Annotated in this window: 208 protein-coding genes and 2 pseudogenes (1 of these 210 running past the window's edge); 108 read left to right on the forward strand and 102 right to left on the reverse strand. The window is 70.9% G+C overall.

The annotated features are described in order from the left end of the window. The first annotated feature begins 58 nt into the window (after positions 1-58). The 5 genes from V5E28_RS13995 (at position 59) to V5E28_RS14015 (ending at position 4,263) form a co-directional block, all read left to right on the forward strand. Entirely contained in the window at positions 59-1,201 is a 1,143-nt protein-coding gene (locus V5E28_RS13995) for a N(5)-(carboxyethyl)ornithine synthase (protein ID WP_336207276.1), read from the forward strand. A gap of 114 nt (positions 1,202-1,315) precedes the next feature. Further along, on the forward strand, positions 1,316-1,591 hold the full coding sequence (locus V5E28_RS14000) for a hypothetical protein (RefSeq protein ID WP_336207277.1): 276 nt from the start codon (positions 1,316-1,318) through the stop codon (positions 1,589-1,591). Continuing rightward, on the forward strand, positions 1,576-1,803 hold the full coding sequence (locus V5E28_RS14005) for a hypothetical protein (RefSeq protein ID WP_336207278.1): 228 nt from the start codon (positions 1,576-1,578) through the stop codon (positions 1,801-1,803). The genes V5E28_RS14000 and V5E28_RS14005 overlap by 16 nt, the downstream gene beginning before the upstream one ends. After that, entirely contained in the window at positions 1,800-3,278 is a 1,479-nt protein-coding gene (locus V5E28_RS14010) for a 3-hydroxyacyl-CoA dehydrogenase (RefSeq protein ID WP_336207279.1), read from the forward strand. Before V5E28_RS14005 ends, V5E28_RS14010 begins: the two co-directional genes overlap by 4 nt. 157 nt (positions 3,279-3,435) lie before the next feature. After that, on the forward strand, positions 3,436-4,263 hold the full coding sequence (locus V5E28_RS14015) for an SAM-dependent methyltransferase (RefSeq protein ID WP_442945812.1): 828 nt from the start codon (positions 3,436-3,438) through the stop codon (positions 4,261-4,263). Positions 4,264-4,266: 3 nt separating this feature from the next. On the opposite strand, the gene V5E28_RS14020 is transcribed toward V5E28_RS14015, so the two are convergent. Next, the gene (locus V5E28_RS14020; RefSeq protein WP_336207280.1) at positions 4,267-5,172 is read right to left on the reverse strand and encodes a helix-turn-helix domain-containing protein; all 906 of its coding nucleotides are present in this window, start codon (positions 5,170-5,172) and stop codon (positions 4,267-4,269) included. 273 nt (positions 5,173-5,445) lie between these two features. On the opposite strand from V5E28_RS14020, the gene V5E28_RS14025 reads away from it, so the two are divergent. Together V5E28_RS14025 and V5E28_RS14030 are read left to right on the forward strand one after the other, a co-directional pair. Beyond that, positions 5,446-6,798, forward strand: a complete 1,353-nt coding sequence (locus V5E28_RS14025; RefSeq protein ID WP_336207281.1) for an ATP-binding protein — start codon at positions 5,446-5,448, stop codon at positions 6,796-6,798. Further along, positions 6,792-7,991 carry a tetratricopeptide repeat protein gene (locus V5E28_RS14030; protein ID WP_336207282.1) on the forward strand — a complete coding sequence of 400 codons (1,200 nt, stop codon included), beginning with the start codon at positions 6,792-6,794 and terminating at the stop codon, positions 7,989-7,991. Before V5E28_RS14025 ends, V5E28_RS14030 begins: the two co-directional genes overlap by 7 nt. A gap of 2 nt (positions 7,992-7,993) precedes the next feature. On the opposite strand, the gene V5E28_RS14035 is transcribed toward V5E28_RS14030, so the two are convergent. Beyond that, on the reverse strand, positions 7,994-10,138 hold the full coding sequence (locus V5E28_RS14035) for an MMPL family transporter (RefSeq protein ID WP_336207283.1): 2,145 nt from the start codon (positions 10,136-10,138) through the stop codon (positions 7,994-7,996). A gap of 161 nt (positions 10,139-10,299) precedes the next feature. Here V5E28_RS14035 and V5E28_RS14040 point away from each other — a divergent pair, with 161 nt between their 5' ends. After that, the gene (locus V5E28_RS14040) at positions 10,300-10,827 is read left to right on the forward strand and encodes a MarR family winged helix-turn-helix transcriptional regulator (RefSeq protein ID WP_336207284.1); all 528 of its coding nucleotides are present in this window, start codon (positions 10,300-10,302) and stop codon (positions 10,825-10,827) included. A 3-nt stretch (positions 10,828-10,830) separates the two neighbouring features. Here V5E28_RS14040 and V5E28_RS14045 read toward each other — a convergent pair whose 3' ends face one another. Both V5E28_RS14045 and V5E28_RS14050 read right to left on the reverse strand, forming a co-directional pair. Beyond that, positions 10,831-11,064 carry a hypothetical protein gene (locus V5E28_RS14045; protein WP_336207285.1) on the reverse strand — a complete coding sequence of 78 codons (234 nt, stop codon included), beginning with the start codon at positions 11,062-11,064 and terminating at the stop codon, positions 10,831-10,833. Continuing rightward, positions 11,061-11,546, reverse strand: coding sequence for a protein kinase domain-containing protein (locus V5E28_RS14050; RefSeq protein ID WP_336207286.1), 486 nt, complete (start codon positions 11,544-11,546; stop codon positions 11,061-11,063). The genes V5E28_RS14045 and V5E28_RS14050 overlap by 4 nt, the downstream gene beginning before the upstream one ends. 74 nt (positions 11,547-11,620) lie before the next feature. Between V5E28_RS14050 and V5E28_RS14055 the strand changes: the two genes are divergently transcribed. From V5E28_RS14055 to V5E28_RS14065, 3 genes are all read left to right on the forward strand, one after another. Further along, positions 11,621-11,839 carry a hypothetical protein gene (locus V5E28_RS14055; protein ID WP_336207287.1) on the forward strand — a complete coding sequence of 73 codons (219 nt, stop codon included), beginning with the start codon at positions 11,621-11,623 and terminating at the stop codon, positions 11,837-11,839. 90 nt (positions 11,840-11,929) lie between these two features. Continuing rightward, positions 11,930-12,709 (forward strand): carbon-nitrogen hydrolase family protein, encoded by a 780-nt coding sequence (locus V5E28_RS14060; RefSeq protein ID WP_336207288.1) that lies wholly within the window; start codon positions 11,930-11,932, stop codon positions 12,707-12,709. A gap of 40 nt (positions 12,710-12,749) precedes the next feature. Next, complete coding sequence (locus tag V5E28_RS14065; RefSeq protein WP_336207289.1) at positions 12,750-14,549, forward strand: flavin-containing monooxygenase; 1,800 nt, start codon at positions 12,750-12,752, stop codon at positions 14,547-14,549. Positions 14,550-14,930: 381 nt separating this feature from the next. On the opposite strand, the gene V5E28_RS14070 is transcribed toward V5E28_RS14065, so the two are convergent. Further along, positions 14,931-16,538, reverse strand: coding sequence for a serine/threonine-protein kinase (locus V5E28_RS14070; protein WP_336207290.1), 1,608 nt, complete (start codon positions 16,536-16,538; stop codon positions 14,931-14,933). A gap of 113 nt (positions 16,539-16,651) precedes the next feature. After that, on the reverse strand, positions 16,652-18,208 hold the full coding sequence (locus tag V5E28_RS14075; protein ID WP_336207291.1) for a serine/threonine-protein kinase: 1,557 nt from the start codon (positions 18,206-18,208) through the stop codon (positions 16,652-16,654). Positions 18,209-18,374: 166 nt separating this feature from the next. On the opposite strand from V5E28_RS14075, the gene V5E28_RS14080 reads away from it, so the two are divergent. Continuing rightward, the gene (locus V5E28_RS14080) at positions 18,375-19,004 is read left to right on the forward strand and encodes a hypothetical protein (protein WP_336207292.1); all 630 of its coding nucleotides are present in this window, start codon (positions 18,375-18,377) and stop codon (positions 19,002-19,004) included. Here V5E28_RS14080 and V5E28_RS14085 read toward each other — a convergent pair. Beyond that, on the reverse strand, positions 18,994-20,619 hold the full coding sequence (locus V5E28_RS14085) for an ABC transporter ATP-binding protein (RefSeq protein WP_336207293.1): 1,626 nt from the start codon (positions 20,617-20,619) through the stop codon (positions 18,994-18,996). The two genes, V5E28_RS14080 and V5E28_RS14085, sit on opposite strands and share 11 nt — an antisense overlap. Before the next feature lie 518 nt (positions 20,620-21,137). Between V5E28_RS14085 and V5E28_RS14090 the strand changes: the two genes are divergently transcribed. Beyond that, positions 21,138-21,419, forward strand: coding sequence for a metal-sensitive transcriptional regulator (locus V5E28_RS14090; RefSeq protein ID WP_336207294.1), 282 nt, complete (start codon positions 21,138-21,140; stop codon positions 21,417-21,419). Between the two features lie 43 nt (positions 21,420-21,462). On the opposite strand, the gene V5E28_RS14095 is transcribed toward V5E28_RS14090, so the two are convergent. Both V5E28_RS14095 and V5E28_RS49535 read right to left on the reverse strand, forming a co-directional pair. Beyond that, positions 21,463-21,597: a hypothetical protein gene (locus V5E28_RS14095; protein ID WP_336207295.1), complete on the reverse strand. Its 135-nt coding sequence runs from the start codon at positions 21,595-21,597 to the stop codon at positions 21,463-21,465. Between the two features lie 55 nt (positions 21,598-21,652). Next, positions 21,653-22,504 (reverse strand): annotated as a pseudogene (locus V5E28_RS49535) (MFS transporter); the annotation flags it as partial. A gap of 14 nt (positions 22,505-22,518) precedes the next feature. Between V5E28_RS49535 and V5E28_RS14110 the strand changes: the two are divergent. Further along, positions 22,519-24,081: a SpoIIE family protein phosphatase gene (locus tag V5E28_RS14110; protein WP_336207298.1), complete on the forward strand. Its 1,563-nt coding sequence runs from the start codon at positions 22,519-22,521 to the stop codon at positions 24,079-24,081. Beyond that, positions 24,074-24,472 (forward strand): ATP-binding protein, encoded by a 399-nt coding sequence (locus V5E28_RS14115; protein WP_336207299.1) that lies wholly within the window; start codon positions 24,074-24,076, stop codon positions 24,470-24,472. The genes V5E28_RS14110 and V5E28_RS14115 overlap by 8 nt, the downstream gene beginning before the upstream one ends. A 72-nt stretch (positions 24,473-24,544) precedes the next feature. On the opposite strand, the gene V5E28_RS14120 is transcribed toward V5E28_RS14115, so the two are convergent. Continuing rightward, positions 24,545-24,847 (reverse strand): CsbD family protein, encoded by a 303-nt coding sequence (locus V5E28_RS14120; protein ID WP_336207300.1) that lies wholly within the window; start codon positions 24,845-24,847, stop codon positions 24,545-24,547. Between V5E28_RS14120 and V5E28_RS14125 the strand changes: the two genes are divergently transcribed. Genes V5E28_RS14125 through V5E28_RS14140 form a run of 4 tightly spaced genes read left to right on the forward strand, consistent with a single transcriptional unit; the run spans position 24,812 to position 27,562 of the window. Beyond that, on the forward strand, positions 24,812-25,102 hold the full coding sequence (locus V5E28_RS14125) for a DUF488 domain-containing protein (RefSeq protein WP_442945818.1): 291 nt from the start codon (positions 24,812-24,814) through the stop codon (positions 25,100-25,102). The two genes, V5E28_RS14120 and V5E28_RS14125, sit on opposite strands and share 36 nt — an antisense overlap. 59 nt (positions 25,103-25,161) lie before the next feature. Further along, the gene (locus tag V5E28_RS14130) at positions 25,162-25,734 is read left to right on the forward strand and encodes an NADPH-dependent FMN reductase (protein WP_336207301.1); all 573 of its coding nucleotides are present in this window, start codon (positions 25,162-25,164) and stop codon (positions 25,732-25,734) included. 11 nt (positions 25,735-25,745) lie between these two features. Next, the gene (locus V5E28_RS14135) at positions 25,746-26,723 is read left to right on the forward strand and encodes an ATP-binding cassette domain-containing protein (protein ID WP_336207302.1); all 978 of its coding nucleotides are present in this window, start codon (positions 25,746-25,748) and stop codon (positions 26,721-26,723) included. Continuing rightward, a complete protein-coding gene (locus V5E28_RS14140) occupies positions 26,720-27,562 on the forward strand; it encodes an ABC transporter permease (protein WP_336207303.1) in 843 nt (280 codons plus the stop codon). Before V5E28_RS14135 ends, V5E28_RS14140 begins: the two co-directional genes overlap by 4 nt. A 145-nt stretch (positions 27,563-27,707) precedes the next feature. Here V5E28_RS14140 and V5E28_RS14145 read toward each other — a convergent pair whose 3' ends face one another. After that, on the reverse strand, positions 27,708-30,947 hold the full coding sequence (locus tag V5E28_RS14145; protein WP_336207304.1) for an ATP-binding protein: 3,240 nt from the start codon (positions 30,945-30,947) through the stop codon (positions 27,708-27,710). A 34-nt stretch (positions 30,948-30,981) separates the two neighbouring features. Beyond that, the gene (locus V5E28_RS14150; RefSeq protein ID WP_336207305.1) at positions 30,982-31,452 is read right to left on the reverse strand and encodes a PPOX class F420-dependent oxidoreductase; all 471 of its coding nucleotides are present in this window, start codon (positions 31,450-31,452) and stop codon (positions 30,982-30,984) included. Between the two features lie 134 nt (positions 31,453-31,586). On the opposite strand from V5E28_RS14150, the gene V5E28_RS14155 reads away from it, so the two are divergent. Together V5E28_RS14155 and V5E28_RS14160 are read left to right on the forward strand one after the other, a co-directional pair. After that, positions 31,587-32,816 carry a serine/threonine-protein kinase gene (locus tag V5E28_RS14155; RefSeq protein WP_336207306.1) on the forward strand — a complete coding sequence of 410 codons (1,230 nt, stop codon included), beginning with the start codon at positions 31,587-31,589 and terminating at the stop codon, positions 32,814-32,816. A 95-nt stretch (positions 32,817-32,911) separates the two neighbouring features. Beyond that, a complete protein-coding gene (locus tag V5E28_RS14160; RefSeq protein ID WP_336207307.1) occupies positions 32,912-34,183 on the forward strand; it encodes a C39 family peptidase in 1,272 nt (423 codons plus the stop codon). Here V5E28_RS14160 and V5E28_RS14165 read toward each other — a convergent pair. Then, a complete protein-coding gene (locus tag V5E28_RS14165; RefSeq protein WP_336207308.1) occupies positions 34,173-34,586 on the reverse strand; it encodes a MerR family transcriptional regulator in 414 nt (137 codons plus the stop codon). The genes V5E28_RS14160 and V5E28_RS14165 overlap by 11 nt on opposite strands. 102 nt (positions 34,587-34,688) lie before the next feature. Between V5E28_RS14165 and V5E28_RS14170 the strand changes: the two genes are divergently transcribed. Further along, on the forward strand, positions 34,689-35,738 hold the full coding sequence (locus V5E28_RS14170; RefSeq protein ID WP_336207309.1) for an aldo/keto reductase: 1,050 nt from the start codon (positions 34,689-34,691) through the stop codon (positions 35,736-35,738). A gap of 216 nt (positions 35,739-35,954) precedes the next feature. Further along, on the forward strand, positions 35,955-36,242 hold the full coding sequence (locus V5E28_RS14175; RefSeq protein ID WP_336207310.1) for a hypothetical protein: 288 nt from the start codon (positions 35,955-35,957) through the stop codon (positions 36,240-36,242). Between the two features lie 49 nt (positions 36,243-36,291). On the opposite strand, the gene V5E28_RS14180 is transcribed toward V5E28_RS14175, so the two are convergent. The 6 genes from V5E28_RS14180 to V5E28_RS14205 form a co-directional block, all read right to left on the reverse strand. Then, positions 36,292-37,545: an NAD(P)/FAD-dependent oxidoreductase gene (locus V5E28_RS14180; protein ID WP_336207311.1), complete on the reverse strand. Its 1,254-nt coding sequence runs from the start codon at positions 37,543-37,545 to the stop codon at positions 36,292-36,294. A gap of 107 nt (positions 37,546-37,652) precedes the next feature. Then, the gene (locus V5E28_RS14185; protein WP_336207312.1) at positions 37,653-39,191 is read right to left on the reverse strand and encodes a PucR family transcriptional regulator; all 1,539 of its coding nucleotides are present in this window, start codon (positions 39,189-39,191) and stop codon (positions 37,653-37,655) included. Between the two features lie 122 nt (positions 39,192-39,313). Beyond that, complete coding sequence (locus V5E28_RS14190) at positions 39,314-39,790, reverse strand: hypothetical protein (RefSeq protein ID WP_336207313.1); 477 nt, start codon at positions 39,788-39,790, stop codon at positions 39,314-39,316. A 480-nt stretch (positions 39,791-40,270) separates the two neighbouring features. After that, positions 40,271-41,350, reverse strand: coding sequence for a carboxylate-amine ligase (locus V5E28_RS14195; protein WP_336207314.1), 1,080 nt, complete (start codon positions 41,348-41,350; stop codon positions 40,271-40,273). Between the two features lie 80 nt (positions 41,351-41,430). Continuing rightward, the gene (locus V5E28_RS14200; RefSeq protein WP_336207315.1) at positions 41,431-41,613 is read right to left on the reverse strand and encodes a hypothetical protein; all 183 of its coding nucleotides are present in this window, start codon (positions 41,611-41,613) and stop codon (positions 41,431-41,433) included. A 158-nt stretch (positions 41,614-41,771) separates the two neighbouring features. Further along, positions 41,772-42,317: a hypothetical protein gene (locus tag V5E28_RS14205; protein ID WP_336207316.1), complete on the reverse strand. Its 546-nt coding sequence runs from the start codon at positions 42,315-42,317 to the stop codon at positions 41,772-41,774. Between the two features lie 62 nt (positions 42,318-42,379). On the opposite strand from V5E28_RS14205, the gene V5E28_RS14210 reads away from it, so the two are divergent. Beyond that, complete coding sequence (locus tag V5E28_RS14210) at positions 42,380-43,336, forward strand: NAD-dependent epimerase/dehydratase family protein (RefSeq protein WP_336207317.1); 957 nt, start codon at positions 42,380-42,382, stop codon at positions 43,334-43,336. On the opposite strand, the gene V5E28_RS14215 is transcribed toward V5E28_RS14210, so the two are convergent. Both V5E28_RS14215 and V5E28_RS14220 read right to left on the reverse strand, forming a co-directional pair. Further along, positions 43,323-44,123 (reverse strand): IclR family transcriptional regulator domain-containing protein, encoded by an 801-nt coding sequence (locus V5E28_RS14215; protein WP_336207318.1) that lies wholly within the window; start codon positions 44,121-44,123, stop codon positions 43,323-43,325. The two genes, V5E28_RS14210 and V5E28_RS14215, sit on opposite strands and share 14 nt — an antisense overlap. 45 nt (positions 44,124-44,168) lie before the next feature. Next, a complete protein-coding gene (locus V5E28_RS14220; RefSeq protein ID WP_336207319.1) occupies positions 44,169-45,605 on the reverse strand; it encodes an amidohydrolase family protein in 1,437 nt (478 codons plus the stop codon). A 165-nt stretch (positions 45,606-45,770) separates the two neighbouring features. On the opposite strand from V5E28_RS14220, the gene V5E28_RS14225 reads away from it, so the two are divergent. From V5E28_RS14225 to V5E28_RS14250, 6 genes are read left to right on the forward strand one after another with little or no spacing between them, the layout of a single operon-like run. Beyond that, complete coding sequence (locus V5E28_RS14225; protein ID WP_336207320.1) at positions 45,771-46,940, forward strand: CaiB/BaiF CoA transferase family protein; 1,170 nt, start codon at positions 45,771-45,773, stop codon at positions 46,938-46,940. Continuing rightward, complete coding sequence (locus V5E28_RS14230; RefSeq protein ID WP_336207321.1) at positions 46,933-47,745, forward strand: citryl-CoA lyase; 813 nt, start codon at positions 46,933-46,935, stop codon at positions 47,743-47,745. The genes V5E28_RS14225 and V5E28_RS14230 overlap by 8 nt, the downstream gene beginning before the upstream one ends. After that, entirely contained in the window at positions 47,738-48,601 is an 864-nt protein-coding gene (locus V5E28_RS14235) for an extradiol ring-cleavage dioxygenase (protein WP_336207322.1), read from the forward strand. The genes V5E28_RS14230 and V5E28_RS14235 overlap by 8 nt, the downstream gene beginning before the upstream one ends. Then, positions 48,598-48,957 (forward strand): hypothetical protein, encoded by a 360-nt coding sequence (locus V5E28_RS14240; protein WP_336207323.1) that lies wholly within the window; start codon positions 48,598-48,600, stop codon positions 48,955-48,957. The genes V5E28_RS14235 and V5E28_RS14240 overlap by 4 nt, the downstream gene beginning before the upstream one ends. A gap of 4 nt (positions 48,958-48,961) precedes the next feature. Next, on the forward strand, positions 48,962-49,933 hold the full coding sequence (locus tag V5E28_RS14245) for a zinc-binding alcohol dehydrogenase family protein (protein WP_336207324.1): 972 nt from the start codon (positions 48,962-48,964) through the stop codon (positions 49,931-49,933). A 49-nt stretch (positions 49,934-49,982) separates the two neighbouring features. Continuing rightward, positions 49,983-50,792, forward strand: a complete 810-nt coding sequence (locus V5E28_RS14250) for an SAM-dependent methyltransferase (protein ID WP_336207325.1) — start codon at positions 49,983-49,985, stop codon at positions 50,790-50,792. Positions 50,793-50,819: 27 nt separating this feature from the next. On the opposite strand, the gene V5E28_RS14255 is transcribed toward V5E28_RS14250, so the two are convergent. Then, positions 50,820-51,545, reverse strand: a complete 726-nt coding sequence (locus V5E28_RS14255) for a hypothetical protein (protein ID WP_336207326.1) — start codon at positions 51,543-51,545, stop codon at positions 50,820-50,822. A 215-nt stretch (positions 51,546-51,760) separates the two neighbouring features. Between V5E28_RS14255 and V5E28_RS14260 the strand changes: the two genes are divergently transcribed. After that, a complete protein-coding gene (locus tag V5E28_RS14260; RefSeq protein WP_336207327.1) occupies positions 51,761-52,345 on the forward strand; it encodes a hemerythrin domain-containing protein in 585 nt (194 codons plus the stop codon). A 58-nt stretch (positions 52,346-52,403) separates the two neighbouring features. After that, complete coding sequence (locus tag V5E28_RS14265) at positions 52,404-52,847, forward strand: DUF4383 domain-containing protein (RefSeq protein ID WP_336207328.1); 444 nt, start codon at positions 52,404-52,406, stop codon at positions 52,845-52,847. Positions 52,848-52,883: 36 nt separating this feature from the next. Here V5E28_RS14265 and V5E28_RS14270 read toward each other — a convergent pair whose 3' ends face one another. Next, the gene (locus V5E28_RS14270) at positions 52,884-53,714 is read right to left on the reverse strand and encodes an SAM-dependent methyltransferase (protein ID WP_336207330.1); all 831 of its coding nucleotides are present in this window, start codon (positions 53,712-53,714) and stop codon (positions 52,884-52,886) included. A 63-nt stretch (positions 53,715-53,777) separates the two neighbouring features. Then, positions 53,778-53,903, reverse strand: a complete 126-nt coding sequence (locus tag V5E28_RS14275; protein WP_336207331.1) for a hypothetical protein — start codon at positions 53,901-53,903, stop codon at positions 53,778-53,780. A gap of 140 nt (positions 53,904-54,043) precedes the next feature. Here V5E28_RS14275 and V5E28_RS14280 point away from each other — a divergent pair, with 140 nt between their 5' ends. Continuing rightward, entirely contained in the window at positions 54,044-54,727 is a 684-nt protein-coding gene (locus V5E28_RS14280; RefSeq protein ID WP_336207332.1) for a GAP family protein, read from the forward strand. Positions 54,728-54,764: 37 nt separating this feature from the next. On the opposite strand, the gene V5E28_RS14285 is transcribed toward V5E28_RS14280, so the two are convergent. From V5E28_RS14285 to V5E28_RS14295, 3 genes are all read right to left on the reverse strand, one after another. Beyond that, the gene (locus tag V5E28_RS14285; RefSeq protein ID WP_336207333.1) at positions 54,765-55,526 is read right to left on the reverse strand and encodes an SDR family NAD(P)-dependent oxidoreductase; all 762 of its coding nucleotides are present in this window, start codon (positions 55,524-55,526) and stop codon (positions 54,765-54,767) included. Between the two features lie 71 nt (positions 55,527-55,597). Next, positions 55,598-56,176: a TetR/AcrR family transcriptional regulator gene (locus V5E28_RS14290; protein WP_336207334.1), complete on the reverse strand. Its 579-nt coding sequence runs from the start codon at positions 56,174-56,176 to the stop codon at positions 55,598-55,600. A gap of 15 nt (positions 56,177-56,191) precedes the next feature. Continuing rightward, entirely contained in the window at positions 56,192-58,993 is a 2,802-nt protein-coding gene (locus tag V5E28_RS14295; RefSeq protein ID WP_336207335.1) for an ATP-binding protein, read from the reverse strand. Between the two features lie 124 nt (positions 58,994-59,117). Between V5E28_RS14295 and V5E28_RS14300 the strand changes: the two genes are divergently transcribed. Genes V5E28_RS14300 through V5E28_RS14310 form a run of 3 tightly spaced genes read left to right on the forward strand, consistent with a single transcriptional unit; the run spans position 59,118 to position 62,437 of the window. Then, positions 59,118-60,398, forward strand: a complete 1,281-nt coding sequence (locus V5E28_RS14300) for an FAD-binding oxidoreductase (protein WP_336207336.1) — start codon at positions 59,118-59,120, stop codon at positions 60,396-60,398. A gap of 9 nt (positions 60,399-60,407) precedes the next feature. After that, entirely contained in the window at positions 60,408-61,076 is a 669-nt protein-coding gene (locus V5E28_RS14305) for an alpha/beta fold hydrolase (protein ID WP_336207337.1), read from the forward strand. 47 nt (positions 61,077-61,123) lie between these two features. Continuing rightward, complete coding sequence (locus V5E28_RS14310) at positions 61,124-62,437, forward strand: AI-2E family transporter (RefSeq protein ID WP_336207338.1); 1,314 nt, start codon at positions 61,124-61,126, stop codon at positions 62,435-62,437. Between the two features lie 26 nt (positions 62,438-62,463). On the opposite strand, the gene V5E28_RS14315 is transcribed toward V5E28_RS14310, so the two are convergent. The 8 genes from V5E28_RS14315 to V5E28_RS14350 form a co-directional block, all read right to left on the reverse strand. Beyond that, positions 62,464-63,129 carry an AIM24 family protein gene (locus tag V5E28_RS14315; protein WP_336207339.1) on the reverse strand — a complete coding sequence of 222 codons (666 nt, stop codon included), beginning with the start codon at positions 63,127-63,129 and terminating at the stop codon, positions 62,464-62,466. Positions 63,130-63,180: 51 nt separating this feature from the next. After that, the gene (locus V5E28_RS14320) at positions 63,181-63,843 is read right to left on the reverse strand and encodes a sensor domain-containing protein (protein WP_336207340.1); all 663 of its coding nucleotides are present in this window, start codon (positions 63,841-63,843) and stop codon (positions 63,181-63,183) included. A 75-nt stretch (positions 63,844-63,918) separates the two neighbouring features. Further along, on the reverse strand, positions 63,919-64,764 hold the full coding sequence (locus V5E28_RS14325) for a DUF4872 domain-containing protein (RefSeq protein WP_336207341.1): 846 nt from the start codon (positions 64,762-64,764) through the stop codon (positions 63,919-63,921). Then, positions 64,722-67,529: a DUF5682 family protein gene (locus V5E28_RS14330; protein ID WP_336207342.1), complete on the reverse strand. Its 2,808-nt coding sequence runs from the start codon at positions 67,527-67,529 to the stop codon at positions 64,722-64,724. The genes V5E28_RS14325 and V5E28_RS14330 overlap by 43 nt, the downstream gene beginning before the upstream one ends. Next, a complete protein-coding gene (locus V5E28_RS14335; RefSeq protein ID WP_336207343.1) occupies positions 67,526-68,641 on the reverse strand; it encodes an ATP-binding protein in 1,116 nt (371 codons plus the stop codon). The genes V5E28_RS14330 and V5E28_RS14335 overlap by 4 nt, the downstream gene beginning before the upstream one ends. A 12-nt stretch (positions 68,642-68,653) precedes the next feature. Continuing rightward, on the reverse strand, positions 68,654-69,937 hold the full coding sequence (locus V5E28_RS14340; protein WP_336207344.1) for a vWA domain-containing protein: 1,284 nt from the start codon (positions 69,935-69,937) through the stop codon (positions 68,654-68,656). Continuing rightward, positions 69,934-71,334 (reverse strand): hypothetical protein, encoded by a 1,401-nt coding sequence (locus V5E28_RS14345; RefSeq protein ID WP_336207345.1) that lies wholly within the window; start codon positions 71,332-71,334, stop codon positions 69,934-69,936. The genes V5E28_RS14340 and V5E28_RS14345 overlap by 4 nt, the downstream gene beginning before the upstream one ends. Then, positions 71,334-71,834 carry a hypothetical protein gene (locus V5E28_RS14350; protein ID WP_336207346.1) on the reverse strand — a complete coding sequence of 167 codons (501 nt, stop codon included), beginning with the start codon at positions 71,832-71,834 and terminating at the stop codon, positions 71,334-71,336. Before V5E28_RS14350 ends, V5E28_RS14345 begins: the two co-directional genes overlap by 1 nt. Before the next feature lie 121 nt (positions 71,835-71,955). Between V5E28_RS14350 and V5E28_RS14355 the strand changes: the two genes are divergently transcribed. Together V5E28_RS14355 and V5E28_RS14360 are read left to right on the forward strand one after the other, a co-directional pair. Next, complete coding sequence (locus V5E28_RS14355) at positions 71,956-74,238, forward strand: glycoside hydrolase family 95 protein (protein ID WP_336207347.1); 2,283 nt, start codon at positions 71,956-71,958, stop codon at positions 74,236-74,238. Positions 74,239-74,301: 63 nt separating this feature from the next. Beyond that, positions 74,302-75,096, forward strand: a complete 795-nt coding sequence (locus V5E28_RS14360) for an intradiol ring-cleavage dioxygenase (protein WP_336207348.1) — start codon at positions 74,302-74,304, stop codon at positions 75,094-75,096. A 7-nt stretch (positions 75,097-75,103) separates the two neighbouring features. Here V5E28_RS14360 and V5E28_RS14365 read toward each other — a convergent pair whose 3' ends face one another. After that, entirely contained in the window at positions 75,104-75,670 is a 567-nt protein-coding gene (locus V5E28_RS14365) for a hypothetical protein (RefSeq protein ID WP_336207349.1), read from the reverse strand. Positions 75,671-75,778: 108 nt separating this feature from the next. On the opposite strand from V5E28_RS14365, the gene V5E28_RS14370 reads away from it, so the two are divergent. Genes V5E28_RS14370 through V5E28_RS14385 form a run of 4 tightly spaced genes read left to right on the forward strand, consistent with a single transcriptional unit; the run spans position 75,779 to position 82,640 of the window. Then, positions 75,779-76,798 carry an endonuclease domain-containing protein gene (locus V5E28_RS14370; protein ID WP_336207350.1) on the forward strand — a complete coding sequence of 340 codons (1,020 nt, stop codon included), beginning with the start codon at positions 75,779-75,781 and terminating at the stop codon, positions 76,796-76,798. Between the two features lie 3 nt (positions 76,799-76,801). Further along, positions 76,802-77,446, forward strand: a complete 645-nt coding sequence (locus tag V5E28_RS14375) for a hypothetical protein (RefSeq protein WP_336207351.1) — start codon at positions 76,802-76,804, stop codon at positions 77,444-77,446. Beyond that, the gene (locus tag V5E28_RS14380; RefSeq protein WP_336207352.1) at positions 77,443-80,529 is read left to right on the forward strand and encodes a helicase HerA domain-containing protein; all 3,087 of its coding nucleotides are present in this window, start codon (positions 77,443-77,445) and stop codon (positions 80,527-80,529) included. The genes V5E28_RS14375 and V5E28_RS14380 overlap by 4 nt, the downstream gene beginning before the upstream one ends. 38 nt (positions 80,530-80,567) lie before the next feature. After that, the gene (locus tag V5E28_RS14385) at positions 80,568-82,640 is read left to right on the forward strand and encodes a WD40 repeat domain-containing protein (protein ID WP_336207353.1); all 2,073 of its coding nucleotides are present in this window, start codon (positions 80,568-80,570) and stop codon (positions 82,638-82,640) included. 6 nt (positions 82,641-82,646) lie between these two features. On the opposite strand, the gene V5E28_RS14390 is transcribed toward V5E28_RS14385, so the two are convergent. Continuing rightward, positions 82,647-86,369 carry a S8 family peptidase gene (locus tag V5E28_RS14390; RefSeq protein ID WP_336207541.1) on the reverse strand — a complete coding sequence of 1,241 codons (3,723 nt, stop codon included), beginning with the start codon at positions 86,367-86,369 and terminating at the stop codon, positions 82,647-82,649. Positions 86,370-86,727: 358 nt separating this feature from the next. Between V5E28_RS14390 and V5E28_RS14395 the strand changes: the two genes are divergently transcribed. The 4 genes from V5E28_RS14395 (at position 86,728) to V5E28_RS14410 (ending at position 91,225) form a co-directional block, all read left to right on the forward strand. Continuing rightward, positions 86,728-88,446, forward strand: a complete 1,719-nt coding sequence (locus tag V5E28_RS14395) for a discoidin domain-containing protein (RefSeq protein ID WP_336207354.1) — start codon at positions 86,728-86,730, stop codon at positions 88,444-88,446. Between the two features lie 16 nt (positions 88,447-88,462). Beyond that, complete coding sequence (locus V5E28_RS14400; protein ID WP_336207355.1) at positions 88,463-89,311, forward strand: DUF1996 domain-containing protein; 849 nt, start codon at positions 88,463-88,465, stop codon at positions 89,309-89,311. A 135-nt stretch (positions 89,312-89,446) separates the two neighbouring features. Then, positions 89,447-90,556, forward strand: coding sequence for a class I SAM-dependent methyltransferase (locus V5E28_RS14405; protein WP_336207356.1), 1,110 nt, complete (start codon positions 89,447-89,449; stop codon positions 90,554-90,556). Positions 90,557-90,619: 63 nt separating this feature from the next. Further along, positions 90,620-91,225 (forward strand): VOC family protein, encoded by a 606-nt coding sequence (locus tag V5E28_RS14410; RefSeq protein ID WP_336207357.1) that lies wholly within the window; start codon positions 90,620-90,622, stop codon positions 91,223-91,225. Between the two features lie 23 nt (positions 91,226-91,248). Here V5E28_RS14410 and V5E28_RS14415 read toward each other — a convergent pair whose 3' ends face one another. The 4 genes from V5E28_RS14415 to V5E28_RS14430 form a co-directional block, all read right to left on the reverse strand. Beyond that, positions 91,249-91,674 carry an ATP-binding protein gene (locus V5E28_RS14415; RefSeq protein ID WP_336207358.1) on the reverse strand — a complete coding sequence of 142 codons (426 nt, stop codon included), beginning with the start codon at positions 91,672-91,674 and terminating at the stop codon, positions 91,249-91,251. A 136-nt stretch (positions 91,675-91,810) separates the two neighbouring features. Next, a complete protein-coding gene (locus tag V5E28_RS14420; RefSeq protein WP_336207359.1) occupies positions 91,811-92,644 on the reverse strand; it encodes a carbohydrate ABC transporter permease in 834 nt (277 codons plus the stop codon). After that, positions 92,641-93,564, reverse strand: a complete 924-nt coding sequence (locus tag V5E28_RS14425; protein ID WP_336207360.1) for a carbohydrate ABC transporter permease — start codon at positions 93,562-93,564, stop codon at positions 92,641-92,643. The genes V5E28_RS14420 and V5E28_RS14425 overlap by 4 nt, the downstream gene beginning before the upstream one ends. Next, on the reverse strand, positions 93,564-94,895 hold the full coding sequence (locus V5E28_RS14430) for an extracellular solute-binding protein (protein ID WP_336207361.1): 1,332 nt from the start codon (positions 94,893-94,895) through the stop codon (positions 93,564-93,566). The genes V5E28_RS14425 and V5E28_RS14430 overlap by 1 nt, the downstream gene beginning before the upstream one ends. A gap of 339 nt (positions 94,896-95,234) precedes the next feature. On the opposite strand from V5E28_RS14430, the gene arfA reads away from it, so the two are divergent. Then, positions 95,235-96,725 (forward strand): arabinosylfuranosidase ArfA, encoded by a 1,491-nt coding sequence (arfA, locus tag V5E28_RS14435; protein WP_336207362.1) that lies wholly within the window; start codon positions 95,235-95,237, stop codon positions 96,723-96,725. Here the strand turns inward: arfA and V5E28_RS14440 are convergent. After that, entirely contained in the window at positions 96,709-97,779 is a 1,071-nt protein-coding gene (locus V5E28_RS14440; protein WP_336207363.1) for a LacI family DNA-binding transcriptional regulator, read from the reverse strand. The two genes, arfA and V5E28_RS14440, sit on opposite strands and share 17 nt — an antisense overlap. 204 nt (positions 97,780-97,983) lie before the next feature. On the opposite strand from V5E28_RS14440, the gene V5E28_RS14445 reads away from it, so the two are divergent. Genes V5E28_RS14445 through V5E28_RS14455 form a run of 3 tightly spaced genes read left to right on the forward strand, consistent with a single transcriptional unit; the run spans position 97,984 to position 100,162 of the window. After that, positions 97,984-98,613: a TetR/AcrR family transcriptional regulator gene (locus V5E28_RS14445; protein ID WP_336207364.1), complete on the forward strand. Its 630-nt coding sequence runs from the start codon at positions 97,984-97,986 to the stop codon at positions 98,611-98,613. Beyond that, positions 98,610-98,747: a hypothetical protein gene (locus V5E28_RS14450; RefSeq protein ID WP_336207365.1), complete on the forward strand. Its 138-nt coding sequence runs from the start codon at positions 98,610-98,612 to the stop codon at positions 98,745-98,747. Before V5E28_RS14445 ends, V5E28_RS14450 begins: the two co-directional genes overlap by 4 nt. Beyond that, complete coding sequence (locus V5E28_RS14455; protein ID WP_336207366.1) at positions 98,744-100,162, forward strand: pyridoxal phosphate-dependent decarboxylase family protein; 1,419 nt, start codon at positions 98,744-98,746, stop codon at positions 100,160-100,162. Before V5E28_RS14450 ends, V5E28_RS14455 begins: the two co-directional genes overlap by 4 nt. 93 nt (positions 100,163-100,255) lie before the next feature. Here V5E28_RS14455 and V5E28_RS14460 read toward each other — a convergent pair whose 3' ends face one another. After that, entirely contained in the window at positions 100,256-100,378 is a 123-nt protein-coding gene (locus tag V5E28_RS14460; RefSeq protein ID WP_336207367.1) for a hypothetical protein, read from the reverse strand. 129 nt (positions 100,379-100,507) lie between these two features. Here V5E28_RS14460 and V5E28_RS14465 point away from each other — a divergent pair, with 129 nt between their 5' ends. Both V5E28_RS14465 and V5E28_RS14470 read left to right on the forward strand, forming a co-directional pair. After that, positions 100,508-100,978: a hypothetical protein gene (locus tag V5E28_RS14465; RefSeq protein ID WP_336207368.1), complete on the forward strand. Its 471-nt coding sequence runs from the start codon at positions 100,508-100,510 to the stop codon at positions 100,976-100,978. 468 nt (positions 100,979-101,446) lie between these two features. Then, positions 101,447-101,584, forward strand: a complete 138-nt coding sequence (locus tag V5E28_RS14470; protein ID WP_336207369.1) for a hypothetical protein — start codon at positions 101,447-101,449, stop codon at positions 101,582-101,584. Between the two features lie 346 nt (positions 101,585-101,930). Here the strand turns inward: V5E28_RS14470 and V5E28_RS14475 are convergent, their stop codons facing one another. The 6 genes from V5E28_RS14475 to V5E28_RS14500 all read right to left on the reverse strand — a co-directional run bounded on the left by V5E28_RS14475 (position 101,931) and on the right by V5E28_RS14500 (position 109,862). Next, entirely contained in the window at positions 101,931-104,342 is a 2,412-nt protein-coding gene (locus V5E28_RS14475; protein WP_336207370.1) for a glycoside hydrolase family 2 protein, read from the reverse strand. A gap of 10 nt (positions 104,343-104,352) precedes the next feature. Next, a complete protein-coding gene (locus V5E28_RS14480) occupies positions 104,353-105,228 on the reverse strand; it encodes an ABC transporter ATP-binding protein (protein WP_336207371.1) in 876 nt (291 codons plus the stop codon). Continuing rightward, on the reverse strand, positions 105,228-106,169 hold the full coding sequence (locus V5E28_RS14485; protein WP_336207372.1) for an ABC transporter ATP-binding protein: 942 nt from the start codon (positions 106,167-106,169) through the stop codon (positions 105,228-105,230). The genes V5E28_RS14480 and V5E28_RS14485 overlap by 1 nt, the downstream gene beginning before the upstream one ends. Continuing rightward, complete coding sequence (locus V5E28_RS14490) at positions 106,166-107,050, reverse strand: ABC transporter permease (protein WP_336207373.1); 885 nt, start codon at positions 107,048-107,050, stop codon at positions 106,166-106,168. The genes V5E28_RS14485 and V5E28_RS14490 overlap by 4 nt, the downstream gene beginning before the upstream one ends. Continuing rightward, positions 107,047-108,042, reverse strand: a complete 996-nt coding sequence (locus tag V5E28_RS14495) for an ABC transporter permease (RefSeq protein ID WP_336207374.1) — start codon at positions 108,040-108,042, stop codon at positions 107,047-107,049. Before V5E28_RS14495 ends, V5E28_RS14490 begins: the two co-directional genes overlap by 4 nt. 62 nt (positions 108,043-108,104) lie before the next feature. Further along, positions 108,105-109,862 (reverse strand): ABC transporter substrate-binding protein, encoded by a 1,758-nt coding sequence (locus V5E28_RS14500; RefSeq protein ID WP_336207375.1) that lies wholly within the window; start codon positions 109,860-109,862, stop codon positions 108,105-108,107. 320 nt (positions 109,863-110,182) lie between these two features. Here V5E28_RS14500 and V5E28_RS14505 point away from each other — a divergent pair, with 320 nt between their 5' ends. From V5E28_RS14505 to V5E28_RS14540, 8 genes are all read left to right on the forward strand, one after another. Next, positions 110,183-111,211, forward strand: coding sequence for a LacI family DNA-binding transcriptional regulator (locus tag V5E28_RS14505; RefSeq protein WP_336207376.1), 1,029 nt, complete (start codon positions 110,183-110,185; stop codon positions 111,209-111,211). A 184-nt stretch (positions 111,212-111,395) separates the two neighbouring features. Continuing rightward, positions 111,396-112,403 carry a LacI family DNA-binding transcriptional regulator gene (locus tag V5E28_RS14510; RefSeq protein ID WP_336207377.1) on the forward strand — a complete coding sequence of 336 codons (1,008 nt, stop codon included), beginning with the start codon at positions 111,396-111,398 and terminating at the stop codon, positions 112,401-112,403. Between the two features lie 17 nt (positions 112,404-112,420). After that, positions 112,421-113,686 (forward strand): ABC transporter substrate-binding protein, encoded by a 1,266-nt coding sequence (locus V5E28_RS14515; protein ID WP_336207378.1) that lies wholly within the window; start codon positions 112,421-112,423, stop codon positions 113,684-113,686. Beyond that, complete coding sequence (locus tag V5E28_RS14520) at positions 113,683-114,564, forward strand: carbohydrate ABC transporter permease (RefSeq protein WP_336207379.1); 882 nt, start codon at positions 113,683-113,685, stop codon at positions 114,562-114,564. Before V5E28_RS14515 ends, V5E28_RS14520 begins: the two co-directional genes overlap by 4 nt. Then, positions 114,564-115,370: a carbohydrate ABC transporter permease gene (locus tag V5E28_RS14525; protein WP_336207380.1), complete on the forward strand. Its 807-nt coding sequence runs from the start codon at positions 114,564-114,566 to the stop codon at positions 115,368-115,370. The genes V5E28_RS14520 and V5E28_RS14525 overlap by 1 nt, the downstream gene beginning before the upstream one ends. Before the next feature lie 11 nt (positions 115,371-115,381). Continuing rightward, positions 115,382-116,743 (forward strand): sulfatase-like hydrolase/transferase, encoded by a 1,362-nt coding sequence (locus tag V5E28_RS14530; RefSeq protein WP_336207381.1) that lies wholly within the window; start codon positions 115,382-115,384, stop codon positions 116,741-116,743. 102 nt (positions 116,744-116,845) lie between these two features. Next, a complete protein-coding gene (locus V5E28_RS14535; protein ID WP_336207382.1) occupies positions 116,846-117,472 on the forward strand; it encodes an AAA family ATPase in 627 nt (208 codons plus the stop codon). Between the two features lie 2 nt (positions 117,473-117,474). Then, a complete protein-coding gene (locus V5E28_RS14540; protein ID WP_336207383.1) occupies positions 117,475-118,494 on the forward strand; it encodes a zinc-dependent alcohol dehydrogenase in 1,020 nt (339 codons plus the stop codon). Here V5E28_RS14540 and V5E28_RS14545 read toward each other — a convergent pair. Then, positions 118,481-120,457: a family 10 glycosylhydrolase gene (locus tag V5E28_RS14545; protein ID WP_336207384.1), complete on the reverse strand. Its 1,977-nt coding sequence runs from the start codon at positions 120,455-120,457 to the stop codon at positions 118,481-118,483. The genes V5E28_RS14540 and V5E28_RS14545 overlap by 14 nt on opposite strands. 188 nt (positions 120,458-120,645) lie before the next feature. Between V5E28_RS14545 and V5E28_RS14550 the strand changes: the two genes are divergently transcribed. From V5E28_RS14550 to V5E28_RS14575, 6 genes are all read left to right on the forward strand, one after another. After that, a complete protein-coding gene (locus tag V5E28_RS14550; protein WP_336207385.1) occupies positions 120,646-122,157 on the forward strand; it encodes a golvesin C-terminal-like domain-containing protein in 1,512 nt (503 codons plus the stop codon). 148 nt (positions 122,158-122,305) lie between these two features. Further along, a complete protein-coding gene (locus tag V5E28_RS14555; RefSeq protein WP_336207386.1) occupies positions 122,306-123,814 on the forward strand; it encodes a sugar ABC transporter ATP-binding protein in 1,509 nt (502 codons plus the stop codon). Further along, the gene (locus tag V5E28_RS14560; RefSeq protein ID WP_336207387.1) at positions 123,804-124,766 is read left to right on the forward strand and encodes an ABC transporter permease; all 963 of its coding nucleotides are present in this window, start codon (positions 123,804-123,806) and stop codon (positions 124,764-124,766) included. The genes V5E28_RS14555 and V5E28_RS14560 overlap by 11 nt, the downstream gene beginning before the upstream one ends. A 16-nt stretch (positions 124,767-124,782) precedes the next feature. Next, positions 124,783-125,727 carry a D-ribose ABC transporter substrate-binding protein gene (locus V5E28_RS14565; protein WP_336207388.1) on the forward strand — a complete coding sequence of 315 codons (945 nt, stop codon included), beginning with the start codon at positions 124,783-124,785 and terminating at the stop codon, positions 125,725-125,727. A 109-nt stretch (positions 125,728-125,836) separates the two neighbouring features. Then, positions 125,837-125,956: an RbsD/FucU domain-containing protein gene (locus tag V5E28_RS14570; protein WP_442945819.1), complete on the forward strand. Its 120-nt coding sequence runs from the start codon at positions 125,837-125,839 to the stop codon at positions 125,954-125,956. 55 nt (positions 125,957-126,011) lie between these two features. Next, positions 126,012-126,284, forward strand: coding sequence for a hypothetical protein (locus tag V5E28_RS14575; RefSeq protein WP_336207389.1), 273 nt, complete (start codon positions 126,012-126,014; stop codon positions 126,282-126,284). Between the two features lie 15 nt (positions 126,285-126,299). Here V5E28_RS14575 and V5E28_RS14580 read toward each other — a convergent pair whose 3' ends face one another. Together V5E28_RS14580 and V5E28_RS14585 are read right to left on the reverse strand one after the other, a co-directional pair. Continuing rightward, positions 126,300-127,304: a chemotaxis protein CheB gene (locus V5E28_RS14580; RefSeq protein ID WP_336207390.1), complete on the reverse strand. Its 1,005-nt coding sequence runs from the start codon at positions 127,302-127,304 to the stop codon at positions 126,300-126,302. A gap of 41 nt (positions 127,305-127,345) precedes the next feature. Further along, complete coding sequence (locus V5E28_RS14585) at positions 127,346-128,164, reverse strand: DUF1206 domain-containing protein (protein ID WP_336207391.1); 819 nt, start codon at positions 128,162-128,164, stop codon at positions 127,346-127,348. A gap of 165 nt (positions 128,165-128,329) precedes the next feature. Between V5E28_RS14585 and ctaD the strand changes: the two genes are divergently transcribed. Further along, positions 128,330-129,976 carry an aa3-type cytochrome oxidase subunit I gene (ctaD, locus tag V5E28_RS14590; RefSeq protein WP_336207543.1) on the forward strand — a complete coding sequence of 549 codons (1,647 nt, stop codon included), beginning with the start codon at positions 128,330-128,332 and terminating at the stop codon, positions 129,974-129,976. 70 nt (positions 129,977-130,046) lie between these two features. Next, the gene (locus V5E28_RS14595; RefSeq protein WP_336207392.1) at positions 130,047-130,274 is read left to right on the forward strand and encodes a hypothetical protein; all 228 of its coding nucleotides are present in this window, start codon (positions 130,047-130,049) and stop codon (positions 130,272-130,274) included. Here the strand turns inward: V5E28_RS14595 and V5E28_RS49540 are convergent. From V5E28_RS49540 to V5E28_RS14615, 5 genes are all read right to left on the reverse strand, one after another. After that, the gene (locus V5E28_RS49540) at positions 130,196-130,417 is read right to left on the reverse strand and encodes an alpha/beta hydrolase (RefSeq protein ID WP_442945814.1); all 222 of its coding nucleotides are present in this window, start codon (positions 130,415-130,417) and stop codon (positions 130,196-130,198) included. The genes V5E28_RS14595 and V5E28_RS49540 overlap by 79 nt on opposite strands. Further along, entirely contained in the window at positions 130,357-130,905 is a 549-nt protein-coding gene (locus tag V5E28_RS14600; protein WP_336207393.1) for a hypothetical protein, read from the reverse strand. Before V5E28_RS14600 ends, V5E28_RS49540 begins: the two co-directional genes overlap by 61 nt. A 70-nt stretch (positions 130,906-130,975) precedes the next feature. Continuing rightward, entirely contained in the window at positions 130,976-131,770 is a 795-nt protein-coding gene (locus V5E28_RS14605) for a hypothetical protein (RefSeq protein ID WP_336207394.1), read from the reverse strand. A gap of 61 nt (positions 131,771-131,831) precedes the next feature. Continuing rightward, positions 131,832-132,314, reverse strand: a complete 483-nt coding sequence (locus tag V5E28_RS14610; protein WP_336207395.1) for a metallophosphoesterase family protein — start codon at positions 132,312-132,314, stop codon at positions 131,832-131,834. Continuing rightward, complete coding sequence (locus tag V5E28_RS14615; RefSeq protein ID WP_336207396.1) at positions 132,311-132,589, reverse strand: GNAT family N-acetyltransferase; 279 nt, start codon at positions 132,587-132,589, stop codon at positions 132,311-132,313. The genes V5E28_RS14610 and V5E28_RS14615 overlap by 4 nt, the downstream gene beginning before the upstream one ends. Before the next feature lie 146 nt (positions 132,590-132,735). Here V5E28_RS14615 and V5E28_RS14620 point away from each other — a divergent pair, with 146 nt between their 5' ends. Both V5E28_RS14620 and V5E28_RS14625 read left to right on the forward strand, forming a co-directional pair. After that, positions 132,736-133,728, forward strand: a complete 993-nt coding sequence (locus V5E28_RS14620) for an endonuclease/exonuclease/phosphatase family protein (RefSeq protein WP_336207397.1) — start codon at positions 132,736-132,738, stop codon at positions 133,726-133,728. Between the two features lie 158 nt (positions 133,729-133,886). Next, entirely contained in the window at positions 133,887-135,128 is a 1,242-nt protein-coding gene (locus V5E28_RS14625; RefSeq protein WP_336207398.1) for an MFS transporter, read from the forward strand. Positions 135,129-135,319: 191 nt separating this feature from the next. Here V5E28_RS14625 and V5E28_RS14630 read toward each other — a convergent pair whose 3' ends face one another. Further along, positions 135,320-135,550 carry a DUF2945 domain-containing protein gene (locus V5E28_RS14630; RefSeq protein ID WP_336207399.1) on the reverse strand — a complete coding sequence of 77 codons (231 nt, stop codon included), beginning with the start codon at positions 135,548-135,550 and terminating at the stop codon, positions 135,320-135,322. Positions 135,551-135,663: 113 nt separating this feature from the next. Between V5E28_RS14630 and V5E28_RS14635 the strand changes: the two genes are divergently transcribed. After that, entirely contained in the window at positions 135,664-137,067 is a 1,404-nt protein-coding gene (locus V5E28_RS14635) for a M28 family metallopeptidase (protein WP_336207400.1), read from the forward strand. A 93-nt stretch (positions 137,068-137,160) separates the two neighbouring features. After that, positions 137,161-138,879 (forward strand): HAD-IIB family hydrolase, encoded by a 1,719-nt coding sequence (locus V5E28_RS14640; RefSeq protein WP_336207401.1) that lies wholly within the window; start codon positions 137,161-137,163, stop codon positions 138,877-138,879. Positions 138,880-139,098: 219 nt separating this feature from the next. On the opposite strand, the gene V5E28_RS14645 is transcribed toward V5E28_RS14640, so the two are convergent. The 3 genes from V5E28_RS14645 to V5E28_RS14655 all read right to left on the reverse strand — a co-directional run bounded on the left by V5E28_RS14645 (position 139,099) and on the right by V5E28_RS14655 (position 142,356). Continuing rightward, positions 139,099-140,196, reverse strand: coding sequence for a sialidase family protein (locus tag V5E28_RS14645; RefSeq protein WP_336207402.1), 1,098 nt, complete (start codon positions 140,194-140,196; stop codon positions 139,099-139,101). A gap of 149 nt (positions 140,197-140,345) precedes the next feature. Beyond that, the gene (locus V5E28_RS14650) at positions 140,346-141,005 is read right to left on the reverse strand and encodes a potassium channel family protein (protein ID WP_336207403.1); all 660 of its coding nucleotides are present in this window, start codon (positions 141,003-141,005) and stop codon (positions 140,346-140,348) included. After that, entirely contained in the window at positions 140,998-142,356 is a 1,359-nt protein-coding gene (locus V5E28_RS14655) for a TrkH family potassium uptake protein (protein ID WP_336207404.1), read from the reverse strand. Before V5E28_RS14655 ends, V5E28_RS14650 begins: the two co-directional genes overlap by 8 nt. A gap of 262 nt (positions 142,357-142,618) precedes the next feature. On the opposite strand from V5E28_RS14655, the gene V5E28_RS14660 reads away from it, so the two are divergent. Together V5E28_RS14660 and V5E28_RS14665 are read left to right on the forward strand one after the other, a co-directional pair. Further along, a complete protein-coding gene (locus V5E28_RS14660) occupies positions 142,619-143,485 on the forward strand; it encodes a sulfotransferase family protein (protein WP_336207405.1) in 867 nt (288 codons plus the stop codon). Next, entirely contained in the window at positions 143,482-144,639 is a 1,158-nt protein-coding gene (locus V5E28_RS14665) for a glycosyltransferase family 4 protein (RefSeq protein ID WP_336207406.1), read from the forward strand. The genes V5E28_RS14660 and V5E28_RS14665 overlap by 4 nt, the downstream gene beginning before the upstream one ends. Positions 144,640-144,652: 13 nt before the next feature. Here V5E28_RS14665 and V5E28_RS14670 read toward each other — a convergent pair whose 3' ends face one another. Both V5E28_RS14670 and V5E28_RS14675 read right to left on the reverse strand, forming a co-directional pair. Next, the gene (locus tag V5E28_RS14670; protein WP_336207407.1) at positions 144,653-145,576 is read right to left on the reverse strand and encodes a sporulation protein; all 924 of its coding nucleotides are present in this window, start codon (positions 145,574-145,576) and stop codon (positions 144,653-144,655) included. 115 nt (positions 145,577-145,691) lie between these two features. Next, positions 145,692-146,114, reverse strand: a complete 423-nt coding sequence (locus V5E28_RS14675) for an STAS domain-containing protein (protein ID WP_336207408.1) — start codon at positions 146,112-146,114, stop codon at positions 145,692-145,694. A gap of 208 nt (positions 146,115-146,322) precedes the next feature. Here V5E28_RS14675 and V5E28_RS14680 point away from each other — a divergent pair, with 208 nt between their 5' ends. The 5 genes from V5E28_RS14680 (at position 146,323) to V5E28_RS14700 (ending at position 152,654) form a co-directional block, all read left to right on the forward strand. Beyond that, complete coding sequence (locus V5E28_RS14680) at positions 146,323-148,476, forward strand: transglycosylase domain-containing protein (protein ID WP_336207409.1); 2,154 nt, start codon at positions 146,323-146,325, stop codon at positions 148,474-148,476. 170 nt (positions 148,477-148,646) lie between these two features. Then, positions 148,647-149,618, forward strand: coding sequence for a LacI family DNA-binding transcriptional regulator (locus V5E28_RS14685; protein WP_336207410.1), 972 nt, complete (start codon positions 148,647-148,649; stop codon positions 149,616-149,618). Beyond that, entirely contained in the window at positions 149,605-150,849 is a 1,245-nt protein-coding gene (locus tag V5E28_RS14690; RefSeq protein ID WP_336207411.1) for a serine/threonine-protein kinase, read from the forward strand. The genes V5E28_RS14685 and V5E28_RS14690 overlap by 14 nt, the downstream gene beginning before the upstream one ends. Positions 150,850-151,018: 169 nt before the next feature. After that, on the forward strand, positions 151,019-152,089 hold the full coding sequence (locus tag V5E28_RS14695; RefSeq protein WP_336207412.1) for a lytic polysaccharide monooxygenase: 1,071 nt from the start codon (positions 151,019-151,021) through the stop codon (positions 152,087-152,089). 10 nt (positions 152,090-152,099) lie between these two features. Then, on the forward strand, positions 152,100-152,654 hold the full coding sequence (locus tag V5E28_RS14700; protein WP_336207413.1) for a hypothetical protein: 555 nt from the start codon (positions 152,100-152,102) through the stop codon (positions 152,652-152,654). A gap of 142 nt (positions 152,655-152,796) precedes the next feature. On the opposite strand, the gene V5E28_RS14705 is transcribed toward V5E28_RS14700, so the two are convergent. From V5E28_RS14705 to V5E28_RS14715, 3 genes are read right to left on the reverse strand one after another with little or no spacing between them, the layout of a single operon-like run. Next, positions 152,797-154,383 carry a cellulase family glycosylhydrolase gene (locus V5E28_RS14705; RefSeq protein ID WP_336207414.1) on the reverse strand — a complete coding sequence of 529 codons (1,587 nt, stop codon included), beginning with the start codon at positions 154,381-154,383 and terminating at the stop codon, positions 152,797-152,799. A gap of 58 nt (positions 154,384-154,441) precedes the next feature. Further along, the gene (locus V5E28_RS14710; RefSeq protein WP_336207544.1) at positions 154,442-156,898 is read right to left on the reverse strand and encodes a glycoside hydrolase family 9 protein; all 2,457 of its coding nucleotides are present in this window, start codon (positions 156,896-156,898) and stop codon (positions 154,442-154,444) included. A gap of 56 nt (positions 156,899-156,954) precedes the next feature. Further along, entirely contained in the window at positions 156,955-159,888 is a 2,934-nt protein-coding gene (locus V5E28_RS14715) for a glycoside hydrolase family 48 protein (protein ID WP_336207415.1), read from the reverse strand. 329 nt (positions 159,889-160,217) lie between these two features. On the opposite strand from V5E28_RS14715, the gene V5E28_RS14720 reads away from it, so the two are divergent. Then, positions 160,218-162,533 carry a glycoside hydrolase family 6 protein gene (locus V5E28_RS14720; protein WP_336207416.1) on the forward strand — a complete coding sequence of 772 codons (2,316 nt, stop codon included), beginning with the start codon at positions 160,218-160,220 and terminating at the stop codon, positions 162,531-162,533. Positions 162,534-162,591: 58 nt separating this feature from the next. On the opposite strand, the gene V5E28_RS14725 is transcribed toward V5E28_RS14720, so the two are convergent. The 5 genes from V5E28_RS14725 to V5E28_RS14745 form a co-directional block, all read right to left on the reverse strand. Continuing rightward, a complete protein-coding gene (locus tag V5E28_RS14725; RefSeq protein WP_336207417.1) occupies positions 162,592-162,990 on the reverse strand; it encodes a J-domain-containing protein in 399 nt (132 codons plus the stop codon). Between the two features lie 17 nt (positions 162,991-163,007). Beyond that, a complete protein-coding gene (gene folP, locus V5E28_RS14730) occupies positions 163,008-163,916 on the reverse strand; it encodes a dihydropteroate synthase (protein WP_336207418.1) in 909 nt (302 codons plus the stop codon). A 166-nt stretch (positions 163,917-164,082) separates the two neighbouring features. Further along, positions 164,083-164,556, reverse strand: a complete 474-nt coding sequence (locus V5E28_RS14735; RefSeq protein ID WP_336207419.1) for an ATP-binding protein — start codon at positions 164,554-164,556, stop codon at positions 164,083-164,085. A gap of 232 nt (positions 164,557-164,788) precedes the next feature. Beyond that, entirely contained in the window at positions 164,789-165,847 is a 1,059-nt protein-coding gene (locus tag V5E28_RS14740; RefSeq protein ID WP_336207420.1) for an NAD-dependent epimerase/dehydratase family protein, read from the reverse strand. 52 nt (positions 165,848-165,899) lie between these two features. Further along, on the reverse strand, positions 165,900-167,081 hold the full coding sequence (locus V5E28_RS14745) for a zinc-dependent alcohol dehydrogenase (RefSeq protein ID WP_336207421.1): 1,182 nt from the start codon (positions 167,079-167,081) through the stop codon (positions 165,900-165,902). Positions 167,082-167,294: 213 nt separating this feature from the next. Here V5E28_RS14745 and V5E28_RS14750 point away from each other — a divergent pair, with 213 nt between their 5' ends. From V5E28_RS14750 to V5E28_RS14765, 4 genes are all read left to right on the forward strand, one after another. Then, positions 167,295-168,344: a polyprenyl synthetase family protein gene (locus tag V5E28_RS14750; protein ID WP_336207422.1), complete on the forward strand. Its 1,050-nt coding sequence runs from the start codon at positions 167,295-167,297 to the stop codon at positions 168,342-168,344. 106 nt (positions 168,345-168,450) lie between these two features. After that, complete coding sequence (locus V5E28_RS14755; protein WP_336207423.1) at positions 168,451-169,860, forward strand: family 2B encapsulin nanocompartment shell protein; 1,410 nt, start codon at positions 168,451-168,453, stop codon at positions 169,858-169,860. A 39-nt stretch (positions 169,861-169,899) separates the two neighbouring features. Further along, positions 169,900-171,282, forward strand: coding sequence for a family 2B encapsulin nanocompartment shell protein (locus V5E28_RS14760; protein ID WP_336207424.1), 1,383 nt, complete (start codon positions 169,900-169,902; stop codon positions 171,280-171,282). A 28-nt stretch (positions 171,283-171,310) separates the two neighbouring features. Then, positions 171,311-173,476, forward strand: coding sequence for a terpene synthase family protein (locus V5E28_RS14765; RefSeq protein WP_336207425.1), 2,166 nt, complete (start codon positions 171,311-171,313; stop codon positions 173,474-173,476). Here the strand turns inward: V5E28_RS14765 and V5E28_RS14770 are convergent. Further along, complete coding sequence (locus V5E28_RS14770) at positions 173,473-173,811, reverse strand: STAS domain-containing protein (protein WP_336207426.1); 339 nt, start codon at positions 173,809-173,811, stop codon at positions 173,473-173,475. The two genes, V5E28_RS14765 and V5E28_RS14770, sit on opposite strands and share 4 nt — an antisense overlap. A gap of 196 nt (positions 173,812-174,007) precedes the next feature. On the opposite strand from V5E28_RS14770, the gene V5E28_RS14775 reads away from it, so the two are divergent. Continuing rightward, positions 174,008-174,361, forward strand: coding sequence for a helix-turn-helix transcriptional regulator (locus V5E28_RS14775; RefSeq protein ID WP_336207427.1), 354 nt, complete (start codon positions 174,008-174,010; stop codon positions 174,359-174,361). A gap of 201 nt (positions 174,362-174,562) precedes the next feature. Here the strand turns inward: V5E28_RS14775 and V5E28_RS14780 are convergent, their stop codons facing one another. Then, on the reverse strand, positions 174,563-174,832 hold the full coding sequence (locus V5E28_RS14780) for a hypothetical protein (protein ID WP_336207428.1): 270 nt from the start codon (positions 174,830-174,832) through the stop codon (positions 174,563-174,565). Positions 174,833-175,377: 545 nt separating this feature from the next. Between V5E28_RS14780 and V5E28_RS14785 the strand changes: the two genes are divergently transcribed. Further along, positions 175,378-175,791, forward strand: coding sequence for a C40 family peptidase (locus V5E28_RS14785; protein WP_336207429.1), 414 nt, complete (start codon positions 175,378-175,380; stop codon positions 175,789-175,791). 225 nt (positions 175,792-176,016) lie between these two features. On the opposite strand, the gene V5E28_RS14790 is transcribed toward V5E28_RS14785, so the two are convergent. The 3 genes from V5E28_RS14790 to V5E28_RS14800 all read right to left on the reverse strand — a co-directional run bounded on the left by V5E28_RS14790 (position 176,017) and on the right by V5E28_RS14800 (position 177,856). Further along, a complete protein-coding gene (locus V5E28_RS14790) occupies positions 176,017-176,328 on the reverse strand; it encodes a hypothetical protein (protein ID WP_336207430.1) in 312 nt (103 codons plus the stop codon). A gap of 458 nt (positions 176,329-176,786) precedes the next feature. Further along, a complete protein-coding gene (locus V5E28_RS14795) occupies positions 176,787-177,233 on the reverse strand; it encodes a MarR family winged helix-turn-helix transcriptional regulator (RefSeq protein ID WP_336207431.1) in 447 nt (148 codons plus the stop codon). Continuing rightward, the gene (locus tag V5E28_RS14800) at positions 177,230-177,856 is read right to left on the reverse strand and encodes a type 1 glutamine amidotransferase family protein (RefSeq protein WP_336207432.1); all 627 of its coding nucleotides are present in this window, start codon (positions 177,854-177,856) and stop codon (positions 177,230-177,232) included. The genes V5E28_RS14795 and V5E28_RS14800 overlap by 4 nt, the downstream gene beginning before the upstream one ends. A 61-nt stretch (positions 177,857-177,917) precedes the next feature. Between V5E28_RS14800 and mads6 the strand changes: the two genes are divergently transcribed. Further along, positions 177,918-179,261, forward strand: coding sequence for a methylation-associated defense system protein kinase MAD6 (mads6, locus tag V5E28_RS14805; RefSeq protein WP_336207433.1), 1,344 nt, complete (start codon positions 177,918-177,920; stop codon positions 179,259-179,261). A gap of 1 nt (position 179,262) precedes the next feature. On the opposite strand, the gene V5E28_RS14810 is transcribed toward mads6, so the two are convergent. After that, the gene (locus V5E28_RS14810; protein ID WP_336207434.1) at positions 179,263-181,950 is read right to left on the reverse strand and encodes an AfsR/SARP family transcriptional regulator; all 2,688 of its coding nucleotides are present in this window, start codon (positions 181,948-181,950) and stop codon (positions 179,263-179,265) included. A gap of 116 nt (positions 181,951-182,066) precedes the next feature. Here V5E28_RS14810 and V5E28_RS14815 point away from each other — a divergent pair, with 116 nt between their 5' ends. After that, positions 182,067-182,981, forward strand: a complete 915-nt coding sequence (locus V5E28_RS14815) for a M23 family metallopeptidase (RefSeq protein ID WP_336207436.1) — start codon at positions 182,067-182,069, stop codon at positions 182,979-182,981. 73 nt (positions 182,982-183,054) lie between these two features. Continuing rightward, positions 183,055-184,443 (forward strand): N-acetylmuramoyl-L-alanine amidase, encoded by a 1,389-nt coding sequence (locus V5E28_RS14820; protein WP_336207437.1) that lies wholly within the window; start codon positions 183,055-183,057, stop codon positions 184,441-184,443. On the opposite strand, the gene V5E28_RS14825 is transcribed toward V5E28_RS14820, so the two are convergent. Then, positions 184,440-185,255, reverse strand: coding sequence for an FKBP-type peptidyl-prolyl cis-trans isomerase (locus V5E28_RS14825; RefSeq protein ID WP_336207438.1), 816 nt, complete (start codon positions 185,253-185,255; stop codon positions 184,440-184,442). The genes V5E28_RS14820 and V5E28_RS14825 overlap by 4 nt on opposite strands. Positions 185,256-185,372: 117 nt before the next feature. On the opposite strand from V5E28_RS14825, the gene V5E28_RS14830 reads away from it, so the two are divergent. After that, the gene (locus V5E28_RS14830) at positions 185,373-186,419 is read left to right on the forward strand and encodes a DUF2293 domain-containing protein (protein WP_336207439.1); all 1,047 of its coding nucleotides are present in this window, start codon (positions 185,373-185,375) and stop codon (positions 186,417-186,419) included. Continuing rightward, the gene (locus tag V5E28_RS14835; protein ID WP_336207440.1) at positions 186,416-186,790 is read left to right on the forward strand and encodes an MmcQ/YjbR family DNA-binding protein; all 375 of its coding nucleotides are present in this window, start codon (positions 186,416-186,418) and stop codon (positions 186,788-186,790) included. The genes V5E28_RS14830 and V5E28_RS14835 overlap by 4 nt, the downstream gene beginning before the upstream one ends. Here the strand turns inward: V5E28_RS14835 and V5E28_RS14840 are convergent. The 5 genes from V5E28_RS14840 to V5E28_RS14860 all read right to left on the reverse strand — a co-directional run bounded on the left by V5E28_RS14840 (position 186,770) and on the right by V5E28_RS14860 (position 191,052). Next, the gene (locus V5E28_RS14840) at positions 186,770-187,375 is read right to left on the reverse strand and encodes a LysE family translocator (protein ID WP_336207441.1); all 606 of its coding nucleotides are present in this window, start codon (positions 187,373-187,375) and stop codon (positions 186,770-186,772) included. The two genes, V5E28_RS14835 and V5E28_RS14840, sit on opposite strands and share 21 nt — an antisense overlap. Before the next feature lie 117 nt (positions 187,376-187,492). Next, positions 187,493-188,689 (reverse strand): kynureninase, encoded by a 1,197-nt coding sequence (kynU, locus tag V5E28_RS14845; protein WP_336207442.1) that lies wholly within the window; start codon positions 188,687-188,689, stop codon positions 187,493-187,495. Between the two features lie 4 nt (positions 188,690-188,693). After that, positions 188,694-189,800: an ABC transporter substrate-binding protein gene (locus tag V5E28_RS14850; RefSeq protein WP_336207443.1), complete on the reverse strand. Its 1,107-nt coding sequence runs from the start codon at positions 189,798-189,800 to the stop codon at positions 188,694-188,696. A 23-nt stretch (positions 189,801-189,823) separates the two neighbouring features. Next, a complete protein-coding gene (locus tag V5E28_RS14855) occupies positions 189,824-190,258 on the reverse strand; it encodes a RidA family protein (RefSeq protein WP_336207444.1) in 435 nt (144 codons plus the stop codon). After that, positions 190,255-191,052, reverse strand: coding sequence for a 2-keto-4-pentenoate hydratase (locus V5E28_RS14860; RefSeq protein ID WP_336207445.1), 798 nt, complete (start codon positions 191,050-191,052; stop codon positions 190,255-190,257). Before V5E28_RS14860 ends, V5E28_RS14855 begins: the two co-directional genes overlap by 4 nt. A gap of 118 nt (positions 191,053-191,170) precedes the next feature. Between V5E28_RS14860 and V5E28_RS14865 the strand changes: the two genes are divergently transcribed. From V5E28_RS14865 to V5E28_RS14880, 4 genes are all read left to right on the forward strand, one after another. Next, complete coding sequence (locus V5E28_RS14865) at positions 191,171-191,872, forward strand: dienelactone hydrolase family protein (RefSeq protein WP_336207446.1); 702 nt, start codon at positions 191,171-191,173, stop codon at positions 191,870-191,872. A gap of 181 nt (positions 191,873-192,053) precedes the next feature. After that, complete coding sequence (locus V5E28_RS14870) at positions 192,054-192,473, forward strand: VanZ family protein (RefSeq protein WP_336207447.1); 420 nt, start codon at positions 192,054-192,056, stop codon at positions 192,471-192,473. A gap of 152 nt (positions 192,474-192,625) precedes the next feature. Beyond that, entirely contained in the window at positions 192,626-193,378 is a 753-nt protein-coding gene (locus V5E28_RS14875; RefSeq protein ID WP_336207448.1) for a GntR family transcriptional regulator, read from the forward strand. A 121-nt stretch (positions 193,379-193,499) separates the two neighbouring features. After that, on the forward strand, positions 193,500-193,739 hold the full coding sequence (locus V5E28_RS14880) for a hypothetical protein (RefSeq protein ID WP_336207449.1): 240 nt from the start codon (positions 193,500-193,502) through the stop codon (positions 193,737-193,739). A 151-nt stretch (positions 193,740-193,890) separates the two neighbouring features. Here the strand turns inward: V5E28_RS14880 and V5E28_RS14885 are convergent, their stop codons facing one another. Further along, positions 193,891-194,907, reverse strand: a complete 1,017-nt coding sequence (locus tag V5E28_RS14885; RefSeq protein WP_336207450.1) for a hypothetical protein — start codon at positions 194,905-194,907, stop codon at positions 193,891-193,893. Between the two features lie 147 nt (positions 194,908-195,054). On the opposite strand from V5E28_RS14885, the gene V5E28_RS14890 reads away from it, so the two are divergent. Then, a complete protein-coding gene (locus V5E28_RS14890; RefSeq protein ID WP_336207451.1) occupies positions 195,055-195,576 on the forward strand; it encodes a gamma carbonic anhydrase family protein in 522 nt (173 codons plus the stop codon). Here the strand turns inward: V5E28_RS14890 and V5E28_RS14895 are convergent. Then, positions 195,548-196,450 carry a hypothetical protein gene (locus tag V5E28_RS14895; RefSeq protein WP_336207452.1) on the reverse strand — a complete coding sequence of 301 codons (903 nt, stop codon included), beginning with the start codon at positions 196,448-196,450 and terminating at the stop codon, positions 195,548-195,550. The genes V5E28_RS14890 and V5E28_RS14895 overlap by 29 nt on opposite strands. Before the next feature lie 62 nt (positions 196,451-196,512). Here V5E28_RS14895 and V5E28_RS14900 point away from each other — a divergent pair, with 62 nt between their 5' ends. After that, the gene (locus tag V5E28_RS14900) at positions 196,513-198,036 is read left to right on the forward strand and encodes a hypothetical protein (RefSeq protein WP_336207453.1); all 1,524 of its coding nucleotides are present in this window, start codon (positions 196,513-196,515) and stop codon (positions 198,034-198,036) included. Positions 198,037-198,509: 473 nt separating this feature from the next. On the opposite strand, the gene V5E28_RS14905 is transcribed toward V5E28_RS14900, so the two are convergent. The 7 genes from V5E28_RS14905 to V5E28_RS14935 all read right to left on the reverse strand — a co-directional run bounded on the left by V5E28_RS14905 (position 198,510) and on the right by V5E28_RS14935 (position 205,218). Further along, on the reverse strand, positions 198,510-198,791 hold the full coding sequence (locus V5E28_RS14905; RefSeq protein WP_049560737.1) for a metal-sensitive transcriptional regulator: 282 nt from the start codon (positions 198,789-198,791) through the stop codon (positions 198,510-198,512). Positions 198,792-198,820: 29 nt separating this feature from the next. Beyond that, on the reverse strand, positions 198,821-199,888 hold the full coding sequence (locus V5E28_RS14910) for a glycosyltransferase (RefSeq protein ID WP_336207454.1): 1,068 nt from the start codon (positions 199,886-199,888) through the stop codon (positions 198,821-198,823). Next, entirely contained in the window at positions 199,885-200,679 is a 795-nt protein-coding gene (locus V5E28_RS14915; RefSeq protein ID WP_336207455.1) for a hypothetical protein, read from the reverse strand. Before V5E28_RS14915 ends, V5E28_RS14910 begins: the two co-directional genes overlap by 4 nt. Positions 200,680-200,827: 148 nt before the next feature. Next, positions 200,828-202,942: a (Fe-S)-binding protein gene (locus V5E28_RS14920; RefSeq protein WP_336207456.1), complete on the reverse strand. Its 2,115-nt coding sequence runs from the start codon at positions 202,940-202,942 to the stop codon at positions 200,828-200,830. Between the two features lie 130 nt (positions 202,943-203,072). Next, positions 203,073-203,654 (reverse strand): TetR/AcrR family transcriptional regulator, encoded by a 582-nt coding sequence (locus tag V5E28_RS14925; protein WP_336207457.1) that lies wholly within the window; start codon positions 203,652-203,654, stop codon positions 203,073-203,075. Continuing rightward, positions 203,651-204,397, reverse strand: a complete 747-nt coding sequence (locus V5E28_RS14930) for a class I SAM-dependent methyltransferase (protein WP_336207458.1) — start codon at positions 204,395-204,397, stop codon at positions 203,651-203,653. The genes V5E28_RS14925 and V5E28_RS14930 overlap by 4 nt, the downstream gene beginning before the upstream one ends. A gap of 11 nt (positions 204,398-204,408) precedes the next feature. After that, the gene (locus V5E28_RS14935) at positions 204,409-205,218 is read right to left on the reverse strand and encodes a sugar phosphate isomerase/epimerase family protein (protein WP_336207459.1); all 810 of its coding nucleotides are present in this window, start codon (positions 205,216-205,218) and stop codon (positions 204,409-204,411) included. Positions 205,219-205,274: 56 nt separating this feature from the next. Between V5E28_RS14935 and V5E28_RS14940 the strand changes: the two genes are divergently transcribed. The 4 genes from V5E28_RS14940 to V5E28_RS14955 all read left to right on the forward strand — a co-directional run bounded on the left by V5E28_RS14940 (position 205,275) and on the right by V5E28_RS14955 (position 209,060). Then, positions 205,275-205,973, forward strand: coding sequence for a class I SAM-dependent methyltransferase (locus V5E28_RS14940; protein WP_336207460.1), 699 nt, complete (start codon positions 205,275-205,277; stop codon positions 205,971-205,973). Positions 205,974-206,017: 44 nt separating this feature from the next. After that, positions 206,018-206,419: a MerR family transcriptional regulator gene (locus V5E28_RS14945; RefSeq protein ID WP_336207461.1), complete on the forward strand. Its 402-nt coding sequence runs from the start codon at positions 206,018-206,020 to the stop codon at positions 206,417-206,419. Then, positions 206,400-206,705 (forward strand): thioredoxin, encoded by a 306-nt coding sequence (trxA, locus tag V5E28_RS14950; RefSeq protein ID WP_336207462.1) that lies wholly within the window; start codon positions 206,400-206,402, stop codon positions 206,703-206,705. Before V5E28_RS14945 ends, trxA begins: the two co-directional genes overlap by 20 nt. Positions 206,706-206,777: 72 nt before the next feature. Continuing rightward, the gene (locus V5E28_RS14955) at positions 206,778-209,060 is read left to right on the forward strand and encodes a M20/M25/M40 family metallo-hydrolase (protein WP_336207463.1); all 2,283 of its coding nucleotides are present in this window, start codon (positions 206,778-206,780) and stop codon (positions 209,058-209,060) included. Positions 209,061-209,211: 151 nt separating this feature from the next. On the opposite strand, the gene V5E28_RS14960 is transcribed toward V5E28_RS14955, so the two are convergent. Continuing rightward, a complete protein-coding gene (locus tag V5E28_RS14960; RefSeq protein ID WP_336207464.1) occupies positions 209,212-210,099 on the reverse strand; it encodes an NAD(P)-dependent oxidoreductase in 888 nt (295 codons plus the stop codon). Between the two features lie 45 nt (positions 210,100-210,144). Between V5E28_RS14960 and V5E28_RS14965 the strand changes: the two genes are divergently transcribed. The 4 genes from V5E28_RS14965 (at position 210,145) to disA (ending at position 215,088) form a co-directional block, all read left to right on the forward strand. Then, the gene (locus tag V5E28_RS14965) at positions 210,145-210,495 is read left to right on the forward strand and encodes a winged helix-turn-helix transcriptional regulator (RefSeq protein WP_336207465.1); all 351 of its coding nucleotides are present in this window, start codon (positions 210,145-210,147) and stop codon (positions 210,493-210,495) included. Positions 210,496-210,699: 204 nt separating this feature from the next. Then, positions 210,700-212,106 carry a DNA repair protein RadA gene (gene radA, locus V5E28_RS14970; protein ID WP_336207466.1) on the forward strand — a complete coding sequence of 469 codons (1,407 nt, stop codon included), beginning with the start codon at positions 210,700-210,702 and terminating at the stop codon, positions 212,104-212,106. A gap of 384 nt (positions 212,107-212,490) precedes the next feature. Continuing rightward, the gene (locus tag V5E28_RS14975; protein ID WP_336207467.1) at positions 212,491-213,378 is read left to right on the forward strand and encodes a hypothetical protein; all 888 of its coding nucleotides are present in this window, start codon (positions 212,491-212,493) and stop codon (positions 213,376-213,378) included. Between the two features lie 663 nt (positions 213,379-214,041). Then, entirely contained in the window at positions 214,042-215,088 is a 1,047-nt protein-coding gene (gene disA / locus V5E28_RS14980; protein WP_336207468.1) for a DNA integrity scanning diadenylate cyclase DisA, read from the forward strand. Between the two features lie 74 nt (positions 215,089-215,162). Here disA and V5E28_RS14985 read toward each other — a convergent pair whose 3' ends face one another. After that, the gene (locus V5E28_RS14985; RefSeq protein WP_336207469.1) at positions 215,163-215,843 is read right to left on the reverse strand and encodes a hypothetical protein; all 681 of its coding nucleotides are present in this window, start codon (positions 215,841-215,843) and stop codon (positions 215,163-215,165) included. A 79-nt stretch (positions 215,844-215,922) separates the two neighbouring features. On the opposite strand from V5E28_RS14985, the gene V5E28_RS14990 reads away from it, so the two are divergent. Next, a complete protein-coding gene (locus V5E28_RS14990) occupies positions 215,923-216,798 on the forward strand; it encodes an A/G-specific adenine glycosylase (RefSeq protein WP_336207470.1) in 876 nt (291 codons plus the stop codon). Positions 216,799-216,822: 24 nt separating this feature from the next. On the opposite strand, the gene V5E28_RS14995 is transcribed toward V5E28_RS14990, so the two are convergent. Next, the gene (locus tag V5E28_RS14995) at positions 216,823-217,239 is read right to left on the reverse strand and encodes a cupin domain-containing protein (RefSeq protein WP_336207471.1); all 417 of its coding nucleotides are present in this window, start codon (positions 217,237-217,239) and stop codon (positions 216,823-216,825) included. A 59-nt stretch (positions 217,240-217,298) separates the two neighbouring features. On the opposite strand from V5E28_RS14995, the gene V5E28_RS15000 reads away from it, so the two are divergent. Continuing rightward, a complete protein-coding gene (locus V5E28_RS15000) occupies positions 217,299-217,769 on the forward strand; it encodes a MarR family winged helix-turn-helix transcriptional regulator (RefSeq protein WP_336207472.1) in 471 nt (156 codons plus the stop codon). A 520-nt stretch (positions 217,770-218,289) separates the two neighbouring features. Here V5E28_RS15000 and tnpA read toward each other — a convergent pair. Then, positions 218,290-218,571, reverse strand: a pseudogene (gene tnpA / locus V5E28_RS15005) (IS200/IS605 family transposase); the annotation flags it as partial. A 63-nt stretch (positions 218,572-218,634) separates the two neighbouring features. On the opposite strand from tnpA, the gene V5E28_RS15010 reads away from it, so the two are divergent. After that, positions 218,635-219,384 carry an RNA-guided endonuclease InsQ/TnpB family protein gene (locus tag V5E28_RS15010; RefSeq protein WP_442945815.1) on the forward strand — a complete coding sequence of 250 codons (750 nt, stop codon included), beginning with the start codon at positions 218,635-218,637 and terminating at the stop codon, positions 219,382-219,384. A gap of 99 nt (positions 219,385-219,483) precedes the next feature. Here the strand turns inward: V5E28_RS15010 and V5E28_RS15015 are convergent, their stop codons facing one another. The 6 genes from V5E28_RS15015 to V5E28_RS15040 all read right to left on the reverse strand — a co-directional run. Continuing rightward, positions 219,484-220,422 carry a sugar phosphate isomerase/epimerase family protein gene (locus V5E28_RS15015; RefSeq protein ID WP_336207474.1) on the reverse strand — a complete coding sequence of 313 codons (939 nt, stop codon included), beginning with the start codon at positions 220,420-220,422 and terminating at the stop codon, positions 219,484-219,486. Positions 220,423-220,770: 348 nt separating this feature from the next. Next, the gene (locus V5E28_RS15020; protein ID WP_336207475.1) at positions 220,771-223,272 is read right to left on the reverse strand and encodes an ATP-dependent Clp protease ATP-binding subunit; all 2,502 of its coding nucleotides are present in this window, start codon (positions 223,270-223,272) and stop codon (positions 220,771-220,773) included. Positions 223,273-224,468: 1,196 nt separating this feature from the next. Beyond that, positions 224,469-224,801: a histone-like nucleoid-structuring protein Lsr2 gene (locus V5E28_RS15025; RefSeq protein ID WP_336207476.1), complete on the reverse strand. Its 333-nt coding sequence runs from the start codon at positions 224,799-224,801 to the stop codon at positions 224,469-224,471. A 516-nt stretch (positions 224,802-225,317) separates the two neighbouring features. After that, positions 225,318-225,806 (reverse strand): RDD family protein, encoded by a 489-nt coding sequence (locus V5E28_RS15030; RefSeq protein WP_336207477.1) that lies wholly within the window; start codon positions 225,804-225,806, stop codon positions 225,318-225,320. A 118-nt stretch (positions 225,807-225,924) separates the two neighbouring features. Beyond that, entirely contained in the window at positions 225,925-227,169 is a 1,245-nt protein-coding gene (locus V5E28_RS15035) for an RDD family protein (protein WP_336207478.1), read from the reverse strand. Positions 227,170-227,267: 98 nt separating this feature from the next. After that, positions 227,268-227,653, reverse strand: the 3' portion of a protein-coding gene (locus V5E28_RS15040; protein WP_336207479.1) for an amino-acid N-acetyltransferase. Its footprint extends 172 nt past the window's final position; 386 of the gene's 558 nt are visible here — the last part of the coding sequence; its start codon lies beyond the right edge, outside the window; its stop codon occupies positions 227,268-227,270.

Here is a 227,653-nt window from a genome sequence, read left to right on the forward strand (position 1 = left end):
CTGGCGATTACACGCTCTGCGTTGTGCTAGAAATGAGGTCAATCAAAGGGAGTCCTTAATGGATCAGCTCAGTCTTGGAGTCGTGTCCCGCTCACGCAAGGAGAACGAGCACCGGCTGGCGATCCACCCGCTGCACGTCGACCGGATCGAGGCGGACCTGCGGGACCGCGTCTACCTCGAAAGCGGCTACGGCGAGCGCTTCGGCGTCTCCGACGAGCAACTGGCTCCCCACGTCGCCGGGCTCCTGCCACGGGAGCAGTTGGTGGCGCGGTGCGACGTCATCCTGCTCCCCAAGCCACTTGCCCAGGACCTCAAGGAGTTGCGCGACGGACAGATCCTGTGGGGCTGGCCGCACTGCGTGCAGGACGAGGAGGTGACCCAGCTCGCGATCGACCGGCGGCTCACGCTGATCGCCTTCGAGGCGATGAACCACTGGAAGAGCGACGGCACGTTCAACCTGCACGTCTTCCACAAGAACAACGAGCTGGCCGGTTACAGCTCCGTACTGCACGCCCTGGCGCTCACCGGGACGACCGGCGACTACGGGCGGCGGCTGCGGGCGGTCGTCATCGGCTTCGGAGCGAGCGGCCGGGGCGCGGTGACGGCACTGAACGCGCACGGCGTCAACGACGTCGATCTCCTCACCTTCCGCGACATCACCGCGGTCGCCTCACCGATCCACTCCGCGCGCATCGTGCGTATCGAGCACGAGGCCGACGATCCCCATCGCAGTTACGCGCTCACCGACACCGGCCGGGTGCCGCTGGCCTCCTTCATCGCCGGCCACGACATCGTCGTCAACTGCGTGCTGCAGGACACCGACCACCCGCTGATGTTCGTCGAGGAGGACGATCTGGCCGCCTTCGCGCCGGGAACGCTCGTCGTCGACGTCTCCTGCGACGAGGGGATGGGTTTCAGCTGGGCGCGTCCCACCACTTTCACCCAGCCGATGTTCGAGGTGGGAGACGGCGTCCACTACTACGGTGTCGACCACAGCCCGTCCTACCTTTGGAACTCCGCGACCTGGGAGATCAGCGAGGCCCTGCTGCCGCACCTGCGAACTGTGCTCGGCGGCCCCAAGGCGTGGGACGAGGGCGACACCGTCCAGCGGGCCATCGAGATCCGCGACGGCGTCGTACAGAACCCCGCCATCCTCTCCTTCCAGCACCGTTCACCGGACTACCCGCACCCGCGCCGGTAGTCCCTGGCGGGGGAACTCGCCGGTGTGCGGGTCGGCTTGTTCCCGATCGAGCCGCACGCTGGTGAGGTCGCAATCCTGCCGGCGCCCGGCTGTCAGGACCGATGCACTTGCCGGGTGACCACAACGACCCTCTCCCCTCCGCCCGTCCGATCTCCGCTGATCAGCTGGCTGGCCGTCGTCTCCCTGATGGCGGGCATCTTCTCGATCGTCACGGCGGAGATCCTGCCCATCGGCCTGCTCACGTCGATCGGATCGAGCTTCGCGATCTCCGACGGCGCGGCCGGCCTGATGATGACGGTGCCCGGGCTCCTGGCCGCGATCGCCGCCCCCACGGTCACGGTCGCCACCCGGCGGCTCGACAGGCGCACGATGCTGTGCGCACCGCGGTGATCTTCTCGGCCGTCCCGCTGGGCTCGGTGCTCGGCGTCCCGGCCGGCACCCTCATCGGGCACATGGCGGGCTGGCGGGCCGCCTTCACCGTGCTCGGCGTGCTGGCCGTGGCGGTGTTCCTGGCACTGGTCGCGGCGGGCATGTCGGCCGGGCGGATCGGCTGGCATCATCGGCGGGGAGGAGAACCTATGCCCGAGGAGCGTCCGGCATGAGCACAGTCGTCGTCGGGGTGGTCGGCACGGGCACCATGGGGTCGGGCATCGCCCAGACGGCTGCGGTGGCGGGGCATCCGGTCCTGCTGTACGACTCGGCTCCAGGCGCAGCCGGCCGGGCCGCCGACCAGATCCGGGAGCGGGTCAAGGCGCTGGCGGAGAAGGGCAGGCTCGCCGTCCGGCCGGACGACCTCCTGCTCACCGCCGTGGACACGCCCGCCGCACTCGCGCCTGCGGGTCTGGTCGTGGAGGCCGTCGCCGAGGACCTCGGGGTGAAGCGGCGGCTGTTCGCCGAGCTGGAGGAGCACGTGACCGCCGGCTGCGTGCTGGCGACCAACACCTCCTCGCTGTCTCCCGCCGCGATCGCCGCCGGGACCCGGCACCCCGAGCGGGTCATCGGGCTGCACTTCTTCAACCCGGCTCCGCTGATGCGCCTGGTCGAGGTGGTGCCCGGCCCGGAGACGGCCGAGCCCGTCATCGCCATGGCCGGGGAGCTCGTCACGGCCTGGGGCAAGACGGCGGTCCGCTCGGCCGCGACGCCGGGCTTCATCGTCAACCGGGTCGCCCGGCCGTTCTACGCCGAGGCATGGCGGCTGTACGAGGAGCGAGCCGCCCGCCCGGAGACGATCGACGCCGTCCTGACCGGGGCCGGCGGCTTCCGGATGGGGCCGTTCGCGCTCATGGACCTGATCGGGCACGACGTCAACGAGGCGGTCACCCGCTCGGTGTGGACCGCCTTCGGGTACGACTCCCGCTTCGCGCCGTCGCCGGCTCAGCGGGCCCTGGTCGAGGAGGGCCGGCTCGGGCGCAAGTCGGGACGCGGCGTGTACGCCTACCCGCCGGAAGGGGCACCCACCTCGGACGGGGCGGGACGGAGCGCGGCGCCGCCGGAGGTGGTCGCGCACCGGGCGGGCGACCTGCGGACGCTGCTGGGCCGGTCCGGCGTGGCCGTACTCGAAGGCGACGGCGCGGACGGCGTCGAGCTGCCCTGCGGGGCGCTGCTCGTCCGGTGCACCGGCACGACGGCGACGGAGCTGGCCGCGCGCCACGGCTCCCCCGTGATCGTCGTCGACCGCGCGCTGGACGACGACACGGCCACGGCGATCGCGGTCGCGGCGTCCGACGGGTGCCCCCGGCTCGCCCTCGACGAGGCGACCGGCCTGCTCCAGGCGGCCGGGCTGGACGTGCACGTGCTCGACGACGTGCCCGGCCTGGCCGTCGCCCGCACCGTCGCCATGCTGGTCAACCTGGCGGCCGACGCGCTGCACCAGGAGATCGCGAGCGGCGCGGACATCGACACCGCGATGCGGCTCGGCACCAACTATCCGCTCGGTCCCCTCGCCTGGGGAGACCGGTGGGGCGCCGCGACGGTCCACGCGATCCTGGTCGCGCTGCAGGACGCGTACGGCGACCCCCGCTACCGCCCCAGCCCGTTGCTGCGCCGCCGCGCCCTGACCGGAGAGGCCCTGACGTGATAGCCGGCCCGCCGCGATCCCCAGAATGGTGCGTTATTTGCCATCTCCGCATTCATCATGAAACGTCCACAAATGCCGCTTTGTTGGGTGACAGGCGTACGGGATACCAGGAGACTGGATGAATTACGGCGAATGGCACACAACAGGAGAAGCTTTCGTGACTGACGAATCGGCCCTACCCGACCCGATGCTCCCTCCCAAGATCGACACCACCGTGCCGCACTCCGCGCGGATGTGGAACTACTGGCTCGGCGGCAAGGATCACTACCCCGTCGACCGCGTGGCCGGCGACCAGTTCAGCGAGGCGTTCCCCGACATCGTCGACATCGCCCGCCTGTCCCGGCACCTGCTCGCCCGCATCGTCCGCCATCTGGCCGGCGAGGTGGGGATCCGGCAGTTCCTCGACGTCGGCACGGGCCTGCCCACCGTGGACAACACCCACGATCTCGCCCAGCGGGTGGCCCCGGCCTCCCGTGTGGTCTACGTGGACAACGACCCCCTGGTGCTGGTGCACGCCCGCGCCCTGCTCGTCGGCACCGTCGAGGGCGCCACCGACTACGTCGACGCCGACCTGCGCGATCCCGACGCGATCCTCGCGGCGGCGGCCAAGACGCTGGACTTCGACCAGCCCGTCGCGCTCATGCTGATGGGGATCGCGGGCTACCTGGGTCACGACGAGGAGCCGTACGGGATCGTCGGGAGGCTGGTGGACGCCCTGCCGTCCGGCAGCTATCTGGCCATGTGGGACGGCGTCAACGTCGTCACCGGCGAAGCCCTCGAACAGGCCCAGGACGACTTCAACGAGGGCGACGGCGCTCCGGCGCCCTACACCCTGCGCAGCCGCGAGCAGTTCGCCGCCTTCTTCGACGGGCTGGAGCTGGTGGAGCCGGGAGTGGTGTCGATCCCGCTGTGGCGGCCGGATCCCGACCCGTTCGCCTCGCCGGTCGAGGTGGACGCGCTGTGCGGGGTCGCCCGCAAGCCGTAGGTCCTACAGCGAGTCGACGATCGCGGACAGGATCGCGGGGGTCCGGGTGGAGGGCTGGGCGTGCAGGCTCAGCTCGTTCATCAGGTGCTGGTACGGATCGACGTCGGACTCCCTGCTGAGATACTGCGCGCTCGCTATTTGCTCCAGATAGACCACGTCGTTCAGCTCGGCCTCGGCGAAGCGGAGGATGGTGACGGAGCCGACGCCGCCGACGTTGCCGCCGTAGTCGAGCGGGATCACCTGGATGGTGACGTGCGGCAGCTCGGCCATCCGGCCGAGGTGCGCGAGCTGGGCGTGCATCGTGGCCCTGTCTCCGACCTGGCGGTGCAGCGCCGCCTCGTCGATCACCACCCAGAGCTTGCGTTCGTCGGGGGGCGCCAGGATCGCCTGGCGGCGCATCCGCAGGGCGACCCGGCGCTCGATCTGCCCGGCGGGGCCGCCCTCGTGGTCCAGGTTGACGACCGCGCGGGCGTAGTCCTCGGTCTGCAGCAGGCCGGGCACGAACTGGACCGCGTACAGGCGGATCAACGCCGCGTCCTGCTCCAGCCCCAGGTAGGCCTCGAACCAGTCGGGCACCACGTCGCGGTGGTCCTGCCACCAGCCCACAGCGTTGGCCCGCTCGGCCAGGGCGAGCAGGGCGGCGCGCTCGGCCTCCTCGACGACGCCGTAGAGGGTGAGCAGGTCGGCCACGTCACGCGGTTTGAAGGTGCTGCGGCCCAGCTCCAAACGGCTGATCTTGGAGTGTGAGCCCCGGATGGCGTACGCCGCGTCCTCGCGGGAGATCCCCCGCGATTCGCGCATCCGGCGCAGTTGGGCACCGACCAGTATCCGCAGCGCCGTAGGCCCGGACTGCCGGGCATCCCGCCCGCCAGTTTCGGTCAGATCGCCCAACCCACGAGCATTCGGCATATATGCTCCTAAATCGGCGAAATTCATGGCCTGACCTTTGATTATCCTGCCACGCCGATCACCCCAGACGCCACGACCACGCCAGTAATGGTTTTATTTTCATCTACCGGGTCGGCCCCGGAGTTCCGGTCTGGTATTTGGGACGACATATCAACATATCTCGCTCCTCGACGTGCGGACGTATCTCTCGCGGCAGCCACCGCCCGCGGCTGGTTTCGGTAGCCTTGCGTGGTTTGAGACCCATCCCAGCCTGCGACAGAAGGGACCGAGCACGTGCTCGACGATGCCGGCCTCCAGCCGCTCCGCGAGGCGGCGCGTCTATCTCCGGACAACCTTCCCCTGCGGCAGCACCTCGCCGGCCAGCTCCTGGCCAAGGGCTACCTGGCCGAGGCCGAGGCCGAATACCGGGCCGCCCTCCTGCTGTCCCCGCAGAACCCCGACATCACGGCCGGACTGGCGGAGGCGTTCGTCAGGCAGAGCGCCTACGGTCCCGCGCTGGCGGCGCTGGAGCCGCTCCTGGCCGTCCCCGGCTATCCGCCCCGGCTGGGCGTGCTCGCGGCGCGCGCGCTGCTCGGCGAGGGGGACGCGGCCCGCGCCGCCTACCGCTACCACGAAGCGGTCTCCCGCGACCCGTCCGTCGGCGACGCCGACCTGGCCGCCCGGCTGGCCGCGCCTCCCGTCCAGCCGTCCGCGACGCCTGCTCAGCCGTACGCCGCCGCCGCGCAGGACGATCAGATCAGCGCGGAGGTGGAGCGCTCCGCCACGTCCTTCGACGACGTGGCCGGGATGGAGGCGGTCAAGGAGGCGCTGCGGGTCAAGCTGCTGCTGCCGGTCCAGCAGCCCGAGCTGTTCGCCGCGTTCGGCAAGCGAGCCGGCGGCGGGGTGCTGCTGTACGGGCCTCCGGGAGCGGGCAAGACGCATCTGGCCAGGGCCGCCGCCGGCGAGCTCGGCGCGTCGTTCGTCAACGTCGGGCTGGCCGACATCCTCGACATGTACATCGGCTCCAGCGAGCGCAACCTGCGGGCCACGTTCGAGCTGGCCCGCCGCCACCGGCCGTGCGTGCTGTTCTTCGACGAGGTCGACGCGCTGGCCGCCCGCCGCTCCGACATGCGCCAGGCGCACAACCGGCAACTGGTCAACCAGTTCCTGGCCGAGCTCGACGGCGTGGACCAGCACGCCAACGAGGGGGTCCTGGTGCTGGCCGCCACGAACGCCCCCTGGTACATCGACGTCGCCTTCCGCCGTCCAGGCCGGTTCGACCAGCTGGTCTTCGTGCCGCCGCCCGACGCCTCGGCGCGCGCGGCCATCCTGCGCATCCTCTGCCGGGACAAGCCGCTGGCCGAGATGGACTTCGACGCGGTGGCACGGATCACCGAGCAATTCGTCGGCGCGGATCTGAAGGGCGTGGTGGACCGTGCGGTCGAGGCCAAGCTCCACCAGTCCATCAGCGCGGGCCGTGCCATCCCGCTGACGACGGCCGACCTGCTGACCGCCGCCCAGGCCGTCCGGCCCAGCTCGGTGCGCGAGTGGATGGCCACCGCGCGCAACTACGTGATGCACGCCAACGATTCCGGCGCCTGGGACGAGTTGCTGCCCTGGATCAAGGGCGGCAAGGGCAAGTGGTAGCTGCGACCGGCTCGATCGAGCGGGCGCGGACGCTGCTGGAGCTGCGCCGCCCGGCGGACGCCGAGCGGGAGCTGCGTGGCGTGCTCGCCCAGGACCCGCAGCACGCCACCGCGCACTCCTTCCTGGCCCTCGCTCTGGTCGGCCAGGGCAACGCGGCCGACGCCGTCGCCGAGGCGCACGAGGCGGTGCGGCTGGCGCCGGACCACTGGTTCCCGCACTACGTGGCCGGACACGTGCACTACCGGACGCGCCGGCCTGACCAGGCGATGGAGGCCATCCGGGCGTCCCTGGCGCTCTCCCCGGAGCACGCGCCGACCTGGTCGCTGCTGGCCCGCACGCACATGCTGAAGGGCCAGTGGCGCGAGATGGCCGACGCGGCGGGCCGCGGTCTGGCCCTCGATCCGGAGCAGTCGGAGCCGGCGAGCCTGCTGTCGCTGGCCCACACCGCGCTCGGCGAGGCGGAGCCGGCCCAGGCCGCCGCCGAGCAGGCCGTACGCCTGGACCCGGAGAACGCCACCGCGCACCTGGTGTACGGCCGGGCGGCGCTCGCGTTCGGCGACCCGCGCCGCGCCGCCGACGCCTTCCGTGAGGTGCTCCGCCTCGATCCCGGCTTCGACCAGGCCAGGGATCTGCTCGTGGTGGCGCTGAAGCAGCGCAACCCGATCTACCGCTGGCTGGCTCGGCTGCAGGGCAGGTTCCGCGGCGGCTGGCGGCTGCTGTTCCTGCTGCCCGCCGTCCCGCCGGTCATCGCCGTCTTCGTCCTGATCGCGCTGCTGCACTGGGCGGCCTGGCTCGCCGAGGCGTGGACCACGCTGCGGCTGGCCCGCGCCAAGGCCACCCAGTTGCTGTTCGAGGGCGCCGACGCCCGGGTGGCCGTGCTGAGCTGCTGCCTCGCCGTCGTGGGCGCGGCGGGTCTCGCGGCCGGGATCGCGCTCGGCCAGGAGGCGGTCGGCACCGCGGGGGTGGCCGTCATGGCGCTGGTCACCCCCGTACAGGAGGCCGCCCACACCGGCTCGTCTCGCGGGCGGGCGGTCCTGTACGGGTGGGCGGGCCTGCTGGCGCTGGCCATCGCCACGTCGGTCGTCGTGGCCTCGGTGGGTCCCGCCCTGCTGAGCGCCTACGCCGCGCTGGCCACGATCTGGGTGGCGTCGGGCGTACGGCGCCTGTTCCGCGGGGACCAGGCGCCCGCCTGAGCTCAGCGGTCGCGGCGGGCCAGCCGGCTGGGCCACCACATCCACCGGCCGATGTCCAGCGCCAGCGCCGGGACCAGCAGGGAGCGGACGATCAGCGCGTCCAGCAGCACGCCGAAGGCCACCAGGAAGGCGAGCTGGAGCAGGAAAAGCAGCGGCAGCACCGCCAGCGCGGCGAACGTGGCGGCCAGGACCACGCCGGCCGAGGTGATGACGCCGCCCGTCAGGGTCAGGGCGCGCAGCATGCCCTCACGGTTGCCGTGCCACACGGTCTCCTCGCGCGCCCGGGTCATCAGGAAGATGTTGTAGTCGATGCCCAGCGCCACCAGGAACACGAACGCGAACAGCGGCACCACAGGGTCGGCTCCGGGCAGGCCGAGAACGTGGTTGAAGACGAGCGCGCCCACCCCCAGCGCCGAACCGAACGACAGCACCGTGGTGGCGATGAGCACCAGCGGGGCCACCAGGGCGCGCAGCAGCACGATGAGCACGAGCAGCACGACCAGCAGGACAAGGGGGATGACCACGCGCAGGTCGCGCGAGGAGGTGTCGAGGGTGTCGAGGGTGACGGCCGCGGTCCCGCCCACCAGCGCCTCCGCGTCCGGAACGGCGTGCACGCCGGCGCGCAGCGCGCGGACGATCTCCACGGCGGCGGCCGACTCGGCGGGCTGGGAGAGCGTGGCGTGCAGGATCGCCCGCCCGTCCACGACCTTCGGCTCCGCCTCGGCGCCGCCTCGGGTCACGGGCTTGACGTCGCTCACCCCGTCGACCTTCCCCGCGACGGCGGCCACCTCGTCCAGGCGGTCCGCGTCGGCGACGATGACGGCGGGCGTGGCCGAGCCGGCAGCGCCGAATCCGCGCTCCAGCGTCCGCTGGCCTTCGACCGACTCGACCTCGGTGCGGAACACGTCGAGCTGCGAGGTGCCCTCGGCGCGGAACTGCGGGACGAACGCGGCCGCCACGGCCAGCAGGGCGATGGTCGCCGCCCAGTAGACGCGGGGCCGCCGGTCGACGGCCGTGGCGATGCGGCCCCACAGCGGGTTCCGCTTCACGACGTCGCCGGTCTCGACGACCGCTTCGCCTGACGGGCGCGGCTTGACCGGCCAGAACGTGGCCCGGCCGAGAAGCAGGAGCACCGCCGGGAGGAAGGTCAGCGCCGACGCCAGCGCGGCGGCGATGCCGAGCGCGGCGACCGGTCCCAGGCCGCGGTTGGAGGTGAGGTCGCTGGCGAGCAGGCAGAGCACGCCGAGGATGACGGTGCCGCCGGAGGCGAGGATCGGCTCGACGGTGCCGCGCAGCGCGGTCCGCATCGCCTCGACCGGCCGGGCCTGCCCGTACAGCGCCTCGCGGTAGCGGGCGACCAGCAGCAGGGCGTAGTCGGTGCACGCGCCGACGACGAGGATGAACAGGATGCCCTGGCTCTGGCCGTTCAGCTCGATCCAGCCGGCGTCGGCCATCAGATAGACGACGGCGGCCGCCAGCACGAGGGCCAGCATCGCGGCGATGATGACGACGAAGGGCAGCAGCGGTGAGCGGTAGACCGCGATGAGGATGACCAGGACGGCGCCCAGCGCCACGGCGAGCAGCGCGCCGTCGATCCCGCCGAAGGCGGCGCCGAGGTCGGTGGCGAGCGCGGCGGGGCCTGCCACCTGGACCGTGGTGCCCGGCGCGGCGCTGTCCGCGAGCAGCAGCCGCAGCTCCTTGACGGCGGCGCGCACGTCGGCGGACTCCGCCACCGGGACGACGAGCTGGGCGACGCGCTTGTCCTCGGTGCCGGGTATGGGTCCGGCGATCTTTCCGCCGACCCAGGGGCGGGCGCCGATCCGCTCCGCGTCCCGGGCCAGCGCGGCGAGCCCTTCGCGGGAGATCGGCTCTGCGGCGGAGTAGACGACGATGGCCGGGACGGCCCCGCTGTCCTGGAAGGCCTTCTGCGCCTGCTGCACCTCCGTGGACTCAGCTTCGACCGGGAGGAAGGCCGCGGAGTCGTTGGTCTGCACCTCCGACAGCGCGCCCATGAAGCTGCCGAGCGGTCCGGCGCCGGCGAGCCAGACCAGTGCGATGAGCACGGCGGCGCCGTACCAGACCCTGCGCCGCCGTAAGCCCCGCACCGGTGGGGTGGACCGGTGTCGCGCGGCTTGGTCAGTGATCATCTTGTCCCTCTCGAGGCCGCCGTACGCATATATCTCGGTATTCTAGTATCTCGAAAAACAAGATATATGCGTACGGCGAAGAACTCGCACTTCAGCGGACCGAGCGGGCACCCCACACCCACCCCTACAATCACGTGCAGGAACGACCGCTGAGGAGACTGATGGACGGCGCGCCGGACACCGCGGGATCCGACCGGTCAGCGCCACCGGCCGGCAACGGGGACGGGGCGGGGCGCTCCCGCGACCACCTCTACCTGGCGATCCAGACGGACGGGCAGCGGCTGGCGGCCGGGCTCATCCGGTTGCTGCACGCGATGTCGATCGGCCTCGATCTCAATCCCAGCGACTTCCAGTGCTACGCGCTCCTGCGGATCGAGGGGCCGATGACCCCCGGCGAGATCGCCCACTCCATGAAGCTCGCCACCGGCTCGGTCACGGTGCTGATCGACCGGCTGGAGGCGCGCGGCCTGGTGGAGCGCGACCGGCACCCCGACGACCGGCGCAAGGTGATCGTGCGGCCCACGGAGATGCCCGGCACCGTTCCGGCGACCGGCGCCCCCCTCGGGATCCGCGACGCCATGCTCGACCTCCACTCCCGCTATTCGGAGTCCGAGCTGGAGGTCATCGCCGACTGGCTGGCGCGCGCCGGCCGGACGCTCACGGAGCTCGCCGCGGGCGCGCACCGCTGACGGTCAGCACATGACGAACGTGGTGGACTCGGTCCTGGCGTTCGGCGCGGTGATCCGATAGGTGACCGTGTGCGTGCCGTCCGACGGCCGGGCCATCGTCTTCGAGCTCACGTAGTCGCTGCGGCTGCCCGCCGGCAACCGCGACGAGCCGCTCTCGACGACCTTCCCGTTGTAGATCCACTGATAGGAGTACGGCGCGGCCGGCTTCGTGGAGTCGATCCCGGCGCCGAAGTTCATCGAGCCGGTGTGGCAGGTGACGCCGTCAGAATTGATCTTCGATGCCCCCTGGACGCGCACGTACGCCAGCGGACGTTGGCGGGCTTGAAGTCCCGGTGCACGATGCCCGCCTGGTGGATGGCTGCCAGCGCCGTGGCCGTGCTCACGGCCAGCCGCTGCAGGTCGGCGCCCGCGTGGCGGCCCGCCTGCTGCAGGGACGGCCCCTCGACGTACTCGCTGACGATGTACGGCCGGCCGCCCAGCGACGCGTCCAGCACCTGGGCGATGCAGAACGGCTCGACCCGGCGTGCCGCGGCGATCTCCTTGGCGAACCGGTCGCCGCCCGCCACGCCCTCGCGCAGCACCTTGACGGCCACGAGCCTGCCGTCGGGAGCCTGCCCCAGGTAGACGACGCCCTGGCCACCCGCCCCCAACCGGCCGACCATCCGGTAGGCCCCTACGGCGGCGGGATCACCTTCTCGCAGGGGTGCGGCATTCGGCATGGCGTACGTGACTCCCGAGACGGCTGTCGATCAACCTCACGCACCCTAGCGGGACGAGTCAGGACATTTCTTACATGTCCAACCAGATCGGTGCGGCCACCGGCATCGCCGCGGCCGCCCTCACTCTCGGGTACGTGGACTCCCCCACACCGGTCGGCGCGTTCCAGACCACGTTCTGGCTGCTCGCCATCGCACTGCTGGTCATGCTCGCGGCCGGCGCCGCGCTGCCCGGCCGGCCGGCGCCGCGACCGCAGGACGTCGCCGTGCCGGTGGGCGGTGGTCAGGCGGGATAGTGCGCGTCCCGGCAGCACTGTCCGAGTGCGGAGCGGCGGGCGGCGCCCTGGCATGATGCGGGAAACCGTCTCCTCGAAGGAGCAGGACTGGTGCGGATCCTCCTCGTGCAGCCCGGCCGCTGGTCCCCGGACGGCCACGTCAACTTCTCCGCCATCGAGACCCTGCTGGCCGGCGCCCCGGCCGGCGACCTCATCGTGCTGCCGGAGCTGGCGGGCTCCGACCTGCCGCCCGGGGAGTACCTCGCCCGGGTGCGGGAGCTGGCGGTGGGCGCGGGAGCCACGGTCGTCGGCGGCTCCCACTACGACCGGACCGGCGAGGGGGTCGTCAACCGGGGCGTGGTCGTCGACGCGGCGGGCGAGCCGCTGGCCGAATACGGCAAGCTGCACCCTTACGGCGTCGAGCTGCGCGGCGGCGTCGTCCCAGGCCGGCCCGGCGACGGCTTCGAGCTGGGCGGGCGCACCCTGCGCGTGCTGCTCTGCGCCGACCTGTGGTACTCCGGCAGCCTCAGCCGGCTGCCCGTGCCGGACGCCGTGCTGGTGCCCGCGTTCTCGGTGACGCAGTGGCCCACGCCGGATCCGGCGCGCAGCCTCTGGCAGCACATGAGCGTCGCCCGAGCGTACGAGTTCATGACGTACGTCGCCGTCAGCGACTGGCACCACGAGGCCGACTACCACGGGCAGCGCTGCGCGGGCGTGACCGGGCTGGCGGATCCGTGCCCGGCGGAGCCGTCGGGGTTCTTCACCGGCACGCCCGGCCCGGCCATCGCGGCGCACACCCTGGACTTCGACCGGCTCGACAGCTTCCGCCGCAACCGGGCGGAGCGCAGCTTCGGGCCCGGGCGGCCCTTGTCGGATGCCATTCTCGAATGACATTCTGATATTTGCTCAGGGGCTGATGATCGGAGCACGTATGACCGTCACCGACCGCGCCGTCGACAAAGCGGCACTGCGCCAGAAATACCTGGCAGAGCGCGACAAGCGGCTCCGGCCTGACGGCAACGACCAGTACCTCCGGCTGGCCGGGCGACTGGCGCACTACCTCGACGATCCGTACACCCCCAGGATCGAGCGCGAGCCCAGGACCGACCACGTGACGGTCGCCTTCATCGGCGGCGGCTTCGCCGGCCTCGTCACCGGCGCGCGGCTGAAGGAGGCAGGCGTCGACGACGTCCGCATCGTCGAGAAGGGCGGCGACTTCGGCGGCACCTGGTACTGGAACCGCTATCCGGGCGCGCAGTGCGACACCGCGTCGTACGTGTACATGCCGCTGCTCGAAGAGACCGGTCACATGCCGACGGAGAAGTACGCCCACGGGCCCGAGATCCTCGAGCACTGCCGGCGCATCGGCAAGCACTACGGCCTGTACGACAACGCGCTGTTCCACACCGAGGTCCAGGACCTGCGGTGGGACGAGAGCCGATCACGCTGGCTCGTCAGGACGAACCGGGGCGACGCCTTCACCGCCCGGTTCGTCGCCATGGGCACCGGGCCCCTGCACGTGCCGAAGCTGCCGGGCATCCCGGGGATCGAGTCGTTCGGGGGCCACTCGTTCCACACGAGCCGATGGGACTACGACTACACCGGCGGCGACCCCTCGGGCGCGCCGATGGACAGGCTCGCCGGCAAGCGGGTCGCCATCATCGGGACCGGCGCGACCGCCGTGCAGTGCGTGCCCCATCTGGCGCGGGCGTGCGGGGACCTGTACGTGTTCCAGCGCACGCCGTCCTCCGTGGACGTCCGGGACAACCGGCCGACCGATCCCGAGTGGTTCGCCGGGATCGCCGAGCCCGGCTGGCAGCGGCGCTGGCTGGAGAACTTCACCGCCAACCAGGCGGGCAACCTGGCCGAGGACGACCTGGTGATGGACGGCTGGACCGACATCGCCAGGCGGGTCCGCTCGAAGATCATGGAGCTGCCCGCCGAGGACCGGAGCCTGGAGAGGATGCTGGAGGCCTTCGAGGACTCCGACTTCGAGAAGATGGAGGAGATCCGCGCCCGGGTCGACGCCATCGTCTCCGATCCCGAGACCGCCCAGGGCCTGAAGGCGTGGTACCGCCAGCTGTGCAAGCGGCCGTGCTTCCACGACGAGTACCTGCAGGCCTTCAACGAGCCCGGCACGCACCTCGTCGACACCGACGGCAGGGGCGTGGAGCGCATCACCGAGACCGGGGTCGTCGTGGCAGGGCGGGAGTACGCGGTCGACTGCGTCATCTACGCCTCCGGCTTCGAGGTGGGCACCGAGTACACGCGGCGGGCCGGCTACGACATGACCGGGCGCGACGGCGTCAGGCTCTCCGAGTACTGGGCCGAGGGCATGCGCAGCCTGCACGGCATCCACGTGCACGGCTTCCCCAACGCCTTCATCGTGCAGCCGGCGCAGGGCGCGAACCTCATCTCCAACATCCCGCACAATCTCACCGAGTCGGGCCAGACGATCGCCACGATCGTCAGGCACGCCCTCGCCCGCGGCCACGACGAGGTCGAGGTCTCCGAGGAGGCCGAGGACGCGTGGGTCGAGCTGCTGCTGTCGGGCACGGGGATGCTGCTCGGGTCACCGGACTGCACACCCGGCTACTACAACAACGAGGGCCGCGACCCCGGACCACAGGCGCGGCTCCTGGTCGGCCACCCGCAGGGCGCGATGGCCTACTTCGGCTACATCGACCGGTGGCGGAGCTCCGGCGCGTTCGACGGCCTCGAGTTCCGTTGATCCGGCCCTGAAACGACGAGAGAGCCGGCGGTCGGCCCGCCGGCTCTCAGTAGCGATCTGTTACCACCACCATGACGACCTGCGCCAGCCGCCGCCCCAGCCGCCGCCCCAGCCGCCACCGCAGCCGCACCTACGACGGCGACGACAGCCTCCGCCATGACGCCAGTGGTTGGCCTGGAATCCGCTGGTGAGCATCATTTCGCCTCCCCTGATCAGTCCCCTCCAGAAGGGACATTAGTGCCTATACGGTGAGAAATCACCATAAACACGTCGATCAAAATAGTCTTGACCGTCAGCTCCCGTACGGAATAACGAATGCTCGTCCCGGCAAAGGGCCCCTGAACTTCGACAGACCGAACCGATCACTTCCGGCGGTGCGGCTCAGGCGGGGAAATCGAGCACGACGTACTCGTACTCGCCCTCTCCCGCCAGTTTGAAGACGCCGTCACCGTCATGGTCGATGAAAACGGTCAGGTAGAGGTCTTCGCGCCGGCCCGCAATAGGCGTCATGGCGTCGTCCTGGAAAGTCGTGGAGAACAGGACTCTGTCCTGGACGCTGGACAGCCGGCTCACCCGGGTGCCGGCCAGATAGTTGTGGCCCTCTTTGTTCAGGTAAAGGGTTGCCGACCCGTGCTCGTAGTCGGCGATGCCGGTGCCGGGCCTGAAGCAGGGGTGGTCGGCCGTCTTGCCGTCACCCGTGATGGAGAAGACGGAGTCGTCGGTCCAGGCGCAGATCTGCGCCGCCGTGTCCTTGGGCAGTGTGGGCAGGCGCAGCTCGAAGGGGGAGGGTTTCATGGTGACCGTGGTGACCGGCTGGTCGAGGTCGGGGTCCGCGAGTGACAGCGCGGCGGCCGAGCCGTCCTGCCAGAACTCCAGGCCGAGCCGTGGGGTGCGAGCGATCTGGTGCCCGGACGCCGTCGGCGAGGTGCCGGTGGGACCCGTGGTGGTCTGCGTCCCCGTCGGGGTGGGGGTCTCCTGCCCGCCTCCGAGGCCGGGCGGGAGGGCGGCGATCACGATGGGCGTGGCCACGAGCGCCGCCGCGAGCACCGCCCCGGCCACGACGATGCTCGCGCGCCTGCGCCCCGGCCGTGTGGTGGGAGGTGTGGCAGGCGGGACCGAGGCCTGCCACGGGGTCTGGGGACCTCGGTGTACGGGTGGCGGCGGGGGCGGCCGCATGTCCCGCCGCCTGTCCATCAGGCCCAGCAGCACCTGCTGAGCGGTGGGCCGTCGCGCCGGGTCCTTGGCGAGGCAGGCGGCGACGTACCCTCGCAGGGTGCCGGTCAGCAGGCCGAGGTCGGGCTCGGCGTTGAGGATGCGGTTGATCACGGCGGGCAGCGGCTCATGCCCGAACGGCGGGCGGCCGTTGGCCGCGAACGCGATGGTGCACCCCCAGGCGAACATGTCCAGCGCCGGACCGGCGGGCTGCCCGGAGAGCTGCTCGGGCGCCATGTAGGCCGGGGTGCCGACGACGCCGCTGACGGAGGCGGCGGTGGCGTCGAACGAGCGCGCGATGCCGAAGTCGATGACGCGGGGACCGTCGCTGGCCAGCAGCACGTTCGCGGGCTTGAAGTCGCGGTGCACGACTCCCGCCGCGTGGATGGCGCCCAGCGCCGTCGCCGCCGCGACGGCCAGGCGGTCCAGGTCCGTCCCGGACAGCACCCCGCGGTCGCGGACCGCCTCCTGCAGCGAGGGGCCGTCGACGTACTCGCTGACGACGTACGGCGGGTCGGCGTCGGGGTCGGCGGCCAGGACCCGGGCCGTGCAGAACGGCGCCACCCGCTGCAGGGCCACCAGCTCCCGCTGTAAGTAGCGTCTGGCCTCGGGGTCATGGCCGAAGTCGGCGTGCAGGAGCTTGACGGCCACCTCCCGCCCGTCGGGGGTGGCGCCGAGGAACACCGTGCCCTGACCGCCCTCGCCGAGCCGCCCGCGCAGGGTGTAGCCGGCGACCTGCCGGGGGTCGGTCGATCGGAGGGGTCTCGTCCGCTGCATCAGATCCTCTTTGACGTCTGTCCTCTAAGTCTCACCCGTCATGGCGCCGCGCGGCGGCAGTCGCGGACAGGTCGGCGAACTCCCTGCAGCCCACCCGAGCTCGTAGCCGATGATCACTTGACGGTCCTGAGCACTCTGCCGTTGACGTCGGCCGCCAGATAGCCGTTGCGGTAGTCGTCGCTCACGTACACCATCAGCACCTCGCGGGTGCCACCGAACTCGAAAGTCGGGTTCACGATGAAATAGCGCGACTTGGGGTTGGGGATGCCGAGCTGCTTCTCCGCCTTGCGGAACAGCCCCGGAAGGACGTCCCAGTCGAACTTCTCCAGATCCACGGTGTGCGTGCCCGCGGAAATGGTGCCGCCGGGCCGGTCGCGCACGGCCCTGCCGTCCCGGTAGGTGAACTCGTCGTAGATGTCCTTCTTGCCCTTGACCGGTGCGGAGGCGGCGGCGTACTCCGGATAGACCGTCAGGCTGATGACCTTGCTGCCGCCCATCACCTGCTTCAGGTCCTTGACCATGGTCCGGGCTCCGGCGGCCGTCAGCAGGCTGACGGGCTTGCTCTCGACAGGCTCGGTGGTCTCGGAGGGGGCCTCCGAGACGGCCTTGGTGCGGGACGTGGATGAGGAGTCTTCCGGCTGGGACGTGGGCCTGTCGGTCTCCTGGCCGCCGAGCAACGGCAGCGCCTGCCACGCCAGCACGCCGACCGCGACGATCCCCGCGACCGAGACCGCGGCCGCCACCCTGCCGGCGCCGCGACGCGGGCGGCGCGAGGGCATGGTCAGTGCGTGCGGGATCGGCTGGGCGGGGCCCCAAGGGGGCGGCGGAGGCCCCGGTAAGAAGTCGCCGGCGGCCGCCGAGGCGAGCATGCGGTCGAGGGTGTCGGGATCGGGCCGCGCGCGCGGGTCGCGCCGCAGCAGCGACATCACCACGGGGCCGAGAGGTCCGGCCCGCTCGGGCATCGGCACGTCCTGGTTGAGCACCGCGGCCAGCGTCGCCATCGTGGTGGCCCTGCGCAGCGGATGGCGACCCTCCACGGCCACGTACAGCAGCATGCCGAGCGACCAGAGGTCGGAGGCCGGGTCGCCCTCGTAGCCGTTGATGCGCTCAGGGGCCATGTATTCGGGCGAGCCGATGAACGAGCCGGTCGCCGTCAGGCTGGTGGACTCGCGGACGGCGGCGATGCCGAAGTCGGTGAGGACCGACTGGCCGTCCGGGCGCAGCAGGACGTTGGCGGGCTTGACGTCGCGGTGCTGGATGCCGACCGCGTGGGCGGCGCGCAGGGCGGACAGGACCTCGCGGCCGAGGCGCGCCGCCTCTCCCGGCGCCATCGGCCCGCGCGCGAGCCGGTCCTGGAGCGAGCCACCGGTGACGAGCTCCATGACGAGCCACGGGTAGACGTCCTCGCCCTCGTCCACGATGTGGTGGATGGTCACCACATGCGGGTGGTTGAGGCGAGCCAACGCGCGTGCCTCCCGCAGGACGCGGGCCCGCAGCTCGCGATCGACGCCGGAATCCTGTGCGCCCATCGCGGGGTCGGGAGGGCGTACCTCTTTCAGCGCGACCTCCCGGTGCAGCGCCGTGTCCCAGGCCCGCCACACCAGGCCCATGCCCCCGCCGCCGAGCCGCTCCACCAGCTCGAAGCGGTCGTCGATCACCCGTCTGTGCATGCCCAGCAGATTACGCCGGTAAAGGCGACGAACAGGTACCGACCATCACTCGATTAACACCGCCTCGGGCTGGTAAAGACTGCCAGATCCAAACATAGAGTAGTTGATCCCTCACTACGGGTAATGCTCGCTGCGGATGATCAGCTACCACCCGCAGGGGGCACCCATGTACAAGCACGTCATCACCGCGCTAGCCGTCGCCGTCACCGGGGTGACACTGGCGGCGGGACCCGCGGCAGCCGACGAGGCCGCGCTGCCGTGCGTCGCCGGCTACGCCTGGCAACCGGCACAGTCTCCATCGGTGTTCGACGTCGTCAGCGCCGACCGGATCCTCCAGGGCCTGTTCGGCGCGGTGAACGAGGACGGCGTCGTGGTGGACGACTGGGAATCGGCCGCGTCGCTGCCCGACGAGGACGAAGCCGAGGCGTTCGCCCAGGGCCTGCTCTCCGAGTCGTACGTGAACAACCCCTTCCCCTACCAGCAGCGGCCTCAGCGCCCGTCGCTGGCCAGCGCCGTCGGCGCCAACACCCTCCTGTGGGGTCTGTTCGGCACCGGCACTGCCGTCTGCGTCAGCAACACCACCTACTTCACCACGACGACGACGCCGTACAGGTCGGTCTACGAGCCTGTCAGGACCTCGAGGCCGTACAGGTCGCTGTACGAGCCCATCAGGACCTCGACCCCGTACACGTCGGTCTACGAGCCCGTCAGGACCTCGACGACGCCCAGGTCGCTGTACGACCCCCGCGGCGTCAGGGACCTCGTCGAAGGGATCCTCGGCACCCTCAGACCGTGACGCGCTGTCGCCTGAGGCGGATCAGGCCTGTGCGGACGGCGGGCTCAAGCTCGATCACGCGGGCGTCGGGTGGCACCTGGCGCAGATCGTGGGTGATGAGGATCGTCGTCCGCCCAGCCATGAGTCGCCGCAGCGGCTCCATGATGCGGGTGGCCGTGGCCTGGTCCAGGCCGGTCATCGGCTCGTCGAGCACGAGCACGGGAGCGTCACGCAGGATCGCCCTGGCGATCGCGACGCGCTGGCGCTGTCCACCGGACAGGAGCCTGCCGCGCTGCCCCACCCTCGTGTCGTATCCCCGGGGCAGCGTCTTGACGAAGTCGTGCACGCCGGCCAGCTCGGCGGCGCGGATCAACTCGTCGTGCGTGGCGTCCGGGCGCCCGTAGGCGAGGTTGTCGCGCACCGAGCCCGAGAAGATCAGCGTCTCCTGGTGCAGGATGGTGATGTTGTCGCGGAGCGAGGCGCGGGTCAGGTCACGGATGTCGACGCCGTCCAGCAGGATGCGGCCGGAGCCGGGGTCGTAGAACCTCAGCAGCAGCTTGGCCAGGGTGGACTTGCCGGCCCCGCTCGGGCCCGTGCACACCAGCAGCTCTCCCGGCTCGACGGCGAACGACAGGTCCTTGAGCGCCGGCCGCCTGCGGCCGGGATAGCGGAAACCGACATGCTCGAACTCGACCCGGCCCCGGCTTCTCGTGGTGAGGGCCACGGCGGTGTCGCGGTCGGTGACGGTCGGCCGGGTCCGGAGGATCTCCATGACCCGGTCGGAGCCCGCCGCCGCCTCCGACACGGTGAGCGCGATCTCCCCCAGGCTCTGCACGGCGGGATACAGCATCGCCAGGTAGGCCGCGAAGGCGAGCAGGCCGCCGATGGTCAGCCTCCCGGCGCTGATCTCCCAGGCGCCGAACCCGAGGACCACGATCAGGCAGACGGTCTCCAGCACCTGGACCGCCGGACCGTACAGGCCCGAAAGCCAGGCCTGCGTGAGGTTGGCGCGCAGCCAGCCCTGTCCGGCGCCGTGCAGGCGCTGCGACTCGCTCTGCTGGCGGTTGTAGGCCTGCACCAGTGACTGGTTGGCCAGGCCCTCCTCGATGACGCTGTTCATCTCCCCGTTGCTGCGCCGCTCCCGCGCGGCGGCCGTCCTGAACCGGGACGCGAAGACCTTCGAGATCACCAGGAAGATCGGGACCAGCGCCATGGTGACCAGCGCCAGGTCCCACCGGACGTAGAAGGCCGCACCGGCGAAGAAGACGACGCTGGCGACCGTGGTGAACAGCTTGACCAGCCCCGAGGCCATCAGCTCCTCGATGGCCTCGATGTCGTCGGTGAGCCTGGCCATCAGGTCGCCCAGGCGCCGGTTCTCCGAGAAGTCCGGAGACATCCTCTGGATGTGGGCGAACACCCGGTCACGCAGCCTCAGCAGGAATCGCTCGGCTCCCAGGGCCGTCGCGTACGTTCCCGCGAGCGAGGCCATCCCGGCCACGCCCGCGAGCCCCAGCCAGGTGACCGCCGGACTCCAGAACGCGTCCAGATCCCGGGTGGTGAGCACCTCGTCGGTGATGCGGCCGAACAGCCCGATCGCCGCGACCTCACACAGGGCGGCCAGCATCGCGAAGAGCACACCGGCCCCGAGCAGCCAGCGCAGTCCGCGGGTGTCGGGCCAGAATTCGCGGAACGTGCGGCGGAGGGAAACCGCCGGCGCGAGTGCCGGGCGGTCTTCCCGGCCGGAGAAAGAGAATGAGAGCCGACGGTCGGCCCGACGGCTCTCACGTGGTTCTCTTACCACCAGCAGCGCCTACGGCGCCAGCAGCAGCGACGGCGGCGACAGCCACAGCCGCCACCGCATCCACCACCACAACCGCGTCGGAATCCAGTCGGAATGAGGTTCATCTCTACCCCCCTGGGTTGTAGCGCCGATTAGGGCGCTAATCGACATATACCCTCAAATCACAGCAATCACGTAGGCCAAAGAAGACTTGACCTGTATCGCCTGTATAGAAAGACACTTCTCGGATTCGGGTAAATGGCGGGCAAATATCGAACTTCAAAACGGGTTAACGCTTGACAATGCGGATGAAACCTCCGGTTTGCCATGTTCGGATACCATGCGGGGGTATAGGTGCTTTTTGGGAGGCTCAGATGGCTGGATACACCGGCAACAAGCAGGATCACCAGCGGCGGCTGCGCCGGGTCGAAGGCCAGGTGCGCGGGCTGCAGCGGATGGTCGAGGACGACAAGTACTGCGTGGACATCCTCACCCAGATCTCCGCGGCCACCAGCGCCCTGCAGTCCTTCGCGCTCTCCCTGCTCGAGGAGCATCTGGCCCACTGCGTGGCCGAGGCCGCCGTCAAGGGCGGTCCGGAGGCGGAGGCCAAGGTCAAGGAGGCCTCGGAGGCGATCGCGCGGCTCGTCCGCTCCTGACGGATCAGCCGACGTCGAGGACCGCCCTGCCGACCCGCGCCGGCTAGCTCAGGTCCAGCGCCCCGGCCCGCTCCTTGCCCGCGACGAGCACCGCCACCGCGGCCAGGCCCGCCAGACCGGCTCCGGCCAGGTACGGCGTGGCGGCGCCGAGATCGAAGAGCAGCCCCGCGGGCGTCACCCCATCGCCTGACCATCAGCGTGACCGGTCCGGCCTGGACGAGCGCCATGGCCAGCCCGGCCGCGGTCAACGCCAGGCCGATGGCGGCCGGACCCCAGCCGTAGGAGTCCCGGCCCAGGAAAGCCAGGGTGGTCTCCATGCCCACGAAGGCCGCCATCGCCAGGAAGCCGGTCCCGGCCAGCAGGAACACCGGCGCCCCCGGCGTGCCCGGCGCTGTGGTGACCGGCCGCACGCGCGCCGGTTCGGGCAGCAGGAACCAGGCGGCCACCAGGTTCGCGGCGGCGAGCGCGGCGGCCACGTACGCGGAGGCCGAGAAACCCCACGGCGCCAGCGCGGCCCCCAGCGCCGGGCCGATCACGAAGGCCAGCCCGATGGACATCCCCATCCTGGCCATCGCCGCGGTGCGCCGCTCGGCCGGGACGGCGTCGGCGAGGTAGGCCTGGGCGACGGAGATGCTCCCGCCGAAGGCCCCCGCCAGCGCCCGGCACGCCACCAGCCAGGCCAGCGAGGTGGCCGAGCCGGTCAGGGCAAGCGACAGGGCCGATCCGGCGAGCGCCACCAGCACCAGCGGACGCCTGCCGTAGATGTCCGAGAGCCGCCCGAGCAGGGGTGCGGCCAGGAACTGCGCGACGGAATAGGCGGTCATCGTCAGGCCGTACCAGGCGCCGGTGGCGCCGAGATCGGCGGCGTAGAACGGCAGCGAGGGCAGGATCAGCGTGAATCCCAGCAGGTCGATGAAGACGTGAGGCAGATCACCAGCTGCGCCGGACGCCGCATGGCGTGCTCCCAGGAGTACGGACGGACCCTCTACTACGGCGCGTAATGCTACATCGAGTAGTGGACGCCCCCGGATCCGGTGGCGGATCTCCCCTGCCGGTGATAGACAGCCCGTAAGCCCACGGCGGATGGCGGTGACATCGGATGGCGGGGGGTGACTGGGCGAGCGTCGCGCAGCAGATCCTCGACGCCATGCCCGGCAGGCACATCGCGCTGATGCCGGTACGCGACGGGTCCGGGCGGATCGAGGACTACGTCTTCATGGCTGCGAGTCCGGCCACCGTGGACCTCTCAGGACGCAGCGGCGCCGAGATGCTCGGGATGCGGGTGCGCGAGATCTACCCGACGATCGTGGACGGACCCGTGTGGGACGCCTGGCGCGAGACGATCGCCGACGGCAGGCCCCGCCAGGTCGGGCCGATCCCGTACGAGAGCCCGGCGGCCCACGCTCCGGCGGACGTGACCCTCACGGTCCAGGTCCGGCCACTCGGCCCCGGCGTGCTCAGCAGTTGGGCCCGCCACGACGAAGAGAGCCGGCTGGGTGAGCGCGTCGCCCAGACCGAGCGGCTGGGCAACCTCGGCTGGGGCGAGTGGAACGTGATCACCGGCGAGGTCGTCTGGTCGGTGGGGATCTATCGCATCTTCGAGCGCGCTCCCGCGGACGGGCCGCTGTCGCGGACGGACGTGGACGCGCTCACCCTGCCGGAGGACCTGCCGGTGCGGCGGCAGGCGATCGAGAGCTTCGGCCGCGGCGAGACCGTCGACATGACCTTCCGGGTCCGCCTCGGCGGCAGGGTCAAGCACATCCGCAGCATCGCCGACGCCGTGCGCGACGCCGACGGGCGGCCGGTCCGGGTCTACGGCATCATCCAGGACGTCACCGCCCATGAGACCAACCGGGCCAGGCTCGCTCAGGTCGAGCAGCAGTTACACGAGCACCGGCGGAGCCTGGAGGCCGAGCACCGGCTCGCGGTCGAGCTGCAGCAGATCGTGCTGCCCATCCCGACGGCGCCGATCGACCTGCCGGGGCTGCGGGTCGCGGTCCGCTACCTGCCCGCGGTGCAGGCCCAGCGGGTCGGCGGCGACTGGTTTCACGCGGCGGTCGCGGGCGACGGCAGCGTGGTGCTCGCCGTCGGCGACGTGGCGGGGCACGGCGTCCGCGCCGCCGCCGCCATGGCCCAGCTCCGCCACGTCCTGGCCGCGCTGACCGTCACCACCACCAGCGAACCCGCCGAGCTCCTCACCCACCTCAACCGCCTGCTCTACGCGGGCGGCACGAGAAGCGGCGCGACGAGCGACACGGCCAGTGCGGTGGTGGCCCGCTACGACCCGATCGCCGCGGTGCTGGTCTGGGCGCAGGCCGGGCACCCGCCGCCGCTGCGTGCCCGTGGCGGGCGCACCGACGAACTCGACCGCCCGGCGGGCCCTCTCCTGGGCGCGCTGCCCGAGCCCCAGTACGGCACCGCCGCCTGCAGCTTCATACCGGGCGACCTGCTGCTGTTCTACACCGACGGCCTCGTCGAGCACCGTGACCGCACCATGGAGGAGGGCCTGGCCCCCGTGGTCGCCACCCTCGACCGCACCTCCGCGGAGCGCCGCCCGCAGCCCCTCGCCGACCTGCTGGCACAGCTCCACCACGCCAACCCGCACGACGACACCTGCGTTCTGGGCGCCCGCCCGCTGCCGACGGGCGGCGGCCATGGCTGACGCGACGATCCTGACCCGCGACTTCGACCGCGACACGCTGGTCCCCCTGCGGCGCGAGGTCGAACGGTGCGGCGAGCGGCACCGGCTCACCGGGGCCCCGCTGTACCGGTTCGTGGTGGCGGTCAACGAGATCACCACGAACGCGGTGCGCCACGGCGGCGGGCGAGGCCGGCTGAAACTCTGGCTCGGCGAGGGCCGGCTCTACTGCCGGGTCACCGACCGCGGCCCCGGCCTGCTCGCCCAGCACGCCGAACCGGCGCCGCCACCGTCTACCAGCACCAGCGGCCGCGGGCTGCTGCTCGCCCGGCACGGCGTCAGCCGCCTGACGATCTGCGGCGGCCCGGACGGGACCAGCATCCTGCTGGAAGTCCTCCTGCCGAGCCCCGCGTAGAGCGCGAGCCGGCCCTGGCCCACGCAGAGGCCGCCGCCGGATCGGCGGCGGCCTGAGAGGCGGCGAGTGCCGTCAGTGCTTGAAGGCGTCCTTGACGTTCTTGGCAGCGTCCTTGGCCTTCTCACCGGCCTGCTTGACCTTGCTCTTGCTCTGGTCGACGTGACCTTCGGCCTCGAGCTCCTCGTCGTCGGTCGCCCGGCCCAGATTCTCCTTGGCCCGACCCTTCAGCTCTTCGGCCTTGTTGGAAATCTTGTCATCGGCGCCCATGGTCTCGCCCCAATCGCTGTCTCGGATGGACCCGACCCCTATCCGAGCCCGCCACCGGGAAACATCCGGCGCCTGAGGGTAGTAGGTGATGGTGGGACCGATCAGCATCCAGCGCGTCTACGACCACGCGACGTCGCCCCTTCGACGGAGCTGCGCGAGTGGTTCGGCCACCGTCCCGAACGGTTCGCCGAGTTCGCCGAACGCTACAAGGCGGAGCTCGCCGGACACCGCGAGGCGGTCGAGCCCCTGCTCGAAGCCGCCGCGAAGGGGGCGGTGACCCTGCTCTACTCCGCCAGGGACACCGAGCGCAACCAGGCCGTCGTGCTGCGCGACTTCCTCCAGGAGCAGGCATCCGCCCGCTAGATCCGATCTAGCGGGCCATCTAGCGCCTTTCCGGTGAAAGCACTGGAAGGGGGCGGACGATGGCGGGCAACCTACTGCGGGTCGCGGTGATCATCGGCAGCACCAGGGCCGGGCGCGTATGCGACGCGGTCGCGGGCTGGTTCACCGAGCGGGCCCGCCTGCGCGTCGGCCTCGCGGTCGAGGTCGTCGACCTGGCCGGCTACGCCTTCCCCGGCTGCTATCCCGAGGAGGCGACCCCGGCCATGCGTCGGTTCGCCTCGGCGATCGGCGGCGCGGACGCCTTCGTCGTCGTCACTCCCGAGTACAACCGCAGCTTCCCCGCCTCGCTCAAACAGGCGATCGACTACGCCTACGACGAGTGGCAGGCGAAGCCGGTCGGCTTCGTCTCGTACGGGTCCGGCACGCCCGGAATGTACGCGGTCGAGCAGCTCCGCACGGTCTTCGGCGCGCTCCACGCGGTGACCATGCGCGACTGGGTCGGCATCGACCTGCTCGGCGAGGGGGTCCGCGACACCGGCAGGCCGTACGACACCGACAGCCGCCTGCGCGCCGTCGCGGCGATGCTCGACCAGCTCACCTGGTGGGGCCGGGCACTCCGCGACGCCCGGCACGCCCAACCTTACGTCTCATGAGAGGAACTCCCATGCACGACCCAGCGATACGAACGTCCGGCCTGGTCAAGGCCTTCGGCGACACCCGGGCGGTGGACGGCCTCGATCTCGAGGTGCCCACCGGCGCGGTGTACGGCGTCCTCGGCCCGAACGGCGCGGGCAAGACCACCGCGGTGCGGATGCTGGCCACGCTGATCCGCCCCGACAGCGGCGAGGCCACTGTGTTCGGGCACGACGTGGTGCGCGAGGCCGACGCCGTGCGCAGCCGGGTGAGCCTGACCGGCCAGTACGCCTCGGTGGACGAGGAGATGACCGGCGCCGAGAACCTGATCCTGCTCGCCCGCCTGCTCGGCCACCGCAAACCGGCGGCCAAGGACCGGGCGGCGCAGCTCCTGGAGGCGTTCGGGTTGACGGAGGCCGCCGACCGGCAGGTCAAGACCTACTCGGGCGGCATGCGCCGGCGGCTCGACATCGCCGCCAGCATCCTCAACACCCCCGACCTGCTCTTCCTCGACGAACCGACCACCGGCCTGGACCCCCGCAGCCGCAACCAGGTGTGGGACATCATCCGGATCGTCGTGGCCCACGGCACCACGGTGCTGCTCACCACGCAGTATCTGGAGGAGGCCGACCGCCTCGCCGGCCGCATCGCGGTCATCGACCACGGCAAGGTCATCGCCGAAGGCACGCCCGGCGAGCTGAAGTCCTCCGTCGGCTCCGGCTCGGTTCACGTACGGCTCCGCGACCCGGCCACCCGCCCCGAAGCCGAACGGCTGCTGGCACAGGCGCTGGACGCGCCCGTCTACCTGGAGTCCGATCCGGTGGCGCTGACGGCCCGCATCGGCGGCGACGGCCGCGAAGAGGCGGCGGCCGAGCAGGCCTCGCGCGCACTCGGACGGCTGGCCGCGGCCGGCATCGTCGTCGACGACTTCTCGCTCGGCCAGCCCAGCCTCGACGAGGTCTTCCTGGCCCTCACCGACCACCCCGCCACGCAGGAGGCAGCGGCATGAGCACCACCACCGAGACCGGCGCCACGTACGCACCCGCAGCGGAGGCGCTCGCCACAGTCCTGGCACCAGGGGTCAGACCACCACGGCCGAGCGCCTGGTCGGCGTCGGTGACCTTCGGCTGGCGAGCGATGCTGAAGATCAAGCATGTCCCCGAGCAGCTGTTCGACGTGACCGCTTTTCCGATCATGATGACGTTGATGTTCACGTACCTGTTCGGCGGCGCGCTCGCCGGGTCGCCGACGGAGTATCTGCAGTTCCTGCTGCCGGGCATCATGGTGACCAGCGTCGTGATGATCACCATGTACACCGGGGTGGAGGTCAACAAGGACATCGAAAAGGGGGTCTTCGACCGCTTCCGCACCCTGCCGATCTGGCGCCCCTCCGTCATGATCGGCTATCTGCTCGGCGACATGCTGCGCTACACCATGGCCTCGACCGTCATCCTCCTGATCGGCCTGATCCTCGGGTTCCGGCCTCAGGGCGGGCTCGGCGGGGCGCTGGCCGGAATCGCGCTGCTGCTGGCCTTCTCCTTCGCCTTCTCGTGGGTGTGGACGATGTTCGGGCTGCTGCTGCGCAGCGAGAAGTCGGTGATGGGGGTCAGCATGCTGGTGCTGTTCCCGCTCACCTTCCTCAGCAACGTCTACGTCGACCCCGCCACGATGCCGGGCTGGCTGCAGCTGTTCGTCAACCTCAACCCGATCACCCGGCTCGTCGCGGCGGTGCGCTCCCTGATGGCGGGCACTCCCGACACCGGCGAGCTCGTCTGGGTGTTCGGGGCGATCGTGGTCCTCATCGCCGTCTTCGGCACCCTCACCATGCGCCTCTACAACCGCAAGTAGCCCCAGGTCCTCTGGAGCCGCCCGCGGAAGGCCCGGCCACCATGGCCGGGCCGGGGAGGAGCTGTCGCTGTACGTCTGGGACTCCACCGTCGCCCAGCAGGTGCTCGCACGCGGGGAACGCGACCGACCGCCGCACGGGCGACGGTCACAGGCGCCAGGGGATCTCCGTTTCGGGCTGGTAGCGGCAGGTGGCGCCGGTGGAGACGGTGGCGCGCAGGTGGGCGGCCAGCTCGGGATGCGCGCCGTCCAGCCGGCGCAGCACGTCACGGATGCGGGCGGTGACGGCCTTGCGGGCCCGCTCGGCCTCGTCACCCAGACGGCGGCCCCGGCCGCCGAGCCCTGCCGCCGCCCTCAGCTCCTCCAGTAACGCCGCCCGCTCGTGGTCGAACTCCGCCGCCCGCTGATCGTCACCCCGCTCGGCGGCCCGGTCGATCTCCTCGTCGAGCGCGGCCAGGCGGCGCCGGTAGCGGGCCTTGGCCTCCTCGTCGAGGACGTCGTCGCCGCCCATCCGACGGGCGGCGACCACCAGCTCGCCGCCCTCGGGGGCGAGCAGCCGCACCGCGGGCATGTCCCTGCCGGGACGGCTCAGCAGGATGTGCAGGTCACGCAGCCCTTTGGCGTCGGGCATGTGCGCGGTGCGGCCCGCGAACGCCAGCGTCCAGACCGCCCCGTCCCTTCTGAACTCCCCACCGGAACGGTCGCCGGAGGACCGCCCCTGAGCGGCGGACGCACCACCAGGCGCCACCACGCTCGCCAAGCCGTCCCGGCCACCGGCGGCGGGCGCGCCACCGCGGCCGGCGGCGGCAGACGGGGGGTTCTCCCGCTGCGCGCCCGGGAGAGCGCCGGCCGCCGGGCGCGGACGGGCATGGCGTGCGCGCTCGGCCATGTCACGCATGCCCAGCTCGCCTGCCTCGCGCTCCACCGCCGCCAGCAGCGCGGCCGCCGCGCCGGCGTCGCCCGGGCCGGCGCGGGCGAGGAGCGCATCGGCCAGGTGGGCGCGGGCGATGACGGACCACGGGCGGGCGTGCATCTGGTCGGCGGAGTGGTAGGCGGCGGTGAGCGCGCCGATCGCGTCGGCCCACCGCTCCTGCGCGGCCTCGACCATGCCCAGCCAGAGGTCGAAGGGCCCGCTCACGTCCCAGCCGAGGAGCGAGACCGCCCACTGCCCGCGGTGCGGCAGCAGTGCGGCGCGCGCCGTGGCGCACAGCTCGGGGTCGTGGGTGGCCGCGGCCAGCTCCGCCTGGAAGCGCAGCCACAGCGGCTGGACCATGCGGTCATGGGGGTCGCCCGCCGCGAGACGGCGCAGGGCGGTGTCGAGGTCGCCGGTGCGGACGGCGGTCAGCGCCTCGATCAGCGTGTGGCACGGGTGCCCGCTGCGTCTGAGGGCGTCGAGGACCTCCGCCTGCTCGCTCTGCCTGCCCTGGAGTGACAGCAGCGCCCAGCGGTGATGGTGGAGCATCGACACGAAGTGCGCGCCCGGGTCGTACGGCTCGATCTCCGCCAGCAGTTCCTCGGCCTCGCCGAAGCGGCCGGCGAGGGCCGCGATGATGCTCGCGTCGGCTGAGGTGTTGAGGTCGAAGCGCGGCACGTCGCGGCGCCGCCCCAGAGCGACGTAGTCGTTGAAGTGGTCGAGGTAGCGAGGGTCGCCCTGCTCGATCATCGCCACCCAGCGCAGCGCGGCGGCGAAGTGCTCGAGCTCGGAGTCGGAGGTGCGGCGGGCGATGTCCATGATCTCGCCCGTCAGCCTGACCCGCTCGTCCGCCGTGCCGGGCCCCCAGATGATGTCGTGGTGCGTCCACAGGCTGAACGCCAGGGCGTCGTCGTCGCCGCCCGCCCGGGCCACCGCGGCGACGTGGAGGACCAGGTCGAGGGCGAGGCGGTCGTCGGGCACGCCGCCGCCGACGAGCCTGGCGTGGGCTTCTCTCAGCCGGTCGAGGCTCTCGTCGTGGCCGAGGAAGGTGCGGAAGGTGAGGGCGACGCGGGCGGGCAGCTCGGGGTCGTCCACGTCGCGGGAGATTGCGGCGGCCTCCTCCGCGAACCGAAGCCCCTCGTCGCGCTCACCGCCGTAGAAGAGCTCCCGGCTCAGCTCGAGCGCGACCGTCGCGCGCCTGCGCGGCTCGGCGGACGCGCTCAGCTCGAACGCCCGGCGCAGGTGCCCGTGCTGCTCGTCGGCGGCCAGCCGGCCGCTCGCGTCCCGAGCCGCCGCGAGCAGAAGGTCGATGGCCCGATCCGGGGTGACCCGGTCGCCCGCGAGGTAGGCGTGGCGGGCGAGGTCGGCGGGCAGCAGCTTGCCGGCGAGCTCGGGCGAGCGGTCGATCGCGGCGATCACCGCGCCGTGCGGGTCGCGCACGTCGTCGAAGGAGTCGTAGAGGGTCTCGCGCACCAGGTCGTGTGCGAAGCCGAACACGCCACCGCCTCTGGCCACCACGAGCTTGGCGGCCACCGCCAGCTCCAGCAGCCTGTCGACGTGCGCGACGGGAGCGGCGACGGTCGCGGCGAGCACCTGACGGTGGAACGTGCTCCCGAGCACGGCCGCTGTCGGGAGCAGCTCCGACACCGGCGCCGGCAGCAGGGAGAAGCGCCGCAGAAGGGCGTCGCGGACGCCGGGCGCGACCGCGCTGGCCGAGCCGCCGCTGCGCCAGAGCCTGGCCGTCTGCTCGACGAAGAACGGGTTGCCGCCCGTGCGGAGGTGGACCTCGGCGACCAGGTCGGCGGGAGGGGTCAGGCCGACGGTGCGGGCCATGAGCGCGCCGACGCTCTCCTGGTCGAGGCCGGTGAGGGTGATGGTGGTCGCCTTGGCCACGAGCGGCGACAGCAGGTCGCGCAGCGGGTGCTCGACCGGCTCCACCTCGGCGTCGCGATAGGTGCCGATCAGCAGCAGCCGCTCGAACCAGGTCTGCTGGGCCGCGAACTCCAGCAGCCGCAGCGAGGCGGGGTCGGCCACGTGCAGGTCGTCGATGACGATCACCAGGGGGCGGCGCTGTGACAGCGAGACGAGCGCGGTCGTGACCCCGTCGTAGATCTTGAAGCCGTCGGGCGTCTCGCCGGCCCCCGCCTCGCCGAGCAGGGCGGCGAGGCTGCCGCCTGCCACCGCGGCCCACTCCTGCGGCTCGACTCCCCGCCGCAGCGCGCGCAGCACCTGAACCCAGGGCCAGTAGCCGGGAGCGCTGCCGGAATCCCAGCACGCGCCGCCGACGACCAGCGCGCCCCGCCGCCGGGCCTCGCCGACGGCGCCGGTGACGAGTGTGGTCTTGCCGATGCCCGCCTCGCCGGTGACCAGCACCAGCCCGCCGTGACTGCTGATCACCCTCTCGATCTCGGCGCGCAGCAGCGCGGCAGGGTGCTCCCTGCCGAGGAGGGCGAGTGCGGTCTCGTCGAAGGACATGACGCTCGCACGCTACCTCCCGCGACTGACAAACTCAGGCTCCGCCCGCCAGGCGGGCCGGGAATCCGCCCGTCGCGATGGGCCCCCAGCGCTCGATGTGGAGGCGGATCAGCGACTTGTCCTGGCGTCGCATCGCCTCGCGGTATTCGTCCCAGTCCGGGTGCTCGCCGGAGATGCACCGGTAGTAGTCGACGAGCGCGTCAAGGGCCTCGGGCATGTCCAGGACCTCGGCCCGCCCGTCGACCTGTACGTACGGGCCGTCCCAGGTGTCGGACACGACGCAGATCGACGCCCGCTCGTCGCGGCGCGCGTTGCGGGCCTTGGCGCGGTCGGGATAGGTGGAGACCACGATCCGGCCTTCGCCGTCGACGCCGCAGGTGACCGGCGAGAGCTGCGGCCGCCCGTCGGCGCGGGTGGTCGACAGCAGGCCGTGGTGCCTCGGGCGCAGGAATTCGAGCAGTTCGGGCAGTTCGACGCGGTTCGCCGTCGCGACATTCGGGGCCATATCCCATATACCTCTCCGCGGCCAGGCCGCCTGTGGTCAGGTACGTGATCCTTGCACGCCGACCGCGCGAAAAGCGTACGTGTACTGACGCGTATGCGTTGCGTGAGACGACCTAGATCCGGTAATCCTGGTCCATGGCCGTTGCGCGGCAAGAGGGATGGTTACTGAGCGGACGCTACCGGCTGCGGGCCAGGCTTGGCCGCGGCGGGATGGGCACCGTCTGGCGAGCCTATGACGAGCTGCTGGACCGCGAGGTCGCGGTCAAGGAGGTCATCCTCTCCGGCCCGCGACGCGAGGAGCAGATCGCGCGCACCATGCGGGAGGCGCGCATCGCCGCCAGCCTGTCGCATCCGAACATCGCGGCCGTCTACGACGTGGTGCTGGCCGACGAGCGACCGTGGATCGTCATGCAGTTCGTGCCCTCCAGCAGCCTCGCGACCGTGATCATCCAGCGCGGATCGCTGCCGGTGCCCACCGTCACCCGCATCGGGCTGGAGGTGCTGGCCGCGCTGCGTGCCGCGCACGCGGCGAATGTCCTGCACCGTGACGTGAAGCCGGCCAACATCCTGATCACCGGCGAAGGTCGCGCGATCCTCACCGACTTCGGGCTGGCGACCACGCTCGACCAGGACTCCGGGAACACCCTGGCGGGCATCGTCATGGGCACGCCCGCCTACATCGCCCCCGAGCGCGCTCGCGGCGGCCCCTCGACGGCGTGCGCCGACCTGTGGTCGCTGGGCGCGACGCTGTACGCGGCGGTCGAGGGGCGCGTGCCGTTCGCCCACAGCAGCGAGCTGGCCACGTTGAGCGCGGTGGTGACCACGGACCCCGCCCCGTTCGACAGGGCCGGTGAGCTGGCCCCGGTCATCAGCGGCCTGCTGGAGAAGGATCCCCGCGCCCGCACCGGCGCCGCCCGCGCCCAGGAGCAGCTCCGGGAGGTGGCCGCCCGGTACGAGCGGGAGCCCGGCACCGCCGCGCCGCGTCCGCGCCCCGGGATCCGCGCCCGGTGGAGCCGGGCACGCCGGACGGTCGCGTCGCACCGGCGGGAGATGGCGGCCACGGCGGCCCTGCTCATCTGCGTGGCCGCCACCACCTCCTGGGACGCCGGCCCCGCCGCCACCGGCGCGCAAACCGCCTCGAGAACCACCTCGGACGCGGGCGCTGAGATCAGCTCCGAATCGGCCGAGCCGACCGGCGTCCTGTACGTCCAGCCGACGTCGGACGGGCGGGCCCGCGCCGCACGGGACCGGCGCTCGCAGGTGCGCGACCGTCAGCGGAGCACCGCCACCCCGTCCGGAAAGACGAAGAAGACCAAAGCCAAGAACATCCCGCGCGGCAAGGCCAAGGGATACGGCAAGAACTGACGCCTGCCGATCCCATACGTAGATTTGCCGATGTATTCCATGCCTGCCTTGCCTACTGTCTGCCTGGATCGAGCGCCGTCAGAGAAGGTGGGTCCATGCGCACGCTGACCGTGTTGACCGGCTTCCTCTCCACCGTCCTGCTGGCGACGGCTCTCACCACCCCTGCCGCGGGCCAGGCGGTGGCCGGGACGAAGCCCGCGCCCGGCACGGCCGACGTCGTCTACCAGCGGGCCGTCTTCGCCTCCGGCACCTCCGACGGGACGGCCACGAGCGACGGCCTGTTCTTCGCCACCGCCGCCGGCACCACCTCCTACACCGACGCGCTGGGCGCCAAGACGTGGGAGTACGCCCGCTGGACCGGCCCGGAGCAGGCGCTCGGCTTCCCGGCCACCGAGCTGATCGCCTCCTGGACCGCCGACGTCCCGGCCGGAAGCTGGATGCAGATCGAGGCGCGCGCCCGCAACGGGTCCGGACTGACCAAGTGGTACGTGCTCGGCCGCTGGGCCTACGGGGAGGGCGACATCCGCCGCACCTCGGTGTCCGGGCAGGGTGACGCCGACGCGAACGTCGCCGTGGACACGCTCGTCGCCGCGCGGGGCCGGGGGTTCGAGGCCTACCAGCTGCGTGTCACCCTCTATCGGACGCCCGGGTCCGCGGTGACGCCGCGCGTGCGCACGCTCGGCGCGATGGCCTCCCGCGTCCCCGAGCGCAAGACCGTCCCGGTCTCCCCCGGTGGCGGCGCCTGGGGGACCGAGCTGAAGGTCCCGCGCCGCTCCCAGAACGTGCACCAGGGCCACTACCCGGAGTGGGACGGCGGCGGCCAGGCCTGGTGCAGCCCCACCTCGACCACCATGGTCCTGGGTTACTGGGACCGCTGGCCGAGCGCGCGGGACACCGCCTGGGTGAACCCGTCCGACCCGAACCCGGAAGTGGACTACGCCGCCCGCCACACCTACGACCACGCCTACCAGGGCGCGGGCAACTGGCCGTTCAACATCGCCTACGCCGGCCGCTACGGCGTGGACGCGTTCATCACCCGGCTGCGCACGCTGACGGAGCTGGAACGCCTGATCACGGCCGGCATCCCGGTGATCACTTCGCAGTCCTTCAAGAAGGGCGAGCTGCCGGGCGCCGGCTATGGCACCAACGGCCACATCATGGTGGTCGTGGGGTTCACCGCGACCGGTGACGTGATCGCCAACGATCCCGCCTCGTCCAGCAACTCCGCGGTGCGGCGCGTCTATCCGCGGGCCGACTTCGAGAACGTGTGGCTCCGCAGCTCCAGCAGCCGCGGCATCGCCTACGTCATCCGCCCTCCGGGCCACGCGCTGCCCCCGACGACACCGGGGCTGCCCGCTAACTGGTGACGGCGGCGTCGCCGATCCGCGCGATTCCGCACATCTCGCCGGGTGCCGGGTCGAGGCGGTCCTCGTACACCCCGATCTTGAAGTTGATGAGGTCGAGGGAGCGGGTGAGCTGGTCGATCTGGCCGATCACCCGCTGCTGGTGCTCGCGCAGGAGGGCGAGGCGCTCGTCCTCGGTGCCGTCGCCGCGCCTGGCGAGGTCGGTGTAGCGGCGGATCTCCGGCACCGGCATGCCGGAGGCGCGCAGGATGACGCAGAGGTTCAACCACTCGACGTCCTGCTCGGTGTAGAGGCGGCGACCGCCCACATCCCGGCGCACGGGGTTGGCCAGGATGCCCTCCTGCTCGTAGAAGCGCAGCGCGTGAACGCTCAGTCCGGTGCGCTCGGCGACCTGCCCGATGGTCAAATGGGGTGCGATATCCGACATACAGCCCACAGTACGGGCTTGACCTAGAGCCGACTCGAGCTCCTAGCGTGCGATCCACGTACGAGCTCTTGAGGAGTGAGCATGCGCTATCGCGCTCTTGGCGGCACCGGTATCGAAGTGAGCGTCCACTGTCTGGGGACGATGATGTTCGGGGCGGTGGGGAATCCGGATCACGATGACTGTGCCCGCATCGTCAACGCCGCGCTCGACGCGGGGATCAACTTCGTCGACACCGCCGACATGTACTCGGCGGGCGAGTCGGAGGAGATCGTCGGCAAGGCCCTGCAGGGCCGCCGCGACGACGTCGTGCTCGCCACGAAGGTGCACTTCCCGATGGGCGAGGGCCGCAACCGCGGCGGCAACTCGCGGCGCTGGATCCTGAAGGAGGTCGAGGAGAGCCTCCGGCGGCTGCGCACTGACTGGATCGACCTCTATCAGGTGCACCGGCCGGACCGCACGACAGACATCGAGGAGACCCTGTCGGTGCTGGGCGACCTCGTGCGGCAGGGGAAGATCCGGGCGTTCGGCTGCTCGACCTTTCCTGCCGAGGAGATCGCCGACTCCCATCACGTGGCCGAGCGCCGGGGCCTGCAGCGGTTCCGTACGGAGCAGCCGCCCTACTCGTTGCTGGCCCGGGGCGCCGAGGCGTCGGTGCTGCCGGTGTGCGAGCGGTGGGGGATGGGGGTGCTGACCTGGGGACCGCTCGCCTCCGGGTTCCTGTCGGGCCGCTACCGCAAGGGGGCGGACGCCGACCTGTCCAGCGGCCGTGCCCTGCTCACCCCCGGCCGGTTCGACCCGTCGATCCCGGAGAACCAGGTGAAGCTGGAGGCCGTCGAGCGGCTCGCCGAGCTGGCCGGCGACCTGGGCCACACGCTGCCGGAGCTCGCGGTGGCCTTCCCGCCGGCACATCCCGGCGTCACCTCGGTGATCATCGGTCCACGCACGATGGAGCAGCTGGACGGGCTGCTGAAGGGCGCCTCGCTCACCCTCGACGACGCGACGCTGGACCGGATCGACGAGATCGTCCCGCCGGGGACGAACCTGTACCAGCCGGACGGCGCCTGGCGCCCGCCGGCACTGGCCGATCCGGCCCTGCGCCGCCGCTCGCTCGCGGACCGGGCGGCGGTCTAGGTCTCAGGCGGGGCCGGCGGAGTTCGATGACATCGCCGATACCGAGGCGAGCGGCTCACCACCGCGCGCGCGGACGTCACGGAGGTCCAGGACCGGGACGTGACGAGAATTTGAACCTCACCCGCCATGCCGTTCCTGCTGTTCGGCCCCCTCCGAGAGCAGCATGGCTACGCGCGGTACCGGACTGGCCGGCGCCGCTTCGTTCGGAGGTCAAACATGCTCAAGCGCACCCTTGTCATGCTCGCCGCCCCCGCCCTGATCGCCAGCGGGCTCATCGTCGCAGCCAGCGGATCCGCCGCTGCCGCACCGCCCATCGAGTGCAAGCTGTACGCCAACACCACCAGCTCGACCGCGCACTGTCGCTACCACCGCGAGTACCGGCACTGGATCAGCTGCGACAACAACGGCACCAACGTCGAGACGACGCAGGAGTTCACCGGCAGGCGCAACACGCTCAGCTGCGCTGAGGGCTACACGCTCACCAACTACGGCATCGGCGCCTGACCGGCCGCCACAGGGGGCCCCGGTGCGATCGCGCCGGGGCCCGTGCTCGTCAGCGGGTGGGATCGAAGGCGCGCAGCGCCGCGGGCTGCTTGCCGGTGGTGATCTGCTCGGCGAGCATGCGGCCGGTCGCCGGGCCGTGGGTGAAGCCCCACATGCCGTGCCCGCCCGCGACGTAGATTCCGGGCACCCTGGTGGCGCCGACGAGCGGCATGCCGTCGGGGGTGACGGGGCGGGGGCCGACCCAGGTGTCGGTGCGCTCCTCCCAGGACACGCCGGACAGCAGTGGCTTCGCGGACGCGATGATCGCATCGACGCGCCGCTGGTAGAGCGGGGCGTCGGCGTCGCGGAACTCCATCGTGCCGGCCACGCGCAGCTTCCCCTGGTAGGGGGTGCAGGCCACGCGGACGGCCGGCAGGTAGATCGGGCCGGGCACCGGCTCGTCCGTCGGCACGGTGAAGGAGTAGCCGCGCCCGGCGCGTACCGGCACCCGGACACCCCACTCCTTGCCGAGCTGGTTCAGCCAGGCGCCGGTGGCCAGGACCGCGGCGTCGGCCCTGATCGCGTCACCGCTGTCCGACAGCACGTGCAGGCCGCCGTCGGCCTCGGACCGGACGCCGGTCACCCGGAACCCGGACCGGATCGTGGCGCCGCGGGCGGTGACGGCGCGGGCCAGCGAGTTGGTGAACTCCCCCGGGTCGACGTAGCGCTGCCCGTCCAGCCGGATGCCCGCCCCTGCGCGGGGCGAGAGCTGAGGCGCCTGCTCGCGCAGCGCGTCGCCTTCGAGGGCGGCGTAGCGGATCTCCAGCCCGGAGTCGTTGATGCGGCGCAGCTCGTGCAGGAGCGCGACGGCCTGCCGGGAGTTCGCGAACGCCGCCATGATCGGGGCCTCCGTCGTGGGGGCTTCGACACCGTTGCCGGTGAGCACGTCGAACGCCTCCAGGCACTCCTCGTTGAACGGGAGGTTGGCCTGTACGGCGCGGCCCCAGGACTTCCAGTTGCAGTGGAGCGCGAACCGGGTCAGGAAGGACCACAGGCCCACGTCGGGAGTGGCCGGCACGTGCAGCGGGGCGTCCCGGTCGAGCAGGGAGCGCAGGCCGTAGCGCAGCACGCCGGGCTCGTTCAGCGGGATGGCGAGACCGGGCGAGAGCCAGCCCGCGTTGCCCCAGGACGCGCCGGCGGCCACCCCGCCGCGGTCCACCACGGTCACGTCCACCCCGCGTTCCTGCAGGAACCAGGCGGTGGACAGGCCCACCACACCGGCACCGATCACCACTGCCGTACGCGGCCCACCGTCGATAGCCATTGCCACTTCTCCGCTCTCGTACCGTTCGGATCTATGACGAGGATCGCCCGTGCGGCGCGGAAAGGGTCTGTGGCTGCCGGACAAGTGCGGGCCGGGCCTTTGTCCAGCTAGGACAAACCCGGTGATCTTCTTCGCTGATCGACGGCCAACGCGATGATCATCGCGAGCCGTTTCTCCGGCACGTCGAGCTCCAGCTTCGTGATCCCGGCCATCTTCCGCAGCCGGTAGCGGACCGTGTTCGGGTGCACGCCGAGGCGCGCGGCGACCTCGCCGAGCTCGCCCTGCGCCTCCAGCCAGGCGCGCAGCGTCTCGATGTAGCGGGTGCCGTGCTGGGCGTCGTGCCTGGTCAGGTCGGCGACGGGGCCGCGCGCCGGAGTGCGTCCCGCCGAGGCGGCCGCGCGCAACCGCTGGAGCAGGATCTCGTCCCACGACTCGTCGTACACGACCGCGGGGCCGGGCAGCGCCGCGCGCAGGGCCAGGCTCTCGTCGGCCTCCTGCCTGCTGGAGGGGAGTTGCGCGGGCTCGGCCGGCCCACCCACCCCGGCGAGCACGGTGACCCGGCGCGGCAGCACGTTCGTGATGGAGGCCAGCCAGTCGCGGGCCGGCGAGACGTCGTTGCCGCAGGGCAGCACGGTATAGAGGGTGTTGCCGAACAGCGCGCTCCGGCCGGGCCGCGACCAGCCGAAGCCGGTGGTGGCGCGCTCGAAGGCGAGCAGGATCGCGGCGTGCGGTTCGGCGCCGATGTGCGCCTGCAGTGCGATCACCCGGAACTGCCCTCCCGGCAGCCCGAGCCGGCTGACCACCGCGGGCGCGTCGGCCGTGCCCTCCATGAGCTGGATGACCAGGTCGGACTCCACCTGCCGCTCCAGGTCGGCGCTCACCCGCGAGCGCAGCAGGTGCAGTGCCACCGCCTTGGCCCCGTCGCTCAGGACGGTCCGGCTCGCGCCGGTCAGCGGACGCTCGCACTCCACCCAGATCGACCCCAGCAGCTCGCGCCCGGCACGCACCGCCACCACCATCCGGCCACGCAGCCCGTGCTCCGGCGAGGGCTCCACGAACAGCGGCTCCTCGGAGGTCGACAGGTGCGCGAAGACGCCCTTGCTTCCCAGCAGCCGGCGCATGCCGTCGGACACCCGGCGGCCCAGGATCGTCTCCAGCCGCACCGGGTCGGCCGCCTGATGCGAGCCGGAGTAGGCCAGCACCCGGGACATCTGGTCCTCGATGGTCACCGGGCAGGCGAGCTCGCCCGCGAGTGTGTCGGCGAAGGCGAACAGGTCCGTCGGCCCCCGTCCCGCCTCGGTCTCGCGCCCTTCCAGCACCAGGCCGTACACCACGCCGAACAGCTGGCTCCAGGACACTTCGGGATCCACCAGCAGGACGGCGATCGCACCGTCGCGGACGCTCTCACTGATCGGCGCGCCCTCGCGCACCAGCACCACCGCGGCCCGCGCCGCCCGCGCCAGCCGGACCGCCTCGTCGGCCGATTCGACGCCCACGGGCAGGAACACGTCGCCGCTCGCCGGCCGGGGGTCGGCCGGGTCGTGCACGGCCACGCTGCGGAGCTCGACCTCGCGCGACGCCGGGGCACTGAGCAGCCGGGCCCCGTAGCCGCCGAGGACGTTCACCAACCGATCCAGCTTCAGCATCCGGCGCGCCCCACCTGCCCCATTAACGGCCCTGTCCTGGCGATATGTCGCAGCGTACAGGGAGGGTGACCAAGCGCACGGCCCCGGCATCACGGTGCGATGCCGGGGCCGTTCGGGCTGGGTCAGCCGCAGTTCTTGAACTTGCCGCGCCTGGCCTGGGCGATGCCGTAGTCCACGCGGGTGTCGGTGGTGATGCCCTCGAAGTCGACGCACTGTCCCTTGCCGTAGCCGATGGCGGCCGCGTAGTACTTGTACTTCTTCGCGGTCAGCTTGCCCGGGTCCCTGTAGGCGCCGCCGCCCTGCGTGTGCAGGATCGCCTGGGTGAAGGTGGGGGTGCCCGCGAAGGCGGTCTTGATCACGGCGACGCAGTTCTTCTGCAGACCGCGGTTCCACATCAGCCACACATGGCCCAGGACCGCCTTGCCGTTCTTCATCGTCCGCTTGTTGTCGGCCACGTGGGTCCAGCCGCCGCGGCCGGACTCCTTGGCGCAGACGACCTCGGGCGAGTACGCCGCGGCCGAGGCGGGGGCGGGGTGGATGAGAACCGTGCCGGCACTCAACATCGCGGCCAGGGCGAGGGCCTTCGCTGGCTTGCGCACGTGCTGTTCGTCCTTTCGGAGGCCGGTCATGCGAAACCTCATGACCGGTGTCATGACAACGAGTGTTCGTGATCAGGTCTGAGTCATGCTCTCACAGCAGAGATCGCATCGAGGGGATTTAAGCGCTCCTAATCCGATATTTCCGGCAGTCCCTACCGCACGATCGGGAGGGTGATCCACGACGGCCGCTCGGCGTCGTGCCAGCGCGGAGCGTGACGGGCTGGTCGAGCGCCGGCCGCTGCCAGGCGACCGGCGAGGCCAGGTCGTCGCGCTCACCGCCAAGGGTGAGCTGGCCGTACGGGAGGCGTACGGGCTGCAGGAGGCGCGCGAGCGCGAGTGGTTCGCGGCGCTGTCGGACGACGAGCGCGAGCAACTCGCCGGGCTGCTCGCGCGGGTGGTCTCCGAGCGGCCCGATCCCTAGGGGCGGCCGCGCCCGGTCATGCGGCTGCACCTCGTCATCCGCCCCTCCGTGATCGGCCGTCACCGGCCGCCGGGCTCGGGGGTGGTCGACGAGATGACGTCGAGCAGGTCGTGGCGGCGGGCGTAGGCGGCGCGCTGGCGGGCCGCTCCCGAGCCGCCCGCCCGTAGCTCGGCGAGTTGGCAGGTGACCCTGTCCAGGTCGCCGGCGACCGTCAGGGCGGGACCGATGTCGCGGATCAGCGTGTCGACCAGCCGCCAGGCGGGGATCCGGTCCGCCGACCGCACGTCCAGGCCGTCGCCTTCGAGGCCGTCGTGGGCGGCGCGCCAGTAGGCGGCGCGCAGGAGGGGCTCCGGGTGACGGGGCGCCGGGACACCCGCGCGGACGTCGCTCAGGATCGTGGAGACCAGAGCGCGTACGACGGCCGCCAGCAGCACCGCCTCCGATGCGGTCGCGCAGACGTCGGCGACCCGGATCTCGACGGTGGGCAGGTGGTGGGAGCGGCGCACCAGCCAGTAGACCATGGCCTCGTCGAGGATCATCCCGGACCTGATCAGGGCGGCGACGGTGGCGCGGTAGTCGGCGGCGGACTCGAAGTACGGCGGGAGGCCGACACTGGGCCATCGGGTCAGGGCCACCGAGCGCCAGCTGCCGTAGCCGCTGTCGGCGCCGCCGCTGAAGGGGGAGTTGACGGTCAGCGAGTGCAGGACGGGGAGCCGGGGTCGCAGGTGGTTGCACACCTGCACGGCCTCCTCGTCGTCGGCGACCTCGACGTGGACGTGGCAGCCGCAGCAGTGCTCGCCGCGGGCGATGGCGCCGTACTCGGCGGCCATCCGCTGGTAGCGAGCGTCGTCGGTGATCCTGGCGTTGCTCGCCGAGTGCTCCAGAGGGGCGACCCCTGCGGCCACCAGGCGGCAGCCTGCGGCTCGTGCGGCGCGTGCCAGTACGACGCGCAGGAGGGCGAGCTCCGCGTGCAGCGGCTCCAGGTTGACGTGAGGCGACGAGGCGACCTCGACCTGGCAGGCCGCGAACTCCCGCTGGACCAGCCGGCGCAGCTCCGGCGGGACCGCCCCGAGGACCGGCTCGGCCCGCGGTGTGGTCCTGCCCGACCGGGGGTCGATGAGGAAGAACTCCTCTTCCACCCCGACTCTCAGGACGGGGAGACCCCCGCTCGGGCCTTCAGTGGCCGGGCTGTCGCCGCCTCTCGGGAGACGCCCGTCTGCTACTCGAAATCGTCTGGGTTGAGCTCCTTGAGCCGCTTGAATTCGTAATCGGCGGCGGTGTCGAACTTCTTGGCGCCGGGCGCGTCACCGCTCTGCGACGCCTCCTCCTCGGTCTCCGGCGGCGGCGCCTTGGTGCGTTCGGTCTCTGGCCCTGGTTGCGTGCTCATGATGATGTCCCCCATCGCTGCCACCAGGCGAAACCCCTGGTGGTGCAGCTCCCCTGCGTGGTCCCCTCCCCCGGCCTCTCGCGGTCAAACCGCCCGGCGGCGACGGGCTCAGGGCCGGGCGCGCCCGTCCTGCCCGTGCTTGAACAGCTCGTGTCCCTTCGCCCCGTCCGCTCTCATCCCTGGTCATCCGGCCCAGGATCATCGGGATCCGGCCCGCGCGCCTGCTCGGCCATGGCGCGCATGGCGATCGCCGCGGCCGTGGCGAGCGCGGCGCCGGCGATGGCGCCCGCGGCCACCGCGCCGATCATGAGCAACGACCTGGCCCCGCCCCCGCCACGGGTACGGCGCGGCGGGGCGGAGTGCCGCCAGGCGTAGATCCATCCGGCCTCCGCGGCGGCGTCGAGCAGGTAGGCGGCCGGGATCCGGCCCGTCAGCGCGTACATCAGGTCGATGCGCAGCAGGGTCGAAGCGGCGGAGACCCCGAAGCGCCTGGCGTGCTCGACGCCTTCCGGGCTGGAGGCGGCGCGGAGCTGGTTCCAGCCGATGCCGGTCAGCAGCCCTCCGACGGTCCGCACCAGCCAGCGGTCCGTCTTGGGACCGAAGACCTTCTCGAAGCTGGACATGTGCACGACGGGCCAGAGTCCTCCGGCCACGTTGAACATCCCGTGCGCACGAGCCAGCCGGGCGGCGTCGATGCGGCGGCTGTTCTGGTCACCCATGCCACCGCGGCTGCCCGGGGTTCGCCCGGGCAAACCGCGCGCCGGCGACCTAGGCTGAGCGCATGCGAGTAGTGGTGATCGGCGCCAGCGGCCATATCGGCACCTATCTGGTTCCCCGGCTGGTGGAGGCCGGCCATGACGTGGTCGCGGTGAGCCGCGGCAAGCGGGAGCCCTACAGCCCTCACGGAGCCTGGAACAAGGTCACCACGGTGACCGCCGACCGAGAGGCGGAGGAGGCCGAGGGCACGTTCGGCAGGCGCGTCGCCGAACTGGAGGCCGACGCGGTCATCGACCTGATCTGCTTCGAGGAGTCCAGCGCCCGACAGCTCGTCACGGCCCTGACCGGCCGCGTCCGCCACTTCCTGCACTGCGGGACGGTGTGGGTGCACGGCCCCAGCGGGCAGGTGCCGACGACCGAGGACCGGCCGCGACGGCCGTTCGGCGACTACGGCGTCAAGAAGGCGGCCATCGAGGCCTACCTGCTGGAGCGCGCCCACCGTGACGGCTTCCCCGCCACGCTGATCCACCCCGGCCACATCACCGGTCCCGGCTGGGTGCCGGTCACCCCCGCGGGCAACGTCAACCCGGCCGCGTTCCAGACTCTGGCCGACGGCGCGGAGCTGGTCCTGCCGAACCTCGGCATGGAGACCGTCCAGCACGTCCACGCCGACGACGTGGCGCGGATCTTCATGGACGCGATGGCCAGCCGCTCCACCGCCGTGGGCGAGAGCTTCCACTCGGTCGCCACCACCGCACTGACGCTGCGCGGCTACGCCGAGGCCGTGGCCGGCTGGTTCGGGCGGGAGGCGCGGCTGGCGTTCCTGCCGTGGGAGCGGTGGCGGGCCACGGTGCCTGAGGACGAGGCCCAGGTCACCTACGACCACATCGCGCACAGCCCGCACTGCAGCATGGCCAAGGCCGAGCGGCTGCTGGGCCACCGGCCGCGCTACACCGCGCTGGAGGCCATCGCCGAGGCGGTCGACCGGCTGGTCGCGGACGGCGTCGTCACGAGGCGGTGACCTGCGGGACCGTCTCGTACAGCGCCCAGTCGTCGCCGATCGCGCCGGCGGTCTGGAGGAGCAGCGGCAGATAGTCCTCCGTCAGCTTCTCCACCGAGGTCTCGGCGGCGTGCGCGTTGACGTTGACGGCGGCGATGACCCTGCCCAGCCCGTCGCGGAGCGGCGCGGCCACGGACCTGATGCCGGGCGCGAGCTGCTCGTCCGTCAGCGCCCAGCCCTTGGCGCGCACCCCGCGCAGCACCCGCTCGCGCTCCTCCGCGCCGGGCCGCCAGCGCGGCTCGATGCCCGACCGGCTCGGCTCGGCCAGCACCCGCTCCACCTCGGCGGGCGGCAGTGCGGCCAGCAGCACCTTGCCGAGCGAGGTCGCCAGGGCCGGGAACCGGGTGCCGACCTGCACCGACAAGGTGACGATCTTCGGCACCGCGACGCGGGCGACGTAGACGATGTCGGACCCGTCGAGCTGGGCGATGGACGAGGACTCGTGGGTCCTGGCCACCAGCCGCTCCAGGTGCGGCCTGGCCACCTCCCACAGTCCCATCGAGCGCACGTAGGACACGCCCAGCTCCAGCACCCGTGGGGTCAGCGCGAACCCGCCCTGCTCGGCTCTGGCGTAGCCGAGCTCGGTGAGGGTCAGCAGGATGCGGCGGGCCGTCGGCCGGGCCAGCCCGGCGGCGGTGGCCACCTCGGTCAGCGTCATGACCGGGCGGCCGGGCCGGAACGCCCTGATCACATCGAGGCCGCGGGCCAGCGCCTCGATGAAGTCGGGTCCGGTCTCACCACGTGCCATGAACGCCTCGCTCGCGTCGTCTCACGGGTCCGACTTTAACGGCGGCTACAGGCTGTGAGTCGACGAGCTGCGGTAGTCGGTGTAGGTGTACGGGTTGTCGAGGATCTTGGTTTCCGGGATATCGGGGTTCATGCCCTTCTGCCAGGTTTCCTCGCCCATGGCGGAGCGCAGGTGCTCGACCGTGGCCTCGACCTGGCGGCGGGCGGCGGCCAGGTCGGCGTCCAGCAGGCGGTGCTCGTGCTTGACCACGCGGCCGTTCACCACGACGGTGTGCACGTCACCGCGCTGCGCCTGGAAGACCACGTGGCCGTACGGGTGGAGCAGCGGGAACGAGACGGGCGAGTGGTCGTTCTTGATGAGGACGAGGTCGGCCTTCTTGCCGGGTTCGAGGCTGCCGAGGTCGTCGCGGCCGAGCGCGTGGGCGCCGCCCCGGGTGGCCCATTCGACGACCTGCTCGGCGCGCAGGCCGCAGTGGGTGATCGTGCCGCCCTTGGCATGCGCCTCCAGGTGCTCGCGGGAGCGGTCGGCGCCGAGCGTGGCGCGCATCGCGGAGAACAGGTCGCCGCTCCACCAGACGCTGGTGTCCATGGACAGCGAGACGGGGATGCCGTGCAGGCGGACCGCCCAGGTGGGCGGATAGCCCTGGCCGGCGCTCTGCTCGCTCTCGGTGGAGACCGAGATGGAGCCGCCGGTGGCCGCGATGCGGTGGTAGGAGTCGGCCGACAGCGAGGCCGCGTGCACGTACACGGTGCCGGGCGTCATGAACCCGTGGTCGTGCATCAGCCGGATGCCGTCGTCGCTGGTGGCGCCCCAGACGCCGGCGTGGGTGGTGACCGCGGCGCCGAGCTCCCTGGCGACCTCGAAGGCGGGCCGCTCGGGGAACGCGGGATCGCCGAGCACGTCGAAGGCGAGCTGGAAGCCGAACATGTCGTCGCCGGTGACGCGGCGGCGGACGAAGTCCCTGAACTCCGGCGCTGCCGTCCACTCGGCGGGCGGCTGCTGGATGTTGCCGTACGCGAGCACGTACCGGCCGGGGACGGACTGCAGCGCGTCGGCGGCGGCGTCGGCGTGGTCCACGGTCCGCAGGCCGTGCGACCAGTCGACGACGGTGGTGACGCCGGCGTCGAGCGCCTCGACGGCGGCCAGCACGTTGCCCGCGTGCACGTCCTCGGGCCGGAACAGCTTGCCGTGCTCCAGGTAGAACCAGACGAAGTACTGGGTGAGCGTCCAGTCGGCGCCGTAGCCGCGGATGGCGGTCTGCCACATGTGCCGGTGGGTGTCGATCATGCCGGGCATGACGATGCCGCCGGTCGCGTCGATCTCGGCGGTGCCTTCGGGCACCTGTAGCGCGGGGCCGACGGCGGCGATCCGGTCGCCTTCGACGAGGACGTCGGCGCCGGCGAGCACCTGCCGCCGGGCGTCCATCGGCAGCACCGTGCCGCCGCGAAGCACGACGGGCCGTCCGGGCGCGAAGTCGTTCATGGGGGTGACTCCTCTCGGCGTACGGTTGACCGCCTAGCGGTCACCACCGGTGGCCGTAACTCTGATGAGCACCCAGCCCGCTGTCAAGCATTGACCGCCCTCTGGTTTCTGCCGACAATCTCAATCACGGACACGTGTCCGCTGAACGGACTGGAGGCTTTCCGGATGTCAGATGAGGGAGTGGCCGGGCCGCTGTCCGGGGTGCTCGTGGCCGACTTCTCCAGGATCCTGGCCGGCCCGTACGCCACGATGCTGCTGGCGGACCTGGGCGCCGAGGTCGTCAAGGTCGAGGGGCCGAAAGGGGACGACACCCGCACCTGGGTCCCGCCGGCCCGCGGCGAGGTGTCCACCTACTACCTCGGCGTCAACCGCGGCAAGCGCTCCATCGCGCTGGACCTGCGCGAGGAGGCCGACGCCGCGGCGGCCAAGGAGCTGGCCCGCCGCGCGGACGTGCTGATCGAGAACTTCCGCCCGGGCGGGCTGGACAGGTACGGGCTCGGCTTCGACGCCGTGCGGGCCGCCAACCCCGGCATCGTGTACGCCTCCATCAGCGGCTTCGGGTCCGGGCCCGGCCGGGCGGTGCCCGGTTACGACCTGATGGTGCAGGCCATGTCCGGGCTGATGAGCCTCACCGGTGACGCGGACGGGTCGCCGTACCGGGCCGGGATCTCGGTGTTCGACGTGATGGCGGGCAACCACGCCGTCATCGGCATCCTGGCCGCCCTCCGGCACCGCGACGCCACGGGGCGCGGGCAGCACGTCGAGATCAACCTGCTGTCGTCGGCGCTGACCGCCATGGTCAACCAGAGCTCCGCCTACGTGGCGGGCGGGGTGGTGCCCTTCCGGATGGGCAACGCGCATCCCAGCGTGTTCCCGTACGAGCCGCTGCCGACGGCGGACCACGAGCTGATCGTCGCGGCCGCCAACGACGGGCAGTTCCGCAAGCTCTGCGAGGTGCTCGGCGTGCCCGAGGTCGCCGACGACCCGCGCTTCGCCCGCAACCAGGACCGCACGGCGCGCCGCGAGGAGCTGCGCCCGATCCTGGTCGAGCGGCTGGCCACCCGGGGAGCGCTCGAATGGTTCGAGCTGCTGGTCGAGGCCGGCGTGCCGAGTGGGCCGATCAACACCGTCGACGGCGGGTTCGCGATGGCCGAGCAGTTCGGGCTCGACCCGGTCGTCGAGGTCGGCGAGGGGGCGCGGGCGACGCCGACCACCCGGCACCCGATCCGCTTCTCCGAGAGCCCGCTGACCTACCGGCTGCCACCCCCGGAGCTCGACGAGCACGGGGCGGAGCTGCGCAAGTGGCTGACCGAGCCGGAGGACGACCGTGGGTGAGCGGCCCGACTACCCGACCGCCCTGGGTTCCGCCACTCCAGAGACGATCACCCTGCTCGGGCACGACCTGGCCGAGGACGTGATGGGCGAGGTCGGGTTCGGGGAGCTGGCGTTCTGGCTGGCCACCCAGCGGCGGCCGGCGCCGGGAGAGGTGCGGGTGTTCGAGGCCGTGCTGGCCGCGCTCGCCGACCACGGGTTCACTCCCACCGCCATCGTCACCCGGCTCACCTATCTGTCCGCGCCCGACTCGGTGCAGGGGGCGCTGGCCGCCGGGCTGCTCGGCGGCGGGTCCCGCTTCCTGGGCGTCACCGAGGACTGCGGCCGGTTCCTGCACCAGGTGCTGGCAGGCGGCGAGCGGCCCGGCGACGACGCGGGCTGGGACGCGCTCGCCCTGGAGACCGTGCGGGCCCAGAAGGAGGCCGGGAGGTTCGTCCCCGGGCTGGGTCACCACGTGCACAAGGACGGCGACCCGCGCACCCCGCGGTTGATGCGGATCGCCACCGAGGAGGGCCTGTTCGGCCCGCACCTGTCACTGCTGGCCGCCATCGGCCGCGTCCACGACCAGGTGCTCGGCAGGCGGCTGCCCGTCAACGGCGCCGGAGCCTGCGGGGCGGCGCTGGCCGACCTGGGCCTGCCGCTGGAGTTGCTGCGCGGCTTCGCCCTGCTGGCCAGGACCGCCGGGCTGATCGGCCAGCTCGCGGAGGAGCTGCGCCGGCCCGTGGCGAACGACATCTTCCTGTCCGTGGATCTGAACAACCGCTCGGTCGCCCCCGAGCCCTACCCCCCAGGAGGCCGGCATGGCTGAGCTGGTCGCGGTCATCGCGTCCACCCACCACCCCTTCTACTACCGGGCCAGCACCGCGACCGGCGACGAGCGGCCCCCGTTCGCCGACGAGTGGGTGCGCAAGGTGGAGGCGTTCAGGCAGACGCTCACCGCCGCCCGCCCCGACGTGCTCGTCATGGTCGGCTCGGACCACTTCCACCAGCTCTGGCTGGACAACATGCCGCAGTTCCTCGTCGGCAAGGCCCCCTTCTACGACGCGAACTTCCACAACGAGGAGCGCGAGTTCGGCCTGCCCAGGATGGTCTGCCAGGGCCATGAGGACCTGTCGGAGCATGTCCTGCGCGAAGGGCTGGACGCCGGATTCGACCTGGCCTTCTCCAACGAGCTGCGGATCGACCACTCCATCACCTGCCCGATCATCACCCTGCGCCCGCAGAACGACCTGCCGATCGTGCCCGTCTACACCAACATCTTCGCCCCGCCCCTGCCCCGGCCCGGCCGGTTCGTGGAGCTCGGGCGGACGCTGCGGCGGCTCGTCGAGTCGTGGCCGTCGGACCAGCGGGTCGCGGTCATCGGCACCGGCCACCTGTCGCTGGAGCTGGGCGGGCCGCGCCAGTTCGGGCCGCACGGACCGGACCCCGAGTTCGACCGCCGGGCCGTGGAGTGGATCGCGGACGGCGACCTCGAAGGATGCCTGGCCGAGGTCACGCTCGACAGCCTGCACCTGCCCGGCAACGCCACCCACGGCTTCATGGACTTCATGCTGATGATGGGCGTCGCGGGCGACGGCCAGAAAGCCGACTACGTCGACACCTACGACCTGTTCCACACCATGGAGGCGTACTTCACCTGGTATCCGCGCGGAGGGCAGTCGTGAGCAAGTACCTGCTGAACAAGTTCCTGTTCACCGTCGACCGCGATCCGGAGCTGGTGGAGCGCTACCGCGAGGACCCCGAGGGCACGCTCGCCTGGTGGGAGTCCACCTGGGCCAACCGCATACTCGGCTGCCACGAGGGCGAGGCGTCCACCTGGCTGCGGTTCGACCCGGCCGAGCGCGAGGCCCTGGCCGGGCACGACTATCCCAGGCTGTTCGAGCTGGGCGCGCACCCGTTCCTGACGCTCACGCTGTTCATCGCCATGTTCGAGCGCGACCATCCGCCGCTGGGATTCCAGAAGGAGTACGCCCGGCGGCTGTCCCACATGAGCCTGCCCTACCCCGACATCGCCACCTGAGCCGATGCGAGCCGTACAGATCAGCGCACCGGGCCACCCGCCGGTGATGGCCGAGCGCACCATGCCGACGCCCCGCCCGCACGAGACGCTGGTCGAGGTGCTCGCCGCGCCCATCACCCCGCTGGACCTGCTCTGCGCGAGCGGCACCTCCTACTTCGGCGTCCCGAAGACGCCGTACGTGCCCGGGGTGCAGGGGGTGGGCACCGTCGGCGGGCGGATGGTGTGGTTCCCGACGTCGGCGGGGATGGCGCCGGGCGACGGAAGCATGGCCGAGATCGCCAGCGTGCCCCTGGCGGATCTCGTCGAGCTGCCCGCCGGCGCCGACCCGGTCGGCCTGGCCGCGCTCGGCCTCTCCGCGGTCGCCGCGCACCTAGCGCTCACCTGGCGCGGCGAGCTGGCGCCCGGCGAGCAGGTCGTGGTGCTCGGTGCGGGCGGTGTGGTGGGGCAGGCGGCCGTCCAGCTCGCCAGGATCGCCGGGGCGCGCCGCGTGGTCGCGGCCGCGCGCTCCGCGGCCGGCAGGGAACGCGCGCGGCGGGCCGGCGCCGACGCCGTGGTCACGCTCGACACCGAGGACGTCACCGAGCTCGCGGTCCGCCTCACCGCCGCCCTGGACGGCCCCGCCGACCTGGTGCTGGACCCGCTCTTCGGCGCGCCGGCCGCGGCCGCCGCCCGGACCCTGCGCTCCGGCGGGCGGCTGGTCCATCTGGGCGGTTCGGCCTCGGAGACCTGCCCGCTCGACTCCGCCACGCTGCGCGGGAAGTCACTGCGCCTGCTCGGCTACACCAACAACGAGCTGAGCCCCGGACAGCGCACCGCCGCCCTCACCCTGGTCGCCGAGCAGGCCGCGCTCGGCCGCCTGGCCGTCGACCACGAGAGCGTGCCGCTCGACGACGCCGGAGCCGCCTGGCGGCGGCAGGCCGCCGGGACCACGCTCGGACGGATCGTCCTCACGACCACCGGACTTATCGGACAGTAAGCGTTCTCATCCGCTACTGTCCCTGCCAACGGCGAAGAGGAGATGAGGAATGAGCGACGATTCTCAGCAGCCGGCTCCGCGCGTGTCAGCCAGCGTGCCGAGTGTCGCCCGCATGAACGACTACTTCCTCGGCGGCAAGGACAACTTCGCCGCCGACCGCGAGGCCGTCCAGCAGGTGCTGGCCCTCGCGCCCGAGGCCAAGGCCATGGGCGAGCACGTCCAGCTCTTCCGGGAGAAGGTCGTACGCCACCTCGTCGAGCAGGGTGTCGGGCAGTTCGTCCAGATCGGCTCGTGGCTGCCGACCCAGCGCAACGTGCACGAGATCGCGCAGGCCGTCGAGCCCGAGACCCGGGTGGTCTACGTCGCCGACGACCCCGTGGCGCTCAACCACGCCCGCGCGCTGCTGGCCACCGACGAGCGGACCGGGGTGGTCGACGGCGACATCCTGCACCCGGACGAGCTGCTCGCCGATCCCGTCATGGGGCGACTGATCGACTTCGACCTTCCGGTCGCCGTGCTGATCTTCGGTGCCCTGCAGTACATCCCCGACGACGACGCGCCGTACGAGAAGGTGGCCCGGGTGTGCGCGCGGCTGTCGCCCGGCAGCTACCTCGGCATCACCCACGCCGTCTTCGACTCCCGGCCGGACATCGCCGAGGCGATCGCCGACATCTACCGCCAGGCGCTCGGCAGGCCTTCCGGCGGCCCGCGCACCCGCGACCAGGCGCTGCGCTTCTTCGACGGGCTGGAGCTCGTCGAGCCGGGCTTCGTCTACATCCGCCAGTGGCGTCCGCGGACGCCCATCTCCGACGCCGAGGCGCGGCAGTCCTGGGTCTGCGCCGGCCTCGCCCGCAAGTAGAGCGGCACCGGGGCCGCGTGGTCGCCGCTACGACGCCGGGCCACGCTCGACCTTCGCGCCGCGCACCTGACGGGAGCCGAGGTAGGCGCCCCGGCGCAGCCTGGCCAGCCAGGGTTTCTGACGCAGCGCGGGATGGCTGTTGAGCACCGGGTCGAAGGCCACGTCCTCGTCCGGCAGCGCCGTGTGGACGCGCAGCGTCGCCACCGCCGTCACGGGCCCGCCCTTCGGCGCGGCGCGCAGGTGGAACAGCAGCGGCTCCCGGGCGAGCGCCTGCGGCAGCAGCCGCGGGTCCGCCGGCACCCTCATGCCCTCGGGCCAGGCGATCAGCCGGACGGAGCCCGTACCGCTGTCGTAGCGGGCCAGGCTGGAGTACGGGCCCGCGGTGAAGCCGGTCCTGGGCAGGAGCATCCACGGCAGCGGACCACAGGTGGACAGCAGCAGGTCGACAGGACCGGGGAGGCGCACCGCCAGCCCCAGCACGTCGGGCAGGCTGCCGGGCAGCGAGCCGCCCTTGGACAGCCTGGCGATCACCTCGTGCTCGCCGGGCTCGTCGAGCACCGGCAGGCCGAGCGGCCTGCGGGAGCCTCCCCTGACCTGGAGTGTGGCCGCCACCACGAGACCGCGAGGGTGCAGGGCCCGGCCGTGGCGCAGCCGCCCGGCGAGCCCGGCCAGCAGGCGGGCGGCCTCCTCGACGCGCGCCCGCCCGGCGGGCACGGTGCGCGGACGCACCGTGATGCGTTCGGTGGCGGTCACGGCGCGGGCTCCGCGCGGGGCGGCTGCTCGTCGAGCGGGTCGCCCCGCTCCTGCGGTGGACTGAAAGTCATGTGCGCGCTCTCCTTCGAGCTGCTCCGGGATCCGCCAGCGGGCCTACCCGTGGGCTCGATCGACAATCTCCCCGACTTGGCAAGGCCGCGCGTGACCAGCGATCCCGGGGGTAGGCACCGGCGGTATCCGAGAGGAGACCGATCATGAACGACCAGAGGACGGCCCCCGAGATGATGGCCGAGACCGACGTCATCGAGCTGCTCCAGGCGCAGCACGGGATGATCAGGGACCTGTTCGACGAGGTCGAGCAGGCGCCCGCGGGCCGGCGGGGCGAGGCCTTCACCCGCCTGGTGCGTCTGCTGGCCGTGCACGAGACGGCCGAGGAGGAGATCGTCCACCCCTACGCGCGCGCCAAGATCGACGGTGGCGACGAGATCGTCGACGACCGCCTCACCGAGGAGAACCAGGCCAAGCGGCTCCTGCAGCGGATGGACCAGGCCGGGCCGGACGCGCCCGACTTCATGCCGAACCTGCTCGTGCTCCGCGGCGTCGTCGAGGCGCACGCCCGCAACGAGGAGCGCTACGAGTTCGCCCAGCTCCGCGCGCGCACCAGCGTCGCCGAGCGCCGCGCCCTGGCGGCGGGGGTCAAGGCCGCCGCGGCCCTGGCCCCCACGCATCCGCACCCCGGCACCGAATCGGCGACCAGGAACCTGCTCATGGGCACGCCCGTCGCGATGATGGACCGGGCCGGCGACGTGATCCGCAAAGCCATGGGCAAGCAAGACTGAGCGCGATCCCAAGGGGTAGTCGGCCGTCGCCCGAATCCGGCTCTCAGAAGGAGTTCATATGAACACCTCGCGCACGCCGGCGACCCGCACCCCCGTGCAGCTCGCCGCTCTCGTCGTCGGAGCGGTGTTCCTGCTCGTCGGAGTGCTGGGCTTCGTGCCCGGCGTCACCACGAACTACGACGATCTCCAGTTCGCCAGCCACCAGTCGGACGCGCTCCTGCTGGGGGTGTTCCAGGTGTCGATCCTGCACAACATCGTGCACCTGCTGTTCGGCGTCGCCGGAATCCTGATGGCCAGGAGCCGGTCAGGCGCCCGCAACTTCCTCATCGGCGGCGGGGTCGTCTACCTGCTGCTGTGGGTCTACGGCATGCTGGTCGACCACGACAGCGCGGCCAACTTCGTGCCCGTCAACGGCGCCGACAACTGGCTGCACCTGCTGCTCGGCATCGGCATGGTGGCACTCGGGTTCCTGCTCCCCAGGCGGCGCACTTCCGTCCGCTGAGGAACCGCACGAGCGCGGCTGCTCCGGCAGCCGCGCTCACGGCTTGCGCGCGACGCCCCCGACGAAGGTGTGGTACGTGATGCCGGGCACGGCGCTGTCGTCCGGCTCCGGGCGCCACTCGGGCAGCGGCACCAGACCGGGCTCCAGCAGTTCGAGCCCGTCGAAGTAGGAAAGGATCTCCTCCCGGGTGCGCCACCGGCCGGTGCCGAGAGTCTCGTTGAAGATCTTCTCGGCGGCGAACGCCTGCTCGGACACCTCGGGATGGGCCTGGCCCGGGTTGTGGAAGTGGGAGATGGCCACATGGCTGCCCGGCGCCAGGTTCTCCATCAGTGTCCGGACGAGGCCGGCCGGATCGTCCTCGTCCGCCAAGTGGTGCAGGATTGCGAACAGCAGCAGCCCGACCGGCCGGCTGAAGTCGATGAGCCGCCCGACCTCCGGGTTACCGATGATCTTCTCCGGCTCCCTGATGTCGGCCTCGACGACCGTCGTGGTGGCGTTCACGGCGAGCATCGCCCGGCCGTGGACGAGCACGATCGGGTCGTGGTCGACGTAGACGACCGGTGTGCCGGGGGCGATCGCCTGGGCGATCTCGTGCACGTTGCCCTGGGTCGGCAGGCCGGACCCGATGTCGAGGAACTGCCGGATGCCGGCGTCCCGGGTCAGGTAGCGGACCGACCGCCGCAGGAACTCCCGGTTGGCCCTGGCCGCCTCCGGGGCGTCGGGGGCGACCGTCAGCGCCATCTGGGCGATCTTGCGGTCGATCTCGAAATTGTCCTTGCCGCCGAGGATGAAGTCGTAGACCCGCGACACGCTCGGCTTGGTGACGTCTATCCCTTGTGGCGCGCGCTCCTGCTCGTTCTCGGCCAAGGTTCGCTCCTTTATAAATCCATCAAGGCGACGAACATGATCGTACAGTCGTAAAGCGGGATCTCACCGGCTATTAGGGGATCGCAGGCCGGGTACGAGGCGCGACAGCAGCCACCCGACCGCCCCCACCGCCACCCCGACCGCCACCCCGGTCAGCAGGCTGCTGCCGAACGCGAAGGTTCGCAGCACCACGGCCTCCACAGCGGGCGAGAGCGCGCCGGTCAGGTTGCCCGTACGGTGCGAGTTGCGGCCGGGTCGACACAAGGATGTACGTCGCTTCGGTCTGCGGAAGGATGTGCCCCAGCACCGGCCGCCAGCATCATCGGCTCATGACGACCGCCCTGCTCCTCACGCTCGCCGCTCTGGCGATCGTCGACAGCACCAGCTTCGGTACCCTCGGCATCCCCGTCTACCTGCTGCTCGCCTCCGAGCGGTCGCAGGTGTCGCGACTGCTGATCTATCTGGGGACCGTGGCCGTCTTCTACTTCCTCGTGGGCGTCGCGCTCATGCTGGGGTTGTCCACACTTGTGGAGAACTTCGGGGACGTCCTGCAGAGCAGGGCGGCGTACTGGGTACAGCTCGTGCTGGGGGTGGGGCTGTTCGCGCTGAGCTACCGGCTCGACCCGAAGAGGCGCAGGCGGCTCGGCAAGCCCGAGCGGCGCTTCGAGCCGCGCACCGGCGGGCCTCGGGCGATGGTGCTGCTCGGGCTGACCGCCGGGCTGCTCGAGGTCGCCACCATGGTGCCGTATCTCGCGGCGATCGGCATGATGACGACCTCGGAGCTGCCCGCCGGTCAGTGGGTGCCGCTGCTCGCGGCGTACGTGCTGGTCATGGTGATGCCGCCGCTGCTCCTGCTGGCCCTGCGCGCAGTGGCCCGCGGCTGGCTGGAGCCGAAGCTGGAACGGCTGCGAGCCTGGATGGCCAAGCACTCGGCGTCGGCGGTCAGCTGGGCGGTGGCCATCGTCGGCATCCTGGTGGCGCGGGACGCGGCCGTCCGTCTGTTCTTCCTCTGACGGCCCTGCGGTCCGGTCCCGCGCTCATGGAGGGCGGTCAGGCGGTGGCACCGCCGTCGATCACCAGGTCGTGGCCGGCGACGAAGGCCGACTCGGCGCAGGCCAGCCAGAGCACCGCGGCGGCGATCTCCGCCGGGTCGCCGACGCGGCCGAGGGGGATCTCCGGCGCGATCCGGGCGTCGCGGTCCGCAGTGGTCTCGCCGGGCCTGTAGGTCATGGCGGTGTCGCTGGCGCCGGGGCTGATCGCGTTGACGCGGATGCCGTGGGCGGCGTACTCCCGGGCGGCGGCCTTGCTCAGGGCGCTGACGGCCGCCTTGGAGGTGGCGTAGGCGCCCAGGCCCGCGAGGCGGCGATGCGCGCCGATGTTGGAGGCCATGTTGACGATGGCGCCGCCGCCGTGCTCCTTCATGTGCGCGATCTCGTACTTCATGGACAGGAACACCCCCGTGAGGTTGACGTCCAGCACCGCCGACCAGGAGGCGGGGTCGAGGTCTGCCAGAGGAGCGAAGTCGCCGAGGATGCCGGCGTTGTTGAAGGCGGCGTGCAGGCCGCCGTGGCGCTGGACGGTGGTGTCGACCATGCGTGCGCTGTCCTCGGGGCTGGTCACGTCGGCGGTGACCCAGTCGGCGCGGCCGCCCTCGGCCTGGATGTGCTTGGCGGCGTCGGCGAGCCGTGCCGGGTCCCGGCCGGCGAGGACGACGGTGGCCCCCTCGGCGGCGAACGCCTGGGCCGTGGTGCGGGCGATGGCTCCGGCGCCGCCGGTGATGAGGACGACCTTGCCGCTGAATCGGGTGGTCATGATGAGCCCTTCTATTAAGAACGATCGGTCTTGAATTCGAGCACAATGAGACCCGCCTTCGCGGGGGCGGGTCAGTCGAGCAGGGTGAGCGCCTGCTCGGCGGCGTCACGCAGGCGGGCGCCGCCTCCCGACGCCCGGCCGAGCACGCGCATGCCCTGCAGGAGCACCAGCAGCAGCCGCGCGATCGCCTGCGGATCCTTGGAGCCGGCCAGTTCCCCCTGGGCGCGCGCCCGGATGAGTGCGGAGGTCAGCGCCGCCTCCAGGTGACTCCAGCTCGACTCGACGAACCGGGCCGCCTCCGGGTCGCGCGGCGCCAGCTCCACTGCCGCGTTCACCACCATGCAGCCCCGGCGGTCGTCGTGCGCGGACTGCTCGGCGTACGACCGCACCAGCGCCCGCACGACCGGCAGGACCGGGCCGGGCTGCGACAGGACCTCCACGATGTTGGGATCCGTGGTCTCCAGATAGCGCTCCAGAGCCTTGAGGTAGAGCTCGTGCTTGCCGCCGAACGTGGCGTAGAGGCTGGCCCTGGCGACACCCAGCCGCGCCACGAGGTCCGCCATCGAGGTCGCCTCGTAGCCGCGCTCCCAGAACAGCTCCAGCGCCTGCTGGAGTGCGGCGTCGGGATCGAACTCCTTGGTTCTCGCCATGCCGCGACGCTAGCGCTATCCAGAACGCTCAGTCAAATATCCGGCGAGCTCGGCACGTCCCTCGTCGGCACGGCCGGGCAGGAGGAGGAGGGTGCAGGCGCGTTCGAACCGGGCGCCGATACGCTCCCACCCGTCGAGCGCGGCCTCCAGCGCGGCGGTGTCCCCGCGCAGCCTGCCCTCGGCACGGGAGAGGCAGGCCGCGGCCCAGTCGTTCTCCTGCCCGGACCGGGACGCCGCGGCCAGCCGCCGCCCGGCGTCGGGCAGCCCGACGGCCACGGCCAGCTCCGCGCACGCCGCGGTGGCGTACCCGTCGAACAGGCCGGGCACGAACCCGGCCGCGGCCCGCTCCACCAGGCCGGCCACGTCACCGGCGGACCAGCCGGCGTGGACGGCGACGCGGGCGTCGACGAACGCGACCAGGGACATGTAGCGCGACCGCTCGGTCACCTCGCCGACCGCCAGCGCCCGCGCGCGCCAGGAGCGGTACGCCTCCTCCTCGCCGAGCAGACCGTGGGCGAGCGCGACCGAGCACAGCGCGGGCACCATCCACCTGCCCGGCGGGCTGTCCATCCGCGTCTGGCTGTCCCACATCTCGGCCGCCCTGGTCAGCGCCTCGTCGAAGGCGCCGGTGAGCACCAGCGGCGGGACGAGCCGACTCCTGGCGAGCGCGGGGTGGCTGCCGGTGACGTCGTCGCGCATGGCCATGCCCGCGATGTCCAGAGCCGCCGGCAGGTCGCCGACGGCGATCGCGTACACCCCCGCCGTGTGCAGGGAGTCGACGATCTCGATGCCGGAGCGCGGGTCGTCGCGGTCCATCGCGTCCAGCAGGGTGAGGCGCTCCCCGGCCAGGCGGAAGGCCTCGCGGGGGTGGCCCCGGCGGGCCGCCGCGGAGATGACCGAGTCCAGGGCGGCGCTGATGAGCACCGGGTCGCCCGTCTCGCGGGCGGCGTCGAGGGCATGCTCGGCCAGGACCGGGTCGGAGGTGGCGAGCTCCTTGGCGTTCCAGGCGACCGCCGCGGCCACATGGGCCGCCACGTACGCGTCGCCCGGGTCGCCCGCGGCGGCGGCCTGCTCGGTGAGCGCGTTCAGGCGCTCCCCGGGCACGCTGATGCCGGTGCCGAAGCCAGGGTGACGCTTGGCGACCACCGAGGCGCGGGCCAGCGCGATCGCCTGGCCGTTGCCGTCGCCCGCCGCTCCGGCCCGCTCCGCCGCGGCCAGCTGCAGCTCGAACGCCTGCCCGGCATCGGCGAACGCGAGCGCGCACTCGGCGGCGGCGCCCAGGTCACGGGCCGCCTCGCCGGCGCCGGGCGCCAGCTGGGCAGCCTGCCGGTAGTGTGCCAGCGCCTCGCTCAGAAACCTGCGCGCGTAGGCGAGCGCGGCCAGCGACCGCGCCAGCCGGTGCGCGGGGGCGCCGGGTGCCGGACCGGGTGCCGGACCGGCCGTCGCTCCTGCGAGCGCGGCCCGCAGGTCGTCGGCCACGGCGTCGAACGCGTCGCGCCCTCCGTCATCCGGCCCGTCTTCCGCGCTCCTCCCGGTCAGGGACAGCCGGCTTCCCCTCGTCGCGCCGAGGCGGGAAGCCAGGTGCTCGGCCGTCGCGGCGGCCCACTCCAGGTGGCGTTCCCGCAGGTCGGACTGCTCACCGCTGGCGTCGAGGCGTTCGGCGGCGAACGCGCGGACCGTCTCCAGCAGGCGCCAGCGGCTCGCGTCGCGCTGGTGCGCCACCAGGCTCTTGCCCGCCAGCCGGCCCAGGACGTCGGCGACCTCGCCCCGGCCGCCCGAGGTCACCGCGATGACGGCGTCCAGGTCGAAGCCTCCGGTGAAGACCGCCAGGCGGCGGAACAACGTACGCTCGTCCTCTTCGAGCAGGTCGTGGCTCCAGCCGAGCACCGAGCGCAGCGAGCGGTGCCGCTGGTCGGCTCCCCGCCCGCCCGCCAGCAGCCGCAGGTTGTCGTCGAGCGCCGCCAGCAGGCCGCCGGGGCCGAGCGCGGCGCTGCGGGCGGCGGCGAGCTCGATGGCCAGCGGGAGCCCGTCGAGCCGGGCGCAGATCTCCTCCACGTCCCCGGCCTCGACGGCGAAGGCCGGGTCGGCGGCGGTCGCCCGGTCACGGAAGAGGGCCACGGCGTCGGAGGACAACGGCAGCGGCTCGACGGGCACCACCCGCTCCCCCGGCACGCCCAGCCGCTCGCGGCTGGTCACCAGAGCACGGGTGCCGGGGCAGCGCGACAGCAACCGGTCCACGAACGCGGCCACCGCGTCGAGTAGGTGCTCGCAGTTGTCCAGGACCAGCAGCACGCGGTCCCGGCCGAGCCGGTCGGCGATGGCGTCCTCCAGCGGCCGGCCCGGCCGTTCGGACACTCCGAGCGCCGCCGCCACCGCCCCCGGGACGAAGCCGTCACGCACCGGGACAAGGTCCACGAACGCCCCGCCGCGCGCGTAGGAGGGCGCCGCGGCCTCGGCCGCCGCCACCGCCAGCCGGGTCTTGCCGACGCCGCCCGGCCCCACCAGCGTCACCAGCCGGGCGGACTCGAAGGCGGCCAGGATCGCCTCCCGCTCGGCCGTCCTGCCCACGAACGTGGTGCGCGCCGCCGGAAGGCCGGTCACCTCTCCGTCAGGGGCCGTATCCTTCTCCGCCAACGCCGCCAGCTCCCGCCGGTCGGCGACGCCGAACTTGCGCAGCAACGAGGAGACGTGGCTCTCGACCGTGCGGATGGAGATGTGCAACCTGCTCGCGATCTGGGCGTTGGTGAGCCGCGCGCCGAGCGCTTCGAGGACCTCCGCCTCCCGCCGCGACACCTCGCCCGCCCCTGACACCGTCACCGTCACATCTTCGCCGACCCGGGGACATGCGTGCTCTTTTCCGTGGTGAATCCGTGGTGACCACGGATGCCCGCGACCACCCCGCCGCAGGAGTCTGAACTCAGCCGAAATGAGAGGTCAGACGATGAGCCAGCAGCTTGCGAGCAGGACGCGAAGGGTCGAGGGGTTCCGCGGCGCCGTGCACGTGCCGGGTGACGAGGGGTACGAAGAGGGGCGCAAGTCGCTCAATCCGGCGGTCGACGCCCAGCCGGTCCTGGTGGCCGAGGCGGCGGGGACCGACGACGTGCGGACCGCCGTGATCGCCGCCGCCGAGCAGGGCATCCCGCTCGCCGTGCAGGCCACCGGCCACGGCACGCACGTGCCGTCCGACGGCGGCATCCTGCTCAGGACGTCGGCCCTGGACGGCGTCGAGATCGACCCCGTCAGGCGGGTGGCGCGGGTGGGGCCGGGCGCCCGCTGGGGCCAGGTGCTGGCCGCGGCCGCGCGCTACGACCTGGCGCCGCTGTCGGGCTCGTCGCCGCAGGTCGGCGTCACGGGCTACACGCTCGGCGGCGGGGTGGGATGGCTGTCGCGCAGGTACGGGTTCGCCGCCGACAGTGTGCTGAGCGCCGAAGTGGTGACCGCCGATGGCCAGGTCGTGACGGCCGCCCCCGGTGGCCACGGCGACCTGTTCTGGGCCCTGCGTGGCGGTGGCGGGAACTTCGGCGTGGTCACGTCGCTGGAGTTCAGGCTGTACCCGGTGGCACAGGTCTACGCCGGTATCGCCTACTTCCCGTACGAGGTCGCGGGCGAGACGCTGGCCCGCTACCGCGACTGGGCCGCGACCGCGCCCGACGAGGTGAGCACCGCCGTGATGCTGACGAGCATGCCCGACGGGCCGATGCGAGGCAGGCGGGTGCTCGGGATCAAGGCCATGTACGCCGGCCCTTCCGAGCAGGGGCGGCAGGTGCTGCGGCCGCTGTGGGAGGCTGCGGGGCCGGCGCTGGCGGACGGGCTGCGGCCGATCCGCTACGCCGACGCGGCCATGGGCGGCACGCCAGCCCGTTACCTGGACTTCTTCGACGCCCTGCCGGACGAGGTGATCGGCACGCTGGTGGAGACCGGCGCGCAGGCCACCGTGGAGATCAGGCACTGGGGCGGCGCGATGGCCGCTCCCGGACCGGACGCCGGCCCCGTGGGCCACCGGGGCGTCCCCTTCTCCGTCATCGTCGACCAGCGGCCGCCCGGCCTCGCCGAGGCGCTCGGCCGGCACGGCATCGGCGGCACGTTCCTCAACTTCCTGTCCGACAGCACCAGGGTGCGGACCGCCTACACGGCCGCCGACCACGAACGGCTGACCGCCGTCAAGAGGGCGTACGACCCCGGCAACCAGTTCAGGCTCAACCACAACATCGAGCCCCGCTGAAGGCCCGCCATGCCCCCCACCACGAACCCCGCCCCAGCCCCCGCCGTGAACCCCGCCATGGACCCCGCCGTGAGCGTGGTCAGGTCGTGCGACGGGACCGCGATCGCGGTCCGCCGACGTGGTGAGGGGCCGGTGGTCGTCCTGGTGGGAGGCGCTCCCGGCGTGGGCGAGCGGCTCGCGGTCCTGATGGCGGCGGGCTTCACCGTGTTCCGGTACGACCGCAGGGGGTCCGGTGACAGCGGTGACACCGCGCCGTACGCGGTGGCCCGGGAGGTCGAGGACCTGGAGGCCGTCGTCGCGGCGGCGGGCGGTCCGGTGTGCCTGGCCGGGCTCGGCTCCGGCGCGGTGCTGGCCCTCGAAGCGGCCCGCCACCTGCCCGCCATCACCAGGCTGGCGATCTGCGGACCGGGGCTGCGGACGGCCGCCGACGCGCCGGACCTGCCGCTCGCGAGCCTGGTCACGGGGGATCGGGCGGACGGCCCTGTCCGGCTGAACTCGGGCTTCGCTGTCGCGCGGTGGTCCTGTGTCGCGGTGCCGGCGCTGGTCCTGGACGGTGAGGATCTGGCCGGCGTCCTGCCTGACGCCCACCACCGGCCGGTGCCCGCCCTGGCCCCCGAGACCCTGGCGCCCGTCCTGACGGAGTTCTTCGCGCCGAAAGCTCGCCGTACGCGGCCATGAAAGGGCCCGCGCGGGGAAGAGGGGTGGCCCGCGCCAAGGAGCCCTCCGTGACAGAAGCCGATCCCCCTCTCCCGACCGCCGGCCGCCCTCGGCCGGCAACGTCCGGCGGCAGCACTTCGGCCACCCGGCTCGACGACCGGGATCGCGCCCCGGCCACACCGGACCAGGAGGGTCACACCGCCGCCACAGCCGGACGCGACCACCAGGAGCGCGCCTCCACCGCGCTCGACGGCCGGGAGCCGGCACGGACGTTACGGGTGGAGGGGTTCCCCCGCCACCAGACCGGCGACCGGCGCTCCCAGAACGAACGGCTGCGGTTCGGCCGGCCGGGCAGGCCCGTCTCCGGCAACCCGTTCGTGTTCGGTTTCACCGCGGCGCTGGGCGTGCTGTCCGCATGGCTGCTGGTGCAGGCGCTGACCGTGACGGCGTCGGCCCTCATACTGATCGTGGTGTCGCTGTTCCTCGCGGTGGGACTGAATCCGGCGGTGCGGTGGCTGGAGAAGCGCGGCCTGTCGCGCGGCTCGGCGATCGCGGCCGTGTTCGCCGCAGTGATCGCGTTCTTCGGCCTGTTCGGGGTGGCCATCGTGCCCGCCCTGTCGCAGCAGACGACGCAGTTCGTCGAGCAACTCCCCACCTACATCGAGGAGTTGCAGGCCAACCCGCAGGTCCGGGACCTCGACCAGCGCTTCGGCCTGCTGGAGCGGGCGCAGGAGTACCTGCTCGGCGGCAACCTGGGCAGCCAGGTCTTCAGCGGGCTGCTGGGCGCGGCGGGGGTGGTGGTCAGCGCCCTGTTCTCGGCGCTGACGGTGCTGATCCTGACCCTGTACTTCCTCGCGTCGCTGCGCTCGATCACCCGGCTCGGCTACCGGCTGGTGCCGAGAAGCCGCAGGGAGCGGGTCCAGCTGCTGGGCGACGAGGTGCTCAAGCGGGTCGGCGGGTACGTGGCGGGCAACCTGTTCATCTCGTTGATCGCGGGCGTGACGTCGTTCGTGTTCCTGTCGATCGCGGGCGTGCCGTACGCGCTGCCGCTGGCGATCATCGTGGCCATCACCGACCTGATCCCCCTGATCGGCGCGGGCATCGGCGCCGCGGTCGCCTCGCTCGTCGGCTTCTTCGTGTCGGTGCCGGTGGGCATCGCCTGCCTGGTGTTCTTCATCGCCTACCAGCAGGTGGAGAACTACCTGATCGCGCCGCGGGTGATGAAGTCCTCGGTCGACGTGCCCGCCGCCGCCACCATCGTCGCGGCGCTGGTCGGCGGGGCGCTGCTCGGCGTCGTCGGAGCGCTGCTCGCCATCCCGGTGGCCGCCGCCATCCAGCTCATCGTGCACGAGGTCGTCCTGCCACGGCAGGAGACCCATTGACCGGCCGCCGCAGGGCGGCGTGGATGTCAGGAGGACTGCACCACCGGCACGCCCTCGCTCGCCTGGATCAGCACGAACCCCTGCCCCTTGAACGCGAGCTGCATGGCCTCACCGCTGCCCCTGCCGATCAGCGCGCCGGCCTTCATCGTCCGGTTGACGCCGACGTGCAGCCCGGTGCTCCAGCAGACCGCCGACTGGCCGTCGGCGTAGGTGGGCATGGCGGCGGCGTCGAGCAGCACCGGCGTGCCGTGCGTGGTGATGGCCACCCAGCCGGTGCCGTTGAGCGTGGTGTTGAACAGCCCGCCCGCCGCGACGCCGGCGCCCTGCACCCGCTGGATGTCCCAGGAGAGCTGCGGCTGGAATGCCAGCAGGTTGCGCCCGTTGACGGTGAGCCCCTCGTTCTCCAGATAGAACAGGTGGATGTCGTCGGCGTTGTCGGCGAGGTAGAGCTGGCCCTGGCCGCGTACCCGCATCAGCGACGCGCCCTCACCCGTCATGGCCTTCTTGAACAGCTTGCCGATGCCGCCCGAGCCCTCGTAGTCGAAGTCCATCTGCCCCTGGAAGGCCACCATCGAGCCCTGCTTGGCCAGCACCTCCTCGGGGAGCTGGACCCTGAGCATCTTGTGGTTCTGCAGGGCGAAGCCGGCGGGGAGCTGCTGAGCGTCCATGTTGCCGAAGAATGAGCTGCGCACGTTCGACCCTTTCGAGGTTTTCCGAGTGGTTCGGAGTTCCACGATATGGGGTCAGGACAGGCCCAGGCCGGGGGTGTGCGCCGGCATCGTGCGCTGCGCGTAGACGGGGCGGGTGAGCATCGCCTGGGCGATACTGGCCTTGATCAGGGCGGCGCCGCGCAGCACCGGCACCAGGGTCAGCGCGAACAGCAGGCCGACGACGGTGTTGAAGACCACGATCACGGTCGGGCCGTCACCGAGGCCGAGCAGGCTGGGCAGCCCGCCGTGGACGTCCTGGATGTCGGCGATCATCCACCCGTAGAGCGGGAACAGCAGCCCGGCGATCGCGCCTGCCCACCAGGTGACGGTGACGACGAAGGCCGCCACCGCGATCGGGAAGGCGATGATGCCGTAGAGCAGGTCCATCACTGCCTGCCCGGTGGTCAGCGGGTTCATCACGCGCCGGAACCAGCCGGCCCCGATCGGGGCCTCGCGGTAGTCGGGACGGGCCACGGGAGTGCCGAGCACTGCGGGCAGCGCGACCCGCTCGACGTCGGCGAAGTTTCGGGCCATGGCGGCGGTCGCGGCCAGGACGGGCAGGCCGACGAACGCGACGGCGCTGCCCAGCCCGGCCGCGACACCGGCCACGATCAGGCTGAAGGAGATGACGGCGAGAGGGAAGGACAGCAGGAGGTAGCGGGTGTCGGTGGCGAGGCGGTGCCGGAGGGTCGTCATACGGATAACGCTACGAGCCGGCGCCTTCCCCATCTCTCCCGCTCACAGGCCTCTCGCGGTAGGGCCAGCCCTACCTCATGCGGTGCGCCGCAGCAGCTCCACGCCCCGCTCCTCCAGGCGGACGGCCTGCTCGACCAGGGCGCCCAGCTCGGCCAGCAGCGCCATCCTGCCGTCCGTGCCGAGCTGGTCCGCCGCGCCGTACTCCCCGGGCAGCTTCGCCGCCTCGGCGTCGAGCCGCTGGATGCGGACCGCTCCTGCCGCCCTGTCCGTGAGCTTCAGCTCCTCCCGCTCGCTCACGAGCTCCCGGTAGCGCGCGAGCTGCGGCACGTGCGCGGGCAGCGCGGCCCGCGCCACGGCGCTCCAGGCGCTGCCCGCCTCGCGGTAGACCTCCGCCGCGGCCTGCCTGCCACCCGCCTCGTCGAGGAAACCCGCGTAGAGCGGCCGCATGGCTCCGGGCGCGCCGTACTCGATCTCCAGGCAGTCGTGCAGCCGCGTCATGCCGATGAAGAACGCCTCCGGGTCAGCGAAGCGCCGCGCCCAGCCCGTCTTGGTGGTGGTGTCGGCGAGTTGGGCGGCGAGCCTGCGCATGCCGGACAGCCCGAAGTTGACGTCGAAGTTGTTGCCCAGGACCGGCCCGGTGAGCTTGGCCACCGTGCCGGCCACGGCCTCGGAGGCGGCCCGGCCGAGATCGGCGTGGGCGGAGCCGGTGATGGAGACCAGGTGGTGCCGGTCCTTCCTGACCCCGGACCAGGCGGCCATGAACAGCTCCAGCGGCATCTCGTACGGCTGGTCGAACTGGTCGTCGAGGTAGACCGTGTCGCCCTCGATCCCCGCGACGGCGACCTCGTGCCCGGCCCGGCAGCGGCGTGGGCGTGCGGTCAGGAGGTCTGGTGCGGGGCCGCACCGCCCACAGTCTCGCACAGCAGCCCGGCGACGGCGTGCGCGGTGTCGGGATGCCGGGCGAGCAGCGCGCCCGCCTCGCCGGGACCGGCTCCGGCGGGCGCGAGGGGCTGCCAGCCGCCTTCGCAGCCGAGCAGCCGGGCCACCGCGTCGCACGCCGCCGGGTGCGCCGCGAGCAGGCCGGCCACCGGCCCGTCCGGGACGGGCGCGGAGACCGGCGGCGCGAGCCGTGCCGGCTGTGCCGCGGCCCATGGCGGCACCCAGGCGTCCACCGCGGCCAGGGTGGCGGGGAAGGTGCGCCCCGCCTCCCGTACGAGGACGGGCACCAGCTCGGGCGCCTCGTCGCGCAGCGTGGTGATCAGCAGGGGCAGCCACGGCAGCAGCACGTTGTCGGGCAGCCGTGCGAAGGCGTTGGAGATGACCTCGACCACGAACGGCGTCAGCGCCGGGGCGGGCTCCAGTGCCTGGACGAAGCCGCTGATGTACTGCGGGAACGACGGCACGACGAGCGGGTTGGCCAGCAGCTCGTCGCACCGGGTGCGCAGCTCGGCCAGCGGCAGCATGCCGAGCTGGAACTGGGCGGCCCACAGCAGGGCGACCTTGCCGGGCGTCTCGGGGTGCGACTGCCGCACGGCGAGCTCCAGCTGGGCGCGGTCACAGCCCAGGGACAGCGCGAGGCTCTCCATGGACGACAGGAAGCCGAGCATGGCGGCCACCTGGCGCACCCCGGTCTCCTCGGCCACGAAGGCGGTCGGCAGCAGGGTGCAGTAGTGGGCGTAGCCGGTGGTCACGAAAGCCTCGCACCAGGCCGGCAGCGCGGGCTCGGTGGCGCGGTAGTGCGCCAGCAGCCTGCGGATCCTGCGCAGCACCTCGGGGGCGTCGTCCACGGTGCGCTCGGCGGCCAGCAGCTCGACGGCGCGGGCGCCGAGCTCCTCGGTGAAGCGGCGGCTGCCGAGGAACAGGATGGAGTCCTCGACCGCTTCGAGCGCGACGGCGGCGGTGGCCTTGGGGTCCCACACGCTGCGGCGCAGCCGCTGCTCCAGCACCTGCTCGACGGTGACGCCCTCGTAGCCCAGCTCGATGAGCGCGCGCTGGTGGTGGCCGATGGCCACGTCCCAGCTCTCCTGGATGGACCGCTCGCCCAGCCGCCGGGCCCCCATGATGGGCCGTACGGCGCCGTCGGGAAGCAGGTGGCGCAGGATCCACAGCAGGTGCGAGCAGGGCGCCAGGGCGGGATCGGCGCCGAAGTCGAGCAGCGCCCGGTGCACGGCGCGCTTCTTCAGGTCGAAGCCCAGCGGCGCGAGCCGGTCGTAGACGTCCTGGGCCAGCGGCGGCATCGCCTGATAGCCGACCTCGCCGATCCGGTCGCCGCCGAGGAGGATCTCGCACAGGCGGCGCACGTCGCGGCGGCCCGGCACCACGTCCTTCTCGATGCAGGTGACCGCGGCGTCCTGGAAGTCGTAGGGCGTGGGCCGAGCCCGGTTGCGCATGCCGGCGAGCAGGATCGAGGTCTCGAACACGGCGATGGCGTCGGCGGTGCTGGCCAGATAGCCGTTGCGGCGGGCCAGCCTGACGATGTCCACGCACCAGCCGAGCAGCTCGGCCTCGTCGAGCTCGTCCAGGACGGGTGGCCTGGAGAGGAATCCGGTCAGGCGGTCGGCGACCGGGCCCTGGGGTGCGGGCGCCGCGGCCTTGCGTGCTCGTGCCGGGCGCTTGCCGTTCTGCCCCTTGAGTGTGAAGGGCGTGACGCCGCCACGCGTCACCGCCTTGGCGAACGTCGCGGCGGCGATGGACACCGAGCCGGAGGCCAGTCCGAACTGGTCCTCGATGGCCGAGTGGCTGGAGGGGATGAGCCCGTACAGCCACTTGGTGGCGGTGCGCGGCGTGACGTCGAACTCCTTGACCTCCGCCGCGAGGCCGAACTGTTCGACCCGGCTGGCGGCGTGGAAGGCGCCGCACACGTACAGGCACCGCTCGGGGTCGGCCCCGGAGGCGGCGAGATGCTCGCGCATCCGGGTCCACATGTAACGCTCGCGGTCCTCGTCGCGGGCCAGCCGAGCGGTGTCGTCCGGGCTCAGGCGCCTGAAGAGGCTGCCGATCAGCACCATGACCTGGCGGTAGGTGTCGTAGTCCGCGCCTGCCAGTGGCTGCTCGACGTACTGGTCCCACCACTCCGACCAGTGCCGGACCTTGCCGTGGTGCAGCAGGTGCTCTTCGAGCTCGGCGAAGCGGGGGCGCAGGTCGCCGATCTCGACGCCCACGGAGTCGCCGTGCAGGGCGGCGTCCTGCGCGGGCTTGTCGTCGGGCCGCTCCTGCGGCAGCCACTGGAAGACGTGGTCGGCCGAGCGGTCGACCAGCACCAGCTCGACGCCCGGCGTGTCGAGCGCGTAGGCGATGGCCTGGTATTCGGCGGACGCCTCGGTGATGGGCGCGACGACGCTGAGCGGCCCCCAGCCTGGAGGGAAGCCGTCCAGGTCGTTGGCGTACGCCTGCAGCGCCACCGGCAGGCGGCAGTTGCGCAGCTCGTCGAGCAGCGGCTGCAGATCCTCGCACAGCTCCAGGTAGATGACCTCGGGCCGTTTGTCGCGCAGCCTCCGCGCCATGGCCAGCGCCGAGCCGGGCGAGTGGTGGCACACCGGGAAGATCTCCAGCTGCTCGCCCAGCGCCCGATCGACGTCGTCGACCATGCCCGACAGGATGCCGGACAGCGCGCCGGGCGCGCCGGCGAAGGCCGCCGCGGCGACGTGCAACTGCTCGCGCAGGGCGGCGAACGGGCTCTGGGTCATGACAGCGTGGCGATCGCCTGGCGGCCGCCTTCGAGGAAGTCCTGCCACTCGCCGCCGTCCTTCTTGCTGCGCGGCTCGATCACGCCGTGCCAGTACTTGTTGAGGATGGCCAGGTCCTCGGGGGTGCGGCGGGCCAGCGAGCCGACCAGCGAACCGGCGAGCGTCTCGGCGCGCAGGGTGCGGTCGCCGAAGAAGTTGCTGTGCAGGATCGCGTCCTCCAGCACGCCGATCTGCTCGGCCGTGGACAGCGCCGACTCGAGCTTCTCGTCGTCGCTCTTGGCCGAGGCGGCCGCTGCGCGCAGGTCGGCGAAGCTCTGCAGCAGGATGTCCAGCAGCGTGGGCGGCAGCTCCAGCTCGATGCTGTGGCGGCGCAGCAGCTCGACGGTGCGGAAGCGGACGATCTCCGCCTCGCTCTTCTTGTTCGTCACGACGGGGATGCGGACGAAGTTGAAGCGCCGCTTGAGCGCCGACGACAGGTCGTTCACGCCGCGGTCGCGGCTGTTGGCCGTGGCGATGATGGAGAAGCCGGGCTGGGCGAAGACGATGTTGTCGTCGTCGAGCTCGGGGATGGAGACGTACTTCTCGGACAGGATGGAGATCAGCGCGTCCTGCACGTCGCTGGTCGAGCGGGTCAGCTCCTCGAAGCGGCCGATCACACCCCGCTCCATCGCCGTCATGATCGGCGAGGGGATCATCGACTCGCGCGACTGCCCCTTGGCGATCACCATCGAGACGTTCCACGAGTACTTGATGTGGTCCTCGGTGGTGCCCGCGGTGCCCTGGACGACCAGGGTCGAGTTGCGGGAGATGGCGGCGGACAGCAGCTCGGCGAGCCAGCTCTTGCCCGTGCCCGGGTCGCCGATCAGCAGCAGGCCGCGGTCAGACGCCAGGGTGACGATGCTGCGCTCGACGAAGCTGCGGTCGCCGAACCACTTCTGCGGGATCTCGCGGTCCAGGCCGTCGGAGCGCTCGGAGCCGAGCACGAACAGCCGCACCATGCGGGGGCTGAGCCGCCAGGAGAACGGCTTGGGGCCGTCGTCGATCGACTCCAGCCAGTCGAGCTCTTCTGCGTACTTAACCTCGGCGGGGGCACGCAGCATCTCGTCGGTCATTCTCGGGGTCTCCTAGTTGAGGAAGCTCTTGAGCTCGAGCACGAGTTTGCGGATGTGGCCCGAGATCACGGGCGTGCCCAGGTCCTTCAGTTTCTGGCGGAACCAGGGGTCCACGCTCTGATGGCCTGAGCTGTTCACCGAGCCGACGGGGATCAACTTCACCCCTGACCGGTGGACTGCCTCGAACTCGGGTTGCAGGTCGCGGTTGTCGTAGAAGTCGGAGATCCACACCATCGCGGTGTTGCGCGGGTCGATGATCTTCGGCCGGGCCTGGGCCATGGCGACCATGCCGTTGGTGCCGCCGCCGAGCCGGGTGCGCAGCAGCACCTCGAACGGGTCGTGCACCCACGGGGTCAGGTCGAGGGCCCGCGTGTCGTAGGCGATCAGGTGGACGTCCACCTTGGGCAGCCCGGCGAAGATCGACGCGAGGATGGTGCAGTTGACCATCGCGTCCACCATCGAGCCCGACTGGTCCACGACCACGATCATCCGGGCCGGGATGGTCCGCTTGGCGGTGTGCCGGTAGTACAGGCGGTCCACGTACAGGCGCTGGTCTTCCGGACTCCAGTTGGTGAGGTTCTTCCAGATCGTGCGCTCGATGTCGAGGTTGCGGAACACCCGCTTCGGCGGCACCGACCTGTCGATGGTCCCCGCGCTGGTCTGCTGCACCTGGGTGCGCAGCACCTCGGCCACCTCGTCGACGAACCTGCGGATCAGCGCCTTGGCGTTGGCCAGTGCGACGCCCGACAGGTTGTCCTTGTCGCGCAGGAGCTGCTCGATGAGGGACATGCTCGGGGTGAGCTGCCTGGACAGCGCCGGGTCGGCGAGCACCTCGCGCAGGTGCATGCGGCGCACGAGGTCGCTCTCCAGGCCGCCGAGCACCCCGGCCAGCTCGCCCCGGCCCGGATGGGTACGCAGCTCGCCGGGCTCGCAGCCGAGCGCCTGCTCGAACCAGCCGGCGTCCTGCTGCCAGCGGGCCAGGGCGGTGGCCGAGACGTTGCCCGAGCCGGTCGCGAACAGGTTCAGCAGCAGCTTGGAGGCCAGCGCGGCGGTGCGGGCGCGGTCCCGGGGCTCCTCGCCGGTCATCAGGCCCTCGAACTCGGGGCCTAGCTCGGGGAAGCGCTGCACCAGGCTGTCCACCGACACCGACGGGTCGAGCAGCGCGGCGGGCAGGCCTAGGTCCTCGACGACGGCGACGCCGGCCGCTTCGAGCGACGGTTGCTCCTCGGCGTCGAACACGCGGGCCAGCAGCCGCCAGAGCAGCACCTGGCGGCGGTTCTCCTCTGATGTGGTCATCGGCGCAGCAACCGTCCGGCTCGTTCGCGCAGCACGGCCACCGCGTCGCCCGATCTGGCCAGCGACTTGACGACCTTGGGGTCGGTGGGGCCCTGCGCCCAGTCGCCGTTGTGGGCCGCGACCGGCTGGCGTTTGACCGTGGCCTGGACTCCGAGCGGCTGCAGCAGCCACCGGCCGCCGTCCCAGCGCAGCAGCCCGACGCAGGCCGTGGAGGCGGCCACGAGCTGGGGGGTGAGCGGGCCGCATGACGGCAGGCGGTCGGTGGTGATCGCCAGGGTGCCGCCGTCCAGCTTGAGGGTGATCTCGCCGTCGCCCTTGACCGTGGTGTAGCCCTCCACGAGCACGGGCTCGGCGATGCGGGCCGGGTGGCGGTCGAGTGGCGGCGTGGCCGGGGCGAGCGCGCCGGCCAGCAGCACGCGGGCGGTGGCGAACGGGTCGGCGGGCTCGCCCGTGACGGCCCGGTCGTCGTGCCACACCAGGTCGCCGCTGCCCAGCAGGGGCATGTCGGTGAGGTCCAGCGCGCGCTGCCCGGCGAGGGCGCCCATCAGCACCGGGTGGCCCTGGAGCAGGCTCCACACGGCCGGTCCGGCGATCGTGTCGACCTTGGTCGCGGAGGCGGCGGTGCGGACCAGCCGGGGCTCGCCGCCGCCTGCGGGCTCCAGGATGCCGTGCACCTGGACCTGGACCACGGTGCCGTGCTCATGCACGTCGGCGCCGAGGATCAGCAGCCGCCCGGACACCGGCGTGCCCTGCTCGGGACCGCCGAGCCAGCCGGGCTGGGAGAGCAGCAGCGCGCGCGTCCACAGGTCGGCCCAGCGCCGGGCGGGCAGCCGCGCCATCGTCGCGACGGGCGAGGAGGCCCTCAGCTCCTCCGCCAGCCCGTCGAGCAGCACCGCGAGCCGCCGCATGGCGGGCTCGGCGAGCAGTGCCTCCACGGTCTGGTCGGAGGCGGCGACGAGGTCGTGGCCGACGCCGCGCCATCCGGTGATGGCGAGCTCGTGCAGCCAGGACCGGCAGCCGGCCAGCAGGTTGTCCGCCGGAGCGGCCCCGCTCACCGGCTCCGCCCACGGCGCCCGCGCCCGTCCGAGCGCCTCGTCCAGCCGGGCCAGCAGCGCGTCGTGCGCCGAGCCGAACAGCGCGGCGCGCGCCCCGGCCAGCGCCGTCAGATGCTCTCCGGCGACGGAGCCCGCGGCGATCTTCCCGGCCGCCTCGCCGGTCCGGTCGCCGAGCGGCGTGGCCGCCACGGCTCCGGCCAGGGCGGTGACCGCCTGCGCGCCCTGCTCGCCGAGCCGGCCGAGGCCGTGCGCGAGCGCGTCGTCGAAGGCCGTCACCAGCTCCAGAGCCTCCCCGACGCCGGGCGGGTCCTCGGCCAGCGCTGCCAGCTGCACCGCGAGCATCAGCGCACCGCCCCGGAGGCCGGGAACCAGTGCAGCTCCGCCAGGGGCGCCGTGGTGACGGGCAGCTCCAGGTAGGCCAGGTGGCGCAGGAAGCGGCTGAACACGACGGCGGCCGGGGCCGGCTCGTGCTGACCGGCCAGGCGGCTCACCAGCTCGGATCCGGAGGTGATGCCCTCGCCCTCGACGCGCAGGTAGCGGGCGACCCGGTCGGCGCCGTACTGCACCACCGCCTCGTCGACCAGCGACCGCAGGTGCTTGCAGGGGGCCCCGAGCAGGCCGCCGCACGGCCGGTTGTTGTTGGTGCTGCAGTTGTAGGCGTGGGTGCCGGTGGCGATCGAGGAGACGTACACCCGCCCGATGTCCGAGCCGCTCGACACGACTCCTTGCAGCCGCCCGTCAGCCAGCTCGACGAAGGGCACCTTCGCCAGCTTGCGCGGCTGCAGTGGCGGCACCACACGCATGACGCTGCTCTGCTCCCACGCGGTTGGGTCCGCGGTCACGATCCTCGACCTCCAGCACAAGGCGGCTCGGGCTGATCAATGATCCGGAAACCTACCGGAAGCCACCGACAGAGTCGGCCTTTATCCGTACGAAGATCGCGCCGGTAGGATTCCGGCCATTGTGAGCAATTCGTTGGTCCTCTGGTACGACCGGCCCGCCTCCGACTGGGAGAGCGAGACGCTGCCCATCGGCAACGGCGCGCTCGGCGCGACCGTCTTCGGCACCGTGGCGACCGAGCGCCTCCAGCTCAACGAGAAGACCCTGTGGACCGGCGGGCCCGGCGAGGAGACGTACCGCCACGGCGACTGGCCGGAGCCCCGGCCGGGAGCCGTCGAGGAGGTCCAGCGGGTCATCGACGAGCACGGCCGGATGGCGCCGGAGGACGTGGCCGCGCTGCTCGGCCAGCCCGTCACCGGGTTCGGCGCCTACCAGAGCCTCGGCGAGCTCCTCCTCGACGTGCCGGGCGCCCCGGCGGCTCCGGAGTCCTACCGCCGCTCGCTCGACCTCGGCACGGCCGTGGCCACGGTGACCTACCGGGACGCGGACGGGGTGACGTTCACCCGTGAGTACCTCGCGAGCCATCCGGCCAACGTGATCGCCGGCCGGATCGGCGCCGACCGGCCGGGCCGGGTGAGCTTCGCCCTGCGGTTCGCGGGCGCGCACCCGGGAGCCGAGACCGTCACCGCGGCGGGTGGCCGGCTGCGGATCCGGGGCGCGCTGCCAGGCAACGGGCTGGTGTACGAAGGCCAGGTCCAGGTGCGTGCCGAGGGCGGCAGCCTCACCCGCGACGGCGACGCGATCGTGGTCAGCGGCGCGGACAGCGCGACGTTCGCGCTCTCCGCCGCGACCGACTACGCCCCCGTCCACCCCGCCTACCGGGGGGAGGACCCGCGGGCGAAGGTCACCGCGGCCGTGGACGCCGCCGCCGCCCGGCCGTACGACGAGCTGCGCCGGGCGCACGAGGCGGACCACCGGGCGCTGTTCGGCCGGGTGCGGCTGGACCTCGGCCGGCCGCTGCCGAGCCTGCCCACCGATCGGCTCCTCGACTCCTGCACCGGCGCCCCCGAGGACAGCGCGCTGGAGGCGCTGTACTTCCAGTACGGCCGATACCTGCTCATCGCCTCGTCGCGGCCCGGGTCGCTGCCCGCCAACCTGCAGGGTGTCTGGAACGCCTCCAACACCCCGCCCTGGGACGCCGACTACCACACCAACATCAACATCCAGATGAACTACTGGCCGGCCGAGGTCACCAACCTGGCCGAGACCGCGGAGCCGTACCTGGACTTCGTCGAGGCGCTGCGCGAGCCGGGAAGGCGGACCGCTCGGTCGATGTTCGGCACCGAGGGATGGGTGGTGCACCAGAACACCAACCCGTTCGGCTTCACCGGCGTGCACGACTGGCCCACCTCGTTCTGGATGCCGGACGCCGCCGGCTGGCTGGTCCGGCATCTCTACGAGCACTACCTGTTCGGCGGGGACGAGGCGTTCCTGCGCGAGCGGGCCTATCCCGCGATGCGCGAGGCGGCGCTGTTCTGGCTGGCCAACCTGCGTGCCGACCCGCGTGACGGCACGCTCGTCGTCTCCCCGAGCTACTCGCCGGAGCACGGCGACTTCACCGCGGGCGCGGCCATGCCGCAGCAGATCGTGTGGGACCTGTTCACGAACACGCTGGAGGCGGCCGAGATCCTCGGGCTCGACGCGGGGCCGTGCGAGCGGCTGCGCGAGGCGCTGGACCGGCTCGATCCCGGCCTGCGGGTCGGCTCGTGGGGCCAGCTCCAGGAGTGGAAGGCCGACCTGGACGACCCGCGCGACCGGCACCGGCACGTCTCCCAGCTCTTCGCGCTGCACCCCGGGCGGCAGATCACCGACCCCGAGCACCTCGAGGCGGCCAGGGTCACGCTCGCCGGGCGTGGCGACGGCGGCACCGGCTGGAGCAAGGCCTGGAAGATCAACTTCTGGGCGCGGCTCGGTGACGGCGACCACGCCAGGAAGATGCTCAGCGAGCAGCTCAGGCTCAGCACGCTGGCCAACCTGTGGGACAGCCACCCGCCGTTCCAGATCGACGGCAACTTCGGCGCCACCTCGGGCATGGCCGAGATGCTGCTGCAGAGCCACACCGGGACCATCGACCTGCTTCCCGCGCTGCCCGCCGCCTGGGACGGCGGCTCCTTCGACGGGCTGCGCGCCCGGGGCGGCCACACGATCGGGGTGAGCTGGGAGCACGGCGGCCCCACGGAGATCCGGCTGACCTCGGGCAGCGGCGAGACCGCCCGGCTGCGCAGTCCCGCGCTGGGCGGGCGCTCGCGCGTCGAGCCCTCCGGCGCCGGGCACAGCGTGGCGGACGGCGTGCTCACGCTCCCCACGCGGGCCGGGGCGAGCTACCGCATCATCCCGCTCTCATGAAGTGTTGACACTGTACGAAGCCACGTTCCCCCAGCCTTGGCTCCCCGAGCCGGAAGAGACGTCATGGGACACGATCACGAGGGTCAGCGGGTCAGCCGGCGCACGTTGCTCGCCGGCGTCAGCTCCATCGGGCTCGGCAGCCTGCTCACCGCCTGCCAGAACACCCAGCCGGTCACCACCTCGACCGGGGCGGCGGTGACCCCGCGGGCCACCACCACCGGCGATCTCACCTCCCTGTTCGCGGACGCCGGCACCTGCACGCTCACCCCCGCCGCCACGCAGGGCCCCTACTACTTCGACGCGGACAAGATCCGCTCCGACATCCGCGAGGACAAGCAGGGCGTCCGGCTGCGGGTGGCCGTCAGGGTCCAGGACAGCGAGACCTGCCGGCCCCTCGGCGACGCCGTGGTGGAGATCTGGCACTGCGACGCGGGCGGGCTCTACTCCGGTGCCGAATCGCAGTCCACCGGCGGTGCCGGCTCCCCACCCGGCCCGGACGGGGAGCTGACACCGACGGACGACGAGCGCTACCTGCGGGGCGCCCAGGTGACCAACTCCGACGGCATCGTGCAGTTCACCACGATCTGGCCGGGCTGGTACCGGGGCCGCACCGTCCACATCCACGCCATGGTGCACTTCGGCGACGCTCGCGTGCTCACCACCCAGGTGATGTTCGACGAGGCGCTCAACGCGCAGGTGCTCGCCCGGTCCCCCTACGCGGCCCGGTCCGGCCGCGACACCCGCAACGACGACGACGGCATCTACCGCGAGGAAATGCTGCTGAAGGTCACCGAGGAGGACGACGGCTATCTGGGCGCGATCGTCTTCGCCGCCGACTCCGACCGGGACGGCGGCTGACGGCCGATCAGCTCGTCGCCGCCACCTTGCGCAGCTCGGCGAGCTGCTGCCAGCTCAGCACGGCGCTGGCTCCCAGCAGCGTGACGCCCGAGAGCACCCCGCTCACGAACGGCACCCACGCGATCGCGGACGTGCCGGCCATGACGAATCCGGCGATCCCCAGCACCGTGGGGACGACGCCGGGCACCAGCATGCTGGGCGCCTTCCACACCGGCGCCAGCGCGACGAAGTGCGCGCCGACGACGAACGCGATCCAGGCGACGTTCACCTGCGCCGGCACCCCCAGGGCGCCCAGCACCGGGAGCCCGCCGAACAGCAGGACCACCTCGATGCCGACGATCACCAGGTACGCCTTGCCGAACATCGGCCCGCCCGCCTGCCCGCTCTGGGGCACGGCCCCGGTCTTGATGAGCTTGCCCGCGACCATGTACACGAAGATGACGAACGCGAGCGCGACCCCCGCCGCCACCCGCAGCAAGATCCCGGCCGTCGACGGCAGGGGCTCGTGCGCGTTGATCGCGACGAAGAGCATGCCGAAAACGGCCCCGACCAATAATCCGATAAGGCGTTGCATGACGGGCGACTTTACACCTCGCCTCATCGTGCCGTTCCGGGTGGCAGAGCAGGCCTGCGGCGTATAGCGTCGCAGCGTTGTCACAGTCGGACTTGGGGGCGGCGAACGGTGCGTTCCTGGGCGGCGTTACCGGTCGGCAGGGTCGTTCGGCTGGAAGGCGCCGACGCGGACGCCGTCGCGCAGGCCATCGATCCCCTCCCCGAAGGCTCGCCCGCGATCGTCACCTACGCCGCCGTCGAGGCCCGCTCCGCCACGGCCATGGTCACCTCGGTCCTGGACGAGCTGGACGCGGCCGCCGTCGCCCTGTTCCCCGCCTGGCTGCCCGGAGCCGAAGGCATCGACGGGCCGGGCGGCGCCAACGTGCCCGCCGTACGGACCCTTGCCCTGCGCAGGGCGTCGGCCGGTGAGGACTTCGGCCCCTTCCTGGCCGAGCTGGCGGAGCGGGCGCTGACCGGGCGGCCCTGCGAGTTTTCCCCCGAGATCAGGGCCGCGGGGCTCGCCCGGGTCCTGGCCGCCGGCTTCGCCAGGTCGCGCACGTCCCTCCTGGTCCGGGTGCCCGACGGGCTCTCGGCGGCAGGTCAGGAGGTGCTGGTGGCGGGCTGCGAATGGCTCGCCCACCGGGGCGGCTTCGGCGTCTGGCTGGTCGGGGCCGAGCTCACGGCGGTGGATCGGGTGGCCAGGGTGCCGTTCACGCTGCCGGGCAGGGCCCCCGAGGCTCTGCCGCCGGGCGGCGCCGGGATGCCCACGGCGGCCATCACCTATCCCCCGGTCGCCGGACGGCCGCATCCGGCCAGTCCCAGCGAGCGGGCGCTGGAGGCCGCGCTGTCCCCGTGCGGCTGGGCCGCGGGCCGCGCATGGAACCAGACCCTGCGCCCACATCCGCTCGCCGGCCCGGTCCGGGTGGACCTGATCTGGCCGGCGGAACGCTGCGTCGTGGAGGTGGACGGCCCCGACCACCGGGGCGCGCTCAAGTTCGCCGACGACCGCGGCCGGGACGTGCGGCTCCAACTCGCCGGTTACGCCGTGCTCCGCTTCACCGATTCCCAGGTGTTGACCGATACCCAGGGTGTCGTCCGCCAGATCGAGCTGTTCCTTCAGGACCGGCGTCGTATCACTCGAGAAGGATGAAACATGTCAGAGCAGAGGCTGTCGCTGCCCGAATTCTCGGCGCTGGTCGTCCTGGCCGTGGAGGCCGGTGAGATCTCCAACACCGAGCTCAAGGAGCGCCGCGGCCTGACGATCGACGGGCGGAAACGACTCAGGCTGAACGAGCTGAAACTGGTCGAAAGCTGGAAGCGGGGCCGCACGTTCGTGCACGTGCTGACGGACCGCGGCTGGGCCCGCCTGGCCGAGGACCTGCGCGCGGGCTCGATGCCGGCGATGACCGGCTCCGCGGGGGTCGTCGCCCGCGCGCTGCTCGACTGGCTGCCCGCCTATCTGAAGCGCTCCGACCAGCGGCTCGCGGACGTCTTCCAACCCCTCGACGCTCCTCCGACCGATGACGCGCCGCCTGCGGACCTGGAGGCGCGTGTCCGCGCCGCCTACGCCGAGCTGGCCCCCGAGCCAGGCTCGTGGGTGGGTCTCGCCAAGGTCCGCTCGCTCCTGAGCGACGTGCCGCGGGAGCGGGTCGACGAGGCACTGACCCGGATGGAACGCCTGCGGGACGTGAACCTCGTCCCCGAGTCGAACCAGCGAACGCTCACCCCGCAGGACCAGGAAGCGGCGGTGATCATCGGCGGTCAGGACAAGCACCTGCTGTGGATCGGTGAGGCATGACAGGCGCCGAAGCCCTCGCCGCCCTGAGCTTCAACTACACAGAGGGCGCTGACGACGTCTGGAACCCCTCGCCCTTCCACGTGGAAGGCCTGCACGGAGACTCGACCAAGATCCTCCTCGACGGCCTGGCCGAAGCGCGAGGCCGGCGTGAGGGCAGCCCCATCGGCGTGGTCGTGCAGGGCCAGCGCGGCACCGGCAAGACTCATCTGCTCGGCTGGCTGCGAGAGGCGACCCAACGGGAGAACGGGTACTTCGTCCTGGTCGGCCTACTGGACGCGAAGGGCTTCTGGGAGAGCACCGTGGTGTCGATCCTGGACAGCTTCTCGCGGGCGGGTGAGGACGGGGAGTCGCAACTGCGGGTGTTCCTGTCACGTCTGGCGTCGGCCGTGGACGTGTCGAGGATGACCCGGCGGGCGGTGACGGGCAGGAAGGCCCTCACCCGGGACGAGCTCGACACCTTCATCGGCGCGCTGCGCCGCTTCGACGAGCCGGTCGGCCGCTGGTGCCAGGACATCGCGCGGGCGCTGGTGCTGTTCGCCTCGGTCGACCCGGGGATGCAGGACATCGGCGAGGCGTTCCTGTACTCGATGCCCGAGGGTGAGCCCGGAGAGCGGGCCCGATGGGGCATCCGGCGGATCGACAAGACACCGCAGGAGATCGTCGGGGACATCTCGCGCCTGCTGGCGCTGACCGGCCCGATCGTCATCGCCGTCGACCAGCTGGATCCGCTGATCGCCCAGTCCAGAACCTCGACGGACGGGACCACGGGCCACGAGGGCGGCGAAGCACTCCTGCTGGAACGGGTGGCGGGAGGCCTGATGGCGCTCCGGGAGGTCACGCGCAGGACGCTGACGGTCGTCTCCTGCATCCCGGCCACCTGGACGTTCATCGAACGCAAGGCGGTCGACACGGTCCGGGACCGGTTCCGGCAGGCCGTGCAACTCATGACCATCCCCGACGCCGAGACCGGCCGCGAGCTCGTCGCCAAGCGGTTCGACGTGCAGTATCGCTCGGCCGGGATCGAGCCGCCGTACCCGACCTGGCCGGTGCGGCCGGAGGCGTTCCAGGGGGCTCCCGGGTTCACGCCACGGCAGCTCCTGATCACGATCGACGCGCACATCCGGTCCTGCCTGCTGGACGACGAGGTCAGAGAGCTGGAGAGCTTCGCCGGAGCGACCGCCATGCCGCAGGGCCCGGCGCCGGTCGCCAAGGAGCTTCCCGAGCCGGCGGCGCTGGCCGAGCTGGACGCCCGGTTCGCCGCGTTGCGCGACGGGGGGCAGCCGCCGGTGATCAACGGCGCCACCGAGGACGTCCAGATGCCCGCTCTCCTGGCGGCCGGGCTGTCGGCGTGGATCGCCGAGCAGGGCGAGAGCGGCCTGGCGTTCACCGTGGACCCGCCGCCGAGCGCGAAACCGCCGCTGCACGCGCGGCTGCGCCGCAGCCTGGACGAGACCACCGAGGACGAGGCGCACTGGGGCTTTCGCGCGGTGACCGCGGACAACGCCATCGCGGCCCTGAACCGCGTGCGCAAGGCGTCGGTGGCGGCCGGGCTGGACGCCGAGGTGCCCAAGAGGCGGCTGTTCCTGCTGCGCGGGCAGGACTGGTCCAAGGGCGCCCGCACCCGGGAGGTCATCGCGGCGTTCGAGCGCGCGGGTGGCAGGACGCTGGCGTTCGGCCACGACGACCTCAGGATCCTCGTCGCGCTCAGGGAACTGCTCGCCGAGAACCCGCCTCACCTCACGGCCTGGCTGGCCGCCCGCCGACCGGCGGGTGACGTCGCCTTCCTCAAGGAGGCGCTTACGGAGGTCTGGAGCGTTCCCACCCCGAACATGCCGGCGGTGGAGGCGCCGTGCGCTCCCGGCATCCCCGTCGGCAGGGCGATCGGCACCGGTGCGCCCATGAGCGTCTCGTTGGAGGCGCTCAGAAAGCACACCGCGATCTTCGCCGGCTCCGGCTCCGGCAAGACCGTGCTGATCCGGCGGCTGGTCGAGGAGTGCGCGCTGCAGGGGGTCTCCGCCATCGTGCTCGACCCCAACAACGATCTCGCGCGCCTCGGCGACCGGTGGCCGCAGGTGCCGCCGGGCTGGGAGGACGGCGACGAGCTGAAGGCGGAAGCCTATCTGGCGGGCACCGAGGTGGTGGTCTGGACTCCGAGGCGGGGGGCGGGCCGCCCGCTGAGCTTCCAGCCGCTGCCCGACTTCGCCGGCGTGGCGGCCGACCCCGACGAGTTCGCCGAGGCCGTGGAGGTGGCCGTCGCCGGCATCGCGCCCCGGGTCAAGCTGGACGCGCACACCAATAAGGCCCAGCTCGGGCAGGCCGTGCTCAGGAAGGCTCTGGAACGCTACGGCCGCGGCGGCGGACGGAGTCTCAAGGGCCTGGTCGCGCTGCTGTCCGATCTGCCGGACGGGGTGAGCGAGCTGGCGAACGCCCACCGCATCGCGGCCGAGCTCGCCCAGTCGCTGACCGCCGCGATGGACAACGACCCGCTGTTCGGCGGCGGTGGCGAACCGGTGGACCCCGGCCTGCTGCTGACCCCGTCGGAAGGCAGGCGAGCCAGGATCTCGGTGATCAGCCTGGTGGGGCTGCCGGGTGACGAGCAGCGGCAGAGCTTCGTCGGCCGGCTCCAGATGGAGCTGTTCGCCTGGATCAAGAAGCATCCGGCGGGTGACAGGCCGCTGGGCGGGCTGTTCGTCATGGACGAGGCGCAGACGTTCGCCCCCTCCGGCGGCCGGGTGACCCCGGCCACCCGCAGCACGCTGGCGCTCGCCTCGCAGGCACGCAAGTACGGCCTGGGTCTCGTCTTCGCGACCCAGGCGCCGAAGGGTCTGCACAACCAGATTCCCGGCAACGCCGCCACGCAGTTCTTCGGCCTGCTGAACGCCCCCGTGCACGTCAACACGGCCAAGGAGATGGCCCAGGCCAAGGGCGGCAGCACGCCGGACATCGCCAGGCTGAGCGCCGGCGAGTTCTACCTGGCGCTGGAGGGCCGCTCCTTCGAGAAGACCCGGGTCCCGATGTGCCTGAGCCACCATCCGAAGGCGCCGCTCACCACGGAGGAGGTCATCGCCAGGGCGGCCCGTTGAGCGCGGAACAATCGGGGGTGCGGCCGCATCTAACGACCGTGATCCGCATCCGGCGTCCTCTGGCCCTGCTCGCGGCGGTGGCGGCGTGCGTGCCGCTTCTCGCGGGCTCCGCCGCCCACCGCGAGGCCGCTCCGGTCGCCGGCGTGCCGCCCACCCTCTGGGCGGCTCCCGGCACGTGCCCGCCCGCCGTGTCCGCCGTGACGGGCGCGCCGGAGCCGCTGTCCACGGGCGGCCACACCGACGTCAGGACGGTCGGCTTCGGGCGGCTCGACGGCCGGCCGATCGCCGTGTCGGCCGGGGCCGAGGGGACGGTCAGGTTCTGGTGGCTGCCCGGCTTCCAGCCCGCCGCCGAGCCGCTTGACGGCACCGCCGCCGACTACGTGGACCTCGGTGGACGGCCCGGCGTGCTGACCGAGGGCGGCTACGGGGCGCGGCTGTGGGATCTGGCGGCAAGGCGGGTCCTGATGCGCTTTCCCAAGGGGTCGGTGTTCGCCCAGGGCCGCTATCGGGGCCGCGGCGCGCTGTTCGCCGCCAGGGGCGACACCGTACGGGTCGTGGACCCGGCCTCGGGGGCGGTGCTGCGGACCATCCGCACCCGTGGCGCGGAGGCGATCGCCGCCGGCACGCTCGGCGGCAGGGAGATCCTGGTCGCCTACGAGGGCGAGGAGCGCCCGTTCCGCGTCTGGGACCTCGTTACCGGCCGCACCTCCGGCAGGGGCTTCCACCTGGGCGACGAGTACGCCACCCCGGACTGGATGCGGATCACCGAGATCGACGGCCGCGGCGTCCTGCTCGTGCGCTCCTACCTGGGCATCCACCGGTTCGACCTGGCCCTCCAGACCGGGCGGGGGATGCTCGCCGAGGCCGGGGAGAACGACGAGGGCGATCCGGTCCCGTACGGCGCCTCCGCCCTGGTCGCCGGCGCCGGCGGCCAGGTGCTCGCGCTCGGCCGGCTGACCAGCGACCCGCAGGTGCTGCACAGGTCGGTCCCGGCGCCCACGGTCCTGCGCGGCATGGACGGGAGCGACCTGGGCAGCCTCGAAGGCCACCGGGGCGCGGTCACCGCGCTCGCCGGGGGCGAGCTGGACGGCAGGTCGGTCCTGCTCAGCGGCAGCGTGGACAGCACCGTCCGGCTCTGGGACGTGCGCGCCCGCGAACAGGTGGGCGGCCAGAGCCCGGAGGGCCCGCCCGACGGCGTCGAGCGGGCCGCGTTCGCCGAGCTGGACGGCCGGCCGATCGGCGTGACCGCCGAGGCGGACGGCACGGTCCGGACCTGGGACCCGGCCCGCCGCGCCCCGGCGGGCCCGCCCATGCGCCCGGCGCGCGGCTCCGGCGGGGAAGGCGGCGTCTCGCTGGCCACCGCCGACCTCGACGGCGTCCCCGTCGCGGTGACCACCGGTTACCCGAGGACGGTCACCGTGTGGAACCTGCGGACCGCCACCGAGCTCGGCGGCCTCCCGGTGCCGGACAGCCCTGGCTCGCACCTGTGGATCGGCGGAGTCGTGGTGGAGCGGCGCGCGGCCGGTCCGGCTGCGGTGGCGCTCCAACCGGGTGACGGCGGCCATCTCGTGCACACCTGGGACCTGCGGACCCGCCGACTCCTCGACTCCTTCCGCCTGGCTCCCATGGGCGGGAGCCTGGTGGTGATCGGCGGGCGCGCCTTCGCCATCCTGCACGACGCGCGGCGGGTGGAGATCTGGGACGTCGCCGCCGAGCGGCGGGTCTCCGCCTTCGCCGTGCGGCCGTCGTCAGGCGAGCTCTCGATCCGTCACGTGGGCGAGTTCGGCTGCCGTCCGGCGCTCCTGGCCGCCGGCGGGAGCGGCACGGTGCGGATCCTGGACCCGCTGACGGGCGCGGACCTGGCGCCACCGGTAGAGGTGGGAACGGGCGACCGCATGTCGATCGTGGGCGCGGCGACGCTGGGCGGGCGCACCCTCGCCTGGGTGGAGACGGGACTCGACGACGAAAGCTCGCACCGGCTCTGGGACCTGACCGCGGGCCGGCCCCTGGGGAAGGCGCTGGACGAGGTGCGTTCCAGCGCCTTCGCGGCGTACGACCGCTACGTGATCACCGGCGGGCCGGAGCAGGGGATCCTGCTCTGGCCCCGCTGAGGCGGCTCAGCGCACCGCGTAGGCCCTGATCACCTCCTGCGCGAGGCTGTTGCCGGCCGTGTCGGTCGCGTTGAGCCGCAGCGAGACGAACTCCGAGGTGGGCTTGTCGAGCTTGGCCTCGTAGTTCTTGCCGCCCTTGGCCTTCAGCCGGGTGGCCTGCCAGGTGGCGCCGTCGTCGTAGGAGACCTCCAGGGAGACGTCCTTGATCCGGCTCTGCTCGGCGCCCTCCTGGTGGGCCAGGGTCAGGCCGAGCTCGGTGGAGCGGGCCCGGTTCTTCAGGTCCACCGGGGCGTCGTAGTTCACCGTCAGCAGCGGGATCACCGTGGTGTCCTCGGCGTGTGCCGAGCCGAACGTCCACACCGAGCGGGTGCGCGTGGACAGCTTCGCCCAGGCGGACTCGTTGACGACGTCGTACTCGATCCGGTAGGCGGCCTGCTCGGCCGGCAGCGCCACGGCTTCCGAGGGCAGGAAGTCGGTCTGCTGCAGCAGCGTGTCCCCCTGGTAGAGGCGGAAGTCGGTCTTCATGCCGTGGTCGAACAGGCTCGTGTACGTGCTGCCGAAGTTGCCGGCGGAGTCCACGAACCCCTGCATGGAGATGCGCAGCCTGTCGCCCTCCCTGCGCAGCGGGTTGCGCGGGTTCACACCCGGCAGCACCGGCTGCTTGAACCAGGTCTGGTCGACCCGCTCGCCCGCCTTGTAGCTGCGGAAGTCCTGCTGCGACAGGGTCATGCGGGCGATCTCGGGGTGCGGCCACATGTTGTTGTATTCGCGCTCCGGGCCCACCGCCGTCGAGGTCCAGCGCACGTCGGGGTCGGGGGTGACGTAGTCGGTCCGGGTCCGCGGCGTCCCGGTGAGGGGACGGTTGGTGGAGATGGACAGGGTGTCCCACGGCTCGTAGGCGAACCGCGCCTCGTTCACGGTCACGCCGTCGGCGAGCTGGCTGTGGTAGCCCACCTCCACCTTTGCCTGCGACCTGGCCCGCACCACGTACTTCAGCGAGGCGGGCACCCGGCCCTTCTCACGCAGGTAGAGGTCGTAGGCGTACGGGCTGTCGGGGATGCCCTTGGCCAGGACGGGCACGGGCAGCTTGCGCAGCCGCTCGACCAGCTTGAGCCCTTCCTCGTGGCTGAGCCGCACGGTCGGGACGGCGAGCTTGACGCCGCTGCCGCCGGTGCTGATGTCGACGCCGGGCCGGTCGCTGTAGATCGCCACCATCTTGGCTCCCGCCACGGCGGCTGCGTTGGACTGGGTGGAGACCGGCACGCCTTCGGTGCGGCGGATGACGGCCAGCTTGCCGCGCACGCGGGCCGCCGCGATCTCCGCCGCGGTGCCCCGCCCGGCGTCGGCCGCCACGAGCAGCGAGGTCCCGTCCAGGCGGGGGTACTCGTCGGCCAGGTCGCTGAAGTACACCGGGTCGTAGTAGTCGGCGTTCAGGTCGAGGCCGAGGGCGGACAGGGTGATCGCCGGGGCCTCCAGCCGCCAGCGGGTGGCGACGGTGAACTCGCCCTTGGTGACCTTCTCGGTCGGCTGGACGAACAGCCGCTCCTCGATCTGCCCTCCGGGCGAGATGTGGGTGCCGCCGCGCAGGGCGGCCCCCTGCTCACCGGAGCGGTACCACATGAGCTGGGCCGCGGCCCCCATGTTGCGCTTGGTCTTGTGGTCGGGGGTCTCGACCTTCACCTCGACGGCCTTGCGGGCGTCGAGCACGACCTCGGTGTCCTCGGTGATCTCCATCTCGGGATCGCCGACGAGGCTCTCGTGCAGCGGCTTGCCGCTCGCGGTGCTGTCCTCGGTGGCCGGCATCGTGAAGATGTGGCCGAGCACGGAGTAGGTGCCGGGGGTCACGAGCAGGCAGGTGCCGCTGCCGTACTTCTGCTCGGTGCAGGGCTGGGCCGGGTCGCCGGGCAGCACGCGTCCGACGAGGGTGCCTTCGTCCAGGTTCAGCACGGTGAAGCCGCCGCGGGCGTCGCGACCGTCCCTGGCGATCCCGCGCACTCTCAGCTCGACGCGACGCTGCTCGACGCTCGCCGCCAGGAGGGTCCTCACGGTGCCGCCCCCGGCTGCGCTCGCGGTGAGCTCCTGCCTCAGCAGGCGGGGGTCGGCCGCCTTGATGCCGACCTTGATCTCGGCCTGTCCGGCGGCGGGGACGGTGATACGGCTCGGCTCGACGGTGAAGGCGTCACCAGCCGACAGGTCCAGCTCGACCGGGGCCTGGCCGAGGTTGCGGTACGTCACCGCGACGCTCTTCTCCTCGCCCTCGGCGAGCCTGCCGAAGTTCACCGAGCCGGTCGAGGCCACGACCGTGCCCTTGAGCGCGGCGGCGACGTCGATCCGGCCGGCGCCCTGGGAGTCCACCGGGATGTCGGCGCCGGGCTTGGCCGTGCCCGTCAGCAGGGACTTCAGCTCGGGGCCGGTGATGCCGGGCCTGGCCTGGCTCAGCAGTGCCGCCGCCCCGGCCACGTGCGGGGTCGCCATCGAGGTGCCGGACATCGCGACGTACGGCTGGTCCTGCGTGGTGCCGCCCGACCGGGCGGCGGTGATGCTCACGCCCGGCGCGGTGACGTCGGGCTTGACGGCGAGGTCGGCGGGGATGGGGCCGCGGTTGGAGAAGACGGCGAGCTGGTCGTCGCGGTCGACGGCGCCGACGGTGAGCGCCTCGGGCGCGTCGCCCGGGGTGCCGACGCAGCCGTCGCAGCCGTCGTTGCCGGCGGCCACCACGAAGAGGGTGCCGTACTGCCGTGACAGCTCGGAGACGGCGGCGGTGAGCGGGCCGCCCGAGTCGGGGCTGCCGAGGCTCATGTTGACGATGCCGGCGCGCTTGTCGGCGGCCGCCCACTCCATGCCGTCGATGATCCACGAGAGCTGGCCGCTGCCGTCGCCGCCGAGCACCCGGCCGTCGACGATGCTGGCGCCGGGGGCCACGCCCTTGCTGCGGCCTTCGGAGGCGGCGCCGGTGCCGGCGACCGTGCCGGCCACGTGGGTGCCGTGGCCGTGCGGGTCTCCGGCGGCGTTCTCGCCGGTGAAGTCACGCCGGTCGGCGACCTTGCCCGCGAGGTCGGGGTGCGCGGCGTCGACTCCGGTGTCGAGCACGGCCACGGTCGTGCCGGTGCCGTCGAAACCGGCCGCCCACGCCTCGGGCGCGGAGATCTGCGGGACGCTGGTCTCCAGCACCGGCCGCACCTTGCGGTCGAGCCAGATCTTCGCGACTCCGGCCAGCGGGCCGGCCGCCCGGATCGCCGGTCCGGCCGCGGCGAGGCGGGCCAGTTCCGCGCCGAACCGGCCCGCCTGCGCCGCGGCCACCGACACCCCGGCGCCGTCGATGCTCTCCAGGGTGCGCAGTTGCTCGACGGCCGGGATCGCCGCCTTGGTGGAGTTGCCCGCGTAGGTGAGGATGAGCGGGATGGAACCGCCGTAGCCGTCCTGGGCCAGCTCGGTCACGTTGAACAGCGCCGTGTCCAGGCGTTCGGGCACCAGGGCGGCCACGTCCTCGGGGATGACGGTCACCTCGCCGCCGGACTCCAGCACCTGGAAACTCGGCACCGAGCCGTCCGCGCGCGGCGCGGGCGTCACCGTCACGGCGTGGTGCTCGCCGTCCACCGCGCGGACCGCCACCCGGTCGCCGGTGACCAGGGTGATCTCGTCAACGGCCGCGAACCCCGTCGAGGCGGTGTCGGCGCCCGCGCCGGGCACCGCGAGCACCGAGACGGCCAGCACGGCCGAGGCGGCCATCACCGTCCCTCTCCGCAATCGTCCCAAGCCCCGCATTGACGACCTCCAAGATTTCGGTAAGGAAAGCTACCGAATTCCTAGTCGTCCTGAACTGGCGGTGTCTATGAGGTTGATGTGGCCAAATCCCGACTTGTCGTGAATCCGCCACACAAGTGGATCATCTGGCGGCGGCTCCGCGCGGCCGCGACCGCGGCAGCCTCGGGGAACGCGCAAGAGAGAACATAGAGAGCGCTCTCTCGCGCACTTGTCAGATAAGAAAGATGTTCCCTACCCGTTGAAGCGGGCCTTGACAGCCGTTCATGACAAGTTCAATGTCCTGTTCAGGGAGCGCTCCCCCCGCTTCTCCAAGGAGACGTCCGTGAGTCCACCCCGCCGTCCCACCCGCTTCGGGATCCTCGTCGCCCTCGCCATCGCTCTGATCGCACCCGCGCTCGTCGCCCTGCCCGCGTCGGCCGCCGCCGCGCTGCTCTCCCAGGGCAGGCCCGCCACCGCCTCCTCGACGGAGAGCGCGGCCTTCCCCGCCTCCGCCGCCGTCGACGGCGACCCCGGCACCCGCTGGTCCAGTGCCTTCGCGGACCACCAGTGGATCCAGGTGGACCTCGGCGCCGGCGCGTCGATCACCCAGGTGGTCCTGCGCTGGGAGGCCGCCTACGGCACCGCCTTCCAGATCCAGGTGTCGGCCGACGGCAGTGCCTGGACCACCGTCCACTCCACCACCAGCGGCGCCGGGGGCACCCAGACCCTGGACGTATCGGGCACCGGCCGCTATGTCCGCCTGCACGGCACCCAGCGCGCCACCCCGTGGGGCTACTCGCTGTGGGAACTCCAGGTGTACGGCACAGCGGGCGATCCCGGCGGCGCGAGGCTGCTGTCGTACAACAAGCCCGGCTTCGCCTCCACCTCGCAGCACGACGGCAACTGCTGGGAGTGCACCCCGGCCAGGGCCTTCGACCTCGACCCCGCCAGCCGGTGGGCGACCAGTCCGGGCAACGGCTGGACCGACCCTGGCTGGATCTACGTCGACCTCGGCGCGACCGCCCAGATCAGCAGGGTCGTGCTGCAGTGGGATCCGGCCTACGCCCGCTCGTTCCAGATCCAGGTCTCACCCGACGCCGCCACCTGGACGGCCGTCTACTCGACCACGACCGGCACCGGCTTCAAGCAGACCCTCGACGTCACCGGCACCGGCCGCTACGTCCGCATGTACGGCACGCAGCGGGCCGGCGCCTACGGCTACAGCCTGTGGGAGTTCCAGGTGTACGGCACCGGCGGCTCCCCCACCACGCCGCCCGCCCCGGCGCCGGACCCGGCCGACCCGCCCGCACTCGTCTGGCACGACGAGTTCGACGGCCCGGCGGGCACCAGGCCGGACGCCGCCAAGTGGAGAGCCGACCCGGGCACCGGCCCGAACAACGAGCTGGAGTACTACACCAACCATGACAACGCGGCCATGGACGGCCAGGGCCACCTCGTCCTGGAGGCCCGCAAGCAGGCGACGCCCGGCTCCAGTTGCCCGACCGACCCGCTGACCGGCAGCGGCACCTGCCAGTACACCTCCGCCCGGATGAACACCGGCGGCAGGTTCACCTTCACCTACGGCCGCGTCGAGGCCAGGGTCAAGGTCCCCAAGGGAAACGGGCTGTGGCCGGCGTTCTGGATGATGGGCGCCGACTTCCTGACCGGGCGGCCGTGGCCGTACAACGGCGAGATCGACATCCTGGAGGTGCTCGGCAAGGACGTGAAGACGGCCTACTCGACCGTGCACGCCCCCGCCTACAACGGAGGCGGCGGCATCGGCGCCCCCTACACGCTGCCGGGCGGCGCGGACTTCTCCGCCGACTTCCACGTCTGGGCCGCGCACTGGGACAGCAGGGGCATCGTCTACAGCCTCGACGGCAGGACGGTACTCACCCTGAGCAAGGACGAGGTCGAGCGCACCCGCGGGCCGTGGGTCTTCGACCACCCGTTCTATCTCATTCTCAACCTCGCGGTCGGCGGCGACTGGCCGGGACCGCCCGACGCCGGCACCCCCTTCCCCGCCCGGATGCTCGTCGACTACGTGCGGGTCTACCAGTGATCCCATCGGAGCTGCCATGAAAGCCCTACGACCGATCCTCGTCCTGACCATGCTGGCCGCCCTGCTGGGCGCGCCCCTCGTGCAGCGTCCCGCCGCGGCCGAGCCGGTACGGGTGGCGGAGTTCCTCGCCGACTGCCCCTACAGCCACCGCCTGCCCGACGACCCGATCGTCTTCCCCGGCCTGCCGGGCGCCTCCCACATGCACAGCTTCTTCGGCAGCCGCGTCACCAACGCCCACACCACCCTGGCCGACCTGGAGCGCGGCGCGACGAACTGCAACCCGGCCGTGGACAGGTCCTCCTACTGGGTGCCGACGCTCTACAACAACGGCACCCCGGTCGAGCCCGCCATCACCACCTTCTACTACCTGGGCGAGGGCGTGCGTCCGGACATCACCGCCCGGATCCAGCCGTTCCCGCTCGGCCTGCGGATCGTGGCCGGAAACGCCAAGGCCACCGGTCCGGACGGGACCACCATCGCCCGCTGGTCGTGCCTGCACGCCGGCCACGTCCCGCCGTCCAAGGACTTCGTCACCTGCCCGTCAGGCACCATGCTGGAGTCGTACCTGGACTTCCCGCAGTGCTGGAACGGCCGCGACCTCGACTCGGCCGACCACAAGAGCCACATGGCCTACCCGGTCGGCGACCAGTGCCCTGCCGGCCATCCGGTGCCGGTGCCCAAGCTCCGCCAGGTGCTGCGCTATCCGGTGAGCGGCAACCCGGCGGGCTTCCGGCTGGCGTCGGGAGGCGGCTTCACCATGCACGCCGACTTCTTCAACGCCTGGCCCGTGGCGGAGCTGGAACGCCGGGTGCGCGACTGCATCCGGCCGATCATTAAGTGCGGGGCCGACGGCCGCCCCTCGTAACCCCCTGGCAGGGCAGGCCGCGGCGCGGCTTGCCCTGCTCTTACCACTTGGAGATGGTCTGCAGGCGATCGCAATGGAATAGTCGGAGACGGTCGGGGCAATACCTGCGGCATTCGGCTGCTTGAGGGGTTTGCAATGGTCTCTGCTCGGCGTCTGCTCGGCCGGCTGGCATACGGCTCCCGCTACAACCGCGTGCCCTGGGGGCAGCGGGTCTACGTCCGCCCGGGCGAGAGGCTGGCCCGGGAGGCGCAGTGGCGGTGGCGGCTGCGGCGCGCCCCGGTCATCTCGCTCGACGACTATCAGGCGGACATCCCGCTGGAGGAGATCGAGGAGTTCCTCAGCTGCATGATGTGCGGCGAGCCGAGCCAGCAGCCGCTGTTCGAGCCGACCGGCGGCAACAAGTGGCGCTACCGGGTCGTCCGCTGCCCCTCCTGCGGCTTCCTCTACCGCAACCCCAACGTACGGCCCGAACGGCTCGGCGACCTCTACTCCACCGGCTACAGCAACTTCCTGACCGGCAAGTACGCCGCCAACCGGCAGCGCCGCTACAACCTGACCATGCAGGCGTTCTCCCCCATCCTCGACAAGGGAGAGGGCCGGCGGCTGCTCGACTTCGGCTGCGGCGCGGGGCTGTTCCTGGAGCTGGCCGAGCAGCGCGGCTTCGACGCCTACGGGGTGGACCTGTCGCCCGACTCGGTCGACCAGGCCAACGAGAGGCTGACCCGGGCGCGGGCGTACTACGGCGCACCCGAGGACGTGCCGGAGATCGCCGGAGGCGGCTTCGACGTCATCACGCTCTGGTCGGTGCTGGCGCACCTGCCCCGGCCGCTGGACGACTTCAAGAGGTTCCGCGACCTGCTCGCGCCCGGCGGGGTGCTGCTCATCCTCACGGTCAACGCGCGCTCGCTCCTGCTCAAGGCGTACGGGTCCGCGTGGAGCGGCTTCACCAAGAACCACCTGATGTTCTACTCCTCGCAGACGCTGCCCACGCTGTTGCGCCGCACCGGCTTCGCGGGGGTCGGCTACGCCCCGCACTACGGCGACACCATCGAGGCGGGCACCACCCGCCTGCCGCCCTCGCTGCGGGAGCGCCTGCGGCGCACGGTCGAGGCCACCGACGGCGGGAACATGATGCGCGCGATGGCCTTCGCCGACGAGGAGGCGATCACCCGCTGGGGAGGCTCGCTGAAGGTCGAGCACCTGCGGGAGCGCGGCGTGCACGCGCCACTCGACCTCACGCACTGAGCGGTTTCTGGGGGCAGCAGGACGTGGCTGCGGGGAGATAGTTGAAAGGCATACTGTTGCCCCATGGCCGCAACCCCAGAAACGGTGCACTGGCGGGGCGTGCACCACCTAGCCCTCGTCACCTCGGACATGGACGCCACCGTCCGGTTCTGGCACGGCGTGCTCGACGCCCGCCTCGTCACCACGCTCGCCATCCCGGCTTTCAAGCACTACTTCTTCGAAGTGGGAGCCGGCAACACCATCGCCTTCTTCGAGTACACCGGCCAGGAGCTGGACAGCTTCGCCAAGCCGGCGGGCGTCCCCTACGCCAAGGCCGCCCAGTTCGACCACCTGTCGATGAACCTGCCCGACGAGGAAGCCCTGGTCCGGCTCCGCGACCGGCTGAAAGAGCACGGCTGCGAGGTCACCGACGTCGTGGACCACGGCTTCCTGCGGTCGATCTACTTCAGCGACCCCAACGGCATCGCGCTGGAAGCCTCCTGGTGGACCATCGACCCGACCGGCAGGCCGGTGGACTACGCCGACGAGCGGCTGTTCGCCGACCCCGATCCGGTGCCCGCCGTGCGCGAGCTGCGCGAGAACGGCCGCCTGACCCACACGGTCAGCACCCGCCTGGTGGACGGCATCGTCGAGGACCTGCGCCGTGAGGGGATCACCCTGAAGCGCTGACCGCGAGCCCGCCAGACAGGACATCAACGCGGCAGGGCGAACCACGTCGCCTTGCCCGTGTGCTCGGGACAGGTGACGTAGCGCTGCGGGTGGCAGCCGTAGAACCCCTCGGACAGCGCCGCCACGATGTGCAGGCCCCTGCCGCGCTCGGAGCCGTCGTCAGGGGTCCGTGGGGCGGGCAGCGGCTTACCGCTGTCCACCACCACGCACACGATCTCCCTCGCGTCGGCGTTCACCGCCAGCTCGTACGGCGCGTCGCCGTACAGCAGCGCGTTGGTCACCAGCTCGCTGACCATCAGCACGGCATCGTCGACGAGATCGGCGTCCAAACCGAGCTCGGTCAGCACCCCGCGGATGCTCATCCTGGCCTGACCCACTGCCTTGGCGTCGTCCGGCAGCGGCCACGCGTACTGGGTGCGGCTCTGCGGCGCTGATCGCAATGTGGTCATGGCTACTCTTTCCTGAGCGGAGCGAAGGCGCTGTCCTCAAGCTGTACGAAGACAGGAGGCCCGCGGGTTGAATCTTCGGGTGTCCCGTTGACGTGACAACTTCGTCACGGCAGGACACCCATCCGCTCCACTGGACTTACTGGCCGGCGAGGCCCGTGTGTGCGACGCCGCGGATGATCTGACGCTGGAAGAGCACGAACACCACCAGCAGCGGCAGCCCCGCGAGCATGACCGAGGCCATGATCTGGGCGTACCGCAGGCCGAACGTGCCCTGCACCACGTTGGCCAGGCCCACCGGGAGCGTCATCGTGTTGGGATCGGTGGACACCAGGAACGGCCACAGGAAGTTGTTCCAGGTGTTGATGAAGGTGAAGATCGACACCGCGGCCAGCACCGGCCGCGACAGCGGCAGCACGATGGTGAAGAACACCCGCCAGCGGCCCGCCCCGTCCACGAAGGCCGCCTGCTCCAGCTCCGGCGGCACGTCCTGGAAGAACTTGTACAGGATGTAGACGATCAGCGGCGCGGCCACCTGCGGCAGGATGATCGCCCACCAGGTGTCGACCAGCCCGAGCGAGACCATCTCGGCGAACAGCGGAGCGATCAGCACCTGCGGTGGCACCATGATGCCGGCCAGGATCAGGCCGAGCAGCACCCGCTGACCTCTGAACTGGGTGCGCGCGAACCCGTACGCCGCCATCGCCGACAGCAGCACGGTCAGGAAGGTGACGATGACGGAGGTGACCGCCGAGTTGATCGCCCACCTGACGATGCCGCCGGTGCCCAGCACCAGCGCGTACGCGTCGAAGGTGATCTCGCTGCCGAACCACTGCAGCGGGATGATGGTGGTCTCGTCCTCCGGCTTCAGCGAGGTCGCCAGGCCCCACAGGATGGGGGCCAGCCACAGGACGGCCAGCACGAGCGCGACCACCAGCAGGATGAGCTGGCCGGGGCTGAACCGCTTGGTCATGACGAGGCCTCCTCGCGCTTGCGGAACAGCCGGAGCTGCGCCAGGGAAACGACAACGATCAGGACGAAGAGGATGTAGGAGACGGCGGACGCGTAGCCGATGCGGTAGCCGGTGAAGCCCATGTCGTAGGCGTATTCGATGATCGGCCGGGTGGAGTCCTCCGGCCCGCCGCCCGTCATCAGATAGATCTGGTCGAAGACCTTGAGCGAGGCCAGCAACTGCAGCACGACGATGAGCGCGGTCGTACGGCTGAGCATGGGCAGCGTGATGGAGCGGAGCTTGTCCCAGGCCGACGCCCCGTCGATCGCGGCGGCCTCGTACAAGTGCTGCGGGATCGACTGCAGCGCGGCCAGGTAGAGCAGGAAGTTGAAGCCGACCGTCCACCAGACCGTGGTGAGCACCACCGACCACATGGCCCAGCCGGGATCGCCCAGCCACAGGATGTCGGTGCCCAGGGTGCCATTCAGCAGGCCGTACTCCGGCGGGTAGATCATCTGCAGCCACAGGATCGACACCACGGCCGACGGCAGCAGGAACGGCCCGAAGAACGACAGCCGCCACAGCCACTGCACGAACCGCAGATTGTGCACCAGCAGCGCCATCAGCAGGCCGAGGAGCACCAGCGGGATCGTGCTCAGCACGGTGAAGACGAGCGTGTTCCACAGGGAGCGCCACATCCGGGGGTCGCCGAACGCCTCGGCGTAGTTGCCGAACCCGACGAGGTTGTCGTTCCCGCCCGCGATGTTGACGCTGGAGAAGCTCATCCGCAGGCCGAGCAGCGTCGGCCAGACCAGGAAGGCCACGTACAGCAGTAGGAAGGGGGCGACGAACAGCAGCCCGTGCTGGGTCCAGCTCCGGTGGACCTTGGCCTTGGCGAGGGGGGCGCTGCTCGTGGTGGGCGCGGCGACGGTGGTCGTCATCATCGCTCCTCAGCGGGGAAGGGGTTCGGGGCGGCCATCAGCCTGGTCAGCGCGGCCTTGGCGTTGGCCAGCCCCTCTTCGGGGGAGCGCTCGCCGCTGATGACCGGGGAGAACGCCTCGCCGAACTCGATCCAGAGGCGGGAAGCCGAGCCGGCGTACCAGACCTGCGGGTCGAGGGCGACATCGGTGATGACCGAGCGGTACTCCGACTGCGGCTGCAGCGAGAGGTAGTCGGGCTCCTCCAGTGCGGGCAGGTAGGCGGGCACGTGCCCGGCCACGGCCCAGTCGGCACTGTTCTTGACCAGGGAGGCGATGAACCGGTAGGTCGCCCGCTCCACCTCCGGGTCGCGGTCGCGCTGGTGCGGCAGGACGAACACGTGACAGTCGGCCTGGGCGGCGCCGCTGCCGAAGACGCTGGGGAATCGCGTCATGCTGAAGGGCGTCTTGCGCTCCTTGAGGCCGGTGGTCTCCCAGTCGCCGTTCCACAGGAAGGCCACGTGGCTGTTGGTGAACTTGGCGACCGAGGCCCCGTAGTCGGTCGTCGGGTCGCAGAGCCCTTCCTCGCCGAGCTGCCGCATGAAGCGCAGCGCCTGGAGCGCCTTGGTGTCGTCGATGGTGATCTGCCTGCCGTCGTCCGACAGCAGGGTGCCGCCGCTCTGTGGGTAGAGCGACCACCAGACGCGCCAGGGCCCGACCGTGCCGAGGCCGAGCGCGTCGAAGGCCAGCGGCGGCCGGCCGCCGAGCGCCTCCTTGGCCTTGCGCAGTGCGGCGAGCAGCTCGTCCGGCCCGTTGGTCGGCTGCAGCTTGCCGTCGGAGCCGAGCAGGCCGGCCTTCTGGCAGATGTCGGTGTTGTAGTACTGCACCATGGGGTGGGCGTCGAACGGCACCGCGTACAGGGTGCCGTTGTAGTGCGCGCGCTCCCAGATGGGCGGGCTGAAGTCGGCCGCGTTGAGGCCGTTCTCGGCGAGCAGGTCCACGTTGATCGGGTCGAGGATCCGGCCGGCGCCGATGCCCGCCAGGCGGGCCAGGTGGAAGGTGGCCAGGTCGGGCGATCGGCCGCCCGCTCCGGCCATGGCGATCTTCGTGTAGAAGGGCTCACCCCAGGCGAGCACGTTCTCCTCGACGAAGATGTCGGCGTTCTCCTTGGCGAAGGCGCCGACCATCTGGTTCATGATGATGCCGTCGCTGGCGCCGAGGAAGTGCCAGTACTTGACGCGTGTCTGGGACGAGCCCAGCCCGACGGGGATCGCGCAGCCCGCGGCGGCGGCGCCGAGGAGGGCGAGGCCGCCGCCGAGCAGATGCCGGCGGGCGATGGCGGGGGGACCTTGCACAGTGGCCTCTTCCTTCACCGAGCTGACGCTTGGCCATGTTCTCGCTAACAATGAGGAATTCGGACAGCCTGGCTGACGGGGGTGGGATGCGCTCTCCGGCGATGCACGCCGATGAGCGGGTGGGCAGGCCGTTCGGATCGCGAGGGCCGCCGCGCCGACCCCATGTTTCGTTGGGGTTACCCGAGTGTTAGCGGTAACAAGCGCGCTGTCAAGGTTTTGCCGGGCAAGCGCTTACCGCCCGACGCCAGCCCGCCGTCGAGGTTCGCGCCACCCTTGACCCATACCGCTGATAACGCTAACAATTTGGGCACCCGATCCGCGCATCAAGGAGCCGCCACCGTGCACACGGCACACCTCACGATCGATCCCGCGTTCCGGGTGGCACCGGTGCGGCGCCGCACCTTCGGCAGCTTCGTCGAGCACCTGGGCCGATGCGTCTACACGGGGATCTACGAGCCCGGCCATCCCGCGGCCGACGAGGACGGCTTCCGCCGCGACGTCATCGACCTCACCCGCGAACTCGGCGTCTCCACCATCCGGTACCCGGGCGGCAACTTCGTCTCCGGCTACCGCTGGGAGGACGGCATCGGGCCCAAGCAGGACCGCCCGCGCCGGCTCGACCTGGCCTGGCACAGCACCGAGACCAACGAGGTCGGCGTCGACGAGTTCGTGCGCTGGTGCCGCAAGGCCGGCGTGGAGCCGATGATGGCCGTCAACCTCGGCACCCGCGGCATCGCCGAAGCCCTCGACCTGCTCGAATACTGCAACCACCCGTCCGGCACCACCCTGTCCGACCTGCGCGTCGCGGGCGGCGCCAAGGAGCCGCACGACATCAGGATGTGGTGTCTCGGCAACGAGATGGACGGCCCCTGGCAGACCGGGCACAAGACCGCCCACGAGTACGGCAGGCTCGCCGCGGAGACCGCCCGCGCCATGCGCATGGTCGACCCCGGCCTGGAGCTCGTCGCCTGCGGCAGCTCCGGCTCCTCGATGCCGACCTTCGGCGCCTGGGAGGCGACCGTGCTGGAGGAGACCTACGACGTCGTCGACTACGTCTCCTGCCACGCCTACTACGAGGAGAAGGACGGCGACCTCGGCAGCTTCCTGGCCTGCTCCACCGACATGGAGTACTTCATCTCCTCGGTCGTCGCCACCACCGACCACGTGGGCGCCCGGCTCAAGTCACGCAAGCGGATCAACATCTCCTTCGACGAGTGGAACGTCTGGTATCTGTCGCGCTTTCAGGCAGCCGAGACACCCCACGGCTGGCCGGTGGCGCCGCCGCTGCTGGAGGACCACTATCACCTGGCCGACGCGGTGGCCTTCGGCGGCCTGCTGATCACCCTGCTGCGCAACAGCGACCGGGTGACGGCCGCCTCGCTCGCCCAGCTCGTCAACGTCATCGCGCCGATCATGACCGAGCCCGGCGGCCGGGCCTGGCGGCAGACCACCTTCCACCCGTTCGCCCAGGCGTCCCGGTACGCCACCGGCGACGTGCTGCGCGTCGAGCCGGTCTCACCGCTCTACGAGACGGCCGAGTACGGCGAGGTGCCGCTGCTGGACGCGGTGGCGACCCGCTCCGACGAGGGGGTCACCCTGTTCGCGGTCAACCGGTCGACGGACACGCCGCTCTCCCTGGAGATCGACGCCCGCGCCCTCGGCGCGGCCCGCATCGTGTCGGCCACCACGCTCACCGACCCGGACGTCTACGCGCGCAACACCGCGGACGACCCCGACCGGATCGCTCCCCGCCCCAATGAGGACATCGAGCACGACCCGATGCGGGTGCGACTGCCCCCGGTGTCCTGGAACGTCATCCGCCTGGCCTGACGTCCCGCGTCCCGCCCTGTCCGGGCCTCGGGGCGGGACCGGTGCTCTCCCTGACGACGAGCTCGGGCTCCACCAGCCGCCGGTCGCTCTGCGCGGTGCCCGCCATCCGCTCCAGCAGGAGGTGGAAGGCGTGCCTGCCGACCTCCCCGAACTCCTGCCGCACGGTGGTCAGCGGAGGCGAGAAGTAGGCGGCCTCCGGCACGTCGTCGAAGCCGACGACGCTCACCTCCTCCGGCACCCGCCGGCCCGCCTCGCGCAGCGCCCGCAGCATGCCGAGGGCCATCTGGTCGTTGCCCACGAAGACGGCCGTGACCGACGGGTCCGCCGCGAGGCGCCTGCCGAGCTCGTAGCCGGAACGCGGGCTCCAGTCGCCCCGCAGCGGCTCGTGCACCTGCCGCCCCTCGGCCTCCAGGACTCCTCGCCAACCGTCGATCCGGTAGTTGGCGTCCAGCCAGTCGACCGGCCCGCCCAGATGCCAGACGGTCTCGTGCCCGAGGCTGAGCAGGTGCCGGGTCGCGCGGGCGGCGCCGGCCCGCTGGTCGACGGTGACCACGGGGACCGGGATGTCCTCGCCGGCGTCGACAGCCACCACGGGCAGGTCGGGCGGCAGGTGACGGAGCCCGTCGGCCGCCGACTCGTGCGGCGCGAGGATGACCACGCCGTCGACCGACTGGGCGCGCAGCCGGCGCACGGCCTCCAGGATGGAGCGGCGGCTGAGCATGCCCAGGCTGGCGATGCTCACGCTGTAGCCGCTCAGCCTGGCCGTCTGCTCGATGCAGTAAAGGGTGGAGGCGGGACCGTACAGGGTGGTGTCGATGCTGACCACGCCTAACACGCCGGAGCGGCCCGTGACGAGCTGGCGCGCTGCCAGGTTGGGCCAGTAGTCCAGCTCGCGCACCGCGGCGAGCACGCGGGCGCGTGTTTCCGCGCGCACCCGGTCGGGGGCGTTGAGCACCCGGGAGACCGTCATCGCCGAGACCCCGGCGAGCGCGGCGACGTCGCCGAGCACCGCGGGCCTGGTGCGCGGGCTGTGTTCGTCCGACCCCTCGGCCATGGCCGCTCACCCCCTTGCCGACAACGCTAACAGGCGTGAAACCGCGTGCGCGCACGGGATTCTCAGCGCAGACCCATGCTGTCGGCGAGCGAGTCCATCTCGACCTCCAGCAGCGTCGCGGGGTCGTCCTTTCACGACGGGCACCGAGCAGTTCCCTCCATCAAGCGATTGACCGAGGGTTTGCGCCGGGCTACGGTCTCGGGCATGACTCCCGCCGAGAGCGGACAGGCCGCCGCGATCCTCAAGGTCGCCACGCACCTGTTCGCGGCGCACGGCTATGACGGCACCTCCACCCGGCAGATCGCCGAGGCGGCGGGGCTCAACATCGCCACCGTCAACTACCACGTCGGCGGCAAGCGCGAGCTCTACCTGGCGGTGATGGAGAGCGCCCACCAGGCGGAGCGGGCCGCGCTGGAGACGGCGCTCGGCTGCCTGCCGGGCCGCGAGCCGGTCGCCGCCATCCACCAGCTGATCGACGCCTACCTCGACTTCTGCGTCGAGCGCCCCGAGGTGCCGGCGCTGTGGATGCATCGCTGGCTCTCCGACGCCGGCGACGTCAACGAGCTGGAACGGCGCTATGTGCGCCCGCTGGTCACCGCGGTGACCGCGGCGCTGCGCCCCTCGGCCGAGGCCGGAGTGATCGACCGGGGCATCGACCTGGAGTACGCCCTGTGGTCGGTCATCTGGTGCGTGCACGGCTTCGCCAAGGGCGGCGTGCTCGACGCCGACGGCCGGCGCCGGGCGGCGGGCGACCGGGCGGCGCTGGGCCGCTTCCGCGCCCACCTGCACCTGTCCCTGCACCGCACGCTGGGCCTGCCCGGTGACGCTCCATGACGACGGTGACGAGCCCCCGGCTCAGCGGGAAGCGGCTGCTCGGCTTCACCGCGCTGCCCGCCGCACTGATGCTGCTCAGCCTGCCGTTCATCGTCCGCAACGGCAGGCTCGCCCGACCTAAGGAGTACGCGTGAACCTGCCCGAGACCGGGAGGACGGCCGAGGACCTGCTGGCCGAGATGTCCAGGCTCAAGGAGCACGACCTGCCCGTGCGAGGCGGCAAGGTGACCTCCTACGTCTACGACACCGGGCGGCCCGGCGTGCACGAGGCGGCGGCCCGCGGCTACGCCGAGATGCTGGAGGTCAACAGCCTCGACCCGACCGCCTTCCCCAGCATCGTCGAGATGGAGAAGCAGGTCGTCGGGGCGGTCGCGGACCTGCTCGGCGGCGGCCACGGCATCTTCACCAGCGGCGGCACCGAATCGATCATGCTGGCGGTGAAGGCCGCCCGCGACGAGGCCGGCCTAGACCGGCCCAACCTGGTGCTGCCCGTCACCGCCCACCCCGCCTTCCACAAGGCGGCGCACTATCTGGGCGTCGAGGTCAGGCAGGTGCCGGTGGACCTGGACACCTACAAGGTGTCCGCCCGGGCGGTGGCCGAGGCGATCGACGCCCGCACGGTGCTGGTCGTGGTGTCGGCTCCGTCCTACCCGCAGGGCGCGATCGACCCGGTGGAGGAGGTCGCCGCCGTGGCGGCCGCGGCCGGCGTGCGGTGCCACGTGGACGCGTGCGTGGGCGGCTGGCTGCTGCCGTGGCTGCGCGAGGCGGGCGCGGACGTCCCGCCGTTCGACCTGTCCGTGCCGGGCGTCACCTCCCTGTCCTGCGACCTGCACAAGTTCGGGTACGCGCCCAAGGGGGCCTCGGTGGTGCTGTTCGCCGATCCGGCGACGCGGCGCAGGGCCTACTTCGCCTCGGCCGCCTGGCCCGGTTACACGATCATCAACGCCACCGTGCAGAGCTCCAGGTCGGCCGGCCCGCTGGGCGGCGCCTGGGCCACCCTGCAGTCCCTCGGCAGGCAGGGCTACCTGGAGCTGGGCCGGACCACGCTGGAGGCGGCGACCAGGCTGCGCAAGGGCATCGCCGCGATCGAGGGGCTGCGGGTGCTGGGCGAGCCGGAGTCCACGCTGATCGCCTTCGCCGGCGACGGGGTGGACGTGTTCACGCTGGCCGACGAGGCGCGGGCCCGCGGCTGGTTCCTGCAGCCGCAGCTCTCCTACGCGGGCATCCCGGCCAACCTGCACATCACGGTGACCGGGGTGACGCTCGCGGGGGTGGAGGCGATGCTGGAGGTGATCGCCGATTCCGCGGCGGCCGCCCGGCGGCGCGGCCCCGCCGAGCTGCCCGAGGGCCTGGTGGAGCTGATCGCCGGGCTGGACCTGGAGGCGCTGGACGACGCCACGTTCGCGGAGCTGGCCGCATCCGTCGGCGTGGACCTGCGGCCCGACGCGGGCCAGCCCGCGATGGCAGTGGTCAACACCGTCCTGGACGCACTCCCCGCCCCGGTGCGGGAGGCGATCCTGGTGCGCTTCCTGTCGGTGATCTACAGCTGATCGAATACCACCGGCCTGGACTGGGTCGGTAACCAGAGTTACTACCTCGTGGCGGCCCTTGCTGGTGCTCGTGGGCACCAGCAGGGCGGGGGCTCAGTCGCGTGGCTCGTTGACGCAGCGCAGCACCGGAAAGGTGGTCAGCGCCTCCGGGTCGAGGGGCTGGGCGGTGGTGACGTGGAAGGTCGCCTGCTCGCCCGGCGGCAGCGTGACCAGCATGGCGTCCACCGAGGCCGCCGGGTCCAGGCGGTCGGGGAACAGGGCCAGCTCGCCTCGCCGCCCAGACGCTGACGATCCGCTGGCCCTGGATATAGGCGTTCAGAACGCGTTCTGATATAGGCTCAGCACGTGAGCACAAGCCATGCCGACGCCGTGACCTTCTCAGAGCTGTCGAGAAATCCCCGATCGGTAGCCGAGCGCGCGGCACGCCTCGGACGCGTTCGCGTCACACATCGCGATGCTCCCGACTTCTACCTGACAGCAGCGGACCGTGAAGAGGAGCGCGAACAGACACTGGCCACCGCGTCCCGGCTGTTCCTCGCCCTGATCAAACATGACCCCACCGCGCGTGCGCTGGTCATCGCCATGCCGGAGGTCTTTCCCTGGGTTCGCCACCTGTCCTCGGACGAACTGCGGGCCTTCACTCTGGAACTGGTCGAAGCGCTCTCCGACGCGGCCGAGCTCGACGTCGATGCCACAACCCGAGAGGTCGTCGCGGGCTGGCGAGCCACCGCCAGAATCAAGGCCGACCCTGCACGTCACGCCGAGGCCCGCAAGCCCACCAGCGGCGACTTCGGCCCGGTACAGGTTTTCACATGAGTCCGAAACGGGGCGATCGCGTTACGGTACCGCCACCGGATGACGAGTGGGATCTCCGGTTCGGCACCGGCGACGCAGTCAAAGGCTGGGAAGAACTGTGCCGCCACGCCTTGGCCAATACGCGCCGATGCTTCGAGATACTGCGAGCCGATCCCCGATCACGCGCAAGTCACGACCGTCAGCATCGCCTGCGCGGTGATCTCGCGACCCATCGCCACAACGGCAAGGACTTGGAGCAGTGGGAGTTCGAGGTGACCAGCGGCGGGCGTGTGCGGTACGCCATCGATGACGCCGCTCGTACTGTCTGGGTGATATACGCATCGCCTCGACACCCCAAGGACACCGAATAGGCGCGGCCGAAACCTGGCGCACCATAAGTTCTTGGCGACGCGAGCGGCCCCGTAGCCGACGCGGGTCGCGTTCCGGGCACTGCGGAATCGCTTCACCCTTCGGTAGAGCCATTGGGCCTTGCCGGAGAGCAGCTTCTCCCACAAGTCCCCGGCCTCCCTGTACGAGGTCGGGCGGCTCTCCTCGACGATCACGGCGGTCGACGAGCGGTGGGTCCGGCGTATCCAGGCGAGCCCGGCCGCAGCGCAGAACTCGTAGACCCGCGCCCGGCACTCACAGGTGTGCCGCAGGACCCGGACCCGGCCGAAGCGAGGCAACGGATCACGCCAATCGATCGACTCAGCATCGGACCCACCATCAGCAGCATGAGGACCGTGAAAATCAGAAGTCACGTCAGAACCTCTTCCGCGTCCTCGAACTCAGGCATCGGGAGCACGCCCAGCGTGGAAACCTCGGCCCAGACCAGGTTCCGCCGCTGCGGCACGGACCGGGTCCCCCAGCTGATCGCGGTCTGCTCAACCAGCCACAGGCCACGACCCCCGCACTCCTCGTCACCGGACGCACACAGCCGAAGAAAAGATCGGAGAACTCCTGTGATCGTCGGTCACGATGCGTGTTCGCGCGGCTCGTTGACGCAGCGCAGCACCGGATAGGAGGTCAGCGCCTGCGGATCGAGGCTCTGGCCGGAGGCGACGTGGAAGGCCGCCTCCTCACCCGGCAGCAGGGTCACCAGCATCGCGTCCACCGAGGCCGCCGGGTCCAGGCGGTCCGGGAAGAGGGCGAGCTCCCGCAGCAGCGTACGGGCCGTCACGGTGACCCGGTAGCCGCCCTCGACCGGCTCGACGCGGGCGTCGTAGTCGGCGGGGGCGAAGGACACGGCCGGGTCCTCGGCGAAGAAGGACACCACGCGCTCGTCCCCGAGCTGGACGGTGAGCAGCTCACCGGCCGGGTCGTCGGGGGCGGCGACGGATCCGGGCAGCGCCACCCGCACCACCGACCTGGGGGCGGCGAGCACGCCGACGACCTCCTTGGCCAGCGGCTCTCCGCCGAGGCTCTGCCGCACCAGCACCAGCTCGCCCCGCCACGGCTCGTCGCCGTCGTTGACCACGGCCACCTCGCCGCCCTGCACGGTGAGCAGCCGGTCGGCGTAGACGCGGCGCAGCGCGTACCACAGCGGTTTGCGCCTGCCGTCGCCGTCGACGGCAGCCCACGAGGTGACCGGCCAGCAGTCGTTGAGCTGCCAGACGATGGTCCCCATGCAGTACGGCGCGAGCGAGCGGAACCGCTCGATGCCGAAGGCCATGGCCCTGGCCTGGTTGAGCTGGGTCAGGTAGTGCCAGTCGTCGAACGTGGCCGGCTGCGGCAGGTGCTCGCCGAGCCCGCGCAGCAGCTTGCCGTTGCCGTCGTCGGCCTTCTGGTGGTGCAGCAGCAGCGGTGCGTCGGCGGCGAGCTCGCCGCTGATCGCGCGGCGCAGCGTGGCGTGGGCCGGCGGCCCCTGAAAGCCGAACTCGGCCACGAAGCGGGGGGTGTAGGCGGCGTAGCGGCCGTAGTCCTCGCGGTTCCACACGTCCCAGATGTGGATGGTGCCGCCGGCCGGATCCTGCGGCGCCTGACCTGGCGTGGCCGAGAACGGGCTGCCCGGGATGTACGGGCGGGTGGGATCGAGCTCGGCGACGATCGACGGCAGCAGGTCGTGGTAGAAGCCGCCGCCCCAGCTCCGGCCGCCGAGGCGCTCCTGCCAGCCCCAGTCGGCGTGCCCTTCGAGGTTCTCGTTGTTGCCGCACCACAGCACCAGGCTGGGATGGGGGGCGAGCCGGACCACGTTCTCGCGGGCCTCAGCGGCCACCTCGGAGCGCAGCGGCTCCTCCTCGGGGTAGCTCGCGCACGCGAACGGGAAATCCTGCCAGACCAGCAGGCCGAGCTCGTCGGCCAGGTCGTAGAAGTCCTCGCTCTCGTACATGCCGCCGCCCCAGACCCGCAGCAGGTTGACGCCGGCGCCGGTGGCCTGGGCGAACCGCTCGGCGAGCCGGTCGCGGGTGATCCTGGTGGGGAAGCAGTCGTCGGGGATCCAGTTGACGCCCCGGACGAACACCGGCATGCCGTTGACCGCCAGCCTGAACTCCTCGCGCTCCAGCTCAACCGAGCGGAAGCCGATCTTCCTGGCCCACCTCGCGTCGCCGAGCCGCACGGCGAGCTCGTAGCGGTGCTGCTCGCCGTACCCGCTAGGCCACCACAGCAGCGGGTCCGGGACGGAGAGCGACACGACCGCCTCGCGCTGCCCGGCGGCGAGATGCACCTCCGCCCGGACGCCCGCCACCTCGGCGGCCAGCGTGAGCGGCTCCTCCGTGGCGCGCTCCACCCGCACGCGCACGTCCACCCGGCCCAGCGTGCCGCCGTCGGTGACGCGGACGAGCGGGTGCACCTCGGCCAGGCGGGCGCCGCTCCAGCTCTCCAGCCCGATGGGCCGCCAGATGCCGGCGGTGACGAGCGCGGGCCCCCAGTCCCAGCCGAAGTTGCAGGCCATCTTGCGGATGAACGGGTACGGCGCCTCGTACGCCCCCGGCCGCTCGCCCAGCACCTTCCGCTGCTCCTCGGCGTAGCCGACGGCGGAGTCGAAGGTCACGGTGAGCGTGTTGTCCCCCTCGCGGAGCAGGTGGCGCACCGGGAGCCGGTAGGAGCGGTGCTGGTTGGCGGTGCGCGCGAGGCGCACGCCGTTCAGCGTGACCGTGGCGACCGTGTCGAGCCCCTCGCACACCAGGTCCGTCCGCTCGTGCTCGTCGGCCGACCAAGTGAAGGAGGTGGTGTAGCACCAGGCGGTGCGGCCGATCCAGCTCAGCCGGTTCTCGTTGTCGTCCAGGTAGGGGTCGTCGATGAGGCCCGCCGCCAGCAGGTCGGTGTGCACGCAGCCCGGCACTGTCGCGGCCACTGTCGCGGGCACGGTCGCCGGCGTGTCCCGGACGTCCCGCGAGACGGCCGACAGTGTCCAGCCGTCGTGCAACGGTCGGTACGAGCTCAAGTAGATCTCCTTAACAGTCACTCAGCCGGGCACAAGCCACGTGGTGCCCAGGTTCGGCCTCCAGCAGCCCGCCGGTGGCCCCGCGCTCGTGGTACAGGCAGGTCTCCACGGGCGCCGCGTCCTCCCAGGGGGCGTGCAGGCGGGGCACGGCCGACAGGAGTTGCCTGGTGTAGGGGTGCAGCGGGTCGTCGAACACCTTCGAGGTCAGTCCCATCTCGACCACCGCGCCGCGGCGCAGCACGACGGTGCGTTCGGCCAGGTAGTGCCCGAGCGACAGGTCGTGGGTGACGTACAGGACGCCGAGGCCGCGGGCCTTGAGCTCGGCCAGCAGGTTGAGCACGTCGATGCGGGTGGATGCGTCGAGCATGCTGGTGATCTCGTCGGCGATCAGCAGCTTGAGGTCGAGGAGCAGCGCCCTGGCGATGAGCAGCCGCTGGAGCTGGCCGCCGCTGAGCTGGTGCGGGAACTTGCCGAGCACCTCGGCCGGGTTGAGCCGGACGTCCCGGATGGCCGAGCGGACCCGCTCGGCCCACTCGGTGTCCGGCACCGACGGGTAGTAGCTCTCCTTGATCAGCTGGAACACCCTGTCGGCCTTGAAGATCGGGTTGTAGCAGCTGAACGGGTCCTGGAAGACGCCCTGGACCGCGCGGTAGTACTCCTTGCCCGCCTTGACGGCCACGCCGTCCACGGTGATCGAGCCGCTGGTGATCGGGGTCAGGCCGAGGATCATCTTGCCGATCGTGCTCTTGCCGCTGCCGCTCTCCCCGATCAGGGAGACGACCTCGCCCGGGCGCACGTCGAAGCTCACCGTGTCGACGGCGGTCATGGTCCGGCTGCCGAAGGTGCCGACCTTGTAGACCTTCGTGACATTGTCGACTTTCAGCATCAGGCCTTCCAGCACGCGACGTAGTGATTGGGCTCGATCTCGACCGCCGGCGGCTCCTCGCCGCACTCGTCGCCCGCCAGCGGGCAGCGGTCACGGAAGCGGCAACCCTTCGGGGGGTCGAGCAGCGACGGCGGGCTGCCGGGGATGCCGGACAGCTTGCGCTGCTCGTGGCGGACGCCGATCTCCGGCAGCGAGTTGATCAGAAGCCGGGTGTACGGGTGCCGCGGCGCCTTGATGAGCTTGTCCGCCGGCGCCTTCTCGGCGAGTTTGCCCGCGTACATGATCATGATCGTGTCGGCGAGGCGCGCGGTGAGCGCCAGGTCGTGGGTGATGAAGATCATGCTCTTGACGAAGCCGTTGTCGCGGAAGCCGAGCAGGGCCTTGGCGACCGCCTTCTGCGTGGAGACGTCCAGCGCGGAGGTCACCTCGTCGGCGATGAGCAGCGACGGATCCAGCAGCGTGGAGATGACCATCACCATGCGCTGCTTCATGCCGCCGGACAGCTCGATGGGGTAGCGGTTCAGCACCTCGCGCGGCAGCCCCACCAGGTCGATGCGGTTGTGCAGCTCCTTGGTGTCGACGGCCACCCCGCGCGACCTCAGCAGCTCGCCGATCATCTTGCCGATCCTGCGGGTCGGGTTCATCGCGCTCATCGAGTACTGGGGGATGAGCGAGATCTCGTGGAAGCGGAATTCGTTCATCGCCCGGTCGTCGCCGATGGGCAGCTCGCGACCGTCCAGCTCGACCGTGCCGCCGGCGTGGCGCATCCGCCCGTCCATCCGGATGAGGCTCTTGCCCAGCGTGGTCTTGCCGCAGCCCGACTCCCCCGCGAGGCCGAGGATCTCCCCGTCGTCCATGGCGAAGGACACCCCGTCCAGCGCCTTCACCTCACCCCTGAGAGTCCTGTAGTGCACCCTCAGCTCGCTGACCCGCAGACTCATGTTTCCCTCAGCTTCGGGTTGAAGACCTCGTCAAGGCCTACGTTCGCGACGTACAGGGCGCCCACGATCGCGGTGATGGCGGCGCCCGGAGGGATGAACCACCACCACATGCCGAGCTGGAGGGCACTCCATGCGGTGGCGTTCTGCAACATCAGCCCGAGCGAGATGCCTTCGGTGGGCCCGAGCCCGATGAAGTCGAGCGAGGAGGCGATCAGGATGGAGCCGCCGAACAGCAGGATGAAGGTCATGAACAGGTAGGAGCTCATGTTCGGCGCGATCTCACGCATGATGATCTTGCGCGTGTTCATGCCGCTGAGCCTGGCCAGGTCCACGAACTCCCTGCCGCGCAGCGAGAACGTCTGCGCCCGGATCGCCCGCGCCGCCCACGGCCAGGAGGTCAGGCCGATGAACAACGCCTGCACGCCGACGCTGCGGATGCCCAGGTAGGCGTTGATGATGAGCAGCACGGCCAGCGTCGGGATGACCAGCACGACGTTGGTGAACATGTTGAGGATCTCGTCCACCAGGCCGCCCCTGTAGCCGGCGACGAACCCGATCACCATCGCGATGACCGCCGCGATGCCGCCGCCCAGCGCGCCGGCCAGGAACGTGGTCCGCAGGCCGTACACGAACTGGGTGAAGACGTCCTGGCCGAAGGTCGTGGTGCCGAACCAGTGCTCGCCGGACGGCGGCAGCATGGTCCCGCCCACGTACTCGTTGGGCGTGTCGGCGCTCAGCACCACCGGCCCGAACACGCCGAGCAGCAGCAGGGACAGCACGACCGCGAATCCGATCAACAGTTTGGCGTTGCGCACCGCGAAGTACAGCGCCTCCCGGCGCACCACGCGCTCCTCGGTGGGGAGGGTCGTCGTCGTGGTCATGCCTGAGCACCCGCCATTCCCGCCCGCGTCCGGGGATCGATCATCACGTAGACGATGTCGATGATGAAGTTGGCCATCAGCACCCCGATCACGATGAACATGAACGTGCCCTGCAGCAGGAAGAAGTCCTGGTTCTGGATGGCCTTGAGGATCAGGCTGCCCAGCCCCGGATAGGAGAAGACGATCTCCGTGACCAGCGCGCCCGCCACCAGTACGCCGAGCTGCAGCGCCAGGCCGGTGACCTGCGGCAGGATCGCGTTCCTGTAGGCGTAGCGGCGGATCAGCCGCGACGGCGCGCCGAGCGCCGCCAGGTAGTTGGAGTAGTCCGACTCCAGCTCATAGATGATCATGTTGCGCATGCCGATCGCCCAGCCGCCGAGCGCGACCAGGAACAGCGACAGGAACGGCAGCGTCCAGTGGTGCAGCAGGTCGAGCAGGAAGTCGAAGGTCCAGCTCGGCTGCAGCGAGAAGCTGTAGCCGCCCGCCACCGGGAACCATCCGGCCACCACGCCCAGCCCCCAGGCCAGGATCACGGCCAGCCACATGTACGGCGTCGCGGTCAGGATGTAACCGACCGGCAGGACCGTGTTGTCGAGAAGCTTGCGCCGTGCCGCGAAGGCGCCGAACCGGTTGCCGACCCAGTAGCTCAGCAGCACCGCCGGGATCATCAGCGCCAGCGTGTACGGCACGGCGGCCAGGATGACGTCGGCCACCGGGGTCGGGAACAGCCAGATGCTGATGCCGAAGTCGCCCTGGAACAGCGCACCCCAGAAGTTGAGGTACTGCTGCCACATGGGCTGGTCGAAGCCGAACAGGTTGGTGTAGTAGGTCCGCATGGCCTCGACCGCGGCGGGCTGCGAGACGCGGGCCCTGGCCAGCATGCTCGCGACCGGGTCGCCGGGCATGAAGCGCGGGATCATCCAGTTGACCGTGACGGCGACCACGAAGGTCAGGCCGTAGATGAGCAGTTTCCTGCCGAAGTATTGGCGCACGTGAGGTCTCCCAAAGGACCCCCTCCGCCTTGAGGGCAGGCGGAGGGGGCACGGTCATCCGGTCAGCCGGCCGCGGGCTGGAGCTGGGTGAGCGTCTCGAACCCGCCCAGTTCGAGCCAGTTGCGCCACATGGCGGGGGCCGACTTGGGCGTTCCCTGCGCCGAGGAGGGCCAGTTCTTCCAGACGCTGGTGCTGGACTGGGCCCACAGGCCGTTGTACCAGAGCGGGATGATCGGCATCTCGTCCAGATGGATCTTCTGGAGCTGCGAGATGACCTCCTTCATGCCCGCCGCGTCGTCGGTCTTGACCTGGTCCAGTTTCTGGACCAGCTCCCAGGCCTCCTTGTTCTCGTAGCGGCCGAAGTTGACCGTGTTCTGCGTCTTCCGGACCGGCAGCTGGAAGATGTAGTCGTAGTAGGTCCAGGGGGTGTTGGAGAGCTGGCGCTCGTTGTTGACGAGCAGGTCGAACTTGCCCTCGCCGCGGTGCTGCACCAGCGCGTTGAAGTCCGGGAACTCCGGATTGACGTCGATGCCCGCGGCCTTGGCGCTGCTGGAGATGACCCGGGCCGCCTCCATCCAGTCCGTCCAGCCGGCCGGCACCTCGATGGTCAGGCTGATCTTGGAGCCGTCCTTGTTCTCCACCAGCCCGTCACCGTTGGTGTCCTTGTAACCCGCGTCGGCCAGCGCCTTCTTGGCCTTGGCCGTGTCGAAGGTGAAGCCGCTCTGGCCTACCACGGCCTGGTCGACGTACTGCTCCCACTGCGGCAGCAGGCCCGTCGGGCTGGAGGGCTTGACCAGGTTGCCGTAGACCCCTTCGACGATCTTCTTGACGTCGATGGAGGCCGCCAGCGCCTTGCGGAAGGCCGGGTCGTTCATCGGCTTCTTCGTGGTGTTGGGCACCAGCCAGGCCGTGTTGGCCGACAGCATGTACGGCGGCTCGTTGTAGAACGAGGTGATGCCGAAGTTGCCCTTGACCAGGTTGGCCACGCCGGGCAGGAAGTTGTTGCTCATGTCCATGCCCTTCTGCAGCAGCATGCCCATGGCCACCTCGTTGCTGGGGGTGGCGACGTCGACGATGTACCTGGGCTTGGGCTCCATGCCGAGCGCCGTCTTGCCCCACCAGTCGTCACGTTTGACCCAGACCACGCGGTCCTGGTCGTGGCTCTGGTACTTGTACGCGCCGCTGCCCACGGGGTTCTCGTTCACCCCGTTCAGCACGTCCTCCTCCGAGCGGCCGGTCCAGATGTGCTCCGGCACGATGACACGGCTGTAGAGGTTGAAGTCCCATTCCTGATAGTTGGCCTGGGAGAAGGTGAAGCGCACCGTCTTGTCGTCGACCGCCTCGACCGTCTTGAGCCAGTCCCAGATGTTGTGGAACGGGATCGTCTCCATCTTGCCGAGGCTGTAGGAGAAGGCGACGTCCTTGGCGGTCAGCGGCTTGCCGTCCGCCCAGGTGACGCCCGCGCGGATCTTGGCCTCGTACGTCGTGTCGTTCGTCCAGCTTCCGCTCTCGGCGATCCACGGGGTGAGCTTGGCGGCGGTGGGGTCGTAGTGGAAGAGCGTCTCGTAGACCAGGCCCTTGGTGCCGGTGGCGGAGTCCCACTCGCGGATCGGGTTGAAGTTGGCGGGAGGACCCCACTGGGTGCCCGTGGTGTAGAGCGTCTCGTTGCGTGGCAGCGCGCCGGCGTTGCCCTGGGGGGCGGGTGCGCTGCCGGCCTGGGAGTTCTGGGGAGCCGGTGGTGTTGAGCCGCCGCCTGTACAGGCGGCTGCGGCAAGGCCCGCCGCGAGTAGCGGTATCAGGATCCGCGCCCGGGTCTGCATGTGTGTTTCTCCTTCCCCCACCGAAGCGGAGGTCGACCATGTGACAACCCCGAAGTCGGCGGCCCGGGACTTACGCCGCCGTAGTGCCCGGCCGGCCTCCCTGGTCAGGCGGCCTGCGAGCGCGTGGGAGCGCTCTCAAAAGCCGTCGGGCCAGAACAGGACTGAACCGGATAAGTACCGCGAACGTAAATTCGCCATGACAACGGCGTCAAGGGTCGTGATGCGTTTGAGATGTACCATCCCGGCTGGTGTGGAGCACTCCCGCCAGGAGTAAGGTGCCACTACAGAGGTGACTAACCGGTTCACAAACAGGGGGCTCGGTGAAGCGACCAACGATCGCCGACATCGCGCGGCAGGCGGGGGTCTCCAAGGTGGCCGTCTCCTACGCGCTCAACGACCGCCCCGGAGTGTCACCCGCCAAACGCGCCGCCATCAAGGCCATAGCCGAGGAGATCGGCTGGCGCCCCAACAGCGCCGCCCGCGCGCTCAACGGCGCCCAGGCGCGCACCGTCGGGCTCACCCTGAGCAGACCCGCTCGGATACTCGGCGTCGAGCCCTTCTTCATGGAGCTGATCAGCGGCATCGAGAGCGAGCTGTCCGGACGCTCCTACGCGCTGATGCTCCAGGTCGTGACCAGCCCGGAGCAGGAGATGGAGGTCTACCGCCGCTGGTGGGGCGAGGGCCGCGTCGACGGCGCCATCCTCGTCGACCTGCGCTTCGCCGACCCCCGCGTCACCGCGCTCAAGGAGCTCGGCCTGCCGGCCGTCGTCATCGGCCACCCCTCCGAAGCCGGCTCCCTCACTCCCGTCTGGTCCGACGACGCCGTCGCCATCCGCGAGACGGTCGAATACCTCAACGCCCTCGGCCACCGCCGGATCGCCCGCGTCGCCGGCCTGCCCGAGCTCGTCCACACCGTCCTGCGCGACCAGGCGTTCGCCGCGACCTGCGCGGAACTGGGCCTCGAGTGGCACACCACCGTGCACACCGACTACACCGGCGAGGAGGGCGCCCGCGCCACCCGCCGCCTGGTCAGCTCCCCCACCCGGCCGACGGCCATCGTGTACGACAACGACATCATGGCCGTGGCCGGGATGTCGGCAGCCCTGGAGATGCGGCTGGACGTGCCCGGCGACCTGTCCATCGTGGCCTGGGACGACTCACCGCTGTCCCAGGTGGTGCGGCCGGCGCTCAGCGCTCTCACCAGGGACATCCCCGCGTACGGCGCGCATGCGGCGAGGGCGTTGCTGTCGCTGATCGCCGGGGAGGAGGTGGCCGGGATCGAGGACCAGGCCGCCCGGCTCGTACCCCGGGGCAGCACGGCCCCGCCCCCACCCGCCCGTCCACACTGAGGCTCACCTTCGGCACTGGCCCTGACGGCCACCGCGCTCTTGCGTAACGGGCGATGATTGTTAAACGATTGCACACCATGGCGACCTCCCGCTCAGCGAGACCATCCCGGCACGGGCCGCCCCCGCTTAGGGGGCGCATAAAAACCTACTATACATACAGGTATTACTATGTTATTCGTATAACATGAGACCTACCGCCAAGCAGGTGGCCGAGCTCGCCGGGGTCTCGGTCGCCACCGTGTCCTACGTGCTCAGCGGCCGGGATCGCAGGGTCGCCGCCGGGACCCGGCAGCGCGTGATCGACGCCGCGAGCCGGCTCGGCTATACGCCCAACCAGGCCGCCAGGAGCCTGCGTCGGCGTCGTACTCAGCGGGTGTGCCTGGTGCAGGGGTCGTTCGGCGGGGTGCCGACCGACGAGCGGCTGGCCCGCGACCTGCACGAGATGGCCGACGGACACGGCTACTCCGTCGTCACACTGGCCGTCTATTCGGAGGCCCGGGCGATGGCGGCGGTGGACGTGCTGCGCGGTGGGATCGCCGACGGCGTGCTGGTGAACGTCGGCGGCGAGCACCTCACCGAAGAGCTGCTCGGCTCGATCGTCGCGACCCGGATGCCGACCGTGGTGATCCGCAACGAGAGCGTGCCTCCCGGCTGCGACGTGGTGCGCGCCCCGGAAACGGGGGCCTGCGTGGAGGCGGTCGAGCACCTGATCGGCCAGGGCCGGCGGCGCATCGCGTTCCTGTCCGAGCGTTACGAGCTCTACCTCGGCCGGCCCACCGGCAGGCTGCTCGGTTACACCACCGCCCTGGACAGGCACGGCGTCGACCCCGACCGCCGCCTGATCGTGGCCGGGGCCGACGACCGCGTCAGCGCCTACCAGGCGGTGACCGACCTCCTGCGCACCCCCGAGCCGCCCGACGCGATCTTCGCCGCCACCGACCGGGCGGCGATCAGCGCCATCTGGGCGATCAGGGACGCCGGCCTGCGGGTGCCGGAGGACGTCGCCGTGGTCGGCGTCGGCAACATCGACGAGGGACTCATCACCAACCCCCAGCTCAGCACCGTCGGCCCGATCCGGCACGACTACACCGACGTCGTGCGCCTGCTCTTCGACCGCCTCCAGGCCGAGGAGCCACTGCCCGCCCGCGAGATCGTCCGCGCCTGGGCGTTCGTTCGTAGAGGCTCTTCCTAGAAAGGAAACCCGACGCGATGTCCCCCAACCTCTCCCGTCGCGACCTGCTCCGCCTGGCCTCCGCCGCCGCTGCCGTACCGATCCTGTCCTCCTGCGCCGGCGCGCCCCCCGCGCAGACCGCCGAGTCCGGCACCTTCACCGCCTACTGGAACGCCGGCCACGACTACCAGGCCTACCGCAAGGTGATCGCCGAGTTCGAGCAGGCCAACAAGGTCAAGGTCAACCTGCAGAAGTATCAGTGGCCCGACCTGCGCACCCGCCTGCTGGCCGACTTCGCCTCCGGCACCGTGCCCGACGTGGTCGAGGAGCCGGGCGGGTGGGTCCAGGAGTTCGCCCTCTCCGGCAACGCCCGTTCCCTGCAGGACTACGTCGACCGCGACGGCGCCGCCATCGGCTTCCCCGCCGACTGGCGTCCCGCCACCGTCGAGCGGAACTCGTACCAGGGCAAGGTGTACGGCGTGCAGCTGCACCTGACCTGCACCCTGCTCGTCTACAACAAGGCGATGCTCAGCGAGGCCGGCGTGGAGCCGCCGACCACCTGGGATGAGCTGCTCGCGGCGGCCAGGAAGCTCACCAAGGGCGATGTGTACGGCATAGCGCTCAACCAGGATCACGCTTACGCCAATCCCTGGCTGCTGCAGGCCGGTGTGCGCCACTACGACCCCGCGACCAGGCAGGTGCTGGTGCCACATGACGCCGCCGTGGCGGCGATGCAGTTCCAGGCCGACCTGATCCACAAGCACAAGGTGGCTCCGGTGCCGGTCTCCAGCACTGATTACTCGGGGCCGCAGAAACTCTTCTCCGCCAAGCGCGCCGCCATGATCATCACGGGACCGTGGGATCTCGGCCCGATCAGGCAGACCAGCCCCGACATCGACCTCGGCTTCGCCGCCCCGTTAGAGAACGACGAGCAGGCCACCAACGCGGCGGGCACCAGCCTGCTCGTCCCGGCCAAGGCGGCCAGGCCGGACCTGTCGTGGGACTTCATCAAGCGGATCACCGCCCTGGAGGTGGAGCGGGCGGCCACCAAGGAGGTCGGCATGCTCATGCCGCGCGTCGCCTGGGCCGAGCTGCCCGAGGTGCGGTCGGATCCGGCGATCAAGGCGTTCGCCGACGCGCTCGCCGTGGCCGAGGACTCCAGCCAGGAGGTCAGGCTGACCGGACAGTTCGGCAAGTTCGACGAGGAACTGAAGAAGATGTACCAATCGGTGCTCATCCAGAACGAGCCGGCCGCCGCGGCGATCGAGCAGTTCGCGGCCACGGCGCAGACCTTCCTGCGATGAGCGTGCTCCGCCCGCGCACCCTGTCCGCCCGGTATGCGCGAACCGCCTATCTGTTCCTGCTTCCGGCGATCCTGTTCTTCGCCGCCTTCTTCTACCTGCCCATCGGCAACGTCGTCTCGACCAGCCTGATGACCGGGCCGCAGGCGGACCGGTTCGCCGGGCTGGACAACTACGCCCAGGCGCTGGCCGACCCGGCGGTGCGGCACTCGTTCCTGGTCACCCTGGCCTTCGCGGTGGCGGTGGTGATCGGCTCGATCGTCATCGGGCTGGCTCTGGCCATGGCGCTCGACCAGCCGCTCAGGGGGCGGGTGGCGTTCCGGGTGATGCTGCTCGTGCCGTATCTGACCTCGGTGGCCATCGTCGGCCTGCTCTGGCGCAACATCCTCGATCCCGAGCTCGGCGTGCTCAACCGGACGCTGTCCGCGGCCGGGCTGCCCGAGCAGCAGTGGCTCAACACCCACCCGCTGCTGACCATCGCCGCCGTCACGCTCTGGCAGGGGGTCGGCTACACGATGGTGCTGTTCCTGGCGGGACTGCAGGGCATCCCGGAGACCTACCACGAGGCTGCCATGATCGACGGGGCGGACGCCTGGCGCCGGTTCTGGCGGATCACGCTGCCGCTGCTCGCGCCGACCACGCTGTTCGTCTCGGTGATGGCGGTCATCTCCGGACTACAGGCGTTCGGTCAGGCCTACATCATCACCAACGGTGGGCCGGGTGACGCCACCGACCTGTCCGTCTTCCACATCTTCAACGTCGCCTTCCGCACCCGGGACTTCGGCTACGCCTCGGCGCAGTCGGTGCTGCTGCTCGTGGTGATCGTCGCCTTCACGCTCGTGCAGTTGCGGGCCGGGCGGCGCGGGGAGGTGCAGTACTGATGCGCCGAGCCCTGCTCTACACCCTGCTCACCCTCGCGAGCCTGGTGATGGTGCTGCCGCTGCTCTACATGCTCTCCCTGTCGCTGCAGACCGAGGCGGAGACTCTGTCGGCCGAGGCGGTGATCGTGCCGGAGAGCCCGCAGTGGGGCAACTACGCGGAGCTGTTCGCGCGAGCGCCGTTCGGCGACTTCATCGTCAACAGCCTCGTGGTCGCCGGCGTCATCACGCTGGCCCACCTGCTGTTCGACCCGCTGGTGGGCTACGTGTTCGCCAAGTTCCGCTTCCCGCTGCGCAACACGCTGTTCGTGGCGCTGCTGGCGACGCTGATGGTGCCGTTCTTCGTGCGGATGATCCCGCTGTACGTGCTCATGGCGCACCTCGGCTGGATCAACACCTACCAGGGGCTGATCACCCCCTTCCTGATGGACGCGTTCGGCATCTTCCTCATGCGGCAGTTCATCCAGCCCATCCCCGACGACCTGATCAGCGCGGCCCGGATCGACGGCGCCTCCGAGCTGACCATCTACCGGCGCGTCATCCTGCCGCAGACCCGGCCGGCGCTGGCCGTGCTCGGCCTGTTCACCTTCGTCTTCCAGTGGAACGAGTTCCTCTGGCCGCTGGTGGCGACGACCACGCCGGAGATGCGCACGATCCCGGTCGGGCTCACGCTGTTCAATCAGGAGTACTTCACGCTGTGGCATCTCACGGCCGCGGGCTCGGTGATCCTCTTCGTCCCCACCGCCGTGCTGTTCATCGCCAGCCAGCGTTACTTCGTCCGCGGCATCACGCTGACCGGCCTTCGATAGGAGCTTCCCTGGTGCGCCCGAATGTGATCGTCATCCTCACCGACCAGCAGCGGTGGGACACCGTCGGTCCCTTCACCCCCAACCTCGACCGGATGGCCAGGCACGGCACACAGGCCACGGTGGCGATCACCCCGCAGCCGGTGTGCGCGCCCGCCCGGGCCGCGCTGCAGACCGGCCGCTATCCGACCACCACCGGCGTCCACCGCAACGGCCTGACGTTGCCCGCCGGGGAGCGTACTCTGGCGCACCATTTCGGCGAGGCCGGCTACGCCACCGGCTATCTGGGCAAGTGGCACCTGGCAGGCGGGGACCCGGTGCCCGCCGGGGAGCGCGGCGGCTATCAGAGCTGGCTGGCGGCCAACACGCTGGAGTTCACCTCCGACGCCTACCGCACCATCGTCCACGACGACCGCGGCGAGCCGGTCTTCCTGCCCGGCTACCGCTCCGACGCGCTGGTGGACGCGGCCATCCGCTACGTCGCCGACCACCACGACGAGCCCTTCTACCTGTTCCTGTCGCTCCTCGAACCGCATCACCAGAACGAGGTGGACAACTACCCGGCCCCCGACGGCTACGAGGAGCGCTATCAGGGCCGCTGGCTGCCGGCCGACCTGGCGGCCCTGGGCGGCACCTCCGCCCGGCACCTCGGCGGCTATCTGGGCCAGGTGGTGCGCCTGGACGAGGGGCTCGGCCGGCTGCTGGACGCGCTGCGCAGCATGGAGCTGCTCGACAGCACGATCGTGGCCTACACCTCCGACCACGGCAGCCACTTCAAGACCCGCAACGACGAGTACAAGCGCTCCTGTCACGACGCCTCGCTGAGGGTGCCGCTCGCCGTGCGGGGGCCCGGCTTCGACGGTGGCGGGGCCGTCACCCACCCGGTCAGCACCATCGACCTGCCGCCCACGCTGCTGGAGGCCGCCGGGCTGCCGGTGCCGGAGGGCATGCAGGGGCGCTCCTTCCTGCCGCTGCTGCGCGACTCCCGCGCCGACTGGCCGCAGGAGGCGTTCTTCCAGGTGAGCGAGTCGGAGATGGGACGAGGCATCCGCACGGCGCGGTGGAAGTACTACGCCGTCGCCGAGGACGCCGACCCGTGGCACGAGGCCGCTTCGCCGCGCTACCGCGAGCAGGCCCTGTACGACCTCGCCAGCGACCCGCACGAGCTGGTCAACCTGGCCGGCCTGCGGTCGCATCTGAAGGTGGCGGCGGGGCTGCGGGAGCGGCTGCTGCGCCGGATCGTCGAGGCGGGCGAGGCCGAGCCGGTCATCGAGCCCGCCGCCGAGCGTGACTCCGACGAGCGCGTGCTGGCCGATCCCGTGGTGCGGCTCGGCGGCCTCACCCCGGTGCGGTTCGGTCACCAGCCGCCTGCCTGATCCGCACCCGGTCCGCGAACCCGTCAGAATATGATCATGTGCGGTTTTGCGCGCCCGCCTATACTGACGGGTCGTATTCGGGTCGGGGGAGGGTGAGCGAACGTGACCGTCTCGTCGCCCGCCGTACGCCCCGCGGCAGAGTTCCTGCACTACCCGGCCGGATCGCTGGTGATCCTCACCGGACTGCCCGGCGCGGGCAAGACCACGCTGCTGCGGCGCCTCTACTCCCTGGACGGCACCGAGGACGGGCCGGTGACCGCGGGCGAGGCGACGGTGATCGACTCGATGCAGTCCCGCCTGCGGTGGGCCGGCCCCCTCGGTTGGGCGCCCAAACCGGTGCGCACGGCCGTGGTGTTCGCCACGCACCTGTGGCGCATCCGGTCGGCGGTGCGGAGCGGCCGGTCGGTGGTCGCCCACAACCGGGGGTGCGGTCCGGTCGTGCTGCACGCCTTCGCCTGGATGGCCCGCCGTTCCGGAGTCGGCTTCCACCTGCTCCTGCTGGACGTGGCCGCGGAGGCCGCGCTCGCCGGGCAGCACGCCAGGGGCAGGGTGGTGCCCGAGCGGACGTTCGCCCGCCACCGCCGCCGCTGCCGGCGGTTACTGACCCGGGCCAGGGCCGGCCACGCCGCGCCCGCCACCGGCGCCCACGTGCTGGACCGCGCGAGCGCGAACGTCCTCACGGGCATCCGCTTCGACCGGCCGGTGGCCGGCGGGCCCGTCGAGGGATGATCATGCGCGCCTTCGTGATCACCGGCCCCGGTCAGGCGGAGACCCGTGACGTCCCGCCGCCCGAGCCGCGCCCCGGCCAGGTGGTCGTGGACGTCGAGCGGGCGGGCGTGTGCGGCACCGACGCCGAGCTCTTCTCCGGCGCCATGACCTACCTGCACACCGGCCAGGCCCGCTACCCCATCCGCATCGGCCACGAATGGTGCGGCGTGGTCTCGGCCGTGGGAGAGGGCGCCGACCCTGGCCTGCTCGGCGTGCGCGTCACCGGCGACACCATGCTCGGGTGCGGCCACTGCGACCGCTGCGCCGCCGGGCGCCACCACCTGTGCGCCGACCGGTACGAGATCGGCATCCGCGGAGGCTGGCCGGGCGCGCTCGCCGAGCGGCTCCCCGTCCCGGTCTCCGCCTTGTACGAGCTGCCCGGCACGCTCGACCCCGCGCTCGGCGCCCTGGTCGAGCCGGGCGGCAACGCGCTGCGAGCCGTCCGCGCCGCCCGGTTGTCGCCGGGGCAGCGCCTGCTCGTGCTCGGCCCCGGCACGATCGGCCTGCTCGCCGCCATGCTGGCCGCCGCCCAGGGGGTCGAGGTGCACCTCATGGGTCGCGACGATCCGTCACTCGCCTTCGCCCGCACCCTGGATCTCGGCCCCGCCTGGACCCGCGAGACGCTCCCCGCGCTGAGCTACGACGCGATCGTCGACGCCTCGGGCGCGACCGCCCTGCCCGCTCTCGCCGCGGAGCTCGTGGAGCCGGGAGGCCACGTCGTCTACATCGGCATCGCCGCCGAGCCGAGCCTCCTGGACACCCGCGCCCTGGTGCTCAAGGACGTCACCGCCACCGGCATCCTCAGCGCCTCGGGCGGCCTGGAGGGCGCCATCGAGCTGTACGCCTCGGGCAAGGTGGATCCGCGTCCCCTGATCGCGGCCACCGTGACGCTGGAGGAGGTGGCGCACGTGCTCACCGGCAGGCGCCCGCCCGGATGGGGTGACGCCCCGAAGATTCACGTGAATCCCTTCAGAGCCGGGTGATGCGGACGGCGTCGGCGACGACGTACCCCGTGGTGGAGGTCCAGCGGCTCACGCCGACCACGTTGTAGGTGCCGGCGGCGAGGGTGAACGTGCCGAGCGAACGCCACTGGCCACCGCCGGTGCGCTGGTCCACGGCGATGGTCCGGTTGCCGCCACTGGCCGCCACGAGATACGGCGCGGCGCTGTTGTAGCCGGCGTTGGCCGGATACCAGATCTCCACCCGGTAGTTGCCGGCGGTGGGGATGCTCGCCCGGAACCAGGCGGGGTCACTGGCGGACACCGGGTCGGCGAACCGGTAGTCGGCGCCGTGGAGCTGGGCGGAGAAGGTGGAGGTGCCCCAGCCGGAGCTCGCGGTGAAGGCCGCGTCGGCGTTGTCGACCACGACGCTGAACCCGTCACCGCCGCCCGAGCCCGTGACGGCCCTGCCGGCGCTGGGCGCGCTCTCCTGGTGCGTGCGGTTGAGCGAGGTCACGTAGTAGGTGTAGGCGGTGCCGGCCGCCGCGGTGGTGTCGGTGAAGGTGGCCTGCCTGGTGGTTCTGAGCAGGTTGCGGGCGTCGGCGAAGGCGCACGGGTCGGCGGTGGACGGGGTGCCGTTCACGCGGTAGACCGCGTAGGAGGTCGCGCCGCCGCCCTGCCAGGCGAGGGCGACACCGCCCGAGCCGCGGGTGGCAGAGGTGATGGCGGGGGCGGCGGGGGCGCCGGACGTGCCGCGGGCCGGCGACAGCGCCGGCTTGGTGTAGTGGGCGGCCGCCAGGGTGGCGAAGCCGTTGATCCGGTTGGCCTTGACGTCCTTGGCGCTGAAGAAGATGTCACCGACCACTTCGGGGTGCTGCCTGTTGACGTGCAGGTGGTCGCTGAGCTCGGCGGTGTCCTGCCAGGCGGCGTCCTGGCCGCTCGCGCCCGCGCGGTAGGCGGCCTGGCCGATGACGAGCTGGACGCCGGTGTTCCTGACCACGCCGGCCCACCAGGCGGTGAGCACCTCGTAGGCGGCCGTGCTGAAGCCGATGTGCCAGTAGACCTGCGGCGAGATGTAGTCCACCCAGCCCTGCTTCACCCACAGCCGGGTGTCGGCGTAGATGGCGTCGTAGGACTGCAGGCCCGAGGTGCGCGAGCCGAGCGGGTCGGTGGTGGAGTTGCGCCAGATGCCGAACGGGCTGATGCCGAAGGAGACCCAGGGCTTGGCGGCGTGGATGCGCTGGTCGAGCTCGCGTACGAGGAGGTTGACGTTCTCGCGCCGCCAGTCGTGCACGTTGGCGAAGCCGCCGCCGTGCTGGGCGTAGGCGGCGGAGTCCGGGATGCTCTGGCCGCTGGCGGGATAGGGGTAGAAGTAGTCGTCGAGGTGCACGCCGTCGAGGTCGTAGCGGGTGACGGCGTCCATGATCACGTCTTCGATGAAGTCACGGACCACGGGCAGGCCGGGGTTGTAGTAGAGCTTGCCGCCGTAGGCGAAGCGCCAGCTCGGGTTCTTGCGGGCCGGGTGGGCGGCCACGAGTTCGCTGGGGTCGTCGTGGTTGGCGACGCGGTACGGGTTGAACCAGGCGTGCAGCTCGAGGCTGCGCGCGTGCGCCTCGGTGACCATGAAGGCCAGCGGGTCGTAGCCGGGGTTGCCGCCCTGCGTGCCGGTCAGCCACTGTGACCACGGCTCCAGCGACGACGGCCAGAACGTGTCCGCCGTGGGCCTGACCTGCACGACCACGGCGTTCATGCGGCGCTGCACGGCCAGGTCCAGCCAGGCGCGGAACTCCGCCTGCTGGGCCGAGACGCTCAGGCCGGTCCGGCTCGGCCAGTCGATGTTGGCGACACTGGAGATCCACATGGCCCGGAGCTGGCGCTTGGGCGTGGCGGGATCGGTGGTGCAGGCCGATGCCAGCGCGGGGGCGGCGACCGGGGCTGCCGCGGGGGCGACGGCGCCGGCGAACACGGCGATGAGGGCCACCAGGACGGTACGCAGAAGCGTGGTCACGAAAGGAAGTTTCAGCGCACTTCCCACAAAGCGCAATAGTTTTCACAGCCTTCGCGGGGGCCCAACCTATCCCGTCATCCCCATCGCGCGGGCGAAAAGTTTCCTTTAATACCCAAGTAATGTCAATTATCGACATCTGTCATGGAGTCCCTTACTGTGCGACCGTTGCCCCCCAATGAGGAGCTCCCATGACATCCCCTCGAACGCGATTAGCAGCCCTCGTCGCCACGGTCATCGCCTCCCTCATCGTCTTCGCAGGCCAGCCCGCCCTGGCCGTCGCGGAAACCCCGTTGTCGGAGGCGTTCGACAAAGCCGCCGCCACCCACGACGTCCCCCGCGACCTGCTCGTCGCGGTCGGCTACGCCGAGACCCACCTCGACGGCCACGGCGGCGAGCCCAGCGCCAGCGGCGGTTACGGGATGATGCACCTCGTCAGCAACCCCACCAACAAGTCGCTCGAGAAGGCCGCCGAGCTCACCAAGCTGCCGGTCGACAAGCTGCGGGCCGACGACGCGGCCAACGTCCTGGGCGGCGCGGCCGTGCTCCGCGCCCACGCCGACGCGCTCGGCCTCGACGAGGCCGCCAGGAAGGACATCGGCCGCTGGTATCAGGCCGTCGCCGAGTACGGCAACGCCTCCTCGCCCGAGCTGGCCCGCCTGTACGCCGACGCGGTCTACGAGAGCCTCGGCCTGGGGCTCCAAGCACAGGGGCTGACGGTCAAGCCACAGGAGATCACCGCGGACCGGGGCGACCTCGCCAAGGCCCGCGACCTCAACGCGCAGGCCGCCGTGGCCAGCCCCGACTACCCGCCCGCCGCCTGGGTCGCCGCCAACTCCGGCAACTACCGGGTCTCGAACCGGGAGACGAGCTACAACATCGACCGGGTCGTCATCCACGTCACCCAGGGCTCGTACGCGGGCACCATCTCCTGGTTCCAGAACCCCAGCGCCAACGTCTCGGCCCACTACGTGGTCAAGTCGTCCAACGGCGCCATCACCCAGATGGTGCGTGACAAGGACGTCGCCTGGCACGCCGGGAACTCCTCCTACAACAACCGGTCCATCGGCATCGAGCACGAGGGCTTTGTCAACGACGCCTCCTGGTTCACCGACGCGATGTACCGCTCCTCCGCCGCCCTGACCCGCTATCTGTGCGACAAGTACGGCATCCCCAAGACCCGCACCGGCATCATCGGCCACAACCAGGTCCCCGGCGCCACCCACACCGACCCGGGCCCGAACTGGAACTGGACCACGTACATGAACTACGTGACCGGTGGCGGCGGCACTCCTTCCTGGACCACGACGGTCGACAACGCGAGCTCCCAGTTCAGCGCCAGCACCAACTGGGGCACCTCCACCTACTCCAGCCAGCGCCACGGCGCCGACTACCGCTTCGCCGACCCGGTCTCGGCGAGCGACGCCGCCTGGTACCAGGCGGCCATCCCCAGCGCCGGCAACTACCGGATCGAGGTCTGGTATCCGAGCGATCCCGGCTACAACAGCTCGGCGCCGTACATCGTGGCCGCCTCCGGCGGCAACCAGACGGTGTACGTGGACCAGCGCTCGGGCGGCGGCGCCTGGCACGCCATCGGCACGTTCGCGCTCAACGCCGGCACCCAGAACGTGGTCGGCGTGAGCAGATGGACCGCGGGCACCGGATACGTCATCGCCGACGCGGTGCGCATCTCGCGCGTGTAGTCCCCGCTCCCTCCGGCGCCCGGCTCGCTTCTCCCGCAGAGAGGCGAGCCGGGCGTCCCGCGTTTCCCAAGGTGCGGCCCGAGTATGTGCGGGCAGTGGTCCTACCTGCGCATTTGGTGATTCGGGGGCCGTGCGAGCGGAGAGGCTCATGAGGGTGAGCGAGGCGATACTCCAGGCCGAGGGCCTGCGTAAGGGGTTTCCCGGCGTGCAGGCTCTGGACGGGGTGGACCTGAGCCTGCGCTCCGGCGAGGTGCACGTGCTGCTGGGCGAGAACGGCGCGGGCAAGAGCACTCTGATCAAGATGCTGTCCGGCGCCTACCACCCGGACGAGGGCCGGGTGCTGATGGACGGGCGCCAGGTGGACATCCGCACGGCCGGTGACGCCCAGCGGCTCGGGATCTCCACGATCTATCAGGAGTTCAACCTGGTGCCCGAGCTGTCGGTGGCGGAGAACCTGTCGCTGGGCAGACCGCCGCGCAGGTTCGGCTTCATCGACAAGAGCGCCATGGTGCGCCAGGCGGGCGAGCTGCTGGCCCGGGTGGGGGTGGACGTCGATCCGCGCATGCCGATCGCCCGGCTGGGCATCGCCCGCATGCAGATGGTGGAGATCGCCAAGGCGCTCGCGCTGAACGCCCGCGTGCTGATCATGGACGAGCCGACGGCGGTGCTCACCACGAGCGAGGTGGACATGCTCTTCGAGATCGTCCGGCAGCTGCGTGACCAGGGCGTGGCGATCGCGTTCATCACCCACCACCTGGAGGAGATCGCCGCGATCGGCGACCGGGTGACGGTGCTGCGCGACGGCCGCTCGGTGGCCGAGGTGCCGGCCGACACCTCGCAGGACGAGCTGGTGCGGCTCATGGTGGGCCGGCCGATCGACCAGCAGTTCCCGCGCCGCCCGGCCGAGCTGGGCGAGCCGCTGCTCAAGGTCTCCGACCTCAGCCGCAGGGGCGCCTTCGACGACATCTCCTTCGAGGTACGCGCGGGCGAGGTGGTGGGCGTCGCCGGGCTCGTGGGGGCGGGCCGCACCGAGGTGGCCAGAGCGATCTTCGGGGCCGACCGCTACGACGCGGGCGAGGTCGCGGTGCGTGGCCGGCGGCTGCCGCCGGCCGACGTGCACGCCGCCATGGAGGCGGGGCTCGGGCTGGTGCCGGAGGACCGCAAGGGGCAGGGTCTGGTGCTGAGCGCCGACATCGGCGAGAACCTCGGGCTGGTCACCATGCGCGACGCCACCCGCGCGGGCTTCGTCGACCGCAAGGGGCAGCGCAGGGCGGCGGCGAAGGTGGCCGACCAGCTCGCCATCCGGATGACGGGGCTGGACCAGGAGGTCCGCACGCTGTCCGGCGGCAACCAGCAGAAGGTGGTCATCGGCAAGTGGCTGGTCGCCGACGCGGGCGTGCTCATCCTCGACGAGCCGACGCGCGGCGTCGACGTCGGCGCGAAGGTCGAGATCTACCAGCTCATCAACGCGCTCACCGACTCGGGGCACGCCGTGCTCATGATCTCCAGCGACCTGCCGGAGATCCTCGGGATGAGCGACCGGATTCTGGTCATGGCCCGGGGACGGCTCGTCGGCGAGCTGCCGGCGGCCGAGGCCACGCAGGACGGCGTGATGGCGCTGGCGGTCACGGATGTGGAGGGATCCCGTGCGCAGTAACGTGCTTCCCCGCCGGTCTCCGGCGGCGGCCTGGCTGGCCGAGAACGGCGCGGTGGCCGCGCTCGTCGTGCTGGTCGTGGCCCTGTCGCTGCTGTCGTCCGACTTCCTCAGCCTGACCAACCTGCTCAACGTGGGCGTGCAGGCGGCCGTCACCGCGATCCTCGCCTTCGGCTCGACCTTCGTCATCGTCACCGGCGGCATCGACCTGTCGGTCGGCTCGGTCGCGGCGCTGTCGGCGATCACCCTGGCGTGGACGGCCACGGAGGCCGGTGTGGCCTGGCCGGTGGCGGTCGTGGTGGCGCTGGCGGTGGGCGTGGCGGCCGGTCTGGTCAACGCGTCGCTCATCGCCTACGGGAAGCTGCCGCCGTTCATCGCCACGCTGGCCATGCTCGGCATCGCCCGCGGCCTGGCGCTCGTCATCTCGCAGGGCAGCCCGATCCCGATGCCGGACGCCGTCTCCCGCCTGGGTGACACCATCGGCCGCTACCTGCCGGTCCCGGTGATCGTGATGGTGGTCATGGGGGTGATCGCGGCGGTGATACTCAACCGTACTTACGCGGGCCGGGCGATGTACGCGATCGGCGGCAACGAGGAGGCCGCCCGTCTGTCCGGCATCAAGGTCGACCGGCAGAAGCTCATCACCTACGGCCTGTCGGGAGGCTTCGCCGCGGTCGCCGGAATCGTGCTGGCCAGCCGCCTGGCCTCCGCCCAGCCGCAGGCCGCCGCGGGCTACGAGCTCGACGCGATCGCCGCCGTGGTGATCGGCGGCGCGAGCCTGTCGGGCGGCAAGGGCAGGGCACTCGGCACGTTCGTCGGCGCGCTCATCCTGGCCGTGCTGCGCAACGGGCTCAACCTGCTCTCCGTGTCGGCCTTCTGGCAGCAGGTCGTGATCGGCGTGGTGATCGCGCTCGCGGTCCTGGTCGACACCCTGCGCCGCAGGGGAACCAACTAGAGGGGGATGGATCATCATGCGGATTCCCGCGATCGTCATAGCCGGGGCGGCTCTCACGCTCGGCCTGGCAGGCTGCGGCACGGCCGGGGACAGCGGCTCGTCCGGCGGCGGCCAGGCGGGCGTCAAGATCGGGATGTCGGTGTCGACGCTGAACAACCCGTTCTTCGTCCAGCTCCGCGACGGCGCCCAGGAGCAGGCCAAGAAGCTCGGTGCCTCGCTCACCGTCACCGACGCCCAGAACGACGCCTCGCAGCAGGTGAACCAGGTGCAGAACTTCACCAGCCAGGCCATGAAGGCGATCATCATCAACCCGGTCGACTCCGACGCGGCGGCGCCGGCGGTCAAGGCGGCGGAACGTTCCAACATCCCGGTGATCGCCGCCGACCGCGGCGTCAACGGCGCGGAGGTGGCCCAGACCGTCGCCTCCGACAACGTGGCCGGCGGCAAGCTGGCGGCCGAGGAGCTGGCCAAGCAGATGGGCGAGAAGGGCCAGGTCATCGTGCTGCAGGGCACACCGGGCACCTCGGCGTCCCGTGACCGCGGCCAGGGCTTCGAGCAGGGCGTCAAGGCCTTCCCGAACATCCAGGTGGTCGCCAGGCAGCCGGCCGACTTCGACCGGACCAAGGGCCTGGACGTGATGACGAACCTGCTGCAGTCCCACCCGGACGTCACCGGCGTCTTCGCCGAGAACGACGAGATGGCGCTGGGCGCGATCAAGGCGCTCGGCGACCGGGCCGGCCGGCAGGTCAAGGTCGTCGGCTTCGACGGCACCCCGGACGGCCTGGCCGCGGTGAGCGACGGCACCATGGCCGCCTCCGTCGCCCAGCAGCCCAGGCTGCTCGGCCAGCAGGCCGTGGCCGCCGCCGTGAAGGCGGCCGCGGGCGAGACGCTCGAGAAGACGCTGGCCGTGCCGGTGAAGGTGGCGACCAAGGAGAACGTCTCGGAGTTCCAGACGTCCTGACGGAGCTTCGGGGGAAGCGTGTGAAACGGTCCGGAATACTCAACGCCGGCCTGGCGGGCGCGCGGGCAACCCGCGGTGCGCGGAGCTGCTCGGCGCGCGCCTGCCCGAGCTGGCTCTCGTCCCGCACGAGGAGCTCAAGCGCCTGTCGGCGGGCGCCCGGCTCGTCGTGCGGACCGGCGAGGCCACGCCGTACGCCAACGTGCTCCTGCGATGCGGGGTCGCCTTCTAGCTCGCGCGCGCCGGCCGATCTACGCTGACCGGGACGCCGGCTGTTGGGAGTGGCGATGCGCGAGGATCTGCGGCCCGACCCCGGGCAACTGCGGCGGGTGGCGATCGCGCCGTTCGCCGAGCTCTTCGAGGCCCGCTACCGCTACAGCGGGGTGTCGTTCTCCTACGCGGTCGGGGCGCTGCTCGGCGGCGGGTTCGCGCCGCTGATCGCGGCCGCGCTGCAGGGGGCGACGGGCACATCCCTGTCCGTTTCGGCCCACATGGCCGCGGTCGGGCTGCTCAGCCTGGCCGCCGTCATCGCCATGCGGGAGCCCAGCGACGCCCGTTGAGGCGTCACGTGAGGGTCAGGACCTCAGGATGGGGTCGCGGCCGATCCGGGACTGCAGCACGCGGATGGTTCCCAGCGCCTCGCGGGTGCGCTCGGCCTCCTCGCCGAAGCGGCGCGCCGGGATCTCCCGGCCGCGGTCTCCGGCCGAGTGCCGCATCCGGTCGAGCAGCCGCAGCCGGTCCTCCAGCCGCTGTATGGTCACCCAGAGCGCGCGCTCGACCGCGTCGGCCTGGGCGTCGATCATGCGGTCGCCCGTCCAGGCGTGCCCCAGGCGGCACACGAAGCGAGAGGCCGTCCCGCTCTTCTGCTCGTACATCGGCCCGCCGCACTCCGGGCAGCTGTGGCCGGCGAACTCGCCGGCGGGGACCTCGGATGTGGGCTCGTCGCCCAGGAACCGGGCCAGCTCCACCGCCACGCCGGCGTCGTCCACCTGCTCCTCCGCGATCACCGGCGTGCGGCTCTGCCGTACGATCCAGCCGGCGAGCTCGCGGACGGGCAGCACGATGGCATTGGCCACGGCGGCGACCGCGGCCTGCGGCATCCCCGGGAAGCCGGCCTCCTGCGGATCCTGCACCGCGACCGCGCCGCCGTGGTGGTCCACCGCCTGGCTGCCCTTGGCGCCGTCGTCGAGCGCGCCGCTCAGCACCACGGCCGCCACCCGCCGGCCCGCGTCGAGCGCCGCGCTCATGAAGAGCGGGTCGGCGGCGGGCCGGTGACCGTTGTGCAGCGGGCCGCGCGACAGCCGCGTCATGCCGTCGTGCACGAGCAGGTGATGGTCCGGGCGGGCGACGTAGACGTGGCCGTGCTCGACGGGCTGCCGGTCCTCGGCCGGGACGACCTTCAGCGGCCCCGACCGGTCGAGGAGACCGGGCAGGGCGCCGCTGTCGTCGGGGGTCACGTGCAGGACCACGAACAGCGCCGCCGGTAGATCAGCGGGAAGTTCGCCCAGCAGGACGCGCAGCGGCTCGACGCCTCCGGAAGAGGCGGCCACCACGACCATGTCCCGTCCTACCGTCCACACCCCAACCTCCTGTCCTCGAACCGGCGAAGCATGCATCCCGCTCAGGTGCGACGCCAGCGGGATTCACCGAAGCAGTATCCGGCGAACAGCATGAGCCCCAGAGCCACCACCACCAGCAGCCACGGCCCCACCGGCGTGTCGGCGAACCCGCGGAGCGTCGCGTCGATGCCTCCGGCCTTGTCCTCGTCGTGGGTGATCGCCGCCTGGACGACGAAGATTCCGGCGAGGCCGGCGATGGCGCCGCGCGCGAGGTAGCCGGCCACGCCGAGCTTGTCCATCACCGAGCGGGATCGCGCGGACATCTGCCCGAGGTTGAGCTCCTCGCGGAACTTCTTGGTGACGCCCTGACGCGCCCAGTGGACGCCCAGCGCGATGATGCCCAGGCCGATGGCGCCCACGAGCCACTGCCCTGCGGGCAGGTCGAGCAGCTTGCCGGTCACGTCCTGGGACTTCTTGTCCTCGGAAGCGGCCCGGCCGACCAGCAGCACGCTCAGCAGCGTGAAGAAGATCAGCCCGTACACGAGGGTCCTGCCGACGGACTCGGCGCGGTCCAGGGGTTTCTGGTGGCCGAGCAGCGCCTCGGACGCCTGCCACAAAGCCAGCGCGGCGAAGCCGACGACCATCACCCAGAGCAGCACGGCGCCGAACGGCAGCTCCGCCACGGTGCTGATCGCGCCGCCCTTGTCCGCCTGGTGATCCCCGCTTCCCATGGCGATCTGGATCGCCAGCACGCCGATGAGGGCGTAAAGCACGCCACGGCAGGCCAGTCCGACCCGGGCGAGCCGGTCGAGCATCGGGCTGTCGGCCGCCCGCCGAGCCGCGGCTGTCGCGTTCTGCCCCGCACTCTGCGCAGTACTCACGGGTCCTCCAATGGATCGATGAGAACCTCATGTGCCCAGATTCAGTCATCGTAAGCCGGGCGTTTCTTGGGCGTACCGTGGCGTGACCGTGGGTAATCATGCGCGTACGGCCTGCTTACGAGGGGGAACCAGGTGACGATTCACAAGCCGTCAGACAGCGAGCAGCTGACCTCGCCGCTGGCGTCGGCCCGCACCGGCCGGAGGGGCGCGGTGATCGTCAACTGGCTGACGTCCACGGACCACAAGGTCATCGGCTACCTGTATCTGATCACCTCGTTCATGTTCTTCCTCGCGGCCGGGATCATGGCCATGGTCATCCGGGCGGAGCTGCTGGAGCCCGGACTGCAACTGGTCGGGAATGACGTGTACAACCAGTTGTTCACCATGCACGGCGCGGTCATGCTGCTGCTGTTCGCCACCCCGCTGTTCGCCGGGTTCGCCAACGTGATCATGCCGCTCCAGATCGGCGCGCCGGACGTGGCCTTCCCCCGGCTCAACATGGTCAGCTACTGGCTGTTCCTGTTCGGCGGGCTGATCGTCCTGTCAGGGTTCGCCACCGACGGCGGCGCCGCCGACTTCGGCTGGTTCGCCTACACGCCGCTGTCCGACGCCACCTACAGCCCCACCATGGGCGGCGATCTCTGGATCATGGGGTTGGTGCTCAGCGGGCTCGGCACCATCCTCGGCTCGGTCAACTTCTTCACCACGATCGTGTGCATGCGCGCCCCCGGCATGACCATGTTCAGGATGCCGATCTTCACCTGGAACGTGCTGCTCACCACCATGCTCGTGCTGATGGCCTTCCCGGTGCTGGCGGCGGCGCTGCTGGCGCTTGAGTCGGACCGCAAGTTCGGCACCCACATCTACGATCCGGACTCCGGCGGGGCGATGCTGTGGCAGCACCTCTTCTGGTTCTTCGGCCATCCCGAGGTCTACATCATCGCGCTGCCGTTCTTCGGCATCGTCACCGAGGTGTTCCCGGTCTTCAGCCGCAAACCGATCTTCGGTTATGTCGGCCTGGTGGGCGCCACGATCGCGATCGCCGGGCTGTCGATGACCGTGTGGGCGCACCACATGTTCCCCACCGGGCAGGTGCTGCTGCCGTTCTTCTCGTTCATGACGTTCCTCATCGCGGTGCCGACGGGTGTGAAGTTCTTCAACTGGATCGGCACCATGTGGCGCGGCCACCTCAGCTTCGAGTCGCCCATGCTGTTCTCGGTCGGGTTCCTCGTCACGTTCCTGCTGGGCGGGCTGACCGGGGTGATCCTCGGTTCGCCGCCGCTGGACTTCCACGTCACCGACTCCTACTTCGTGGTGGCGCACTTCCACTATGTGGTGTTCGGCACCGTGGTGTTCGCCATGTTCGCCGGGTTCTACTTCTGGTGGCCGAAGATGACCGGCCGGATGCTCGACGACCGGCTGGGCAAGGTGCACTTCTGGATGCTGTTCGTCGGCTTCCACACCACGTTCCTGGTCCAGCACTGGCTGGGCATGCTGGGCTTCCCCCGCCGCTACGCCGACTACAGCCCGGTCGACGGCTTCACCACCCTCAACCAGATCTCCTCGGTCGGCGCCTTCCTGCTCGGCGCCTCGACGCTGGTGTTCCTCTGGAACGTCTACAAGACGGCCAGGAAGCCGGCGTGGGTGACGGTGGACGACCCGTGGGGGTTCGGCAACTCGCTCGAATGGGCGACCTCGTGCCCGCCACCGCGGCACAACTTCACCTTCATGCCGTCCATCCGGTCCGAGCGGCCCGCCTTCGACCTGCACTACCCGCACATGTCGCACCGGCGCGAAGAGCTCGAATCCTGATACTTTCGTCGCGCGACGCGATCCCGATGGCCGATTCGGGGCCGGCGCCCGGCGGCCTAGGGTTCCGGCCATGCGCAAAGCCATCCAGGTCCTGGGACTCGTCCTGGCACTTCAGGGCGCCAGCGGGGCGATCGACCACATCGCCGTCCAGCCCTTCCTCGGCATCTTCCTGAACTTCTTCAACCGTGTGATCATTCCGCGGGTGGCCTTCCTGACCGGCTACGAGCTCTTCGCGAACCTGGCGCTGGCCGCTCTTGGCGTGGTGTTGATGATCGCCGCGGAGCGGGCTCCTGCCTGATCAGACGCAGACCGTGCCGGCGAGGGCAGGCGCAGGTCGGTCAGATACCTGTCGGCGTGCGCGATCACGCAGGCCTTGCCGGTCAGGTAGAGCCCGTGGCCCGGCCCGTCGTAACGGATCGCCGACGAGCCGGGCACCCGCATCGCCAGGTCGGCGAGACCTTCTCGCCGATCGCCAGCACCTCGCGGTACTCGCGGTAGTCCGCGAACCGCAGGCCGTCCACGCAGTGGGTGGCGTTCATGCCGGTGTAGGACGGCGGCTTGAGGCTGCCCGACGCCTTGACGTACTCGGCGAACCCGGCGGCGTCCCCGCCCTCCGCCTGCTTGGCGGCCTTGGCGATCTGCTCCCAGCGCGGATGCCCCGGCGCGGGGCCGGGGTGGACCAGGTTGGGCATGATCGCGACCTGCATGTCGAACCCGCTGTAGGAGACCCGCTCGCCCTTGACGGGGACGGGCGCGCGGTCGGCCCTGGCGATCAGCTTGCGCCACCGCCTGCCGATGTCCGTCCCGTTCATCGCGCACGACCGGTCGGACGCGCCCCGGCACGGCTGCCAGGAGAGGGAGTGCGCCTGAGCGGGCGGGCCGAGGAGGCTGCCCGCCATGGCCATCACGGTGAGTGTCCGGAGAATCATGCTGCAAGGCTCGCCGCCCGCCGCGTCGTTTCCCATGGCGATGGGGCGAGTGTGTGAGGTAGTTCCCGCACTACCTCGCTTCGTGCAGCCGCGGCGAGATCTTCGGGTGGTCGCGCAGGACGATCGGCGCCGACAGCATGGTGTGCCGCTCGCCCTCCGGCCCGACCAGCACCGGCCAGGTGCCGATGTTGCGGCAGCCGTCCGCGAGCGGGCGCAGGTCCTCGGGCGGGTTCAGGAGCGAGACGAACCGCCCGCCGCGGGTGCGGACCACGCTGTGCGCGGAGACGAACGTGTGCTTCCACACCTCGCCCAGGCACCGGGTGGTGTTGGCCACCCGGACGGTGAGCCGGAAGAGCCTGTCACGCAGGGGCTCGGCCCGCACCTCGGCCCTGCCGTGCAATGCCTCCCAGCAGCGCAGCACGGCCCCGGCCCGGCCCTTGGAGTCGATCAGCCACACGGCCTCCTGATCCGCCGGGACGACGATCTCCATCACGCTCGGCGCGCTCGCCAGGCGGGCGAGCTCCAGCCCCGACACGGCCTCCTCGCGCTCCTTCGCCTCCTGTCCGGCGAGGTGGCGGGTGCCGTCGACGGTCAGCTCCGTCACCGGCTCCAGCTCGCTGCCGCGCGCGCGGGCCACCTCGCGGGTGACGACATGCAGGAAGCGTACGTGCACGTCCACGGTGTCGGCGGGGCCCGCCTCGATCAGGCACTGGGTCTGCATCCGCCAGGGATGCCCGTCGTGTGCCCGGCCGTAGAGCTCGGGGTGGAGGCCGCCGGACGCCCACGGGTGACGGTCCTGCGGCCAGGGCAGATGTCGCTCGTAGAGCATGGCCTGGGCGATCCGCCGTACGTGATCCATTGCCATGCCGTATCTGCTCGATTACCGTACGTAATCGACATACCGCGCGACAGCCGACCGCAAACCCTCAGGTCACGGGCACGATCTCGGCCTGAACGAGCACCCCGCGCTCGACGGACAGCACGCCCACGGTGCCGTGCGGCTGGCGGCGGCGGTCGGTCGGCGAGCCAGGGTTGAAGATGCGCAGGCCGTCGCCCGACTCGTCCAGAGGGATGTGCGAATGCCCGAAGACCACCAGATCCGCCTCCGGAAAGCGGTGGCGCATCCGGGCGAGCCTGCCCTTGGCCTGGCCGCTGTCGTGGATCATCGCCACTCGCAGGCCGTCGAGGCTCAGCTCCAGGGTCTCGGGCGCCACCACGTCGGGACCGTCGTTGTTGCCCTTGACCACATGGACCGGCGCGTACGCGGCCAGCTCGGCGAGCACCGGCGCCACGCACACGTCACCGGCGTGCAGGATGGCGTCCGCGCCGCGCAGCAGCTCGGCCACCCGCGGCGGGCAGGACTTCCAGTAGCGGGGAGCATGTGTGTCCGACAGTGCCACCACTCTCACACAGGCACTCCTACCCGCGTGGCGAACACCGCCAGCTCCGGCTCCGGGCAGTAGTCGGCGGGCAGCGACGCCACCTGCCGCCAGCCCAGGGCCTGGTAGAGCCGGGCGGCGGGGGCTTGCGGAGAGGTGATCAGCCAGGCCCGCGGCCAACCGGCCACCGCACCGCCGAGCAGCCGGCGTCCGAGGCCGCCGCCCCGGGTGCCGGGGTGCACGAACAGCTCGGCGACCTCGAAGGCGTCGCGGGCCAGCTCGACGGCCGCGTCCAGTCTTTCCATGATGCTCCTTCGCGACGCTATTGCGAAAATAGCGCAACAAAGAACTTTCTGCAGGAATCGGAAGCCCGTCCCTGGCGCGCCATCCGCCCCGGCTGCCGCTTAGGCTCGATCATGGCAGGTCGGGACCGAACTGAACGGCGGCGCGAGTGAGCATCACGGTCGAGGCGAAGCAGGCGGAGGGCAGCGGGAAATCCGCACCGCGACGCCGCAGGCGCTGGCTGTCCTGGCTGGTCGTCACGTTCCTGGCGGTCTGGGCGGTCGTCCGGGTCGCGGGGGCCGAGACTGGATCGTTCCTGACCCAGTTGATGACCATCACCCCGTACGGGGCGGTGCTGGCGCTGGTGCTCGCGGTCGCGTTCGTCCGGCGCAACCGCCCCGCCGCGCTCGTCGCCCTGGCGGCCTCTCTCCTGATGGCGGCCACAGTGGCGCCCAGGGCGTTCGCCGCGGGCGAGCAGCCCGCGGGCGGGACTCCCTTCAAGGTGCTGACGATCAACCTGTTCGGGCGCGCGGACCCGCAGACCGTGGTCGGGCTGGTGCGGCGGCTCCAGCCGGACGTGTTCAGCGCGCTGGAGCTCACGCCCAGGGAGGTCGCCGCGCTTGACGCGGCGGGGCTGGCCGAGCTGATGCCGCACCGGCTGCTTCAGGCCGAGCGGGGCGCCTCCGGCAGCGGACTGTACGGCAGGCACCCGCTGACGGCGCTGCCGAGCCTGTTCACGCCCATCGGGCACAACATGCCGGCGGCCGCGCTGTCGCTGCCGTCCGGCGCCAAGGTGGAGGTGGTCGCCATCCACCCCAACCCGCCGCTGGGCAGGATGGTCGACGAGTGGAACGCCTCGCTGGCCGCCTTGCCGCCGCCCTCCCCCGGCGCGATCCGGGTCCTGGCCGGCGACTTCAACGCCAGCCTCGACCACAGGGCCATGCGCGACCTGCTGGACCGCGGCTACATCGACGCCGCGCACCAGGTGGGCGAGGGCCTGACGCCGACCTGGCCCAACGGCCGGGGCCTGCCGCCGTTCATCACGATCGACCACATCCTCGCCGACCGGCGGGCCGGCGTGCACACGGTCGAGGTGCTGGACGTGCCGCGCACCGACCACCGCGGCGTCTTCGCCGAGCTGCGTCTGCCCGCCGCGCCGTGACCGGCGGATAAATCCCACGCGCGCCGGCGGTGGCGCGGCTAGGATTTCCGCATGACCTGGCGACATTGATGCATAACCAGAGGCCGACGAAGGGCACGCGGGCCGCCGGGACGACAGGCGCTCGGAGTCCCTGATCGTCCCTTCGGAAGGCCTCATGCATGTTCTCGCTCAACCGTGCCTCGATCGCGCCCGCGGACCGGCTGGTCGGCACGCTTTACGTCTACTCGTTTCTCGATGAGTTCATTCTGCTCTACCCGGTGTACGCGCTGCTGTTCACCGACACCGGGCTGTCCGTCGCCGAGATCACCTCGCTGTTCGTCATCTGGTCCATCACGGGGATGGTGCTGGAGGTGCCCTCCGGCGCGTGGGCGGACGCCGTCTCCAGGCGGCTGCTGCTGTGCCTGGGCCCGCTGCTCACCGCGACCGGCCTCGCCTTGTGGATGATCTTCCCGTCTTACTGGGCCTTCGCCGCAGGGTTCGTCCTGTGGGGCGCGTCCGGCGCCCTCAGCTCGGGCGCCATGGAAGCCCTCGTGTACGAGGAGCTCCAGCGTCACGGCAGTGCCGGGCGGTACGCCAAGGTGATGGGCCGGGCCTCGTCGGTCGGCCTGCTCGCGGACGCGGCGGCCATCGGCGTGGCCATCCCGGTCTTCGCCGTCGGCGGCTATCCCGCCGTGGGCGCCGCCAGTGTCCTGGCCTGCCTCCTCTGCGCGGCCACGGGCCTGACCTTCCGCGAGCACCGCACCCGCGACCTGCACGAGCCCACGGCCACGCACCGCGGCGCGGACGCCTCCCCTGGCGCTGATGGCACCGGCCAGGGCGAGGATTCCGGTTACTGGGCGGTCATGAAGGCCGGGCTGGCCGAGGCGCACCGTGATCGACTGGTGCTGCGGGCCCTGATCCTGGTCACCATGGTGACGGCGATCTGGGGAGCTCTGGAGGAGTACATCCCCTTCCTCGGCACGGAGGCCGGGGTCGCCGACGCCGGGATTCCGGTGCTGGTGCTGATCGTGTGGATCGGGGCCACCGCGGGTGGGCTGCTCGCAGGCGCCGCCGCGCGCCGGCTGACGGAGCGGGGCCTGGCCGTGACGCTGGCGGTGGCGGCGGCGGCCCTGGCGGGCGGCGCGCTCAGCGGGCATCCGGCGGGCATCGTCCCGATCGCGGTGGCTTTCGGGCTGCTCCAGATGTCCGAGGTGCTAGCCGACGCCCGGCTCCAGGACAGCATCACCGGCCCGAGCCGCGCCACGGTGACCTCGGTGGCCGGGCTCGGCACGAACGTGATCACGCTGCTCGTCTTCGCCGCTTACGGCGCCGCCTCGTCGATGACGGGGCACGGCGTCGCCTTCGCCCTGCTCTCCGCGCCGTACGTGCTCGTCGCGCTCTGGTTGGGCGTGCGGCGGTGAACCTCCCCCGACAGCCGTCGGGGTCGACGGCGGAGTCGCCCGCACGACGACGTGAGGAGCGGGGCATGAGCCCGACCCGCGGCGTCCAGGACATGCGCGAGGTCTCCTGAGCCGCAAAACCCTGTCCGCCTGATCGGCGCCCCACGAACACACTCGAGGCCCTCGCCGGGAGGCGGGGGCCTGGCGGCCGGCTACTTGCCGCGGCGCCCCTTCTTCTTCAGCGCGGACGGCTTGTGCACGGCGCTCTTGCCACTCTTGTCGCTGCGGACCTGATACTGCGGGTCCTCCTTCGAGGCGTTGACGGTGCGGCCTGCGGCCTTCGTCCTGCTGGTGATCTTCTTCTCGACCCTGCCCTCGGCCGTGGACCCGTGGCTCTTCCAGGTCACTTCGTCCCCGGGGCGGGGCTCGCGCTCATCACTCATGACAACCGGATACCCCACCACAAAAAGGACAATCGGCTTTTCACGCCCGCGGCCCGGCCGTACGGTGAGGGCCCCTGTCAATCCACATATCCCTCTATGTCAGGAGATATGTAATGGCCAGCCGATTACTGAACCCGCGCGCCACCCTCCCCATCGCCGCCACCATCCTGCTGACCGGCCTGCTCACCCCCTCAGGCGCCACCGAAACGCCCCGGGCCGACGCCGCGGGCAAGGCCCCGCGCGACGCCGAGATCGCCCGCATGGTGGACGATGTGAGCGCGCGCAACATCGAGCGGATCATCGGCAAGCTCGCCTCGTTCGGCACCAGGCACACCCTGTCCAGCCAGGACGACCCGCAGCGGGGCATCGGCGCCGCCAGGGACTGGCTCTACGACGAGTTCAGCGCGATCGCAGCCCGCTCCGGCGGGCGCATGACCGTGGCGAAGCAGTCCTTCGTCCAGCCGGTCTCCCCCCGCATCCCCGAGCCGACCGTCATCACGAACGTGGTCGCCACGCTGCGGGGCACCCAGCCCGCGTCCGCCGGCCGCACCTACGTCGTCAGCGGGCACTACGACTCGCGCTGCTCCGACGTCATGAACGTCACCTGCGACGCCCCCGGCGCCAACGACGACGCCTCCGGCGTGGCGGTCTCGCTGGAGGCCGCCCGCGTCATGGCCACGCGCACGTTCGACGCCACCGTCGTGTTCATGGCCGTCGCGGGCGAGGAGCAGGGCCTGTACGGCGCCACCCACTACGCCGAGCAGGCCAAGCAGGGCAACGTGAACATCCAGGGCATGCTCACCAACGACATCGTGGGCAGCGCCGACGGGGAGAACGGCCGGGCCCCCGACGCCGTGCGCGTCTTCTCCGAAGGCGTCCCCACCTCCGAGACCCCGGCCCAGGCGGCGACCCGCCAGTCCGTCGGCGGAGAGAACGACGGGGTGTCCAGGCAGCTGGCCAGGTTCGTGCGCGACGCGGCGGAGGCCTACGCCCGGCCGATGGACGCGATGCTGATCTACCGGCGCGACCGCTACCTGCGCGGCGGCGACCACATCCCGTTCCTGCAGCGCGGCTACCCGGCGATCAGGTTCACGGAGGTGCACGAGGACTACAGGCACCAGCACCAGGACGTGCGGGTGGAGGACGGGGTCCAGTACGGCGACCTGACGGAGTTCGTCGAGCACGCCTACACGGCCCGCGTCACCCGGGTGAACGTCGCCTCGCTGGCCGCGCTCGCCCGCGCCCCCGAGGCGCCGCGGGGGACGGGGATCCGCACCACGCGGCTCACCAACGACACCGATCTGCGCTGGGACGCCGGCGCAGAGCCCGACATCGCGGGGTACGAGGTGGTGTGGCGTGACACCACCGAGCCCCTGTGGACCCACTCCCGCTTCGTCGGGAACGTGACCGCCTATACCGTCGAGGGCAAGTCCAAGGACAACTTCCAGTTCGGGGTCCGCGCCGTCGACAGCGCGGGGCACCGCAGCCCGGTGAGCTATCCGCTGCCCGTGAGCTGATCCGTCGCAGGCCCGGCGCCGGACGGCCGGCGCCGGGCCGGAGATTTACCCCACCTCGAAGTTTCCGCCGATCTCGGCGGGTACGTGCCGACCATGAGATATCACGTGCTCGCCTGCGACTACGACGACACGCTGGCCCTCCACGGCAAGGTCCACGAGCACACGGTCAAGACGCTCGAACGCGTCTCCCGCTCGGGCAGGAAGCTGCTGCTCGTCACCGGGCGCGAGCTCGACGACCTGCTGACGGTCTTCCCGCACGCCGACCTGTTCGATCTGGTGGTGGCCGAGAACGGCGGGCTGCTCTACGACCCCGGGCAGCGGACCAGGGAGCCGCTCGCCGCCCCGCCCTCTGCCGAGCTCGTCGAGCGGCTTCGCGAGCAGGAGGTCACTCCGCTGGGCGTCGGCGCCGTCGTCGTGGCCACCCGTGAGCCGTACGACGCGCAGGTGCACGAGGCGATCCGGGAGCTCGGGCTGGAGCTGCAGGTGATCCGCAACAAGGGCGCCGTGATGGTGCTGCCGCCCGGCGTGAACAAGGCCAGCGGGCTGAGCGCCGCGCTCGAACGGCTGCAGATGTCGCGCCACAACGTGGTGGCGGTCGGCGACGCGGAGAACGACCATGCCTTCCTCACCGCCGCCGAGTGCGGGGCCGCGGTCGCGAACGCCGTGCCGGCGCTGCTGCGGCAGTGCGACCTGCCGCTGGGCCGGGAGGACGGCGCGGGTGTGGTCCAGCTCGCCTCGATGCTGCTGTCGGGCGAGCTCGACCGGATCGACGTGTCGCGCCACGACGTGCTGCTCGGCCACGAGGGTGACGAGGAGGTGCGGATCTCGCCGTACGGGACGGGCCTCGTGGTGGCCGGACCGTCGGGCAGCGGCAAGTCCACGGTGACCACGGCCCTGATCGAGCGGCTCGTCGAGGACGACTACCAGTGCGTGGTGATCGATCCGGAGGGCGACTACGCGGAGTTCCCCGACGTCGCCGTGCTCGGCGAGCCGGACCGGCCGCCCAGCGCGGAGGAGGTGCTCCGGCTGCTGGAGTCGCCGGAGCGGAGCGCGGTGGTGAACATGATCGGGCTGCCCCTGCGGGACCGGCCCACGTTCTTCGCCGAGCTGATGCCCCGCCTGATCGCCCTGCGCGCCAGGCTGGGGCATCCGCACTGGGTCGTGGTTGACGAGGCCCACCACCTGATGCCGGCCGAGCTGCAGGAGGTGCCGATCAAGGACGTGGGTGACGCCGGCTCGATGTTGATGATCACAGTGCATCCCGAGGCGCTGAGCCCCGCCGCGCTCAACCTGGTGGACAGCGTGATAGCGGTGGGCCCCGAACCGGACTCCACGCTTTCGGCCTTCGCCGACGCGCTGGGCCACGCGGCTCCGGACATCGAGGGCGACGGCGAGGGCATCGTGCTCTGGCGGACCTCCCTGGACGCCGCCCGCCGGGTGCGGCCCGCCCCCGCCCGCGCGCAGCGCACCAGACACCGCCGCAAGTACGCCGCCGGCACCATGTCGAAGGACAAGAGCTTCTACTTCACCGGCCCGGAGGAGCGCCTGCGCCTGCGTGCCCGTAACCTGCACACGTTCGTCGAACTCGCCGAGGGAGTGGACGCTGACACCTGGACCTACCACCTGAAAAGGGGCGACTACTCCGAGTGGATCCGCGAGAAGCTGGGTGACGACGAGCTGGCGGACGAGGTGGCGGCGGTTGAGCGGGACGAGCCCGACGACAGCCTGCGCAAGGTGACGGAGCTCATCGAGCACCGCTACACCCTGCCCGCCGAGCCGACCAAGTACGACCCCGATCACGACGACTCCTGACCGAGCAGGCCAGGGGCCTGCTGGAGGGACGCGACGTCACACGGGGCAGCACCGCCGCGGGAGAGCGGCCGCCGTGAAGGCGGATGAGGACATCGGTGCCCGAAGAAGGCAAGTACTGGCACACGAAGACCGTGAGGGCATGCTGGTGAAGCTCGATGGCCATCGAGTCCGGCTGGACCGACGCCGAGCGCGCGGTGCCCGCCGCGCCCGAGGGCTGACTCAGCCGAGCTCGGCCGCCGCGATGCGGCGGAAGGCGATCGAGGCGTACGGCCCGAAGTCGCCCGTCTCGTAGAGCAGCCCGACCGTCCCGGCGTCCACCGCTGCCAGGTCCGAGTAGGCGGCGGGCAGGCCGGAGACCGTGTGCACCGGCCGCCAGGTGACCCCGTCGTCGTCGCTCGCCCGCACCGTCATCACGGCGCGGGCGTCCGGCGCGGCGGGGGCCGAGAACAGCAGGGCGCCGGACGGCTCCCAGTGCAGCAAACTGCCCTCCACCACGGGGCAGACCAGCCCGGCCTGGGGGCGGAAGGGCAGCTCGAGGGTCTCTCCCCCGTCGGAGGAGTAGGCGTCGGCCCGGGTGCCGGGAGCGGTGGAGTCGGTACGGGTGTTGAGGTAGAGGCGGCCGCCGGGCAGCTCGGCGGCCGTGGTCTCGTTGACGTTGACGTACCCGTCGGGGGTGTCGTCGACGTAGCCGATGCGCCAGGTCTCGCCACCGTCGTCGCTGAGCAGCGCGTGGCCGCCGTTGTACGCGCCCTCGGTGCCGTCGTCATCGCCGGTCGGCGGCAGGGAGTGGTTGGCGGGGACGACGATCCGGCCCGCGTGCGGTCCTGATCGCAGCTGCAGGGCGTGCCCCGGGGTGGTGGCGTACCAGCGCCACTCCGGCCTCTTCACGCTCGACGTGATCTCGCGCGGCGCCGACCAGGTCACGCCGTCGTCCTCACTGGCCTGGACGAACACCCTTCGGCTGTCGGCGGGCGCCACCTGGCCACGCCTGATCTTCTGCTCGGTCGCCGCGGGCCCCTGCCGCACCGACACCAGGACGATCCCGCCGTCCGCGGTCACGATCGGCGCCGGATTCCCCACGGTGCCCCGCCGTGGCTCCTCGGCCACCACCGTCAGCTCGCTCCAGGTGTCACCGCCGTCCGCCGAGCGCCTCAGCATCAGGTCGATGTGGCCGGAGTCGCCGGCCGAGCCGTGCCGCCCCTCGGCGAAGGCCAGCACCGTGCCCGCCCGGGTGACCACGGCCGCCGGGATGCGGAAGGTGTGGTAACCGTCCGTGCCCGCCCGGTAGGGCACCGATGTGGGATGGCGGCCGGCCATGGGGATCCTCCCGTCGCGGGGATGCGCTGCCGAGGGATCGACGCTAGATCGCCGGCGTTACGGCGGCGCGAACGCCGGACGGCCGGCAGATGGCGGGGTTTCGGGCATCACGAAGGCCCGCGACTTCCTCGACCGGGCCGCGGGCGCTCTCAGCTGAGGTCGGCGAAGCGTTCGACCTGGTCGGTGCGGCCGGAGACGATGATGATGTCGCCGTAGGACAGCTCGGTCTCGGCGGTGGCGTACGTGAACGCCTCGCCGTCCTTCTTGACCGCCACCACCGTGACGCCGTACTTGCCCCGCAGGCCGGATTCACCCAGCGGGGTGCCGACGTACTCCTTCGGCGGCCGGGTCTTGATCAGCGCGAAGTCCTCGTCCACCTCCATGTAGTCCAGCAGCCGCCCGCTGACCAGGTGGGCGACGCGCTCGCCCATGTCGTGCTCGGGCAGCACGACATGGTGGACGCCGACCCGGCTCAGAATGCGGCGGTGCTGCTGGCTGACCGCCTTGGCCCAGATGTCGTCGATCTCCAGCTCCACCAGCAGGGACGCGGTCAGGATGCTGGCCTCCAGGTCGCCGATCGCCACCACGGCCCGGTAGAAGTCGGGCACGCCGAGCTGCTGCAGCGCGTCGATGTCGGTGGCGTCGGCGGTGGCGAGGTGCGTGATGTGTCCCGCGAGCCCCTGCACGATCTTGGGGCGGCTGTCGATGGCCAGCACCTCGGTGCCGCGGCGAGTGAGCTCGAGGGCCAGCGAGCTGCCGAACCGGCCGAGGCCGATCACCACGACGGGGTCATTGCGTTTCTCAACCAACGATCATCCGCTCCTCAGGTAGTTCGTAGTGCCGGGTGCGTTCCTTCAGCGCCAGCGCGGAGCCGATCGTGAGCGGGCCGATCCTGCCCACGAACATGAGCACGACGAGCAGCAGGTGCCCGGCGGGCGTCATGTCGGCCGTGATGCCGGTGGACATGCCCGCCGTGCTGAACGCCGCGATGACCTCGAAGAGCACCTGGTCGAGATTGTGCGGGGTGAGCACGAGCAGCAGGTAGGTGCAGGCCGCGACGAGGCCGGCGCTCATCGCGGTCACCACGACGGCCTGGCGCTGCGCGCTGTCGGGCACCTGGCGGTGGGCGATGTTGACCTTGGACTCGCCGCGCATCTCCGCCCACATGACGAAGACGATCAGCCCGAGAGTCGTCACCTTGATGCCGCCGGCCGTGCCCGCGCTGCCGCCTCCGATGAACATGAGCAGGTCGGTGAGCAGCCAGCTCGACGGGTAGAGCTCTCCGACGTCGATGCTGTTGAACCCGGCGGTGCGGGCCATGGACGACAGGAAGAAGGACGCCAGCAGCTTGCCGGAGTCGTCGAGGCCGCCCAGCGTCTTCGGGTTGCGCCATTCGGTGGCCAGGTAGACCAGCGTGCCGACGACGAGCAGGAGGATGGTCGCCACGACGGTGATCCTGGTCAGCACGCTCCACTTGCCGGGATGCCTCCAGGAGCGCAGCAGCTCGAAGACCACGGGGAAGCCGAGCCCGCCCACGATGACGGCGGCGGCGATGGTCAGGCAGATCCAGGGGTCGGTGACGAAGCTCATCACGTTGTCCTGCCACAGGGCGAACCCCGAGTTGTTGAAGGCGGATATCCCATGAAATATCCCCAAATACAGGGCACGCCCGAACGTCTCGTCGTACCCGATCATGAAACGCAGCATGAACGCCACGGCGGCGATCGCCTCGCACACCAGGCTGAACACGACCACCTTCCGGACCACCTTGCGCATGTCGGCCATGGTCGGCGTCCGCGTCTCGGCCTGGGCGAAGAGCCGGGCGCGCAGGCCGAGCCGGCCCGACACCAGCACGGTGAACACCGTCGCCAGCGTCATGATCCCGAGCCCGCCGATCTGCACCAGCCCGGCGATCACCACCTCCCCGAACACCGACCAGTGCTCGGGGGTGTCGACGATGATCAGCCCGGTCAGGCAGACGGCCGAGGTGGCGGTGAACAGCGCGGTCAGCCAGCCCGTCGACTCGCCCGACGCGGTGGCGACGGGCAGCGCCAGCAGCAGGGTGCCGAACAGCACGGCTGTGCTGAACCCCGTCGCGATGACCTGTGCGGGGTGTTGATAGCCGCCGAGGAGGGCAGAAGCGGCTCGAACACGTCTCATCACAAGCCGGGCTCCGGCACGGAGCTCGCTGACCGATGAACCATCGGAGACCTCCAGGAAGCCGATGCGTTGGGACATTGCCGACCAGGCCTCCGGCGCACCGGCGTCACCGTACAGCAACGAGATGCGGACGAGGATATACGGCCAGATAGCCGAAATTTCATAGAGCTTCCGGAGCAGGGTCGGCACGGGAGAGACGCGGACGTGTTCTGTCACCAGACTGCCAGGGAACTACCAGGATGGCTGGGTAGTCTCCCTCGGCATGAGCTGGCAGCGTAAGTTCAACAAAGCGCTGGTCAGGTTCACCGGATTCCAGGTCAACCGAGTAGGGAACCCAGGTATTACCCAGGCGCCGACCCCGGCCAAGCCGAGTGAAGTCGAGGTTCGGCCGCCCGCGGATCCGCAGGCCGATCGGTTGCTGACGGCACCGATCTTCGTCATCTCGCCGGTGCGGTCCGGTTCCACCCTGCTTCGCGCGATACTCAACGCCCATTCGGCCATGCACGCCCCGCACGAGCTTCACGTGCGACGGCTGAGAGTGGAGTTCGGCACCAACCTGGCGCAGAAGGCAATGACGGCACTCGGCCACAACCAGGCCGACCTGGAGCATCTCCTCTGGGACCGCGTGCTGCACCGCGAGCTGGAACGCAGCGGCAAGCGGTTCATCGTGGACAAGACACCGGCGAACGCGTTCGCCTACGAGCGCCTGTCCACCTGCTGGCCGGACGCGCGCTTCATCTTCCTGTTGCGCCATCCGGCCTCGATCGCGACGTCCTGGCACGAGGCGAGCCCCGACAAACGCACCCCGGAGGAGGCCGCGCTGGACGCGCTGCGCTACATGAAGGCGGTGCAGCGCGCCAAGTCGGCGCTCACCGGCCTGACCGTGCGCTACGAGGATCTCAGCGCCGAGCCGGAAAGGGTGACCCGCGAGATCTGCGCGTTCCTGGGCCTGGAATGGGAGCCCCAGATGCTCTCGTACGGCGAGCAGACGGTCATCGAGAAGGGGCTCGGCGACTGGCGGGACAAGATCCGCTCAGGCGCCGTGCAGCCCGGCCGGGCGCTCCCCGATCCTTCGTCGATCCCGGAGTCGCTGAAGTCCATCAGCCGGAGCTGGGGCTATCTGCCATGAAGATCCGCTACCTGATGCTGCACGCCTACGGCATGGGCGGGACCATCCGCACGGTCGTCAACCAGGCCAACGCGATGGCCATCGCCGGGCACGACGTGGAGATCGTCAGCGTGGTGCGCCGCCGGACCAAGCCGCAGTTCGCCATCCACCGCGGCGTCCGCCTCAGCACGCTCGTGGACCAGCGCGAGGGCAGGCTGCCCGACTCGCTCCCGCGCAAGGCCTGGCGCAGGGTGCGGGGCAAGATGGTGCCGCGTGGCGAGTTCGCCGCCGACTACTTCACCGAACGCGTGGAGAAGGCGGTCATGGACTACGTCGCCGGGCTGGACGACGGCATCCTGGTCACCACCAGGCCCGCGCTCAACCTGATCGCGGCCCGGCGTGCCGCCAAGGGCGTGATCCGGGTGGCGCAGGAGCACATGAACCTGGACGCCTACCCCGACACCATCCGCCGGGAAATCGCCCGCTACTACGGCCGGTTCGACGCGGTGACCGTGCTCACCGGGACCAACCGGCTCCAGTACCAGGAGCTGCTGCCGAAGTCCAGGATCGTGCAGATCCCCAACGCGGTGCACAAAGTCGACCAGGAACGCTCCAAGCAGGACAATCCGGTCGTGATCGCCGCCGGCCGGCTCGTGCCGCAGAAGGGGTTCGACCTGCTCATCCCGGCCTTCGCCCAGGTGGTGGCGGAGCATCCGGAGTGGCGGCTGCGCATCTTCGGCACCGGCCCCAGGCAGGCCCAGCTCATCGCGAAGATCGACGAGCTGGGCATGCAGGACCACATCGCGCTGCTGGGCCGCACCGAGCGCCTCGACGAGGAGCTGACCGCCGCCTCCGTCTACGTGCTCAGCTCACGGTTCGAGGGACTGCCCATGGTCATGATCGAGGCCATGACGCACGCGCTGCCCATCGTCGCCTTCGACTGCCCGACCGGGCCGCGCGACGTGCTGACCGACGGCGTCGACGGGATCCTGGTGCCGCCCAGGGACGTCGACGCGCTCGCCGCCGGGCTCAAGGAGGTCGTCTCCGACCAGGCACGGCGGCTGGAGATGGGCGCCGCCGCGGCCGAGGCCGCCCGCGCCTACGCGCCGGACGTCGTGATGCCGATGTGGGAGACCCTGTTCGCCGAGCTGCTGCCCGGCGAACGGGTCGGCTGAGGGACGAGGGCGGCTACCAGTCGCCGCCCTCGTCATCGCCTTCGAACGCCTCCTCGATGACCTCGGCGGCGACCAGCCCGCCGGCCACGCCCAGGGCGCCGGCGGCGAGCGCGCCGCCCATCCCGCCCCCATGGTGGTGGTGGTGGTCGTCGTGGTGGTGGCCTCCATGATGGCTGTGGCCGTGCCTCGGGAGGTCGCGCAGCCAGGCGCCGAGCTCGGCGACCCAGTCCATCCGCAGCGCCTCCTCGTGGCCGACCCGGAACCTGCCGATCGCGTCGCTCGACCCGAAGCCGGACCGCTTGTCCGCCTCGACGACGATGTCCATCCCGTCGGGGTCGGTGACGAAGGTCAGCTCCGCCTCCCGGATCTGCCCGGGCGGGCCGTAGAACTCGATCTCCTGGTAGAAGGCCAGGTCCTGGCGCACGCCGTAGATCTGGCCCGCTTCCAGGTCCGCCGACTTGAAGGTGAAGCCGAGCGCCAGGAACGCCTCCAGCACGCGCTGCTGCGAGGGCAGCGGCTCCACCGCGATCGGGTCCAGGTCGCCCTTGTCGACGGCCTTGGCGATGGCCAGCTCGGTGCGGATGCCCAGCGCCATCCCGGTCAGCGGCTGCCCCTGCACCTCGCTGATCGGCGTCTCCCACGACACGGGCGTCTCGAACGGGATCGTCCGGTCCTCGCCCTTGCCCAGCTTGAACGGACCCGACACCCGCATCCGGTAGAGCTCGGCCACCCCGCTCTGCTCGCCCTCGCCGTACTCGGCTTCGGCGCGGGCGACCAGCCCCAGCGTCACGTGCTCGATGTCGGCGTCGAAGTCGCCGCCCTTCAGCCGCACCTCGCCCGCCAGCCGCCCGCCCGGCCGCACGCGCGGCGTGGTCAGGACGGTGTCCACCGAAGGGGCTCCGACGCCGAAGGCGCCCAGCATTCGCTTGAATACCACTGCTTGCTCTCCATTCAGGTACGGCTCGCGACCGTACCTGAAACGATCATCAAGTCTCCGCGGTTCCCGGAAAGGCGCGCCGTCAGCCGGCTCGCCCGAGCCTGCCGGATCTTCTTCAGGCTCCCTCGCCGTCGCGGCCGCCGAGCTCCACCTGCGCACGCTCGCCCGCCGCCCCGTCCGGGCGCATCAGCTCCACCACGACCTGCGCCACGCTGTCACGCACCTCCACATGTGACAGCAGGTCGGTCTGCCGCAGCACGTTCAGCAGGTGCGCGGACGGCCGTATCACGATGACCCGCCCGCTCCCCGTCTCCTGCATCCGCTGCAGCGCCATCGCCAGCACGCCGATCACGGAGGAGTCGTAGAAGACCAGCCCGGCCAGGTCGAAGACGAGCACCGGCCCCGGCGACCAGTCCCAGGCGGCGTCGATGCGAGCACTGAACCGGACCCGCCCGGTATGGTCCAGCTCACCCGAGGCTCGGAGGACCGTGCACCGCTCGTGGCGGACCGTCTCGATACGCAGAGCGCTCTCGGCCATCCCGTACGCCTTCCCTCAGGGAGGCGTTCTCACCAACGACCACCATTCCAGTTTGTGCGGGATTCAGAAGATTGCCCGCCAAGCTGCACCGGACCCGGCCGCGGGGTGACCTCCGCCACTGCGGCATCCACCAGATAGGGATTCGCGACAATCGCCATGCCTATAGGGTTTGGGACGGGCTTAACGGTAATCGGGGAGGTTCTATCACATGAGCCGTGGTTCGAACATCCTTCGCCTAGCGGGCGCGGCCGCGGCGGCGGGGGTGCTGACGGCCGCCATCGCGCTACCGGCCATCGGCGGCGCCGGCGCGATGTTCGTCGGCGCGTCCGAAGAGCTCAACCTCAAGCCGGAGGACCTGAAAGAGCCACCGCTGGCGGAGAAGACCGAGATCCTCGACGCCAACGGCAAGCAGATCGCGCAGTTCTGGGATCAGTACCGGGAGGTCATCCCGCTGTCCCAGGTCGCCGAGGTCATGAAGACCGCGATCATCTCGATCGAGGACTACCGCTTCTACGAGCACGGCGCGATCGACCTTGAGGGCACCGTGCGCGCCCTGGCCAAGAACCTCCAGGCCGGCGGCGTCGCCCAGGGCGGCTCCAGCATCACCCAGCAGTACGTCAAGCAGGTGCTCCTCACCTCCGCGACCACCGACGAGGAGAAGGCCAAGGCACTGGAGGCCAGCTACGCCCGCAAGCTCAACGAGCTGCGCTACGCGATGGCGATCGAGGAGAAGTACACCAAGGACGAGATCCTCGAGAAATACCTCAACATCGCCTACTTCGGCGCGAGCGCCAACGGCGTGGAGGCCGCGGCCAAGCGGTTCTTCGGCGTCCCGGCCGCCGAGCTCGACCTGGCGCAGGCGGCCACGCTCGCCGCGGCCGTGCAGGACCCCAACAGGACCGACCCCAACCTCGGCAAGCAGCAGCGCGCCCGGCTCCTGGAGCGGCGCAACGTGGTGCTCAACCGGATGGCCGAGCTGAAGAAGATCACCCCTGAGCAGGCCGCCGAGGCCAAGGCCAAGAAGCTCGGCTACAAGGGCACCGAGCTGCCCGGCGGGTGCGGGGTCAGCCGCTACCCGTACTACTGCATGTATGTGCGCGCCGAGGTGCTCAACAACCCGGTCTTCGGCAAGACCAAGAAGCAGCGCACCCAGCTGCTCAACCGGGGCGGCCTGAGGATCAGGACGACGCTGGACCCGAAGATGCAGCGGGCCGCCGAGAGCGCCATCAAGAAGCACGTGCACGCCTCCGACCGCCCGGTCGCCTCCGAGGCGCTGATCGAGCCGGGCACCGGGAAGATCAAGGCGATGGCCGCGAGCCGCACGTACGGCAACTCCAAGAAGAAGAACGAGATGTCCTACAACGTCGTGGCCGACGCGGCACACGGCGGAGGCATCGGCTTCCAGGCCGGCTCGACCTTCAAGACGTTCACGCTGATCACCGCCCTCAAGGAGGGCATGAAGATCAACGACGGGTTCTCCGTGGGCGCCGGTTACCGGGCGCCTGGCTACTCGACGTTCAAGAACTGCAAGGGCGAGAACATCGGCGACCCGTCCCACACCGTCACCAACGACGAGGGCTCGGGCGGCTTCAAGTCCCTGCAGTCGGGCACCTGGGGCTCGGTCAACACCTTCTTCATGAAGCTGGAGGAGAGGGTCGGCCTCTGCGACACGATCAAGACCGCCAAGTCGCTGGGCATCAAGCGCGCCGACGGGCTGCCGCTGCTGGAGTTCTCCACGTTCACGCTCGGCACCAACGAGATCGACCCGGTGACCGTCGCCAACGCCTACGCCACCATCGGGGCCCGGGGCAAGTACTGCGAGCCCATGGTCGTCACCCAGATCACCGACCGCTACGGCAAGGTCAAGAAGTACGACCCCACGTGCAAGCAGGTGCTGGACCCGGAGGTGGCCGACGCAACGGCGGACGTGCTGTCCGGGGTCTTCACCAAGGGCACGATGCGCGGCGTCGGCGGCATCGGCCGGCCCGCGGCGGGCAAGACCGGCACCACCGACGCCCAGGCCACGGCCTGGTTCGCCGGGTTCACCCCGGACCTCGCCGGCGCGGTCAGCATCGGCGACCCGCGCGGCGCGCAGAAGTACAAGCTGAACAACATCACCATCGGCGGCCGCTACTACGGCTCGGTGTTCGGCGCCAGCGTCCCGGGGCCCATCTGGAAGGACACCATGCTGGCCGCGCTGAAGGGCGTCGAGGCCACGCCGTTCCGCCCGATCAACTCCTCGCGCTTCGGCGGCTGCGGCCGGGGCTGCGCGCCGGTCCAGCCGGACCGCGTGGACCCGGACGAGCTGTCCGACGTGCAGGACGACGACTTCACCCTCGCCGACCCGCCGGGCGGCCGGTAGCCGCGTTCGCGTTCCCCGGCCGGAGGCGGTTGCCGCCCACGGCCGGGGGCCTCGGGGTGACCCGCTTCCTTACTGGGGTCTAACAACGCAGTTCAGTGGGCCTGTTAACGAGGGCGAAACATTGATAACGTGGGAGCGCTCCCAGGGATCTTCGCCGCGAGGTGCTGAGCATGTCCGAGCAGCCCACACTTGCACAGGTCGCCGCGGAAGCCGGGGTTTCCCCGGCGACCGCCTCCCGAGTTCTCACAGGGTCGGTCCGGGTCAGCACGTCGACCCGTCGCCAGGTCTATGAAGCGGTCTCGCGGATGGGTTACGTGCGTCAACGGGCGCCCAGAGGCTCGGTCTCCAGCGGCACGGCGACCGGAGTCACCGCGGTCATCTGCGACCATCTGCCGCGATTATTCTCCGAACCGTACTACGCCAGGCTCCTGTCGGCCACCGGCTCCGTCGTGGCCGAGCACGGCACCCACCTCATGGTGACGACCGTCAACCCGACCTCCTCCTTCCTGCCCGCGCTGTCCGGCGCGGTGCTCCTCGTCGGCGCCAGGGAGCGGCACCCCCTGGCCATCAAGCTGTGCACCTCCGGCGTCAACGTGCGCAACATCGGCCGCCCGCCGCACGACCTCAAGCTGCCCTACGCCGACGTGGACAACCACGACGGCGGCCGGCAGGCGGCCGAGCACCTGCTGCTGACCGGCCGCCGCGCGGTCGCCGCCATCGGCGGCCCCCCGTCGCTGCCGGCCGCGCGTGACCGGCTCGACGGGCTGGTGCGCACGCTGCGCGCGGCGGGCATGGCCGAGGTGCCCGTCGCCTACGGGGACTTCACGGCCGCCTCCGGCACCCATGCCATGCAGTGGCTGCTGCGCCACGCTCCCGGACTCGACGCCGTCTTCGCCGCCTCCGACCTGATGGCCGCGGGCGCGATCCAGGCCCTGCGGCGGGCCGGGCGCCGGGTGCCCGCCGACGTCGCGGTGATCGGCTTCGACGACGCCCCCGTCGCCAGGCACACCAACCCGGCGCTGACGACGGTCCGCCAGCCCGTGGAGGAGGTCGCCACGATCGCCACCCGGCTGCTGCTGTCAGGCACGACCGGGATCGACCCCGTCCTCCCGACAGAACTGGTCGTCCGTGACTCGGCATGAGCCCGGGGACCTCCTGGCCCGTAGGTATCTGCTGCTGGACCCGCTGGCCAGCGGGGGCATGTCGGTGATCTGGCGGGCGTTCGACCAGTCACTGCAGCGCATGGTGGCGGTCAAGGTGCTCACCTCCTCGCTGCAGACGGGACTCGGCGACCGGGCCCGGGCCCGCACCGAGGCGCGGGCCGCCGCCCGCTTCATCCATCCGGACGCCATCGAGATCTACGACTACGGCGAGGCCGTGACCTGCAACGGCGCGGTCGCGGCCTTCGTCGTGATGCCGCTGCTCGACGGGACGCCACTGGCCGAGCGCATCTCCGGAGGACCGCTGCCCTGGGCCGAGGCCGCGAGCATCGGCGTGCGGATGGCCCGGGTGCTCGCGGCGGGGCACGCGCGCGGCCTCGTCCACCGCGACGTCACCGCCGAGAACGTGCTGCTCACCGCCGACGGGCCGAAGCTGCTCGACTTCGGGATCGCGGCCTGGGCGGGCGATCCCGACGACGACCGCGGCACCCCTCCCTACGTCGCCCCGGAACGGCTCGACGGCGCGCCCACCCATCCGGCCGTCGACGTCTACGCGCTCGGCGTGCTGCTGTTCACCATGATCGCCGGCCGCACGCCGTACCCCGAGACCACCTGGGAGCAGATCGAGGCGGCCCGCCGCACCTCTCCTCCCCCGCGCCTGACCGGCGTGCCGCACTCCGTCGCCTCGCTCTGCCAGCGCTGCCTCGCCCACGATCCCGCCCGCCGGCCCGCGGCCGCCGAGGTCGCCGACGCGCTGACCGCCGCACCCAAGCTGGGCAAGCGGGTACGGCGCGGGCTGGCGATCGCCGGGGCGGGGGTGGGCGCGGTCGTCCTGTCCGTGCTGGCCTGGTTCGAGTACCCACCGGGCGAGCCGGCCCCCGTGGTGACGGCCCCCACCCCCTCCGCCACCGCCTCCCTGCCCGCCATCGAGCGCTCGCAGGTGGAAGGGCACACCATCCGGCAGGCCGTCGACGGGTTCCACGCGACGCTGGAAGAGACGCGCGTCTGCGAGGCCACCGGAGGCGACGTCGCCCTCGACATCAAGCAGGTGCTGCGCGGCGCCCTGGTCACCCCGGGCAAGGAGGAGTCCGGCCTCGTCGGCCTGCGCCGGAAGCTCGCCGACCGCGAGCGCGAGGGCAGGCTCGACCCGGCCTGCCGGGTCGAGCTGGAGATCCGGCTGAACGAGATCACCGCCGCCCGCCGCCAGCCCTGACCTCGGCCGCACACCGCACTCGGCACGTCCGTGGAACGCTCCGGCCTGAAAGTTTCACGACGCGTTGTCCAGATCTGTCGAGACGTGTTGTAATGCGGCCACGCGAGTGCTGCCGGGCGGGCGGGGTCGTGGGGGGTTCCTCAGTCATGCGAGCAAAGGAATCTTCCTCATGAGAGTCATCCGATCGGCGGTCCTGGCAGCCGCCGCGGCGTTAGCCATGATCGTCGCCGCCCTGGTGATCCCCGCACAGGCCCACGGCGTCTCGATGTTCCCCGGCGGCCGCACCTTCCTGTGCTGGCAGGACGGCCTGCGGGACAACGGGCAGATACTCCCCTACAACCCCGCCTGCGCGGCGGCGGTCGCCCAGAGCGGCGCCACCCCGCTGTACAACTGGTTCGCCGTGCTGCGCTCCGACGGCGCCGGCCGGACCAGCGGCTTCATCCCCGACGGCCAGCTCTGCAGCGGCGGGACCGGCGGCCCCTACGACTTCACCGCCTACAACGCCGTCCGCTCCGACTGGCCGCTCACCCACCTGACGTCGGGCGCCAACATCCAGATGCGGCACAGCAACTGGGCCGAGCACCCGGGCGCCTTCAACTACTACGTCACCAAGAACGGCTGGAACCCGAACGGGCCGCTGAAGTGGTCCGACCTGGAGCCGTTCGGCAGCGTCACCAACCCGCCCGACAACGGCGGTCCCGGCGGGCTCAACTACTACTACTGGAACGCCCAGCTCCCGTCCGGCAAGAGCGGGCGGCACATCATCTTCACCCACTGGATCCGCTCGGACAGCAACGAGAACTTCTACAGCTGCTCCGACGTGGCCTTCGACGGCGGCAACGGCGAGGTCACCGGCGTCGGCCCCGGCGGCACCAGCTCCCCGGACCCGTCCGTGACCCCCACCAGCACCCCGACGGACCCCGTGCCCACGGGCGCATGCAGCGCCACCCTCCGCGCCGTCGACAACGGCTGGGCCGGCCACTTCCAGGGCGAGGTGACCGTGCGCAACACCGGGACGGCCGCGATCAACGGCTGGACCGTCCGCTGGACCTACAGCGGCGGCCAGGGCTTCGAAGGCGCGCCCTGGAACGCCCAGCTGACCGGGCAACCGCCCTCGGTGGTGGTCAAGAACGCGTCGTACAACGGGCAGCTCGCGGCGAACGCGTCCACCACGTTCGGGTTCAACGCCACCGGCACCGCGCCAAGCCCCGTGCCGACGCTGACCTGCACCAGCCCGTAGGTCACCGGCGATGCTCGACGAAGTGAGGAGGCCACCGGCACGGCGGGGTCGCATCGTGGCGATCACCGCCGTGGTCGTGGCCTCCGTCGCCGGGGCGGCGCTCTTCGCCGGCCTGTGGCGGCAGGGGCTGCCGTCCGGGCTGCGCGAACCGCTCGCCGTCCTGGTGACGGGGATACTGGAGCAGTCCTCGCCTGCAGAGCACCACGAGCACGGCCACGAGTTCGGCGAGGACGCGGGCAGGGTCGTGTGCGCGGTGGACCCGTTCGGGGTCGAGCCCGCGGACGCGGCCACCGTGGCCGAGGTGCGCTGGGTGTACGCGCGGCACCTGTGCGCGATCACCGGCGCGGGCGAGAACTGGGCGATGTCCGTGCGCGTCTCGGGCCCGCTCGCCGTGCGCCTCGACGAGCCCGCCGAGGTACGGGTGCCCGAGCCGGGCATCGGTTACCCGGAGCGGGTCAGGCAGGCGATTCCCGAGCGCTACCACGAGGAGGCGTTCGGCGAGTTCGCCGACGACGAGGCGATCGAGGCGGCGCGCGAGAGGTTCGCGCAGGCGACGTCGCGATGATCCGGGAATGAGAACGCGGCCGGCGAAGAGGGGGAGGTCTCGGGGCCGGCCGCGTTCTCGCCATCCGGGCGGGATGGGTGTCGTAGGGGCGTTTACACGACAGGGATCGGGGCCTCACCTCCTCGGTGGCTCGACGGCTGGCTCAGTTGGCGCAGGTGTAACCGGACGGCACGCTCGTCTGGCCGCTCGGGCGGCCGGCCTGGAAGCCGAAGGACGTGCTCGCGCCGGGCCCGAGGTTGCCGTTGTAGGCGAGGTTCCTGGCCGTGACGGTCTGCCCGCTGACCGTCACGGCGGCGTTCCATGAGCCCGTGATCGTGTGGCCGGCGGGCAGGGTGAAGGTCACCGTCCAGCCGGTCTTGGCGGACGTGCCGGTGTTGGTCACGGTCACCGGCTGGGCCACGTAGCCGGTGCCCCACTGGCTCTGCACGGTGGCCGTCGCCGTGCAGCCGCCGTCACCGCCTCCGGGCAGGGTGCTGAAGGAGGCGCTCGCGGACTGGCCCGACTGGTTGCCCGCGGCGTCCCTGGCCCGGACGTACACCTGGTAGGCGGTGGCCGGGGTCAGGCCGGTGAGGGTGATCGAGTTGGTGGCCGACTGGCCGAGCAGGGTGCTGGGCGAGCGGTACACGTCGTAGCCGGTGACGCCGGTGTCGTCGGTGGAGGCGGTCCAGCTCAGGGTGGCGCCGGTCGCGGTGATGCCGGACGCGGCCGGGGTGCCGGGGGTGGAGGGCGGGGTGTCGTCGGGGTCGCCGCCACCGGCGTAGACGGCGGCCTCGCGGGCGGTCGCCGCGATGCCGTTGGCGCCTCTGAAGAGCCGCTGGCCCCACGAGGTGAGCCGGGTGGCGTCGAAGTCGGTGACCTGGTCCAGATACTCCACGCCGCCGCCGTTGCCGCTCCAGGACCAGCCCAGATAGCCGATCCCGCGGCTCACCGCCTGCGCCATGATCGTGTCCTCGTCGGGGTTGCCGTCGGAGTGGTCATGGCCGAACTCGCCCACGACCAGCGGCAGCCCGGCGGTCCTGAACGCGTCCAGGTAGGAGGTGATCTCCGCCGCGGTGTCGAAGACCCCGTACATGTGGATGGAGAAGACGGTGTTGCGGTCGGGGTCGCTGTCGAAAACGGTCCTGGCGCTGTCGCGCATGGTGAAGGCCCAGTCCTGGCCCCAGTTGGGGGCGTCCACCATGAGCGCGTGGTCGAAGCCGTTGTCGCGCAGCTTCCTGATCGCGGCCGTGGTGGCGGAGGCCCAGCCCGGGGTGACGGCGTTGTTGCCGACGGGCTCGTTGCCGATGTTGACGATGACGTAGTCTTCCTGGCCGACCAGGGCGCTCTTGACGCTGATCCAGTAGTCGGCGGCCTGGTCGAGGGTGTAGGCGCCGCTCTGCTCGCCGTACCCGGTGGTGTCGTGGTTCTCCAGGATGCAGATGAGCTTGTTCTGCTTGCACAGGGAGACGACGTTGGCCACGTCGGCGGTGTCGTTGGGGGTCCACCGGCCGCCGCTGAGCACGACGCGGACGGCGTTGGCGCCGAGCGACTTGATGCCGGCGAAGGACTGGGTCTCGCCCGTGTACCAGGTGTGGGCGTGGCTGGTGCCGCGGATGACGAAGGTCTGGCCGCCGCTCTCGACGATGTTCGTGCCGCTGACGTGCAGGCCGGTGGCGGCGTGCGCGGGCGTCGCGATCAGGACGACGGGAAGGAGGAGGAGTGCCGCCAGCGCGGCGAGCCGTGATCTCATGTGCTGCCTTTCGCTCGGGGCCCGCCCCGCCGGGGGGTGCGGCGGGGCGGGGGCTTGCTCAGGCCGGGGTGCAGGTGACGGGGTCGGGGAGGGCCCCGCCGCCGTTGGCCAGCAGGCCGAAGGTGGTGGTTCCGCCGGGGGCGAGGGCGCCGTTCCAGGTCTCGTTCCGGACCGTGACGGTGGTTCCCGACTGGGTGTGCCTGCCGCCCCAGAGCTGGGTGACGGAGCCGGACGCGGTCCAGGTGACCGTCCAGCCGGTGAGCGCCGAGGTGCCGGCGTTCGCCACCGTCACCTTGGCCTGGTGGCCGCCGTTCCAGGAGTTGACCAGCTCGTAGACGGCCGTGCAGCCGCCGGTGGGCGGCGGCGTGTCGGTGGTGGTGAAGTCCGTGCTGTCGGAGGGCGGGGAGCTGTTGCCCGCCGCGTCCCTGGCCACGACGTGGACGGTGTAGCCGGTGCCGGGTGTGAGCCCGGTCAGCTCGAAGGTCGTGCCGGTGGCCGTGCCCGCCTTCGCGCCTCCTCGGTAGACGTCGTAGCCGGTGACGCCCACGTCGTCGGTGGCGGCGGTCCACGACAGCCTGGCCGTGGAGCCGGTCACGGCTGACACGGCAGGCTTGCCCGGCTTGCCGGGCGGGGTCTCGTCCTCCTCTTCCGGTCCTGGCGGATCGCCCCAGATCCTGGTGGCGCCGCTGTGCAGCGTGATGTTGCGCGCGGTCACCGGCGTCGCGCCGGGAGTGGTCGCGATACCGCGGTAGGACCAGTCGTTGGCCGGATCCCACGTGCCCGAGCTGGTGATGCGGAACTGCACCTCCCTGCGGTGCTGCGACTGCCCTGCCGGGGCGATGACCTGGCCTGAGCAGTCGACCGACACGTAGTACGTGCTGCCGCCGGCCGCGTGCAGTGTGGGCGCGGCGCACTGGGTGTAGGCCGAGGACAGGGTGATCTGCGAGGCGGTGGTGGCGCCGTCGAGCGTGAAGTAGTAGCGGAACGACCCGTCGGACAGCACCCGGGCGGGCCAGCCGGACTGGTTGCGGACGATGGCCTTGATCTCGGTGAAGCCGGCCCCCGAGGCGTTCACCCCGGCCTCCACGAAGATCTCCGGCCCGTCGGGCGTCTCCCCGGTGGGGAACCCCGTCGCGGGCGGCCCGCCGTACTCCTTGTAGAGCCTGGCGAGCGCGCTGGTGAAGCCCGCGTTGTAGTCGGTGGCGACCTCGTTCATGACGTAGTCGTCCCGACGGTCGGTGTAGGCGTCGTTCGCCTCGGGCGGCCCGCCGACGAGCGCGCCGTACAGGGTGTGGCGGCTGTCGACGGGGGCGGAGATCTGGTCGGTCCACGAGCCGTGCGCGGTGCGGTGGTGCGGGCTCTTCGGCGGGTTGGCGCCGAACCCGACCACGTAGGAGGAGCGTCGCGGGTTGTCGCCGAGCGCGTAGTCGATCTGCCGCACCGCGAAGTCGTGGTAGCGGGCCTTGCGCGTGGCGTCGGTGATCGCGTCGCTGTGGACGAACGCCGCGAACGCGGTGTTGGCGGCGTACCTCAGCGACCCCCACCGGTCCAGCACGGCCTGGCCGCCGGGCGAGTAGCTCACCTTGGAGCCGTTCACCCCGACGGTCCACCAGTCGAGCCAGCGGTTGGCGTCGTCGAGATAGCGCTGCTTGCCGGTGAGCTTGTGCAGGAGCACGTAGGCGCCGTAGGACTTGTCGTCCCAGGCGATCGTCCACTTGTAGGACTTGATGGTGGTCTGGGGCTCGGTGCCGAGGCTGTTGTAGCCCGACTCGGCCTTGGTCAGGAAGGCCGGGTCGTTGGTGGCCCTGTACAGCCAGATCGCGCCCCAGACCAGCTCATCGGTGTAGCCGCTCCAGGAGTTGTAGTAACTCTGGGCGTCGGTGATGCAGTCGCTGTACTTCTTCCGCACCGTGTCGGCGAAGGTGTAGAGCTGCTTGGCGTGCGTCACCAGCGTGTCGGCGTAGGCCGGGTCGGTCGGCCGGAAGACGATGGAGGAGGCGGCCATCGCCGCCGCCGTCTCTCCCGCGAGATCCGACCCGCCGCACGAGGCGTCGATCCTGTACGCGGGCCGCGCCATCGCCATCGCCTCGGCCGGGCCCCACCAGGCGTGGTCCGTGCCGCCGTTGCCCACCTGGCCGTAGAGCGTGTTCGGCGACGGGTGGGCCTTGATGAAGTAGTCGTTGACGTGTCTGAGGTTGTTCAGCAGGTGGGTGAGCTGGCCGGAGCCCGCGTACGCGTCGCGGTACTCCACCGCGCCCCAGGCCAGCATGGTGGCGGAGAACGCCATCGGGAAGCCGAACTTGACGTGGTCGCCCGCGTCGTACCAGCCGCCGGTGAGGTCCACGCCGACGTCGTCGCCGTCGGCCAGGCCCGAGTCGCCGCGCCAGCCGACGCGGTTCCAGCCGGGCAGCTCGCCCGACTGCTGGGCCTCGTAGAACCACAGCGACTTCTGCAGCGCCTCGCCGTACGCGAACGCGGGAGCGGCGGCCCCGGCGGCCGGTGCGGCGAGGAGCATGGGCACGGCCAGGGCCGCCGCCGCGAAGGCGGCGGCCCTTTTCACGAACGGGCTCGTCACGGGAAGAGCCGCCCGTACTCGGCCAGGGCGACGGCGACGTCGACCTGCGCCCAGAAGCGGTGATAGTTGAAGACCGGAGCCGGCCCGGTGCCGTTGAGGAAGGACTGGACCCTCGGCCAGTCAGGGTCGTCCTCGTAGAAGGACCTGATCGACATGAACGTTGAGTCGGAGTTGATCGGGTCGCCGTTCGGCATGGTGCCGGTCCAGCCGGCGGGCACGTGGACCGCGTCGTCCACCCGGTTGTAGTCGGTCTTGGTCTCCGGCACCGAGACGCCCTCGGCGTCACGGTTCTCCCAGACGCCGTCCAGCAGCGCCTTGGCCGTGTCCCTGGCCTCGGCGTGGTTGGCCCTGGCCGCGTAGTACATGAGCACCTTGGCGTAGGCTCCGGCGACGCCCACGTCCTGCGTGTGGTCCACGACCGTGACGTGCAGGCCGGGGTTGGCCGGCGGCATGCCCGTCGTGGCGGTGAAGTTGCCCGCCGGCTGGCCGGTCCAGCGCAACGTGGACGGGATCTGGTAGCTGCCGTCGGCGTTGATCGTGGTGTTGTCCAGCGCCCACGCCACCCACTTGTCGAGCAGCGCCTTGGCGTCGGCGTTGCCGGTGACGTTGTAGAGCTCGGCCACCCGCTCCATCGTCCACGCCTGGAAGCCGAACCACTGGTTCGACGGCGGGTCGTGGTAGACGGGCTGCCAGTCGTAGGTCATGCCGTGGAACTTGGGCAGGCCGCTCGGCGGGGTGGCGTAGTGGCCTTCCCAGCTGTTGGTCGCGCCGCCGGCGATGGCGCCTTCGGCCGACTGCAGCCAGGTGTAGAACTGCAGCTGGCGGGTGAGGCTGGTGCTCCAGTCCGTCGTTCCGGTGGCGCTCTTCGGCTTGAGCTCGGCGACGTTCGCCAGGGCCCAGGCCGCGAACGGGTTCTGATATCCGGCGTGGTTGTGGCTGGAACCGATGCGCCAGGCCCATCCGGCGTTGGAGTCGGTCGCGCCGCCCCACGCGTAGTACCAGGACAGGAGGTAGTTGGAGGCGTTCTTGCCGGTGCCCGCCGGGCACGAGGGGCTGGTGCAGCCGGGCTGCTTGAAGTACTTGTCGTACATCGCGTAGCGCAGGTAGTCGCCCATCTTCGCGGCCTTGGCCACGGTGGCGGAGATCTGCGACTCCTTGCCCTGCGCCTTGGCCCAGGTCTGCGCCCAGTACGCCACCTGCACGGCGCGGGCGTCGGCGTCGGGGGCGTTGGTGTACTTCCACTGCTTGGCGTAGGAGCTGTCCTTGATGAACAGGTCCAGGTAGCCGTTGGTACCGCCGTGCTCGAAGGTGTCGCAGGACGGCTGCGGGATCGTCTCGAAGACCGACTCCTCCGGCCCGCGCTGGTAGGTGTTGATGTAGGCGGGCCTGGTGGTGCCGTCGCCGCAGCGGCCGAAGCCGTAGGTGTTGTCCACGTCCAGCAGCCAGTGCATGCCGTAGACGTCCCGGGTGCCGTAGGCGCTCTGCAGCTCGTTCGCGATCGGGTCGGTGCCGACGCTCACGCTCGAATCGATCTGGGTCGGATAGTTGTCGATCTCCAGGTGCTCGGCCGCGTAGGTGGCGGGCTTGGCCGGGTCGTAGAAGGAGTTCGTCGGCTGGTCGGCCGTGGCCGGGATGATGTACCTCTCCATCGAGGCCCAGGCTGCGTTGAACTTCGACCAGTCCCCGGTGACCTGCCCGTAGACCGCCTCCAGCCACAGGAAGTAGCTGTAGGCCTCCGACGTCGTCTCGTGCCCGTGGTCGGGCGCCTCGACCATGAACGTCTCCACCGAGTGGTACGGCACACCCTCGGGCGAGAAGTAGCCGTTGGCGGGGTCGTGCAGGTCGTTGTAGAGCTCGGTGAACCGCTGGATGTACTCGTTGTCGCCGCCGGGCACGTCGTCGTCCGCCTCGGTGGCGGTGACGTCGACGGCGCTGTAGCCGGTGGCGCTCACCCTGAACACGGCCGAACCGCTGGTCGTGTCGGCGTCGTCGGCGGCGGCGAGCGTGACGTTCTGGGCGGTGTTCCAGTTGGCCGTGGTGAAGGTGCGCGTGGCGCCGGCGCCGACGGTCAGGTCGGCGTCACCGCTGACCCGCGCGGTGCTGACGGTCACGCCGGCGGTGGGAGCCCTCGACAGCCTGACGGTGAAGGAGGCGGTGCCGGTCTCCGGCACGGCCAGGCTCAGCGGGCTCACCACGAGCGCGGGCGTGCTGTCGGAGGAGACGGTGATGCCGACCGGGGACGACGTGGTGGTCGCGCCCGCGTTGTCGGTCGCCCGCGCGGTGATCGAGTAGCTTCCCGCGGTCACGTTGGTCCAGCTGTAGGCGTAGGGCGAGGTGGTGTCGGTGCCCAGCAGCGTGGACCCCTGGTAGAAGTCGACCTTGGCGACCGTGCCGTCCGCGTCGGCGGCGGTCGCGGCGATCGGCACCGTGGCGGGGACGGTGAACGTCTGGCCGGCCGTGGGCGAGGTAAGCGCGACGGTGGGCGGCTGGTTGGTGCCGGTGCCGCCGCAGGTGGTGCCGTTGATGGCGAAGGTGGTGGGCTTGGGGTTGGAGCCGGACCAGGTGCCGTTGAAGCCGATCGAGGTGCTGGCCCCGGTGGCGAGGTTGCCGTTCCAGGGCATGTTCTGGGCTGTGACCCGGGTGCCCGACTGGCTCCAGTTCGCGCCCCAGCCGCTGGGCGTGTACCTCTGCGTGGTGGTGGGGAAGTCGAAGGTCAGCGTCCAGCCGGTGAGCGGGTCACCGAGGTTCTTGACGGCGAGGTTGGCGGTGAAGCCGCCCTGGTTCGAGCCGCTGGTCCATTCGTTGGAGGTGTAGGTCACCTCGCAGGCGACGGCCGCGCTGGCGGGGGCTTGGGCCAGCACGGTCGTGGTGCCCGCGACGAGGACCAGCGCCGCGGCCATGGCGAGTCGCCTGGCCAGGCGAGCGAGCATTGATCGGGGTCTGTGGGTCACTGTCTCTCCATGGGAGTAGGGGGTGGGAGCGCTCCCATGGGGATTGTGTGTTTCGCTGAGCACCGGATGTCAACGAAACGACGTCCGGGTAACCGCCGTATTTCCTCCCACCTGGCTGCGCGGCATGAAAGTTTCACGCGCGTTCCGGAGCATTCGGCGAGCGTACGGGGCGGCGAGGCGGGCGGACCGGGCGGCCCGCTGTACAGCCACTCGAGTCCCGCTCACTATGGGAGCGCTCCCAAGTCAGCCTCAGTACCTGCTGGAGATGATGACCCGTGAAAATCCCACGCGCCCTCCGGAGATGGGCGGTGACCGCGACCGCGACCTGCGTCGCGGCGCTCGGCCTGGTCGCCGGGCAGACCACCGCGGCCCACGCCGCGGTCGCCTGTGACGTCGTGTACACCCCCAACACGTGGACATCGAGTCCAGGACAGGGCGGCTTCACCGCGAACATCACGCTGAAGAACCTCGGCGACCCGCTCACGAGCTGGACGCTGGCCTTCGACTTCCCCACCACCACGCAGAGGTACACGCCCAGCGGCTGGGGCGCGAACTGGAGCCAGTCCGGGACCCGCGTGACCGGTCAGAACTTGCCCTACAACGGCACCCTCGCCACCGGGGCCAGCACCTCGATCGGCTTCAACGGCACCTGGTCCGGGACCAACCCCAACCCGGCCTCCTACACCGTGAACGGCACCACCTGCGGCGGCCCCGGCGGCCAGACCCCGGCCGTGGTCACCTCAGCCAGCTCGGTCGCCGTCAACGAGGGCGGCACCGCCACCTTCACCGCCAGGCTGTCGTCGGCTCCGACGGCCAACGTGACCGTCAGCACCTCCCGCACCAGCGGTGACGCCGACCTGACCGTCAGCTCCGGCGCCTCGCTCACCTTCACGCCGGCCAACTGGAACACCGCGCAGACGGTGACCCTGGCCGCGGCCCAGGACGCGGACACCACGGCGGGCACCGCCGCCTTCACCGTCGGCGGGACCGGCGCCACCGCCGCGACCGTCAACGCCACCGAGGTCGACGACGACGCCGTCCAGGAGCAGTCCCTGATCGTCACGCCGACGTCGGTGACCGTGCCGGAAGGCTCCAGCGCCACCTACACCGTGCGCCTGGCCGCGCAGCCCACCTCGAACGTGACCGTCACCACCACCGCGGGCAGCGGCGACGCGAACCTCACCGTGAGCTCCGGCGCCTCGCTCACCTTCACCGCCGCCAACTGGAACATTCCGCAGACCGTGACGCTCGCCGCCGCCCAGGACTCCGACACCGCCGCCGGCTCGCGCACCTTCACCGTCGCCGCCTCCGGCCTGACCTCGCGCACGGTCACCGCCACCGAAGCCGACGACGACGGCGTCAGCAACCCCGTGCACGTCGAGAACCCCTACGCCGGAGCCACCGGCTACGTCAATCCCAACTGGCGGGCCAAGGCCGCCGCCGAGCCGGGCGGCGCGGCGATCGCCAACACCTCGACCGCCGTGTGGATGGATCGCATCGCCGCCATCGGCGGCACCGCAGGCGCCATGAGCCTGCGGGCCCACATGGACGAGGCCGTCCAGCAGGACGCCGCCAACGGCGCCTCGCCCCTGACGATCCAGGTCGTCATCTACGACCTGCCCAACCGCGACTGCTCGGCGCTGGCCTCCAACGGCGAACTGCTCATCGCCGAGAACGGCCTGAACCGCTACAAGGCCGAATACATCGACCCGATCGCGGCCATCCTCGACGACCCGCAGTACGGCAACCTGCGCATCGTCACCATCATCGAGCCCGACTCGCTGCCGAACCTGATCACCAACCTGAGCTTCCCCAAGTGCGCCGAGGCCCAGTCCACCGGCGCCTACGTCCAGGGCGTGCAGTACGCGCTCAACAAGCTGCACGCGATCACCAACGTCTACACCTACATCGACGCCGCCCACCACGCCTGGCTCGGCTGGGACTCGAACTTCAACCCGTCGGTCGACCTGTTCCACTCCACGGTCGCGGGCACCACCGCCGGCGTCGACAGCGTCGACGGCTTCATCGTCAACACGGCCAACACCTCCGCGACCCGGGAGCCGTACTTCACCATCAACTCCACCGTCAACGGCACCTCGGTCCGGCAGTCGGACTGGGTCGACTGGAACTACTACATCGATGAGCTGTCCTTCGCCACCGCCCTGCGCAACGCCCTCATCGGCAAGGGCTTCAGGCAGGGGCTCGGCATGCTCATCGACACCTCGCGCAACGGCTGGGGCGGCTCCGCCCGCCCGACCGGCCCGAGCACCTCGACCGAGCTGAACCCCTTCGTCAACCAGTCACGCGTCGATCGCCGCATCCACGCCGGCAACTGGTGCAACCAGAGCGGCGCAGGAATCGGTTACCGGCCGCAGGCCAGCCCCGAGGCCGGCTTCGACGCCTACGTCTGGATCAAGCCGCCTGGTGAGTCCGACGGGGCCAGCACGGACATCCCGAACGACGAGGGCAAGAAGTTCGACCGGATGTGCGACCCCACCTACACCGGCAACGACCTCAACGGCAACAACCTGACCGGGGCGCTGCCCGACGCGCCGCTCTCCGGCCAGTGGTTCTCCGCCCAGTTCAGAGAGCTCGTCAGGAACGCCTACCCACCGCTCTCCTGACCCGATCACAGGGCCCAGGCCGCCGGACCCGTCCCGGCCTGGGCCCTGTCCCAATCCCTCAGCGATTCGCGCGCCAGTCTGAGACGACCCGCTCGACGTCGTAGGGCATCAGGTTCAGCGGCGGCCCGGACAGCCCGGTCCTGATCGCCTCGCGGATCCTGTCGTTGATGTCGTTCACGATCAGCCGCACCTCGCCCTCGGACCTGGCCTCGGCGGCCGCCGCGAGCGACTCCTCGGCGTCCTTGCGCAGCGCCAGCGTCGGAGGCAGCGGCATGGACAGGCCCTCGCTGCGCAGCTTCTGCTTGACCCACCACAGGTCGTCGTAGGCCCTGTCCAGATCGGGCAGCGGCTTGCCCTTGCCCGGCAGGTTGTCGAACTCCCCGCGCTCCTCGGCTTCGCGGATCTGCCGATCCACCCAGCTCTCGAACGGCATCCCTGGCGGTTTGCGCTCGGTCACGCGCCGATCTCCCTCCTCTAGGCGAGGTTGTGCCTGGCGGCGGCAGGCGCGCGCCACCCGAGCATCGCCTCGGTCATCCGCACGGCCGCCACCGTGGCGGGCACGTCGTGCACGCGGACGATCCGCGCCCCGCGCAGGATGGCCATGACGTTGGCCGCGATCGTCCCCTCCCCTCGCTCGCCCAGGGGCCGGTCCAGGGTCTCCCCGATGAAGTCCTTGTTGGACAGCGCGACCAAGGTCGGATATCCGATCGAGGTGACCTCCTCCAGCCGCCTCATCAGCTCCAGCGAGTGGTAGGTGTTCTTGTTCAGATCGTGCCCCGGATCGATGATGATCCGGTCGGCCGCGATCCCCGCGTCCAGGGCCGCCCGCACCCGCTCGCGCAGGTAGGCCGTGACCTCGGACAGGATGTCGTCATAACGGGGCCGGAAGACCCGCCGCCCCGGTCCCCCGAGACTGTGCGTCACCACCACCGTGGCCCCCGCCCGAGCCGCGACCTCGGCGATGCCCGGCTCGCGCAGCCCGTTGGTGTCGTTGATCACGTCGGCCCCGGAATCCAGGGCCGCCTGCGCCACGGCCGCCCGGTGCGTGTCCACGCTGATCACCGCGTCGGTGACCCGCCGCACCTCGGAGATGACGGGCGCCACCCGCTCGATCTCCTCGTCGACCCCGATCTCGGCCTGGGCCGCGCTGAAGGCGAATCCCCCGATGTCCACCCAGTCGGCTCCCGCGTCGACGGCCCGCCGCGCCGCCTCCACAGCCCTCTCGAGCTCGAAGGTCCGTCCCTGGTCGTGGAACGAGTTGGGGGTCCGGTTGACGATGGCCATGATCGCCACCTGCCGCCGGAAGTCGAACTCCCGCCGCCCGATCCGCCGCACGGGCTCGATGATCTCGCCGGAGAACGACGTGCCAGCTACGCCACTCACGGCACCCATCCTCCAGACTCCGGCCACCCCGCCCGAGCCTACCCGGCCCGTTCGCGCTCCACTCGGCCGCTCACCGCTGTCGCGCCGGGTGGAGCGGGAGCCCCGCCTGCCGGGCGCGGGCTGTGCGTGGCGGGCGGAGCTCCCGGTCTTCGACAGGCCGTGCCCGTCAGGCCGTGAAGTGGTTCATGTGCCGGTGGAGTCCGCTCACCGCCACTCTGACCCGCTTCATCGGCGACACGTGCCTGAGCTGGTGACGGGGCAGGCGCATGGTGATCTGGACGACGGTCCCGCCGGGCCCGGTGCGGAAGTCGACGCCGTCGCACAGCCGGCGGATCAGATAGATCCCCCGGCCCGTGAACGCCATGTCCGATGGCAGCCGGTGGCCGTTGACGTAGCCGTGCGGGATGCCGGACCCGTGGTCGGCGGTCTCGGCGCGGAGCATCCCGCCGCTCGTCCACAGCTTGAGGTGGCCGTAGCCGCCTCCGTGCTCCACGGCGTTGACGACGCTCTCGTGGACGGCCAGGACGAAGTCCTCCAGTCGCGCGCCGGCCAGCCCGGAGGCTGAGGCGTGGCGTGCCACGGCGTGGCGCAGAGTGGTGACCTCCTGAAGAGTGAAGGGCTGGGTGATCAACGTGCGCATGGCAAGCTCCTCATGATTGCCTGTCACGCCGACGCGCGCGGCCCGAAGGGCCGAGCGGATGGTCAGCGGGGTGGGCCCGGCCGCGGACTCGGCGGGAGGGGCCGGCCGGCTGGGCTTCGGGCGATCTCAGATGGTCCACGTCTGTCCTCCGTGTCGGAAACGACACGCAGGGCCACGCTTCTGGACCTCGCGTACCCTCAGCCTCTGCCCTGTCTGGGAGTCGCTACACCTGTCAACCGTCAGGCGTGGCGCGGGATCCGGAGCCGGTGACGAGTTCGCGCAGGCGGTTGCGGCCGGTGTCGGGGACGAGCGGCGGGGTGTCCAGGCCGGCGCCGTCGTGCATTCCCTCAAGCAGTGCCCGCAGCGTGTCGGCGGCGGAGTGCACGGGCATCCAGCCGAGCACGTCGCGTGCGCGGTCCATCTTCATGAGCGGGATCTGCAGGGCCAGCTCCAGCAGGCCGGGGGCGGCGGGCACGAGCCGCAGGTGCCAGCCCGCGGACACGGCGGCACGCGCCAGCGCCGGCGAGACCGGGACGGTCCTGGCGCCGAGCAGCTCGGCCAGCGCCGAAGGGTCGAGCACCGGGTCGGCGGCCAGGTTGAAGGCTCCGCTGACCGGCCTGGTGACGGCCAGCCGGTAGGCCTCGGCGGCGTCCTCGGCGTGCAGGATCTGCAGCTTGAGCCCGGGGATGTCCGGGACGAACGGGATGTTGGCCGCCTTGACCAGCCTGCGCGGCAGCAGCGGCCCCGCGAACAGCCTGCGCTGCTCGGTGGCCGCCTCCCGCTTGAAGATGAAGCCGGGCCGCATCCGGACCACCCGGATGCCGGGGTTGTCGTTCTCGAACACGTCGAGCACCCGCTCGACGTAGGCCTTCTCCCGCCCGTAGGCGGCGCCCGGGTAGCCGTGGGTGGGCCAGCTCTCGTCCACCGGCTCGTCCTTGGGCCGGGGCGAGTACGCGCCGACCGAGGAGGCGTACACCAGGGCGGGCACGCCCGCCTCCGCCACCGCCTGGAAGACGCGCACGCTGCCCAGCACGTTGGCCCGCCAGGTGACCGTGGCGTTCCTGGTGGGCTGGAACAGCCAGGCCAGGTGCACGACCGCGTCGGCGCCGTCGAAGATCTGCGACAGGTCGCCGGTGACCACGTCGGCCCGGCGCCACTCGGTGCGCTCCGACTGCCAGCCCGGCAGCCGCCGGGCGACGCCGACGATGGACGTCACGCTGTCGTCGGCCTCGAGCGCCCGCACCACGCTCGTCCCGACGTTTCCCGTCGCTCCCACCACCACCACTCTCATGCGCCTCTGGCTGCCCGCGGTGGCGGCCGCGAAACCGCTCTGACCTGGAAGGTCATGGCCGCAGCAGCACTTTGACCGCGCCGTCCCGCTTCTTCTGGAACATCTCGTACGCCTGCGGCGCCTGGTCCAGTGGCAGCCGGTGCGTCGCCAGGTCCATCACGCCGAGCGGGTCGGAGTCGTCGGTCACCAGCGGCATAAGTGCGCCGATCCAGCGCCGGACGTGGGCCTGGCCCATCCGCATCGTGATGCCCTTGTCGAACATGCGCAGCATCGGCAGGGGGTCCGTCATGCCGCCGTAGACGCCGACGACGGAGATCACGCCGCCGCGTCGTACGGTGTCGATGGCCTGGTTGAGCGCCGCCAGGCGGTCGACTCCCGCGTGGGTCATGAGCGGCGCCGCCACCGTGTCGGGCAGGAGGCCGGTGAGCCTCTGGGCCAGCTTGGCGGCCGGGGAGCCGTGCGCCTCCATGCCGACGGCGTCGATGACGGAGTCCGTGCCCCGCCCGGCCGTGAGCTGCCTGACCGCCTCGGGCACGTCGGAGGCGTCGCGCGCGTCGATGACCTCGATACCGTGGCGGCGGGCCATCTCCAGCCGTTCCGGCACACCGTCGATGCCGATCACGCGGTGGCCGAGGTGGCGGGCGATGCGGGCGGACATCTGGCCGATGGCGCCGAGGCCGAAGACGGCGACGCTGCCGCCCGGGGGCACGTGCGCGTACTGCACGGCCTGCCAGGAGGTGGGCAGCACGTCCGACAGGAAGACGAACCGTTCGTCGGCCGGGCCGTCGGGCACCTTGATCGGGCCGAACTGGGCCTGCGGGATCCGCAGGTACTCGGCCTGGCCGCCGGGCACCTGGCCGTACAGCCTGGTGTAGCCGAACAGGGCCGCCCCCATGCCGTGCTCGCGCACCTGGGTGGTCTCGCATTGGGCGTAGAGCTCCAGGCCGCACATGTGGCAGTGGCCGCAGGAGATGTTGAACGGCACCACGACCCGGTCTCCCACCTTCAGGTCGGTGATCTGGGCGCCGACGGCCTCGACGATGCCCATGGGCTCGTGGCCGAGAATGTCGCCCTCGGTCATGAACGCGCCGAGCACTTCGTACAGGTGCAGATCCGAGCCGCAGATGCCGCTGCTCGTGACCTTGATGACCGCGTCGTTCGGCTCTTTGATCTCCGGGTCGGGAACCTCCTCGACCCGCACGTCGCGCTTGCCGTGCCAGGTGACGGCCTTCATGGCTCCTCCTTACTGGGGGCACGAACAGCCGCATACCCCCACATCCGCTGTCAAACGAACCAGCCCGGCGGCGGGCGGGGGATCCGGGCATGCCCGCGGTCACGGGCAGGCCTCGCCAGGCGCGAGAAAAACTCTGATCCCTAAAGCGGCTTTACACCCTCCGTATTCAATGAGTAACTACTGGTGATGACGGTCGACAGAAGGAGCCCGCTCATGACGGTGAGCTTCACCCCCAACCTCTTGGGACCGCGCATTGACGATCGCCTGGCCGGTTTTCTCGACGGCTGGCGCGCCCCCGTGGCCGACAGGGACGTGGTGGCCGCCTACCAGCTGCTCGTGGAATTCATTCTCGGCGGCGGCAAGCGCATCCGCCCCCAGCTGTGCTACTGGGGCTGGCGGGGCGCCGGCGGCGAGGACTGCGAGGAGATCATCAGCGCCGCCGCGGCCCTGGAGCTGTGTCACGCCGGCCTGCTGATCCACGACGACATCATGGACGGCAGCGACCTGCGCCGCGGCCGGTCCACCGTCCACCGCAGCCTCGCCCACCTGCACGGCGGAGCGGGCGCGGAGGCGTTCGGCAGGGCCGGCGGCATCCTGCTGGGCACGCTCAGCCTGGCCTGGTCCGACGCGCTGCTGTCCTCGTGCGGGGTGGAGCCCGCCCGCCTGCGCGCGGCACACCACCTGTTCGACGCCATGCGCACCGAGGTCATCAGCGGCCAGTATCTGGACATCCTGGCCCAGCTGCGCGACGGCGCCACCGTGGAGCAGGCGCTGACGACGATCCGCTACAAGACCGCCAAGTACACCGTCGAGCGCCCGCTGCAGATCGGCGGCGCGCTGGCAGGGGCGGCGCCCGAGCTGCTGCGCTCCTACTCCGCGTTCGGGCTGCCGCTGGGCGAGGCCTTCCAGCTCCGCGACGACATGCTCGGCACCTTCGGCTCGTCGGGCGAGACGGGCAAGTCAGCGCTGGACGACCTGCGCGAGGGCAAGCAGACGGTCCTGTTCGCGCACGCGGTGGAGCGAGCCACCCCCGCGCAGCTCGCCTACCTGCGCACCTGGCACGGCAACCCGGAGCTGACCGACGAGCACGCCGGGGAGGTGCGCGAGATCCTCATCGCCACCGGCGCGCCGACGAGGGTCGAGGGGATGATCGACGAGCGCGTCCGCCTGGCGGTCAAGGCGCTCGAAGCCGCCCCGATCGCGTCCGAGGCGCGCGTCGCCCTGACCGTGCTGGCCGCCCAGCTGGCCCACCGCGACAGCTGATCGCATGGATCACCGGCGATCGGCGCTTCACCCTGCCCAAGGGCGATTACCCAGAGCCACTTTGTCTCACTATCTGTAGCGCAACTCTAAAGATCGGTGGTGCACGATGACAGAAACGACCGAATCGACCGCTCCAGGCAACAACGGTCAGCAGCTCAGCCTGAGCACCGACGCCGCGCGCAATCTGGCGACGACCACCAAGACCGCCCCGCAGATGCAGGAGATCACCAATCGCTGGCTGGTGAAGCTGCTGCCGTGGGTGCAGACCGCCGGTGGCGTCTTCCGGGTCAACCGGCGGCTGACCTACACCCTGGGCGACGGCCGCATCACCTTCAGCACGACCGGCGCGGAGGTCCGGGTCGTGCCGGCCGAGCTCTGCGAGCTGCCGATGCTGCGCGGCTTCGACGACATCGAGGTCCTGGAGGCGCTCGCCTACCGCTTCGCCCAGCGCGAGGTCGAGCCCGGTGAGGAGATCGTGCGCGAGGGCGACCCGGTCGAGCAGCTCGTGCTGATCGCGCACGGCAGGGTCGGCAAGGTCGCCAACGGCGCCTACGGTGACCAGCAGAACCTGGGCGTGCTGGCCGACGGCGACCATCTCGGCGAACGGCTGCTCGTCGGCGGTGGCCAGTGGGAGTACTCCGCGCGGGCGAAGACCGCCACCACGGTGCTGACGCTCTCCCGCGAGGACTTCCAGGCGCTGCTGGACCGCTCGCCCGGCTTGCGCGAGCACTTGGAGGCATGGCAGAGCAGCGGCGATCGGGCGAGCAACGACTATGGCGAGGCCGCGATCGACATGTCGTCCGGCCACAGTGGCGAGGCCACGCTGCCCGGCACGTTCGTCGACTACGAGTTGAGCCCGCGCGAGTACGAGCTGAGCGTCGCGCAGACCGTCCTGCGGGTGCACAGCAGGGTCACCGACCTCTACAACCAGCCGATGAACCAGCTCGACCAGCAGCTCCGCCTGACCGTCGAGGCGCTGCGCGAGCGGCAGGAGCACGAGCTGGTGAACAACCGCGAATTCGGCCTCCTGCACAACGCCGACTTCAGCCAGCGCATCCGCACCCGCACCGGCCCGCCCACCCCGGACGACATGGACGACCTGCTGGCCAAGGTGTGGAAGGACCCGGCCTTCTTCCTCGCCCACCCGCAGACCATCGCGGCCTTCGGCAGGGAGTGCAGCAAGCGCGGCCTCTATCCCCAGGCCGCCGAGGCGAGCGGCCACCGGGTGCCCGCCTGGCGGGGCGTGCCGATCTTCCCCTGCAACAAGATCCCCATCACCGGGCAGCGGATGAGCTCGGTCCTGCTGATGCGCACCGGCCAGGAGAGCCAGGGCGTGGTCGGGCTGCACCAGACCGGCATCCCCGATGAGTACCAGCCGAGCCTGTCGGTCCGGTTCATGAACATCAACGAGAAGGCCGTCATCTCCTACCTGGTCAGCGCCTACTACTCGGCCGCCGTGCTCGTCCCCGACGCGCTGGCCGTGCTGGAGGACGTCGAGATCGGGCGCGAGGACTAACAGGGGCCTTCCGGTCTCAGGGATTGGGTGGTGTTTCGGTTGACGGAGTTGGACGAGCGGGATTCGCGGCTGAGCCTGGACCCGGCGGCAGCGCGCAAGCTGGCCACGACGACCAAGACGGCTCCGCTGATGCGGGAGATCTCCCCGCGCTGGCTGCTGCGGGCACTGCCGTGGGTGGAGCTCGCAGCCGGCGGCTACCGGGTGAACCGCCGGCTCACCTACGTGGCCGGCGGCGGGCGGGTGTGCTTCTCCCACTCGGGCGCGCGGCTGCGGGTGGTGCCGCCCAGCCTGACCGAACTGCCACTGCTGCACGGGTACGGGGACCGTACCGTGCTGGAGACCCTGGCCGGACGGTTCGAGCAACGCGAGTACGGGCGCGGAGAGGCGATCGTGCGGGAGGGCGAGCCCGCCGGGGAGCTCGTCCTCGTCGCGCGCGGCAAGGTCGCCAAGCTCCAGGCGGGCGGCTACGGCGACAGCCTGGTGCGGGCCAGGCTGTCGCCCGGCGACCACGTCGGCGCCGACCTGCCGCAGCCGGCGGAGCGGTGGGAGTTCACCCTGGAGGCCGGCACCCCCTGCACGGTGCTGGTCCTCCCCTGGCAGGCGCTGCGCGACCTCGCCGAGCGGACGCCTTCGCTGCGCGATCAGATCGAGCTGCACCGGGCCAGGCTGGCCAGGCCCTGGACCAAGCACGGCGAGGCCGCGATCGAGATGTCGTCCGGCCACCGTGGCGAGCATGCGCTGCCGGGCACCTTCGTCGACTACGACCCGGGGCCTCGGGAGTACGAGCTGAGCGTGTCCCAGGCCGTGCTCCGGATCCACACCAGGGTCGCCGACCTGTTCAGCGACCCCATGGACCAGACGGAGGAGCAGCTCAGGCTGACCGTCGAGGCGGTCCGCGAGGCGCAGGAGCGCGAGCTGGTCAACAACCGCGAATTCGGGCTGCTGCACAACGCCGATCCCGCGCAGCGGCTGTCCACCCGCTCCGGGCCGCCGGCCCCGGCCGACCTGGACGACCTCCTCTGCCGCAGGAAGAAGACCCGTTACCTGCTGGCCCACCCACTGGCCATCGCGGCGTTCGGCAGGCAGTGCAGCGCCGCGGGCATCTATCTGGACAGCGTCGAGGTGGACGGGAGCAGGCTGAGCGCGTGGCGCGGCGTGCCGATCCTGCCCTGCGACAAGATCCCGGTCAGCGGGGCGGGCACCAGCTCGATCCTCGCGTTCAGGACCGGCGAGGAGGACCAGGGGGTCGTCGGCCTGCACCAGACCGGCGTGCCCGACGAGTACCGGCCAGGCCTCAGCGTGCGGGTGATGGGCATCGACGACCGGGCGGTCACCACCTATCTCGTCAGTGCCTACTACTCCGCCGCCGTCCTCGTCCCCGACGCGCTCGGTGTGCTCGAGGACGTCGAGGTGTACGGCTGAAGACCCTGATGACACGAGCGGAGTGACGATGGCGCAGCCTTTCGAACTGCCGGACTTCTACCTGCCGCATCCGGCGCGGCTCAACCCCCACGCCGAGGAGGCGCGGGCGCACGCCAAGCAGTGGGCCCGGGCGATGGGGATGCTGGAGGGCTCGGGGATCTGGGAGGAGAAGGACCTCGACGCCCACGACTACGCGCTGCTGTGCGCGTACACCCATCCCGACTGCGACGGGCCGGAGCTCTGCCTGGTCACCGACTGGTACGTGTGGGTCTTCTTCTTCGACGACCACTTCCTGGAGGTGTTCAAGCGGCCGGGAGACCGTGAGGGCGGCAAGGCCTACCTGGACCGGCTGCCCGCCTTCATGCCGTTGGAAGCGGGCGCGGAGGTGCCGGAGCCGGCCAACCCGGTCGAGGCCGGGCTGGCCGACCTGTGGGCGCGCACGGTGCCCGGCACGTCCGCCGACTGGCGGGCGCGCTTCGCCGAGAGCACCCGCCACCTGTTGAACGAGTCGCTGTGGGAGCTGTCCAACATCAACGCGGGCCGGGTGCCGAACCCGGTGGAGTACATCGAGATGCGCCGCAAGGTGGGCGGGGCGCCGTGGTCGGCAGGCCTGGTCGAGCACGCGGTGGGCGCCGAGGTGCCTGCCCGGATCGCCGGCTCGCGGCCGATGCGGGTGCTGCGCGACGCCTTCTCCGACGGGGTGCACCTGCGCAACGACCTGTTCTCCTACCAGCGGGAGACCGCCGACGAGGGCGAGCTGAGCAACGGCGTCCTGGTCCTGGAGACGTTCCTCGGCTGCACCACCCAGGAGGCCGCCGACGCCGTCAACGACCTGCTCACCTCGCGGCTGCAGCAGTTCGAGCACACCGTGTTCACCGAGCTGGGCCCGCTCTTCGCCGAGCACGCCCTCGACCCGCTCAGCTGCGCGGGCGTGCTGGCCTACGTCAAGGGCCTGCAGGACTGGCAGTCGGGCGGGCACGAGTGGCACATGCGCTCCAGCCGCTACATGAACCAGGGGGCGCGGTCCGGCCCGCCGCTGGGCATGAAGTCGATCGTCGACCTGCTCGGCGCGAAGCGGATCCGCACCTACGCGCACGTCCCCCACACCAAGGTCGGTCCCTCGCAGGTGCCGGATCTCTACATGCCCTTCGAGCCGCAGCTCTCCCCCCACCTGGAGGCCGCACGCGGCAACCTGGTCGCCTGGGCGCACAGGATGGGCATCCTCGAAGCGCAGCCCGGCGTCACCGGCTCGGTCGTCTGGGACGAGGCCAAGCTCATCGACTACGATCTCCCGCTCTGCGCCGCGGGCCTCGACCCGGACGCCACACCGGACGAGCTCGACCTGTCCTCATGCTGGCTCGCCTGGGGCACCTACGGCGACGACCTCTTCCCCGTCGTGTTCGGCCGCACCCGCAACCTCGCCGCCGCTCGCGCGACCGTGGACCGGCTGTCGGCCTACATGCCGCTCGACGGCGTCACCTTTCCCGTTCCGGCCAGCCCGCTCGAAACCTCTCTCGCCGACCTGTGGCGCCGCTCGGCCGGCCCGATGGCGCCGAGCGCCCGGCGTACGTTCCGCGCGGCCATCGAGAAGATGGCCGAGAGCTGGCTGTGGGAGCTCGACAACCAGGCGGAGAACCGGATCCCCGACCCGGTCGACTACGTCGAGATGCGGCGGCTGACCTTCGGCTCGGATCTCACCATGAGCCTGTGCCGGCTGGCCCGCGTGGGCGTGATCCCGCAGGAGGTCTACGACAGCGGCCCGATGCGCTCGCTGGAGAACTCGGCCCAGGACTACGCCACCCTGCTCAACGACGTCTACTCCTACCAGAAGGAGATCGAGTACGAGGGCGAGGTGCACAACGGCGTGCTCGTCGTGCAGTGCTTCTTCGGCTGCGACTACCCGACCGGCCTCCGGATCGTCGTCGACCTCATGGAGTCGCGGATGCGGCAGTTCCAGCACGTGGTCGCGCACGAGCTGCCGATCCTCTGCGACGACTTCGGCCTGGGCGAGGCTGCCAGGCAGGCGATCGGCGACCATGTCCGGGAGCTGGAGAACTGGATGTCGGGCATCCTCGTCTGGCACCGCGACTGTTTCAGGTACGACGAGGCGTCGCTGCGCCGCCACCACCGGCCGCCCCGGTGGCGGCTGGCCGGGCCGACGGGACTCGGCACCTCGGCCGCGCTGATCGTCTAGCTGAGTGCCCGCTGGTGGGCGTCATGGAACCAGCCCACCAGCTCCAGCAGCCTCTTCTGGAACGGCGTGATGTTGTGCAGACGGATCCAGCGCTGCGAGGGCGGCACGGTGGGCATCACGAGCACGCGGATGCCGGACAGGTCGACGAAGGTCAGCGCGCCGGTGTCGACGTCGATGTAGGTGCTGCCCTGCCTGGCCAGGTCGAGCGCGCGGGCCAGTGCCTGGCTGTTGGTGATGTCGATCTCTCCGGTGAGCGTCACGGCCGGGACCACCCGGGCCCGCACGGTTATCCGGAGCTGCTCGTCCGCGTAGAGCAGCCGCTCCGCGTCATCCATCTGGCGCCCACCCCCCAAAACGTCGAGTCCGGGGGTTGTGACCGTCCTGCCACGAGCGAAGGATGACCGTCATCGCATCCTCCCAACTGGAGGCGCTGGCGAGGTGACCGCATCGGCAGTGACCGAGAACCAGATTACATGAAATGCGTTTCGCTAGGTGATTTTCGCGAGAATATGACCGTATTACAGTACATTCATGGACGGCTTCCCTCGGCGTTCGGCGTCATCACGCTGGACCTTCCTCACCAACCACGCTCGTGTACTGCTGGAGTTGGTTCGCGACCCCCGGCAGCGGCTCCGTGACGTGGCGGCGGTGGTGGGGATCACCGAGCGGGCCACCCAGGGCATCGTGGCCGATCTCGAAGCCGCCGGTTATCTCACGCACGTCCGGGTGGGGCGGCGCAACCACTACAGCCTCGGCCCCGCCCATGAGTTCCGGCATCCGGCCCAGGCGGGCGTGCACATCCAGGGGCTGCTGGACATGTTCCGCATCGACGGGTCCGGATCCCGCCGAGCGATCCCGGCCTCGCCCGCTGATCCCGCGCCCTGACATGGAACGGCCCCGGCATGGGATGCCGGGGCCGGTCGGGATGGCTGCGCCGAACACATCGCGCCCGGAGGCGGTCGGGACCCGAACGCTCGGCCACGCCGGCACCCTGCGTCCAGGGTTCCTGCCGGGAAGGGGTCGTGGCCGGCGAGATGCCGTGGGGTCACGCGACCAGGCGGGCGATGGAGCGGCGCCCGGCCACTCCTAGTGGTGGTGGTCCTTCGTCTTGTACTCGTTGTTGAGCACGCCGAGGTCCAGGTTCTGCGCGTTCAGCAGGTTGCCGAGGTTGACGTACTTGACCGAGTCGTTGAGGACCTTGTTGCCGAGGGTCACGTCGTCGATGACCGACCACTGGCTCAGGATTTCGTTGCCCGTGTTGGCCGTGTTGGGCCCGACATCGGCAGCGGCGCCGATGGCGGAGAAGCCGAACATGCATCCGGCCATGGCGGCACCGGCGAGAATGCGACGCATCATTTTTTGCTGCTCCTTCGATGGAATCGGCGCGGGGATGCGCGTCATCGCAATTGTTTTCACGAGATTCGAGATGCCGCCGACAACAATCCCCTATCGCCGCGCGGACCACAAGTCGTGGCGGCCAAACAGAAGTCAAAAGCAATTCCCGGTCGCTTGGAAATTTCACTCGCATCACATGTCCCGACTTCTCCGCATTTGTCGGGGCGGCTACGTCGTTCTTTTTTCATCTTATGGCCACATGCACATCCAGCATCCCTAAAGGGCGTTTTATCACCATAGGGCGGGAGGAAAGCTTAGAGCGAACGTCTCCATGGGCGCCCGGCCGGCAAGGGCTCGGCGCAGACGAGTCATAGAAGCGGTGAATAGCCATGCAGGCAGCACGCGCGCTTGTCGTGATGGCCATGGCAGGCGGCTGGTTCGCTTTCCCGGGCATTGTCGGGCCGACCACGGCAATGGCTCGCGACGGTTGCCCGGAGCTGGGTCCGGTAATTTGCGGACCGATTCAGCCGAATACGGCCGGGCAAACGCAGGCGGCCGCCGGCGGCATGGCGCTGCGGGCGGCGATGGAAATGATCGGCGTCCCCTATTCATGGGGCGGCGGCGGGGTGCGCGGGCCGGGATACGGAGTCGGCCGTGGGCTCAAGACCCGGGGATTCGACTGCTCGGGCCTGACGCAGTACGCGTGGGCGAGCGCGGGCGTGCTCATCGGCCGCACCACGCGGGAGCAGTGGCGGTCCGGGCCCCGCATCCCGCGGGACCAGCTCCGGCCCGGGGACCTGGTCTTCTATGACAGCAACCGCCGGCAGCCGGGACCCGAGCACGTCGGGCTGGTCGTGGACGCGACCCGCATGATCAACGCCCCTTTCACCGGGGCGTCCGTACGGATCGAGCCGCTGGACAGGCCGACCTTCCGGGGAGTGGTCAGGCCGGACGCCGGACGTGCCGGCATCGAGCTGTAGGGTGTGCGCGGCCGGGCCCCCCGCTTTTCAGCCAGGGGTGCCCGGGCCGCCCGCCGCCGTGGCCGGATGGTGCGCACCAAGCGATCGCGGCCTCGAGTATCCACGGTCGCTTTTCCGGAAATCACCTCACGTGGTCATACGCGAGATGGCCTGGGGCGGCGATTCACCGGTTCTTCACCGATGAGCTTATGACGAATGCCGCAGGCTGTCGCCGCGGGTTTTGGTTTAGTGGTGGTGGTCCCAGGTGTCTTCCTGGTTGTTCAGCAGGTCGACGTCGATGTTCTGCAGGTTGGCGCCGTTGATGACGTTGACGTACTTGACCGAGTCGTTCAGGACGTCGTTCAGCGCGGTGACGTCGTCGATGATGCTGAACTGGCTGAGGACGGCGTTGCCGCCATTGTACGTGTTCGGGCCGACGTCGGCCGATGCGGCACTGGCAGAGAAGCCGAGCGCGAAGCCCGCGATGACTGCACCGGCGAGAATGCGACGGATCATGTGTTCGTTCCTCCATTGATCGGCGCGGTAATCCGACGCCATAGTCGTTTCTGCAGGGCTGTGAGGTGCCGCAATAACTGTCCCGGCAGTGACCGATTGCCGCAACCCGATCTCCCCTGGCCGAGGTCAAGGGGCCGCCTCGATTTCTTGGCGTTCGGATTTCATGCCGATTGGCCGCTCAGCCGTATACGCCGTCGCGGTCCGCTGTCAAAAAGGCATTCATTTGTGTTCCGCCGAGAATGACGTAGCCGTTCCGGGGCCTGCGGTTAGGCAATGATCAACCGGCCCTTGAGAAACGCGGACCACGCACTGGGGCGCGAGTACAGGCCTCGGTGACCCGGCACTGAAAGCCGACGTCCGGCGCAGCCCTACGTAGCTGGAACGGCCAAGGAGGCCGAACGGACCGCCGCCCCTCTACCGGCGCGGAGCCGTACGGGCACGCTGACCCTCTACCGGCGCGGAGCCGTACGGGCACGCTGACCCGCGCCGGTGTCATGGACCTACTCGTGTCCGGTGAGCCGGTCCACGGCGGCCGACAGCCTGTGGAGGGACTCCACGCAGGCGCGGAAGCCTTCCATGCCGAGGTCCGCCGCGAGCCTGTCGGCCACCTCCTGGTGGGCGGGGCCGATCCTGTCGATCGCCGCGCGCCCCTCCGGGGTCGGCTGCAGCAGCTTGGCCCTGCGATGGGCCGGGTTGGGCAGGTACTCGGCCAGCCCCTTCTCCACCAGCAGGTCGGCGATCCGCTGCACCCCCTGGCGGGTCATCCCCATGGCCCTGGCGATGCCGGCCACGGGGAGCGGCTCGCGCAGGACCGCGCCGAGCACCTGCCACCAGGCCGCCGTCAGCCCGGCCGGCCGGGCCAGCTTCTCCGACACCTCCAGGAACTGACCGTTGAGCCGGAACACGGCCAGCGCGGCGCCGGAGAGCAGGTCGCCCGGCTCGCTCATGCCGACATCAGCACTTCGTAGGCCGAGGCGTCACTCCTGGCGAACAGCCGGTACCACGCGTCGAGGACCTCGGGGGTGTAGACGTCGAGCCTGCGGAAGACCTCGCGGGCGAAGGCCACCGGCTCCGTGGGCCCGGCGGTGACGAGGTCGCCGCCGGTGACCGCGTCCTGGTCGAGGTAGTGCTTGGACCCGGAGTAGCCGTCCTGCGCCTCCAGATAGTGCACGACGGCGCTGGTGTGGTCGCGGTCGTCGAGCAGGCCCTCGCGCGCCAGTCCGGCGACGGCTCCGCAGATGGCCGCGACGGGGACACCCGCGTCGAGGAACTCACGGGCCTTGCGGGCGAACGGCGCGAGGTCGTCGCCGGCGTCCCACAGGTCGGCGCCGGGCAGGATCAACATCGCGCTGTCCTGCGGCGAGAGCTCGTCGAGCGCGCGATCGGGGGTGATGCGCAGGCCGCCCATGCTGGTGATCGGCTCGCGGGTGAGCCCGATGACGACGATCTCATAGCCGCCCGGCTCGCGGTGGAAGCGGCCGCTGCGCAGGTGGGCGATCGCATGCCCGATCTCCCAGTCCGCCATGGTGTCGTAAACGCCTACATGGACCGTCTTCTTCGTTTCGCTCATGACAATATACTGTCATAACGACAGCATGTTGTCAATCGATTCCCATGCGAGGATAGGTCCCATGGCAGAGATCGTCGGCGGGGGACGTCCGGTCAACGACGCCGAGCGGCGGGTGATCTCCTACTTGCGAGATCAGGCGCCCGCCGACTGGCTGCTGCTGCACAACGTGGAGGTCCCGCGCGGCGAGGACGTCTTCGAGGTCGACCTGCTCGTGCTGACCGGCCACTCCCTCGTGGTCGTGGACGTCAAAGGCACCCGCGGCCGCATCGAGGTGTCCGGCTCGCGCTGGTTCCCGCCGCGCAGGGAGGCGTTCGGCTCCCCCGCGACCAAGCTGCGCGGCACCGCCAAGGCGCTCAAGGGCCTGCTGGTCTCCAGAGCCACGCAGCTGGAGCGCGTCTACGTCGACAGCCTGGTGGTCCTCACCTCGCCCGACGCCGAGCTGGTGGATCCGGCGGGGCGCGACGCCGCCAACGTCACCGACCTGCCACGGCTGATCGCCACGCTGAGCGACGTCTCCCGGGTCAGGCGCGGGTGCAGCCCGGACGCCAGGCCCTACATGAGCGCCATCCTCGACGCCCTCAACCAGACCGTGCGGCGCAGCACCGCGCCCCCCAGGTTCGGCAACTGGGAGGTCGAGGAGCAGCTCGGCGGCGACGCCAAGACGACCGAATACCGCGCCTTCAACGCCACCCTGCCGGGCAGCGAGACCGTGCTGCTGCGGGTCTACCAGGCCGACCCGCTGGCAGACCAGGCGGCGCGGGCGGCCGAGCGGCAGCGGATCGCCAACGCCTATCAGACGCTGGCCAAGATCCCGCCGCACCCGTGCGTGGTGCGCTCGCGCGACTTCTTCGCCATCGACGACGAGAGCCGGTTCGTGCTGGTGCTCGACGACGTGCACGGCCAGGCGCTCCACCTGCGCCTGGGCAAGGGGGTGCGGCTGGGCGTGATCCAGGACATGCTGAGCGGCCTGGCCCACGCGCACGCCAACGGCGTCATCCACCGCGCGCTCACCCCGGCCAGCGTGCTGGTGACGGACGACGGGCACGCGGTGCTCACCGGCTTCGACTACGCCAAGCCCGGGCAGCGCGACTACACGGTGGCCCACGAGCTGCACAACGTGCTCGACGCCCACTACGTCGCGCCGGAGTGCCACGAGCGGCCCGACAGGATGACCGCCGCCGCCGACGTCTACGCAGCCGGCGTGATCGCCTACCAGCTCCTCACCGGCGAGCTGCCGACCAGCTCCGACGCCCACGGCCCGGACGTGCCCGAGGTGGTGCGCCGGATGCTCGACCACTCCCCGGCCAAGCGCCCGAGCGCCGCGGAGTCGATCGCCGCACTCCAGGGGACGGCCCAGGTGTCCCGGTTCAGGCGCATGTTCCGCCGCATCATGTCCGGGGAGTGACTCAGGCGGGCAGCTCGCGCCGCAGCGCGCTGGCGTGCTTGAGGTAGTCGAGGGCCAGCCCGATGCGGCCGGCCGAGCGGTGCAGCTCGCCGAGGAGCTGGGTGGTGGAGGCCTCACCGCTGCGGTCGCCCAGCTCCTGGAAGACCAGCAGCGACCGCTCCAGCCCGGCGGAGGCCGGCGCCAGCTCGCCGCGGGCCACCTGCAGCCCGGCCAGGCTCTGCAGCGCATAGGCCCCGCAGTGCCTGTCGCCGAGCGACTCGAAGATCTCCAGCGCGTGCCGGTGGAAGGACATGGCCTGGTGCAGGTTGCCCATCTGCAGGCAGACGCAGCCCTCGCGGTGCGCGTCGCCGAGCTCCTGCGCCAGCCGCATGGCCTGGCCGAGCGACTCCGACGCCTGGGCCAGGTCGCCGGACTGCAGGCAGGCGCGGCCGATGGCCTGGCGGGCGAAGGCCTCGCCGTGCTGGTCCCCGGCCGCCAGGAACATGGCCAGCGCCTGCCTGAAGTGGCCGAGCGAGCGGGCCTGGCTGCCGCGGAACTGGCTGACCGCGCCCAGCCCGCAGACCGAGGTGGCCTCCGCCCTCGTGTCACCCAGCTCGCGGAACAGCCGGCGGGAGCGGGTGAAGCCGTCGGCGGCCTCGTCGTACCGGTCCTGGTAGAGGGCGACCTGGGCCAGGCCCCTGAGCATGGCGGCCTCCCCGTAGATGTCGCCGGCGGCGCGGGCGGCGGCCAGCGCGACGCTGTGCGTGCGCTGCCAGGTGTCGAGGTGGCAGTGCAGGTCCAGGTACGGGACCATGGCGGCGGCCAGGCCCCACGCCGAGGCGGCCAGCCCCGCCTGGGCCGCCACGCCGACCGCGCCGGCCAGCGCTTCGTGCTCGGCCTCGAACCAGGACAGCGGGTCCACCGTGAGCCTGTCCAGCGTCTGCTCGGGCAGCCGCCAGCGGGGCGCCCTCGCCGCGGTGAGGCTGAAGACCGTGGTGGGCAGCCGGTCCATGGCGTGCTCGGTGGTCGCGGTCCAGGCGGCCAGCACCCTGGCCAGGCCGCTCCCGTCGGGTCCGCGTTCGAGGGCGTGACGGCGGATCAGGTCGGGCACCCGATAGCGCGGCTGGCCCACCGGGTCCGTGCCGACCAGCTCCAGCAGGTTGACGTCCACGAGCAGGTCGGTGACGTCGTCGGCGCGGTGGCGGTCCAGCGCGGCGCCGACCACCCAGCCGGGCTGGGCGTGCCCGCCGAGCAGGCCGAGCGTGCCCAGCGTGCGCGCCGCCTCGTCCGGCAGGTAGCGATAGCTGCGGTCGAGGCTGGCCCCGACCTCCTTCAGCTCGCCGAGCCGGTCGTCGGCGAGGCGCTGCCTGAGCACCGACAGCGACCAGCCCGGCCGCCCCGCCAGCCGCGCGCCGGCGCTCCTGACGGCGAGCGGCAGCCGGGCGCACGCTTCGACGATGGCCAGGGCGTCCTCGCGCTCGCGGGCCACCCGTTCGGCGCCCGCGATCCGGCCGAGCAGCAGCAGCGACTCGTGGGCGGGCAGCTCGCCGAGGCCGATCTGCAGCGCGCCGGGCAGCTCGGTGATCCTGCGCCTGCTGGTCACGATCACCACGCAGTCGTTGCCGGGCAGCAGCGGCCGCACCTGGGCGGCGTCGAGCGCGTCGTCGAGCAGCACCAGCATCGGCCGCTCGGCGAGCATCGAGCGCAGCATGGCCGAGCGCTCGTGCGAGGTGGGCGGCGGGCCGTCCACACCGAGCGCCCTGAGCGCCTCGGCCAGCAGCTCGGCCGGCTCCCTGCCGTCGAGGTCGAGGTAGAGCTGGCCGGCGGGGAAGCGAGAGCGCAGGGCGTGCGCGGCGCGCAGCGCGAGCGCGGACTTGCCCACACCCGGCGGACCGGAGATCACCGCGATCGTGAACGGCCCGGCCAGAGCGGTCAGCTCGTCGCTCCTGCCGGTGAAGTCGGGCACGTCAGGCGGGAGCTGCTGCGGCACCGCGGGCAGCGCCTCGTCGGCCAGGATCGTCTCGTGGGCGCGACGCAGCTCCGCGCCCGGCTCGACGCCGAGCTCCTCCACCAGCTTGGCGCGGATGGCGGCGTAGGCCCGCAGCGCCTCCGCCTTCCTGCCGCCGCCGTGCAGGGCCAGCACCAGCCGGCCCCACAGGTCCTCCCGGTAGGGGTGCTCGGCCAGCAGCGCACGCAGGTCGTTGACCGCGCCGGTGTGGTCCCCGCGGTCGACGCGCTGGCCGATGAGCTGCTCGGCGGCGCGTAATCGTATCTCTTGGAGGGGTTCGAGCCGGCGGTCCCACATCGGGCTGCCGGGCAGGTCGGCCAGCGGCGCGCCGCGCCAGAGGGCGAGCGCTTCGCCGTAGCGGGCCTGAGCGGCCAGCTCCTCGAAGTTCAGCAGGTCGAGCGCGCCGTCCGGCACGTCGATCGCGTAGCCGGAGCCGTCGCCGCGCAGCATCCGCCCGCCACCGGGGTCGGCGCTGGCCAGGTCGGACTTGAGCGAGCTGACATAGGTGCGCAGGTTGGCCTGCGCGGAGCGGGGCGGGAGCTGCGGCCAGAGCACCTCGACGAGCTGGTCGGCGCCGACCACCCGGTTGGCGTCGAGCAGCAGCGTGGCGAGCAGCAGCCTGGGTTTCCTGCCGGAGATCCGGACGGCTCGTCCAGCCGATCGGACTTCCAGCGGCCCGAGCACATGGAAAGTGACCGTCATGACCGCACCAGCTTCTCTTTGGAGGCCTGACAGCTTTTTGTACCGGTTCTGGACGTTCTTTGTACGCCTTATTCCGACCCTGGTGCACAGAGATCCCTCCCGAAAGGATCACCCCCATGAAGTTCAGCGGAGCAATGGTCGCTGGTATCGCGCTGTTACTCAGCCTCGGAACGGCCTCCGCGGCCGCCGCCGATCCCGAGCCGGAGTCGGCGCAGGCACAGATCCTCGCGACGAACTTCCAGTTGCCCTTCCCCTGCGGTCAGGCCTGGACGGGCAACTCCAACCAGAGCAGTGCCCACCAGTCCTATGAGATCGACTTCAACCGGGGCAGCACGGCGGGCGCCGACCTCGGCGACACCGTGGTGGCGGCCGCGTCGGGCACGGTGGCCATCTCGGCCCACCAGGGCTCGACCAACGGCTTCGGCAACCTGGTCAAGATCGACCACGGCAGCGGCTGGTCCACGTACTACGCCCATCTGAACGTCCGCTCGGTCAGCGCGGGCCAGAGCGTGTCCCAGGGCCAGAAGATCGGCACGGTGGGCAACACCAGCAGGCCGGGCAACAACATCAGCCCGCACCTGCACTACGAGGTGCGGCAGGGCACGGGCTACCCGGCGAACGTCCGCCAGGCGGTCTTCAACGGCACCACGTTCGGCTACCCGAACCAGACCCTGACCTCGCGCAACTGCGGCGGCGCCGCCACCAACCCGTACACCGCCGAGGAAGTCTGCGGCAGCGGCTACAAGGTGATCGACTCGGCGGCCCTGGGCACCAGCGGCACCGTCTACCTGCTCTACAACAGCGGCAACGGCAACAACTGCGTGACGACGCTGAAGAAGACCTCGCTCGGCACCGCCACCGCCACCAGCGCCTACCTCGAAGTGCAGGGCAGCGCGAGGAAGACCGACTCGGGCAACTTCGCCTACTACGCCGGACCGGTCACCGCCGCGGCGCCGGGCAAGTGCGTCAAGTGGGGCGGCAAGGCCGGCTCCTCGGTCTACGACAGCCCCTTCGAACACTGCGGCAGCTAGCGCTCACACCGCCCCTCCAGGCCGCGTGCCTGGCAGGGCGGCCCCTTCAACAGTTCTAGGAGCACCACGGATCGTGAAAGCCAAGATCCTGATCGTGGCCGGGCTGCTCGTCCTGTCCGGCCAGCAGGCCGCCCAAGCGGCCGACAGCCCCCTGGCCGACGCCTTCGACAAGGCCGCCGCCACCTTTGAAGTGCCGCGCGACCTGCTCGTGGCCGTCGCCTATGCCGAGACCCGCCTCGACGGCCATGCGGGCGAGCCCAGCGCGAGTGGCGGCTACGGCGTCATGCACCTGGTCAGCAACCCCTCCACGCACACCCTTGAGCAGGCGGCCAAGCTCACCTCCCAGCCGGTGGCCGAGTTGAAGTCCGACGACGCCGCCAACGTGCTCGGCGGCGCGGCCGTGCTGCGCGCCCGGGCCGACGCGCTCGGGCTGAACGCCGCCGCGCGCAAGGACGCGGGCCGCTGGTACGGCGCGGTCGCCGCCTACAGCAACGCCGCGAACGACGGCACCGCCAAGATCTACGCCGACGCCGTCTACGAGACGCTGGCCCACGGGGTCGACGCCAAGGGCGTGGCGGCCAAGCCGCGGTCCGTGCAGCCCGACCTCGGCAAGTACGCCGACACCCCGCAGCGGCTCGCGGCGGCCACGGACTACCCCGGCGCCCTCTGGGTCGCGGCGAGCACCGCCAACTACGCGGTGTCCAGCCGCCCGTCCAGCGACAAGATCGACAGGATCGTCGTCCACGTCGCGCAGGGCTCGTACGCGGGCACGATCTCGTGGTTCCAGAACCCGGCGGCCAAGGTGTCGTCGCACTACGTGGTGCGCTCGTCCGACGGGCAGGTCACGCAGATGGTGCGGGAGAAGGACCGCGCCTGGCACGCGGGCGACTACAACAGGCGGTCGGTCGGCATCGAGCACGAGGGCTATGTGAACAACGCCTCGTGGTTCACCGACCAGATGTACCGGTCCTCGGCGGCGCTGACCCGCAACATCGCCGACAGGTACGGCATCCCGAAGGACCGCACGCACATCGTCGGCCACGTCCAGGTGCCCGGCAGCGACCACACCGATCCGGGGCCCAACTGGAACTGGACCACGTACATGAGCTACGTGACCGGTAGTTCAGGCGGCGGCAACCCGCACACCCCCGAGAAGGTCTGCGGCACCGGCTACAAGGTGATCGACTCGGCGGCCCTGGGCACCAGCGGCACCGTCTACCTGCTCTACAACAGCGGCAACGGCAACAACTGCGTGGCCACGCTGAAGAAGACCTCGCTCGGCACCGCCACCGCCACCAGCGCCTACCTCGAAGTGCAGGGCAGCGCGAGAAAGACCGACTCGGGCAACTTCGCCTACTACGCCGGACCGGTCACCGCCGCGGCGCCGGGCAAGTGCGTCAAGTGGGGCGGCAAGGCCGGCTCCTCGGTCTACGACAGCCCCTTCGAGCACTGCGGCAGCTAGACCGAGTCCAGGATGTCGACGACGTAGAGCATCGGCTCGCCCGTACCCATCGGAGGACCGCTGGTGGGCGAGCCGATGGCGACACGGCCGCCCACGCGCTGGCCCAGCAGCCCGGTCAGCCATCCGGGCGGCACGGCCCCCGGCACGAGCGTGAAGGCGCTCGGCCCGCCGCGGCGGTAGGAGGAGTCCACCGCCGTGCGTTCAGGCCAGGCGGCCGCGACGTACTGCACGACGACCTTGGCCCCGGCCCGCACCTCGGCGCCAGAACCGCCGATCAGGGTGCGGGGCGGGGTCGTGGGCGTCAGGTCGGCGGGCACCGCGGGCAGCGGCCGGCCGACCAGGCGGGCGTCCGGCGGGTAGCCGCCGAGGATGTCGAAGACGACCACCAGCGTCTCGGCCGGGTCGACCCCGTCGGGCTCCATGTCCGGCCCGAGCGCCTCCGCCGCCGTGCCGACCAGCAGCACCCGGCTGCCCGCCGCCTGTCCGATGAGCGCCTGCCGCCAGGTGTCGGGGACGTGCCGCCCGTCGAAGATGATCGTGGCGGGCTGGTTGGTGTCATAGGTGTTCAGGTGCGGCTTGTTGTCCGACCAGTGGCGGATCTCGACGTCGGCGAGCACCACGTCGCCCGGCATGGTGCGGCGCCCGCTCCCGGTGGAGAGCACCGCGACCCTGGGCATGCGCCCGGGCTTGCCCCTGGGGATGGCGACGATCGGCCGGGCGCCGAAGGTGCCGGTCACCACGGGCAGCGTGCCGCCCTCCGTCACGCCACAGGACGTGGCGAGCACGAGTACGGCAGGCCAGAGCAGGCGCACGATTTCCCCCTATGAGCAGGCCCCCGCTCCCCTCTGGGCAGGACACCGCACGGTTACTTGCCGCGATCGCCACAAGAGATGCCCACCCGCCGACAAAGGGGCGGCACACTGAGGGGCGTGAGCAAGCCGAACCTGGCCCGCAGGGTCGCCGAAGCCGCCGAGATCGCGCTGACCGACCACAAGTACGTGACGTTCATCGATGTGGTGACGGGGCTGCGCTGGCTGCGTTCGCGCGATGTCGACCTGTGGCGTCAGGGCCGCGCGGCCACGCTCGCCGAGCTCGCGGCGGTCGACGAGGACCGCCTGCTGACCACGGCGGCGCTGCTGCAGGACTGGGCTCGGGCGAAGGGACTGCGTCCGGTGCCGACGCCGTACGTGTCGGGCAGCAGGGACCGCCGCCCGCTGCGTTTCACGGCGGGGCTCGAGCAGGACGCGTTCCGGGTGCACTGGCTGTCTCCCGACCTCAGCGAGGCGCGGGCCAAACGGCTCACGGAGCGGCAGAGCAAGGCGCCCGACCTGGTCGTCGTCGCGCCCCTCGACGCCTGGGCGTGCGCCTCCTGCCGCGACACCGGCCCCTTCCTCATCATGGAGGACGATCAGCCGCACTGCCTGACCTGCACGGACCTGGATCACCTCGTGCTGCTGCCATCGGGCGACGCGGCGCTGACCCGCCGGGCCAAACAGGAGAGCGGCCTGTCGGCGGTGGTCGTCCGGTACAACCGGCGGCGCAAGGTCTATCAGCGCCACGGCCTGCTGGTGGAGGAGGGCGCGCTGGAGCGGGCCGAGGAGCGCTGCCTGGCCGACGAGGACGCGCGGCAGCGCCGCCGCGAGCGCGACGCGGTGCGCAGGGCGGAGCAGGACGTCGAATACCAGGCCGCGATGGCGGCGCAGATCGCCCGCCTGTTCCCCGGCTGCCCGCCCGGCCGGGCGCGGGAGATCGCCGAGCACGCCGGCCTGCGCGGCAGCGGGAGGGTGGGGCGCACGGCGGCGGCCAGGGCGCTCGACGAGAACGCGATCACCCTCGCGGTGGTCGCCTCCGTCAGGCACCAGGACACCGACTACGACCGGCTGCTCATGGCGGGCGTGCCCCGCATGGAAGCGCGCGAGCGCATCAGGGACGGCATCGACCGCAAGCTGGCCGAATGGCGTAGCGTCCAGCCATGAGCGACTGGCACGACGTACGCGAAGAGCTCCGCGCGTTCGCCCTCGGGCTGCCCGAGACCCATGAGGACCACCCGTGGGGCGAGACGGTCATCAAGGTCAACAAGAAGGTCTTCCTCTTCCTCGGCATCGACGAGCGGACCGACAAGTGGGATCCGACCTTCGGCGTGAAGCTCCTGTCGGAGGCGCACGGCCACGCGCTGACCGTCGAGGGGGCCGCGCCCAGCGGCTACGGGCTCGGCAAGGCGGGGTGGGTGACCGTGCCGTTCCTGGCCGCGCTGCCGGAGACCGAGGTGCTGCTCGACTGGGTCGAGGAGAGCTATCGGACGATCGCCCCCAAGCGGGCGATCAAGCTACTGGACGGCCAGCCGTAGCGCGAAGCCGACCAGCAGGACGCCGGTGAGCCGCTCGATCCTGGCGCGGATCCGCGGCGTGCGCAGCAGCACGCCCGCCCGGTCCACGATCAGGTTGTAAAGGCTGAACCAGAGCGCGTACAGCGCGGCCACGATGCCCGACAGCAGCAGTGCGCTGCCCAGGGTGTCGCCGTGCGCCGGCAGAAACTGCGGCAGCCAGGTCACGAACAGCAGCAGCACCTTGGGGTTGAGCAGGTTGGACAGCAGGCCCCTGCGCACGTGCGCGAGCGGCGAACCGGCGGGCGCGGCCTCGGGCTGCTCGGCGACCTGGCGGCGGCTGGTCAGCAGCGAGTGGACACCGAGCCAGAGCAGATAGCAGACGCCGAGCCCGCGGACCACGGTGAACGCGGCGGGCGAGGCCACCAGCAGGGCCGACAGGCCGATCGCGGCGCCGGCGGCGTGCACCGACAGGCCGAGCAGGCCGCCCAGCATGGTGAGCAGCCCGGCCATCCGGCCGTGGGCGAGAGAGTTGCGCATGATCAGGGCGGCGTCGGGGCCGGGAATCATGATCATGACGAGCGTGGTGACCACGAAGGTCGGCAGCATGGAGGGGGTCTCCCGGAGCTGAGAGCGCGCTCCGGTCAACCCGCTCGTGCGCAGGCCGCACGGTGACGCGGGCGAACATCGACAGTGCCTTGTGGGCACCGCCGAATGTTACCCGGCTCAGGTGACCGCCAGGCGCGGGGCATGTCTCTCGTCCCGCCAGTCCTCCTTGTCCAGCACCTCCAGCAGGGTGACCGCGGCGTCGAACACGTCCACGTACCGGTTGTACAGCGGCGCGAAGCCGAAGCGCAGGATGTCGGGCGCCCGGAAGTCGCCGTGCACGCCCCGGTCGATGAGCGCCCGCATCACCGGATAGCCGTCCGGGTGGCGGAAGCTGACGTGGCTGCCGCGCCTCGCCGGGTCGGCCGGCGAGGCGAGCTCCAGCGCGTCGCCGACGAGGTCGACGAAGAGCGAGCCCAGTGCCACGCTCTTGGCCCGCAGCAGGTCGAGAGGCACCCGCTCCCACACGTCGAGGGCCGCCTCCAGCGCCGCGAACGACAGCACGTGCGGCGTGCTCACCGAGAACCGCCTGATCCCCTCGGCCGGGCGGTAGCCGGACTCGAACGCGAAGGGCTCCGCGTGCCCGAGCCAGCCGGACAGCACGTTCACCGCGCCGGCGTGGTGGCGCGGGTTGACGTAGAGGAACGCCGGCGCCCCCGGCCCCGCGTTGAGATACTTGTACGTGCAGCCTGCCGCGAAGTCGGCCGCCGAGACGTCCACCTGGAGGGCGCCGACGCTGTGGCACACGTCCCAGACCATGAGCGCGCCCGCCGCCTGCACGCGGGCGGTCACCTCGGGCACGTCGTGGCGCTCGCCGGTGCGGTAGTCGACCTCAGACAGCAGCACCACGGCCGCGTCGTCGAACCTGCCCTCGGCGAAGTCGCGGATCTCGTAGCCGCCGAGCGCCTCCGCCAGCCCCTGGACCATGTAGTGGTCGGTCGGGAAGTTGCGCACGTCCGAGACGATCACCCGGCGGCCGGGGCGCAGCCTCAGGGCCGCCGACACCGCCTGGTGGATCGCGATGGACGTGGTGTTGCCCGCCACGACCTGGCCGGGCCCGGCGCCGATGAGCGGCGCGATCCGGTCGCCCACCCTCAGGGGCTGCTCGTACCAGCCGGCGCTGTTCCAGCCGCCGACGAGTTGCTCGCCCCACTCGTCCTCCACGGCCTGCCGCACCCGCTCGGCGGCCCGTCGCGGGAGCGCGCCGAGCGAGTTGCCCACGAGGTAAATGACGCCGTCGGGCAGCACGAACTCCTGCCTGAAGTCCCGCAGCGGATCCTCGGCGTCCAGCGAGAGGCAGTGGTCGCGATCCAGCACCTGATCACTCCTTCGGGGGGATGGTGGCTATTACCCGGTTTATCCCATTTTGGTACTGCCGGGCGTACCAGTTCTGCACCGGGTCGTGCGTGATGGGGTCCAGCCTCAGCCTGCCGCGCGGGCTCGCCAGCTCCCCCACCTCGCCCAGCGCCTTCGTCAGGTCCCCGCCCCGCGCCGCCGCCGCGTCGATGAGCCGCATGGCGTCCCAGCTCTGTAACGCCACCGCCGAGGGGTTCAGGCCGGTCTCCGCCTTCCACATGTCCACGAACGCGGCGTTCTCCGGGTTGTCCAGGGCCGGCGAGTAGAGCCCGACGCTGGTGATGCCCTCCGCGTCCGGGCCGATCGCCGCCAGCACGTCCTCGTCCGTGATGTTCTGGCAGGTAAGCAGCCTGATCTTGGAGTCGTAACCGAGCTGCTTGAACGCCTTGGCGAAGGTGACCGCCTCGCCGCCCGCGTAGAAGGCGTACAGCACCTCCGCGTCCGGGGGGATCCTGGCCAGGTAGGGCGCCAGGTCCTGCGTCTTGCCGTACGGAGTCAGGATGCGTTCGAGCCGGCCCGCGCCGTACCCCTCCTCGAAGCCGTCGAGGGTCTCGACGCCGCCCGAGTAGTCCGACGCCATGAGGACCGCGCCGCTCCCGCCGTAGCGCTCGGCGGCGTAGCGGCCGGCAGCGTAGCCGTGCGCGTGGTTGGTGTAGGACACCCGGAAGACGCCTGGGCCGCCCAGCTCGTCCGCTCCGGCGTTGGCGATCACCACGGGCGTCCGGCCCGCCTCCTCGACCGCCGACACGGCCACCGGCGAGGCGAGCAGGCCGGTGATCACGTCCACCCGGTCACGCTCGACGAGCCGCCCGGCCTCCTGCCGCCCCCGATCGGCGGCTCCCCCGTCGTCGGCCACGATCAGCCGGGCCGGCCTGCCGCCCAGCTCGCCACCGTGGCGCTTCAGATAGAGGCGCATGGCGGTCTCCATCTCGTCGCCGAGCATCGCGTAGACGCCGGTCTGGGAGATGATCGCGCCCACCCTGAGCTCCGGATCGTCCCGGGCCATGGTCGTCGCCGGCCCACCGCAGCCCGCCGCCATCAGCGCCACCAGCCCGACCACGGGTAACCGCATCCGGTGCTCCCTTCACGCCAAGATCATGATCGGTCCCGGGGATGGTAGGCGACGGCCTGCATCTCGATCAGCAGGTGCGGGTGCGGGAGCTGGTGCACGGCCACCGTGGTCCTGGTCGGTCCCTCCTCGTCGAAGAACTCGGCGTAGACCTCGTTGTAGCCCTTGAAGTCGTTCATGTTCACCAGGTAGGTGGTGATCTGTATGAGGTCGGCCAGCGATCCGCCGGCGGCCTTCAGGATGTCGCCGATGTTCTCGATCACGGCGCGGGTCTGCTCGCGGATGTCGAGGTCGGTCGACCCCGACTTGTCCACCTGGACGCCGACGAAGGTGTCGTCGGCTCTCCTGCAGTTCGTGCCGGACACGTACAGGAAGTCTCCGGCGCGCTTGACGTGCGGGAACCGCCCGCGCGGGATCGCCTTCCCGCGCACCTGCAGCGCGTCACCCCGGCTGCGTGTCACCGGGAGAACACCGCCCTGACCGAGCCGAGCCCGTCGATCCGGGCCTCGAACGCGTCGCCCGGCTCGACCGGCACGACCGGCCCGAGCGAGCCGGTCAGCACGACGTCCCCCGCGCGCAGCGGGAACGCGCCACCGCCCAGCGCCGTGGCCAGCCAGACGGCGGCATTGAGCGGGTGGCCCATGCAGGCGGCGCCGGAGCCCGCCGAGACCTCCTGCCCGCCCCGGGTCATCGTCATCGTCGCCAGCCGCAGGTCTGAACCCATCAGCGAGACGGGCGTGCTGCCCAGCACGAACGCGCCGCCGGAGGCGTTGTCGGCGATGGTGTCGGCCAGCGTGATGTCCCAGTCGGCGACGCGCGAGTCGGCGATCTCGATGGCGGGCAGGACGAAGTCCACCGCCCTGATCACCTCCGCCACGGTGAACGGCCCGCCCACCAGGTCGGCGCCCATCACCAGCGCGATCTCCGCCTCGGCCCGCGGCTGAAGGAACCTCTCCAGCGGCACAGGAAGCCCATCCAGATACGACATATCCGCAAAAAGCATGCCGTAGTCGGGTTGATCGATTCCGAACTGCTTCTGCATCAGCAGGTTCGTCACGCCGATCTTCCTGCCGACCGGCCGCCGCCCCTCGTCGAGTGCCCGACGCGTGTTGATCTCTTGTACTGCGTACGCGCCGTCCACGGTGTTGACCAGGTCCCGGATGGGCGCGCACGGCTTGCCCGTACGGGCCGCCTCCAGCAGCCGGTCGGCCGCCTGTCCACGCGCGTCCACTGCCTGCGACCATTCATCCTGCATCGGACTGCTCCTGCTTGATCGTGATCGTGGTCCACTCGCCTGCCATCGTCTCTCTCCAGCGCGCGGCGCGCCATGCCGCTGATACGCGACTCAGGGTTTCAGTCGCCATGCTGTGAGCATGCAGACTCGCATCGACCAAGTCACCGCGCACGACGGCTCCTTCGACGTCCACCTCTGGCTGCCGGAGAGCGGCAGCGGCCCCGGGATCCTGCTCGTGCAGGAGATCTTCGGCGTGGGCCCGTACATCAGGAAGGTCGCCGAGGAACTCGCGGGGCGCGGCTACGTCGTGGCCGCGCCGGACCTCTTCTGGCGCATCCGGCCGGGCTGGCAGGCCGAGCACACCGAGGAGGGGGTGGCCGCCTCGATCGAGCTGGCCTCCTCGTTCGACTTCGCGCAGGGGGTGGCCGACTGCGCGCTCACCCTGGACCACCTGAGCGGGCTCCCGGAGGTCACCGGCGGGGTCGGCTCGCTCGGGTTCTGCCTGGGCGGCTCGATCGTCTTCATGCTGTCGACGCAGATCGGCCAGAGCGCCGTGCTGTCGTTCTACGGCTCGGCCGTGCCCGACGCGGCCGGGCTGATCGAGCGGATCGACTCGCCGCTGCTGCTGGTCTTCGGCGGCAGCGATCCGTACATCCCGCGCGAGCGGGTCGCCGTGGTGGAGAAGGCCGCCGAAGGCAGGCCGAACGTGCGCGTACATGTCGGGGAGGAGGCCGGGCACGCCTTCCTCAACAGCGAGGCGCCGATTTTCTACCACCCGGAGGCCGCCGAGCGCGCCTGGGAGGTGGCTACGCGCTTCCTCGCCGAGCACCTGCCGGCCTAGCGGACCTGTCCGCAGGGTCAGCTTCCCGTAGCCGGGAACGGGCCGACATCATGGTCCGGTGACGCGGACGTGGGATTTGTGGGGAAACGTCATTATTGCTGGTACTTTTGCGCTTTTCGTAGGGGTGCTGGCAATCTTGCTCCTCGCCCGCCACCGGACCCGCGGGAAGCATCCGGCACCTGTGCGCACCGCCCTCGCCGACGTCGGGATCGTGGTCGGCACCGCCCCCTGGATCTGGATGATCCTCACCCCGGCGAACGGCCAGGAGGGTGTCAGCCTGGTTCCTTTCACCGACCTCGCATGGGTCGCGACCGAGCCATGGGAGACGGTGTTCGTGCAGGTCGGGGGCAACCTGCTGGTGTTCGCGGCCCTCGGCGCGCTGCTGCCGGTGCGCAGCGCGCGCTGGGCCCGCTGGACCCGCGTCGCCGCCGTCGCGGCCACCGCCTCGGCCCTCGTGGAGACCCTCCAGTACGTCCTGCGCCTGGGCCGCTTCTCGTCCGTGGACGATGTGCTCATCAACACCCTGGGGGCCGTGCTGGCGGCGTTGGTTACTCGCCGCTGGTGGGCGGGGCGAATACCGGCCAGGACCGTTCCAAGGTAACGGTCAGCGGAAAACTCCCGCTTCTCGACACACGGGCACACACCGCTCAAAAGAAGCCCGGGACCAACCTCCGTATCTGTGCGATCGTGGACAAGACGGGGCAAGTTCTCTGGAGACGCCAAACCCGCTTGGTGACAGAGGGTGATCAAACTGTGTCTGAATCCCCGGTACCCCACGAGCCCCCCATCTATCGACGCATCGCCGACGGCCTCCGCTCCCGGATCCTGTCCGGCGAACTGCGCGACGGGGACCGGCTACCGGGCGAGAACACGCTCATGGCCGACTACGCGATCGCACGAGCCACTGCCAGGCAGGCGCTCGGTGTTCTGATCAACGAAGGACTGGCGGTGCCGAAGCGAGGCTCGGGGGTCTATGTGCGACTGTTCAAACCGATCCGCAGACACGGTTCGCGGCGCCTGGCGCGCGCGCAGTGGGGGCAGGGGCGTTCGATCTGGGACGCCGACACCCGCGGCCGCCCTTTCACCGTGGACGAGGTGGAGGTGGTACGCGAGCGGGCCTCCGACGAGATCGCCGGCGTGCTGGAGAGCCACGAGGTGTGGGTACGCAGGCGGCGCTACTCCGTCGACGCGCGCCCCGTGCAACTGGCCACCTCCTACTTCCCCGCCAACCTGGTCGAAGGCAGCGCGATCACCGCCGCCGAGACCGGGCCCGGCGGCGTCTACGCCAGGCTGAGCGACCTCGGCCTGCCTCCCGCCCACTTCACCGAGGAGGTGCGCGCCCGCATGCCCGGCCCCCGCGAGAGCGCGCTGCTCGGCCTTCCGGGAGGCACCCCGGTCATCGTCATCGACCGCACCGCCTACACCGCGGGCGGCCTGCCCGTCGAACTCAACGAGATGGTCCTGGACGCCGCCGCATACGTACTCCAGTACGACTTCGACGCCTAGGTCAAGCGGGAGAGTTAAGCGATAGGTTGACCTGTCCTCCGCGATCATTGAATTCTCTAGAGATGTAGCGCACCTTCGAAGGAGATGGAACCTCGCACAGGGGCCCTGGAAGGTTGACCAGATGACCTTTGACCGGCATCTCGCAGAAATCGCCCGGGAGTTCCCCAAGTGGACCATCTGGCGAAGCGACGCCGGCCGGTGGTGGGCCACCCGCCACCATCCGCTCAACGCGGAGCAGCGCGACGCCGGATGTGCGATGACCATCGACGCGGACGACCCGGACGCGCTGCGCGAGCAGCTCCGGGACCAGGAGAGGCGGGCGGGCGAGCGCGAGTGGCGCGCCGGCCCCGCCCCTCCGTAGGAAAGGCGATGGACCGTTCTCACGGTCCATCGCCCACGATCAGCCCGGTGCCGGGTCCAGCGTCTCGGCGGCTCCGGCACCGGGCCACCAACCGGGCCTCCCCCGGGAACGTGGAAGCCTCCGACCCAATCGGGGGCGGAGGCTTCCGCCCCTACTTGCGCAGTTCCGACAGACGGCCGATGTTCACGTCCGTGTCCTCGGAGACGACCTGGACCTCCGACCGCGACTCCTCCTGCGGCCGGTCGTCGTCCTCGTCCTCGTCCTCCTCGACGATCACCCGTACGTCGTCCTGGGGCGCGGGCGTCGCCGCCTGGGGCGCGTCCGAGGCGAGCGGGCCCGCCGCGGACTCGTTGCGCATCAGGTCGCCCAGCACCGTGCTGACCTCGTTCAGCCGCCGCACGACCTCGGTGTGGGTGTTGGTCAGATACTCCACCCGGCGGCCGGCGTGCTCGTCCAGCGAGGCCACGCGCTGCTGCGCCGCCGCCAGCGTCTGCTCGGCCTCGCCATGCGCGCTCGCCAGTGTCTGCTCCGACTCGGCGCGGGCGCCCGCGATCATCTGCTCGGCCTCGGCCGTGGCGGTCGAGACCAGCCGCTCCGCCTCGGCCGCAGCGGTCGAGACCAGGCGCTCCGCCTCCGCGTGCGCCTCGCGCAGCCTGCCCTCCGCCTCCGTCCGGGCGCTGTTGCGCGTCTCCTCGGCGTCGGCGCCGGCCTGCGCCAGCATGCGCTCGGCCGCCTCCGTGGCCTCGCCCACGCGCCGCTCCGCCTCCGCCTGGGCCGAGGTGAGGATCTTGTCGGCGGTCTCCCTTGCCGACGACATCAGCTGCTCAGACTCGGCCCGCGCCGACTCGCGCAGGGCGACGGTCTCAGACTCGGCCTCCTGCCGCATGGCGGAGGCCTCCTCGTGGCCCAGCTTGAGAATCTGCTCCAGCCGGGTGCTGGGGTTGAAGTTCTGCGGTACCTCGGCCATCTGCCGCCTGGCCTCCGCCAGCTCGATGCGGCCCTGCTCGGCCTGATCGATCGCCCGCGCCAGCCGCTCTTCGAGATCCCTGACTTGGTTACGGGTTCGGATCATGTAGTCGTGGACCTGGCGACGGTTGTAGCCGCGCATCACGACTTCGAAGGTGTCGTCCTGCATCAGATCGGGAATGCTCTCGTGCCGGTTTGTCATGGGGGTTACCTAAGGGTTTGCGTGAGGCGGGGGAAAACTGCGGGTTGTAAGGGTCTGCGGACGAGACGTCAAGAATCGACTTTCCTGCCATCTGCCCACGTCCGCAACCGGAACGCCAGACCTGAGGCGGGAATTACGATGTGGTAGATGTACATCGCCGCATTGGACAACGGGGCAGTTCCGGACATTCACCCCCAAGCTTACGTAGCTCCAGGGGCCGTCGTGGTCGGCAGGGTCTCGGTGGGCCGGGCGTCCAGCGTCTGGTACGGCTCGGTCCTCCGGGGAGACGACGAGCGGATCGAGATCGGCGAGGAGTGCAACGTGCAGGATCTCGGCTGCCTGCACTCCGACCCGGGCGAGCCCGCGATCCTGGAGTCCCGGGTCAGCCTGGGCCACAAGGCCATGGTGCACGGTGCTCACGTGGAGTCCGGCGCGCTGATCGGCATCGGCGCGATCGTGCTGGGAGGCGCCCGCGTCGGCGCGGGCACGCTGGTCGCGGCCGGGGCCCTGATCGGCCCGGGCAAGCGGATCCCGGCCGGGGTGCTGGTCGCCGGGGTGCCCGGCAAGATCGTGCGCGAGCTCACCGACGACGACCGGGCCTCCTTCGCCGGCACTCCGGACAACTACATCGCCAAGGCGATCAGGCACCGGCAGGCGTCAGCATTTTGATCATGACCTCGTCCGACACAGAGGCGGTGTTGAGCGGGTCGGCGTACTCCGGCAGCTCGGGCCGGAGAAACCTGACGAAGTCCACGGTCATCTTCACGTCCGGCACCCCCTTGACCTGCTTGGCGTTGCCCTTCGTGGCGTCCTTCTTGAGGGTGTTGTAGCTGTCCCAGTCGGTGTAGGCGGTGATACCCCACTGCAGCACCTCGGGTAGCTCGCAGGGCCAGCGGCTGCCGACCTTCCACGTGCCGCCGTCCTCCTTGTACAGGGCGACAGCGACCCGGCCGACCCTGGCCAGGACGAGGTCCATCCATTCGCCCTTGACCATCCGCTCCTGCGGCATGGAGCTGCCGTCCTTGGTGTACTTCACCTCGACCTGGCCGCTCTTGTCGGCAGTGCCGGTGGTGACGGACATCCAGTTGGGGGTGGCGTAGGAGTCGGGCTGGCGGGCCATCAGGCCGCCGAGCGAGAACTTCCGCTTGGGCTTGCCGCCGCTCCTGCCCGCGACCTTGACCCTGGCGTGCATGACGATGTCCCCGGCCAGCTCCTGGTAGAGGAACGGGCCGCGGAAGCCGTCGAACCACGCGGACGTTCTGGGCTCCAGGTACATCGCGCCCTTCGCCGTCTTGTCGACGTCGAGCTCGGCGATCCGGTCCACGTCCTTCTCGGTGGTGCTCAGCTTCGTCCACACCGACAGCTCGGTGCCGGAGGCGAACTCGGTGGAGGCCCCGCCCACCTCGCCCCCGGGCTCGGGCGCAGTGGCCTTGTCCAGCGTGAGCACGCCCGCGACGGTGGACGGTGGCTCCTGCGGCGCCGCCGTCCCGCACCCTGCGAGCACGCCGACAACCGCCACCAGCCACGCCTTCTTCGCCCTCATAGCGGACATTCTGCCGTGTTGTGCCCGCGAGTGATCCGAATTGGCCCAGTACGATGGCCGCCGTGCGCCCCTGGAATGCGTTCACCGCCGCCGAGGCGGAGGTCCGCGCGATGGTCGCCGACCCGCGCTGGCCGTGGCTCCCCGAGCCCGCTCGCGCGCGTTCGATCGCCGCCAGGACCCTGGTGACACGCGACGGCGACAGGTGGCTGTTCGGCAGGCACGCGCGCTGGCACCTGCACGACCCCGCGGACGGCCGCTGGCACCCCGCCCCGCCGCCCAGGCGCCTGCGGGCCCGCCAGGTGGGGCACCACGCGGCGGCGCTGCCCTCCGATGTCATCCCGCGCGGCCCGGACTTCGCCGCCGAACCCGGCTCCACCCAGGCGTTCGTCGGTCCCGACGTGCCGCTCAAGCTGTGCGAGCAGGTCGGCGTGCTGCTGCGCGCCAACTGCCGCAAGCCCGAGGGGGACTACCCGCTCACCGCCTTCGACGAGATCTTCGCCACAGACGTGCCGAGCACGGTCGCCGCGGTGTGGGGCACCATCATGTGGTGCGCCTACGCGCCCGCCTTCGACGGCAACGAGCGGCTGCTCACCATGTTCGGCGAATTCCTGCGCAGGCCGCTGCCCGGCGACGAGTGGGTGCGCTGGCTGCCCGCTCCGCCGCTGGTCGACCTCGTCACGCTCGTCGGGGAGCGCCAGCGGTCCGGCCATCCGCGCACCGCGCTGCGCCTGGCGGCACTGATCGCCGACACCGCCCACATCCTGCTGTCGGACACCCGCTTCAGGCCGCGTGCCCTCGCGCTGCTGACGATGGTCGAGCCCGCGCTCAAGAGGCCCGGCCTGGACGACCACGCGGCCCTGCGCGACGAGGTGATGCGACAGGCCTGGCTGGAGCGCTGCCCGGAGCGGCTCTCCAGAGCGGTGCTGATGGAGACCGACCCCGAGGCGCACCTGTCGCACGTCGTCTACGACCTGGTGGAGGCGCTGGCCTTCACCCCTGACCCACCGCGCGCCGCCGCCACCTACCTGGCCGACCTGTCGGACTCCAGGAGCCTGCTGCCCGGCCGGCTCGACCACCGGCTCAGGCACGCCTACGACGAGCTGGACCAGGCGGGGCTCACCAGCACATCGGCGAGTGAGCGGACGCAGCCTGACGGCTTTCCGGTGATGGCCCCCGCCTTTCGGCCTGCTCCGCAATCCCCCCACACGGGCTCGTTCCTGCCGCCGGGCCCGTCGACGGGAACGGGCCATCGACCGGCACCGGACGAACGGCGTACAGGGTCCGCCCGTTATTCCAGTGAGACCGGCGGCCAATCCCGCGAGGAGATCGGCCGCAATTCTGATGAGCACCCGACAGGGGGCGGCCCGACCGGCGGGCGGGGCGGGTTCACCCATGCCCGGCAGGAGGCGGGGACCGGCGTGATGCCCCCGGACCGGGCGAGCGCGGCGGCGGTGCTGGGGGCCGCGTACGCGGCCGGGCTGGCCTGGAGCGGGTTGTCGGGGGCACGGGTGCCCGAGCGAGGGTTCGCCGGATCGGCGGCGTTGGTGCACAGGCTCATCCACGAACGCGACGACAGTCCCACCTAAACCACTAATACCGATATTTCACCCTAACTCCGCCTATATCGTTCTAACACTGCAGACCATCAGCCATTCGCTGAATTGTGATCTCGATTTCGGGAAATGATCCTCGTGGGGGCCAGGCGGCGCCGCAAGGAATGACTCCGATGGGCCATGTCGCCGCAAGGGCCTGCGCCGTAACCTCGAAGTGGGTGTGGGCTGCGGAAGGAAGGACGACGCGGTGGGGCACGATGAGCTGGACTCTCGGGTCCACGACCGTGTCGCGTTGGACGAGATTGCGCTCTACGCCGAGGTGCTCACCGCTGTAGCAGTAAGCGAGCGGCGGCTGACCTTGGACGAGCTCGACGACGCGCTCGGATTGCGGACTTCGGCGAGTCGCTGAAGACGATCACAAGACCTAGTCCCGGACTCCTCAGGGGTCCGGGACAGTGGTTTGCGCGAATGGCTCACCATGACTAGTCAATCGCGTGACCTTTCTCCTACGAACGGACGAGACGCGCGATTGCGGCCGACGCCTCCTTGACCTTCGCGTCGGCCTCCGGCCCCCCGGTGGCGATGGCGTCGGCCACGCAGTGCGAGATGTGCTCCTCCAGCAACCCGAGCGCCACCGCCTGCAGCGCCCTGGTGGCCGCGGAGACCTGGGTGAGAACGTCGATGCAGTAGGCGTCGTCGTCGACCATCCGCTGCAGGCCCCTGATCTGGCCCTCGATCCGCCTGAGCCGCGTCAGATAGGCCTGCTTGTCTCCGCTGTACCCATGCATAGTCCTACGGTACCCGCTACCGGTATCACTCAGCGGAGGTCGGCGATCAGCTTCTCCCACTGCTCGCCCACCTCGTCGGCCGCGTGCCGGATCGCGGTGTCGAGCGCCCCCGCCGCCAGGGAGCGGCGCCTGCGCTCGTCGTCGATCAGCGCCAGCAGCGCCGCCGCGAACAGCTCCGGCCCTGCGCCGGACTCCGGCACCAGCACGCCGTTGTAGCCGGTCGCCACGAACTCCGCCGGACCCCGGGCGCCCTCGATCGCCACCACCGGAACCCCGCACCCCATGGCCTCCAGCACGGTCATGCCGAGATCGGCGCTGCGCGAGGTGTTGGCCACGATCGAGGACTTGGCGAACTCCCCGGCCAGATCCGGCGTGGTGCCCATGAAGTAGACGTGGTTGTGCAGGCCCAGCTCGGCGACCAGGGCACGCAGCCGCCGCTCCTCGGGGCCGCCGCCGTACAGCCTCAGCCGCCAGTCGGGCCGCTTGTCGGCCACGATGGCGAAGGCCTGGACGAGGCGGTCATAGGCCTTGGCGGCCACCCACCTGCCGCCCGCGGCCACGATCCGGTTGTCCATGCGCGAGCGCGGCCACGGAGCGCTGGGCAGCGCGTCGGGCACGGTGTGGACGGCGGGACCGCCATCCAGGAGCTTGCTCCACTCCTCCTGCGCGGACTCGGTGGCCGTGACGACCGCGTCGAGCCGGGGGTAGTGCTTCTTGACCGGTCCGGGAACGGCCGGGCGGCCCCACTCGCGGGCGATCCGCAGCACCTCGCGCGGCGCGTGCCTGGCCGCCTGGACACTCAACCCTGGCCTGGTGGTGATCAGAACGTCACACTTCAGACTCCGCAGCACCCGCCACAGCGCGACCTCCGTACGGACCTGTCCCCTCGGGAGCAGGTGCCGGACGCCCGGCCTGGCGTCGATGACCGTGCGCATGGCGACGTTCGGCCCGACGGGGAAGAACGGCTTCTCCTTCGGCCGCCTGAGGCTGATCACCTCGACCTCGTGCCGCTGGGCGAGCGCCGTGGCGAGGTTCAGGGTGGAGCGCACGTCGCCGCGCATGCCGTACGCGGAGGAGAGCACCAGGCTGACCTTCACCCGCCCACCTCGATGCGCAGCTCGTCGTCGGCCGTGTAGGAGGGGCGGATGGGCACGCCGTCGACCCTGGCCGACGGATAGTGCAGGCGGCGGCGCTTGCCGTCGACGTCGTCGAGCCAGCCGCCGAGGCGCAGCGGCGCCGGCACCCCGTCCACCTCCAGCGAGGGCTCCCACGTGCCGACCGCCTCGGGGTCGGCCGCGAGCACATCGACCAGCGAGACCGCGGCGTGGAAGCGCACTCCCTGCACGGTCGCGGTGGCCGTCACCCGGGCGCCGGTCTGCCTGCGGTGCAGCGACAGCATGGCCTCGTGGCGGCAGTCGTCGTCGTCGAGCCCGGTGTAGGCGAGCAGGCCCGTCACCTCGAAGCGGCCCTCCCTGAACCAGACCGCGCGCACCTCCGCCATGGGGTCGGCGTCGTCGATCTTCAGGGCGAGGTAGCCGTTGCGGGTGCGGTAGGAGCGGTAGGCCAGGGTGCGCTTGCACAGGGAGTAGGCGTCGAGGTGGTCGAGCGAGAAGCCCGGGTCGATGCTGCGCAGCCTGGCGCGCTTGCCGCCGCGGCGCAGATAGGCGTCCCAGCGGCCGGCACTCAGGAGCAACGGCGCGAGCGACACGGCCAGGGTGGCCTCACGGGCGACGGCGCCGGGCGTGCCGAGCAGCACCTCGCGCTCGACCCCGGTGGTGCGGTGCCTGAGCACCAGCTCGGTGCCGCGGCGCAGGGGCTCCTGCATGGCCAGGCGAAGGGAGAGCACGTCGGCCAGGGTGACTTCCGCATCCGTGACGACGACGCTCACCGCGAGCCCCCTCCCCGTCGAATAGAGCCATGCGACGTTGAGGTTACCGTGATTTTCCCGTTATGTGGATGGCAGATTTCCCGTAGGTCACGCTCTTGACGTGCGAAACTCCTCCACATGGCACTGTGGAGGAGTCCGACTTTCTCTGTCAGGAAGAGCTCTTGACCGATTTGATCAAGAGCTGGGCCACGTCCACGACCTCCAGCGATTCCTTGGCCTCGCCGCTGTTCTTCTTCTCGTTGATGGCGTCACCGAGCATCACCATGCAGAACGGGCACGCGGTGGAAACCGTGTCCGGGTCGGTGGTCAGCGCCTCGTCCACGCGCTCGGTGTTGATGCGCTTGCCGATGCGCTCCTCCATCCACATGCGGGCGCCACCGGCCCCGCAGCAGAAGCCGCGGTCCTTGTGCCGGTGCATCTCCTGGGTCGTGACGCCCGGCACCTTCGACATGATGTCGCGGGGCTGGGAGTAGACCTTGTTGTGGCGGCCGAGGAAGCACGGGTCGTGATAGGTGATCTTCTCCTCGATCGGCGTGATCGGGGTGAGCAGGCCCTCGTCCACCAGCTTCGACAGCAGCTGGGTGTGGTGCACCACCTCGTACGTGCCGCCGAGCTGCGGATATTCGTTGGCCAGGGTGTTGAAGCAGTGGGGGCAGGTGGCGACGATCTTCTTGACGCCCGCCTCGTTCAGGGTCTCGATGTTCTGCTGGGCGAGCATGTTGAACAGGTATTCCATGCCCAGGCGGCGGGCCGGGTCGCCGGTGCACGCCTCCATCGGGCCGAGCACCGCGAACTTCACGCCCGCGATGTGCAGCAGCTCGGCGACGGCCTTGGTGGTCTTCTTGGCCCGGTCCTCGAGCGCGCCGGCGCAGCCGACCCAGAAGAGGTATTCGGCGTCCTCGGGCATCTTGTCCTCGACGAGCTCGACCTCGAAGTCGAGCTCCTCGATCCAGTCCGCCCGCTTCATCTCGGACATGCCCCACGGGTTGCCCTTGTTCTCCAGGTTCTTCACCATCACTCCCGCCTCCGACGGGAACGACGACTCCACCATCACCTGGTAGCGGCGCATGTCGAGGATGTGGTCGATGTGCTCGATGTCCACCGGGCACTGCTCGACGCAGGCGCCGCAGTTGGTGCACGCCCAGAGCACGTCGGGGTGGATCACGCCCTCCTCGCCGACCAGCGGCTTCTCCAGCAGGGCGAGCACGTCGGTGTCCGCGTGCGGGCTCTGGCCGCCGCCGTTGGCCGCCGCCATCAGGTAGGGGGCGACCTTGAAGGCGTGGTCACGCTGGTCGAGGATGAGCATCTTCGGCGAGAGCGGCTTGTCGGTGTTCCAGGCAGGGCACTGCGACTGGCAGCGGCCGCACTCGGTGCAGGAGTAGAAGTCGAGGAAGCCCTTCCACGTGGTGTCCCCGATCTTGCCGCGGCCCAGCCGCTCCGGGTCCAGGTCCTCGTCCTCGAAGTCGACCGGCTTGCCGTCCACGCGCATCTCGACGGCCGCGCCGAGGCCGTCGGGCCGGCGGGAGAACAGCACGTTCAGCGGCGCGGTGAAGATGTGCAGGTGCTTGGAGTGCACCACGATGACCAGGAACACCAGCATGAAGCCGATGTGCAGGAGCAGCGCGATCTCCTCCAGCAGCGGGCTCTGCGGCAGCACGTTGCCCAGCGGGATCGACACGAAGGCGCCGGAGGAGTAGGGGAAGTTGCCGTTGGCCGACGCCACGCCCCTGGCCAGGAAGAGCGTCCAGATGATGTTGAAGATCATGAACAGGACGAGCCAGGCGCCGCCGAGGTGCGAGCCGGCGAAGCGGGACTTGCGGCCGAGGGTCTTGGGCGAGTTCTTCACCCGGATGACGGCGAAGGCGACCAGGCCGAGGAGGCAGGCCACCGCGATGAAGTCCTGCAGGAACCCGAGCACCGCCCAGGTGCCGACGAGCGGGATGTGGAAGTCCGGCCTCCCGGTGATCGCCCCCTGGATGATCGCGCCGTAGGCCTCGATGTAGACGGTCAGCAGGATGAAGAACGCCCACATGACGAAGAAGTGCGCGATGCCGGACGGCGTCCACTTGAGCAGCTTCTTCTGCCCGAACACCTCGACGAGCTGCGCCTTGAGCTCGGCGCCCGCATGGGTCCTGGCATATTCGACGCGCTCGGGGGCCGGTGGGCCCACGGTCGCCAGCTTGAACAGGAACAACGCCCTGCGGCCCGCGACGGCCACCGCCAGGACGGTCATCACGAGCCCGATGATGGCTACCCAGAGCACGGGGTCCTCCCACAGACGTCGTTGGCTGTCAGCGTACTGACCTGGCCTCCCCCGAAATCCTACCCATGGGTAACTTCGCCGGGGTAACCGCCACTCACCTTATGGTCAGGGTCGCCTCTAGAACAATGCTCTACCCGGTGAAGTAGCGCTGAATCGTCGGCGCCAGCAGATCGACCAGTTCCTCCGGATCGGCGCTGGCCATGGGCTCCAGCTTGAGCACGTAACGGGCCATGAGCACGCCGAACATCTGCGCGAAGGCGGCCTCGATCCGCAGGCGCGGCACCTGAAGCTCGTCCGCCACCCGGAAAAGCATGGCATTCGTGACGAACTCTCTGAACATCTGTACGGCCTGCTCGTTAGTCATCGCCGAGCGGAACAACGCGATCATCGGCTCGCGCGTCTCGGGCGTCGCGGTCACCGTCAGCATCAGGGTGACCAACCGCCTGCCGAGCTCCTCGCGCGGGCCGTCGAGCAGTGTGGGAATCACCACATCGGGCGTGATCGGCAGCTGCAGCGCCGCCGCGAAAATTCCCTCCTTGGTGTCGAAATAGTGGTGCACCAGCGCGGGATCGACCTTCGCCTCCCTGGCGATGCCGCGAACCGTCGCCTTGTCGAACCCCTTCTCCGCGAAGACCTTCCTGGCCGCGCTGAGAATCTCCCCGCGCGTGTCGGCCGAACCGGGCCTGCGCCCGGGCCGTCGCTTGACCGTCACCGGCCCACCGCCAGGTAGACCCGCATCGGCACCGACAGCACCCCTGCGGGAAACTCCCGCTCCAGCTCCGCCCGCTGCCACCCGACCAGCTCGTCGGCCGCCTCCGGCGACAGCGCCGCCATGTAGGAATGGGAGCGCAGGTCGAGCAGGAAATCCTCGATCCCGACCAGCCGGGTCCACGGGATCCAGCGCTCCTCGACGACCTCGAACGCCGCCGCGATCGGCGGCACCGACCACTCCTCCAGCGCCGGCCCCCAGTAGGTGGGGCACGCCTGCGCCAGGCGCGCCTCGTAGGCGGCCAGCCAGCCGGCCTGAGCGGCCTGGGCCAGGTTCCAGCAGCCGGCGACGGCGCCGCCGGGCCGCAGCACCCGCCGCGCCTCGGCGATGGAGACCACCGGGTCGAGCCAGTGCCAGGACTGGGCGTACGTCACCAGGTCGGCCGCCCCGTCGGCGAGCGGCAGCGCGTTGCCGTCGGCCAGCACGGCCGCGACGCCCCGCTCGGCGCGCGCGATCAGGCGGGCCAGCATCTCCGCGCCCGGGTCCACCGCGACGACCCGCGAGCCGCGTGCCCGCAGGGCGCGCGTCAGGATGCCCGTGCCGGCGCCGACGTCCACCACCGTGGCGCCGTCGAGCGCCACGCCCGACACCTCCGACAGCGCCCGGTAGAGCTCGTCGGGGTAGGCCGGCCGGCCCGCGTCGTAGGCGTCGGCGACACTGTCGAACACCCGGCCCAGCTTCCGCATCGGCCCGAGACTCATGTCGAGGCCGCCAGGTAGAGCCTGGCGAAGGCCAGGGCCTCCGCGAGGTCGTCGATCCGCTCGGTGCGACCGGCCGCCTTGCGGGTGTTGATCTCCAGCACGACCAGGCCGCTGTAGCCGCTGCCCGCCAGGCGCTCCAGCATCGCGGCGCACGGCTGGTTGCCCCTGCCGGGCACCAGATGCTCGTCCTTGTTCGTCACGCCGATGCCGTCGGCCAGGTGCAGGTGCGCCAGCCGGTCGCCGAGCTTGGTGGCCATCTCCATGGCGTCCGAGCCGGACACGGCGGTGTGCGACAGGTCGAGGGTGACGTGGGGGAAGTCGTAGTCGATCGGGTTCCAGTCAGGGGAGTAGGGCACCACGTCGTTGCCCCTGGCACGCAGCGGGAACATGTTCTCGACCGCGAACGTCACCGCGGTCTCGTCGCGCATGCGCGCCAGGCCCGCCTCGAAGTCGCGGGCGTAGTCGCGCTGCCAGCGGAACGGCGGGTGCACCACGACCGTGGACGCGCCGAGCCGCTCCGCCGCCTTCTGGGCCTTGACCAGCTTGGCCCACGGGTCGCGCCCCCAGACACGCTGGGTGACGAGCAGGCAGGGCGCGTGAATGGCCAGCACCGGGATCTCGTAGTGCTCGGAGAGCCGCTCGATCACGTCGATGTCCTGGCTCACGGGATCGGCGCCGACCATGATCTCTACGCCGTCGTAACCCAGCCTGGCGGCCAGCTCGAACGCATCGGGAGTGCGTTCCGGATATACCGAAGCGGTGGACAATGCGATCTTCGCATTGGGCACGCGGATGACATCAGCCACGTTGCCAGCCTAAGCCGGATGACCGGATATGGCGCGCCGCGCCCTACGGTTGGGGCATGCCGAGGATCGCGAAAGGCGCCATTCCAAGCCCGAACATCTGGAACGCACCCCAGGTGTACGAGCTGGAGAACCGGGCCGTCGACCCCGAGGACGCCGCTGGAGCGGCCATGCGCGCGCTGCGCTCCTGGGAGGGCGCGACCGTCCTCGACATCGGCTGCGGCACCGGGTTCCACCTGCCCGGCTACGCGGCGTACGCGTCCAGGGTGATCGGCGTCGAGCCGCACGGCGACCTGGCGGCACTGGCCCGCCGCCGCTGCGCCGGCAGGCCGGGCATCGAGGTGCACGCCGCCGCCGCGCAGGACCTGCCGCTCCCGGACGCCTCGGTGGACGTCGCCGTCGCGCGCTGGGCGTACTTCTTCGGCCCTGGCTGCGAGCCGGGACTGCGCGAGCTGTCCCGGGTCGTACGGCGCGGCGGAGCGGCCTTCGTCGTCGACCTCGACGCCGGGCGGGGGGCGTTCGGCCGGTGGTTCACGCGCACCGTGCCCACCTACTCCGCGAGCAAGGCGGAGGCCTTCTGGGTCCGCCACGGCTGGCAGCGGCAGCCGCTCGACCTGCGCATGACCTTCGAGAGCAGGGCGGACCTGGAGGCGGTGCTGCGCATCGAGTTCGCGCCCGAGGTGGCCGAGCAGGCCATCGCCGAGACATCGGGCCTGGAGTTGCCCTACCCGAACGTGCTGCGCTGGCGCTTCTACTGAGGGGGCTTGACCTTGACGTTGGTGTCAAGGTTTACCGTGGGGTCATGCGCATCGGAGAGCTGGCCGAACGGACCGGGGTGAGCACCCGCTCGCTCCGCTACTACGAGCAGCACGGGCTGCTCAGCGCGCGCCGGGCGGCCAACGGCTACCGCGACTACTCCGAGGAGGATGTCCGGCTGGTGTCGGAGATCCGCGCACTGCTGTCGGTGGGGTTCACGCTCGAGGACACGCGCCCGTTCGTCCACTGCCTGCGCGCGGGGCACAGCACGGGCGGGTCGTGCCCCGACTCCGTCGCCGTCTACCAGCGCAAGCTCACCCAGATCGACGACGAGATCCGCGCCCTGCTCGCCCGCCGCGCCGAGGTCACCGCCCAGCTCGCCGAGTCGTGCCCGGGTTGCTTCGTCAAAGGTTCGCCGAAGGAGACAAATGATCACGCTGACCACTGACAACTTCGAAGAACAGGTGCTCAAAGCCGACAAGCCGGTGCTCGTCGACTTCTGGGCGGAGTGGTGCGGGCCCTGCCGCATGATCGCCCCCGTGCTCGAACAGATCGAGGCGGAGTACGGCCTGACGATCGGCAAGCTCAACACCGACGAGAACCCGGAGATCATGTCCCGCTACGGCGTCATGGGCATCCCCACGCTGCTGCTGTTCGACGGCGGCGAGCCGGTCAAGCAGGTCGTCGGCGCCAAGCCCAAGCGGCTGCTGGTCAACGAGCTGGGCCTTGGGTAATCCCTTGGGCCCAGACCAGAGTCCTCCCCTGGGTTGATCCGCCCGGCCGGGTGAACGGCCTAGCGTGGGGGCATGACCCGCACGGCCCTGGCCGGCCTGGTGGCGCTGGCAGCACTGCTCGCCGTCACCCTGCTCGACCTGGCACCCCCCGCCCCGAGCGCCGCCGGCGCTCCCGCCACTGCCTTCAGCGCCACAAGGGCACACGAGCACGTCCGGGCCATCGCCCGGGCCCCGCACCCGACCGGCTCCGCCGAGCACACCCGCGTGCGCGAGCACCTCGTCGCCAAGCTCCGCGAGCTCGGCCTCGACGTCCGCGTCCAGGAGGGCGTGGGCGTCCTGCCCCTCCGCCACGACGGCGTGATCCCCATGGGCACGATGCGCAACATCGTCGCCACCCGCCCGGGCGGCGACCCGACCGGCCGGGTGATCCTGGCCGCCCACTACGACTCCGTGCCGGCCGGCCCCGGCGCCTCTGACGACGGCGCGGGCGTGGCCACCATCCTCGAGGTCGCCAGAGCCCTGCCCGCGGGCCTCAGAAACGACGTCGTCCTCCTCATCACCGACGGCGAGGAGCAGGGCCTGCTCGGCGCCGAGGCGTTCGTCAGGCAGGACCCCCTGGCCAAGGGCACCGTCGTGGTGCTCAACAACGAGGCCAGGGGCATCCGCGGCGCCGTCCAGATGTTCCGCGCCTCACCCGGCTCCGCGCCGCTCATCGACCTGTACGGCTCGGCCGCGCCGCACGCGTCGGCCGACTCTGCCTTCGCCGCGCTGCTGAGCGTGCTGCCCAACAACACCGACTTCCACGTCTTCGACGAGGCGGGCTGGCTCGGCCTCGACTCCGCCTTCATCGGCGGCGGGGCTTATTACCACACGCCGCTCGACGACCCCGCCCACCTCGACCTGGGCAGCCTGCAGATGATGGGCGACAACGCGCTCGCCCTCACCCGCGCGCTGGCCGGCGCCGACCTGGCGACACTCCGGTCGGGCAGCGAATCGGTCTACTTCACCGTCCCGGGCGCGCTCGTCCGCTACCCCCTCTGGCTGGAGATCCCCATCGCTGCGGGCGCACTGGCGCTGGCGGCGGCCCTCGTCTGGACGCTGCGACGCCGCGGGCAGACGTCCCTCCCCCGCACGGCAGCCGCCGCCGGGCTCGCGCTGCTGCCCGTCCTGGGGGCCGCCGGCGCCGGTTTCGCGGTGATGCCGGTGCTCAGCCTGATCAGGCCCGAATACGGCGAGATGTTAACCGGTGACCCCTATCGCCCCTGGTTCTACCAGGCGGCGCTGCTGGTCTTCACAGTCGGCATCGTGCTGGCCTGGCGGCTCGCGCTGCGTCGCCTGGGGCTCGCCACGCTCGCCGCCGGCGCTCTGCTGCTGCTGGCCGTGCTGGGTCTGGCGTCCGCCGTGCTGCTGCCCGGCGGGTCGCACACGCTGACCTGGTCCGCGCTGTTCGCCGCGCTCGGCCTGCTCGTCTCGGCGCGGCTGCGCGGCGACGGATGGGCTGCGGTCGCGCTCATCCTCGGGCTGGCCCCTGCCACGATCCTGCTCGGCGCCACCGCCGTGACCGCGCTGGACGTGGGCCTGGGGCTCGGCGGCATGATCGCGGCACCGCACTTCGCGCTGCTGGTGATGCTCCTGCTGCCGCTGTCCGAGCGCTCGCGACCGCGGACGCCAGCAGAGCAGGCGGAGCCGCCACGCACCCGCCGCCGGGCCGTCCTCCCGCTCCTGACGGCCGTGGCCCTCACGGCGGGCCTGGTCGTGACAGGCCTGTACGTGGACCGCTTCGACGCCGCGCACCCACGACAGACGCGCCTGGCCTACGCCATGGACGCCGCCACGGGGCAGGCAGTCTGGGGGGCGCGATCGGAGTCCGCCGGCGCCGACAGCGAGCGGTTCTTCGCCGACGACGGCTGGGCGACCAGACCCGCCCAGGCCGCCGGCCTGCGCGCCCCCGAGCTGTCGGTGGCCAAGGACGAGACGGCCGGCGGGCGCCGCACGCTGACGCTCCGCCTGAAGCCCACCGGCGAAGCCCCCATCACCGGGCTCAGGATCGTGCCCGGCGAAGGGCCGGCCGGGGCAACCGGCACCGGATCGCCGGCCGCCCCGGCTGCAGCTCCCGGCACCTCGTCGAACGGCTCGATCACGGTGAACGGCCGGCGCCTCAGCACCAGCGTCGGCTTCGCCTATCACGCCCCGCCCGGGACCCTCGAGGTCACGCTCGTCCTGCCACCGGGACCGGCACGCATTCGAGCGTTCGAGCAGAGTCACGATCTGTCGGTCGTGCCCGGCCACACGCCGGTCCCCGGCACGATCTCCATGAGCCCGCTGGCCACCGTCTTCCAGGTTCACACGCTGTGAGGACGCCGTGCCTGCCCGGCGAGGGTGGGCCGGTGACCGATGGTCGGCAGCCGTGGTTGACGGTCGGTGGTGGTGGTTGACGCTCGGTGGTGGTGGTGGTTGACGGTCGGCGCCCATCTGGCGGTTCCCAAGGCGCCGACCATCGGTCACCTCACCGAGGGTTGAGGATCTCGGTGATCTGGAAGAACCCGTCGGTGCCATCGCCCCGTCCGATGGCGCGGCGCGCCATGCCTTCGGCCGCACGCATCACGCCCGCGTCGATGCCACGTGCCTCGGAGGCATGGACGATGTGGGCCATGGACGACGCCGCCGAGGTGATCGGGTTGACCTCGCCGGAGAACCGGCCGCTGTCCACCTCCTCCGCGGCCTGCTCGAAGAGCGGCGGAAGGATCTCGGCGATGCCCTTCGCGAACGGTGCCAGCTCCCGCGCTGTGACCCCCTCGGCCCTGGCCACCGCCATCGCGTGGGCGTAACCCGCCATCGCGGTCCAGAAGACGTCGAGCAAGGCGATGTCGTACGCGGCCGCCCGGCCGATGTCCGCACCGAGGTGGGTGTGGGTGCCGCTCAGGGCGTCCAGCACCGGCCGGTGCCGGCGGTAGAGCTCCTCGGGGCCGCTGTGGAGGAACACCCCGGCCGGTGTTCCGATGGTCATGGTCGGCGTCATGATCGCGCCGTCCAGATACCCGATGCCGTGCTCGGCCGCCCAGGCCGCGGCGTCCCGGGCCCGATCGGGGGTGTCGGCGGTCAGGTTCACGACAGTGCGCCCCTCGAGCGCGCCGGTGACCGCGTCACGCCGCACGATGGCGTCCACCGCGTCGTAGTTCACCACGCAGATCACGGTCAAGCTGCTTGCGGCCACCGCCTCTTCGGGAGACAGGGCGCCGACCGCGCCCCGCTCGACCAACTCGCGATCCTTGCCTGGCGTCCGGTTCCAAACCGTGGTCCGCAGACCGGCATCCAGGAATGCGCCGGCCAGGGCCCGACCCATCGGCCCCAGGCCGAGCACGGTGACGGCAGACTGTTCAGTGTGCGAGGTCATGCCTCAACTCCTCGACAAATAGCAACGGTGATGAAGGGGATGAAGATGACGCGCAGCCGCGCCCAGGACCCGAACGTCTGCGGGGTGACCGCCGCGATCGCCGTGATCGACGGCAAATGGAAGACGATCTTGCTCTGGTTCCTGGAATCCGGTCCGCGCCGCCCCGGCGAGCTGCGCCGACGGCTGCCGGGCCTCACCGAGAAGGTACTGACTCAGACGCTGCGGGAGATGGAGGCCGACGGACTGGTCCACCGGGAGGTACACGACGTACGGCCACTTAAGACCGTGTACTCCCTGACCCCGTTCGGCTGCGAGCTCTCCGAAGCGCTGGCACCGCTTTCCGACTGGGGCCATCGCCGCCTGGAGAAGCTGGCCGAGTCCCAACAGGCCTCCTGAGACACCGCCAACCTCCCATCGCGTCTGGATCTGCGGGCCCTTCGGCCCGCACGACCAAGCCTCACGCTGCCACGGCCCGGTCGACAAGTACCCACAAAAAAGTGGCTACCGCAGGAGGCGCGGGGCACCGGCGACTATCAGTCCAGGCTCACCGAGAGCCCCACATGGGGGAGATTGTCGGCGGTGACCGCTAGCCTGCTCGGCATGGCCAAGACAGCGCAGAAGCCCGGCTACCGCTGCGCCGAGTGCGGATGGCGCACCACGAAGTGGGTGGGCAGGTGCGGCGAGTGCCAGGCATGGGGCACGGTCGACGAGGAGGGCGCGCGGGGCGGGGCGCACGTCGTCCAAGCCGGTGCCACCACCGCTCCCGCGGTGCCGATCGGCCAGGTCAAGGCCGAGATGGCGACCGCGCGCACGACCGGTGTGGGCGAGCTCGACCGGGTGCTGGGCGGCGGGCTGGTGCCCGGCGCGGTGGTGCTGCTGGCGGGTGAGCCGGGCATCGGCAAGTCGACGCTCCTGCTGGAGGCGGCGGCCCGCATCGCCGAGCGCGACACCGTCCTGTACGTGACGGGCGAGGAGTCCGCCGCTCAGGTCCGGCTGCGCGCCGACCGCATCGGCGCCATCCGCGACGACCTCTACCTGGCGGCGGAGACCGACCTGTCGGCCCTGGTCACGCATGTGGAAAAGGTCCAGCCCAAGCTGCTCGTGGTCGACTCCGTGCAGACCGTCGGCTCCGCGCAGGCCACCGGCGTCCCCGGCGGGGTCACGCAGGTGCGCGAGGTCGCCGCCAACCTCGTGCGGCTCGCCAAGGAGCGCAACATGGCCACCGTGCTCGTCGGCCACGTCACCAAGGAAGGCTCCATCGCCGGCCCTCGCACGCTGGAGCACCTGGTCGACGTCGTGCTCAGCTTCGAGGGCGACCGCCACTCCCGCCTGCGCATGGTGCGCGCGATCAAGAACAGGTTCGGCCCCACCGACGAGATCGGCTGCTTCGACCTGCACGAGCGCGGCATCGAGGGCATCACCGACCCGAGCGGCCTGTTCGTCTCCCGGCGCAGCAGCCCCGTGCCCGGCACCTGCGTCACGGTCACGGTCGAGGGCACCCGGCCCCTTCCCGCCGAAGTGCAGGCCCTGGTCGCCCGCACCGAGGCGCAGCAGCCCAGGCGCACCTCGTCAGGCCTCGACACCTACCGCGTGCAGATGATCCTCGCCGTGCTGGAGCGCAGGCTCAACGCCAAGCTGGGCGGCTGCGACGTGTTCACGGCCACGGTCGGCGGCCTCAAGCTGGCCGACCCGGCCGTCGACCTGTCGGTGATGCTCGCGGTGGCCAGCGCAGCGGGCGACAAACCGCTCCCGGCGGGGCTGGTGGCGCTCGGCGAGGTCGGGCTGGCAGGCGAGCTGCGCCCGGTCAAGGACGTCCGCAGGCGCCTGTCGGAGGCGGCGAGACTCGGCTTCAAGCGTGGCCTCGTCCCCGCCGGCTCCCTCGACCAAGGCACCCGCAAGGGCAACGGCCAGCGCTCCCTCGTCCCGGTCGGCCCCGTCGCCTTCGCTCCCGGCTTCGAGGTGATGGAGGCGGAGAACGTCTGGGACGCCCTCACCCACGTCACCTGACCCAACGTGGGTACCCGGCCGGTCCGCTGGGGGTGGGCCGGAGCCCAAGCCCGGCGAACCGCCCTACCCAGGCCAGTGCGTCCCGGCGCGACTGCCTCCCAACTGCGAGGCCCTGCAGGACGCCCCCTCGACCGGGCATTCCTGCAAGCCCCTCCGCTCGGGCACCCACCCCACAGACCCCACAGACCCCGCAGAACGACAGGCCGCCTTATTCCTGACCTCACCACCAAAATGCCCCGGGGTTCTTCGGCTTTCGTGATTCGAGCCCGTCAGCAGGGCAGAAGGCGGCGGCCAGCCCTATGACGTGGCACGCCGACGAAGGCGTGTCGACAGGAGGCCGTTTCTTACAAGACGCCTGCTCCGCCGCAAGGGCACGATGAACTCGTGAACGTGGACCTCTCCGCGGCAGCCGCCTTCATGGCCACGCACGCGCGTGTCCTGGACCGCCGCCGCTTCGAATTGCTGACCGACCGAACCGACACCGCCGCCGTGCTGGCCGCCCTGGACGGCTATCGCAACCCCGACGGCGGCTACGGCTGGGGCCTGGAGCCCGATCTGCGTTCCCCGGAGAGCCAGCCCGGGGCCGCACTGCACGCCTTCGAGGTGTTCGAGGACATCGCTCCCGCCACGTCGGCGCACGCCACGGCGCTGTGCGACTGGCTGGAGTCGGTGTCCCTGCCCGGCGGCGGCCTGCCGTTCGCGCTGCCCCTCACCGCCGAGGCGGGCACCGCCCCCTGGTGGAAGGGCGCGGATCCCACGGTGCCGGCGCTCCAGATCACCTCGGTGACGGCCGCCGCCGCCTGGCACGTCGCCGCCCACGATCCGGCCGTGGCCGCTCACCCCTGGCTGGAGCGGGCCACCCGCTACTGCCTGGACGCGATCGAGGCGATCGACCAGGCGCCCAGCGCGTACGTGCTGGCCTTCGCGGTGCACTTCCTCGACTCCGCGCACGACAGCCACCCCGAAGCGGTCGATCTCCTGCGGCGCCTTGCCGCGTACGTGCCCGCCGACGGCCGGGTGCGCGTCGAGGGCGGCACCGAGGACGAGGCACTTCACCCGCTCGACTTCGCCCCCTACCCTGACCTGCCGTCGCGGGATCTGTTCGCGCCCAAGGTGATCGACGCCGACCTCGACCGCCTCGCCGCCCTCCAGCAGGACGACGGCGGCTGGATCGTCGACTACGCCACCATCTCGCCGGCGGGTTCCCTGGACTGGCGAGGCCACACCACCGTCGGCGCCGTTGACACCCTCCGCCGCAACGGCCGGATCTGAGCACCGACCAGGACCTCCGGCCGCGCACCCCCCACACACTGACGCACGGCAGCCCGCAGGAGCGCACCACCCCGCCCTCATCCCAGCCAAGGCCTCAGTCCCCCGCCTCCCATGAGCAGAACCCGTCACCCGACCTCGGACCAGGTCGGAGGCTTCGGATCCACAGAATGGCGCCGCGCAGGTGAAGCCCAGCCAGACAGCTCTACGTGGTGCGTCGAAGCGGAAGGCCGGCCCGCGCCATGCCTTGTCCAGACGGTCCCCCCGGGAGCCAGGACCAACCCGCGACGCGCCCTACTCCAGCAGGACCCCCATCCCAGCCCCCGGCCATCACCCGTCCCCCAGAGCCCAAGCCGTCACCCGTCCACTCCAGTCGGCAGCCACCACGCCCTCGCGCTCACAAGGGCGTTGACCGAAACACTCGCCAAGGCCGAGCCGGTGCAGGCTTCGAGGCGGACTCCGTACAGGAAATGACGCCGGCGCCAAGGTCGGCGATATGTCCCGATATTGAGACCTCGACTCGCACCCCTCCCGCCGAGGCGGTCAGCTCTGGAATCCTCGCTCTGAGGCGGAGGTGGACCTCAGCCCGCACAGCTAAGCTGAGTTTTGACGATTCGACACGGGGGTCAGGTGCCTAACGACAGGAGTCTTGACGACCGCCGTCGCGTGGCCTTGGCGGCAGTCGCCCCGGGCACGCCACTGCGCGACGGCTTGGAGCGGATCCTGCGGGGTCAGACCGGCGGTCTGATCGTGCTCGGCTACAACAAGGTCGTCGAGCAGGTCTGCAGCGGTGGCTTCGAGCTGGACGTGGAGTTCTCGGCCACCAGGTTGCGCGAGCTGGCCAAGATGGACGGCGCGATCGTGCTCAACAACGAGCACAGGATCGTACGGGCTGCCGTGCACCTCGTCCCCGACCCCGCGATCCCGACCGACGAGTCCGGCACCCGCCACCGCACCGCCCAGCGCGTGGCCAAGGAGACCGGCCTGCCGATCATCGCGATCAGCAAGTCCATGCAGATCATCGCCGTCTACCTCGACGGCATCCGCTATGTGCTGGAGGAGTCGGCGGCCATCCTGTCCAAGGCCAATCAGGCCCTGGCGACCCTCGAGCGCTACAAGCACCGCCTCGACGAGGTGTCCGGCACCCTGTCCGCCCTGGAGATCGAGGACCTGGTGACGGTCCGCGACGTGTCGGCGGTCGCGCAGCGCCTGGAGATGGTCCGGCGCATCTCCGATGAGATCAAGGGCTACGTGGTCGAGCTGGGCACCGACGGCAGGCTTCTGTCGCTGCAGCTCGACGAGCTGGTGGCGGGCGTCGACTCCGAACGTGAGCTGGTGGTCCGCGACTACCTCCCGGCTCCCGCGGGGCGCCGGCAGCGCCGCCTCGCCGAGGCTCTGCAGGAGCTGGACGCCCTGTCGGGCAGCGAGCTCCTGGACCTCTCCGTGGTCGCCAACGTCCTCGGCCACAACGGCAGCGACAAGCTCGACAGCCCGGTCAGCCCGCGCGGCTTCCGCCTCCTCGCCAAGGTCCCCCGGCTGCCCGCCACCGTGGTCGACCGCCTGGTCAACCACTTCGGCAGCCTGCAGAAGCTCCTGGCCGCCAGCATCGACGACCTGCAGGCGGTGGGCGGCGTCGGCGAGTCCCGCGCCCGCAGCGTCCGCGAGGGCCTCTCCCGCCTCGCCGAGTCCTCCATCCTCGAACGCTACGTCTGACATCCGTTCAGAGTCTCCACCGCCGGCCCTGCCCGCCACGTCTCCCCAGGGCCGCTGCCGTACGTGCCCGGTTTCTACCGCAGGTGGAAGACGCCCTTCGGGCTCTTCAGCTTGCCCATGCGCGCCATCACGACGTACGTGCCCGGAAGGGCGTTGGGCGGGTCGGTGCGGCAGTCGCCGCTGGAGCGGCGGCGGTCCCAGTCGAGCGATCGGACGTAGGGGACTCCCCGTTCCAGCTCCTTGACCTCGGTCCCGGCGCCGCTGACGCAGTCGGAGGTGGACCAGATCCGGTCCTCGCCCGAGGTGATGCGGATCTCCATCGCACGCGGCCCCACGTCCGCCTTGCACATGACCGGGCCGGTGTTGACGACCGTGATGAGGAAGTTGGGCTGGGCGCCATCGGCGTAGATCTCCTGCTTGCCCTGCATGCCGATGACCAGGTCACTCTCCGCGCAGGTCTCGCCCGGGCGGCGGGTGCGCGCTTCCTGGGTGGTCTTGGTGGCGCTCGGCGTGGGCGACGGACTGGCCGTACCCATGGCGAGGGTTCGCAGCCCCGCCAGGAGCGGATCCGTGACCGGCGTGGCACTCTGCGAGGACTGGGCGCTGGAGGTGCGCTGGGGGCCGCCCGCGCTGCTGGAACAGGCCCAGGCCACAACGGCCACCACCACAAGCACCGCGACCAGCACGCTCATGCGCCGCCGCCAGTAGACGTCGCCTCCGAATCCAGGGTCGCCACGCATCGTATCCGGGTCCATACGCACAGCATGTTTAATCAGGCGGCCACGGAGGGTAACGACACGCCGCTCCTTGCCATCTCGGCATACGCTGGGGCGCGTGGTTGAGCCGAAACTCCTACACGTTCCCATTCTGGAGTGGTACGAAAACAACGCCCGAGAACTCCCTTGGCGTGCCAAGGATTCGACCCCCTGGGGCGTGCTGGTCAGCGAGATCATGCTGCAGCAGACTCCGGTCTCCAGAGTCCTGCCGGTGTGGCTGGAGTGGATGGAGCGCTGGCCCACTCCGAAGGCGCTGGCGGCCGAGCCTCCCGGCGAGGCCGTGCGCCACTGGGGCAGGCTCGGCTATCCGCGACGGGCGCTGCGCCTGCACGCCTGCGCCCGGGCGATCACGCAGGATCACGCCGGTGAGGTGCCTTCGGATCACGCGACGCTGCTGGCCCTGCCGGGCATCGGCGAGTACACCGCGGCCGCCGTCGCCAGCTTCGCCTACGGCGGGCGGCACCCGGTGCTGGACACCAACGTCCGCCGGGTGTTCGCCCGGGCGGTGCGGGCCGAGGAGTATCCCCCGACCGCCACGTCGGCCGCCGAGCGGCGGCTGGCAGAGGCACTCCTGCCCGAGCTCGCCGCCGCTCGCTGGGGCGTCGCCGTCATGGAGCTGGGCGCGCTTGTCTGTACGGCCCGCAGCCCGCGATGCGCCGACTGCCCGATCGCCGGGGCGTGTGCCTGGCGCCTGGCGGGCAAGCCGCCGCACGCTGGTCCGGCGCGCAAGGGCCAGACGTACGCGGGCACGGACCGGCAGTGCCGGGGGCGGCTGCTCGCCGTCCTGCGCGCGGCCCAAGGCCCGGTGCCGAAGACGGCCCTCGACGCGGTGTGGGACGAGCCCGTACAGCGCGAACGCGCCCTCGACGGCCTCGTCGCCGACGGACTCGCCGAGCACCTGGACGACGGGACCTACCGCCTCCCCCACGCCTGAGGACGGCCGCAGGTCCCGCCGCGGTCAGCGCGCCCAGGGCAGCGGCATCCGCACGGTCTCTTCGGGGACGAGGTCACAGGCGCCAGGAGCCGTGAGGCCGTCCGGGTTGTAGACCTGCACCCCGGCCGGAGCGGCCACGATCGCGGTGAAGCCGCGCTCGGCGTCGGCGAACATCTGCCGCAGCACGTCCGCCGGGAGCACCATGGTGTCCCCCGCGACCAGCTCGAACCGTTCGCGTCCCACCTGCACGGCACACCCACCGTCCAGCAAGGTCCACACCGACTCGGCGTCGAAGGCGTGCAGCGGGCCCGCCATCCCCGGCAGGGCGTCCACCCGCCACACGGACTGCCCGGCCTCGCCCTGTGTGGGTGAGGCGAGGGTGGTCATGACGCCGTTCGGCGTCTCGATCCGGCGGGCCTGCGCGTCACGAATGACAGTCATGGCGTCCTCCACTAAGATAGACAAAGTAGTTGTCTAGATAGTGAACCAGGTTGTCTATCGTGTCAAGCGAGTCCCCCGGCTTCGAGCTGCCATTGCGCCTCTTCCTGGCCTTCCGCGTCCTCATCGACGAACTCCACGCCGAGCTCGGCCGCCAAGGGCACCCCGACGTACGCCCCATGCACGGCTTCGTCATGCAGGCCATCGGCCCCCACGGCACGACCGCCGTCGAGCTCGGCCGCGCCCTCGGCGTCACCAAGCAGGCGGCGGGCAAGACCATCGAGACCCTCGAACGCATCGGCTACGTCGAACGCACCCAGGACCCCGCCGACACCAGACGCAAGATCGTCCGTCTGACCCCGTACGGCCTGGACGCCCTCACCCGATCGGCCCGCATCTTCGACGACCTGCGCGCCCGCTGGGCGGCCGAGCTGGGCGAAGACCGCCTCAATGCCCTCGAGTCCGACCTCCGCAAGGTCACGCCGGCCAACCTCTGGCGCCTCGACGTCCCCGGCTGGTTCGGTGCTTTCTGACCCCGGCACGCGCTGCCCGCGACGGGAGCCCCTCAGCTCGTGGCAGGCAGGGCAGCTTCCTCTGCGTTCACCAAGACACCATCACAGACCCGCGCAGGGCACGCACCGTGACCAGCGAACCAGGCGGGAGCGGGCTTCGGAAGCCCCAGCAGCAGCCGGTGCGCCCGCCAACCACCCAGTACGGGCCTCCGTCAGCCCAGCCAGAGTGCGGACCGCCCCATGCACTCGCCACCGTCCCGTACGGGGCCGCTCCCGTGCTCGCCGTCGCCCCGGTGTGCGGGCGGGCTGTGCGCTCGCCACCATCCAGTACGGGGCCCGCTCCCGTGCTCGCCGTCGCGGGCGTGCGGGCGGCTGTGCGCTCGCCGCCGCGTGGGGTGCGAGCGCTTCTCAGCGAGCCGCCGGGCGGCGCTTCAGCGTGATCTGGCGTGGAACCCCGGGCGTTCACGCCCGGGAGGAAACGACAGCGCGGGAGGGCCGTCAAGGCCTGAGCGGTGTGGTGACCGGTTGGCCGTCGAGCGGCTCAGCCCGGGCGTTTCTGGTTGTCGATGTACTCCTTGATGATCGATAGGGGTGCACCGCCGCAGGAGGCGGCGAAGTACGACGGCGACCAGAAATGCCCGCCCCACAGATACTTACGGATATGTGCCGGATAGTCCTTGCGCAGTAGCCGGGCGGACACGCCCTTGAGGCTGTTCACCAGCGTCGAGAGGGCGACTTTGGGTGGGTAGTGCACGAGCAGGTGCACATGATCTTCCTCGCCGTTGAACTCAACCAGCTCCGCTCCGAAACTGTCGCACACCTCGATCGCTGCCTGTCCTGGCAGATGGACGCCCGCACGGTGTCGATCTGGACCATCCGCGGGCGGATGAAGGGCGTGGCGTGCACCGCCTCGGCCGATCACCTCAACACGCTGGCCGCCTACCGCAAGGGCGAATCAGACCTCCTCTACCGCGATGGCATGTGGTTCCTCATCGCCACCTGCGACCTGCCGGACGTGCCGGTGCGCACCCCGGACGGATTCACCGGGGTGGATCTAGGGATCGCCAACGTCGCCACCGCCACCAGTACCGGCGCCGCCACCGGTGGTGGTGTCCGCTACTCGGGCAAGGCCCTGAACGCGGTCCGCCACCGGCACCGTGAGCTGCGTCGCCGTCTACAGGCCAAGAAGACCAAGTCCGCGAAACGGCTGCTGAAGAAACGCCGCCGCAAGGAAGCGCGTTTCGCCGCCGACATCAATCACACCATCGCCAGACGCATCGTGACCGAGGCTGCACGCACCGGGCAAGGCATCGCCCTTGAAGATCTCCAGGGCATCCGCGACCGGGTCCGGCTCCGCAAGCCCCAGCGGGTCACATTGCATTCATGGAGCTTCCACCAACTCGGCCGGTTCATCGCCTGTAAGGCGGCCCGTGCCGGTGTCGCTGTGCTCCACGTGGACCCGGCCCACACCTCGCAAGCCTGCTCGGCCTGCGGGCACATCGACAAGAACAACCGGCCCGACCAGGCCAGGTTCGCCTGCACGTCGTGCGGCTTCGCTGAGCACGCCGACGTCAACGCAGCTCGTAACATCGCCTCACGCGGTGTCACAAGCTGGGCAGTGAGTCACGCTGCCTGACGCGGACCAAACCGTCGAAACCACCGACGGCGAGGAACTGCAAGCTCAGCCCTTCAGGGCTGAGAAGCTGACCGGAAGTTCGAGTATGACGTGGAGTCGTCAGGCGGCCAGCTGGAGGCCCAGGCTGCCGAGGTTGGTGCGGGCCCAGTCCAGCTCCTGGGCCAGCAGCGACACCAGCGCCCCCGGCCCCTTGGCACGGCCCGGCACCACGAGGTTGTGGGTCTCGACCTCGATGTGCGCGCTGCCGCTCACCGCGCCCGACAGCATCGCCGCGAGCGTGTCGTGCAGCACGGCCCCGCTGTTGAGCCGCTCGCCCGCGTGGTTGTGCACATGGCCGAGCTTGACCACCGGCGCCCCGGCCTTGGCCAGCCCGCGCAGCGCCGCACCGGGCTCCTCGCCGCCGCAGGCGAGGTGGCAGGCGTCCAGGCAGACCCCCAGGTGCTCGGAGTCGATCCCGCCCACCCGCTCCAGCGCCTGCTCGGTCGTCTCCAGCACACATCCCGGCCACGGCTCGAAGCCGACCCTGATGGTCTTGCCGGTGACGCTGTAGATGCCGCGCAGCTCGCGGGCCAGCCGCTCCAGCCGCCGGGTGGCGATGGCGTGGAGGTCCGCGGGCCAGTCGCGCCGCCAGCCGATGGGGATGGTGGAGATGCTGCCGAACCGCACGTCTTCGGGCAGCAGGAACGCAAGGATCTTGGCCAGCGCCATCGTGTAGCGGTAGCGCTCCGGCTTGGCCCAGTCGGGCCCCGGAACCTCCTGGTTGCGCCCGCCGGTGCCGTTGAGGCTGACGACCTCCAGGCCGCGCTCCTCCAGCGAGCGGCGCAGCCGCACCAGCTCGATGCGGTCGGCAGTGAGGTGATCGGCGACCGTGGGCGACAGCCACAGGCCGACGCCCATCCGCTCGACGCCGAGCCGCTTGCGCACCGGCACGGCGTAGCGGGTCAGGTGCGCGATCAGATTCTCCAGATCTTCAGCGGGGTGAACGCCTGCGTTGTAGGCGAGGTGAACGAGCGTTCCGTCATCGTGACGCAGGCGCATCGACTTCCTCCACGGCTTGCACTGGTAGTTCCCTCGCCCGCCTCGAGGAACGTGCGGACTTGCCGAGCATGACTGCCCGCGGGTGGCGCACGCGTCCGCCCTGAGTTGGTTTCTTACTACTCCCGGGGGAGCAGTCCTCACCGTAGAAACACGCTCTTGCGGTTCACTTGGACAGGACTTGGCGATGCTCTACGCAGTGTAGTACTACTCCTGGTGGTGGTACAGCCATACCGCCAACAATTCGGCAACGGTCGCCGTGACCCACATTTTCTCCGTGGAAACGCCCCGGCAAAGCGAGGAACCCCCCGTGTGACCATGTCACACGGGGGGTTCGGTGGAACCTTGGCGTCAGTTCTGGACTGAGCCGGCGATCGCCGCGGCCGAGTCGGGGACCTGGGCAACGTCCTCACCCACGAAGAGGAACTTCGCGTTGTCGCCCTCGCCCTCGATGGTGACCTTCACGACCTGACCCGGACGGAGCTCGCCGTAGAGGATCTTCTCCGACAGCGAGTCCTCCAGCTCGCGCTGGATGGTGCGACGCAGCGGGCGCGCACCCATGACCGGGTCGTAACCGCGGTCGGCCAGCAGCTGCTTGGCATCGGGCGAGACGTCGAGTCCCATGTCGCGGTCCTTCAGGCGGGCGCCCACCTGCGCGAGCATCAGATCCACGATCTTGATGATCTCGTTGGGCGTCAGCTGGTGGAAGACCACGATGTCGTCGACACGGTTGAGGAACTCGGGCCGGAAGTGCTGCTTGAGCTCCTCCTGCACCTTCGCCTTCATCCGCTCGTAGTTGGACTCGGTGTCGTTGGACTTCGCGAACCCGACCCCGATCCCCTTGGAGATGTCGCGGGTGCCGAGGTTGGTGGTCATGATGATGACCGTGTTCTTGAAGTCGACCACCCGGCCCTGGGCGTCGGTCAGGCGACCGTCTTCCAGGATCTGCAGCAGCGAGTTGAAGATGTCGGGGTGGGCCTTCTCGATCTCGTCGAACAGGACCACGGAGAACGGCTTGCGCCGCACCTTCTCGGTGAGCTGGCCGCCCTCCTCGTAGCCGACGTAGCCGGGAGGCGAGCCGAACAGCCTGGAGACGGTGTGCTTCTCCATGAACTCCGACATGTCCAGGCTGATCAGAGCATCTTCGTCGCCGAAGAGGAACTCCGCCAGAGCCTTGGACAGCTCCGTCTTACCGACACCGGAAGGACCGGCGAAGATGAACGAACCGCCGGGACGCCGCGGGTCCTTCAGGCCGGCGCGGGTGCGCCGGATGGACCGCGACAGGCCCTTGATGGCGTCGTCCTGGCCGATGATCCGCTTGTGGAGCTCGTCCTCCATGCGGAGCAGGCGCTGCGACTCCTCCTCGGTCAGCTTGAAGACCGGGATGCCGGTGGCCGTCGCCAGGACCTCTGCGATGAGCTCCTCGGTGACCTCGGCCACGACGTCCATGTCGCCGGCCTTCCACTCCTTCTCGCGCCGCTCGCGCTTGAGCTGGAGCTGCTTCTCCTGGTCACGGAGGGCAGCCGCCTTCTCGAAGTCCTGCGCGTCGATCGCGGACTCCTTGTCGCGGCGGACGTTGGCGATCTTCTCGTCGTACTCGCGCAGGTCCGGCGGAGCGGTCATCCTGCGGATGCGCATCCGCGAACCGGCCTCGTCGATGAGGTCGATCGCCTTGTCGGGAAGGTAGCGGTCGCTGATGTAGCGGTCGGCCAACTGCGCGGCGGCGACCAGCGCCCCATCGGTGATGGACACCCGGTGGTGCGCCTCGTAGCGGTCGCGCAGACCCTTGAGGATCTCGATCGTGTGGCTGAGCGAGGGCTCGGCCACCTGGATCGGCTGGAACCGGCGCTCGAGAGCGGCGTCCTTCTCCAGGTACTTGCGGTATTCGTCGAGCGTCGTCGCGCCGATGGTCTGCAGCTCGCCGCGGGCCAGCATCGGCTTGAGGATGCTGGCGGCGTCGATCGCGCCCTCGGCGGCGCCCGCACCCACGAGCGTGTGCAGCTCGTCGATGAACAGGATGATGTCGCCGCGCGTGCGGATCTCCTTGAGCACCTTCTTCAGACGCTCTTCGAAGTCACCGCGGTAGCGGGAGCCGGCGACCAGGGCGCCGAGGTCAAGCGTGTAGAGCTGCTTGTCCTTCAGCGTCTCGGGCACCTCGCCCCTGACGATCTTCTGCGACAGGCCCTCGACGACGGCGGTCTTGCCGACGCCGGGCTCGCCGATCAGAACCGGGTTGTTCTTGGTCCTCCGGGAGAGGACCTGCATGACCCGCTCGATCTCCTTCTCGCGGCCGATGACCGGATCCAGCTTGCCCTCGCGGGCCGCCTGGGTCAGGTTGCGGCCGAACTGGTCGAGCACCAGGGAGGTCGACGGGGCCGACTCCTGCGGGCCGCCCGCGGCGGCCGGCTCCTTGCCCTGGTAACCGTGGAGCAACTGGATGACCTGCTGCCTGACACGGTTGAGATCTGCTCCAAGCTTGACCAGCACCTGGGCGGCCACACCCTCACCCTCACGGATGAGCCCGAGCAGGATGTGCTCGGTGCCGATGTAGTTGTGGCCCAGCTGCAAAGCCTCACGGAGCGACAGCTCGAGGACCTTCTTGGCCCGCGGGGTGAACGGAATGTGCCCCGACGGAGCCGACTGGCCCTGGCCGATGATCTCCTCGACCTGCTGACGCACACCCTCAAGGCTGATGCCCAGGCTCTCCAGAGCCTTGGCGGCTACGCCCTCACCTTCGTGGATCAAACCAAGAAGAATGTGCTCAGTGCCGATGTAGTTGTGGTTGAGCATCCTGGCCTCTTCTTGGGCCAAGACGACAACACGCCTCGCTCGGTCGGTGAACCTCTCGAACATCTCGTCGCTCCTCACAGAGCGGTCAGTCAGGCCGGTTAATCCGTCCCGTCATCCCGCATGCTAGCCCTGGCTCGGCGAACCTTGCCCTCTGCCGCTGACACGCTCTATAGCAGAGACGTTCCCCGAGAGCAGGGCGTTCACCCTCTATCCAACTACCGTTCGGGGGTGACGTGTTCCCGATACGCCGCAAGCGAACGATGTTTAGGGTGCTCGCCTGATGCGGCTCCAATTCGCCGGTCACGGCGCGGACGGATCACCCGGATCGGCGATCGGACGCCGTGGCGAGCCGGCCCCGGGACGGCCTTCGCCCGCTCATCTCGCGTGCCGCGTCCGTAACTCTTACGCAGTCATCGTATGTCCCGGCGCAATCGCAGGCCAAACGGTTGTGGAGCGTATCACCCAGGGCGTAAACCCAGCTGTCTGGTCAGCCGCGTTACCGGCGCCGTGCCGGCCCGGAGGCGTACGGGATCACGGATGCCGAAGATTGCGGACTCCGGATTGCGGGCCCCCGGCCGGACCAGCCGGGCGAGAACCCGCCGAAAACCGTTCCGGGGAATGCCCGCCCGCAACGGATGAACGGACTCGCAAGCGGCAGGGGCCGAAGGCTTCGGGTGACGGCAGCCGTCCTGTGCGACGGCTTCACGTGAAACGCCGAGTGGTCATGCCACGGAACCGCCTTGTCCCGAAACATCCCGGCCGGGAACGCTCCCAGCCACAAAATCCTCGACGCGGATGCGTCACACATGTCGACCCCCGCGAACGGGAGAGTTCTCCACGCGCGGCGCGAACACGAGCGCGCTCTCTGTGGCGTGGATCACGGCGGGCGAACGCCGACGAGTTCTCCGCGACGCCGATCATCGTCCGCGAACGACCGGGAGTGTCGCCATAACGCGGCGAAGCACGCCCCGCGGGACGGCGCCGGAAACGGAAGACCGCCAGAGAAGGGAAAGATGGGACTCCAGGCGACAGATCAACAAAGCCGCTCATTCGCCAGGAGTCACGCCATCTCCTTGCAAAGCCCTGCAGCGCCGTGTGTCTCGCACCGACGGGCCCAAAACGCTCTCTTGACAACGAAACAGAAGATCAACGTAGCTGGTTGTCCACTATTTGAGATTTGCCCACAAATGATCATGCGCTTATGGCGGCCGCCGGGGTCCTAGGCGAACGGCATAAGCGCATGGTCAAGCTGACGACCCTTAGTGGGCCGCGTCATACTTCTCTACGACGGTGGAGGCGATGCGGCCTCGCTCGCTCACCGGCAGACCGTGGGCCTTGGCCCACTGCCGGATCTCAGCGCTCTTCTCACGGCTCATCGCACGCTGCCCGCCACGCCCGCGACGGCGCGTCGACACGGCACCTGACCGGCGAGCGTGCTGCACGAAAGGCGTGAGGGCATCCCTCAGCTTCTTGGCGTTAACGTCGCTGAGGTCAATCTCATAGGAGGAGCCGTCAATAGCGAAGCTGACCGTCTCATTGGCCTCGCCCCCATCGAGGTCATCGATGAGAATCTCCTGGATCTGCTTGGCCATCTACGCAATCCTTTCCCGGAGCATTGTTTCATTCGCCTGCCCAAACATATACCCGGAAAGACGTTAAGACAATTCAGCGCTACGGGGATTCTGCTGAGTGGCCGATCAGTTGTGGGGCTCGGCCTGATCCTGGCGGTTTGGACGCCGCCCGGAGGCTTCGGAGCGCACCAACTTGACGACGCCAAAGATGAAGGCGCCACCCACGACCGCGGGCGGGATGAGCGCTGACAATACGTCTGTTACGGCTTGCATTCGTCCATCGCCTCCACAGCGGACCAGGTTTCAGGGGCGTTAATACACACGCGGCGGGGAAGCACGGGCCTGGAGGTCCTCATGTCGCCCGAGGTGAGAGCGCCGCCCGCACCCGACCATAGCGGCACACAGATCCCCACAGCCTGGCAGGGGGCACAACATCCGGCAACCCGGACGCCTCATAGCCTAATGCCAGTCTCTCCAGGCTCCTTACCGGATCAAGCGGAAAATTTGTGAAAAGCCATCCGCCCAGGTGCGGGCGGCTCAACGAAGATCTTTTACCACCAGCGTTCCGGCCAGTCTGTCATGTGGCCCGCGCTGCAGCGGCTTGTCGATCAAGATGAGCAGGCCAAGCCCGAACACGAAGATTCCGGCCAGCAGATTGATGACCGGAATGCCCATCACGATGGCCGGCGCGGGATAGAGCAGAGCTCGTTTGAGCCAGTCGCCCGGTGGAAGACCGCGCGGCTCGACCCGAATCCTCATGATCGCCTTGCCGAACGTGCGCCCGCCTCGGGAAAGCGCGAACCAGTCGTAGACCGTATATGCCAGCCCGGTGAAGACCCACGCGAACACGCCGGGCAATCGCCCCTCGAACGCATCCAGCACCCCGACAGTTCGGAAGATGCCCCATAGCGCAATGAACAGAATGTAATAGAAGACCCCGAAGACGAGCGCTTCAATCAGCCGAGCGACGAGTCGTTCCCACCATTCCGCGGGCGTCACGTCGCCCCGCGGGGGTGTCCCGGCCATAAGCCCACCTCAACCATCGCGAGACCGCCAGAGCCCTGACCGTCCCCATTTTGGTACCGAGAACACGCACAAAACAGGGGCCGGCGGGAGGCCGGCCCCTGTTTCGCGTCCAACAGGACTACTTGATCTTCACCACCACGGTGCGCGCGAACTTGTCGGCGAAGGTCTGCTGCAACGGCTTGTCCCAGAGCTGGGACGCGGCGTTCAGGCCGACGGCGACGGGCACGAGCAGCCAGCCGACGAACGGGATGACGCCAAGGACATAGCCGCCCCAGGTCGCGCCTGCGCGCTTGAGCGCCATGTCGTTGGGCAGGCCGCCGGGCGGGAGGGAGCTGCCCACCGGGACCACCTTGATGCCCATGACCATCTTGCCGACCGTCTGGCCGTTGATCTTGGTCATGAAGAAGTCGTAGGCAACGTACAGCGCCGCCAGGAGGACGTACTGCACGAGTCCGACGAGGAAGGTGCTGAGGAAGCCCGTCGAGACGCCGGAGACGGAGTTGTAGCTGGCGACGAAGAGAGCCACCATGATCAGGTTGATCAGGAAGTACACGACGCCGAAGATGACGCCGTCGATCAGACGGGCCACCAGCCGCTGCCACCACTCCGCGAGCGGAGCCGGCGCACCGGGCGGCTGCAGGCCGACCGGCTGGCCGTAGGACTGCCCGTAGGCAGGCTGGCCGTAGCCGGGCTGAGGCTGCTGACCATAGCCGGGCTGCCCGTACTGGGGCTGCTGCTGGGCGTAGCCCTGCTGGCCGTAACCCTGCTGCTGGCCGTAGCCGGGCTGGGACTGCTGGCCGTACTGGGGCTGCTGACCGTACTGCTGGCCCGAACCCTGCTGCTGGCCGTACTGCGGCTGCTGCCCGTAGCCCTGCTGCCCGGACGCGGGCTGCTGGCCGTAACCCTGCTGCTGGCCGTAGTCCGGCTGGGAGCCGGGCTGCTGGCCGTAACCCTGCTGCTGGCCGTAGTCCGGCTGAGAGCCGGGCTGCTGCCCGTAGCCGGGCTGGGACTGCTGGCCGTAGCCCTGCTGGCCGTAACCCTGCTGCTGGCCGTAGTCCGGCTGGGACCCCGGCTGCTGGCCGTAACCCGGCTGGCCGTACTGGGGCTGCTGACCATACTGGGGCTGCTGACCGTACTGCTGGCCCGAACCCTGCTGCTGGCCGTACTGCTGTTGCTGGCCGTACTGCTGCTGGCCGTACTGGGGCTGCTGACCGTAGGGGTCGTCGGCCCGGTAGCCGACGACGGTCACATCGGGGTCGGGCTCGCCCTGCTGGCGTCCCGTGCTCTGTCCGTATTCAGGATTCCCGTGCGGCGAGTTCTCGCCGGAGTCGTCCTGAGGATACGGCGGCTGTCCTGTGCTCACCGTGTCACCTCGCTTCGAGTGCGCATGTGGCACGTGTCAGGGCACATGCCTGTCGTGGCCCAACGTATCGACATAGGTATCAACAATCACCTTTCCTGTCAGTCAAGGCCCGCGTCACCCGATGCCAAGTGAAGCAGCATGCGCGTGTTGCCCAGGGTGTTCGGCTTGACGTGCTCCAGGTCCAGAAACTCGGCCACGCCCTCGTCGTAGGAGGCCAGCAGCTCGGCGTAGACCTCGGGGGAGACAGGGGTGCCCTGGATGGAGCGGAATCCATGCCTGGCGAAGAAATCGACCTCAAAAGTCAAGCAGAATACACGGCGCAGTCCCAGCCCTCTAGCGGTCCCGATGAGAGCCGAGACGATCCGGTGCCCGATTCCCAGCCCTCGGACATCGGGGTGCACGGCCACGGTGCGGATCTCGGCCAGGTCCTCCCAGAGCACGTGCAGGGCGCCGCAGCCGACGACCTCTCCCGCGCGCTCGGCGA

It is taken from the genome of Nonomuraea sp. LPB2021202275-12-8 (assembly GCF_037044575.1).
Taxonomy (GTDB): domain Bacteria; phylum Actinomycetota; class Actinomycetes; order Streptosporangiales; family Streptosporangiaceae; genus Nonomuraea.

Excerpts from the sequence above, each read along its gene's own strand:
- V5E28_RS13995 (WP_336207276.1), top strand. The coding sequence starts at position 59 with ATGGATCAGCTCAGTCTTGGAGTCGTGTCCCGCTCACGCAAGGAGAAC.
- V5E28_RS14010 (WP_336207279.1), top strand. The coding sequence starts at position 1,800 with ATGAGCACAGTCGTCGTCGGGGTGGTCGGCACGGGCACCATGGGGTCG.
- V5E28_RS14020 (WP_336207280.1), bottom strand. The coding sequence starts at position 5,172 with ATGCCGAATGCTCGTGGGTTGGGCGATCTGACCGAAACTGGCGGGCGG.
- V5E28_RS14035 (WP_336207283.1), bottom strand. The coding sequence starts at position 10,138 with ATGATCACTGACCAAGCCGCGCGACACCGGTCCACCCCACCGGTGCGG.
- V5E28_RS14040 (WP_336207284.1), top strand. The coding sequence starts at position 10,300 with ATGGACGGCGCGCCGGACACCGCGGGATCCGACCGGTCAGCGCCACCG.
- V5E28_RS14045 (WP_336207285.1), bottom strand. The coding sequence starts at position 11,064 with ATGAACTTCGGCGCCGGGATCGACTCCACGAAGCCGGCCGCGCCGTAC.
- V5E28_RS14050 (WP_336207286.1), bottom strand. The coding sequence starts at position 11,546 with ATGCCGAATGCCGCACCCCTGCGAGAAGGTGATCCCGCCGCCGTAGGG.
- V5E28_RS14055 (WP_336207287.1), top strand. The coding sequence starts at position 11,621 with ATGTCCAACCAGATCGGTGCGGCCACCGGCATCGCCGCGGCCGCCCTC.
- V5E28_RS14065 (WP_336207289.1), top strand. The coding sequence starts at position 12,750 with ATGACCGTCACCGACCGCGCCGTCGACAAAGCGGCACTGCGCCAGAAA.
- V5E28_RS14070 (WP_336207290.1), bottom strand. The coding sequence starts at position 16,538 with ATGCAGCGGACGAGACCCCTCCGATCGACCGACCCCCGGCAGGTCGCC.
- V5E28_RS14075 (WP_336207291.1), bottom strand. The coding sequence starts at position 18,208 with ATGCACAGACGGGTGATCGACGACCGCTTCGAGCTGGTGGAGCGGCTC.
- V5E28_RS14080 (WP_336207292.1), top strand. The coding sequence starts at position 18,375 with ATGTACAAGCACGTCATCACCGCGCTAGCCGTCGCCGTCACCGGGGTG.
- V5E28_RS14090 (WP_336207294.1), top strand. The coding sequence starts at position 21,138 with ATGGCTGGATACACCGGCAACAAGCAGGATCACCAGCGGCGGCTGCGC.
- V5E28_RS14110 (WP_336207298.1), top strand. The coding sequence starts at position 22,519 with ATGGCGGGGGGTGACTGGGCGAGCGTCGCGCAGCAGATCCTCGACGCC.
- V5E28_RS14115 (WP_336207299.1), top strand. The coding sequence starts at position 24,074 with ATGGCTGACGCGACGATCCTGACCCGCGACTTCGACCGCGACACGCTG.
- V5E28_RS14120 (WP_336207300.1), bottom strand. The coding sequence starts at position 24,847 with ATGCTGATCGGTCCCACCATCACCTACTACCCTCAGGCGCCGGATGTT.
- V5E28_RS14130 (WP_336207301.1), top strand. The coding sequence starts at position 25,162 with ATGGCGGGCAACCTACTGCGGGTCGCGGTGATCATCGGCAGCACCAGG.
- V5E28_RS14135 (WP_336207302.1), top strand. The coding sequence starts at position 25,746 with ATGCACGACCCAGCGATACGAACGTCCGGCCTGGTCAAGGCCTTCGGC.
- V5E28_RS14140 (WP_336207303.1), top strand. The coding sequence starts at position 26,720 with ATGAGCACCACCACCGAGACCGGCGCCACGTACGCACCCGCAGCGGAG.
- V5E28_RS14145 (WP_336207304.1), bottom strand. The coding sequence starts at position 30,947 with ATGTCCTTCGACGAGACCGCACTCGCCCTCCTCGGCAGGGAGCACCCT.
- V5E28_RS14150 (WP_336207305.1), bottom strand. The coding sequence starts at position 31,452 with ATGGCCCCGAATGTCGCGACGGCGAACCGCGTCGAACTGCCCGAACTG.
- V5E28_RS14155 (WP_336207306.1), top strand. The coding sequence starts at position 31,587 with ATGGCCGTTGCGCGGCAAGAGGGATGGTTACTGAGCGGACGCTACCGG.
- V5E28_RS14160 (WP_336207307.1), top strand. The coding sequence starts at position 32,912 with ATGCGCACGCTGACCGTGTTGACCGGCTTCCTCTCCACCGTCCTGCTG.
- V5E28_RS14170 (WP_336207309.1), top strand. The coding sequence starts at position 34,689 with ATGCGCTATCGCGCTCTTGGCGGCACCGGTATCGAAGTGAGCGTCCAC.
- V5E28_RS14175 (WP_336207310.1), top strand. The coding sequence starts at position 35,955 with ATGCTCAAGCGCACCCTTGTCATGCTCGCCGCCCCCGCCCTGATCGCC.
- V5E28_RS14180 (WP_336207311.1), bottom strand. The coding sequence starts at position 37,545 with ATGGCTATCGACGGTGGGCCGCGTACGGCAGTGGTGATCGGTGCCGGT.
- V5E28_RS14185 (WP_336207312.1), bottom strand. The coding sequence starts at position 39,191 with ATGCTGAAGCTGGATCGGTTGGTGAACGTCCTCGGCGGCTACGGGGCC.
- V5E28_RS14200 (WP_336207315.1), bottom strand. The coding sequence starts at position 41,613 with ATGGGGGACATCATCATGAGCACGCAACCAGGGCCAGAGACCGAACGC.
- V5E28_RS14205 (WP_336207316.1), bottom strand. The coding sequence starts at position 42,317 with ATGGGTGACCAGAACAGCCGCCGCATCGACGCCGCCCGGCTGGCTCGT.
- V5E28_RS14210 (WP_336207317.1), top strand. The coding sequence starts at position 42,380 with ATGCGAGTAGTGGTGATCGGCGCCAGCGGCCATATCGGCACCTATCTG.
- V5E28_RS14215 (WP_336207318.1), bottom strand. The coding sequence starts at position 44,123 with ATGGCACGTGGTGAGACCGGACCCGACTTCATCGAGGCGCTGGCCCGC.
- V5E28_RS14220 (WP_336207319.1), bottom strand. The coding sequence starts at position 45,605 with ATGAACGACTTCGCGCCCGGACGGCCCGTCGTGCTTCGCGGCGGCACG.
- V5E28_RS14225 (WP_336207320.1), top strand. The coding sequence starts at position 45,771 with ATGTCAGATGAGGGAGTGGCCGGGCCGCTGTCCGGGGTGCTCGTGGCC.
- V5E28_RS14235 (WP_336207322.1), top strand. The coding sequence starts at position 47,738 with ATGGCTGAGCTGGTCGCGGTCATCGCGTCCACCCACCACCCCTTCTAC.
- V5E28_RS14245 (WP_336207324.1), top strand. The coding sequence starts at position 48,962 with ATGCGAGCCGTACAGATCAGCGCACCGGGCCACCCGCCGGTGATGGCC.
- V5E28_RS14250 (WP_336207325.1), top strand. The coding sequence starts at position 49,983 with ATGAGCGACGATTCTCAGCAGCCGGCTCCGCGCGTGTCAGCCAGCGTG.
- V5E28_RS14260 (WP_336207327.1), top strand. The coding sequence starts at position 51,761 with ATGAACGACCAGAGGACGGCCCCCGAGATGATGGCCGAGACCGACGTC.
- V5E28_RS14265 (WP_336207328.1), top strand. The coding sequence starts at position 52,404 with ATGAACACCTCGCGCACGCCGGCGACCCGCACCCCCGTGCAGCTCGCC.
- V5E28_RS14280 (WP_336207332.1), top strand. The coding sequence starts at position 54,044 with ATGACGACCGCCCTGCTCCTCACGCTCGCCGCTCTGGCGATCGTCGAC.
- V5E28_RS14285 (WP_336207333.1), bottom strand. The coding sequence starts at position 55,526 with ATGACCACCCGATTCAGCGGCAAGGTCGTCCTCATCACCGGCGGCGCC.
- V5E28_RS14290 (WP_336207334.1), bottom strand. The coding sequence starts at position 56,176 with ATGGCGAGAACCAAGGAGTTCGATCCCGACGCCGCACTCCAGCAGGCG.
- V5E28_RS14300 (WP_336207336.1), top strand. The coding sequence starts at position 59,118 with ATGAGCCAGCAGCTTGCGAGCAGGACGCGAAGGGTCGAGGGGTTCCGC.
- V5E28_RS14305 (WP_336207337.1), top strand. The coding sequence starts at position 60,408 with ATGCCCCCCACCACGAACCCCGCCCCAGCCCCCGCCGTGAACCCCGCC.
- V5E28_RS14320 (WP_336207340.1), bottom strand. The coding sequence starts at position 63,843 with ATGACGACCCTCCGGCACCGCCTCGCCACCGACACCCGCTACCTCCTG.
- V5E28_RS14330 (WP_336207342.1), bottom strand. The coding sequence starts at position 67,529 with ATGACCCAGAGCCCGTTCGCCGCCCTGCGCGAGCAGTTGCACGTCGCC.
- V5E28_RS14335 (WP_336207343.1), bottom strand. The coding sequence starts at position 68,641 with ATGACCGACGAGATGCTGCGTGCCCCCGCCGAGGTTAAGTACGCAGAA.
- V5E28_RS14340 (WP_336207344.1), bottom strand. The coding sequence starts at position 69,937 with ATGACCACATCAGAGGAGAACCGCCGCCAGGTGCTGCTCTGGCGGCTG.
- V5E28_RS14345 (WP_336207345.1), bottom strand. The coding sequence starts at position 71,334 with ATGCTCGCGGTGCAGCTGGCAGCGCTGGCCGAGGACCCGCCCGGCGTC.
- V5E28_RS14360 (WP_336207348.1), top strand. The coding sequence starts at position 74,302 with ATGGGACACGATCACGAGGGTCAGCGGGTCAGCCGGCGCACGTTGCTC.
- V5E28_RS14365 (WP_336207349.1), bottom strand. The coding sequence starts at position 75,670 with ATGCAACGCCTTATCGGATTATTGGTCGGGGCCGTTTTCGGCATGCTC.
- V5E28_RS14375 (WP_336207351.1), top strand. The coding sequence starts at position 76,802 with ATGTCAGAGCAGAGGCTGTCGCTGCCCGAATTCTCGGCGCTGGTCGTC.
- V5E28_RS14380 (WP_336207352.1), top strand. The coding sequence starts at position 77,443 with ATGACAGGCGCCGAAGCCCTCGCCGCCCTGAGCTTCAACTACACAGAG.
- V5E28_RS14390 (WP_336207541.1), bottom strand. The coding sequence starts at position 86,369 with ATGGCCGCCTCGGCCGTGCTGGCCGTCTCGGTGCTCGCGGTGCCCGGC.
- V5E28_RS14400 (WP_336207355.1), top strand. The coding sequence starts at position 88,463 with ATGAAAGCCCTACGACCGATCCTCGTCCTGACCATGCTGGCCGCCCTG.
- V5E28_RS14405 (WP_336207356.1), top strand. The coding sequence starts at position 89,447 with ATGGTCTCTGCTCGGCGTCTGCTCGGCCGGCTGGCATACGGCTCCCGC.
- V5E28_RS14410 (WP_336207357.1), top strand. The coding sequence starts at position 90,620 with ATGGCCGCAACCCCAGAAACGGTGCACTGGCGGGGCGTGCACCACCTA.
- V5E28_RS14415 (WP_336207358.1), bottom strand. The coding sequence starts at position 91,674 with ATGACCACATTGCGATCAGCGCCGCAGAGCCGCACCCAGTACGCGTGG.
- V5E28_RS14420 (WP_336207359.1), bottom strand. The coding sequence starts at position 92,644 with ATGACCAAGCGGTTCAGCCCCGGCCAGCTCATCCTGCTGGTGGTCGCG.
- V5E28_RS14425 (WP_336207360.1), bottom strand. The coding sequence starts at position 93,564 with ATGACGACCACCGTCGCCGCGCCCACCACGAGCAGCGCCCCCCTCGCC.
- V5E28_RS14440 (WP_336207363.1), bottom strand. The coding sequence starts at position 97,779 with ATGGCCGAGGGGTCGGACGAACACAGCCCGCGCACCAGGCCCGCGGTG.
- V5E28_RS14445 (WP_336207364.1), top strand. The coding sequence starts at position 97,984 with ATGACTCCCGCCGAGAGCGGACAGGCCGCCGCGATCCTCAAGGTCGCC.
- V5E28_RS14450 (WP_336207365.1), top strand. The coding sequence starts at position 98,610 with ATGACGACGGTGACGAGCCCCCGGCTCAGCGGGAAGCGGCTGCTCGGC.
- V5E28_RS14460 (WP_336207367.1), bottom strand. The coding sequence starts at position 100,378 with ATGCTGGTCACGCTGCCGCCGGGCGAGCAGGCGACCTTCCACGTCACC.
- V5E28_RS14480 (WP_336207371.1), bottom strand. The coding sequence starts at position 105,228 with ATGCTGAAAGTCGACAATGTCACGAAGGTCTACAAGGTCGGCACCTTC.
- V5E28_RS14485 (WP_336207372.1), bottom strand. The coding sequence starts at position 106,169 with ATGAGTCTGCGGGTCAGCGAGCTGAGGGTGCACTACAGGACTCTCAGG.
- V5E28_RS14490 (WP_336207373.1), bottom strand. The coding sequence starts at position 107,050 with ATGACCACGACGACGACCCTCCCCACCGAGGAGCGCGTGGTGCGCCGG.
- V5E28_RS14500 (WP_336207375.1), bottom strand. The coding sequence starts at position 109,862 with ATGCAGACCCGGGCGCGGATCCTGATACCGCTACTCGCGGCGGGCCTT.
- V5E28_RS14510 (WP_336207377.1), top strand. The coding sequence starts at position 111,396 with ATGAGACCTACCGCCAAGCAGGTGGCCGAGCTCGCCGGGGTCTCGGTC.
- V5E28_RS14515 (WP_336207378.1), top strand. The coding sequence starts at position 112,421 with ATGTCCCCCAACCTCTCCCGTCGCGACCTGCTCCGCCTGGCCTCCGCC.
- V5E28_RS14520 (WP_336207379.1), top strand. The coding sequence starts at position 113,683 with ATGAGCGTGCTCCGCCCGCGCACCCTGTCCGCCCGGTATGCGCGAACC.
- V5E28_RS14525 (WP_336207380.1), top strand. The coding sequence starts at position 114,564 with ATGCGCCGAGCCCTGCTCTACACCCTGCTCACCCTCGCGAGCCTGGTG.
- V5E28_RS14540 (WP_336207383.1), top strand. The coding sequence starts at position 117,475 with ATGCGCGCCTTCGTGATCACCGGCCCCGGTCAGGCGGAGACCCGTGAC.
- V5E28_RS14550 (WP_336207385.1), top strand. The coding sequence starts at position 120,646 with ATGACATCCCCTCGAACGCGATTAGCAGCCCTCGTCGCCACGGTCATC.
- V5E28_RS14555 (WP_336207386.1), top strand. The coding sequence starts at position 122,306 with ATGAGGGTGAGCGAGGCGATACTCCAGGCCGAGGGCCTGCGTAAGGGG.
- V5E28_RS14565 (WP_336207388.1), top strand. The coding sequence starts at position 124,783 with ATGCGGATTCCCGCGATCGTCATAGCCGGGGCGGCTCTCACGCTCGGC.
- V5E28_RS14575 (WP_336207389.1), top strand. The coding sequence starts at position 126,012 with ATGCGCGAGGATCTGCGGCCCGACCCCGGGCAACTGCGGCGGGTGGCG.
- V5E28_RS14595 (WP_336207392.1), top strand. The coding sequence starts at position 130,047 with ATGCGCAAAGCCATCCAGGTCCTGGGACTCGTCCTGGCACTTCAGGGC.
- V5E28_RS49540 (WP_442945814.1), bottom strand. The coding sequence starts at position 130,417 with ATGCGGGTGCCCGGCTCGTCGGCGATCCGTTACGACGGGCCGGGCCAC.
- V5E28_RS14600 (WP_336207393.1), bottom strand. The coding sequence starts at position 130,905 with ATGATTCTCCGGACACTCACCGTGATGGCCATGGCGGGCAGCCTCCTC.
- V5E28_RS14605 (WP_336207394.1), bottom strand. The coding sequence starts at position 131,770 with ATGGCAATGGATCACGTACGGCGGATCGCCCAGGCCATGCTCTACGAG.
- V5E28_RS14615 (WP_336207396.1), bottom strand. The coding sequence starts at position 132,589 with ATGGAAAGACTGGACGCGGCCGTCGAGCTGGCCCGCGACGCCTTCGAG.
- V5E28_RS14625 (WP_336207398.1), top strand. The coding sequence starts at position 133,887 with ATGTTCTCGCTCAACCGTGCCTCGATCGCGCCCGCGGACCGGCTGGTC.
- V5E28_RS14630 (WP_336207399.1), bottom strand. The coding sequence starts at position 135,550 with ATGAGTGATGAGCGCGAGCCCCGCCCCGGGGACGAAGTGACCTGGAAG.
- V5E28_RS14635 (WP_336207400.1), top strand. The coding sequence starts at position 135,664 with ATGGCCAGCCGATTACTGAACCCGCGCGCCACCCTCCCCATCGCCGCC.
- V5E28_RS14640 (WP_336207401.1), top strand. The coding sequence starts at position 137,161 with ATGAGATATCACGTGCTCGCCTGCGACTACGACGACACGCTGGCCCTC.
- V5E28_RS14645 (WP_336207402.1), bottom strand. The coding sequence starts at position 140,196 with ATGGCCGGCCGCCATCCCACATCGGTGCCCTACCGGGCGGGCACGGAC.
- V5E28_RS14655 (WP_336207404.1), bottom strand. The coding sequence starts at position 142,356 with ATGAGACGTGTTCGAGCCGCTTCTGCCCTCCTCGGCGGCTATCAACAC.
- V5E28_RS14660 (WP_336207405.1), top strand. The coding sequence starts at position 142,619 with ATGAGCTGGCAGCGTAAGTTCAACAAAGCGCTGGTCAGGTTCACCGGA.
- V5E28_RS14665 (WP_336207406.1), top strand. The coding sequence starts at position 143,482 with ATGAAGATCCGCTACCTGATGCTGCACGCCTACGGCATGGGCGGGACC.
- V5E28_RS14675 (WP_336207408.1), bottom strand. The coding sequence starts at position 146,114 with ATGGCCGAGAGCGCTCTGCGTATCGAGACGGTCCGCCACGAGCGGTGC.
- V5E28_RS14680 (WP_336207409.1), top strand. The coding sequence starts at position 146,323 with ATGAGCCGTGGTTCGAACATCCTTCGCCTAGCGGGCGCGGCCGCGGCG.
- V5E28_RS14685 (WP_336207410.1), top strand. The coding sequence starts at position 148,647 with ATGTCCGAGCAGCCCACACTTGCACAGGTCGCCGCGGAAGCCGGGGTT.
- V5E28_RS14695 (WP_336207412.1), top strand. The coding sequence starts at position 151,019 with ATGAGAGTCATCCGATCGGCGGTCCTGGCAGCCGCCGCGGCGTTAGCC.
- V5E28_RS14700 (WP_336207413.1), top strand. The coding sequence starts at position 152,100 with ATGCTCGACGAAGTGAGGAGGCCACCGGCACGGCGGGGTCGCATCGTG.
- V5E28_RS14705 (WP_336207414.1), bottom strand. The coding sequence starts at position 154,383 with ATGAGATCACGGCTCGCCGCGCTGGCGGCACTCCTCCTCCTTCCCGTC.
- V5E28_RS14710 (WP_336207544.1), bottom strand. The coding sequence starts at position 156,898 with ATGCTCCTCGCCGCACCGGCCGCCGGGGCCGCCGCTCCCGCGTTCGCG.
- V5E28_RS14715 (WP_336207415.1), bottom strand. The coding sequence starts at position 159,888 with ATGCTCGCTCGCCTGGCCAGGCGACTCGCCATGGCCGCGGCGCTGGTC.
- V5E28_RS14735 (WP_336207419.1), bottom strand. The coding sequence starts at position 164,556 with ATGCGCACGTTGATCACCCAGCCCTTCACTCTTCAGGAGGTCACCACT.
- V5E28_RS14740 (WP_336207420.1), bottom strand. The coding sequence starts at position 165,847 with ATGAGAGTGGTGGTGGTGGGAGCGACGGGAAACGTCGGGACGAGCGTG.
- V5E28_RS14745 (WP_336207421.1), bottom strand. The coding sequence starts at position 167,081 with ATGAAGGCCGTCACCTGGCACGGCAAGCGCGACGTGCGGGTCGAGGAG.
- V5E28_RS14750 (WP_336207422.1), top strand. The coding sequence starts at position 167,295 with ATGACGGTGAGCTTCACCCCCAACCTCTTGGGACCGCGCATTGACGAT.
- V5E28_RS14755 (WP_336207423.1), top strand. The coding sequence starts at position 168,451 with ATGACAGAAACGACCGAATCGACCGCTCCAGGCAACAACGGTCAGCAG.
- V5E28_RS14765 (WP_336207425.1), top strand. The coding sequence starts at position 171,311 with ATGGCGCAGCCTTTCGAACTGCCGGACTTCTACCTGCCGCATCCGGCG.
- V5E28_RS14770 (WP_336207426.1), bottom strand. The coding sequence starts at position 173,811 with ATGGATGACGCGGAGCGGCTGCTCTACGCGGACGAGCAGCTCCGGATA.
- V5E28_RS14775 (WP_336207427.1), top strand. The coding sequence starts at position 174,008 with ATGGACGGCTTCCCTCGGCGTTCGGCGTCATCACGCTGGACCTTCCTC.
- V5E28_RS14780 (WP_336207428.1), bottom strand. The coding sequence starts at position 174,832 with ATGATGCGTCGCATTCTCGCCGGTGCCGCCATGGCCGGATGCATGTTC.
- V5E28_RS14785 (WP_336207429.1), top strand. The coding sequence starts at position 175,378 with ATGGCGCTGCGGGCGGCGATGGAAATGATCGGCGTCCCCTATTCATGG.
- V5E28_RS14790 (WP_336207430.1), bottom strand. The coding sequence starts at position 176,328 with ATGGCGTCGGATTACCGCGCCGATCAATGGAGGAACGAACACATGATC.
- V5E28_RS14795 (WP_336207431.1), bottom strand. The coding sequence starts at position 177,233 with ATGAGCGAGCCGGGCGACCTGCTCTCCGGCGCCGCGCTGGCCGTGTTC.
- V5E28_RS14800 (WP_336207432.1), bottom strand. The coding sequence starts at position 177,856 with ATGAGCGAAACGAAGAAGACGGTCCATGTAGGCGTTTACGACACCATG.
- mads6 (WP_336207433.1), top strand. The coding sequence starts at position 177,918 with ATGGCAGAGATCGTCGGCGGGGGACGTCCGGTCAACGACGCCGAGCGG.
- V5E28_RS14810 (WP_336207434.1), bottom strand. The coding sequence starts at position 181,950 with ATGACGGTCACTTTCCATGTGCTCGGGCCGCTGGAAGTCCGATCGGCT.
- V5E28_RS14815 (WP_336207436.1), top strand. The coding sequence starts at position 182,067 with ATGAAGTTCAGCGGAGCAATGGTCGCTGGTATCGCGCTGTTACTCAGC.
- V5E28_RS14835 (WP_336207440.1), top strand. The coding sequence starts at position 186,416 with ATGAGCGACTGGCACGACGTACGCGAAGAGCTCCGCGCGTTCGCCCTC.
- V5E28_RS14840 (WP_336207441.1), bottom strand. The coding sequence starts at position 187,375 with ATGCTGCCGACCTTCGTGGTCACCACGCTCGTCATGATCATGATTCCC.
- V5E28_RS14850 (WP_336207443.1), bottom strand. The coding sequence starts at position 189,800 with ATGCGGTTACCCGTGGTCGGGCTGGTGGCGCTGATGGCGGCGGGCTGC.
- V5E28_RS14860 (WP_336207445.1), bottom strand. The coding sequence starts at position 191,052 with ATGCAGGATGAATGGTCGCAGGCAGTGGACGCGCGTGGACAGGCGGCC.
- V5E28_RS14865 (WP_336207446.1), top strand. The coding sequence starts at position 191,171 with ATGCAGACTCGCATCGACCAAGTCACCGCGCACGACGGCTCCTTCGAC.
- V5E28_RS14880 (WP_336207449.1), top strand. The coding sequence starts at position 193,500 with ATGACCTTTGACCGGCATCTCGCAGAAATCGCCCGGGAGTTCCCCAAG.
- V5E28_RS14885 (WP_336207450.1), bottom strand. The coding sequence starts at position 194,907 with ATGACAAACCGGCACGAGAGCATTCCCGATCTGATGCAGGACGACACC.
- V5E28_RS14890 (WP_336207451.1), top strand. The coding sequence starts at position 195,055 with ATGTACATCGCCGCATTGGACAACGGGGCAGTTCCGGACATTCACCCC.
- V5E28_RS14895 (WP_336207452.1), bottom strand. The coding sequence starts at position 196,450 with ATGAGGGCGAAGAAGGCGTGGCTGGTGGCGGTTGTCGGCGTGCTCGCA.
- V5E28_RS14905 (WP_049560737.1), bottom strand. The coding sequence starts at position 198,791 with ATGCATGGGTACAGCGGAGACAAGCAGGCCTATCTGACGCGGCTCAGG.
- V5E28_RS14930 (WP_336207458.1), bottom strand. The coding sequence starts at position 204,397 with ATGCGGAAGCTGGGCCGGGTGTTCGACAGTGTCGCCGACGCCTACGAC.
- V5E28_RS14940 (WP_336207460.1), top strand. The coding sequence starts at position 205,275 with ATGCCGAGGATCGCGAAAGGCGCCATTCCAAGCCCGAACATCTGGAAC.
- V5E28_RS14945 (WP_336207461.1), top strand. The coding sequence starts at position 206,018 with ATGCGCATCGGAGAGCTGGCCGAACGGACCGGGGTGAGCACCCGCTCG.
- trxA (WP_336207462.1), top strand. The coding sequence starts at position 206,400 with ATGATCACGCTGACCACTGACAACTTCGAAGAACAGGTGCTCAAAGCC.
- V5E28_RS14955 (WP_336207463.1), top strand. The coding sequence starts at position 206,778 with ATGACCCGCACGGCCCTGGCCGGCCTGGTGGCGCTGGCAGCACTGCTC.
- V5E28_RS14960 (WP_336207464.1), bottom strand. The coding sequence starts at position 210,099 with ATGACCTCGCACACTGAACAGTCTGCCGTCACCGTGCTCGGCCTGGGG.
- V5E28_RS14965 (WP_336207465.1), top strand. The coding sequence starts at position 210,145 with ATGACGCGCAGCCGCGCCCAGGACCCGAACGTCTGCGGGGTGACCGCC.
- radA (WP_336207466.1), top strand. The coding sequence starts at position 210,700 with ATGGCCAAGACAGCGCAGAAGCCCGGCTACCGCTGCGCCGAGTGCGGA.
- V5E28_RS14985 (WP_336207469.1), bottom strand. The coding sequence starts at position 215,843 with ATGGACCCGGATACGATGCGTGGCGACCCTGGATTCGGAGGCGACGTC.
- V5E28_RS14995 (WP_336207471.1), bottom strand. The coding sequence starts at position 217,239 with ATGACTGTCATTCGTGACGCGCAGGCCCGCCGGATCGAGACGCCGAAC.
- V5E28_RS15010 (WP_442945815.1), top strand. The coding sequence starts at position 218,635 with ATGAAGGGCGTGGCGTGCACCGCCTCGGCCGATCACCTCAACACGCTG.
- V5E28_RS15015 (WP_336207474.1), bottom strand. The coding sequence starts at position 220,422 with ATGCGCCTGCGTCACGATGACGGAACGCTCGTTCACCTCGCCTACAAC.
- V5E28_RS15020 (WP_336207475.1), bottom strand. The coding sequence starts at position 223,272 with ATGTTCGAGAGGTTCACCGACCGAGCGAGGCGTGTTGTCGTCTTGGCC.
- V5E28_RS15025 (WP_336207476.1), bottom strand. The coding sequence starts at position 224,801 with ATGGCCAAGCAGATCCAGGAGATTCTCATCGATGACCTCGATGGGGGC.
- V5E28_RS15030 (WP_336207477.1), bottom strand. The coding sequence starts at position 225,806 with ATGGCCGGGACACCCCCGCGGGGCGACGTGACGCCCGCGGAATGGTGG.